General features: G+C 62.4%; 185 protein-coding genes, 11 tRNA genes and 20 pseudogenes (2 of these 216 only partly in view). 123 read left to right on the top strand and 93 right to left on the bottom strand.

Annotation, left to right across the window (positions count from 1 at the left end; translation table 11 throughout):
* Nucleotides 1-802: the 3' portion of a hypothetical protein gene (locus ACPDZI_RS15095; protein WP_268029372.1), read on the top strand. Its footprint begins 32 nt before the window's first position; only the last 802 of its 834 coding nucleotides appear in the window; its start codon lies off the left edge, out of view; its stop codon occupies nt 800-802.
* Between the two features lie 64 nt (nt 803-866).
* Nucleotides 867-1,874, top strand: a complete 1,008-nt coding sequence (gene pgl, locus ACPDZI_RS15100; RefSeq protein ID WP_438833408.1) for a 6-phosphogluconolactonase — start codon at nt 867-869, stop codon at nt 1,872-1,874.
* Between the two features lie 101 nt (nt 1,875-1,975).
* Here pgl and ACPDZI_RS15105 read toward each other — a convergent pair whose 3' ends face one another.
* Nucleotides 1,976-3,214 (bottom strand): uracil-xanthine permease family protein, encoded by a 1,239-nt coding sequence (locus ACPDZI_RS15105; protein ID WP_016351527.1) that lies wholly within the window; start codon nt 3,212-3,214, stop codon nt 1,976-1,978.
* A gap of 305 nt (nt 3,215-3,519) precedes the next feature.
* Between ACPDZI_RS15105 and ACPDZI_RS15110 the strand changes: the two genes are divergently transcribed.
* Nucleotides 3,520-4,827, top strand: coding sequence for a hypothetical protein (locus tag ACPDZI_RS15110; protein WP_438833409.1), 1,308 nt, complete (start codon nt 3,520-3,522; stop codon nt 4,825-4,827).
* Entirely contained in the window at nt 4,824-5,165 is a 342-nt protein-coding gene (locus ACPDZI_RS15115) for an RT0821/Lpp0805 family surface protein (protein ID WP_268029375.1), read from the top strand. Before ACPDZI_RS15110 ends, ACPDZI_RS15115 begins: the two co-directional genes overlap by 4 nt.
* A gap of 67 nt (nt 5,166-5,232) precedes the next feature.
* Here the strand turns inward: ACPDZI_RS15115 and ACPDZI_RS15120 are convergent, their stop codons facing one another.
* Nucleotides 5,233-6,948 (bottom strand): NAD-dependent malic enzyme, encoded by a 1,716-nt coding sequence (locus ACPDZI_RS15120; RefSeq protein ID WP_187267714.1) that lies wholly within the window; start codon nt 6,946-6,948, stop codon nt 5,233-5,235.
* Between the two features lie 239 nt (nt 6,949-7,187).
* Here ACPDZI_RS15120 and ACPDZI_RS15125 point away from each other — a divergent pair, with 239 nt between their 5' ends.
* Together ACPDZI_RS15125 and ACPDZI_RS15130 are read left to right on the top strand one after the other, a co-directional pair.
* Nucleotides 7,188-7,337, top strand: coding sequence for a response regulator (locus tag ACPDZI_RS15125; RefSeq protein ID WP_438833410.1), 150 nt, complete (start codon nt 7,188-7,190; stop codon nt 7,335-7,337).
* Nucleotides 7,337-8,317, top strand: a complete 981-nt coding sequence (locus tag ACPDZI_RS15130; protein ID WP_438833411.1) for an ATP-binding protein — start codon at nt 7,337-7,339, stop codon at nt 8,315-8,317. Before ACPDZI_RS15125 ends, ACPDZI_RS15130 begins: the two co-directional genes overlap by 1 nt.
* Nucleotides 8,318-8,381: 64 nt before the next feature.
* On the opposite strand, the gene ACPDZI_RS15135 is transcribed toward ACPDZI_RS15130, so the two are convergent.
* The 9 genes from ACPDZI_RS15135 to ACPDZI_RS15175 all read right to left on the bottom strand — a co-directional run bounded on the left by ACPDZI_RS15135 (nt 8,382) and on the right by ACPDZI_RS15175 (nt 18,155).
* Nucleotides 8,382-9,353, bottom strand: coding sequence for a formate dehydrogenase subunit gamma (locus ACPDZI_RS15135; RefSeq protein ID WP_011706854.1), 972 nt, complete (start codon nt 9,351-9,353; stop codon nt 8,382-8,384).
* Nucleotides 9,350-9,973 (bottom strand): formate dehydrogenase FDH3 subunit beta, encoded by a 624-nt coding sequence (fdh3B, locus tag ACPDZI_RS15140; RefSeq protein WP_011706855.1) that lies wholly within the window; start codon nt 9,971-9,973, stop codon nt 9,350-9,352. Before fdh3B ends, ACPDZI_RS15135 begins: the two co-directional genes overlap by 4 nt.
* Nucleotides 9,974-9,977: 4 nt before the next feature.
* Complete coding sequence (locus ACPDZI_RS15145; RefSeq protein ID WP_438833412.1) at nt 9,978-12,854, bottom strand: formate dehydrogenase subunit alpha; 2,877 nt, start codon at nt 12,852-12,854, stop codon at nt 9,978-9,980.
* 23 nt (nt 12,855-12,877) lie between these two features.
* The gene (locus ACPDZI_RS15150; RefSeq protein ID WP_005347650.1) at nt 12,878-13,081 is read right to left on the bottom strand and encodes a transcriptional initiation protein Tat; all 204 of its coding nucleotides are present in this window, start codon (nt 13,079-13,081) and stop codon (nt 12,878-12,880) included.
* A 69-nt stretch (nt 13,082-13,150) separates the two neighbouring features.
* Complete coding sequence (locus ACPDZI_RS15155; RefSeq protein ID WP_438833413.1) at nt 13,151-13,771, bottom strand: TorD/DmsD family molecular chaperone; 621 nt, start codon at nt 13,769-13,771, stop codon at nt 13,151-13,153.
* A 10-nt stretch (nt 13,772-13,781) separates the two neighbouring features.
* A complete protein-coding gene (locus tag ACPDZI_RS15160) occupies nt 13,782-15,536 on the bottom strand; it encodes a 4Fe-4S dicluster domain-containing protein (protein WP_438833414.1) in 1,755 nt (584 codons plus the stop codon).
* A 104-nt stretch (nt 15,537-15,640) separates the two neighbouring features.
* A complete protein-coding gene (locus ACPDZI_RS15165) occupies nt 15,641-16,243 on the bottom strand; it encodes a DUF3306 domain-containing protein (protein ID WP_438833416.1) in 603 nt (200 codons plus the stop codon).
* Nucleotides 16,236-16,790: a DUF3305 domain-containing protein gene (locus ACPDZI_RS15170; protein ID WP_043162616.1), complete on the bottom strand. Its 555-nt coding sequence runs from the start codon at nt 16,788-16,790 to the stop codon at nt 16,236-16,238. Before ACPDZI_RS15170 ends, ACPDZI_RS15165 begins: the two co-directional genes overlap by 8 nt.
* Nucleotides 16,791-17,228: 438 nt before the next feature.
* Entirely contained in the window at nt 17,229-18,155 is a 927-nt protein-coding gene (locus tag ACPDZI_RS15175; RefSeq protein WP_438833417.1) for a DUF4062 domain-containing protein, read from the bottom strand.
* Nucleotides 18,156-18,376: 221 nt separating this feature from the next.
* Between ACPDZI_RS15175 and ACPDZI_RS15180 the strand changes: the two genes are divergently transcribed.
* Both ACPDZI_RS15180 and ACPDZI_RS15185 read left to right on the top strand, forming a co-directional pair.
* Nucleotides 18,377-19,234, top strand: a complete 858-nt coding sequence (locus ACPDZI_RS15180) for a formate dehydrogenase accessory sulfurtransferase FdhD (protein WP_438833418.1) — start codon at nt 18,377-18,379, stop codon at nt 19,232-19,234.
* A 101-nt stretch (nt 19,235-19,335) separates the two neighbouring features.
* Nucleotides 19,336-20,202 (top strand): substrate-binding domain-containing protein, encoded by an 867-nt coding sequence (locus tag ACPDZI_RS15185; protein WP_438834584.1) that lies wholly within the window; start codon nt 19,336-19,338, stop codon nt 20,200-20,202.
* 165 nt (nt 20,203-20,367) lie between these two features.
* On the opposite strand, the pseudogene ACPDZI_RS15190 reads toward ACPDZI_RS15185, so the two are convergent.
* Together ACPDZI_RS15190 and ACPDZI_RS15195 are read right to left on the bottom strand one after the other, a co-directional pair.
* Nucleotides 20,368-22,461: pseudogene (locus ACPDZI_RS15190) on the bottom strand (sensor histidine kinase).
* A 31-nt stretch (nt 22,462-22,492) separates the two neighbouring features.
* Nucleotides 22,493-23,848 carry a sigma-54-dependent transcriptional regulator gene (locus ACPDZI_RS15195; protein ID WP_017409121.1) on the bottom strand — a complete coding sequence of 452 codons (1,356 nt, stop codon included), beginning with the start codon at nt 23,846-23,848 and terminating at the stop codon, nt 22,493-22,495.
* 248 nt (nt 23,849-24,096) lie between these two features.
* Here ACPDZI_RS15195 and ACPDZI_RS15200 point away from each other — a divergent pair, with 248 nt between their 5' ends.
* From ACPDZI_RS15200 to ACPDZI_RS15225, 6 genes and pseudogenes are all read left to right on the top strand, one after another.
* Nucleotides 24,097-24,939, top strand: coding sequence for a substrate-binding domain-containing protein (locus tag ACPDZI_RS15200; protein WP_438833419.1), 843 nt, complete (start codon nt 24,097-24,099; stop codon nt 24,937-24,939).
* Between the two features lie 67 nt (nt 24,940-25,006).
* Complete coding sequence (locus ACPDZI_RS15205) at nt 25,007-25,708, top strand: ABC transporter permease (protein ID WP_139707064.1); 702 nt, start codon at nt 25,007-25,009, stop codon at nt 25,706-25,708.
* Between the two features lie 112 nt (nt 25,709-25,820).
* Nucleotides 25,821-26,515 (top strand): annotated as a pseudogene (locus ACPDZI_RS15210) (energy-coupling factor ABC transporter ATP-binding protein).
* On the top strand, nt 26,487-27,125 hold the full coding sequence (mobA, locus tag ACPDZI_RS15215) for a molybdenum cofactor guanylyltransferase MobA (RefSeq protein ID WP_029299481.1): 639 nt from the start codon (nt 26,487-26,489) through the stop codon (nt 27,123-27,125). Before ACPDZI_RS15210 ends, mobA begins: the two are co-directional and overlap by 29 nt.
* Nucleotides 27,122-28,867 carry a bifunctional molybdopterin-guanine dinucleotide biosynthesis adaptor protein MobB/molybdopterin molybdotransferase MoeA gene (locus tag ACPDZI_RS15220; protein WP_438833420.1) on the top strand — a complete coding sequence of 582 codons (1,746 nt, stop codon included), beginning with the start codon at nt 27,122-27,124 and terminating at the stop codon, nt 28,865-28,867. The genes mobA and ACPDZI_RS15220 overlap by 4 nt, the downstream gene beginning before the upstream one ends.
* A gap of 63 nt (nt 28,868-28,930) precedes the next feature.
* On the top strand, nt 28,931-29,989 hold the full coding sequence (locus tag ACPDZI_RS15225) for an FUSC family protein (RefSeq protein WP_438833421.1): 1,059 nt from the start codon (nt 28,931-28,933) through the stop codon (nt 29,987-29,989).
* 69 nt (nt 29,990-30,058) lie between these two features.
* On the opposite strand, the gene ACPDZI_RS15230 is transcribed toward ACPDZI_RS15225, so the two are convergent.
* The 9 genes and pseudogenes from ACPDZI_RS15230 to ACPDZI_RS15270 form a co-directional block, all read right to left on the bottom strand.
* Complete coding sequence (locus tag ACPDZI_RS15230) at nt 30,059-31,432, bottom strand: HD-GYP domain-containing protein (RefSeq protein WP_017409128.1); 1,374 nt, start codon at nt 31,430-31,432, stop codon at nt 30,059-30,061.
* An 87-nt stretch (nt 31,433-31,519) separates the two neighbouring features.
* A complete protein-coding gene (locus ACPDZI_RS15235; RefSeq protein WP_076360281.1) occupies nt 31,520-32,140 on the bottom strand; it encodes a DUF3332 domain-containing protein in 621 nt (206 codons plus the stop codon).
* 128 nt (nt 32,141-32,268) lie between these two features.
* Nucleotides 32,269-33,564 carry a methyl-accepting chemotaxis protein gene (locus ACPDZI_RS15240; protein ID WP_276843102.1) on the bottom strand — a complete coding sequence of 432 codons (1,296 nt, stop codon included), beginning with the start codon at nt 33,562-33,564 and terminating at the stop codon, nt 32,269-32,271.
* Between the two features lie 194 nt (nt 33,565-33,758).
* A complete protein-coding gene (locus ACPDZI_RS15245; protein WP_438833422.1) occupies nt 33,759-34,220 on the bottom strand; it encodes a GNAT family N-acetyltransferase in 462 nt (153 codons plus the stop codon).
* A 78-nt stretch (nt 34,221-34,298) separates the two neighbouring features.
* Entirely contained in the window at nt 34,299-34,742 is a 444-nt protein-coding gene (locus tag ACPDZI_RS15250) for a DoxX family protein (RefSeq protein ID WP_024944144.1), read from the bottom strand.
* A gap of 5 nt (nt 34,743-34,747) precedes the next feature.
* Nucleotides 34,748-35,504, bottom strand: a pseudogene (locus ACPDZI_RS15255) (HvfC/BufC family peptide modification chaperone).
* Nucleotides 35,497-36,345 carry an MNIO family bufferin maturase gene (gene bufB / locus ACPDZI_RS15260; RefSeq protein ID WP_438833423.1) on the bottom strand — a complete coding sequence of 283 codons (849 nt, stop codon included), beginning with the start codon at nt 36,343-36,345 and terminating at the stop codon, nt 35,497-35,499. Before bufB ends, ACPDZI_RS15255 begins: the two are co-directional and overlap by 8 nt.
* A gap of 71 nt (nt 36,346-36,416) precedes the next feature.
* Entirely contained in the window at nt 36,417-36,680 is a 264-nt protein-coding gene (locus ACPDZI_RS15265; RefSeq protein ID WP_016351554.1) for a BufA1 family periplasmic bufferin-type metallophore, read from the bottom strand.
* A 358-nt stretch (nt 36,681-37,038) separates the two neighbouring features.
* Nucleotides 37,039-37,239 carry a YbfA family protein gene (locus ACPDZI_RS15270; protein ID WP_011706879.1) on the bottom strand — a complete coding sequence of 67 codons (201 nt, stop codon included), beginning with the start codon at nt 37,237-37,239 and terminating at the stop codon, nt 37,039-37,041.
* A 214-nt stretch (nt 37,240-37,453) separates the two neighbouring features.
* Here ACPDZI_RS15270 and ACPDZI_RS15275 point away from each other — a divergent pair, with 214 nt between their 5' ends.
* Entirely contained in the window at nt 37,454-37,747 is a 294-nt protein-coding gene (locus ACPDZI_RS15275; RefSeq protein ID WP_011706880.1) for a hypothetical protein, read from the top strand.
* A gap of 63 nt (nt 37,748-37,810) precedes the next feature.
* Here ACPDZI_RS15275 and ACPDZI_RS15280 read toward each other — a convergent pair.
* A tRNA-Cys gene (locus ACPDZI_RS15280) sits at nt 37,811-37,884 on the bottom strand.
* A gap of 55 nt (nt 37,885-37,939) precedes the next feature.
* Nucleotides 37,940-38,015 (bottom strand) — tRNA-Gly (locus ACPDZI_RS15285).
* Nucleotides 38,016-38,265: 250 nt separating this feature from the next.
* On the opposite strand from ACPDZI_RS15285, the pseudogene ACPDZI_RS15290 reads away from it, so the two are divergent.
* The 11 genes and pseudogenes from ACPDZI_RS15290 (at nt 38,266) to ACPDZI_RS15340 (ending at nt 54,762) form a co-directional block, all read left to right on the top strand.
* Nucleotides 38,266-41,702: pseudogene (locus tag ACPDZI_RS15290) on the top strand (ATP-binding protein).
* A gap of 402 nt (nt 41,703-42,104) precedes the next feature.
* Nucleotides 42,105-43,791 (top strand): annotated as a pseudogene (locus ACPDZI_RS15295) (ABC transporter substrate-binding protein).
* 118 nt (nt 43,792-43,909) lie between these two features.
* Nucleotides 43,910-44,893, top strand: a complete 984-nt coding sequence (locus ACPDZI_RS15300; RefSeq protein WP_011706883.1) for an ABC transporter permease — start codon at nt 43,910-43,912, stop codon at nt 44,891-44,893.
* 1 nt (nt 44,894) lies between these two features.
* Nucleotides 44,895-45,815: an ABC transporter permease gene (locus tag ACPDZI_RS15305; protein WP_011706884.1), complete on the top strand. Its 921-nt coding sequence runs from the start codon at nt 44,895-44,897 to the stop codon at nt 45,813-45,815.
* Nucleotides 45,812-46,834 carry an ABC transporter ATP-binding protein gene (locus ACPDZI_RS15310; protein WP_011706885.1) on the top strand — a complete coding sequence of 341 codons (1,023 nt, stop codon included), beginning with the start codon at nt 45,812-45,814 and terminating at the stop codon, nt 46,832-46,834. The genes ACPDZI_RS15305 and ACPDZI_RS15310 overlap by 4 nt, the downstream gene beginning before the upstream one ends.
* Before the next feature lie 11 nt (nt 46,835-46,845).
* Nucleotides 46,846-47,838, top strand: coding sequence for an ABC transporter ATP-binding protein (locus ACPDZI_RS15315; protein WP_016351558.1), 993 nt, complete (start codon nt 46,846-46,848; stop codon nt 47,836-47,838).
* Nucleotides 47,839-47,940: 102 nt separating this feature from the next.
* Nucleotides 47,941-49,674, top strand: a complete 1,734-nt coding sequence (locus ACPDZI_RS15320; protein WP_438833424.1) for a glycoside hydrolase family 9 protein — start codon at nt 47,941-47,943, stop codon at nt 49,672-49,674.
* Nucleotides 49,667-50,539: a BadF/BadG/BcrA/BcrD ATPase family protein gene (locus tag ACPDZI_RS15325; protein WP_024944137.1), complete on the top strand. Its 873-nt coding sequence runs from the start codon at nt 49,667-49,669 to the stop codon at nt 50,537-50,539. The genes ACPDZI_RS15320 and ACPDZI_RS15325 overlap by 8 nt, the downstream gene beginning before the upstream one ends.
* 160 nt (nt 50,540-50,699) lie before the next feature.
* Nucleotides 50,700-52,567: pseudogene (locus ACPDZI_RS15330) on the top strand (beta-N-acetylhexosaminidase).
* A 217-nt stretch (nt 52,568-52,784) separates the two neighbouring features.
* A complete protein-coding gene (locus ACPDZI_RS15335; RefSeq protein WP_438833425.1) occupies nt 52,785-54,338 on the top strand; it encodes a methyl-accepting chemotaxis protein in 1,554 nt (517 codons plus the stop codon).
* Nucleotides 54,339-54,405: 67 nt separating this feature from the next.
* On the top strand, nt 54,406-54,762 hold the full coding sequence (locus tag ACPDZI_RS15340; RefSeq protein WP_202009323.1) for an MGMT family protein: 357 nt from the start codon (nt 54,406-54,408) through the stop codon (nt 54,760-54,762).
* A 15-nt stretch (nt 54,763-54,777) separates the two neighbouring features.
* Here ACPDZI_RS15340 and ACPDZI_RS15345 read toward each other — a convergent pair whose 3' ends face one another.
* Nucleotides 54,778-54,945 (bottom strand): hypothetical protein, encoded by a 168-nt coding sequence (locus tag ACPDZI_RS15345; protein WP_005303277.1) that lies wholly within the window; start codon nt 54,943-54,945, stop codon nt 54,778-54,780.
* Between the two features lie 114 nt (nt 54,946-55,059).
* A complete protein-coding gene (topA, locus tag ACPDZI_RS15350; RefSeq protein WP_438833426.1) occupies nt 55,060-57,681 on the bottom strand; it encodes a type I DNA topoisomerase in 2,622 nt (873 codons plus the stop codon).
* Nucleotides 57,682-58,042: 361 nt separating this feature from the next.
* Here topA and astB point away from each other — a divergent pair, with 361 nt between their 5' ends.
* Nucleotides 58,043-59,380 carry an N-succinylarginine dihydrolase gene (gene astB, locus ACPDZI_RS15355; protein ID WP_016351566.1) on the top strand — a complete coding sequence of 446 codons (1,338 nt, stop codon included), beginning with the start codon at nt 58,043-58,045 and terminating at the stop codon, nt 59,378-59,380.
* A gap of 87 nt (nt 59,381-59,467) precedes the next feature.
* Here the strand turns inward: astB and sohB are convergent, their stop codons facing one another.
* Entirely contained in the window at nt 59,468-60,475 is a 1,008-nt protein-coding gene (sohB, locus tag ACPDZI_RS15360; RefSeq protein ID WP_207136744.1) for a protease SohB, read from the bottom strand.
* A gap of 233 nt (nt 60,476-60,708) precedes the next feature.
* On the opposite strand from sohB, the gene ACPDZI_RS15365 reads away from it, so the two are divergent.
* Together ACPDZI_RS15365 and ACPDZI_RS15370 are read left to right on the top strand one after the other, a co-directional pair.
* Nucleotides 60,709-61,464, top strand: coding sequence for a YciK family oxidoreductase (locus ACPDZI_RS15365; RefSeq protein ID WP_016351568.1), 756 nt, complete (start codon nt 60,709-60,711; stop codon nt 61,462-61,464).
* Nucleotides 61,465-61,563: 99 nt separating this feature from the next.
* On the top strand, nt 61,564-62,448 hold the full coding sequence (locus tag ACPDZI_RS15370; RefSeq protein WP_286042331.1) for a LysR family transcriptional regulator: 885 nt from the start codon (nt 61,564-61,566) through the stop codon (nt 62,446-62,448).
* 64 nt (nt 62,449-62,512) lie between these two features.
* Here the strand turns inward: ACPDZI_RS15370 and ACPDZI_RS15375 are convergent, their stop codons facing one another.
* Complete coding sequence (locus tag ACPDZI_RS15375; protein WP_005303290.1) at nt 62,513-63,685, bottom strand: MFS transporter; 1,173 nt, start codon at nt 63,683-63,685, stop codon at nt 62,513-62,515.
* A gap of 161 nt (nt 63,686-63,846) precedes the next feature.
* On the opposite strand from ACPDZI_RS15375, the pseudogene ACPDZI_RS15380 reads away from it, so the two are divergent.
* Together ACPDZI_RS15380 and ACPDZI_RS15385 are read left to right on the top strand one after the other, a co-directional pair.
* Nucleotides 63,847-64,982 (top strand): annotated as a pseudogene (locus ACPDZI_RS15380) (MalY/PatB family protein).
* Nucleotides 64,983-65,244: 262 nt separating this feature from the next.
* Nucleotides 65,245-66,633, top strand: coding sequence for a TAXI family TRAP transporter solute-binding subunit (locus ACPDZI_RS15385; RefSeq protein ID WP_438833427.1), 1,389 nt, complete (start codon nt 65,245-65,247; stop codon nt 66,631-66,633).
* A gap of 70 nt (nt 66,634-66,703) precedes the next feature.
* On the opposite strand, the gene ACPDZI_RS15390 is transcribed toward ACPDZI_RS15385, so the two are convergent.
* Nucleotides 66,704-67,612, bottom strand: a complete 909-nt coding sequence (locus ACPDZI_RS15390) for a LysR family transcriptional regulator (RefSeq protein ID WP_042007183.1) — start codon at nt 67,610-67,612, stop codon at nt 66,704-66,706.
* Nucleotides 67,613-67,800: 188 nt separating this feature from the next.
* Here ACPDZI_RS15390 and ACPDZI_RS15395 point away from each other — a divergent pair, with 188 nt between their 5' ends.
* The 4 genes from ACPDZI_RS15395 to ygjK all read left to right on the top strand — a co-directional run bounded on the left by ACPDZI_RS15395 (nt 67,801) and on the right by ygjK (nt 73,297).
* On the top strand, nt 67,801-69,057 hold the full coding sequence (locus tag ACPDZI_RS15395; protein ID WP_135319220.1) for an adenylosuccinate synthetase: 1,257 nt from the start codon (nt 67,801-67,803) through the stop codon (nt 69,055-69,057).
* A 214-nt stretch (nt 69,058-69,271) separates the two neighbouring features.
* Nucleotides 69,272-69,808: a YbhB/YbcL family Raf kinase inhibitor-like protein gene (locus ACPDZI_RS15400; protein WP_202009315.1), complete on the top strand. Its 537-nt coding sequence runs from the start codon at nt 69,272-69,274 to the stop codon at nt 69,806-69,808.
* An 11-nt stretch (nt 69,809-69,819) separates the two neighbouring features.
* On the top strand, nt 69,820-70,632 hold the full coding sequence (locus ACPDZI_RS15405; RefSeq protein WP_268015428.1) for a helix-turn-helix transcriptional regulator: 813 nt from the start codon (nt 69,820-69,822) through the stop codon (nt 70,630-70,632).
* Nucleotides 70,633-70,816: 184 nt separating this feature from the next.
* Nucleotides 70,817-73,297 (top strand): alpha-glucosidase, encoded by a 2,481-nt coding sequence (ygjK, locus tag ACPDZI_RS15410; protein ID WP_438833428.1) that lies wholly within the window; start codon nt 70,817-70,819, stop codon nt 73,295-73,297.
* Nucleotides 73,298-73,377: 80 nt separating this feature from the next.
* On the opposite strand, the gene tyrS is transcribed toward ygjK, so the two are convergent.
* Nucleotides 73,378-74,577: a tyrosine--tRNA ligase gene (gene tyrS, locus ACPDZI_RS15415; protein ID WP_076360313.1), complete on the bottom strand. Its 1,200-nt coding sequence runs from the start codon at nt 74,575-74,577 to the stop codon at nt 73,378-73,380.
* 114 nt (nt 74,578-74,691) lie between these two features.
* On the opposite strand from tyrS, the pseudogene ACPDZI_RS15420 reads away from it, so the two are divergent.
* Nucleotides 74,692-76,000, top strand: a pseudogene (locus tag ACPDZI_RS15420) (peptidoglycan DD-metalloendopeptidase family protein).
* Between the two features lie 232 nt (nt 76,001-76,232).
* Complete coding sequence (locus ACPDZI_RS15425; RefSeq protein WP_438833429.1) at nt 76,233-77,336, top strand: anhydro-N-acetylmuramic acid kinase; 1,104 nt, start codon at nt 76,233-76,235, stop codon at nt 77,334-77,336.
* A 97-nt stretch (nt 77,337-77,433) separates the two neighbouring features.
* Here the strand turns inward: ACPDZI_RS15425 and hchA are convergent, their stop codons facing one another.
* Nucleotides 77,434-78,189, bottom strand: coding sequence for a glyoxalase III HchA (gene hchA, locus ACPDZI_RS15430; protein WP_438834585.1), 756 nt, complete (start codon nt 78,187-78,189; stop codon nt 77,434-77,436).
* 935 nt (nt 78,190-79,124) lie between these two features.
* On the opposite strand from hchA, the gene ACPDZI_RS15435 reads away from it, so the two are divergent.
* Nucleotides 79,125-80,390, top strand: a complete 1,266-nt coding sequence (locus ACPDZI_RS15435) for a RidA family protein (RefSeq protein ID WP_438833430.1) — start codon at nt 79,125-79,127, stop codon at nt 80,388-80,390.
* Between the two features lie 138 nt (nt 80,391-80,528).
* Here ACPDZI_RS15435 and ACPDZI_RS15440 read toward each other — a convergent pair whose 3' ends face one another.
* Nucleotides 80,529-81,338: a DUF3800 domain-containing protein gene (locus ACPDZI_RS15440; protein WP_336757765.1), complete on the bottom strand. Its 810-nt coding sequence runs from the start codon at nt 81,336-81,338 to the stop codon at nt 80,529-80,531.
* 108 nt (nt 81,339-81,446) lie between these two features.
* Complete coding sequence (gene tkt, locus ACPDZI_RS15445; RefSeq protein WP_029304174.1) at nt 81,447-83,438, bottom strand: transketolase; 1,992 nt, start codon at nt 83,436-83,438, stop codon at nt 81,447-81,449.
* Between the two features lie 342 nt (nt 83,439-83,780).
* On the opposite strand from tkt, the gene metK reads away from it, so the two are divergent.
* The 5 genes from metK to gshB all read left to right on the top strand — a co-directional run bounded on the left by metK (nt 83,781) and on the right by gshB (nt 88,158).
* On the top strand, nt 83,781-84,932 hold the full coding sequence (gene metK, locus ACPDZI_RS15450) for a methionine adenosyltransferase (RefSeq protein WP_438833431.1): 1,152 nt from the start codon (nt 83,781-83,783) through the stop codon (nt 84,930-84,932).
* 69 nt (nt 84,933-85,001) lie between these two features.
* Nucleotides 85,002-85,535, top strand: a complete 534-nt coding sequence (locus tag ACPDZI_RS15455) for a SprT family zinc-dependent metalloprotease (protein WP_438833432.1) — start codon at nt 85,002-85,004, stop codon at nt 85,533-85,535.
* A gap of 76 nt (nt 85,536-85,611) precedes the next feature.
* Nucleotides 85,612-86,295 (top strand): endonuclease, encoded by a 684-nt coding sequence (locus ACPDZI_RS15460; protein ID WP_438833433.1) that lies wholly within the window; start codon nt 85,612-85,614, stop codon nt 86,293-86,295.
* 63 nt (nt 86,296-86,358) lie between these two features.
* Entirely contained in the window at nt 86,359-87,090 is a 732-nt protein-coding gene (gene rsmE / locus ACPDZI_RS15465; protein ID WP_438833434.1) for a 16S rRNA (uracil(1498)-N(3))-methyltransferase, read from the top strand.
* Between the two features lie 114 nt (nt 87,091-87,204).
* Nucleotides 87,205-88,158, top strand: a complete 954-nt coding sequence (gene gshB / locus ACPDZI_RS15470; protein ID WP_408798320.1) for a glutathione synthase — start codon at nt 87,205-87,207, stop codon at nt 88,156-88,158.
* A gap of 109 nt (nt 88,159-88,267) precedes the next feature.
* Here the strand turns inward: gshB and ACPDZI_RS15475 are convergent, their stop codons facing one another.
* A complete protein-coding gene (locus tag ACPDZI_RS15475) occupies nt 88,268-89,893 on the bottom strand; it encodes a methyl-accepting chemotaxis protein (protein WP_438833435.1) in 1,626 nt (541 codons plus the stop codon).
* 118 nt (nt 89,894-90,011) lie between these two features.
* Between ACPDZI_RS15475 and ACPDZI_RS15480 the strand changes: the two genes are divergently transcribed.
* Both ACPDZI_RS15480 and ruvX read left to right on the top strand, forming a co-directional pair.
* Nucleotides 90,012-90,566 carry a YqgE/AlgH family protein gene (locus tag ACPDZI_RS15480; protein ID WP_016351591.1) on the top strand — a complete coding sequence of 185 codons (555 nt, stop codon included), beginning with the start codon at nt 90,012-90,014 and terminating at the stop codon, nt 90,564-90,566.
* Between the two features lie 46 nt (nt 90,567-90,612).
* A complete protein-coding gene (ruvX, locus tag ACPDZI_RS15485; RefSeq protein WP_016351592.1) occupies nt 90,613-91,035 on the top strand; it encodes a Holliday junction resolvase RuvX in 423 nt (140 codons plus the stop codon).
* A 46-nt stretch (nt 91,036-91,081) separates the two neighbouring features.
* On the opposite strand, the gene dtpB is transcribed toward ruvX, so the two are convergent.
* Together dtpB and ampC are read right to left on the bottom strand one after the other, a co-directional pair.
* Nucleotides 91,082-92,587: a dipeptide/tripeptide permease DtpB gene (gene dtpB / locus ACPDZI_RS15490; RefSeq protein WP_011706918.1), complete on the bottom strand. Its 1,506-nt coding sequence runs from the start codon at nt 92,585-92,587 to the stop codon at nt 91,082-91,084.
* A 515-nt stretch (nt 92,588-93,102) separates the two neighbouring features.
* Nucleotides 93,103-94,249: pseudogene (ampC, locus tag ACPDZI_RS15495) on the bottom strand (FOX/MOX family class C beta-lactamase).
* A gap of 190 nt (nt 94,250-94,439) precedes the next feature.
* On the opposite strand from ampC, the gene ACPDZI_RS15500 reads away from it, so the two are divergent.
* The 3 genes from ACPDZI_RS15500 to ACPDZI_RS15510 are packed head-to-tail and all read left to right on the top strand — an operon-like array spanning nt 94,440 to nt 98,306.
* Nucleotides 94,440-95,360 carry an AAA family ATPase gene (locus tag ACPDZI_RS15500; RefSeq protein ID WP_438833436.1) on the top strand — a complete coding sequence of 307 codons (921 nt, stop codon included), beginning with the start codon at nt 94,440-94,442 and terminating at the stop codon, nt 95,358-95,360.
* Nucleotides 95,360-96,346: a DUF58 domain-containing protein gene (locus tag ACPDZI_RS15505; RefSeq protein WP_438833437.1), complete on the top strand. Its 987-nt coding sequence runs from the start codon at nt 95,360-95,362 to the stop codon at nt 96,344-96,346. Before ACPDZI_RS15500 ends, ACPDZI_RS15505 begins: the two co-directional genes overlap by 1 nt.
* Complete coding sequence (locus tag ACPDZI_RS15510; protein ID WP_438833438.1) at nt 96,333-98,306, top strand: transglutaminaseTgpA domain-containing protein; 1,974 nt, start codon at nt 96,333-96,335, stop codon at nt 98,304-98,306. Before ACPDZI_RS15505 ends, ACPDZI_RS15510 begins: the two co-directional genes overlap by 14 nt.
* A gap of 30 nt (nt 98,307-98,336) precedes the next feature.
* Here ACPDZI_RS15510 and ACPDZI_RS15515 read toward each other — a convergent pair whose 3' ends face one another.
* A complete protein-coding gene (locus ACPDZI_RS15515; RefSeq protein ID WP_331412788.1) occupies nt 98,337-99,299 on the bottom strand; it encodes an IS1595 family transposase in 963 nt (320 codons plus the stop codon).
* A 123-nt stretch (nt 99,300-99,422) separates the two neighbouring features.
* Nucleotides 99,423-100,865 carry an alanine/glycine:cation symporter family protein gene (locus tag ACPDZI_RS15520; protein WP_041218405.1) on the bottom strand — a complete coding sequence of 481 codons (1,443 nt, stop codon included), beginning with the start codon at nt 100,863-100,865 and terminating at the stop codon, nt 99,423-99,425.
* A gap of 744 nt (nt 100,866-101,609) precedes the next feature.
* Here ACPDZI_RS15520 and tal point away from each other — a divergent pair.
* Complete coding sequence (gene tal / locus ACPDZI_RS15525) at nt 101,610-102,560, top strand: transaldolase (RefSeq protein WP_146062977.1); 951 nt, start codon at nt 101,610-101,612, stop codon at nt 102,558-102,560.
* A gap of 160 nt (nt 102,561-102,720) precedes the next feature.
* On the top strand, nt 102,721-102,903 hold the full coding sequence (locus ACPDZI_RS15530) for a DUF3545 family protein (RefSeq protein ID WP_016351599.1): 183 nt from the start codon (nt 102,721-102,723) through the stop codon (nt 102,901-102,903).
* A gap of 51 nt (nt 102,904-102,954) precedes the next feature.
* On the opposite strand, the gene ACPDZI_RS15535 is transcribed toward ACPDZI_RS15530, so the two are convergent.
* Together ACPDZI_RS15535 and ung are read right to left on the bottom strand one after the other, a co-directional pair.
* A complete protein-coding gene (locus ACPDZI_RS15535) occupies nt 102,955-103,503 on the bottom strand; it encodes a hemerythrin domain-containing protein (RefSeq protein ID WP_011706927.1) in 549 nt (182 codons plus the stop codon).
* Between the two features lie 156 nt (nt 103,504-103,659).
* Entirely contained in the window at nt 103,660-104,328 is a 669-nt protein-coding gene (gene ung / locus ACPDZI_RS15540) for a uracil-DNA glycosylase (RefSeq protein ID WP_146062976.1), read from the bottom strand.
* Between the two features lie 833 nt (nt 104,329-105,161).
* On the opposite strand from ung, the gene grcA reads away from it, so the two are divergent.
* The gene (gene grcA / locus ACPDZI_RS15545; protein ID WP_011706929.1) at nt 105,162-105,542 is read left to right on the top strand and encodes an autonomous glycyl radical cofactor GrcA; all 381 of its coding nucleotides are present in this window, start codon (nt 105,162-105,164) and stop codon (nt 105,540-105,542) included.
* Between the two features lie 114 nt (nt 105,543-105,656).
* Here grcA and ACPDZI_RS15550 read toward each other — a convergent pair whose 3' ends face one another.
* The 7 genes and pseudogenes from ACPDZI_RS15550 to hemA form a co-directional block, all read right to left on the bottom strand.
* Complete coding sequence (locus ACPDZI_RS15550; protein WP_029299389.1) at nt 105,657-106,937, bottom strand: dicarboxylate/amino acid:cation symporter; 1,281 nt, start codon at nt 106,935-106,937, stop codon at nt 105,657-105,659.
* Nucleotides 106,938-107,243: 306 nt separating this feature from the next.
* The gene (kdsA, locus tag ACPDZI_RS15555; protein ID WP_011706931.1) at nt 107,244-108,098 is read right to left on the bottom strand and encodes a 3-deoxy-8-phosphooctulonate synthase; all 855 of its coding nucleotides are present in this window, start codon (nt 108,096-108,098) and stop codon (nt 107,244-107,246) included.
* 175 nt (nt 108,099-108,273) lie between these two features.
* A complete protein-coding gene (locus ACPDZI_RS15560; RefSeq protein WP_010633228.1) occupies nt 108,274-109,074 on the bottom strand; it encodes a SirB1 family protein in 801 nt (266 codons plus the stop codon).
* Nucleotides 109,075-109,085: 11 nt separating this feature from the next.
* The gene (locus ACPDZI_RS15565) at nt 109,086-109,469 is read right to left on the bottom strand and encodes a SirB2 family protein (protein WP_016351602.1); all 384 of its coding nucleotides are present in this window, start codon (nt 109,467-109,469) and stop codon (nt 109,086-109,088) included.
* A 43-nt stretch (nt 109,470-109,512) separates the two neighbouring features.
* A pseudogene (gene prmC, locus ACPDZI_RS15570) lies at nt 109,513-110,360 on the bottom strand (peptide chain release factor N(5)-glutamine methyltransferase).
* Nucleotides 110,360-111,448, bottom strand: a complete 1,089-nt coding sequence (gene prfA, locus ACPDZI_RS15575; RefSeq protein WP_011706935.1) for a peptide chain release factor 1 — start codon at nt 111,446-111,448, stop codon at nt 110,360-110,362. Before prfA ends, prmC begins: the two are co-directional and overlap by 1 nt.
* Before the next feature lie 51 nt (nt 111,449-111,499).
* Nucleotides 111,500-112,759 carry a glutamyl-tRNA reductase gene (gene hemA / locus ACPDZI_RS15580; RefSeq protein WP_016351604.1) on the bottom strand — a complete coding sequence of 420 codons (1,260 nt, stop codon included), beginning with the start codon at nt 112,757-112,759 and terminating at the stop codon, nt 111,500-111,502.
* A gap of 121 nt (nt 112,760-112,880) precedes the next feature.
* Between hemA and lolB the strand changes: the two genes are divergently transcribed.
* From lolB to ACPDZI_RS15655, 15 genes and pseudogenes are all read left to right on the top strand, one after another.
* Nucleotides 112,881-113,465 (top strand): lipoprotein insertase outer membrane protein LolB, encoded by a 585-nt coding sequence (lolB, locus tag ACPDZI_RS15585; protein ID WP_011706937.1) that lies wholly within the window; start codon nt 112,881-112,883, stop codon nt 113,463-113,465.
* Nucleotides 113,466-113,491: 26 nt separating this feature from the next.
* Nucleotides 113,492-114,361, top strand: a complete 870-nt coding sequence (gene ispE / locus ACPDZI_RS15590) for a 4-(cytidine 5'-diphospho)-2-C-methyl-D-erythritol kinase (RefSeq protein WP_076360549.1) — start codon at nt 113,492-113,494, stop codon at nt 114,359-114,361.
* Nucleotides 114,341-114,415 (top strand) — tRNA-Gln (locus ACPDZI_RS15595). Before ispE ends, ACPDZI_RS15595 begins: the two co-directional genes overlap by 21 nt.
* A 309-nt stretch (nt 114,416-114,724) precedes the next feature.
* Nucleotides 114,725-115,672 (top strand): ribose-phosphate pyrophosphokinase, encoded by a 948-nt coding sequence (locus ACPDZI_RS15600; protein WP_005298464.1) that lies wholly within the window; start codon nt 114,725-114,727, stop codon nt 115,670-115,672.
* A gap of 102 nt (nt 115,673-115,774) precedes the next feature.
* Nucleotides 115,775-117,767, top strand: a pseudogene (locus ACPDZI_RS15605) (bifunctional metallophosphatase/5'-nucleotidase).
* 197 nt (nt 117,768-117,964) lie between these two features.
* The gene (gene pth, locus ACPDZI_RS15610) at nt 117,965-118,561 is read left to right on the top strand and encodes an aminoacyl-tRNA hydrolase (protein ID WP_005298460.1); all 597 of its coding nucleotides are present in this window, start codon (nt 117,965-117,967) and stop codon (nt 118,559-118,561) included.
* A 249-nt stretch (nt 118,562-118,810) separates the two neighbouring features.
* Nucleotides 118,811-119,902 carry a redox-regulated ATPase YchF gene (gene ychF, locus ACPDZI_RS15615; RefSeq protein WP_016351608.1) on the top strand — a complete coding sequence of 364 codons (1,092 nt, stop codon included), beginning with the start codon at nt 118,811-118,813 and terminating at the stop codon, nt 119,900-119,902.
* Nucleotides 119,903-120,137: 235 nt separating this feature from the next.
* A tRNA-Met gene (locus tag ACPDZI_RS15620) sits at nt 120,138-120,214 on the top strand.
* Nucleotides 120,215-120,222: 8 nt separating this feature from the next.
* Nucleotides 120,223-120,297, top strand: a tRNA-Gln gene (locus tag ACPDZI_RS15625).
* Nucleotides 120,298-120,338: 41 nt separating this feature from the next.
* Nucleotides 120,339-120,413: transfer RNA gene (locus ACPDZI_RS15630), tRNA-Gln, on the top strand.
* A 42-nt stretch (nt 120,414-120,455) separates the two neighbouring features.
* Nucleotides 120,456-120,530, top strand: a tRNA-Gln gene (locus ACPDZI_RS15635).
* 38 nt (nt 120,531-120,568) lie between these two features.
* Nucleotides 120,569-120,645, top strand: a tRNA-Met gene (locus ACPDZI_RS15640).
* 45 nt (nt 120,646-120,690) lie between these two features.
* Nucleotides 120,691-120,765, top strand: a tRNA-Gln gene (locus ACPDZI_RS15645).
* A 36-nt stretch (nt 120,766-120,801) separates the two neighbouring features.
* Nucleotides 120,802-120,878: transfer RNA gene (locus ACPDZI_RS15650), tRNA-Met, on the top strand.
* 8 nt (nt 120,879-120,886) lie between these two features.
* Nucleotides 120,887-120,970, top strand: a tRNA-Leu gene (locus tag ACPDZI_RS15655).
* A 244-nt stretch (nt 120,971-121,214) separates the two neighbouring features.
* Here ACPDZI_RS15655 and ACPDZI_RS15660 read toward each other — a convergent pair.
* A pseudogene (locus tag ACPDZI_RS15660) lies at nt 121,215-123,046 on the bottom strand (SLC13 family permease).
* Between the two features lie 262 nt (nt 123,047-123,308).
* Here ACPDZI_RS15660 and pnuC point away from each other — a divergent pair.
* The 8 genes from pnuC (at nt 123,309) to nifJ (ending at nt 134,460) form a co-directional block, all read left to right on the top strand.
* Nucleotides 123,309-124,031: a nicotinamide riboside transporter PnuC gene (gene pnuC, locus ACPDZI_RS15665; protein WP_323904751.1), complete on the top strand. Its 723-nt coding sequence runs from the start codon at nt 123,309-123,311 to the stop codon at nt 124,029-124,031.
* Nucleotides 124,028-124,753 (top strand): nucleoside phosphorylase, encoded by a 726-nt coding sequence (locus tag ACPDZI_RS15670; protein ID WP_438833439.1) that lies wholly within the window; start codon nt 124,028-124,030, stop codon nt 124,751-124,753. The genes pnuC and ACPDZI_RS15670 overlap by 4 nt, the downstream gene beginning before the upstream one ends.
* Before the next feature lie 127 nt (nt 124,754-124,880).
* Complete coding sequence (locus ACPDZI_RS15675; RefSeq protein ID WP_438833440.1) at nt 124,881-125,552, top strand: Crp/Fnr family transcriptional regulator; 672 nt, start codon at nt 124,881-124,883, stop codon at nt 125,550-125,552.
* 42 nt (nt 125,553-125,594) lie between these two features.
* Nucleotides 125,595-125,918, top strand: coding sequence for a N(4)-acetylcytidine aminohydrolase (gene yqfB, locus ACPDZI_RS15680; protein ID WP_438833441.1), 324 nt, complete (start codon nt 125,595-125,597; stop codon nt 125,916-125,918).
* A 67-nt stretch (nt 125,919-125,985) separates the two neighbouring features.
* Nucleotides 125,986-126,387 (top strand): DUF1622 domain-containing protein, encoded by a 402-nt coding sequence (locus ACPDZI_RS15685; protein WP_438833442.1) that lies wholly within the window; start codon nt 125,986-125,988, stop codon nt 126,385-126,387.
* A 201-nt stretch (nt 126,388-126,588) separates the two neighbouring features.
* The gene (locus ACPDZI_RS15690) at nt 126,589-128,229 is read left to right on the top strand and encodes an alpha-glucosidase (RefSeq protein ID WP_438833443.1); all 1,641 of its coding nucleotides are present in this window, start codon (nt 126,589-126,591) and stop codon (nt 128,227-128,229) included.
* Nucleotides 128,230-128,640: 411 nt separating this feature from the next.
* Nucleotides 128,641-130,431: a hypothetical protein gene (locus ACPDZI_RS15695; RefSeq protein WP_438833444.1), complete on the top strand. Its 1,791-nt coding sequence runs from the start codon at nt 128,641-128,643 to the stop codon at nt 130,429-130,431.
* A gap of 483 nt (nt 130,432-130,914) precedes the next feature.
* Nucleotides 130,915-134,460, top strand: coding sequence for a pyruvate:ferredoxin (flavodoxin) oxidoreductase (nifJ, locus tag ACPDZI_RS15700; RefSeq protein WP_438833445.1), 3,546 nt, complete (start codon nt 130,915-130,917; stop codon nt 134,458-134,460).
* Nucleotides 134,461-134,527: 67 nt separating this feature from the next.
* On the opposite strand, the gene ACPDZI_RS15705 is transcribed toward nifJ, so the two are convergent.
* Complete coding sequence (locus ACPDZI_RS15705; RefSeq protein ID WP_336987871.1) at nt 134,528-135,892, bottom strand: MDR family MFS transporter; 1,365 nt, start codon at nt 135,890-135,892, stop codon at nt 134,528-134,530.
* Nucleotides 135,893-136,078: 186 nt separating this feature from the next.
* Here ACPDZI_RS15705 and ACPDZI_RS15710 point away from each other — a divergent pair, with 186 nt between their 5' ends.
* Nucleotides 136,079-136,675, top strand: a complete 597-nt coding sequence (locus ACPDZI_RS15710) for an HAD family hydrolase (RefSeq protein WP_011706953.1) — start codon at nt 136,079-136,081, stop codon at nt 136,673-136,675.
* Between the two features lie 85 nt (nt 136,676-136,760).
* On the opposite strand, the gene ACPDZI_RS15715 is transcribed toward ACPDZI_RS15710, so the two are convergent.
* From ACPDZI_RS15715 to tapM, 19 genes and pseudogenes are all read right to left on the bottom strand, one after another.
* On the bottom strand, nt 136,761-137,558 hold the full coding sequence (locus ACPDZI_RS15715) for a DUF1338 domain-containing protein (protein WP_438833446.1): 798 nt from the start codon (nt 137,556-137,558) through the stop codon (nt 136,761-136,763).
* Nucleotides 137,559-137,667: 109 nt separating this feature from the next.
* Nucleotides 137,668-139,137 carry a succinylglutamate-semialdehyde dehydrogenase gene (gene astD, locus ACPDZI_RS15720; protein ID WP_429044032.1) on the bottom strand — a complete coding sequence of 490 codons (1,470 nt, stop codon included), beginning with the start codon at nt 139,135-139,137 and terminating at the stop codon, nt 137,668-137,670.
* Nucleotides 139,138-139,207: 70 nt separating this feature from the next.
* Nucleotides 139,208-140,227 carry an arginine N-succinyltransferase gene (gene astA, locus ACPDZI_RS15725; RefSeq protein WP_011706956.1) on the bottom strand — a complete coding sequence of 340 codons (1,020 nt, stop codon included), beginning with the start codon at nt 140,225-140,227 and terminating at the stop codon, nt 139,208-139,210.
* A 75-nt stretch (nt 140,228-140,302) separates the two neighbouring features.
* A complete protein-coding gene (locus ACPDZI_RS15730) occupies nt 140,303-141,520 on the bottom strand; it encodes an aspartate aminotransferase family protein (protein ID WP_029299369.1) in 1,218 nt (405 codons plus the stop codon).
* A gap of 277 nt (nt 141,521-141,797) precedes the next feature.
* Complete coding sequence (locus ACPDZI_RS15735) at nt 141,798-142,379, bottom strand: aminodeoxychorismate synthase component II (protein ID WP_438833447.1); 582 nt, start codon at nt 142,377-142,379, stop codon at nt 141,798-141,800.
* 20 nt (nt 142,380-142,399) lie between these two features.
* On the bottom strand, nt 142,400-142,615 hold the full coding sequence (locus ACPDZI_RS15740; protein WP_011706959.1) for a hypothetical protein: 216 nt from the start codon (nt 142,613-142,615) through the stop codon (nt 142,400-142,402).
* A gap of 123 nt (nt 142,616-142,738) precedes the next feature.
* Nucleotides 142,739-143,743, bottom strand: coding sequence for a tryptophan--tRNA ligase (trpS, locus tag ACPDZI_RS15745; RefSeq protein ID WP_005298400.1), 1,005 nt, complete (start codon nt 143,741-143,743; stop codon nt 142,739-142,741).
* A gap of 39 nt (nt 143,744-143,782) precedes the next feature.
* The gene (locus ACPDZI_RS15750) at nt 143,783-144,451 is read right to left on the bottom strand and encodes a phosphoglycolate phosphatase (RefSeq protein WP_438833449.1); all 669 of its coding nucleotides are present in this window, start codon (nt 144,449-144,451) and stop codon (nt 143,783-143,785) included.
* On the bottom strand, nt 144,438-145,112 hold the full coding sequence (rpe, locus tag ACPDZI_RS15755; RefSeq protein ID WP_016351625.1) for a ribulose-phosphate 3-epimerase: 675 nt from the start codon (nt 145,110-145,112) through the stop codon (nt 144,438-144,440). The genes ACPDZI_RS15750 and rpe overlap by 14 nt, the downstream gene beginning before the upstream one ends.
* 5 nt (nt 145,113-145,117) lie before the next feature.
* Complete coding sequence (locus tag ACPDZI_RS15760) at nt 145,118-145,459, bottom strand: hypothetical protein (protein ID WP_438833450.1); 342 nt, start codon at nt 145,457-145,459, stop codon at nt 145,118-145,120.
* A 114-nt stretch (nt 145,460-145,573) separates the two neighbouring features.
* Nucleotides 145,574-146,445: pseudogene (locus ACPDZI_RS15765) on the bottom strand (Dam family site-specific DNA-(adenine-N6)-methyltransferase).
* Between the two features lie 70 nt (nt 146,446-146,515).
* The gene (locus tag ACPDZI_RS15770) at nt 146,516-148,123 is read right to left on the bottom strand and encodes an SPOR domain-containing protein (RefSeq protein ID WP_438833451.1); all 1,608 of its coding nucleotides are present in this window, start codon (nt 148,121-148,123) and stop codon (nt 146,516-146,518) included.
* Nucleotides 148,113-149,195: a 3-dehydroquinate synthase gene (gene aroB, locus ACPDZI_RS15775; RefSeq protein ID WP_076360349.1), complete on the bottom strand. Its 1,083-nt coding sequence runs from the start codon at nt 149,193-149,195 to the stop codon at nt 148,113-148,115. Before aroB ends, ACPDZI_RS15770 begins: the two co-directional genes overlap by 11 nt.
* A gap of 14 nt (nt 149,196-149,209) precedes the next feature.
* Nucleotides 149,210-149,728, bottom strand: coding sequence for a shikimate kinase AroK (gene aroK, locus ACPDZI_RS15780; protein ID WP_005298388.1), 519 nt, complete (start codon nt 149,726-149,728; stop codon nt 149,210-149,212).
* A 191-nt stretch (nt 149,729-149,919) separates the two neighbouring features.
* Nucleotides 149,920-152,121 carry a type IV pilus secretin PilQ gene (locus ACPDZI_RS15785; protein ID WP_076360350.1) on the bottom strand — a complete coding sequence of 734 codons (2,202 nt, stop codon included), beginning with the start codon at nt 152,119-152,121 and terminating at the stop codon, nt 149,920-149,922.
* A 14-nt stretch (nt 152,122-152,135) separates the two neighbouring features.
* Nucleotides 152,136-152,666 carry a pilus assembly protein PilP gene (locus ACPDZI_RS15790; protein ID WP_438833452.1) on the bottom strand — a complete coding sequence of 177 codons (531 nt, stop codon included), beginning with the start codon at nt 152,664-152,666 and terminating at the stop codon, nt 152,136-152,138.
* Nucleotides 152,663-153,262 carry a PilO family type IV pilus biogenesis protein TapO gene (gene tapO / locus ACPDZI_RS15795; RefSeq protein ID WP_011706968.1) on the bottom strand — a complete coding sequence of 200 codons (600 nt, stop codon included), beginning with the start codon at nt 153,260-153,262 and terminating at the stop codon, nt 152,663-152,665. The genes ACPDZI_RS15790 and tapO overlap by 4 nt, the downstream gene beginning before the upstream one ends.
* The gene (gene tapN, locus ACPDZI_RS15800) at nt 153,259-153,837 is read right to left on the bottom strand and encodes a PilN family type IV pilus biogenesis protein TapN (RefSeq protein ID WP_011706969.1); all 579 of its coding nucleotides are present in this window, start codon (nt 153,835-153,837) and stop codon (nt 153,259-153,261) included. The genes tapO and tapN overlap by 4 nt, the downstream gene beginning before the upstream one ends.
* Nucleotides 153,825-154,895 carry a PilM family type IVa pilus assembly protein TapM gene (gene tapM / locus ACPDZI_RS15805; RefSeq protein ID WP_076360353.1) on the bottom strand — a complete coding sequence of 357 codons (1,071 nt, stop codon included), beginning with the start codon at nt 154,893-154,895 and terminating at the stop codon, nt 153,825-153,827. Before tapM ends, tapN begins: the two co-directional genes overlap by 13 nt.
* A 286-nt stretch (nt 154,896-155,181) precedes the next feature.
* On the opposite strand from tapM, the gene ACPDZI_RS15810 reads away from it, so the two are divergent.
* Nucleotides 155,182-157,671, top strand: coding sequence for a penicillin-binding protein 1A (locus ACPDZI_RS15810; protein ID WP_438833453.1), 2,490 nt, complete (start codon nt 155,182-155,184; stop codon nt 157,669-157,671).
* Between the two features lie 75 nt (nt 157,672-157,746).
* On the opposite strand, the gene oxyR is transcribed toward ACPDZI_RS15810, so the two are convergent.
* The 4 genes from oxyR to ACPDZI_RS15830 all read right to left on the bottom strand — a co-directional run bounded on the left by oxyR (nt 157,747) and on the right by ACPDZI_RS15830 (nt 162,239).
* The gene (gene oxyR, locus ACPDZI_RS15815) at nt 157,747-158,643 is read right to left on the bottom strand and encodes a DNA-binding transcriptional regulator OxyR (protein WP_017409206.1); all 897 of its coding nucleotides are present in this window, start codon (nt 158,641-158,643) and stop codon (nt 157,747-157,749) included.
* A 156-nt stretch (nt 158,644-158,799) separates the two neighbouring features.
* Nucleotides 158,800-160,440, bottom strand: coding sequence for a methyl-accepting chemotaxis protein (locus tag ACPDZI_RS15820; protein ID WP_438833454.1), 1,641 nt, complete (start codon nt 160,438-160,440; stop codon nt 158,800-158,802).
* A 222-nt stretch (nt 160,441-160,662) separates the two neighbouring features.
* Nucleotides 160,663-161,298 carry a DsbA family protein gene (locus ACPDZI_RS15825; RefSeq protein ID WP_187267780.1) on the bottom strand — a complete coding sequence of 212 codons (636 nt, stop codon included), beginning with the start codon at nt 161,296-161,298 and terminating at the stop codon, nt 160,663-160,665.
* An 80-nt stretch (nt 161,299-161,378) separates the two neighbouring features.
* The gene (locus ACPDZI_RS15830) at nt 161,379-162,239 is read right to left on the bottom strand and encodes a Vmh family MBL fold metallo-hydrolase (RefSeq protein WP_076360550.1); all 861 of its coding nucleotides are present in this window, start codon (nt 162,237-162,239) and stop codon (nt 161,379-161,381) included.
* 126 nt (nt 162,240-162,365) lie between these two features.
* Here ACPDZI_RS15830 and ACPDZI_RS15835 point away from each other — a divergent pair, with 126 nt between their 5' ends.
* Complete coding sequence (locus ACPDZI_RS15835; RefSeq protein WP_438833455.1) at nt 162,366-163,265, top strand: LysR family transcriptional regulator; 900 nt, start codon at nt 162,366-162,368, stop codon at nt 163,263-163,265.
* A gap of 82 nt (nt 163,266-163,347) precedes the next feature.
* Here the strand turns inward: ACPDZI_RS15835 and ACPDZI_RS15840 are convergent, their stop codons facing one another.
* Nucleotides 163,348-164,124 carry a BPSS1780 family membrane protein gene (locus tag ACPDZI_RS15840; protein ID WP_016351640.1) on the bottom strand — a complete coding sequence of 259 codons (777 nt, stop codon included), beginning with the start codon at nt 164,122-164,124 and terminating at the stop codon, nt 163,348-163,350.
* Between the two features lie 176 nt (nt 164,125-164,300).
* Between ACPDZI_RS15840 and ACPDZI_RS15845 the strand changes: the two genes are divergently transcribed.
* Nucleotides 164,301-165,155: a hypothetical protein gene (locus ACPDZI_RS15845; RefSeq protein WP_076360360.1), complete on the top strand. Its 855-nt coding sequence runs from the start codon at nt 164,301-164,303 to the stop codon at nt 165,153-165,155.
* A 43-nt stretch (nt 165,156-165,198) separates the two neighbouring features.
* Nucleotides 165,199-166,023, top strand: coding sequence for a peptidoglycan DD-metalloendopeptidase family protein (locus ACPDZI_RS15850; RefSeq protein ID WP_438833456.1), 825 nt, complete (start codon nt 165,199-165,201; stop codon nt 166,021-166,023).
* A 76-nt stretch (nt 166,024-166,099) separates the two neighbouring features.
* Here ACPDZI_RS15850 and ACPDZI_RS15855 read toward each other — a convergent pair whose 3' ends face one another.
* A complete protein-coding gene (locus tag ACPDZI_RS15855) occupies nt 166,100-167,434 on the bottom strand; it encodes an MATE family efflux transporter (protein ID WP_438833457.1) in 1,335 nt (444 codons plus the stop codon).
* A gap of 155 nt (nt 167,435-167,589) precedes the next feature.
* Between ACPDZI_RS15855 and mscM the strand changes: the two genes are divergently transcribed.
* From mscM to frdD, 7 genes are all read left to right on the top strand, one after another.
* Nucleotides 167,590-170,868: a miniconductance mechanosensitive channel MscM gene (gene mscM / locus ACPDZI_RS15860; RefSeq protein ID WP_438833459.1), complete on the top strand. Its 3,279-nt coding sequence runs from the start codon at nt 167,590-167,592 to the stop codon at nt 170,866-170,868.
* A gap of 22 nt (nt 170,869-170,890) precedes the next feature.
* Nucleotides 170,891-171,610 carry a glycerophosphodiester phosphodiesterase gene (locus tag ACPDZI_RS15865; protein ID WP_168966721.1) on the top strand — a complete coding sequence of 240 codons (720 nt, stop codon included), beginning with the start codon at nt 170,891-170,893 and terminating at the stop codon, nt 171,608-171,610.
* 125 nt (nt 171,611-171,735) lie between these two features.
* Complete coding sequence (locus ACPDZI_RS15870; protein WP_076360364.1) at nt 171,736-173,613, top strand: methyl-accepting chemotaxis protein; 1,878 nt, start codon at nt 171,736-171,738, stop codon at nt 173,611-173,613.
* Nucleotides 173,614-174,130: 517 nt separating this feature from the next.
* Entirely contained in the window at nt 174,131-175,915 is a 1,785-nt protein-coding gene (frdA, locus tag ACPDZI_RS15875) for a fumarate reductase (quinol) flavoprotein subunit (RefSeq protein WP_011706984.1), read from the top strand.
* Nucleotides 175,908-176,642: a succinate dehydrogenase/fumarate reductase iron-sulfur subunit gene (locus ACPDZI_RS15880; RefSeq protein ID WP_042065016.1), complete on the top strand. Its 735-nt coding sequence runs from the start codon at nt 175,908-175,910 to the stop codon at nt 176,640-176,642. The genes frdA and ACPDZI_RS15880 overlap by 8 nt, the downstream gene beginning before the upstream one ends.
* A gap of 16 nt (nt 176,643-176,658) precedes the next feature.
* Nucleotides 176,659-177,057, top strand: a complete 399-nt coding sequence (locus ACPDZI_RS15885; RefSeq protein ID WP_005298336.1) for a fumarate reductase subunit C — start codon at nt 176,659-176,661, stop codon at nt 177,055-177,057.
* Nucleotides 177,058-177,067: 10 nt separating this feature from the next.
* Entirely contained in the window at nt 177,068-177,424 is a 357-nt protein-coding gene (frdD, locus tag ACPDZI_RS15890) for a fumarate reductase subunit FrdD (RefSeq protein WP_011706986.1), read from the top strand.
* A 132-nt stretch (nt 177,425-177,556) separates the two neighbouring features.
* Here frdD and ACPDZI_RS15895 read toward each other — a convergent pair.
* Nucleotides 177,557-178,254 (bottom strand): annotated as a pseudogene (locus tag ACPDZI_RS15895) (DAPG hydrolase family protein).
* A gap of 93 nt (nt 178,255-178,347) precedes the next feature.
* Between ACPDZI_RS15895 and ACPDZI_RS15900 the strand changes: the two are divergent.
* Nucleotides 178,348-178,989 carry a TetR/AcrR family transcriptional regulator gene (locus ACPDZI_RS15900; RefSeq protein ID WP_438833460.1) on the top strand — a complete coding sequence of 214 codons (642 nt, stop codon included), beginning with the start codon at nt 178,348-178,350 and terminating at the stop codon, nt 178,987-178,989.
* Between the two features lie 121 nt (nt 178,990-179,110).
* Here ACPDZI_RS15900 and ACPDZI_RS15905 read toward each other — a convergent pair whose 3' ends face one another.
* The 3 genes from ACPDZI_RS15905 to ACPDZI_RS15915 all read right to left on the bottom strand — a co-directional run bounded on the left by ACPDZI_RS15905 (nt 179,111) and on the right by ACPDZI_RS15915 (nt 182,079).
* Complete coding sequence (locus ACPDZI_RS15905) at nt 179,111-179,887, bottom strand: substrate-binding periplasmic protein (RefSeq protein WP_268013484.1); 777 nt, start codon at nt 179,885-179,887, stop codon at nt 179,111-179,113.
* Between the two features lie 55 nt (nt 179,888-179,942).
* On the bottom strand, nt 179,943-181,163 hold the full coding sequence (locus ACPDZI_RS15910; protein ID WP_438833461.1) for a winged helix-turn-helix domain-containing protein: 1,221 nt from the start codon (nt 181,161-181,163) through the stop codon (nt 179,943-179,945).
* Between the two features lie 277 nt (nt 181,164-181,440).
* Nucleotides 181,441-182,079 carry a class I SAM-dependent methyltransferase gene (locus ACPDZI_RS15915; RefSeq protein WP_146062949.1) on the bottom strand — a complete coding sequence of 213 codons (639 nt, stop codon included), beginning with the start codon at nt 182,077-182,079 and terminating at the stop codon, nt 181,441-181,443.
* 218 nt (nt 182,080-182,297) lie between these two features.
* Between ACPDZI_RS15915 and ACPDZI_RS15920 the strand changes: the two genes are divergently transcribed.
* From ACPDZI_RS15920 to ACPDZI_RS15950, 7 genes and pseudogenes are all read left to right on the top strand, one after another.
* On the top strand, nt 182,298-182,942 hold the full coding sequence (locus ACPDZI_RS15920) for a thermostable hemolysin (protein ID WP_323931787.1): 645 nt from the start codon (nt 182,298-182,300) through the stop codon (nt 182,940-182,942).
* On the top strand, nt 182,939-184,405 hold the full coding sequence (locus tag ACPDZI_RS15925; RefSeq protein WP_438833462.1) for an AMP-dependent synthetase/ligase: 1,467 nt from the start codon (nt 182,939-182,941) through the stop codon (nt 184,403-184,405). Before ACPDZI_RS15920 ends, ACPDZI_RS15925 begins: the two co-directional genes overlap by 4 nt.
* Nucleotides 184,402-185,060 (top strand): annotated as a pseudogene (locus ACPDZI_RS15930) (TenA family transcriptional regulator). The gene ACPDZI_RS15925 and the pseudogene ACPDZI_RS15930 overlap by 4 nt, the downstream one beginning before the upstream one ends.
* Nucleotides 185,057-185,902 (top strand): SDR family oxidoreductase, encoded by an 846-nt coding sequence (locus ACPDZI_RS15935; RefSeq protein ID WP_146062947.1) that lies wholly within the window; start codon nt 185,057-185,059, stop codon nt 185,900-185,902. Before ACPDZI_RS15930 ends, ACPDZI_RS15935 begins: the two are co-directional and overlap by 4 nt.
* A 1-nt stretch (nt 185,903) precedes the next feature.
* Entirely contained in the window at nt 185,904-186,542 is a 639-nt protein-coding gene (locus ACPDZI_RS15940) for a tetratricopeptide repeat protein (RefSeq protein ID WP_076360374.1), read from the top strand.
* An 82-nt stretch (nt 186,543-186,624) separates the two neighbouring features.
* Nucleotides 186,625-187,314: a response regulator gene (locus tag ACPDZI_RS15945; RefSeq protein WP_024944216.1), complete on the top strand. Its 690-nt coding sequence runs from the start codon at nt 186,625-186,627 to the stop codon at nt 187,312-187,314.
* The gene (locus tag ACPDZI_RS15950) at nt 187,311-188,753 is read left to right on the top strand and encodes an ATP-binding protein (RefSeq protein ID WP_438833463.1); all 1,443 of its coding nucleotides are present in this window, start codon (nt 187,311-187,313) and stop codon (nt 188,751-188,753) included. Before ACPDZI_RS15945 ends, ACPDZI_RS15950 begins: the two co-directional genes overlap by 4 nt.
* 82 nt (nt 188,754-188,835) lie before the next feature.
* On the opposite strand, the gene ACPDZI_RS15955 is transcribed toward ACPDZI_RS15950, so the two are convergent.
* From ACPDZI_RS15955 to ACPDZI_RS15965, 3 genes and pseudogenes are all read right to left on the bottom strand, one after another.
* Nucleotides 188,836-190,128: a phospholipase gene (locus tag ACPDZI_RS15955; RefSeq protein WP_438833464.1), complete on the bottom strand. Its 1,293-nt coding sequence runs from the start codon at nt 190,126-190,128 to the stop codon at nt 188,836-188,838.
* A 33-nt stretch (nt 190,129-190,161) separates the two neighbouring features.
* On the bottom strand, nt 190,162-190,638 hold the full coding sequence (locus ACPDZI_RS15960; protein WP_260392346.1) for a CesT family type III secretion system chaperone: 477 nt from the start codon (nt 190,636-190,638) through the stop codon (nt 190,162-190,164).
* A 138-nt stretch (nt 190,639-190,776) separates the two neighbouring features.
* Nucleotides 190,777-191,284: pseudogene (locus tag ACPDZI_RS15965) on the bottom strand (ATP-dependent zinc protease family protein).
* A 405-nt stretch (nt 191,285-191,689) separates the two neighbouring features.
* On the opposite strand from ACPDZI_RS15965, the gene ACPDZI_RS15970 reads away from it, so the two are divergent.
* From ACPDZI_RS15970 to ACPDZI_RS15995, 6 genes and pseudogenes are all read left to right on the top strand, one after another.
* Nucleotides 191,690-192,733 (top strand): GMP reductase, encoded by a 1,044-nt coding sequence (locus tag ACPDZI_RS15970; RefSeq protein ID WP_076360377.1) that lies wholly within the window; start codon nt 191,690-191,692, stop codon nt 192,731-192,733.
* 198 nt (nt 192,734-192,931) lie between these two features.
* Nucleotides 192,932-194,139: pseudogene (earP, locus tag ACPDZI_RS15975) on the top strand (elongation factor P maturation arginine rhamnosyltransferase EarP).
* A gap of 43 nt (nt 194,140-194,182) precedes the next feature.
* Nucleotides 194,183-194,749 carry an elongation factor P gene (gene efp, locus ACPDZI_RS15980; RefSeq protein ID WP_011707002.1) on the top strand — a complete coding sequence of 189 codons (567 nt, stop codon included), beginning with the start codon at nt 194,183-194,185 and terminating at the stop codon, nt 194,747-194,749.
* Nucleotides 194,750-194,890: 141 nt separating this feature from the next.
* On the top strand, nt 194,891-195,517 hold the full coding sequence (locus ACPDZI_RS15985; RefSeq protein ID WP_438833465.1) for a DUF2238 domain-containing protein: 627 nt from the start codon (nt 194,891-194,893) through the stop codon (nt 195,515-195,517).
* Between the two features lie 67 nt (nt 195,518-195,584).
* Nucleotides 195,585-196,337, top strand: coding sequence for a DUF3530 family protein (locus tag ACPDZI_RS15990; protein WP_011707004.1), 753 nt, complete (start codon nt 195,585-195,587; stop codon nt 196,335-196,337).
* A gap of 117 nt (nt 196,338-196,454) precedes the next feature.
* Complete coding sequence (locus ACPDZI_RS15995; protein ID WP_438833466.1) at nt 196,455-197,411, top strand: D-2-hydroxyacid dehydrogenase; 957 nt, start codon at nt 196,455-196,457, stop codon at nt 197,409-197,411.
* A 59-nt stretch (nt 197,412-197,470) separates the two neighbouring features.
* On the opposite strand, the gene ACPDZI_RS16000 is transcribed toward ACPDZI_RS15995, so the two are convergent.
* Nucleotides 197,471-197,941: a YMGG-like glycine zipper-containing protein gene (locus ACPDZI_RS16000; RefSeq protein WP_076360381.1), complete on the bottom strand. Its 471-nt coding sequence runs from the start codon at nt 197,939-197,941 to the stop codon at nt 197,471-197,473.
* A 209-nt stretch (nt 197,942-198,150) separates the two neighbouring features.
* The gene (locus tag ACPDZI_RS16005) at nt 198,151-199,704 is read right to left on the bottom strand and encodes a GGDEF domain-containing protein (protein ID WP_438833467.1); all 1,554 of its coding nucleotides are present in this window, start codon (nt 199,702-199,704) and stop codon (nt 198,151-198,153) included.
* A 289-nt stretch (nt 199,705-199,993) separates the two neighbouring features.
* Between ACPDZI_RS16005 and ACPDZI_RS16010 the strand changes: the two are divergent.
* A pseudogene (locus ACPDZI_RS16010) lies at nt 199,994-200,595 on the top strand (nitroreductase family protein).
* Nucleotides 200,596-200,678: 83 nt separating this feature from the next.
* Here ACPDZI_RS16010 and ACPDZI_RS16015 read toward each other — a convergent pair.
* Nucleotides 200,679-201,332 carry an HAD-IA family hydrolase gene (locus ACPDZI_RS16015; protein WP_438833468.1) on the bottom strand — a complete coding sequence of 218 codons (654 nt, stop codon included), beginning with the start codon at nt 201,330-201,332 and terminating at the stop codon, nt 200,679-200,681.
* A complete protein-coding gene (locus ACPDZI_RS16020) occupies nt 201,329-201,574 on the bottom strand; it encodes a hypothetical protein (RefSeq protein WP_077096540.1) in 246 nt (81 codons plus the stop codon). Before ACPDZI_RS16020 ends, ACPDZI_RS16015 begins: the two co-directional genes overlap by 4 nt.
* 117 nt (nt 201,575-201,691) lie before the next feature.
* Here ACPDZI_RS16020 and ACPDZI_RS16025 point away from each other — a divergent pair, with 117 nt between their 5' ends.
* Nucleotides 201,692-202,600 (top strand): LysR family transcriptional regulator, encoded by a 909-nt coding sequence (locus ACPDZI_RS16025; protein WP_194760135.1) that lies wholly within the window; start codon nt 201,692-201,694, stop codon nt 202,598-202,600.
* Between the two features lie 71 nt (nt 202,601-202,671).
* On the opposite strand, the gene ACPDZI_RS16030 is transcribed toward ACPDZI_RS16025, so the two are convergent.
* From ACPDZI_RS16030 to ACPDZI_RS16045, 4 genes are all read right to left on the bottom strand, one after another.
* Nucleotides 202,672-203,628, bottom strand: a complete 957-nt coding sequence (locus ACPDZI_RS16030; RefSeq protein ID WP_339331349.1) for a diguanylate cyclase domain-containing protein — start codon at nt 203,626-203,628, stop codon at nt 202,672-202,674.
* Between the two features lie 178 nt (nt 203,629-203,806).
* Entirely contained in the window at nt 203,807-204,451 is a 645-nt protein-coding gene (locus ACPDZI_RS16035) for a cold-shock protein (RefSeq protein WP_438833469.1), read from the bottom strand.
* Nucleotides 204,452-204,567: 116 nt separating this feature from the next.
* Nucleotides 204,568-205,134 carry an isochorismatase family cysteine hydrolase gene (locus tag ACPDZI_RS16040; protein ID WP_438833470.1) on the bottom strand — a complete coding sequence of 189 codons (567 nt, stop codon included), beginning with the start codon at nt 205,132-205,134 and terminating at the stop codon, nt 204,568-204,570.
* Nucleotides 205,135-205,167: 33 nt separating this feature from the next.
* Nucleotides 205,168-206,331, bottom strand: coding sequence for an FAD-dependent oxidoreductase (locus ACPDZI_RS16045; protein WP_438833471.1), 1,164 nt, complete (start codon nt 206,329-206,331; stop codon nt 205,168-205,170).
* A 267-nt stretch (nt 206,332-206,598) separates the two neighbouring features.
* Here ACPDZI_RS16045 and miaB point away from each other — a divergent pair, with 267 nt between their 5' ends.
* The 5 genes from miaB (at nt 206,599) to lnt (ending at nt 212,328) form a co-directional block, all read left to right on the top strand.
* Nucleotides 206,599-208,032 carry a tRNA (N6-isopentenyl adenosine(37)-C2)-methylthiotransferase MiaB gene (miaB, locus tag ACPDZI_RS16050; RefSeq protein ID WP_017409244.1) on the top strand — a complete coding sequence of 478 codons (1,434 nt, stop codon included), beginning with the start codon at nt 206,599-206,601 and terminating at the stop codon, nt 208,030-208,032.
* A 55-nt stretch (nt 208,033-208,087) separates the two neighbouring features.
* Nucleotides 208,088-209,131, top strand: a complete 1,044-nt coding sequence (locus ACPDZI_RS16055) for a PhoH family protein (protein WP_043121096.1) — start codon at nt 208,088-208,090, stop codon at nt 209,129-209,131.
* Complete coding sequence (gene ybeY, locus ACPDZI_RS16060) at nt 209,128-209,592, top strand: rRNA maturation RNase YbeY (protein WP_252375743.1); 465 nt, start codon at nt 209,128-209,130, stop codon at nt 209,590-209,592. Before ACPDZI_RS16055 ends, ybeY begins: the two co-directional genes overlap by 4 nt.
* Before the next feature lie 95 nt (nt 209,593-209,687).
* A complete protein-coding gene (gene corC, locus ACPDZI_RS16065; protein WP_011707019.1) occupies nt 209,688-210,572 on the top strand; it encodes a CNNM family magnesium/cobalt transport protein CorC in 885 nt (294 codons plus the stop codon).
* A gap of 211 nt (nt 210,573-210,783) precedes the next feature.
* On the top strand, nt 210,784-212,328 hold the full coding sequence (gene lnt, locus ACPDZI_RS16070; RefSeq protein ID WP_438833472.1) for an apolipoprotein N-acyltransferase: 1,545 nt from the start codon (nt 210,784-210,786) through the stop codon (nt 212,326-212,328).
* Between the two features lie 87 nt (nt 212,329-212,415).
* Here lnt and ACPDZI_RS16075 read toward each other — a convergent pair whose 3' ends face one another.
* Entirely contained in the window at nt 212,416-212,904 is a 489-nt protein-coding gene (locus ACPDZI_RS16075) for a zinc ribbon-containing protein (protein ID WP_005298255.1), read from the bottom strand.
* Nucleotides 212,905-213,049: 145 nt separating this feature from the next.
* Here ACPDZI_RS16075 and leuS point away from each other — a divergent pair, with 145 nt between their 5' ends.
* The 16 genes and pseudogenes from leuS to ACPDZI_RS16155 all read left to right on the top strand — a co-directional run bounded on the left by leuS (nt 213,050) and on the right by ACPDZI_RS16155 (nt 229,234).
* Nucleotides 213,050-215,629: a leucine--tRNA ligase gene (leuS, locus tag ACPDZI_RS16080; RefSeq protein WP_438833473.1), complete on the top strand. Its 2,580-nt coding sequence runs from the start codon at nt 213,050-213,052 to the stop codon at nt 215,627-215,629.
* Between the two features lie 117 nt (nt 215,630-215,746).
* The gene (lptE, locus tag ACPDZI_RS16085; RefSeq protein WP_016351676.1) at nt 215,747-216,229 is read left to right on the top strand and encodes an LPS-assembly lipoprotein LptE; all 483 of its coding nucleotides are present in this window, start codon (nt 215,747-215,749) and stop codon (nt 216,227-216,229) included.
* Between the two features lie 27 nt (nt 216,230-216,256).
* Nucleotides 216,257-217,288, top strand: a complete 1,032-nt coding sequence (holA, locus tag ACPDZI_RS16090) for a DNA polymerase III subunit delta (protein WP_043161851.1) — start codon at nt 216,257-216,259, stop codon at nt 217,286-217,288.
* 40 nt (nt 217,289-217,328) lie between these two features.
* A complete protein-coding gene (nadD, locus tag ACPDZI_RS16095) occupies nt 217,329-217,973 on the top strand; it encodes a nicotinate-nucleotide adenylyltransferase (RefSeq protein WP_438833474.1) in 645 nt (214 codons plus the stop codon).
* 185 nt (nt 217,974-218,158) lie between these two features.
* On the top strand, nt 218,159-218,500 hold the full coding sequence (rsfS, locus tag ACPDZI_RS16100) for a ribosome silencing factor (RefSeq protein WP_011707026.1): 342 nt from the start codon (nt 218,159-218,161) through the stop codon (nt 218,498-218,500).
* Nucleotides 218,501-218,522: 22 nt separating this feature from the next.
* Entirely contained in the window at nt 218,523-218,990 is a 468-nt protein-coding gene (gene rlmH / locus ACPDZI_RS16105) for a 23S rRNA (pseudouridine(1915)-N(3))-methyltransferase RlmH (RefSeq protein WP_005298242.1), read from the top strand.
* Nucleotides 218,991-219,146: 156 nt separating this feature from the next.
* Nucleotides 219,147-221,069 carry a penicillin-binding protein 2 gene (mrdA, locus tag ACPDZI_RS16110; RefSeq protein WP_044800587.1) on the top strand — a complete coding sequence of 641 codons (1,923 nt, stop codon included), beginning with the start codon at nt 219,147-219,149 and terminating at the stop codon, nt 221,067-221,069.
* Nucleotides 221,062-222,165 carry a rod shape-determining protein RodA gene (gene rodA, locus ACPDZI_RS16115; RefSeq protein WP_025201273.1) on the top strand — a complete coding sequence of 368 codons (1,104 nt, stop codon included), beginning with the start codon at nt 221,062-221,064 and terminating at the stop codon, nt 222,163-222,165. The genes mrdA and rodA overlap by 8 nt, the downstream gene beginning before the upstream one ends.
* Nucleotides 222,165-223,163, top strand: a complete 999-nt coding sequence (mltB, locus tag ACPDZI_RS16120) for a lytic murein transglycosylase B (RefSeq protein ID WP_438833475.1) — start codon at nt 222,165-222,167, stop codon at nt 223,161-223,163. The genes rodA and mltB overlap by 1 nt, the downstream gene beginning before the upstream one ends.
* Nucleotides 223,105-224,070, top strand: a complete 966-nt coding sequence (locus tag ACPDZI_RS16125; RefSeq protein ID WP_102988154.1) for a septal ring lytic transglycosylase RlpA family protein — start codon at nt 223,105-223,107, stop codon at nt 224,068-224,070. The genes mltB and ACPDZI_RS16125 overlap by 59 nt, the downstream gene beginning before the upstream one ends.
* 195 nt (nt 224,071-224,265) lie before the next feature.
* Complete coding sequence (locus ACPDZI_RS16130) at nt 224,266-225,456, top strand: D-alanyl-D-alanine carboxypeptidase family protein (protein WP_011707032.1); 1,191 nt, start codon at nt 224,266-224,268, stop codon at nt 225,454-225,456.
* A gap of 292 nt (nt 225,457-225,748) precedes the next feature.
* Entirely contained in the window at nt 225,749-226,012 is a 264-nt protein-coding gene (ybeD, locus tag ACPDZI_RS16135; protein ID WP_005298227.1) for a DUF493 family protein YbeD, read from the top strand.
* A gap of 96 nt (nt 226,013-226,108) precedes the next feature.
* Nucleotides 226,109-226,814 (top strand): annotated as a pseudogene (lipB, locus tag ACPDZI_RS16140) (lipoyl(octanoyl) transferase LipB).
* A gap of 85 nt (nt 226,815-226,899) precedes the next feature.
* Complete coding sequence (lipA, locus tag ACPDZI_RS16145) at nt 226,900-227,865, top strand: lipoyl synthase (RefSeq protein WP_011707035.1); 966 nt, start codon at nt 226,900-226,902, stop codon at nt 227,863-227,865.
* 164 nt (nt 227,866-228,029) lie between these two features.
* Nucleotides 228,030-228,527 carry a GNAT family N-acetyltransferase gene (locus ACPDZI_RS16150; protein WP_438833476.1) on the top strand — a complete coding sequence of 166 codons (498 nt, stop codon included), beginning with the start codon at nt 228,030-228,032 and terminating at the stop codon, nt 228,525-228,527.
* A gap of 138 nt (nt 228,528-228,665) precedes the next feature.
* Nucleotides 228,666-229,234: pseudogene (locus ACPDZI_RS16155) on the top strand (RBBP9/YdeN family alpha/beta hydrolase).
* 44 nt (nt 229,235-229,278) lie between these two features.
* On the opposite strand, the gene nqrE reads toward ACPDZI_RS16155, so the two are convergent.
* The 3 genes from nqrE to ACPDZI_RS16170 all read right to left on the bottom strand — a co-directional run.
* Entirely contained in the window at nt 229,279-229,878 is a 600-nt protein-coding gene (gene nqrE / locus ACPDZI_RS16160) for an NADH:ubiquinone reductase (Na(+)-transporting) subunit E (protein ID WP_011707038.1), read from the bottom strand.
* Between the two features lie 155 nt (nt 229,879-230,033).
* A complete protein-coding gene (locus ACPDZI_RS16165; protein ID WP_162498573.1) occupies nt 230,034-230,345 on the bottom strand; it encodes a hypothetical protein in 312 nt (103 codons plus the stop codon).
* 318 nt (nt 230,346-230,663) lie between these two features.
* On the bottom strand, nt 230,664-230,686 hold the final stretch of the coding sequence (locus ACPDZI_RS16170) for a GNAT family N-acetyltransferase (protein WP_438833477.1). Its footprint extends 481 nt past the window's final position; the window shows 23 of its 504 coding nt (coding positions 482-504); its start codon lies beyond the right edge, outside the window; the stop codon is at nt 230,664-230,666.

Genomic DNA, 230,686 nt, shown 5'->3' on the forward strand with positions numbered 1-230,686 from the left:
CGGCTCTCCCCTGCTCGGGGTGGCTGCCACCTATGTCGACCCCGCCAGCAAGGAGACCGGCGTCTACATCTGCGGGGTCGAGATCCAGCCCAGTGACGAGCTGCTGCTGAGCTTTCCCAAGGGGCATCAGCTGGCGGTGGGGGAGAAGATCACCCTGCATCTGGACAACCGCACCGGGGTCGACGAGTACGACGCCTCCTTGAGTGTCTACCGCGTCTCTTACAAGGGGGTAATAACACGCACCGCCCCGGACAAGGTGCAGGTCACCCCGCTGCAGTTCGAGCTCTGGTACGGCAACCGGGTGGTCTATGGCTTCGCCCAGCCGGACTATCAACATCCGGCCGATGAACGCCCTGCCCGCGAGCTGCCGGTCACCCCGCTCACCGGCCTGCCGGTGCCTGACCTGCGCGAAGTGGAGAACAAGATCGGGGTGCTGGTGACCCGGGCCCAGTCCCAGCCGCACACCACAGTGCTGGCGTTTCTCTCCTCCGATGAGGACGACATCTTCTTCATCACCTTCCCCGAGACCTTCAAGTCGCAGTTGCTCAAGCGCGACGGTCGCTGCCACTTCGCCATCGACTCGCGGGCGGTGTTCACCTATACCCGCGCCATCGAGTGGAACTACACCATCATCGCCGCCGATGCCTACCAGATCCCGCAGGATCACCCGCTGTTCGAGTCCATCCGTGCCGCTTTCGTGCAGAAGAACCCGTGGGAAGTGGGTTTCTTCAGCCACCCGCAGGTGGAGCTCTACCACCTCAAGGCCCGTCAGGTGGTCTGCCCGGGGCGGGCAAAAGAGTAGGCCAGAGCAGGCCCGAAAGAGGATAAGATGAGCGCCGTTGCCCATGACAAGGAGTAGAGAACAGATGCAGCAGGTCGTTTATGTGGCGAGCCCCGCCAGCCAGCAGATCCACGTGTTCGCCCTGACCGGGAGCGGGGAGCTCGCGCCATTGCAGGTGGTCGACACCCCGGGCCAGGTCCAGCCGCTGGTGATCAGCCCGGACGGGCACTGGCTCCATGCCGCCGTACGGCCCGATTTTGCGCTCATCAGCTACCGGATTGGCGTGGATGGCCGGCTCAGCGAGCCGGGCTCGGCGCCGCTGACGGGCAGCGCCTCCCACACCGCCATCTCGGCTGACGGCCGCTTCCTGCTGGCAGCCTCCTATGCCTTCAATCATGTCACCGTCTCCGCCATCGGAAGCACCGGTCGGGCAGCGCCGCCCCACCAGTCGCTCGACGGCTTGCAGGCCGCCCACTCGGTCACCCTGCTGGCCACCGACGACCGGGGCGAGCAGGAGGTGCTGGTCGCCTGCCTCAAGGAGGACCGTATCCGCCGCTTTGTGCTCTGCCGGGAGGGTCGGCTGCGCCCCCATCCGCTGGGGGATCTGCAGACCGCCAGCGGCGCCGGCCCGCGCCATCTGGCGCTGCACCCAAGCAATGGCGACCTCTATTGCCTGAACGAGCTCGACTGCACCATCAACCGCTACCGGCAGACCGCCAATGGCGAAATCACACTGTGCCAGAGCCTGGAGATGCTGCCCGCCGGTTATCAGGGGGAGTACTGGGGCGCGGATCTGCATGTGACGCCGGATGGGCGCTTTCTCTACAGCAGCGAGCGGGCCAGCAGCCTGCTGACCCAGTTCGCCATTGCGCCGGATGGCGAGCTCGGGGTGGTCGGCCACTTCCCCACCGAAGCCATGCCGCGCGGCTTTGCCATCGACGGGCAGGGCCGCTGGCTGCTGGCGGCAGGGCAATCCTCCCACCAGTTGGCGCTGCACCGCATCGATCCGGCCAGCGGCGCCCTGACCCTGCAGGCACGCCAGCCGGTGGGCGAAGGGGCCATGTGGGTGCGGGTATTGACGCTGGCGCCCTGAGTCCTGAGCCCTGAACCTCGCGCTCGATGCACCGACAAAACAGAGAGGCCACCCTGGGGTGGCCTCTTTTTCATCATCTCAATGCAAGTCAACGCAGGGATTTAATCCTTGGCGCTCTCCATGGCACCCTCTTCGGAGTGCTGGGGCAGGATGAGGTTGAGCAGGATGGCGGCCACCGAGGCCAGACCCACGCCCGCCAGGGCGAAGTCACCGATCTTCATCTCCAGCGCACCGACACCCACGGTCAGGGTCACGGCCACGATGGCGATGTTGCGCGACAGCCCCAGATCCACCTTGGACTCCACCAGGGTCTTGAGACCGATGGCGGCGATGGATCCGAACAGCAGCAGCATGATGCCGCCCATCACCGGCATCGGGATGGAGGTGAGCAGGGCGTTGAACTTGCCGAAGAAGGCCAGAATGATGGCGAACACCGCGGCCCAGGTCATGGTGACCGGGTTGAAGTTGCGAGTGATCATCACGGCGCCGGTCACTTCGGCATAGGTGGTGACGGGGGGACCACCGATAAAGCCGGCGAAGCAGACGCCGATGCCGTCACCGGCCAGGGTACGGTGCAGACCTGGGTTCTTGGTGTAATCCTTGCCCGTCACGCCACCGATGGCCAGCACGCCGCCGATGTGTTCGATACAGGGGGCGATGGCCACCGGCAGCATGAACAGCGCCGCAGCCCAGTTGATCTCGGGGGTCACGAAGTGGGGCAGCGCCAACCAGGGGGCGTTCACCATGCCATCGAAGCTCACCTGACCCATCAGCACGGCGGCCACGTAACCCGCGATGACGCCGGAGAGGATGGGGATGAGCTTGATCCAGCCCTTGCAGAACACCGCCGCAATCAGGGTCACCGCCAGCGAGATGCCGGCCAGGGTCAGCGCAACCGAGGCTGGCACCACCTGCTCACCGCCGGCACGGCCCATCGCCATGTTGCAGGCCACCTGGGCGACCGACAGACCGATCACCATGATCACCGGACCAATCACCACCGGCGGCAGCAGCTTGTGCACGAAGCCCATCCCACGCACACGAATGAGCGCGGCCAGGATGAAGTACATGAAACCGGCAGCAAACAGACCGAACATGGTGGAGGGCAGGCCCCAGGTCTGGGTGGCGTAAATGATGGGGGCGATGAAGGCAAAGCTGGAACCGAGGAAAATCGGGACCTGGCGGCGGGTGCAGAGCTGGAACAGCAGGGTGCCCACACCGGCGCCAAGCAGGGCCATGGAGGGGTTCAGTCCGGTGAGCAGGGGCACCAGAACCATGGCACCGAAGGCGACAAACAGGATTTGCAGCCCGGCGACACTTTGCTTGACTAAGGAAAACATGGATGTCCTTAACTTTTTGATAACTGACAGGGATATTTGACACTTTTCAGTTATCACAAGACTTTTTCAAGGCATTGAATGAGCTATTAGGCGTCATTTGTTGCCTCTTACTGCTTGGGGAGGGCATGAAACTGGCTTTTTAGGCGGGATTCGTTGCTACAAGCATCGAGGAAGCGATTTTACGCACTTTTATCACCGACGCCAATCGTTTTTCCACGCGGTTTTGTTGTCAGGTGTTGCCCCTGCCCCGCCACCGGCCCCCTCTATACTTGATGACGTGAATCCAGCCGGACAAGGAGTCCCCCATGTCACTGCCCGCTTTCAAACCCAGCCAGCGCCGACTGCTGGTGGGCTCGGCCATCGCCCTGGCCCTGTTTGCCACCCCATTCAGCTATGACTTCAGCCACCATCAATGGCAGTTGAATCAGGCCTATGCCAAGTCCTGTTTCGTGGCCGGCACCCCCATCCTGATGGCCGATGGGGAGGAGCGCCCCATCGAGACCCTGCGGATCGGTGAACGGGTACGGGATCAATATGGCCGCAGCAACCAGATCCTGGCGATCGAACGGGTGCTGCTGGGAGAGCGCCGGCTGTACGGGCTCAACCGGCTGGCCCCCTTCTTCACCGCCGAACACCCCTTTCTGACCACCCGCGGCTGGGCGGCCATCGCCCCGGCCATGACTCGTACCGAAACCCCGACCCTCGCCGTGCTGCCGCTCTTTACCGGCATGCATCTGCTGGGTTGGTCGGAACACGTCTGTGCAGGCAACCTGGCGCTGGCCCCCCACCCCATAGAGCTGCTGGTGGAGTCCCTCTGCTGGCTTGATGCCCCGCCCACCACGGCACTGTTCAACCTGATCCTCGATGGCAGCCACAGCTATGTCGCCAATGGGCTGATCGTTCACAACAAGGATGGCGATGGCAGTGGCGGCAGCAGTGGAAACGGTGGAGGAGGAAGCAGCGGCGGAGGCAGTAGCAGTAGTGGAGGCGGTGACAGCGATGGCGGTAGCAGCAGCGGTGGAGGCAGCGACAGCGATGGTGGCGGCAGCAGTGGTGGAGGCAGTGACAGCGACGGCGGTGGCAGCAGTGGTGGAGGCAGTGACAGCGATAGCGGTGGCAGCAGCGGTGGAAGCAGTCACGATGGCGGCAGCGACAGCAGCCATGGCGGTGGGGAACACGCCGGGGGCGATCGGCATGCCGGTGGTGAGCAGCATGGCGGAGGAGACCGCCACGCCGGCGGAGATCGTCACGGTGGCGGGCGTGGCCTGGGCAACGGCCTCGATGACAACGGGGTCGATGCCGTGGATGCCAGCGGCAACGAGATCCGGGGTGACGGCACGGTCGATGACAACGGGATAGACGCCGTCGATGCCAATGGCAACGAGATCCGGGGTGACGGCACGGTCGACGACCACGGGGTAGACACTGTCGATGCCAACGGCAACGAGATCCGGGGTGACGGCACGGTCGACGACCACGGGGTAGACACTGTCGATGCCAACGGCAACGAGATCCGGGGCGACGGTACGGTCGACGATCGCGGCCAGACCCTGACCGATGCGCAGGAGCAAGCGCTGATCCAGCAAGGATTCAACAGCAAGGTGCAACCATGAGCCGTTATCTGCTGATCTGCCTGGCAATGTGGTTGTCCGGCTGTGCCACCCAGCCAACCGCCCCGCTCTATCACCAGATGGACAAGCAGGACGTGGTGCTGGCCAATCAGGCGCTGGCCGAGGCGCTGCAAACCCGTCCCAAGGGCCAGAGCCTCACCTGGATCAACCCCACCAGCCGCCACTCGGGCAGCGTCACGCCACTGCGCACCTTTCGCCATTCCAACGGCCTCTGGTGCCGCGACTACCGCGAGCAGCTCTACATAGGCCAGGCCAGTCAGCAGTGGCAGGACACCGCCTGCCGCAGCAAGGCGGGGCACTGGCTGCCGCTGCGCAGCTGACAACTCAGGCAACAAAAGGGGGTGGCCATGGCCACCCCCTTCTATTGCAAGTACAAGCTTGCTGCCATCATACCCGGCGATAGGGCAGGTAGACCGGCTCCCACATGTGGTTGAGGATGTGCTGCTGCAGATCCTGACCGATCAGCGGGTGGGAAGGATCCCGCCGCACTATGTCCTTGAGCACCGCCGTCGCCACGTGTACCGAAATGTTGCGCAGCTCGCGAATGCGCGGATAGACGGCCCCCTTGGCCAGGTCCACCTCACTCACGCACTCCGCCAGCGCAAAGGCGGCGGTGGTGAAGATGTCCGGCGTAATCTCGCGGATCTGGCTGACGATGGCCGCCAAACCCACCCCCGGGAAGATGAAGACGTTGTTGCCCTGGCCGACCCGGAACTCCTGCCCCTCGTAGTGCACATCCTTGAACGGACTGCCGGTGGCGACGATGGCCTTGCCCTGGCTCCAGCGATAGATGTCGTCCGGCAGCGCCTCGCAGTTGGCGGTCGGGTTGGAGAGCGGGAACACCATTGGGCGCGCGCAGTGTTTTTGCATCAGCTGCACGTGCTCCTCCTTGAAGGCGCCGCCCGAGCCGCTGGTGCCGAGCAGCACGGTGATCGGCACGTGGCGCAACACGTCGGTCAGGTTGGCCTTGCCGGGCACCTCGGTGTCCCAGCCGGCCAGCAGCAGGCCCGGCTTGGCGTAGCGACGCTTGTACTCGTCGAGCCCCTCGCGGTTGTCACACACCAGCCCCTGGGTATCCAGGATGTAGATGCGATCGCGAGCCGCCTGCGGATCCAGCCCTTCGCGGATCATGCCCGCGCAGATCTGATCCGCCACCCCGACCCCGCCGGCACCGGCGCCATAGACCAGGTAGTTCTGCTGGCCCAGAGTCTCGCCCTTGACCTTGACCGCCCCTATGATGCCCGCCAGCACCACGGCCCCGGTGCCCTGGATGTCGTCGTTGAAGGACGGCAGCGACTGCTGATAGCGGGAGAGGTTGTTGAAGGCGTTGGACTTGCTGAAGTCCTCCCACTGCAGCACGGCGTTCGGGAAGTGGCGCTTGACCCCGGCCACGAACTTGTCGATGAAGTCGTCGTACTCCTTGCCGCGAATGCGCTTGTGGGGCTGACCCAGGTACATGGGATCATCCAGCAGCGCCTGATTGTCGGTGCCGACATCCAGCGCGATGGGCAGGCAGCAGGCGGGGTGAATGCCGGCGGCCAGGGTATAGAGGGAGAGCTTGCCGATGGGAATGCCCATGCCGCCCACCCCCTGGTCACCGATCCCCAGGATCCCCTGGCTGTCGGTCACGACGATGATGCGCACCGATTTGGCATCCAGCTGACGGGCCAGGGAGCCCATGTCATCGACGTTCTTCGGGGTGATGTAGAGGCCGCGCGCCTTCTGGTAGCGGTGGCTGAACTCCTGACACGCCTTGCCCACGGTCGGGGTGTAGATGATGGGGGTCATCTCCTCCACGTGGCGCGCCAGCAGGGCGTAGAACAGGGTCTCGTTGCGATCCTGCAATGCCCGCAGGTTCTGATACTTCTCGATGTCGCTGCAGGCGCTCAGAAAGCCCTGATAGACCCGATCCAGCTGGGCTTCGAAGGTTTGCACTTTGGGAGGCAACAGGCCGTCGAGCTCGAAGTCGGCGCGCTCCTGTTCGGTAAAGGCGGTGCCCTTGTTGAGATTGCGATCGTTGAGCAGATCGGTGCCAGTCAGTGCAACGGGGCGAAAATCTTGTCCCTGTGCATCTTTCCACAGCAGATATTGTCCGGTAGCCATAGTCATTCTCTTTGATTTACGTGAAATTGCCGTTCGGCAGGAGAGCAAGACTCATAATGAAATCAATCATATGACGTTTGCCTGTTTAGTTTTGTGAGCTTGGGCATACCCTGCGGCCAAAGTCCGCACCAAGGCGGGTGATGGCCTCATACCGGCCACGCGCCGCAGAGAGCGGCCAACTATGCTCAACTGCAGGCCACCGGCAGGGAAGGTTCCCGGGGGCAGGAGAGAACACACAGATGAGTGAAATCCTGATCGTCGATGACATGGCATCCAACCGCTACATCTTGCGCAGTTTGCTGGAAGAGGCGGGTTACCGGGTACGGGAGGCCACCGACGGCCTGCAGGCAGTGGATGCCGCCACCGAGTCCCCCCCGATCTGGTGCTGATGGACATCAACATGCCGGTGATGGACGGTTACGAGGCATGCCGGCGTATCAAGCAGCTGCCGGGCCAGTGGTGCCTGCCGGTGCTCTTCATCAGCGCCAACAGCGGGATCGGGGCGCTCGAGCAGGCCTTTCAGGCCGGCGGCTGCGACTATGTCTCCAAGCCGTTCCACCAGCTCGAGGTGCTGGCCCGGGTGCAAAACCAGCTGCGCCTCAAGGAGCTGGGGCGCCAGCAGGCCAAGGTGCAGCTCTACCAGAGCCTGTTTCAGCTCACCGCAGGCATCGCCCACGAGATCAACACCCCCATCGGTATCGGCATCACCGCCTCCAGCCTCATTCAAGGCGCCGGCGATCTGCTGGCCAGCGCGGTGCAAAACGGCATGCTGGGGCAGCGCCTGCTCCAACAGCAGCTCACCGACATCAAGGAGGGCACCGAGCTGGTGGAGTCCAGCCTGCGCCGGGTCGCCCTGCTGGTGACCCGCTTCAAGGAGCTGACCCGGGATCAGACCGAGCTGCCCGCCACCCCCTTCGCCGTACAGAAGAGTCTGCGCAAGCTGCTGCAGGCCTTCACCCCCGAATTTCTCATCGCCAGGGTCAACGCCGATCTGGGCGGCGAGGAGGTCACCCTGATCGCCCCCGAGTCGCTGTTTCTCGACCTGGTGCAGGAGCTCATCAAGAACAGCATGGAGCACGCTTTCAAGGGGCCGGGGGAGCATCGCCTCACCCTGCAGGTGGAACGCGCCGGCAGCGAGCTGCTGCTGATCTATCGGGACAACGGCCCCGGCATGGCGGCCGAGCAGCTGGTCCACCTGTTCGAGCCCTTCTTCACCACCCTGCGCGGTGACGCCCGCCACTGCGGGCTGAGCGCCTGTCGCATCCACAATCTGGTGGAGAACAACCTGCACGGTCAGCTCGCCGTCACCAGCCCGCCCGGCGAGGGACTCTGCTACCGCATCCGGCTGCCGCTGCAGCCGCCGCTCTGAGCGGCAGACACAAAAAAGGGCGCCGCAGCGCCCCTTCTCTTTCATCCTGATGTCGCGGTCAGCCTCAGCCTGACTTGCCTGCCTTGGGCTCGTCGAGCTGGTGCTTCACCTCTTCATACCAGAGATCGTGGTGCTCCTTGGCCCAGGTTTCGTCCACCTCGCCGCTGATCATCCCCTCCAGCGCCCCTTCCAGCTGGAACAGGCCCATGTAGATATGGAAGATGAAGCCGCAGATGAGGATGAGGGCCCCGACGATGTGGATGAAGCTGGCCCACTCCATCTGGCGGCGCAGCTGGCCGAAGATGGGGAAGTCCAGAAACAGCCCGGTCGCCACCACGATGCCGCCAAACCAGATCAGCAGCCAGAAAATGGCCTTCTCGCCGCCGTTGGAGAAGCCCGCCGAGGGGTGACTCCCCTTGTGGGGCCCCAGCATGCCGCCCGCCTTCATGAACCAGCGCACGTCCACCATGTTGACGATGTTGTGGCGAAACCACTTGATGAGCACTCCCATCAGGCAGAGGAAGAAGAGCGGCCCCACGTAGTTGTGGAACACCTTGGCGAACCAGATCCAGTTCTCCCACACCCCGATGCTCACCACCGGCTTGATGAAGTGCTTGCCGTAGATGATGGCCAGCCCCGACCCGGACAGGGTCAGGAACATGCCCGCCGTGGTCCAGTGCAGCGCCCGATCCAGCCGGCTCCAGCGCTTGAGCTTGCGCCCGGTGCGCGGTTTGGAGAGCTTGGTCGGCCCCACCGCCCAGTACATCAGGCCACACATGGCGAGCGACCCGAAGATGGCGATGGCACCGAGCGGCGACACCCACTTGGTCTTCACCTCGAACCAGAGCTGGCCCGGCACCGAGATGAGCACCCCGTGCTCCGGCGAGCGGGAGGTGGTCACCCCCTCCTGCCCGTCCTTCACCGCCCGCCAGTAGTCGGCGCCGGCAAAGCCGACCGCCTCTTTCTCGGCGTCGGCGAAGCTGGCGGTACTCACCAGCAGCAGGGCGGCAAACAGGGCCATTAGCCAGGTTTTCATGCCGCCCCTCCCTTGCCCGCCTTGCTGGCGTCGTAAAACAGCTCTTCACCGCTACCCCAGCCCGCTTCCTTGGCGCCGCGATAGGCGACCCGCTCACGGAAGATGTCGGAGATGACCTGCGCATCCCCCGCCAGCAGCGCCTTGGTGGAGCAGAGCTCGGCACACATGGGCAGCTTGCCCTCGGCGATGCGGTTGGCACCGTACTTCTGGCGCTCCGCCTCGCTGTGATCCTCTTCCGGGCCGCCGGCACAGAAGGTGCACTTGTCCATCTTGCCCCGATCGCCGAAGGCGGCGGTCTTCGGGAACTGGGGCGCCCCGAACGGGCAGGCGAACAGGCAGTAGCCGCAACCGATGCAGAGATCCTTGTTGTGCAGCACTATGCCGTCGTCGGTGTGATAGAAGCAGTCGGCCGGGCAGACCGCCATGCAGGGAGCGTCGGTACAGTGCATGCAGGCGACCGAGATGGAGGTCTCCCCCGGCAGGCCGTCGTTGAGGGTCACCACCCGGCGGCGCTGGATGCCCCACTCCAGGGCATCGTCGTTCTCGTTCTTGCACGCCGTCACACAGCCGTTGCACTCGATGCAGCGCTTGGTGTCACACATGAATTTCATTCTGGCCATGAGATCAGGCTCCTACTTGGCGAAAACGGCACAGGGTGACCTTGGTCTCCTGCATCTGGGTAACCGGGTCATAGCCATAGGTGGTGACTATGTTGACCGACTCCCCCAGCACATAGGGGTCTGACCCTTCCGGATATTTGGTGCGCAGATCCTGGCCCTCGAAGTGACCGCCGAAGTGGAACGGCATAAAGGCGAGCCCAGGTTTGACCCGCGGGGTCACCAGCGCCTTCACCTTGACCCGGCCCCCTTCCGGCCCCTCCACCCACACATCCTGACCGTCGCGCACGCCGACGTCGTTGGCATCCGCCGGGTTCATCTCGACGAACATCTCCTGCTGCAGCTCGGCCAGCCAGGGGTTGGAGCGGGTCTCGTCGCCGCCCCCCTCGTACTCCACCAGACGGCCGGAGGTGAGGATGATCGGGAACTCCTTGCTGACGTCCTTCTCCTGCACCGAGGCGTACTGGGTCGGCAGGCGCCACAAGCTCTTGGCATCGGGCCAGGTGGCGTAGTCGGCCAGCAGATCCCGGCGCGGGGTGTAGAGCGGTTCGCGGTGCTTGGGCACCTGATCTGGGAAGGTCCACACCACGCAGCGCGCCTTGGCGTTGCCGTAAGGGACGAAGCCGTGCTTGATGGCGACCCGCTGGATGCCGCCGGAGAGGTCGGTCTTCCAGTTCTTGCCCTCGGCCTCTTTCTTCTCGGCCTCGGTCAGCTCATCCCACCAGCCAAGCTGTTTCATCAGGTCGGCAGTGATCTCGGGATAGCCATCCTCCACCTCGCTTCCCTTGGGCCAGGAGTCTTCGGCGAGCAGCGAGACGCCCTGATACTCGATGCCGAAACGGGCGCGGAAACCGCCGCCCCCTTCCGACACCGGAATGCTGGTGTCGTAGAGGATGTGGCTGCCGGGGTGCTTCATCTCCGGGGTGCCCCAGCAGGGCCAGGGCAGACCGTACACTTCGCCGCTGACCGGGCCGCCCTCGGCCTTGAGGTTGGTCTTGTGGAAGGTGTGCCAGTTCTGCTGGTGCGCCTTGAGCCGCTCCGGGCTCTGGCCGGTGTAGCCCACGCTCCACATGCCGCGGTTGTACTCGCGGGTGATGTCTTCCAGCAGTGGCTCGTTGTTCTCGACCTTAATGTGCTTGAACAGCTCATCGGCAAAGCCAAGCTTCTTGCTCAAGAGATACATGATCTCGTGGTCCACCTTGGATTCGAACAGCGGCTCAACCACCTTGTCGCGCCACTGCATGGAGCGGTTGGTGGCGGTGACGGAACCATAGGTCTCGAACTGAGTGGTGGCCGGCAGCAGGTAGACACCGTCGGTGCGATCGTTCATGACGGCGGCGACCGTGGGATACGGGTCGACAATCACCATCATGTCGAGCTTTTGCATCGCCTTCTTCATCTCGGGGCCGCGAGTCTGGGAGTTGACCGCATGGCCCCAGTAGAACATGGCGCGGATGTTGGAGCCCTGCTCGATGAGATCGGCGTTCTCCAATACCCCGTCCACCCAGCGGGAGACCGGAATGCCGTTGTTGTTCATCGGCAGCTTGCCGTTGTAGGCCTTGTTGTCGAAGCGGGCCTTGATCCACTCGTAATCGACATCCCACACCCGGGCCCAGTGCTTCCAGGAGCCCTCTTCCAGCCCGTAGTAACCGGGCAGGGAATCGGAGGTGACGCCAAAGTCAGTGGCGCCCTGCACGTTGTCGTGACCACGGAAGATGTTGGTGCCCGCACCGCTCTTGCCCACGTTGCCGAGGGCCAGTTCGAGGATGCAGTAGGCACGGGTGTTGTTGTTGCCCGTGGTGTGCTGGGTTCCGCCCATACACCAGACCACGCAGCCGGGACGGTTGTCAGCCAGCAGCTTGGCGGCGCCATAGACCTGCTGCTCGTTGAGGCCGGTCACCCGCTCCACTTCGGCCGGAGTCCAGCGCGCCACCTCTTTTTGCACCTCGTCCATGCCATAGACGCGGGTGCGGATGAACTCCTTGTCTTCCCAGCCGTTCTTGAAGATGTGCCAGAGCATGCCCCAGATAAAGGCGACGTCGGTGCCCGGACGCAGGGAGAGGTACATGTCCGCCTTGGCGGCGGTACGGGTGCGACGCGGGTCGACCACCAGGATCTTGCAGCCGTTGCGCTCTTTCGCCAGCAGGATGTGCTGCATGGCGACCGGGTGGGCCTCTGCCGGGTTGGAGCCGATAAACATGATCGACTTGCTGTTGTGCATGTCGTTCAGGCTGTTGGTCATGGCGCCGTAGCCCCAGGTGTTGGCGACACCAGCGACCGTGGTGGAGTGGCAGATCCGCGCCTGATGATCCACGTTGTTGGTGCCCCACAGGGAGGCCATCTTGCGAAACAGGTAGGCCTGCTCGTTGGAGTGCTTGGCGGAGCCGAGCCAGTAGACGCTGTCCGGGCCGGACTCCTTGCGAAGGCGCAGCACCTCGTTGCCCACCTCTTCGATAGCCTGATCCCAACTGATGCGCTGCCACTTGCCGCCCACCAGCTTCATCGGGTACTTGAGGCGACGCTCACCGTGGCCGTGCTCGCGCAGGGCCGCCCCCTTGGCGCAGTGACCGCCGAGGTTGAAGGGGTGATCGAATGCCGGCTCCTGACCGGTCCAGACACCGTTCTGCACCTCGGCATAGACACCGCAACCCACCGAGCAGTGGGAACAGATGGTGCGCTTCACCTCGACCGGCACCTCGGCTGCCACGGTTTTGGCCTCGGCCCGCTGCATCATGGCTGGGGCCAGCCAACCGGCGGCCACGGCGCCACCGGCTACCAGACCGGAATTGACCATAAAGGCGCGACGGGTCAGCCCCTGACCGCGAATGGCCTCATTGCCCTGCTCGCCCGCCTGGGGCTGCTCGGCACGTTTTGTCAGTTTCATGAGTTCTCCTTCACTGATCCGGCTCAGTCGGTGCCGCGCAGGGTGCGATAAAAGTCGTGAACATGGGGGGTCTCCCGATAGCCCTGATCAGGCTTGGTATCGTGGGTCAGCGCCTCTTTGCTCACCACCCGACCGGCAGCACCGGCCAGTACGCCTATGGTGGCGACCACGCCAACTCCCTTGATCAGATTGCGGCGGGACGGGTCTTTCAGCTGTTCATCGCTCATCTTTCTGTGACCTCTGCTGTTATGGTCGGCTGCGGTGAGCCGGTTTTGCTATGAGTGGGTGGCGCAGCGTCATGGCTGCGTCACCACCGGGCTGCCAAAGGGCAGGCGCAGTTCCTGTTCCAGTTTGAAAAAGTCTTCGGCAAGAGCACCGACCGCCCGATAGAAGCTGCCCCCTTTCGCCTGTTGCTGATCGCGGCAGCAGGCGAGTACCCAGGGGGCAAGGTGGCGTTCATAGAAGCGGTTGCGATCCGGGTGCTGCTCGGCAATCAACACCGCCATCACCTCGCAGAGGGCGGCCAGGTGATCTTCCGGCTCGCACACCCCGCTCTGGCGCTCGAAACCGAGGGACTGCAGGTCTGCGCGCAGCACCGCCAGCGGCAGCTCCATCAAGGAGCCGGTGAGATACCAGGAGGCAAACGGCACTATCTCCCCGCGCCCCAGCCCGATAAAGAGATCCTGATACTCCTCGGCAAGCTCGTTTTCGTGGTGGCTGCTGGCCGCCAGCTGCACCAGCCCCAGCCCTCTGGCAAAGGGGCCCGGCATGGCTTGCAGGCCTTGCAGCCAGGCGAGCTGCTCGCCACGGGGAGCGGCGCGCCAGAGGCTTGCCAGCAGGGCGTAGAGATCGGCGCTGCTCTGTTCCAGTTCAGTCATGGTCAGTTCGCCAGCCTTTTCGTTATGTTGTTCAGTCATCGCTGGCCCCTCACAACTTGAGCTGGGAGACGGGATCCGCCGCCAGCGCCGCAAACACATCCTTGACCCGGCAGTCCTCGCACATCAGCAGCCGCTGGGCGGCCTCGTTCTGGAAGTGGGAGTGACCGGCCAGCTTTTGCTGGATGCGGCGGATAAGAGAGGCCGGCGCGAACGGCTTGGCGCAGCGAATGCAGCAGGCCGCCTCTTCGGCTTTGAGGCTCTGCACGGCGCGGCGCGCCTCGGGCACGGGTTGCAGGCGGGGCATCAGCACGATGGCCTGCTCGGGGCAGGCCTTTTCGCACATGCCGCACTGGATGCAGTCCTGCTCGATAAAGTTGAGACCCGGCGTGTGCCCCACCGCATGCAAAGCGCGGCTCGGGCAGACCGCCACGCAGCCCATGCAGAGGGTGCAGTCAGCGCCTTTGAGCTCCACGCTGCCATAAGGGGCACCGTGGGGCACCACCAGCGGCTCGCGGCTCCCCTCGTTGGCCTGCCAGAGGGCGTCGAAGGCGGCAAACAGGTTCTCCCGTTTGTCCCCTTTCAGCGGTTTGTCCAGCAGGGCAACAGCTGGCTCACAGAAGAGCGGCTTATCTTGTTCGGTATCCGGGTTAAACAGGGCGATGCGAGCGGCAGCAAGACCGGCACCCGCCAAGAGCACGGCAGCGCTCGCCAGTTCCCGCTCAACCAGTACGCGGACACTTGCGGGGGCATCGTCGCCCAGCGCGATGCGCACCGCGCTGGCGCCATAGGCAAGGGCGGCGAACCAGCTCTCGATGCCTAAACTCGCGCTCTCCTCCACCCAGACCGGCAGCCAGTTGGCGGGCAGGCGGGTGAGTTCGGCTTCCACCCATTCGCGCTCGTTTTCACCGGCGATCAGCAACTGAGGCGCGTCGCCGCCCGCCTCCCGATAATGCTTGAGCAATCGCAGCAGGTAGTCGCCGCTGGTGTTGGCATCGGGTTGGTGATAACCGATGGCCCCAGTCGGGCAGGCCGAGGCACAGCTGCCAAAGCCCTGACAGAGATGGGGATCGATCTGGATGCGACCATTGATGGGCTTGAGGGCATCGGTCGGGCAGACATCGAGGCAGCGGCTGCAACCGGGCACGCCACGGGCGGTAAAGGCGCAGGACTCGGGGTCCAGGCGAAAATAGCGCGGCTTGTCGAAGATACCGGTCAGCGCACAAAGTTCTGCAAGTTGTCCGGCCAGTAGTTCGGCCAGGTCAGCGTCATCAGCCAGATGCAGATAGCCCACCGGCGGGCGCTCCAGCGCAAACAGCGGGACGCGGCCCAGATCGGCCACCAGATCGAAGCGCGGTTCGCGTAGCTGTTCACTGACAGCAGCCGCTTGTTGTGGAAAACAGAGCGCCGCCAGAGAGATACGCTCACCCTGCCCGTTAAGGCCGGTGAGCTGGAACTGGCCGAGATACCCGGTCAGGCTGGGCTCGCGCAGGGTCAGGGCATCCAGGGTAGCGGTAGCCTCGAAGATGGCCTCGAGATCCGCCGCCTCGGCGTCATGGACCGCTTCGGTCACCAGCAGGGTCGGCATCACGCCTTGAGGCAGCAGGCTGGCGGCGCGGCGAATGCGGTCTTCCGGGCCGACCAGCAGCAAGCGCCCCTGACTCTGGTAGGAGACGGTGGCCGGGATCAGATTGTCGGTCTTGACCGTATGCTGCAGGGCATGGGCGCGGGCACGTTCGTTGCGCGCGGCCACGCCATCGGCGGTCAGTGTTGCGACGGATGTTGTTATGGGTTGTTCGATGCTCACATGCACTCCTGTGCGCGCCACCTCGTGGGATGGCGTGCTTGTTGGTCAGCTGGGAGAGCAAGAGCCGAGCCAACTCCCCCAGGAAAAAAGTGACTGGCAGGGAGTCAGGATCCCAAATGCTCCATTCCCCCACCCTTGGATGGGACATTTTGTCCATCATGGCCAACCAAAATGTCCCGATCGTCGGTAGGGTTTTGAGAATGGTTATCAGCCAACCCTTGCGGCTCGCTAGTTATGGCCGTGGCGGCCACAATCGCCGGTTCGGGTGCGGCAGCGGTTAAGTGAGGCGCTTCGCCATCGGGCGTGCTCACCTGCTCCACCAGCCAGTTGCGCAGCCCGGCGCTCAGAGCTGCAGGCAGCAATTCGGGTTGGCTGAAATCCTGGGTGTAGTCATCGAGCCCATCCGGCTTGTGAGTGCGAAATATGGCCCGCAGCGCCTCCTTGTCGGGGAGTGCTGGCTTCTCTGAAGGGGTCGTTTTGGGCTCTGATCCGCGCGGCTTTTCCCCTTCGAGGTGGAGAGGAACATCACTCCCCTTGTCAGTGCTGACTACGGTGCTATCCAGCGCAGTATCTGGCATTTCACCTTCGCTACTGCCTTCGATAGGGGTCGCAAGCACCTCAGGGGTAGCCTCTTCCTTTGGCTGCAATGGCTGATGCTTGCGCGCCTCACTCTTGCGCGACGACCAGCGCTTGAGGAACTCACTCATGGGCGCGATTTCCGCTGTCACTGCCACGCTCACGGCCATCGGGGCCGGTGGCTTTAACGGCGCCGCAGCTGGCTTGATCTATCGTATCGACACCGAGCTGATCCTGCGCCCGTCCCTTGCCCTTCTTGCCCTTGCGGCGGGCCTCCAGCAGCTCGCCGTGACGGCCGATAAAGGCCTCCACCCAGGCTTGCAACGCCTCGGGCAGCGGGCAGGAGAGCACCTGCCGCTCGCCATCCATATAGGCGGCGGCCACGGTCTGACTCAGGGTGAGGCCATCGGCCACAAAGCCACTGTCCACGCGGCTTCCGGTGACAAAGAGGCGGGGCGAGCCGGAGCTCAAATTGAAGCGATAATCCCCCCGCTCATCGCGAAACAGGGTAAGGGGCAAGGCGCCGGCAGCCTCAGGTTCGGCGGGGTGGAGCGCCGCAATCTCGAAACGGCGGCTCTGCCAGCGGCCAACCTGGCTGTCGATGGCCTTTAACTCCAGTTGCAGCCAGCGCTGCGGGGGCAAGGTATTGGTTGTCTCTTGCACTGTCACGGCTCCCATCAGAAGGTCTCTGCCGGGCCACCCTCCCCCGTAATCCACCCCGTTCGAGGCGGATCACGGCAGGAGATTCAGGGCGGCCACGGCCATCAATGGGATAAGACATAGCAAGAGTGGGGCCAAGGCCGGTTTGATGGCTGATGGGGGTTTTGATGCGGGTTGGCGCGGGCGTAGGTTGGTGCAGAGCGCAGTGAAGCCCAACATGCGGAGTAAAACCAATCAGCCTGTGTATCTAATCGAGGGAGTGGCAATAATCGAATATGCCTGAATTATCCGATTATTGCCTTGATAAGAATGTTCGCGGTAAACGTTGGGCTTCACTGCACTCAGCACCAACCTACGATTTAACCCAACATACGAGATAGATAAAATGACTTCATTATGGAAATAATGAATCAATATCACCAAAAATTCAACGCATAGCATGTAGCTATATTGATATTATCCAACTTCCTTCTTGATGATTGCATAATCTCGGTGAGCACCTTCATTTTTTTCAATTTCATTAACAAAATCGTCGCTATAGCCAGCACTTCTCAAAAAATCACCAACGGTTTTTGATTGTTCAAATGCACTATATAATTCATCCACACCAATTTTTTTGGTGGACATCGCAATAATATATTTAATCATTGGATGGTTTTCAAAAATTTGAATCTGGCTTTCTCTAAGTGCTTTATTTGAAGATGTAATTATTTCTTCAAAATTTTCAGGTTGTAGCTTTTCCATTATTGATTCAGTGTAATTTTTGAGTACAGAACTAAGCTCTTTTAACCCAGAAACTTGCGCAGAAAGGTCTTCAAGATCTTTATCTCTTTTTTTATCTGATAAAAGATCAGCGAATAATCCGGCCCACTGATCTTTAAGCCAGCTCGATAAATCATCAAACTTCTCAAAATCTTTTATAACATTATTTCTTTTTTGAGAATATATGTCATCTATCAATTTGAATATATTTACATTATCAACATGAGCATACTCAATATTCTGTTTTTTTCTATTTTTTTTGTATGTTTGATATTCGGAATGAACATTCTTTTCTATAAAAATGTATATTGGAATGTCATTTTTTCGTGCGGTCTCATATTCTTTCTTAGTTACTGAGTTGTAAAATTCCAACCCATGTTCGGCATCGGGTTCTGAAGCCGGGCTGCCATACCTCCCGCCAATAATCAATACCAATATATGGCAATTTTTTATTTCTTCATAGCATGATATATCAAGAGGTGCATCATGATGAAATGGTATATCGCCATCTTCAAATAATACGGACTCATATCCCATACCATCGATGAATGCTTCTAAACTATTTCGTATGTGTTTTAAATCATAATATGTTGAAGAAACAAAAACTCTTGGCTTTGCCATATTTACATTCCATTAATACTTGAAAAAATAAAATGAATTAAGTGTAGCTAATACTATATAAGCATTTTTATTTATGTTTTGTCTACATCCAGCTAACGAAACTATCAAAATGGCCACCTTCGATATCTACTGTATAGATATATCTTTACTGCCATATTAATCTGGAACAAAACTTGCTGTATCCCTCCCCTTAGATCCCGGCAACCGGTCGCGAGGGGCCCATGACACCGACCTTTATCAAAAGCAATGCCGCAGCCCAGCTCACCATGGCCGTCGAGGTGATGGATGAGCAGGGCACGCTGCAAACCCGCCAAATCGCCTGTGAGCGGCCACTGACGGTCTACCTCAACTGGAAGGAGATCGTAACCCTGATGACGCTGGGGGCCCGCCCCGAGGCGCTGGTGCTGGGTTATCTGAAAAATCAGGGCTTTATCGAGGACATTGCAGCCATCGAGTCGGTCATCGTCGACTGGGAGAGCGAGGCCGCCGCCGTGGTGAGCAGCCAGCAGGCCGCCGATCTCGACGAGTCGCTGGAGAAGAAGACGGTCACCTCCGGCTGCGGTCAGGGCACCATGTATGGCAGCGTGATGAAGAAGCTCGAAGGGGTGGTCTTGGCGGCGCCCGAGCTTAAACAGAGCACCCTCTACGCCCTGCTCAAGGCGCTGTCGGCCCATAACGAAACCTACAAGATGGCGGGTGCCGTCCATGGCTGCGCCATCTGTCGCGGCGCCGAAATCCTCTCCTTTGTCGAGGACGTGGGGCGCCACAATGCGGTGGATACGCTGGCGGGCGAGCTCTGGATGCGCGGCGAGGCTGGCCACGACAAGATCTTCTACACCACGGGACGGCTCACCTCGGAGATGGTGATCAAGGTGGCGCAGATGGGCATTCCGGTGCTGCTGTCGCGCTCCGGCGTCACCCAGATGGGGCTGGATCTGGCCCGCCAGCTCGGCATCACCATGATTGCCCGCGCCAAGGGGCGCCACTTCGAGGTATTCAGCGGCCACGACCATATCGTGCTGGACGAGAAGCCGCCGGTGCTGGCGCCCGGTTCAACCGGTCGCGGGATGCGGGACTAGGTAATGAACGAGTTGATGAGTGCCAAGCAGATCGCTCTGTATCTCGATCACGCCACCACACAGGCCACCACAGGGGTCAGGAACAAGCCATGAACGAATTTATGAATGTGAAGCAGGTGGCCGAGTACCTCGATCTCAACGAGAAGAAGGTCTACCAGCTCGCCAACGAGGCGCGCATCCCCGCCACCAAGGCGACCGGCAAGTGGCTGTTTCCCCGCTCCCTGCTCGATCGCTGGCTGCTCGGCAGCTGCCACGAGGGGGTGATGAACGACCGGCTGCTGCTGGCGGGCTCGGACGACGTGCTGCTCCACTACGCCAGCAGCCGCTTGGCCCGGCAGCTCGGCACCCAGGCACTGGTGGGCTACACCCCGTGCGGCACCCGTCAGGGGCTGGCGATGCTGGCACGCGGCCATGTGGATCTGTGCGCCATCCACTGGGGCCAGGCCGAGGAGGCGCACCTGCGCCATCCGGCGCTGGTGCAGCAGTATCAAGGCCACCGGCAATGGGTGATCGTTCATGGATTCAGGCGGGTGCAGGGGCTGGTGCTGCGCCGGGGCTTGCAACCGAAAGAGGCGAGACAGGCGCTCGACTGGCGCTGGGCCATGCGCCAGGAGGGGGCCGGCAGCCAGCGCGCCCTGCAGGAGTGGCTGCAAACCCAGGGCGAGTCGCTGACCCGGCTGGAGTGCACCCTCGAGGTCAACAGCGAGCGGGAGCTGGCCGCCGCCATCAGCCGTGGCGATGCCGATGTCGGGCCCGGCGCCCAGAGCACCGCCACCGAGTTCGGCCTCGACTTCATGCCGCTCTCCCAGGAGTGCTTCGATCTGGTGATGCCGCAGGGGGTCTTCTTTCGCACCCTGCTGCAGCAGTTGATCGGCTGGCTGCAATCCCCCGAAGGGCGCGAGCTGGCGGCCCGCCTCGGCGGCTATGACCTGACCCAGAGCGGCAAGCTGGTGTGGAGCCCGCAGTAAGTATCCCCTCACTCTCCCGTAAAAAAGCCCGCCAAGACCAATATTGACGGGCTTTTTTGTGCCTGAAGTGGTTAAGACAGCTTGTCGTCACCGGCCTCACGCCCCTCCTCATTGAGGGCAATGCGTGCCCTTCAAGTTCGGCGAGCTTTTTTGTGGCTGGCGTGGTTAAGACGGGTGGTCGCCACCGGCCTCGCGCCCCTCGGCGTTGAGGGCGATACGCCACCCCTCCAGCCGGGCGCGCTCGCCGCCGCTGGCCAGCCGGGCGTGGCTGCGCAGGCGGATGGTAAAGCAGCTGCCCTGCCCCGGGGTGGAATCTACCAACAGCTCCCCGCCCCAGCGGCTGATGATGCGGTGGCTCAAGGCCAGCCCCAGCCCGGTACCGGTGGCGCGGGTAGTGAAGAAGGGGTCGAAGATCTTGTCGATGATGGCGGCCTCGATGCCGCTGCCGTTGTCGATGACCCGCACCTCGGCCCCCTGCAGGGCCCCGGCGTCATCCAGCCAGTCGCGGCTCTCGACCCGGATCTCCCCCTGCTCCCCCAACGCATGGCTGGCGTTGACCAAGAGGTTGATCAGCACCTGCAGCAGCTGCTGGCGATCCGCCTCAATGGGCTGCTGGGCCCTGAAATCGGCCACCAGGTTCACCTGCTGCTGGCGCAGGGCGGAGCGCACCAGGGTCAGGCTCTCCTCGATGATGGGGGTGAGGTGCTGCCACACCGGCGCCGTCTCGTAGTCGCCGGGACGGGAATATTGCAACAGGCTGCGGGTGATGGCGCGAATGCGCTCGATCTGGGCCAGCACCAGCGCCAGCTCCTCGCTCACCGGCGCGGCCGCCTCCCCCAGCTCCAGCTTCATCAGCTCCACGTTGCCGAGGATCACCGCCAGGGGGTTGTTGATCTCGTGGGCCACCCCGGCGCAGAGCTCGCCGAGGGCCGCCAGCTTCTCACTGATCAGCAGCTGCTGGCGGGCCTGGGTCAGCATGTGGATGTGGTGCTCGAGCTCGGCTGTCTTCTGCTCAAGGCTTTGGGTACGCTCGGCCACCTTCTGCTCCAGCTCGTCGGCGCTGCGGGCCAGCTGCTGCTGGTGCGCCGCCTGCTGGTCCAGCATGGCGTCGAACTGGCGACCGAGCTGGGCCAGCTCGTGATCGGGGTCGAGGGCCAGCACGCCGATGCGGGCCGGCTGACCCGCCTGCACCTGGCGCACCACCTTGTGCATCCGCTCGATGGGGGTGAACAAGTCCCGCGCGCCGCGATAGACCAGCAGACCGGAGAGCAGCAGCAACACCACCACGCCGGAGCCCAGCTCCAGCAGGTTGGTGAGGTAGGTACGGATGATGGGCCACTCGAGAAAACCCACATAGAGCATGCCGATGCGCTCGCCATTGGCGCCCAAGAGCGGCTCGTAGCCCGACACATACCAGGCGTCGTGCACGAAGGCGCGATCAATCCAGGGCTCACCGCGTCCCAGCACCTGCTCGCGCACCGGTGCCGACACCCGGGTGCCCACCGCCCGCCCCAGCTGGCGACTGCTGCTGGCGGGCACGTTGGTGCTCACCCGCAGATCGCCGAGAAACAGGGTGACGGTGCCGATGCTGCCGGCCGGCAGGGTGTTCTTGGCAAACACCTGCCCCTTGAGCTCGTCCACCAGCCGGGTGCTGCCGTTGATGAGCTCGCCCCCTCCAGCACGCCCCAGAGGCTGCCGTCCCGCCCCATCACCGGGGTCAGCGAGAGGCTGACCAGGCCGCGAGTCTCCTGCCCCGCCACCGGATCATATTCCCGCTCCAGCACGGCGCGGCTGGCCAGCGCCGGCGAGAGCGCCAGCAGTTGCTCCCGCGACCAGACCACGAAGTGGCTGACACTGCGCCCGGCGCCAAGGGCCGCGCGATCCTGCGCGGGCAGCAGATCCAGCTCGCTGCCGCTGCGCAGACGCAAAAAATCAAGGCCGTAGTTGGCGGCGAGCGGCATCACCCATTGGCGCAAGCGAGCGGGGGGATTCGCGCAGTTGCAGCTGGAAGGCCCAGGCATCGCGCAGGTGTTCGAGGTGCTCGGCCTGGCGCTGCTGCTGCACGCTCACCGCGTGGTGGGCGACGCCCAGGTCGCTGCGCACCGTGGTGAGCAGGTTCTGCCAGCTGTAGGTGAGGGTCCAGTAGAGAGTGAGCCCTATCATGCCGGCCAGGGTCAGCATGATGGGCACCGAGGTGAGCAGCAGCAGACGCCAGCGTACCTTGGTTCTGAGCAACCCAGGGATCTGCGCCAGCCTCATGACTCACTCCGGCGGCAAGGGGCGAGCCGGCTCATTCGATGGCCCACTCCTTGAACTTGCGCTCCAGGGTCTTGCGCGCCACCCCGAGCACCCGGGAGGCGGCCGACTTGTTGCCATCATGGCTCGCCACCACCTGCAGGATGTGCGCCTTCTCCACCTCGGCCAGCGCCCATTCCAGCGGATAGCCCTCCTCGCTCCGTGCCGACTCGGCCGGCTTGGCGCTCTGCCAGTACTCGGCGGGCGGCTTGCCCAGCAGCAGGCAACGCTCGATCAGGTTGCGCAGCTCGCGCACGTTGCCGGGCCAGGGGTAGGCCTGCATGGCCACCACGTCCTCGTGGGTCCAGTGCAGGGCACCCATGCCCATCTCGGCGGTGAGCTGGCGGGTGAAGTGGTGCACCAGGGCCGGGATGTCGTCGATCCGCTCGCGCAGGGGGGCCACCGGCAGCGCCACCACGTTGAGGCGATAGAAGAGGTCTTCACGAAAACGGCCCGCCTCCACCTCCGCCTTCAGGTTGCGGTTGGTGGCGGCGACGATGCGCACGTCCACCGAAAGCTCCCGCTCGGCCCCCACCGGACGGATGGCCTTCTGCTCCAGCGCCCGCAGCAGGGAAGCCTGCATGGCGAGCGGCATCTCGCCGATCTCGTCCAGAAACAGCGTGCCTTGGTGGGCGACCCGGAACAGGCCGTCGCGCCCCTTGCGGGCGCCGGTAAAGGCCCCCTGCACGTGACCGAACAGCTCGCTTTCGAGCAGCTCGGGGGCGATGGAGGCGCAGTTGAGCGGCACGAAGGCCCCCATCCGGCCGGAGAGCTGGTGCAGGGCGCGGGCCACCAGCTCCTTGCCGGTGCCGGACTCCCCCTCCACCAGCACGGCGGCGTTGGAGGGGGCGACCCGGGCGATCAGCGTCTTGAGCTCGCGGGTCTTGGCGCTGTCGCCAATCAGGGTGGGCGGGAACAGCTTGCTCACCTCCCGGCGCAGCAGCAGGTTCTCCCGCTCCATCTGGCGGCGCTCGATGACCCGATCCACCGCCTGCACCATCTGATCCAGGTTGAAGGGTTTGAGAATGAAGTCGCTGGCGCCGAGCCGCAGCGCCTTGAGGGCGGTCTCCATGTCGCCGAAACCGGTCATGAAGATGATGTCGCTGCGTCGGGTGGCGGGGTCGATGGCCTCGTGCCACTCGATGCCGGAGCGCCCCGGCAGGCGGATGTCGGCGATGATGAGATCAAAATGCAGGCGGCAGCGCAGGGCCTCGGCCTCCTCCACGCTGGCGGCCGTCTCTATCTGGGCGAAGCGGCGGGCCAGCGCCTTGGCGAGGAAGCTGCGCATGCCGGGTTCGTCGTCGACGATGAGCAAGGAGAGGGCGGACCAGCGGCTGGCGGGTGCAGTCATGAAAAAAGTACCTCAGATTCGACAAGGTTCCGGGATTGTCCCACCGACCTTATAAACTGTGGGACATTTTGTCGCTAACCGGCCCCAAGTGCCAACTCCGTTTATTAAAAGCGACGGTGCCATCACGCAATTAGTGCGCTTAACCGACTGTTTTCACATTAAAAACCGGGCAGAACAAGGCACGTGGTCAGCTTGGCACCCTGCTTGCTTAGTCCTGCCCTCTCTCCATCACCGGGTACCCTGACATCATGATCACAGCCACAGTGCGCAAACGCCTCGCCCTTGCCCTCTCCTCCGCCCTGCTGCTCAGCCTGCCGCTCTGGAGCGCTGCCAGCCATGCCGAGACCAAGGCGCCCATCCGCCTCGCCACCACCACCAGCACCGAACAGTCCGGCCTGCTGGGCTGGCTGCTGCCCCAGTTCACCAAGGAGACCGGCTACCCGGTGCAGGTGATGGCGGCCGGTACCGGCCAGAGCCTGAAGATGGGCGAGAACGGCGACGCGGATCTGGTGATGACCCACGCCCCCTCTGCCGAGAAGGCCTTCGTCGAGGCGGGCTTTGGCATCGAGCCTGAGCACCTGATGTACAACGACTTCGTCATCGTCGGCCCGGCGAAAGATCCGGCGGGTCTGTCCAAGCTGCACGATGCCGCCAAGGCGCTGCAAACCATCAAGGACAAGGGGCAGACCTTTATCTCCCGCGGGGACGAGTCCGGCACCCACATCAAGGAGAAGACCCTGTGGCAGGCGGCCGACGTCAAGCCTGAGTTCGCCGGCTACAAGTCCATCGGCCAGGGCATGGGGCCGACCCTGACCATGGCTTCGGAGCTGGGTGCCTACACCCTGACCGACCGCGGCACCTGGCTCGCCTACCAGAGCAAGCTGGATCTCGCCGTGCTGCTGGAGGGGGACAAGCGGTTGTTCAACCCCTACCAGGTGATCTTGGTCAACCCCAAGCGCTACCCGGATCTCAACACCGAAGGGGCCCGCACCCTGAAGAACTGGCTGGTCTCCCAGCATGGTCAGCAGCTTATCGGTGACTTCAAGGTGGCCGGCCAGCCGCTGTTCGTGGCCGATGCCAAGCCGCAGTGATGCCACGGCCGACCCTGCGCGACCTGCCCCTGGCGCCCCTCGCCACCTTGAGTGACGGAGGCGCCCGGTGCCGACCCTGATCGAAACCACACTGGCCGCCCTGGCGCTGCTGTTCAGTGGTGACACCGAGCTGTGGCAGGTGGTGGGGGTCTCCTTCTCGGTATCGGGCCTCGCGCTCGGGCTGGTGCTGCTGCCGGCCCTGCTGCTCGGCTTCGCGCTGGCCTATCTGCCGATCCCGGCGCGCTGGCTCTGGCTCTCCTGCATCAATACCCTGCAGTCGGTGCCGACCGTGGTGATTGGCCTCTTGCTCTACATGCTGCTGTCGCGGGCCGGCCCCTTCGGCGACTGGAAGATGCTGTTCACCCAGCAGGCCATGGTGGTGGGGCAGATGCTGATCGCCTTTCCGGTGATCGCCACCATGGCTCACGCGGCGTTCGTGCAGAGCGACCGGCGCGCCTGGGAGACCGCCCGCACCCTGGGGCTCTCCTGGCCCAAGGCGCTGCTCGGGCTGATGCGTGAGTGCCGCTTCGGCCTGTTGGCGGCGGTGATCGGCGCCTTCAGCCGCATCGTCACCGAGGTGGGCTGCTCCATGATGGTGGGGGGCAACATTTTGCACTTCACCCGCAACATCCCCACCGCCATCGCGCTGGAGACCCAGAAAGGGGCCTTCACCCAGGGGGTGGCGCTCGGCATCGTGCTGCTGGCCCTGGCCCTGCTGCTCAACCTGTTGCTGACCGCGTGCCGTGGTCACAGCTATCTGAAGAACTGACCATGGCGCAGCGCACTATTATCCATAGCCAAATGCTGACCCTATCTCTGTCGCGGCCACGGTTATGTGAAGAACCGACCATGCCCCCACCGTCCATCCACCGGAGTACGCCATGGCCCTGACCGCCTACCAGCTGATGATGCGCTTTGGCGAGCGCGACCTGTTCCAGATTGAGCAGCTCTCCATCGCGGCCGGCGACGCCATCTGGCTGCGCGGCGCGAACGGGGTGGGCAAGACCACATTGCTCAAGATCCTGGCCGGCCTGCTCACCCCGACCCGGGGCCACACCAACCTCCCCTCTGGCTGGCGCGGCAAGCTCGGCCAGTGGCTCAAGCGCGATCCGGGGCCGGGCCGGGTCACCTACCTGCACCAGACCCCCTACCTGTTTGATCGCAGCGTGCACGACAACGTGGCCTGGGCCCTCGGCCATCGCGCCGCCGACGAGGTGCGGGTGTTCGAGGCGCTGCGCCGGGTCGAACTGGAGAGCCTGGCACGGGAGCACATCAGCATTTTGTCTGGCGGCGAACGCCAGCGGCTGGCCATGGCTCGTGCCTGGGCGCTGCAGCCCGCCTTTTTGCTGATGGACGAGCCCACCGCCAATCTGGATGCACATTCGGTTGCCCTGATGGCCGCCATGGCGCAAGATCTGCGGGAACAGGGCAGCGGCCTGGTCATCATCAGCCACCAGAGCAACGATCTGACCGACCTGTGCGAGCGGCAATGGACCCTCGCCCGGGGCCGGCTGCACGAACCCACTCTTTGAAAATCATCGAGCGACATGACCTCAAACAGCGAACCTCGTACTGACCGCTTTCCCGTCTCCGCCGTGGTGCTGGCCGGCGGCCGCGCCACCCGCATGGGGGGCGCCGACAAGGGCTGGGTCGAGTTGGCGGGCCGCCCGCTCATCGACCACGTGCTTGACCGACTGAGGCCCCAGGTGGACGAGATCCTGATCAACGCCAACCGCAGCCAGGCCCGCTACCAGGCGCTGGCCCCGGTCATCGGCGACGACAACCCCGACTATCTCGGCCCGCTGGCGGGCATGCAGGCCGGCCTTGCCGCCGCCCGTCACGACTGGGTGCTGTTCGTGCCCTGCGACGGCCCCGCCCTGCCCCGCGATCTGATGGCGCGCTTTCGCGCCGCCCTGACTCCGGCGACCGAGCTGGTGGTGGCCCATGACGGCGACTGGCTGCAACCCGTGGTGGCCCTGCTGCACAAATCCCTGCTCCCCTCCCTGTCCGCCGCGCTGGCCGAGGGAGAGCGCAAAATCGATATCTGGTTTGCCCGCCACCAGATGGCGGTGGTGAGCTTTGCCGACCAGCCGGATGCCTTCATCAATCTCAACAGCCCGGACGAGCTGGCCGCCTACGAGGCGCGCCTGCCAGACTCCGCGACCGGACAAGGAGCCACCTCATGACCCCGGCCCCCACCCTGCCCCTGCTCGGCTTTGCCGCCTGGAGCGGCACCGGCAAGACCACCCTGCTCGAGCAGCTCATCCCCCTGCTGGTGAGCCGCGGCCTGCGCCTCGGGGTGCTCAAGCACGCCCACCACTACTTTGACATCGACCAGCCGGGCAAGGACAGCCACCGCCTGCGTCAGGCCGGCGCCAGCCAGATGATGGTGGCCTCCCGCCGCCGTCACGCCCGCATCGTTGAGACCGATCTGGGTGAGGCCGATTTTCGCGAGCTGCTGGCCAGCTTCGATCAGCGCAGCCTCGACCTGCTGCTGGTGGAAGGGTTCAAGCACGAGCACTTCCCGAAAATCGAGCTGCACCGCGCCGCCATCGGCAAGCCGCTGCTGTTCCCGAGTTATCGCGACATCATCGCCGTGGCCAGCGACCAGCCCGCAGAGACCACCCTGCCCCGGCTCGACATCAATGATCTGGAGGCCATCGCCGACTTCGTCTGCCACTGGCTCAAAGAGAGTCAGACGCGGGAGCAGGAGGCTGGCAACGGCTTTCTGTCGGTCGAGGGGGCGCGTCAGGCCATTCTTGACGCACTCGCCCCCTCTACCCGCAGCATCGACCTGCCGCTCGCACGCTGCCAAGGCGCCGTGCTGGCAAGCGACCTGGTGAGCCCCATCAATGTGCCGCCCCACGCCAACTCGGCGATGGACGGCATTGGCCTGCGCAGCGACGATCTCGCCGCCGGCCGCTGGCTACTGGTGGGAGAAGTGCTGGCGGGCCGGCCGCGCAGCGAGCCGGTACTGGCCGGACAGGCGGTGCAGATCATGACCGGCGCCCCGCTGCCCCCCGGCGTCGACACCGTGGTGATGCGCGAAGAGACCCAGCTTGACGGTGAATGGGTCAGCGTCAGCGCCCCCATCAAGGCGGGGCAGAACGTGCGTCAGGCCGGCGAAGATCTGGCGCTGGGCGCGGTCGCCATCGCGGCCGGCACCCGCCTCGGTGCCCCTCAGCTCGGGCTTGCAGCATCCCTTGGTCAAGCCCGGCTCAGCGTGCGTACCCCGCTCAAGGTGGCGCTGTTCAGCACCGGCGACGAGGTGCAGGCACCGGGCGAGACGCTCGCCCCCGGCCACATCTTCGACAGCAACCGCTTCACCCTGATGGCGCTCATCGCCGGGGCTGGCTGCGAGGTGATGGACCTTGGCATCATCCCCGATGATCCCGTCATCCTGCGCCAGCAGCTGGCACAGGCCGCGGCCGACACCGACCTGGTGCTGAGCTCGGGCGGGGTGTCGGTGGGCAATGCCGACTTCATCAAGCAGGTGCTCGCCGAGCTTGGCCAGATAGCCTTCTGGCGCATCCAGATGCGGCCGGGCCGTCCGCTCGCCTTCGGCAAGCTGGGGCAGACCCCCTTCTTCGGCCTGCCCGGCAACCCGGTGGCTGCCATGATCTGCTTCCTGCAATTCGTCGAGCCCGCCATCGCCCGCCTGCAGGGCCGGGTGTGGCAACCGCTGCGCCTCTCCGCGCTGGCCGAGCAGCAGATGAAGAGCCGACCCGGGCGCACCGAGTTCCTACGCGGCATCTTCCATCAGGATGCCAGCGGCGTGCTGCGGGTGCGCACCACCGGGCCGCAGGGTTCCGGCATCCTCAGCTCCATGAGCGATGCCAACTGCCTGATTGAAATCGTCCCCGCCCAGCCGGCCATCGCGGTCGGCGAGCGGGTCTGGATCCACCCACTCCAGGGACGAGTGGCCTGATACCGGTCTCCACCCCGCCGGGCGTGGCGGGGTGGCTGCCCCCATGAATCCGAGGCTTGTCCCTTGCGCCTGAATGCCCCCCTCTCCCGGCTCGATCTGCTGATCTACGGTCACTACCGCATCGTCCACGGCCTGCGCATCGCGCTTGCCTTCATGCTCACCTTTCTGCTGACCCGCGAGCTGAAGCTGCCAGAAAGCACCTGGCCCCTCATCACCCTGGTGGTGGTGATGGGCCCTATCTCGTTCTGGGGCAATGTGCTGTCGCGCGCGCTGCAGCGGGTGGTCGGCACCATCTTCGGCGCCAGCTGCGGGGTGGTGGCGCTCTATCTCGAGCTCTACTCCCTGCCACTGATGCTGCTGTGGTGCGGCTGCATCATGTTTTTGTGCGGCTATCTGGCGCTCGGCAAGCGCCCCTACGTGGGGCTGCTCATCGGCATCACCCTCGGCGTCACCATGGGGGCCATGCCCGGTGACATCGAGACCGCCTTGTGGCGCAGTGCCGACGTGATCCTGGGTTCCCTGCTGGCGCTGCTGTTTTGCAGCATCTATCCCCAGCGCGCCTACAGCCACTGGCGACTGCAGATGCACGACACCCTGCAGCAGGCCCAGCGGCTCTATCACACCCACCTCTCCCCCAACGTACTGGAGCGGCCGCGCCTCGCCCACAGCCACGCCAGATTGCTCTCCAAGATGGTGAGCCTGCGCCCCCTGCTGACCCCGGCCGTCAAGGAGACCCGCCTTGGCAGCGCCCTGTTCGAAGCGATCCAGACCACCATGCGCAACACCCTCTGCACCCTGGAGATGCTGGCCAACACCTACTGGCGCGATCGCCAGAGCCACTTTCTGATGCAGAGCACCCCGGAGCTGCGCGCCTGCCAGCAGGCGACCGAGGCGCTGATGAGCGAGCTGGCGCTGATGCTCAAGAGCGGCGAGCTGCAGGGCTCGGAGCTGGCCATCAGCCGTCTGCAGAAGGCGGCCGGTAGGGTGCGGATCGACGCCGGCGGCGAGGCCGCCATCAGCGGCTATCTGTGGCTCAACCTGCAGCTCACCGAGCAGCTCACCCACCTGCGCCGGCTGCTGGGCCTGGTGATGCACCCGCCCCGCAGCCAGAGCCACCCATAGCAAAACGCCCCGCAAAGCGGGGCGTTGTCATCTCAGGCCAATGGCTTGAGGCCAGATATGGCGCCAACATTAACTGGCGTTTGCCAGCGGCTGCTCGAACGGGAGGTAGAGGGAAAAATCCTGGATCCCCGCCTGCAGGGCAGCAAAGCAGTCCGGATCAATGGCCGACCCCAGCGTCTCGGCCATCATCTCCAGCGCCTGGGGCACCGGGATGGCGCCGCGATAGGGGCGTTTGGCCGTGATGGCATCAAAAATGTCGGCCGTGGTGATGATGCGGGTCTCCAAGGCTATCTCGTCCCCTTTCAATCCTTTGGGATAACCCTTGCCATCGAGGCGCTCATGGTGGGCCCCCGCCACTTGCGCCAGCTCCTCGAACGCCCCGATGCGACTCAGGATCTCCTCGGTATAGGCGGCATGCATCTGCACGGCGGCCCACTCCTGCGCATCCAGCTTGCCCGGCTTGTCGAGAATGGCGTTGCTCACCCCCAGCTTGCCCACGTCGTGGAGCAGAGCGCCGCGCTTGAGCCAGCGTCGTCGCTGCTCGGACAAGCCCATCTGGGTGGCGAGGATGTCGGTATAGAGCGCCACCCGGCCACTATGACCAGCGGTGTAGGGACTTTTGGAGTCCACCACCTGGCCGAACGCCGCCGCGATCTCGTCCAGATAGTCTTCATCCAGAGCGACTTCCCCCTGCCCGGCCGGGTGAACGAACACCCACTCAGCCAACCTGGGATCCGCCAGTCCTTGCCAGAAGTCATCATCCGCCAACGCCTCAAACTCGCTAACCAATTGAGGATCAAACCAGCTGCCGCTGCGCTCGCGCAGCTCTTTGAGGGCTGCATCAGGGCCAGCAGTAGCGTGAAACACATCCACCACCTGGCAGAGCAGCGCTATGCGAGAGAAGAGCGGAATCGCGTCACCGGCCAGTTGCAACGGACGACCTTTGCCGTTCCAGTGCTCATCCAGAGAGAGGATGCCGGCGGCGACCTCTTCACTGAACCGCAACTGGCGAGCGATGTCCGCCCCCCGGTGGCAACGGGTCTGGATCAATTCGTTGGCTATCTGATCGCCGTTGCGAAAGATATGGAACAGGCTGCGAAAACGCCCCAGCAGATCCGCCTGCAAGCCGGTGTGGCCCAGCACGAAGTTGACCACCTCGGAGAGGGAGCCATCCACCAGCTTGAAGTCGCGTTTGAAGTGAAGATCGTCGGTGAGATAGAGCTCGCAGATACGGGCCGCATTGCTGCTGCACCCCAGATCCTTGAGCAGCAGCATGTAATAGAGATCATGGCGCTGCCGGGCATCCAGCGCCAACCGCTCGGCCAGCCGGGAACCTATCCAGCAACAGCGAATGCAGTGCCCTCTTGGTTGTCCCTCGGTCATGTCGAGTGCATGACTGAGGGAACCAATCAACTCTGCCAACCGCAATCCATTCACCGTCATAGCCTGCTCCCTTGGACATCATGGCGATCTTGCCTGCTGACTAGGTATACCTTATCCAGAGAGGAATAGATCTGGATTCAGATGAATTTACGCCTCGGCGCTGCCAGTCCGGGCTTTTTCCTCCAGCTGGGCCGGGGTCAGGGTCGACACCAGCCGGCCGTCGAAGTAGATGTCCAGCAACGCGCCGCGCTGCTCGCCACGCATCAGGCTGCTGCGCCCGTCCAGGTAGTGCACCTCCATCTGGGCGGTGCGCTCGTCCGGGTAGCTCACCTCCACCTCACGTACCCCTTGCGGCAGCATGGCCAGCGGCACCTTGTTGAGGGACGGATCCAGGTGCTGGTTGACCTTGATCAGGGCGTCCAGCTTCTGATCCACCAGCGCCGGCGACTTGCCGGTGATGGGGTTCTTGCCCGACCAGAATTCGATGGTGTTGAACACGAACAGATCGGCGGTGGCCGCCAGGCCGTAGACCGGCGAGAGCAGGACGAAAACCCCGGCCCGGCCGTAACGGTTGTCCACCACGCTGAGGTTGCCCTTGGTCACCATGGAGGAGAGCCCCATCTGCCCCATGCAGCCGCTCAGTCCCACGCTTGCCACCATGCCCGCCAGCAGCGCCAGTGCCCTGCCCTTTCTTCTCGTTGCCATCGTCTTCGCTTGCTCCAGAAATAATGAGGCGGCAAGCCTAAACAGGCCGCCACCAACGGGCAATTCACAAGCAGGGCGCGATACAGCGGGGGTTCAGACTGGGATATTGACTGCTCACCATTCACACAGCCTGTCGAAATAACGGCCAGGATGACAGCCTGCCTCTCACGAGGCAGGCCCCCTGAACGACATCAGATGGAGAGGCTGGAGACGGTCGCCGAGACGTTGTTGGCCTCCTGCCGGATCTCCGCCATCACTTCGTTGACCTTATCGATCTGCTGCTTGCCGAGCTCGGCGCTGCCGGCCACCCTAGCCATGTCGTCGGTCACTTTGGCGGTCAGCTCGCGGTTCTTCTGCACCACCTTGGCAATCTCGTCGGTGGAGAGCGACGTGCGTGCCGCCAGCTGGCGCACCTCATCGGCTACCACTGCGAAACCGCGCCCCTGATCCCCGGCCCGGGCCGCCTCGATGGCCGCATTGAGGGCCAGCAGATTGGTCTGATCGGCGATGCTGCTGATGGTGGAGACAATCGCCTCGATGCTTTTGGACTGCTCGTTGAGCTGGTTGATGAGCAGAATGGTCTTGTCCACCTGCTCGCTGATGAGCGACGAGGTGTCCACCACCGAGCGCAACAGATCCGCCCCCTGCTCGGCACTGCGCAGGGTCTCCTGGGCCGTGGCATGGGCCACCTGAGCGGCATCGCGCACGGCGTGGCTCTTGGTCACCCGCTCGGTGATGTCGCTGGCAAACTTGATGACCCGGTTCACCTTGCCGCTTTCGTCGCAGATCGGGTTGTAGGTGGCCTCCAGCCAGATCGCATCGCCATGACTGTTGCGCCGCAAGAAGAGCCCGGACTTGAACTGTCCCTGAGCCAGCTCCTCCCAGAAGCGGGGGTGCTCTTCATAGAAGGCGTCATCGCAGAACATGCGGTGATTGCGCCCCTTTATCTCGGCCAGGGTGTAGCCGAGACAGCTCAGGAAATTGGGATTGGCCGAAATGATATCGCCATTCGGAGTGAACTCGATAATCGCCAGCGAGCGTTCCAGCGCCTTGGTGATCGCCTGCTGGCTCAGCAGTTGTTGATGCTTGTCAGTAATGTCGCTGGCGATCTTGATCACCCGGGTCACCCGCCCCTGCGACTTGACCGGGAAGTAGCTCGCCTCCAACCAGACCACCTCGCCCCGCTTGTTGAGACGCGAGAAGATGCCGGACTTGACCCGGCCCTGCTTGAGCTGGGCCCAGAACTGCTGGTAATCGGCAGAGCGAGCCAGCTCCGGGCTGCAAAACATTCGGTGGTGCTGCCCCTGCAACTCCATCGCACTGTAACCCATCAGGCTCAAGAATGGCTGGTTGGCCTCCAGGATCTCGCCATCCGGGGTGAACATGATGGTTGCGATCCCTTCCTTGACCGCCTCCACGAAGCCCTGGGATTCGGCCAGCTGTGCCTGGCAGGCCTGCAACTGCGCCTTCAGCTTGTTGTTGAACATGGATGTCATACCTCTGTACTGACAAGGTGGAAAAGGGCACAAGACTCGGTGCTGGGTGAACCGTCACGAACCTGTTGAGGCTGATCTTAGTTGAGCACCGTGGTGCGATCAGAATTTGGCCGATATTTTGCCACAGCCGGCGAGGGGCTCGCAGTGCGAGCCTGCGCCTGATACGTGCCAGGCCCGGCGAGGGATCACCCGAGCTGCCACTCCAGGTAAGCCGGATTGACCACAAAACCGATCCGTTCATAGAGCGGGCGCCCCTCGTCGCTGGCGTGCAGCCAGACCCGGCCCAGCTGCTGTGCCCTGGCATAGTCCGCCATCTGATCCAGCAGGGCGCCGGCCAACCCCCGCCGGCGGTGGGCCGGCAGGGTATACATGTTGAGCAGATAGCCCTCCCTCCCCGCCAGGTTGCCGGGATAGGGCGGGCGCACGAAGAGGGCCAGGGTCGCACTCGCCACCACCTCGCCATCCACTTCCGCCACCCAGGAGCGGGCGCTCTCCTCGGCCTGCGACGTGCTGAAGTAGCGGCTGGTCGCCTGCCAGAGATCGAGGTCGGCCAGCGGTTCGCTCAGCTCCCCCACCTCACAAAACAGTGCCATGCGCAGGGTCACCAGCGCGGGAATGTCTGCCTGCGTTGCCTGACGGATGATCATCGGCGCTTCTCCTTGTAATGCTCGTTGAGGTGAACAGGCACCCCACGGGCACCTGAACAAAGCGCCAGTGTGGAGACTTCACGCCCGCCTGGCAAGGCGCCACTGGTCCCAGGCCAGCGGCCCCGCGCCCCAGACGACCAGAGTCAGCAGCATCCAGCCCCACAGCTGGTGATCGTAAAAACCGCCGGCCCAGAGGGTGGGATAGGAGATCACCGCCACCATGTTGAAGGCAAACAACAGGGCGGCGACCGGCCGGGTAAAAAGCCCGACCAGCAGCAGCACCGGCAGCAACAGCTCGGTGGCCGTGCCAAGCCAGGCCGCCCACTGCCAGGGCAGCAGGGGCACCTGATACTCGAATTCGAACAGATAGAGGGTGCTGTCCCAGGCGCTCAGCTTGAGCCAGCCGGAACGAAAGAAGGCCACCGCCACCCAACATCTGGCCAGCAGCAACAGGGCACCGCTCAGCCACCAGGGAACGGTGGGGCCCACCGGTTGCATCAGTGTCCACTTGTGATTTGTCATCGAATTTACTCCAGCGTTGAGGTCACATCGACCAACAGGCCCAGGGTGACGAGGCGGGACAGAGACTCTGCAGCCTGCGAGTCCCGCGCCAGCAGGGCCGACAGGGAAATGCCCTGGCGGCAGCCATCCAGCAGGCGCCACTCTCCTTCGCTCAGGCTCAGCGGCAATACCCGGCAATCGGGCTGTTTCTTGAGGGCGAGCCAGGCGGGAGCGGCCAGATCCTGCACTGTTTCTCCCTCGTGCAGGGCCATCTGCCATAGAGCATCAACCGGGCGCGGGCTGTTGAACAGGCACAGATCGCAGGCCGGGATCAGCACCAGCGTCTGCCAGGCAGCTGGCGGCAGGGCGGCTACCCGCTCGGCCGGCCAGTGGCGCTGCTCGGCAGCCAGCAAACTGGTGCGCTCCAGTGCCCACTCGAAGCGGGCCAGCTCTCCCAGCCAGGGCAGATTTGCGGTGGTCGGCAGCCGGGCGAGCCAGTCGCCAAAGCCGGCACCGTAGTGCATCACGCTCCCTTCGTAGAGCGGCTCTGCCAGTACGAAGCCGCGCGCCGCGGCGTCGAAAAACGCCTCCCCCACCATGGCTTTGACGGGCCGGGTAGCTGCCCGCCAGCACCTCGCCAAGGCTCAGGATGAAGTGGTTGCGATAGACCTGCAGCACGGCATCCGCCGTAAAGAGACGGGAGTGGATGTGGGGCAGGATGGCCTCGCTCTGGCCAAGCAGCCCCTCGGCAAACTGCTGCTGCCGGCGAGCCAGTTCAGACATGGGCGGCCTCCGGCACAAGATCAGCGGCCATGGCGGCGTCCAGCATGGCGCTCGCGCGCTCGGCCTCCGCCAACAGCACGGGGAGCGGGGGGATCTCGAGGTCCCACTCGATCAGGGTGGGAATGGCGCGCTTGTGGCAGATCTCCTCATAGAGGGCCCACACCGGCTCGCTCACCGGCGCGCTGTGGGTATCGATGTAAAGATGCCCCCGTGGCAGAGACTGATCGGTAAAACCGGCCAGGTGAATTTCGCCCACCGTAGCGATGTCGATGGCAGCCAGATAGTCGCGGCACGCAAAGCCGTGGTTGAAGGCACTGACGTAGAGGTTGTTGAGATCGAGCAGGATGGCGCAGTCGCTGCGTCGCTGCAGCTCCGCCAGAAACTCCCACTCCGGCATCTCCCCCGCCAGTTGCAGGTATGAGGAGGGGTTCTCAATCAGCAGCCGGCAGCCAAGTGCATCCTGCACCTGCATGATCTTGTCGCTCATGGTGAGCAAGGCCTCCCGGGTATAGGGGACCGGCAGTAGATCGTTGAAGTGGCGCCCCCCAATGCTGCCCCAGCTGAGGTGTTCCGAAATGCGCACCGGTTTGATGGCGCGGGCCAGCGCCGAGAGGCTGGCGAGGTGTTCAAGGTCGAGTGCATCGGCCGAGCCCAGCGACATATCGACGCCGTGCAGGCTGACAGGATAGTGCCTGGCCAGCTCGCTCAATACCTGAAAACCCCGGCTGTGACGTTCAAAGTAATTTTCGCTGTGCACCTCCAGCCAGCCAACCGCCGGCAGGGTGCGCAATATCTCGTCGTAATGGGGCGTGCGCAATCCAATACCAATCAAGGGGTTCATCGCAAAGCCTCGCTGCAAACCAGCCAAAAGAAGGCCACGGTGCCCCTGGGGCAACACCGTGGCACCCAGCCTTACTTGGGTTGCAGCGAACCGCCCGCCAGCTTCTCGCACAGCCCCTTGGGCACCACTACGAAGGCGTCACCCTGGGCATCCATCTTGGCGGTACCTGCACAGGAGCTGGTCTTGGTCGCGCAGTCGTTCTTGCTCGCCTTCACCACCCCGTAGCACTTCTCCTTTTCATCAGCAGCCATGGCAGGGGCGGCGACAAACTGGGCGCCGAGGGCCAGCAGACCGGTCATGGCGGAGGCGATGGCAGTGCTCTTTTTAACGTTCATTTTCTGTTCCTTCTGATTGTGTGTGGTGTGCCCGATCGGTCACGACCGGATGCCCTCCATAGAACCGGGGCGCCGACGAATTGATTTCAAAAAAAATGCAAAATCGACACATCTATAAAAAACACAATTGTCAAAATATTGTTTTTAAAGGGTTATTTCATTCCCCTTTCAAATGTTCTTTCGCCATGAAAATGTGCACTGCGCCACCCTGCCGCCGCCAATCCCCGGGTTGCAGGCAATAAAAAACCCCGCTACAGGGCGGGGTTTGATTGGCACGATACAACCGTGCGGGCATCGGCGGCCGATACTTGATGACAAAAAAGACAGCCGCAGCTGTCTTTTTCAATTGAAACCTGACTTAGTAGAAGATCCGCTCGCCACGCTCGCTCATCTTGAGCCATACCGGCTTGGTGCTGGTCTTGTTCCAGATCCGGTGCAGATAGCTGTAGAAACGGGCCCGATCGCTGCGAAACAGCATCACGGGGAAGGCCAGCATACCCACCAGCAGCACATAGATGCGACGAAGAATTATCTGAGTCAGGGAATAGGGATGAAACATGATAGAACTCCTTACTGGTAAGACCACTGAGCAAAGATTACTCCACAATTTGTAGGATTACTACACCAAGATTCCCATTTTTTTGCAAAAAGATCCCTTAAAAGCCTTAAAGTGAAATTGGGTTACATCCATTAACTTACAGGCAACAAAAGCTGGCAAAGCAGCTCCCGTCGACCAGATTTAATGAGTTGGCACTCAAGATGGAGTCGGTGCGATGAAACCCGCAGAAATGGCGATCATAGGGATACTGGGCCTGCTGCTCTGGTCGGAGTGGCAGGATTGGCAGCTCAACCAGGCCGACAGCATCACGCTGGCCTACAAGGGAGCGCCCACCGTCAGCATGTGGCAATGTGGCCAGTTGAAACAGAAGATGATGGATGTGACCGAACACTCGGCCGAAGTGCAGTTTCAATACCGGGGACAGGACCTGACGCAGGTCAACCGCTATTTGGAACGGGAGTGGCAGCAGCAGGGCTGTGAGCAGCTGTTGTTGCAGCAAGGATATTGAGCAGAGTGATCCACACCGGGCTGGTGTAATGAAAATGCGTTATGGGATGAAACAAGAAGAAGATGGAGGCACGTTCCGGAGTCGAACCGGACTAAACGGATTTGCAATCCGCTGCATAACCGCTTTGCTAACGCGCCATGCTGACAAGGCATTGCCTTGAAAGTGATATCCATGATTGGTGCCATGGAAAATTGGAGCGGGAAACGAGACTCGAACTCGCGACCCCGACCTTGGCAAGGTCGTGCTCTACCAACTGAGCTATTCCCGCCTGTACTGCTTCGCTGCCAGTTGCCTGACAACGAGGCGCATTATACGTACCCCGAGCGCGGGCACAACCCTTTTTTCGCACTTTGAGCCCTTTCCCGTGCTGTTTGCTCAGGGTTTAGACGGCTTGCCCAAAAAATCCGCACCAGGCTGTGACCCCACAGGCGAATTTGAGATAAAGTCATTGAAATGATTAGCCTTTAGTCAGAGACTTGCTGCGGTTAGTAACCGGATTCTCAATTGAAAATCACCCGATGAAATGGATCTTCAAGCCCCGTGGGCTCAGGCCGCAGCTGATGCTGGCATTTTTCATGCTAGCCATGGTGCCCTTCCTGGTCGTCACCCTGTTTTTCCTCTATAGCCACGGCAAGGATCTCACCACCCAGACTTCCAACCATCTGGTTTCCGTTCGCAACATCAAGAAGAACCAGCTGGAAGACTATTTCGGCAACCTCAAAGAGCAGATCATCAACTTCTCCCAGCAGGATTTTGCCGGCAACAGTATCGGTCGCTTCTATGGCTTCACCGGTGCCTTCGAGAAACTCGGCACCACACCGCAGGAGGCTCGTGCCCGTGCCCAGGCCCGCTATGTGCCGGGCTCCTGGGATCAGCTGCAAAAACCCGACAGCACCAGCGACATCGAACCCTCCATCAGCGCCCTTATCCTGGCGGACGAGATGTACGGCCGAGTGCATCAGCGTTTTCACCGCGGCTACGCCGACATGGTGCGCAAGTCCAACTACAGCGACATCTTTCTCATCGATCTCAACGGCGACGTGGTCTATTCGGTCACCAAGCACGCCAACTTCGCCACCAACCTGCTCTCCGGCCCCTACCAGTCGAGCGGACTTGGCAGCACCTTCGCCAAGATCAAGCGGCGCCTCGACGGCGGCCAGAAGCCGCAGCAGATCTTCGAGTTCACCGATTTTGGCCGCAACGAGCTGACCGGCCAGGTGGTCGCCTACATGGCCGCCCCCGTGATGCAATACGACTATGTGCGCGGCGTGGTGATCTTCGAGCTGCTGCCTGACAAGCTCAACCAGATCATGGCGGAGCGGGAAGGGCTCGGCGAGACCGGCGAGACCATCCTCATCGGCCCGGACAAGCGGATGCGCGCCAACGCTTGGCTGGCGCCTGAATTCAGCGTGGAGAACAGCTTTCGCCCCAACTTCCGGCCGCTACAGACCCCGCTGGTGGTCAAGGCGCTCTCCGGCGAGCAGGGGGTCGGGCTGTTTCGTTCCTACCACGATGACGAGGTGTTGGCCGCTTACACCCAGGTGAAGGTGTTCGACACCGAGTGGGCCTTCATCGCCGAGATCTCCACCAGCGAGGCCTATCGCCCCATCCGCCAGCTGGAGACCCTGGTGATCCTGCTGGGGGCCGGCTCCCTGCTGCTGCTGATCCTCTTCTCCCGCTGGCTCTCCCACTCCATCACGGCGCCGCTGCGCTCCCTCACCGCCGCCGCCGAGCAGGTGGCCGACGGTGCGCTGGATCACCCCATCGCCATCGAACGCACCGACGATGACATCGACCGGCTCGCCCAAGCGTTTCGCCACATGCAGCGCTCGGTGAAGGACAAGATCGAACTCATCGAACGCCAGACCCAGGAGCTGCAGCAGCAGGTCAAGCTGACCCACAAGCAGAACCTCAGTCTGCAGCAGGCGGACAAGCTCAAGGATGAGCTGCTGGCCAACACCTCCCACGAGCTACGCACCCCCATTCACGGCATCAAGGGGATGGCCGAATCCATGCTCGCCAGCCAGCAGGACTTGACCGAAGGGCAGCAAAAACAGCTGGGGCTCATCATCAAGAGCGCCGACGGCCTGGCCCGGCTGGTGGACGATCTGCTCGACTACCACCAGATGCGCTACGGCCAGCTGGAGATCCACCCCCAGCCGGTCTCCTCCAAGGGAGTCATCCGGCTGGTGCTGGATCTCTGCCAGCACCTGGTGCAGGCCAAGCCATTGACTCTGGTGGACATCAGCCCGGTGGAGCTGCCGCCGGTGCTGGCCGACGAGCAGCGGCTCGAACAGGTGCTCTACAACCTGGTGGGCAACGCCATCAAGTACACCCCGCAGGGCAAGGTGGTGCTGAGCGCCCTGGTGGAGGACAACTTCCTGCGCATCAAGGTGACCGACACCGGCATCGGCATAGCCCCGGATCACCTGGAGCACATCTTCGAGCCGCTGGTGCAGATGAGCCCGGAGGTCAGCAAGCAGGGGGCCGGCCTCGGCCTCTCCATCACCCGCCAGCTGGTGCACCTGATGGGGGGCGAGCTGTTCGTGGAGAGCGAGCCGAGCGTCGGCTCCACCTTCGCCTTCACCCTGCCGCTCGCCAGCGGCAAGGCGGGCAGCCTGACCCTCGACAGCCGCCAGATCGAGCACCAGCTGGTGCGCCAGCAGCCGCTCGCCCTGCCGGACTGGGAGAGCGATGACCTCCCCCTCCTCCTGAGGATGCACCCCTCATCCTGGTGGTGGACGACGAGCCCATCAATTTGCACATCCTGCGCCACCTGCTGCAGCCCTGCGGTTATCGCATCCTGCCCAGCAGCGACGGCCACGATGCGCTGGCCAAGCTGGCCGAGGAGCCGGTCGACCTCATCCTGCTGGATGTGATGATGCCCACCCTCTCCGGTTTCGACGTCTGCCGCCGGCTGCGCCAGCAGCACCCCAAGGAGAAGCTGCCGGTACTGCTGCTCACCGCCCTCAACCAGCCCAAGGACATCGAGGAGGGCTTCAACGCCGGCGCCAATGACTATCTGGTCAAACCCTTCTGCAAGGAGGAGCTGTTCGCCCGGGTCAGGGCACTGCTGGAAGCCAGCGCCGGGCGCGCCTCTCTGGTGGAGAACCGCTTGCTCAAGCAGGAGATAGAGCACCGTCTGCTGCTGCAGGAGCAGCTGCATCAGGATCAGGAGCGGCTGCTGGGTCTGCTCGGCGAAGGAGCCGATCCCATGGTGTTCATCGATGGTCAGGGCACAGTGCTGTTCGCCTCGCGGGCACTGGCCCGCCTGCTGGGCCAGGAGCCGGAAGCCATGGAGGGGCAACCGCTGGACGACTGGCTCGCCAGCCCGCTGACCAGCCAGTGGCCCGATCTGCATGATCGGGGGGAGCAGCAGCTGGCGTTTCTGGTGGCCGGGCAAAAAGACGAGCTCAATGCTCGCGCCCTGCCCATCAGCCTGGGGGGGCAGGCCGCCTTCGCCCTCACCCTCAGCACCGAACTGCGGCAGGACGAGAACCGGGTGATGGCGCTGGAGAACGCCCTCAAGAGCCTGTCACGCCAGGCCATCATCGAGGATGGCCAGCTGCTGGGCGAGCTGAGCCGGCTGGGCGGGGAGTTCCGCTCGCTGGCCGACGACCTCATCCGCCAGCAGGATGACGAGCCTCTGCGCCGCGCCTTGGTGGACACCATGCGGCTCACCCTGGATGCCTGGCAGCAGAGCACCGGCAAGGGCAAGATAGTGCTGGCCGAGAAGAGCAAGCTGTGGCGGGTCTACATGGACCGCTCCAGCCCGCAGACCCGCACCCTCGACAAGTACCTGAGCCTGGATACCCTGCCCAAGGCGCCGCGCTGGAAGACGGTGGTCGCCACCGCCGAGTACGTGCTCAATCACGGCCAGCTCAACGAGGTCCAGCGCCAGCAGTTGCACCACAGCGCCCAGACCCTGCGCCAGCTCGCCAACCGCAAACCCTGATATCCACCGCCCAATCTGCGCCCTGGCTCACACTTGCCGGGGCGGTTTTTTTTTGTGCAGAATTAAGCCTTCGCCATACGTCAAAACGAGAGCCGATCCAATTCACACAATTGTCATGAAAGGTCGATTCACAGGGACTTATTACGCCAAAGCAATTAACATAACATGATGATTTAAATCGAGTTAAAAGCAGTTTTGACGAAATTGACGTGAGGGCGTCGATTTTTACGATATCGACGATCTGAACAGTTGTTGTTTTCCTGTTAACTCTGCTTTGCTAGGGACGTTGGATGACACAACTACAAGGGTGCAAAACCTGGCCAACATTGAGGGCCGACCTCCCCAGCATGCGAAGTCGGTGCTCAAATCCAAACAAGGAATATAAATAAGAAAGGAAATAATATGCTTGCCAAAGTATCCAAAATCTCTACTGCTGTAATGCTGGGCACCATGATGCTTGCCGGCGCTGCCGGTAACGCCATGGCGGCCCGACAACAAGACGGTGCTGACCCTGGTCGCACAACAGGAGACCGCGTGGGTCAAGAACTTCAACCCCTTCCTGCAAGCGGGTCTGTTGCACACCACTCGTCACTTCATCTATGAACCTCTGGTGATCTTCAACGATATGCAGGGTGGCAAACCCGTCTATCGTCTGGCCACCCATTACGAGTTCAGCAAGGACCTCAAGTCCGTCACCTTCGATCTGCGTGACGGCGTGAAGTGGTCGGACGGGCAGCCCTTTACCGCCGATGACATCCTGTTCTCCTTCAATCTGGTCAAGGCCAACAAGGCGCTGGACGAGCGCTCAATCTGGACCCAGATCAAGAGCGTCGAGAAGCTGGCCCCCAACAAGGTCCAGTTCGACCTGACCGACGTCAACACCAACGTGGTGAACGATCTGGTACTGGTACCCATCGTGCCCGAGCACCAGTGGAAGTCGGTGAAAGACCCGGTCGCCTTCACCAACGACAAGCCAGTCGGCACCGGTCCCTTCACCGAAGTGGACAACTTCTCCGCCCAGCTCTACACCCAGTGCCGCAACCCGCACTACTGGGACAACGCCAACCTCTCCATCGACTGCCTGCGCATGCCGCAGATGGCCACCAACGACCAGGTACTGGCCGCGGTAATGAAGGGTGACGTGGACTGGTTCGGCTCCTTCGTGCCGGACATCGAGCGCCTCTACGTCGGCAACGATCCGAAGAACAACAAGTACTGGTTCCCGGCCTCCGGCACGGTGGCGTTCAACGTCAACTTCCAGGCCAAGAAACCGGGCAACCACGAAGCCTTCAACGACATCAACTTCCGTCGCGCCTTCTCCATGGCGATGGACCGCCAGTCCATGGTGGATATCGCGGGCTACGGCTACCCGACCGTCAACGAGTACCCGTCAGGTCTGGGCAAGGCGTTCGACTCCTGGAACAACCCGGAAGTGGACAAGAAGTACGGCAAGTACAACAAGTTCGATCTGGAAGGCGCCAAGGCCCTGCTGAAACAGGCCGGCTACAAGGATTGTGACGGCGACAAGTTCCTCGACACCCCCACCTGCCAGAAGATCGAGTTCAAGGTACTGGTACCGAACGGCTGGACCGACTGGGTCAACACCGCCCAGATCGGCGTGGAAGGGCTGCAGGCACTGGGCCTGAACGCCAAGACCGCCACCCCGGAAGCCACCGTCTGGACCGAAAACCTCATCACCGGTGACTTCGACGTCGCCCTGCAGGGTTACTTTGCCGGTGCCAACCCGCACAAGTATTTCGAGACGGCTTTCCACTCCCGCAACATGGGTGAGCGCGGCAACCGCTTTGCGGCACCCCGCTACAAGGATCCGGCGCTGGACAAGCTGATCGACGACTTTACCCAGACCGCCGATGCCGCCAAGCAGAAGGAGATCATGTTCGAGATCCAGGACAAGGTCGGTGCCAACCAGACCATCATCCCGGTGTTCAACAACCCGACCTGGTACGAATACAGCACCAAGCGTTTCCACGGCTGGTTCAGTGCCGACAACCCGGTCGCCAAGCCGCAGGTTCACCCGGACACCCCGGAGCGTCTGCTGCACGTGTTGTCACTCAAGCCGAACAGCTAATCAATCCCGGCCCCCTGCGGGGGGCCCTCTTCCCCGCCCATCCCCCTTTTTCCCGGCTCTGCCGGGGTTGGGGTAACTATGCCCGGCGCGGGGCGGGCCAGCAGTAAAAGGTATCATCATGGGATTCATACTGAGACGCTTTTCCTTCTATCTGGTCGCCTTTCTGGTGGCCGCCACCATCAACTTCCTGCTACCCAGAGCCATGCCGGGGGATCCCGTCTCCGTCATGTTTGCACGGGCCGGCGCCATGATGGAACCCGCCGCCCTGGAAGCCCTCAAGGCCACCTTCGGTTTCGTGGACGGCCCCATCGGCACCCAATTTCTCACCTATGTGAAGAGTGTCTTCACCTGGGATCTCGGCACCTCGGTGCGCTACTACCCCCAACCGGTCGCCGACGTGCTCGGCCGCGCCATCGGCTGGACCCTGTTCCTGGTGGGCACCTCCACCATCCTGAGCTTCTCCATCGGTTCCATCGTCGGCATCTTCGCCGCCTGGCACCGGGGCGGACGCATGGACAGCTTCCTCTCCCCGCTCACCCTGGTGATGCAGGCCATTCCGCCGGTGGTCATCTCGCTGCTGGCGCTCTTCCTGTTCGGGGTGAGCCTGGAATGGCTGCCCATCGGCTACGCCTACAGCCCGGAGATCAAGCCTGACTGGGGCTGGGAGCACATCAAGAGCATCCTGACCCACGCCATCATGCCGGTGGGCACCCTGGCCATGGTGCAGGTGGGGGGCTTTCTCATCACCATGCGCAACAACATGATCAACCTGCTGGGCGAGGACTACATCACCATGGCCAAGGCCAAGGGGCTCTCCAGCAACCGGGTGATCTTCAACTACGGCGCCCGCAACGCCATCTTGCCGAGCGTCACCGCCCTCTCCATGGCGCTGGGCTTCGTCATCGGCGGATCCCTCATCACCGAGGTGATCTTCAACTACCCGGGACTGGGTCTGACCCTCTATCAGGGCATTCTGGCCCGCGACTACCCGCTCATTCAGGGGCAGCTGCTCATCATGACCATCACCATGCTCAGCTTCAACTTCCTGGCCGACGTGCTCTACGTCTTCCTGGATCCCCGTCTGCGTACCGGAGGCAAATAAGATGCGCATGCCGACTATTCTGAAAATCCTGCTGGGCAACAAGAAGGCCGCCTGCGGCCTCTTCATCGTGGTCAGCTTCGTGCTGATGGCGCTGTTCGCCCCGCTGCTGGCCAGCTACGAGCCGACCAAGCGGGTCTCCCGCCCGCACCAGCCGCCCAGTGCCGAGTACGTGATGGGCACCACCCGCATGGGTCACGACATCTGGGCCCAGTTCACCAACGGCGCCCGCATCTCCCTGATGGTGGGCTTCGGTGCTGGCATTCTGGTGTGCGCCCTCGCCATCACTGTCGGCATCACCGCCGGCTACTTCGGCGGCGTCATAGACGAGTGCCTCACCTTCCTGATGAACGTGGTGCTGGTGATCCCCAACCTCCCCTTGCTGCTGGTGCTGGCAAGCTTTATCGGGGAAGCGTCACCGACGGTGATCGCGCTCATCATAGGCTTTACCTCCTGGGCCTATGGCGCGCGCGTCATCCGGGCCCAGACTCTGGCACTGCGGGAGAAAGAGTTCGTCATCGCCGCCGAGGTGCTGGGCGAGCCGGCCTGGCGCATCATCCTGGTGGAGATATTGCCCAACCTCATCTCCATCATCGGGGTGAGCTTCATCGGCTCCATCATCTACGCCATCGTCACCGAAGCGACCCTGGAGTTCCTCGGCCTGGGCGACCCCACCGTAGTGAGCTGGGGCATCATGCTCTACAACGCCCAGACCTCCAGCGCCATCCTGGTCGGCGCCTGGTGGGAGATCCTGGCCCCCTGCTTCGCCATCGCAACGCTCGGTGCCGGCCTGGCCCTGCTCAACTTCGCCATCGACGAAATCGCCAACCCGCAGCTGCGCTCCCACAAGGGGCTCAATCGCTGGAAGAAACTCGCCGCCCCCGTCACCACGCCGGTGCCTGCCGTACAGGAGAAGACAGCATGAGATCGCAACAACCCCTGCTGTCGGTACGCAACCTCTGCGTCGACTACATCACCGAGAACGGCGACGTGCGCGCCGTCAACTCGGTCAGCTTCGACATCGCCCCCGGTGAAGTGTTCGGCCTGGCCGGCGAGTCGGGCTGCGGCAAGTCCACCGTCGCCTTCTCGGTGGCGCGGCTGCACAAGCCGCCCGCCTACATCAGCGGCGGCGAGATCCTGTTCAAGGGGGAGAACATCCTCCATTACGGCGACGAGCGGCTGCGCTCCTACCGCTGGCAGCAGGTGTCGGTGGTGTTCCAGTCCGCCATGAATGCGCTCAACCCGGTGCTGCGCATGGAGGAGCAGTTCTGCGACGTGCTGCTGGCCCACAACCCGGGGCTGACCCGCTATGAGGCGATCAAGCGCGCCCAGGAGCTGCTCGCCATCGTCGACATCCACCCGAGCCGGCTCAAGGACTACCCGCACCAGTTCTCCGGCGGCATGCGCCAGCGGCTGGTGATCGCCATCGCCATGGCGCTCAACCCCGAGCTCCTGATCATGGATGAGCCGACCACGGCGCTCGATGTGGTGGTGCAGCGGGAGATCCTGCAGAAGGTCTATGCACTGAAAGAGAAGTTCAACTTCTCCATCCTGTTCATCACCCACGACCTCTCCTTGATGGTCGAGTTCTGCGATCGCATCGGCATCATGTATGCCGGTGAACTGGTGGAGGTGGCGCCGGCCAAGGCGATCCTGACCGCGCCGCTGCACCCCTATACCAAGGGGCTCGGCAACTCCTTCCCACCTCTGCACGGGCCCAAGACGGTGCTGGAAGGGATCCCGGGCACCCCGCTCAACCTGCTGGAGGTGCCGGTGGGCTGCCGCTTTCAGGCCCGCTGCGCCAGGGTGCACGAGCGCTGCCGCCAGCAGTACACCAAACTGGCCGAGATCCGCCCCGGCCAACAAACCGCCTGCCACCTCTATGAGGCGCAGGATGAGCAACAAGATCCCCTGATCTATCTGGACAAGGCCGCTGGCTGTTAAGGATGTCTGTCATGCAAATCGCCCAAACCGACGCCCCCATCATCGAAGTCCAGCACCTCTACAAGGACTTCCCCGTCAACTCCAACGCCATCAAGAGCGGCAAGATGCGGGCCCTCTCGGATATCACCTTCAACCTGCACCGGGGCCGCGCCCTGGCGGTGGTGGGAGAGTCCGGCTCCGGCAAGAGCACCATCGCCAAGATCATCGCCAAGATGTACAAGCTCTCCGGTGGCCGCATCCTCTATCGGGGCCGCGACCTCGAGGAGTTCAACAAGGGCACCGCCCTGCTCGACTACCGTCAGAGCGTGCAGATGGTGTGGCAAGATCCGTTCGGTTCGCTGAACCCGACCCACACCATCTACCACCACATCGCCCGCCCCCTGCTGCTGCACAGCAAGGTGATCGACAAGAAAGATCTGCCCGACATGGTCTACGGCCTGCTGGAGAAGGTGGGGCTCACCCCCGCCAAGGCGACCGCGGCCAAGTACCCGCACCAGCTCTCCGGCGGCCAGCGCCAGCGGGTCAACATCGCCCGCAACCTGGCGGTGGAGGCCGAAGTGGTGCTGGCGGACGAGCCCACCTCCATGCTCGACGTCTCCATTCGCATCGGCATCCTCAACCTGATGGAGCAGATGAAGGATGAACTCGGAGTCTCCATGCTCTACATCACCCACGACATCGCCACCGCCCGCTACGTGGCCGAAGATCTGGCGGTGATGTACGTGGGCCACATGGTGGAGTGGGGCGAGGTGGACGAGATCCTGCACCACCCCCAGCACCCCTACACCCAGCTGCTCATCTCGGCGGTGCCGGATCCCGAGAAGAGCATCCACGCCGAGCTGGAGGGGGGCCGCAAGGGGGAGATCCCGCTCTGGACGCCGGAATCCTGCGGCTGCCCGTTTGCCGGGCGCTGCAATCAGGCGATGCCCCGCTGCAAGGAGACCCTGCCCCCCGTCAGCAAGCTCGCCGACAACCACTTCGTGCGCTGCTACCTCTACCAATGACAGACCGGCCGGACACGGCGTCCGGCCACGCCTCGCCACGGGGCCGTCAGGGCCCCGCAATGTGCCTCGCCACGCCAGGCGAGCCACAGGAGTAAGACGTTGATGGAACTCTTGATCAATCAGGTGGGTTACCAGTGCGACGGGGAGAAGATCGCCCTGTTGCAGAGCGACACCGACCTCGATATCCGCGGCCACCTCAGGCTGCTGCGCCAGGATGACGAGCGCATCCTGCTGGAAATCCCGCTGCAGCCGGCCGGCCAGGTCGAGGGCTGGCAGGGGCGCCACTACTGGCGCGCCGACTTCTCCCCCTGCAAAGAGCCCGGCCACTACCGGCTGGAGGCCCTCATCCAGACGGGCACCAAGGAGCGCATCGTGCGCACCGCCCCCTTCACCATCGGCCAGGATCTGCTGGCCAGCCGCTGCCTCTCCGACCTCATTCACTACTTCAAGGGGCAGCGCGCCAGCGGCGCCTTCGATCGGGCCGACCGCAGCGCCCGCCTGTTTGGCAGTGACCAGCGCAAAGACGTGCACGGCGGCTGGTATGACGCCAGCGGGGATGTGAGCAAGTACCTGAGCCACCTCTCCTACGCCAACTACCTCAACCCCCAGCAGACCCCCATGGTGGTCTGGTCCCTGCTCAAGTGTCGCGAGCTCTTGGCCCCGCGCCAGGACATCGACGGGGTCAACCTCTGCAAGCGGCTCAACGACGAGGCGCTGCACGGCGCGGATTTTCTCTGCCGGATGCAGGATGAGTCGGGCTTCTTCTACATGACCCTGTTCGACAAGTGGAGCAAGGATCCCGCCCAGCGCGAGCTGTGCGCCTACGCCACCCAGCAGGGGCTCAAGTCCGCCAGCTGGCAGGCAGGTTTTCGCCAAGGGGGCGGCATGGCCATCGCGGCGCTCGCCCGCGCCGCCCGCGAGAGTGTCAGCGGCGACTTTGATGCCAGCCGTTACGCCGAGGCGGCCCGCCGCGGCTACCTGCACCTGCGTGAACACAACCTGGCCTATCTGGACGACGGGGTCGAGAACATCATCGACGACTACTGCGCCCTGCTGGCCGCCATAGAACTGACCCGCACCTTGGGCCCCGAGTGGCTAGCAGAGGCCAGAGTGCGGGCCGAAAGGCTGTGCGCCCGTCAGCGCCCTCACCCGGAGCTAGGCCACTACTGGTCGGCCAACGAGGATGGCTCGCGCCCCTACTACCACGCCGCCGAGGCGGGCCTGCCAGTGCTGGCGCTGCTGGAGTATCTCGCCATCGAGCCAGATCCGGCGCGCCAGGGATCGGCCCAGCGCGTCATCGAACAGGCGCTGGCCGCCGAGCTGGCGCTGTGCGCCCGCCCCGGCAACCCGTTCGCCCTCGCCCGCCAGTATGTGAAGGGGGTCGATGAGGCGCCTCGGGTGAGCTTTTTCATGCCCCATCACAACGAGTCGGGTTACTGGTGGCAGGGGGAGAACGCCCGGCTGGCGTCGCTCGCCGCCATGGCGTTTGCCGCCGCTGCCCAGCTACCGCGCCAGCGCAAGCCGCTGCTCAGCTTCGGCCAGCGCCAGCTCGACTGGATCCTGGGGCAGAATCCCTTCAACGCCTGCATGCTGGCGGGCCATGGCAGCAACAACCCCGCCTACACCGCCGGTTATCCCAATGCGCTGGGGGGGATCTGCAACGGCATCACCGCCGGCTTCGATGACGAGGCGGAGATCGCATTCATTCCAGAGGCGTACAAGGATCGGCTGGATCAGAACTGGCGCTGGGGCGAGCAGTGGATCCCCCACGCCGCCTGGTTTTCTCTGGCCATCACTTGGCAGAATGCGCAGGGAAATGGAGGTCGACATGATTGAGTTCTGGGTCGGGGTCGATGGCGGCGGCACCCACACCCGTGCCCGCATTCGGGATCGGGCCGGCAAGCTGCTCGGCGAGGGGCGCGCCGCCGGCTCCAATCTGGAGCTCGGCATCGCGCTCGCTCACGGCAACGTGCTGGCCGCCATCGAGCAGGCCCGTATCGAGGCCGGCCTGGCTGAGGATGCCCAGCAACGGATGGGGGTCGGGCTGGCGCTCGCCTCCGCCGAGCTGGCCGACTGCTATCACGCCATGCTGACCATGCCCTTCCCCTTTGCAAGCGTACGGCTCACCTCCGACGCCTTCGGTGCCTGCCTGGGCGCCTTTGGCGGCGAAGAGGGGGCCATTCTCATCGCCGGCACCGGCTCGGCCGGGCTCATCTATCGCCACGGCCAGCTGCACACCTGCTCCGGCCGCGGTTTTCCCATCTCGGATCTGGGCAGCGGCGCCTGGCTGGGGCTGCGCGCCATCCAGCAATCCCTGCTCTGCCACGACGGCATCCTGCCCCCCAGCACGCTGGCCATCCGTTTGCTCGATCATTTCAAACGGGATCAGGCCGAGGTAGTGCGCTGGGCCGCCCGCGCCATTCCCGCCGACTACGGCCGCTTCGCCCCCTGGGTGTTCGATGCCGCCAGCGACGGCGACGAGCTTGCCTGCCAGCTGCTGGATGAAACCTGCCAGCAGCTGGCCACCCTGCTGGAGGGGATGCGCCAGCTGGGCGCCGACCGGATAGCCCTGCTCGGCGGCATCGGCATGCGCCTCGCCCCCCGTCTGGCACACCTGCCGCTGGTCAGCCCCGGCGCCGACGCGCTGGAGGGGGCCATCCTGTTTGCCCGATCGGAGGCCTACCCATGTCTGCATCCCTGAATCTGCCCCCATCCACCCCACCCCAAAGTGCGGGCCTGACCCCGGTCTGCCCGCTGCGGGGGGTACCCATGTCAGCCCTGCGGCTCCCTGCCGGGGTTGACCAATACCACAAGGACGCTGTCTGGCTGTTCGTCCCCTTCACTCCATCAGAGGAATTTTCATGTCTGCACCCCTGATCCACACCCAGGTCGACCGACGCGACGGTGACGACGTCTGGTTTCGTTTCAGCCTGAGCCAGCTGCCGGATGCCCCCTGGAAACTCCACTTCTGCCTAGCCCGCCACATCGATCCCGGCTCGGTAGAGGGAGGGGAGCTGGAACGCCAGAGCGGCAGTTACAAGGTTTTGATCCCGCAAACGGGGGCCAGCGAGCTGTGCTTCTGCTGTCGCAACACCCCCATCAAGCGCCTCTCCGACATGCCGCGCGGCTTCTTCCTGAGCCTGCCCCAGGCCAGCGGCGGCCCCCAGCTGATGCCGGTGGAACTGACCGGCGAGGAGCTGGGCCTGCCACAATCCGCCGCTGCGGCGCCGGATCTGCCCGAGGTGGAACCCCTCGCCGGCATCGTGCCCCAGCCGGATCGGCTGTTGCTGCTGGAGGGCAACTTCCGGCTGGCGGAGCGCGCCCACGTCAGCGGCCCGAGTCCCCTGCTCGGCCCGCTGCTGGCCCACTTCAACGAACTGACCGGGCTCGCGCTGGCGCAGGATCACGACGCCGAGATCCGGCTGGTTGAAAGCGGGCTGGGCCCGGAGGCCTACCGGCTGACCATCACCCCGGAGGAGATAGTGATTGCCGCCGGCGGCGAGGCGGGCTGGCGCCACGGCCTCGTCAGCCTGGCCCAGTGGTATCTGCAGCACGGCGAGAGCCTGCCCTGCATCGAGCTCAGCGATGCACCGCGCTTCGGTTTTCGCGGCATCTTTCTCGACTGTGCCCGCCACTTTCACTCCCTCGCCACCCTCAAGCGCCTGCTCAAGCTGATGAGTCTCTACAAGTTCAACCGCTTCCACTGGCACCTCACCGATGACGAGGGGTGGCGACTCGAGATTAAGGCCTTCCCCCAGCTGACCGAGCTGGCCGCCTGGCGCGGTCACGCCCTGCCGGTGGGGCCCCAGCTGAGCGGCGGCCCCGAGCCCTACGGCGGCTACTACACCCAGAGCGAGGTGCGCGAGCTGGTGGCCTACGCTGCCGGGCTCGGCATCACCATCATTCCGGAAATTGACATCCCGGGTCACTGCCACGCCGCCATCAAGGCGCTGCCCGAACTGCTGGTGGAGGAGGCCGACCGCTCCCGCTATCTGTCGGTGCAATATTTTGACGACAACGTGCTCAACCCGGCGCTGCCCGGCACCTACCGCTTCCTGGAAGCCGTGATGGACGAGGTGTGCGAACTGTTCCCGGGCCCGCTGGTGCACATGGGGGGGACGAGGTGCCCGCCGGGGTCTGGACCGACAGCCCCGCCTGCCAGCAGCTGATGAAGCAGCAGGGGTATCAGGATTGCCGCGAGCTGCAGGGCCACCTGCTGCGCCACTGCCAGCAGTACCTGGCCGGCAAGGGCAAGCGGATGCTGGGATGGGAGGAGATATTGCACGGCGACAAGGTGAGTCGGGACGCCACCATCTTCGCCTGGACCAGCTTCCAGGCCGGGCTCGATGCGGCGACGGCGGGCTATCCGGTGGTGATGGCACCGGCCCAGCACCTCTATCTGGATCTCGCCTGGAGCCAGGACATTCATGAACCCGGCCTCTACTGGGCGGGCACCCTCAATCTGGCGCAGGTCTACGCATGTGACCCGGCCCCAGCCGATTTCCATGCCAACGATAACATCCTGGGGGTGCTGAGCCCCTTATGGTCGGAGCTGATCACCACTCGCGATCGCCTCGACTATATGTTGTTCCCGCGCATGCTGGCGACCGCCGAGGTGGCCTGGAGCGACCCCGCCCGCAAGGCGTGGGAGCACTTCGCCGCCCGTCTGCCGGGCCAGCTGCAGATCCTCGACCAGCTTCAGGTGCGTTACCGGGTACCACAGAGGTAGTGTTATCTTTTTCTCCTTGGCGGCCCGATGGCCGCCTTTTTTTTACTATTTGCCAACAAAACATCAACTTGCCCCTACCATTCAACCGCCATTGTTGGCAAAATTCAGCCCCCTATGAAGCCGGTCTGCCGCCTGCTGGCGCGAGCCTGCAGCCACCTCCAGATCTGCCACAATAACAACGACAAAGTTATCAACAAGAACATCGGAGCGTATTCCTATGGCCCGCAGAGACGTCCATACCCTGGACAGCGAAGTGGAGTTTCCTGCCGACGAACAACTGGTTTCCACCACGGATCTGCGCGGGGTGATCACCTACGCCAACCCCGCCTTCTGCCGCATCGCCGGCTACCCCGTCGAGGAGCTGGTCGGCCACAATCACAACCTGGTACGCCACCCCGACATGCCCAAGGCCGCCTTCGCCGATCTCTGGGCCCACCTCAAGGAGGGCAAACCCTGGCGAGGCATGGTGAAGAACCGCTGCAAGGATGGCCGCTACTACTGGGTCGATGCCTATGTGACCCCCATCTACGAGGGCAACCGGATCAGCGGCTACCAGTCGGTGCGCTGCAAGCCGGATCCCCAGCTCAAGCGCATCGCCAGCCAGACCTACCAGACCCTGCTCAAGGCGGAGCGCGGCACCAGCCGCCGCCTCCCTTCCCTCGCCCGTGCCCGCCTGCCGCTGCTCGCGCTCTTGCTGCTCGGCCTGCTCGGCTGGGCCGCCAGCAGCCAGGGTCCGACGACAGCCCTGCTGATGCTGCTGCCCCTGCTGCTCATTGGCAGCGCCTACTGGCGCGAGCTCTTCGCCCTGCCGCTCTATCTGCAGCAGCTGGGTCGCGAATACGACAGCCTGACCCGGCTGGTCTACTCCGGTGACGGCCCCGGCGCCATCGCCGACTTTCACATCAAGATGCTGCAGGCCCGCATCCGCACCGTGCTGGGCCGGGTCAACGATGCGACCAATCCGCTGCAGACCCTGGCCACCAACCTGAAACAGGCCTCCCATCAGGCCTGCCTCGACATCAACGAGCAGGATGCCCAGACCCAGCAGATGGCCGCCGCCATGACCCAGATGGCCAGCACGGCCCACGAGATTGCCCGCAACATCCAGGACTCCAACGGTCAGGTCAGCGAGGCCCGCAGCCGCTGCCAGCACACGGACAAGCAGCTGGCCCAGACCGAACAGCGCATCGAGCAGCTCGCCAGACAGGCGGAGCAGGCCTTCAACTCGGCGGTGGAGCTGGCCAGCGAGTCGGAGCGGATCGGCAGCGTGATGGGGGAGATCCAGGGCATCGCCGACCAGACCAACCTGCTGGCGCTCAACGCCGCCATCGAGGCGGCCCGGGCCGGCGAGCAGGGGCGCGGCTTTGCGGTGGTGGCTGACGAGGTGCGTACCCTGTCGACCCGCACCCACAAGGCAACCGAGCAGATCCAGGGCAGCATCCAGCAGATCCAGCACACCCTGGGCCGCTGGAAGGGGATGATGCAGGAGAACCTGCAGCAGACCCGCGAATGCGCCGAGATGACCCGCCAGGGCTCCAGCAGCCTGCACAGCGTGCTGCAGGAGATCGAACTGGTGACCGAGTTCTCCACCCAGATCGCCGCCGCTGCCGAGCAGCAGCAGACGGTGGTGGAGGACATCAGCCGCAGCATCAACCAGATCTCCGAGTACTCCCACGCCAACAGCCAGAAGATGCAGGAGGTCGACAACTCCAGTCAGGAGCTGCTGGAGCGGGCCAAGCAGCTCAAGGGGCTCAGCCAGACCTTCGGCTGACCCATTTGCCAGCCACCCGACAGAAGCGCCACAATGGCGCTTCTGTCGTTATTGACGAGTGATCCGGATGAGAATGGAATCGACCCCTGCCCCGCTGAACAAGGTTGCCCGCATCGAGGCGATCCTCGCCCTGATCCCGGCCGGTCGCGTGGTGAGTTACGGCCAGGTGGCGGATCTGGCGGGGCTGCCCGGTCGGGCCAGGCTGGTGGGCAAGGTGCTGCGGGAGACCGACAAGGTGCTGCCCTGGCACCGGGTACTGGGTGCGACGGGCACCATTTCACTGCCCAAGGGGTCGGCAGGCTTTGACAGACAGGCGGGATTGCTGCAGGAAGAGGGGGTGCCCGTGATTGGCGGGCGGGTCAGGATGCGGGAGTGGCAGTGGCAGCCCGACCTCGCCGAGCTGCTGTTTCTCCTGCCCTTTTGACGATGGCGGCCCGCCTCACCGGGTGATGGGGGCCAGGATCTCGTCGCTGCGCACCTGCACCGGGATGGTTTCGTACTCCCGCTGCAGCAGCACCAGCAGACTCTGCTTGTCCACTTCCAGCACATAGGCGGTTCCTTCCCGGGTCAGACAGGTCATTCCCGGCCGGATCTCGTTAATTTCCATCACAACCTCCGTGTCCAGCGCTGCCATCCTTGCAGCGGTTTCAGTATACCGCCATCCGAAAACAAAAAGGCCCCTGCGAGGGGCCTCTTTCATCAGAGTGTGAACTGCGCGCAATCACGCCTTCTTCGACTTGGCCAGGCTCTCCTGCCACTTGCCGTTGTCGTAGTGCGCCGTCCAGCCGGTCGCCTTGCCGTTGACCTCGGTCATCACGTACTGCTCCTTGGTCTTGCGACTGAAGCGCACGATGGCGGGGTTTCCGTCAGGATCTGACGCCGGGGCATCGGCCAGATACTGGTGCTTGGGCGACAGACGCTCCTTGAAGCGCTTGAGCTCTTCCACCAGCGGCGCACGGGTCTCGCGGGATTTCGGGAAGTTGCTGGCGGCCAGGAACAGGCCGGCCGCCCCGTCACGCAGCACGAAGTGGGCGTCGGACTGGGTGCACTTGAGTTCCGGCAGCGGGACCGGATCTTCCTTCGGCGGCGCGATATCACCGTTTTTCAGGATCTTGCGGGTGTTCTTGCAGGTGTCGTTGGTGCAACCCATGTACTTGCCGAAGCGGCCGTTCTTGAGCTGCATCTCGGATCCGCAACGGTCACACTCGATGCTCGGCCCTTCGTAACCCTTGAGCTTGAACTGGCCTTTTTCGATTTCGTAGCCATCGCAATCCGGGTTGCGACCACAGACGTGCAGCTTGCGGCTGTCGTCGATGATGTAGGCATCCATGGCGGTGCCGCAAATGGTGCAGCGGTGCTTGGCACGCAGCGCCTCGGTTTCGGCCTCTTCACCATCGGTGGCGGAGACGAACTCGTCGGCGGAGACCAGGTTGATGGTCTTCTTGCAGCGCTCTTTGGGCGGCAAGGCGTAGCCGGAACAGCCGAGGAACACCCCGGTGGTGGCGGTACGGATGCCCATCTTGCGGCCGCAATCCGGGCAATCGATGTCGGTCAGTACCATCTGGTTGGCACGCATGCCCCCCTCTTCCGGCGCCTTGTCCGCTTTCTCCAGCTCCTGGGTAAACTCGGCGTAGAAGGCATCCAGCACCTTCTTCCACTCCAGGCTCCCTTCGGCGATGCCATCGAGCTTGTCTTCCATCTTGGCGGTGAACTCGTAGTTCATCAGCTCGACGAAGTTTTCCACCAGCCGGTCGGTGACAATCTCACCCATCTTCTCGGCGAAGAAACGGCGGCTCTCGACCCGCACATAACCACGGTCGACGATGGTGGAGATGATGGAGGCATAGGTAGACGGACGGCCGATGCCGCGCTTCTCCAGCTCGCGTACCAGCGCCGCTTCGGTAAAACGGGCAGGCGGCTTGGTGAAGTGCTGGCGCGGATCCAGCTTGACGAGTTTGAGGATCTCGCCGACGGTCACCGCCGGCAGCTGGCTGTCTTCGCCCTTGCGGCCCATGGGCGGCAACGCCTTGGTCCAACCGGCGAAGCGCAGGGTACGGCCGCGCGCCTTGAGCTCGAACTCGCCCGCCTTGACGGTCAGGGTGGAGGAGTCGTACTGGGCCGGTGTCATCTGACAGGCGACAAACTGACGCCAGATGAGGTCATAGAGCCGCATGGCGTCGGGCTCCATCCCTTCCAGCATCTCGGCGGTCACCAGCACGCTGGAGGGGCGGATCGCCTCGTGGGCCTCCTGGGCATTGGCCTTGGCGCCGTACAGGTTCGGCTCGCTCGGCAGGTAGGCGGCGCCATACTGCTCGCCGATGTATTCCCGCACCGCCTCGACCGCCTCTTTGCTGAGGTTGGTGGAGTCGGTACGCATGTAGGTGATGTAACCCGCTTCATAGAGACGCTGGGCCATCATCATGGTCTTCTTGACCCCGAAGCTCAGCCGGGTGGAGGCTGCCTGCTGCAGGGTAGAGGTGATGAAAGGGGCGGACGGCTTGGAGCCGGTCGGCTTGTCTTCCCGGTTCACCACCTTGTAGTCGACCCCTTCCAGGGCAGCCACGGCGGCGAAGGTCTCGGCCTGGGTCACCGGCTTGAAATCGGTGCCGTTGCGGCTGACCACTTCCATCCGCAGATCGCTCTTGTCGGCGGTCAGCAGATCGGCGTTGAGATCCCAGAACTCCACCGGTACGAACGCCTTGATCTCGCGCTCTTTATCGACGATGAGGCGCACCGCAACGGACTGTACCCGACCGGCAGAAAGGCCGCGGGCCAGCTTCTTCCAGAGCAGCGGGGAGACCATGTAACCCACCACCCGGTCGAGGAAACGACGGGCCTGCTGGGCATTGACGCGGTGAATGTTCAGCTCGGATGGCTGGGCAAACGCCTCCTGGATGGCGGTCTTGGTGATCTCGTTGAACACCACGCGCTTGTAGCGGCTGTCGTCGCCGCCGATGATCTCGCGCAGGTGCCAGGCGATCGCTTCTCCCTCTCTATCCAAGTCGGTTGCGAGATAGATGGTGTCAGCCTTCTCGGCCAGACTCTGCAACTCACTGACCACTTTTTCCTTGCCGGGCAAAATCTGGTAGTTGGCCTGCCAGCCTGCGGTCGGATTGATCCCCATCCGTGAGAACAGGGCATTGCGATCCTTGGCAGCCTTCTCTGCTTCGCTCAGCTTGATGCCGCGAATGACAGGTTTTTTGGGCTCGTTGCTGGCGCTGCCGCTGGTGGGCAGATCGCGCACGTGACCGACGCTGGATTTCACCACGTAGTCCTTGCCCAAATATTTGTTGATGGTCTTGGCCTTGGCCGGAGACTCCACTATGACCAGTGATTTGCCCATGCTGTAACTATTATCCTCATTGCACCCGACGGGGTTGGTGTGCGGTTTTGTGGGGCTGTATAAGAGATTTGACGGGAAAAAGCAATCTTGTGAGCAAATTTGCCCGGCAGCCCGAACCACTTTGTTTCTTTATTTATTAATGCGAAGCCGAGCCGCGGGAAGCAACCGCTTTTTTATTTTTATGCTATATCCACCCTCTTTTTATATTTGAAACGACATAACCAACCGCTCTTGTAACATAACAAACCAGTTTCGTTATCAGCTTGTTACAAAAGACAAAATCTCCTTATAATGGCTGCATCCCGCAGCATTGTGCGCGGAAGGAACCGCTACCCATATAAAAATCGAAAGGATGTACTCAATGAAGCACTTCGAGGTCAACTTCGACGGCCTGGTCGGCCCGACTCACAACTATGCCGGCTTGTCCTATGGCAACGTCGCCTCCCAGAACAATGCCAAAGAGGCGTCCAATCCGAAGGAGGCGGCCAAGCAGGGTCTGCGCAAGATGAAGGCACTGACCGAGCTCGGCATGACCCAGGGAGTGCTGGCCCCGCAGGAGCGACCGGATCTCGCCACCCTGCGCCGCCTCGGCTTCACCGGCAACGATGCCAGCGTGCTGGCCCAGGCCGCCAAACAGGCTCCCGCCGTACTGGCCGCCTGCTATTCGGCCTCCAGCATGTGGACCGCCAACGCCGCCACCGTCTCCCCGAGTGCCGATACCCAGGATGGGCGCATCCACTTCACCCCCGCCAACCTGACCAACAAGTTTCACCGCTCCCTCGAACCCGAGGTGACCGGCCGCATCCTGCGCGCCGTGTTCAACAACGACCGCCACTTCTATCACCATCAGCATCTGCCGGAGAACGACCACTTCGGTGACGAGGGGGCCGCCAACCACACTCGGCTGTGCCGCGCCTATGGCGAATCCGGGGTCGAGCTGTTCGTCTATGGCCGCAGCGCCTTCGATGTCTCCCAACCCGCCCCCAAACGCTACCCGGCCCGCCAGACCCTGGAAGCGAGCCAGGCCATCGCCCGCCTGCACGGCCTGGGGGACGAGAGCGCGGTCTTCATCCAGCAGAACCCGGACGTCATCGATCAGGGGGTGTTCCACAACGACGTGATCGCGGTGGGCAACCAGAACGTGCTGTTCTTCCACCAGCAGGCGTTCCTCAACACCGCCTCGGCGCTGGCCGAGGTGCGCACCAAGTTCGGCGACGGCGAGCTGCACTTTATCGAGGTACCGACTACCGAGGTGTCGGTGCAGGATGCGGTGAAGTCCTATCTGTTCAACACCCAGATCCTCACCCTGCCCTCCGGCGAGATGGCGATCATCGCTCCCACCGAATGTCGCGACAACCCGGCGGTGTCGGCCTATCTGGCCAAGCTGGTGACCCTGGGGACCCCGATCAAGGGGGTGCACTACATGGACGTGAAACAGAGCATGCGCAACGGCGGTGGCCCCGCCTGCCTGCGGCTGCGGGTGGCCATGAACGACACCGAGCTGGCCGCCGTCAACCCGGCTTGCCTCATCACCGACAGCCAGTTTGCCCGCCTCGATGGCTGGGTCGATCGCCACTACCGCGACAGCTTGGCACTGGACGACCTGCGGGATCCGGCGCTGGTCATGGAGTCCCGCACCGCGCTGGACGAGCTGACCCAGATCCTCAAACTCGGCTCCGTCTACCCGTTCCAGCGCTGAGACGCGCCATCGGCCTGCAGCGCCGACGCCATCAAAAAAGCCGGGCAAGTGCCCGGCTTTTTTTATTGGGTTTTACGTTGCTCTGGCTCAGCGCCACGGTCCCTGCTGCCACAATCGACCAAGACCGGACTCCAGCGCCACGGCGGCCTGCTGACCGAGCTTCTGGGTCAGGCTTTTTGGCTTGCGGTAGCGAATGCCGACCACCTTGTGCTGGCTGGCCTGGGCCAGCAGATAGTCATCGCTGGTGCAGAGGCTGTCCACCAGCCCGAGCTGCTTGGCCTGGCTCGCCAGCCAGTGCTCGCCGGTGGTGACGCTGTCGATGTCGAGGTTGGGTCTGTGCTCGGCCACGAATGCCTTGAAGCGCTCGTGAATGGCGCCCAGCTCCTCGCGAAACTTCTCGCGCCCCTGATCGTCGTTCTCGCCGAACATGGTGATGGTGCGCTTGTACTGGCCGGCGGTGTGCATCTCGAACTCGATGTCGTGCTTTTTGAGCAGCTTGTTGAAGTTCGGCAGCTGGGCGATCACCCCGATGGAGCCGACGATGGCGAACGGCGCCGCCAGGATCTGATCCGCCACGCAGGCCATCATGTAGCCGCCGCTCGCCGCCACCTTGTCGATGGCCACGGTCAGCTTGATGTCACGATCCCGCAGCCGCTGCAACTGGGAAGCAGCCAGGCCGTAGCCGTGTACCACGCCGCCGCCGGATTCGAGCCGCAGCAGCACCTCGTCGCCCGGCTGGGCCACCCCTATCACGGCGCTCACCTCTTCACGCAGGGAGGCTACCTCCTTGGCATCCATGCTGCCGTGAAAATCGATGACGAACAGCCGGCTGCGCGCATCTTCGCTCTTGGCCCGAGCCTTGTGCTCGGCCTTGCGCGCCTTCTCCAGCTGCTTGCGCTCCGCCTTGCCGGCCAGCGCGGCCTGCAACTGGTGACGTCCCTGCTCCAGCTCGCTGGAGAGATCGGTCACCACCAGCTCCCCCTTGCGGGATTTGGGCTGACGGCTGCTCACCACCATCAGGATGACGGCGCCGATGGCGAGCAGTAGGGTGAGGGTCTTGGCCAGGAACAGGCCGTATTCGGTCAAAAATGCCACTTGATGCTCCACTGGTGTGCCCCGGGGGGACGATTTTTTCACATTCTAGGGAGTTTGCCCGGTGTGCGCAAAAACTCTGCGTCAACCCGTCAAAAATGCCAATCGACAATCACAACCCCTCTGATTTATTCACATTTTTGCCATCTCATACTGGTCAAACGCCGTGCGGGATCAGTACACTTGCCCCTCTATTTGCCGCGCGCATCTGCCACGAATTGTTAACAGGAGTTGTCATGTTCAACTATCAGGCCCCCCGGGATCTGCTCAAGGACAAGGTCATTCTGGTCACGGGTGCCGGTGACGGCATCGGCCGCGAAGCGGCGCTCACCTATGCAGCCCACGGCGCCACCGTGATCCTGCTCGGCCGCACCAGCGCCAAGCTGGAGGCAGTCTACGACCAGATCGAGGCGGCCGGCCATCCGCTACCCGCCATCGTGCCGGTGGATCTCAAAGGCGCCACCAAGAGCCACTATCTTGGCATGGCCGAGACCTTCGCCCAGCAGTTCGGCCGCCTCGACGGCGTGCTGTTCAACGCCGGCCTGCTCGGCACCCTGTCACCGTTCGAACACATCCAGGAGCAGGAGTGGGACGAGGTGATGCAGGTCAACGTCAAATCGGAATTCCTGCTGACCCAGGCGCTGCTGCCGCTCATCCGCCAGACCGCCAAGGAGCAGGGCGATGCCTCCATCGTCTACACCTCCTCCAGCGTGGGCCGCAAGGGCCGCGCCTACTGGGGCACCTATGCCATCTCCAAGTTCGCCATCGAAGGCATGATGGAAGTGCTGGCTGACGAGCTGGAAAATACCGGTGTACGGGTCAACACCCTCAACCCGGGCGGCACCCGCACCAAGATGCGGGCCAGCGCCTTCCCGGCCGAAGATCCGATGAACCTCAAGACCCCTGCCGACCTGATGCCGCTCTATCTCTATTTGATGGGCGCGGACAGCCGGGGCAAAACCGGCCAGACCTTTGTGGCCCAGCCCAAATAAATCAACAAAATAACCGCAACCCTGCGCGGCATGGGGTTACATTCAATAGGGTGCCGTCGGCACCCTGTTGCAACATCCGCTCCCTTATCAGGTTGAGATATGTTTCGTCCCAAGAGCACGTTTGAGCAATGGCGGATCTTTCAGGCCGTGGTGGACTGTGGCGGCTACGCCCAGGCCGCCGAGGCGCTGAACAAGAGCCAATCCTCTCTCAATCATGCGGTAGCCAAGCTGCAGCAGAGTCTGGGTGTGGCTCTGCTGGAGGTGAGAGGGCGCAAGGCGGTATTGACGCCGGCGGGGGAGATTTTCCTCAAGCGGGCCCGTCAGCTCAGCCAGCAGGTGGAAGAGCTGGAGAACCTGGCCAACAACCTGGAGCGGCAGTGGGAGCCGCAGATCAACCTCTATGTGTCGGTACTGCAACCGCGCGAGCGACTCTATCGGGCGCTGGCCCACTTCTATCCCCGCAGCCGGGGTTGCCGGGTCAATCTGCACGAGCGCATCCACTGCCACTTCAACGCCCTGCAGGTGGGGGATCTGATGCTCTCCGAGCACCTGCCCCACGATCGCACCGGCCTGCCGCTGGACGAGGTGTGCCTGCTGCCGCTCTGCTCGGCCGAGCACCCGCTCGCCACCCAGGGAGGCGCCATCGCCGCCGAGGAGCTGGCCAGCCACAACCAGATCAGCCTGCATCCCCCCATTCACCGCTCGGTGGACTGGAACGACGCGGACGACACCGGCTGGAAGGCAACCCACTACCACGAGGTGATCGCCATGCTCAAGCTCGGCCTCGGCTACGCCTGGCTGCCGCGCCACCTGGTGCAGGAAGAGCTCACAAGCGGTGCCTTGGTACCGCTGGTTCTGGCCAGCGGCAACGAGCGCCACCTCTATACCTATCTGCTGACTCCGTCGGCCGACGCCCTGGGCCCGGCCACCGAGCTGCTGCTGCGCTGCCTGCGCAACGAATACCAGAACGACAACGACCGCTAGGGCGCCTCCCCACCGCCATCAGACATTGAGGCGGGCGCCTCGCTCGCCCCTCACCCTTTCAGCTTCAGACGTTCGGCACCCGCCAGCAGGCGGCCAGCGCCAGCAGCGCCAAGCCCATGGCCACCATGAAGACCCCGTGGAAGCTCCAGATCTCCGCCACAGTCCCGGCGATAGCACCCGCCATGATGGAGCCGGTACGGATGCTGTTGGCGAACAGGGTGGTCGCCACCCCGGCGCGACCTGGCATCAGGTCCTGGAAGTAGGACATGCCGATGCCGGCGACGATGCCGATGAAGATGGCGTTGAGCAGTTGCAGCGCAATGAGGGCATGCTGGCTCGACAGGGTCACCAGCCCCACGTAGAAGCCAACCCCGGCCAGCACCGCCAGCAGCATCATGGGGCGCTTACCAAAGCGCTGGGTGTAGTGGCCCGCCAGCAGCATGAAGGGGATCTCGAGGGCCGCCGCCGTGCCCATCAGCACCCCGGCCAGCTTCTCCTCCAGCCCCAGCTCGCGGGTGATGTAGAGCGGCATGTTGATGAGGTACATGCTGTTGCAGGTCCACATCAGGGTGGAGGCGATGAAGAGCGCCCGCACCGACGGATCCCGCCAGCTGCTGACCCGCTCCACCTCGCTGTCCATCACCGGCAGCGGCAGCGAGGGCAGCCAGCGCCACACCACGAAGGCGCAGAGCAGATAGGCCACTGCGGAGGCAAGGTACATCACCTCGAAGCCGTAGCCGATGGCCAGCGCGAAGGCGATGGGTGGCCCTATCACCCAGGCCAGGGAGAACTGGGCCCGCAGCACCGAGCTGAACATGTCGGCCCGCTTGTTGCGGCTGTCGGCGTATTCCCGCGCCAGCGCGAACAGCTGGGGGCTGGCGGTCGCCGCCAGGCTCGCCAGCAACACCCCCAGACTCACCAGCAGCCAGTATTGCCGGTTCCAGGCAAACAGCAGGGAGAGCACCACGCCGGCGAAGCAGCAGCGCAGGATCAGCCGCTTGCGATCCCCCTTGTTGTCGGAGCGATGGCCGAGCCACTGGCTGATGAGGATGCCGATCACCGCGTTGACGGTATAGAAGAGCCCCACCAGGAAGGGGCGCACCTGCACCTCCTCGGCCAGGAACAGGCTCAAGGTAGGCACCTGCAGTGCCACCGCCACCCCGGTCATAAAGGTCACGGCCAGAAAAGAGAGCGAGACAGGATCCGTCCTGTTGCGAGCGGCGGTAAGCAAGCGCATAGAATTACCACTGATTGGAGGGAAGAAAACTGGCCAAAATTCGGCAAGTGCATGAAATGGCGCCGCTTATTTTATGTCATTATCAAGAGCTACCTCAAGGCTTGCGACCCCGTCCCCGACCCCGTACAGTGAAAGCCCACTGGCCAGCATAAGGATTTCACATGTTTGATTTTGACCGGGAAATAGATCGCAGCGGCACCATGAGCCTGAAATGGGACAAGTACAAGGGACAGGACGTGCTGCCCATGTGGGTTGCCGACACTGACTTCGTCTCCCCCCTGCCGTCATCGAGGCCCTCACGGCGCGGGTCGCCCACGGCATCTTCGGCTACTCGCGCCCCTCTCCCCGGCTGATCGAACTCATCATCACGCGGCTGGCCAGCCGCTATGGCTGGACCATCCAGCCCGAGTGGATCGTCTTCCTGCCCGGGGTGGTACCCGGTCTCAACCTCGCCTGCAAGGCCTGGAGCCAGCACGGCCGTGGCATCATCACCCCCAAGCCGGTCTACTACCCCTTCCTGCAGGCGCCGGGCTTCAACGACCGGCCGCTGCTCACAGTGCCCATGGTGGAAGAGGCCGGTCGCTGGGTACTGGATATCGAGGAGCTGGAGCGCCAGGCGCCGGCGGCGGATCTACTGCTGCTGTGCAACCCGCACAACCCGGGCGGCACCGTGTTCACCCGCGAGGAGCTGCTGGCCATCGACGCCATCGCCGAGCGCCACAACCTGGTGATCTGCTCCGATGAAATTCACTGCGACCTTTTGCTGGACAAGGACGCCCGCCACATCCCCTACGGCGCCATCAGCCCGGCGGCGGCCGAGCGCTCGGCGGTGATGATGGCTCCGAGCAAGACCTTCAACATCGCCGGGCTCTGCTGCTCCTTCGCGGTGGTGCCCAATGCCCGTCTGCGCCTCAAACTGCAGCAGGCGATGCGCGGCATCAGTGCCGACGTCAACCTGCTGGGCTTCGTGGCGGCAGAGGCGGCCTACGAAGGGGGCGAGCAGTGGCTCAGCGAACAGCTCGACTACCTGGCCGCCAACCTGGCCCTGATCGAGCAGGCGGTCGCCCGCTGGCCCGGCATCAAGCTGGCGCGCCACCAGGCCACCTACCTCGCCTGGATCGACATGAGCGCGCTCGGGCTGGACGACCCCATCGCCTTCTTCGAGCAGGCCGGGGTGGGGCTCTCCCCCGGTGCCCAGTTTGGTGACGGCCAGTTCGTGCGGCTCAACTTCGGCTGCACCCGGGCTCGCCTCGTCGAGGCGCTGGCCCGCATGGAAAAGGCCATTCTGGCGCGCTGAACACGCGCTTTCTCCCCCATGGCCCAACCATATAGGCAGTGGCGGGGCCGGCAGCAGCCGGCCCCGCAATATATTGAAGTCAGCCAGATCCGTATCCGATCGCAATAGGGTATATTTTCGCAACATGCCGCCACGACCCCGCCACCCGGGATGTCGATGGCGCCGAATACGGCACAGTGCCGCCGCCAGCAGCTGGCACGGCCGAATGCCAACCGGGATGGGCCAGCCCCATCCCTTTTATCAGCCATTGATCCGGTTCACTATGCCCCAACCAGCCTTGCCCCCTCTGCCGACTCTGCTTCGCCGCACCCTGCCCTGGCTGGCAGCGGCCTTGGCTCTGCCCCTGCAGGCAGCCACGCCTGCCTATCTCACCATCGGCACGGGCCCACTCAACGGCGTCTACTACCCGACCGGTGGCGCCATTTGCCGGCTGCTCAATGAAGAGACGGCCAGCCATGGCCTGCACTGCTCGGTGCAGAGCACCTCCGGCTCCCTTGCCAACCTGAAGGCGCTGCATCAAGGGAAAGTGCAGCTGGCGCTGGTGCAGTCCGATGTGGTGCACCATGCCGCCCACAGCACCGGTCCCTTCATGGGTCAGGCGCCCGACGACCAGTTGCGCAGCCTCTATCGGCTTCATCAGGAGTCGCTGACCCTGCTCGCCAGCGCCAACAGCAACATCAACACCCTGGCCGACATCGAGGGCAAGCGGGTCGATCTGGGCAATCCGGGCTCCGGCGAGCACATCACCAGCCAGACCCTGCTCGACGCCATGGGCTGGCAGGCCAAGAGCTTTTCTCCCGTCATCCCCGCCGCGGCCAACAACCGGTTGGAGGGACTCTGTGACGGCACCCTGGACGCCGCCTTCGTGGTGGCGGGCCACCCCAACCAGGCCATCGGCGATCTCACCGGCCGCTGCAAGGCGCGCCTCATCCCCATCGAAGGGGAGCAGGTCGACGCGCTGCTAAAACAGCATCCCTACTATCAGCGCAGCCGCATCGGCGCCAACCTCTACCCGGGCCAGCCCAGCGGCGTCAACACCTTCGCCGTCACCGCCGAGCTGGTGGCGCTGGCCAGCCTGCCAGAGGGCGAGGTGCGCACCGTGCGCGACGTGCTGAGCGGGCGACTCAAGCAGTTCACCCGCCTCCATCCGGCCCTCACCGCCCTCACCCTGGAGGGGATGCAGGGCGAGGCGGAAGTACCGCGCCACGCCGGCATGGCGGATGCCCCGCCCGCCCCCGCCCTGCTGCCCGAAGCCCTGAACCCGGCTCTGGCCACCTCGGAGGCCCTTGCAACCTCAGCGGCGCAACCCACCGAAGTGGAACGCCCCGCCGGTGAAAACACGGCACAACCTGCCGGCGAGACGGGCGCCCCCTCCCCGGAAGGCGCGCCCGCTACCTCGTCCGGGCAGACCCCTGGCGCCCTGCTGCCGACCCCCTCGGCAGCCACAACTACCGAGCCGGGCGCGAGTACCGTGCTCGAAGGGGCCGCCGTGGAGCAGGGCGGCAAGCTGACGGGCTCGACCGCGCCAAGCCCCTCTGCCGTGATGAGCGGGGAACAACCCGCCTCGCCGGCCCCCGCCGAACCGGCATCGACAGTACCGGCCGCACCGAGCGGCGCCTCACCAACCGGGAACGGCGTGCCAGCCAAGTAAGACCGCCAAACAGCCACAATGAAAGAGGCCACCCAAGGGTGGCCTCTTTTTGTTTCGATATCGGGTGGGCTCACGTCCTGGCGTCCGGCAACGGCTGCGGGCGCTGGATCTCCTGCTCCACCCAGTGCAGCAGTTGCTTGATGGCCCGCGACAGCACCTGATTCTGGCGCACCACATACCCCAAGCTGGTGCCGGGAAAGTCGGTGAGCCGGGTCACCGGAGCGGTCAGCTTGAGCCGCGGATGAATGGAGAAGTCCGGCACTATGGCCACCCCGAAACCCGCCTCGGCCCAGTCGAGCTGGGCGTCCACGCTGCCCACCTCCATGATGCGGCAGCTGGGCAGACCGAGCAGCGGCAAAGAGGGATCGATAAGCGCCCGGGTACGGGTGTCATGCCCCAGCAGGATCAGGGTCGGCTCATCGAGGGGATCGCTCTCCCCCGCCTTCGCCCGCGCCTGCCAGCGGGCGAGACCGTGGCCCAGCGCGCACCAGGTCACCTGCTGCAACTCGGTGTAGAACAGCGGCTCGCTGCGCTTTTGCGCCATCACGAAGCCCAGATCCGCCTTGCCCGCCTTGACCAGCTCAGCCGCCTGATCCGAAGTGGTGTTGAACAGGGTGAGGTCGATGCCGGGGAACTCCTGCTTGAAGCGCTGAAAGGGCTGAATGAGCAACAGGCGCGAGATGATGTCGCTGGCAGCGATGGCCAGCGTCCCCTGACTCAACTGGTTAAGGGCGTTGAGATCGGACTGGCAGAGCTGCAGCTCGGCGATGGCGCGCTCGGCGCTTTGCAGCAGCCGCTCGCCAGCCTGGGTCAGCCGAAACGGGCTGCGCTCGATGAGTTTGACCCGGGTGGCCTGCTCCAGATTCTTGAGGTGCAGGCTCACATTGGGCTGGGTCATGTGCAGTTCGGTGGCGGTCTGGCCGAAGTGCTGCAGCCGGGCCAGGGTGACGAAGGTGTGCAGCCAGTGAATATCCAGCATGGGGATCCTCTTGTGCCGCCACGGCCAAATCGAGTCCCTGAGGGGGACGTCGGCACGGCAGCGGGGTGGTTTGCCGATAAATTCACCGCAATTATATGACTCTCTTATCGGAATTATAAAGATAATTAATTTTTCTAATCCTCCTGAGCCTCCTAGGATGATCGCCTAACGTCTTAGGAGAAAGAGTCATGTCGTCTATCGTAGTCGTAGGTGCCAACTGGGGTGATGAAGGCAAAGGCCGCATCGTGGATTATCTGGCAGGCCAAGCAGGTGCCAGCATTCGCTTCCAGGGCGGCAACAACGCCGGCCATACCGTCGTCAACGACCTTGGCACCTTCAAGCTGCACCAGGTTCCGAGCGGTGTGTTCAACCCGGATTGCCTGGTCGTGCTCGGCCCTGGCATGGTGATCAGCCCCGAGAAACTGACCGTCGAGCTGGACGAAGTGAAAGCCTCCGGCGTCATTCCCAAGCTGGCCATCTCTGATCGCGCCACCCTCTGCCTGCCGCTGCACGCCATGGAAGATACCCTGGAAGAGCAGCGCCTGGGTGACGGCGCCTACGGTTCCACCCGTCAGGGCATCGCTCCCGCCTATGGCGATCGCGTCATGAAGAAGGCGATCCTGGTGGGCTGGCTGAAGCAGCCGGAAGTACTGGTCGAGCGCATTCAATTCTTCCTCGACTGGAAACTGCCGCAACTTAAAGCGCTCTATCCGACCTTCGAATTCAACCAGACCGCCCAGGAGATGGCCGACTGGCTGCTGGAAGTGTCCGCACCTTGGATCGACTCCGTCTGCAACGTCAGCATGCCGCTCAAAGCGCTGCAGGCCGAAGGCAAGACCCTGCTGTTCGAAGCCCAGCTGGGCGCCGGCCGTGACCTGATCTACGGCGAATACCCCTGGGTGACCTCCTCCCACGTTTCCGGCGCCTATGCCGGCATCGGTGGCGGCCTGCCGGGTCTGCGTCCCGAGCGCGTCATCGCTGTCGCCAAGGCGTTCAGCACCTCCGTCGGTACCGGCACCCTGCTGACCGCCATGGAGAACCAGGACGAGTTCCGCAAGATCGCCAACGAGTTCGGCGCCACCACCGGCCGTCCCCGTGACGTTGGCTACTTTGACGCCGTTGCCACCAAGAACGGTGTCGAGCTGCAGGCTGCCAACGAAGTGGCGCTGACCAAGCTGGACTGCCTGACCGGTCTGCCGGATCTGAAGATCTGCGTCGCCTACGAAGGTGCCCACACCGAGAACCCGATCTGGCCGCAAACTGCCGGTCTGAAGCCGGTTTACGAAGTGATGGAAAGCTGGAGCGAAGACATCACCGGCTGCCGCACCTTCGCCGAGCTGCCCAAAGCGGCTCAGCAGTACGTACTGCGCATCGAAGAGCTGCTGGGCGTACCGGTGCCGATGGTCTCCGTCGGCCCGGGCCGTGACGAGATGATCCTGCGCTAAGGCGCGCGATCAGCTGTCAACACAGTAAAAAACCGGCATCCAAGATGCCGGTTTTTTTTATGCCTGGCGTGCCACCGCTCTTTCGCTGCGCTCACCAGCAATCAACACAACGGCTCAGATCATGGCGGCAAGACGGCCACTTTGAGCGGTTTGGTCACTCACCTTCTCCCCCTCTTCGCTAGACTGATCCCATCATCCACCGAGGAGCCTCACCATGAAGATTGCCAAGCGAACCTCCCTGCTCTCCCTGCTGTGCGTGGCGGCCCTGCCCGCCAGTGCCATGACCCTAAAGAGCAGCGACATCCACGAAGGCCAGCTGATGGACAAGGCCTTCAGCTTCAACGGCTTTGGCTGCAGCGGTGACAACCGCTCGCCCCAGCTGAGCTGGCAGGACCTGCCGGCCGGCACCAAGAGCGTCGCCATCACCGCCTATGACCCCGACGCGCCCACCGGCAGCGGCTGGTGGCACTGGCTGGTGGTGAACCTGCCGGCCAGTCAGAGCGAGCTGCCGAGCAATGCCTCCGGCAAGCTCAAGCAGGGGCTGGAGCTCAAGACCGACTTCGGCAGCCAGGGTTACGGCGGCCCCTGCCCGCCCGCCGGCCACGGCATGCACCGCTACCAGTTTACCGCCTGGGCCCTGCCCCAGGCCCTGGAGGTGAAGGCAGACACCCCGCCCGCCATGGTAGGCTACATGCTCAACAGCATGGCCCTTGGCAAGGCCACCCTGACCGCCACCTTCGTCACCCCCTAGGAGCCAGCCCGATGAGCACGCCGCTGCTGCAACTGCACCACTATCTCGGGATCCGCCAGCAGCCGCTGCACCGGGTGCTCATCTACGCCCCCACCATCATCTGGGTGGAGCAGGGTCACAAGCAGTTGTGGTGGCAGGAGAAGCGCCTGGCATTCGATCAGGCGAGCTGGCTGCTGATCCCGGCCGGTCACCAGCTCACCTTCGTCAACCAGCCGGAGCAGGGCAAGTTTCGCTCCCGTGCGCTGACCCTGCTGACCCCGCCCCCCGTCGAATGGCTCAGCGCGGCCCAGGCCGGCCCGCTCAGGGAGCCGCGCCTGGCGGTCAGTCCGGCGCTGGCCTTCTGTTTCGAGCTGGTCTGCTCCATGGCGGAGCGGCGGCTCCATGAGGCCACCCAGGTCCAGCTGCTGCAGGGTTTTTATGCCGAGCTGCAGGCCGCCGGCGGGCTCGACCTGCTGTTTCCCGCCCACACCATGACCCTCGGTGAGCGGCTGGCCCGCTACCTTGGGGTGGAGCCGGGCGCCGACCACACTCTGGAGGGGGTAGCACCGCACTTCGCCATGAGCCGCGCCTCCATGGCGCGCAAGCTGGCCGCCGAGGGGCGCAGCTTTCGCCAGCTGCTGACCCAGGTGCGCATGAGCCACGCCCTCACCCTGCTGCAACAGGGGCTGGCACCGCTGGAGACGGCCCTCGCGTGTGGCTACGACTCCCCCAGCCGCTTTGCCGCCCGCTTCAAGCAGGAGTTCGGCCTGACCCCCTATCAATACCTGCGCACCTGCCCCTCCTCTCTCTCGCTGGCTGCCGCCAAACAAGTAAATAGTTACTAAAATATCAAGCTATGTAACCTCGTGTAACCGGGTGATCCGGCTCACACCAGCCCCTCCGGCACTGTGACGCAGCGCCAATAATCCCCTCAAAATCGCCCTATAATGGCTATCGCAAACGCTTTCACTAAAATAAACACTAAAAAACACCTTCCTTAACCTACAAAAACTGTCATTGGAGCGAGAGATGTTTCGTAAAAGTTTACTATCCGTCACCCTGAGCGTCGCCCTGTTCGGCCTCACAGCCTGCAACGGCAATGACTCCAGCAGCCCGGCCGCCCCCAGCGCCACCCTGGCGAACCAGTATCAGAACGTGATCGACCGCAGCGGCACCCCGCTCCAGTTCCGTGACTTTGACAGCTACTCCAACCTCAAATACAACCCGCTGCTCGATCTCGGTGCCTGGCACGGCTTCCTGCTGCCCGCCAGCGACAGCGAATGGGGCGGCTTTACCGGCCCCATGGTCATCGCCGAGGAGTACAGCCTGTTCTTCGCCAGCGAATTGGACAAGCTGACCCTGAGCGACGAGAGCGGCCGCGCCTTCCCGCTCACCAGCGCCAGCAAGCAGGCGCTGTACGCCATCCCGGGGGCGCTGGTGCAGCGCTTCGAATTCGAACCCTTCACCCTGGAGCTGGAGCTGCGCTATGGCGATGCCCGCACTGCGCTGGTTCGCACCCGCCTCATCAACCACACTGACGCCCCCCTCACCCTCAAGCTCAATTGGCAGGGGGAGCTGCTCAACCAGTGGGATGCCAACAAGACGGTCGCCGAGCAGTACCCCGCCTGGACCCGCACCATCAGCCAGACCGAGCGCGGCGTGGCATTCCAGTTCGGCAAACTGCGCAGCACCTGGAACATCATGCAAAGCGGCAGCGCCAGCTACCGCATCGATCGCACCCTGCCCAGCCGTACCACCCTCGACGAGCAGGGGCTCGGCTACGTGAGCGAGGCCAGCCTCACCCTGGCCGCCAAGGGCCAGCAGGATATCTACACCCTGCAGAGCTACGTCCACAGCCGTGCTGAAGCCAGTCGTTTCGAGCAGAGCCGCCAGGACCTGCTGGCCGACCCCGCCAGCCATTTCGACGACTCCATCCGCCGCTGGGAGGATTACCTGGCGCGCGGCCTCTCCAATCAGGGGATCCCGGAATCGGAGCGGCGCATCGCGGTCAAGGCGATGGAGACCCTCAACGGCAACTGGCGCTCACCGGCCGGCGCCATCCTGCACGACGGGGTGACCCCCTCCAACACCGCCCGCTGGTTCGACGGGGTCTGGGCCTGGGACAGCTGGAAGCACGCCTACGCCATGGCCCACTTCAACCCCGAGGTAGCCAAGAACAACGTGCGCGCCATGTATGACTACCAGATCCAGGCCGATGACCCGGTCCGGCCGCAGGATGCCGGCATGGTGATCGACGCCGTCTTCTACAACAAGCTCGCCGATCGGGGTGGCGACGGCGGCAACTGGAACGAGCGCGACACCAAGCCGCCCCTCTCCGCCTGGGCCATCTGGGAGATCTACAGCGCCACCAAGGACAAGGCCTTCATCGCCGAGATGTATCCGAAGATCCAGGCCTATCACGACTGGTGGTACCGAGCGCGGGACAACAACCGCAACGGCATCATCGAATATGGCGCCACCCGCCACGTCGAGCACAACGACGAGTTCGGCAACATCACCTTCAAGGTGCAATACCCGACGGGAGCACCGGTCGGGCTGGATCTGTCGAGCTGTACCGATGAGGGAGATGGCTGGTATGGCTGCGCCGGCATGGCGCTCTATCAGCAGGTATTGAGCGTTGGCGGCTACGCCGACATGGATATCGGCGCCCAGCACGGCGCCGGCTGGGAGTCCGGCATGGACAACGCCGCCCGCTTCGGCTTTATCGAGCCGGATCAGCTCAAGCGCTATGCCGACAAGACCTATGGCGGCGACATGGCCAAGGCGCGCCAGGACTGGAACGTCTTCTTCTTCGAAAACCATCAGGACGATGGCAACCTCATCGGCTTCTCCATCGATCAGGAGTCGGTGGAGCTCAACGCCTTCCTCGCCAAGGAGAAACGCATCCTGGCCGACATGGCCGAACTGCTCGGCAAGCCGGACGAGGCGAGCCGCTATCGCGAAGGGGCGGCCCAGCTGGCCGGCTATATCAACAGCTGCCTGTTCGATGAGGCCTCCGGCTTCTATTACGATCGCCAGATAGCCCAGGGGGATCTGCCCGACGCCAACGGCTGCGTCGGCAAGCTGTTGACCGCCCGCGGCCGTGGCCCGGAAGGGTGGAGCCCGCTCTGGGCCGAGGTGGCGGACAAGGAGAAGGCGGCGCGGGTACGCGAGGTGATGCTCAATGCCCAGGAGTTCAACACCAGGGTGCCGCTCGGCACGGCGGCGCTGACCAACCCGGCCTACGACCCCGACATCTACTGGCGCGGCCGGGTCTGGCTGGATCAGTTCTACTTCGGGGTGAAGGGGCTGGAGAACTACGGCTATCGCAGCGATGCCCAACAGCTCGTCAACAAGCTGTTTGCCAACGCCGAGGGGCTGGCGGGCAGCGGCCCCATCCGCGAGAACTACAACCCGGAGACCGGCGCCATGCAGGGGGCCAGCAACTTCAGCTGGAGCTCGGCCCACCTCTACATGCTCTATCGCAACTTCCTGAAAACCGAGGGTTGATCCCAACCAACCCGGTCAATGATCCAACAAAAAGGCCTCCGCAAGGGAGGCCTTTTTATGGCGGCGCCAGAGGTGGCGACTTACTTGACGGTCACCCGGGCAAACTTGCGCTTGCCGACCTGGTAGACGGCGGTACCGGCACCGATGAGTGCCTTGCCATCGTCCAGCTTCTCGCCATCAACCTTGACCGCGCCCTGCTTGATCATCCGCAGCGCTTCGGAGGTGGTGGCCACCAGATCGGCATCTTTGAGCAGGTTGGCAATGGCCAGCCCTTCGCCTTCCAGCGCCAGCTCGACTTCCGGCATTTCGTCCGGAATGGCGTTCTTGGAGAAGCGCTGGGTGAAATCTTCGTGGGCCGCTTCGGCCGCCGCTTCGTCGTGATAACGGGCGATGATCTCCTTGGCCAGCCAGATCTTCACGTCACGCGGGTTGAGAGTGCCGGCAGCAATGCCTGCCTTGAACTCTTCGATTTCAGCCAGCGGACGGAAGGAGAGCAGCTCGTAGTAGTTCCACATCAGATCGTCGGTGATGGACATGATCTTGCCGAACATTTCGCCCGGAGCATCGTGCACGCCGATGTAGTTGGCAGCGGACTTGGACATCTTCTTGACGCCGTCCAGGCCCACCAAGAGCGGCATCATCAGCACGCACTGGGTCGCCATGCCGGCATCTTTTTGCAGCTCGCGGCCCATCAGCAGGTTGAACTTCTGATCGGTACCGCCGAGCTCGACGTCCGCCTTCAGCGCGACCGAGTCATAGCCTTGCAGCAGCGGATAGAGGAATTCGTGAATGGCGATGGACTGGCCGTTGCTGTAGCGCTTCTTGAAGTCGTCGCGCTCCATCATGCGGGCCACGGTCTGCTTGGCCGCCAGCTTGATCATGCCGGTCGCGCCCAGCTCGCCGAGCCAGGTCGAGTTGTACTCGATGCGGGTCTTGGCGGGATCGAGGATCTTGAACGCCTGCTCGGCATAGGTGAGGGCGTTGTGCTTGATCGCCTCTTCGGAGAGCGGCGGACGGGTGGCGTTCTTGCCGGAGGGGTCACCCACCATGGCGGTGAAGTCACCGATCAGCAGGATCACTTCATGGCCCAGATCCTGGAAGGTCTTCAGCTTGTTGAGGATCACGGTATGACCCAGATGAATGTCGGGAGCCGTCGGGTCCATCCCCAACTTGATGCGCAGTGGGCGCCCTTCTTTCAACTTGGCGACCAGTTCTTCTTCCACCAGAATTTCTTCCGCTCCGCGCTTGATCTCGGCTAGCGCCACCTCGAGCTGGGACATTTTTTGACTCTCCAATCACGATTCCACAGGGCCAGACATATTACTGGAATGGCGGGCCAATTGGAAAGGCGGTAAACTCCGACATTCTTCCCGGCTCAACTTCGTCTGCTTCTCATGGTCATTTGGCACGCCTTCAACTCTCTCCCTCACTGGCACCGCAAGATGGTGCTGATCCTGAGCATCATGGTGATGATGCTGGCGGCCTGGCCGAGCGAACAGGCAGTCGCTACCCGGGTCGATGACAACGGCAACGAGCTGGCCATGGAGCAGCAGGTCGACGAGGAAGCGCTGCTGGCCGAAGCCAAGCCCGTCGCCCCCCAAGCCGAGCTACATCACCAAGCAGGTGAAGGTACGCAGCGGTGACAACATGGGGGTCATCTTCCAGCGCCTCGGCCTCAGCACCACGGATCTGCACCTCATCGACCAGCTCGAGGGCACGGATACCCTGCGCCTGCTCAAGCCGGGCCAGGAGCTCACCTTCAAGCTCACCAAGGGCGGCGAGCTGCACAGCCTCTACTACCCCCACAGCCTGGAGCAGGCGCTGAAAGTGAGCCGCAAGGCCGACAGCTTCGTGGCCAGACCGGTCAAGCTCGAACTCGACACCCGCGAACAGGTGGCCAAGGGCGAGATCCGCTCCAGCTTCTGGGGCGCAGCCGTCGACGCCGGCATGACCGAGGATCAGATCATGGACTTGGCCGCCATCTTCGGCTGGGACATCGACTTCGCCCAGGACCTGCAGCCGGGCGACAGCTTCCGGGTGGTCTACGAAGAGAAGTACCAGGATGACGAGCGGGTTGCCTCCGGCGACATCCTGGCCGCCGAGTTCGTCAACCAGGGCACCGCCTATCGCGCCGTGCTGAACGAGGATGGCAACTACTACACCCCGGATGGCAAGGCGATGCGCAAGAGCTTCCTGCGCGCACCGGTCAACTTCAAGTACATCAGCTCCAACTTCAATCCGCGCCGGCTGCACCCGGTCACCGGCAAGGTGCGCCCCCACAACGGCATCGACTACGTGGCGCCGGTGGGGACCCCCATCATGGCGGCGGGCGGCGGCAGCGTGGTGGCCGCCGGCTACAACCAGTTCAACGGCAACTACGTCTTCATCAAGCACGCTGGCAACTACGTGACCAAGTACCTGCACCTCTCCAAGCGCACCGTCAACAAGGGGCAACGAGTCAAGCAGGGCCAGACCATCGGCCTGCTCGGCGGCACCGGCCGAGTCACCGGCCCACACCTGCACTATGAGTTCGTGGTAGGCGGCGTACACAAGAACCCGCGCACCCTCAACCTGCCCCAGGCGGAGTCTCTCAGCGGGCGGGCGCTGGCCAACTTCAAGGCGCAGGCCATACCCCAGCTGGCCAAGCTGGACAGCCCGGAGCTGCAGCTGGCCCAGAACAAGCGGGCCAACGGCGGCAATTGACCCACAAGGAGCCGTCATGAGCGAGCGTTATATAGGCTTGATGCCGGGTACCAGAATACGGCATGGGATCGAGGCCGCTTCCTCTCTCACGTGCGTTTTCCCGCTCTGCAAGTAAGGAAGCCCCATGACTGAACGCTATATAGGCTTGATGTCCGGTACCAGAATACGGCATGGGATCGAGGCAGCTCCCTCTCTCACGTACGTTTTCCCGCGCTGCAAGTAAGGAAGCCCCATGACTGAACGCTATATAGGCTTGATGTCCGGTACCAGCATGGATGGTATCGACGCCGTGCTGGTGCTGATCGAGGGGGATGAACTGCGGGTCGAGGCGGCTCTCAGCCACCCTTGGCCCACCGCGCACGAGCTGCACGCCCTCTGCACCCCGGGCGACAACGAGATCGACCGCATGGGGGTGGCCGACAACCTGGTCGCCCGCGAGTTTGCCGCCGCCACCCACGCCCTGCTGGCCAAGGCGGGGCTGACTCCCAAGGATATTCGCGCCCTCGGCAGCCACGGCCAGACCATCCGCCACCGCCCCCAGCTCGGCTTTACCCTGCAGATCGGCAACGCGGCCCTGCTGGCGGCGCTGACTGGCATCGATGTGGTGGCCGATTTTCGCACCATGGACATGGCCCTCGGCGGTCAGGGGGCGCCGCTGGTGCCCGCCTTCCATCAGGCCTTCTTTGCCCACCCCGGCGCCCTGCGGGTGGTGCTGAACCTCGGCGGCATCGCCAATATCTCGGTGCTGCCGGGGCAGGCGGACGGCGTCTATGGCTTTGATACCGGCCCGGCCAACACCCTGCTCGACGGCTGGTATCGCCGCCATCACCCCAAGGGAGCCGGCTACGATGCCGGCGGCCAGTGGGCGGCCAGCGGCCAGCTTATCCCCGAACTGCTGGAGCAGTTGCTGGCTCACCCCTACTTTACCGCCCCCCACCCCAAGAGCACCGGGCGGGAGATGTTTACCCTGGCGTGGCTCGATGGCGAGCTGGCCGGCCACGCCCATGCCCCGGCGGATGTGCAGCGCACCCTGCAATCCCTCACCTGCCACAGCATCGCCCGCCAGTTGCCCGCCCACAGTGACGCGCCAACCCGGCCCGAGCTGTATGTCTGCGGTGGCGGCGCCCATAACGCCCCGCTGCTGGCGGAGCTGGCCAGCCTGCTGCCCGGCTGGCGCATCGCCAACACGGCCGAGCTGGGGATCGCCCCCGACTGGATGGAAGGCGCGGCGTTTGCCTGGCTGGCGCAGCGCTTTATCCACCGCCAACCCGGCAACCTGCCCGCCGTCACCGGTGCCAGCCGCCCGGCGATACTGGGTGCCCTCTATCCTGCCTGAGCCAATAAAGCAGGGCCGTCTCTCGACGGCCCTGCGGTTTTATTTCTTGCCTGATTTCCTGCCCGCTCTGCCAGCCCCTCTTGCGAGGGGCGTGACGCTATCGTCGGCTCACTGCCTCCAGCAGGGTAGTGGCGGCCAGCTTGCCAAGCGGATTGCCAGCCAGCGGGCTGTCACCGGTCAGCAGATTGCGATCCCGGCACACCTCCCCCGAGATACCGCTGTTGACGATCTCAAACCCCATCCCCTTGAGCCGCTCGCCAAACTTCCAGGTGAGCCGGCCCGGCATATAACCGATCGCCGGCGTCTGCTCATCCAGCGCATCGGGGAAGGCACAGATCCGGTAGCCGGCGAAGGTGTGCGGATTGGCCACCGCCAGCAAGGCCGCCGGCCCGTGGCAGAGGGTGATGATGAAACGCTCGTGCGCCATCGCCCACTCCAGCAGCGCCTTGACCTCGGCGCTCTCGGGCAACCCCATCAGGGCGCCGTGCCCGCCGGGAATGAACACGCCGAGGTAGTCCGAGTCGGGGGCCTGCACCTGGGCCAGCAGATCCGCCAGTTTGGCGGGCTGGCGGAACTGCCCCTGGTATTTGCCATAGAGCCCCACCACCGCCTCATCCTCCGTCGGCATGGCCCACCACTCGAACTTGACTGGATTGCCCGACAGGGTGGCCACCTCAAAGGCAAAGCCCGCCTTGTCGAGGTGATACATGGGCAGCAGGGTTTCCACCGGGTGGTTGCCGGTAGAGAACAGGGTGCCGTTGTCGGTGGGCAGATAGCGCTCGTCGGCCCCGATCAGCAGGATCTTCCAGCGGCCCGCCGCGATAGGGGGCGGGATAGTCGGCCCCCGCCAGATCCGACTTGCGCGAAGTGAACTGGCTCAATGAATAGGGGGAAGGGAAAAAGGCATTCTGCTCCGCCGGATCCGGAGTCGGTTGCCTGTCGTCAATCAGCTTCTCGGTCATGGGACTCTCTCCATCATGGGTTGACTCGCTCTCACAATATTGGCTGACAGGGGCCGGGTAAATGCGCAGCGCCCTTCCCTCTGACAGAGCTCTGACGCACGGCGCCCGCGCAGCCAGGTCCTGTTCGCAGCGTTGAAAATATATGGCATATGCAGGGTGGCGTCCTGCCCGCCTGGTTGCCGTATCCGGCAGTGAACGGCGCCCCTCATTTCCCTCCACTCTTGCCACCCCAGCTTATTGCCATGCAGATGGACTGAATGTTATTTCAATGGCTATCTTGCGGCTCACTTCAGGCATATTTTTGGCCTTCTGAAAAGCCCTTCACCAGGCCGAAAAATAAATAGCTATGCAAAACCGGGATAATATCCTGCAAGTTGGTCAGAATCATTAACCTGGGATTTACAGCTGGTAACCTGAATCGACGCTAATAAAGGTGCCATCAGCCGCCTGCATGGCAAAAAGTGGGAGCGCCATCACCTTTATTGGTCATTCTGGTCATGCATTGAATAGCAAAGTGAATATATTTCACTCTGTTGAGCCACCTCATAGAAACCGGATCCCGGTTTGCATCCGCTGGCGAACGCCCCCTAGAATCCTCCCGTCTGAATCATCAAGCCGATTTATTTCTCCCTTATCCGTTTGCACGCGCCGGCGGCACCGGCACAAGGCTTTACACAGTCATGACCATGGTCCCTTGCCCCCGTCGCCCTGCGGCGGGAACGGGCAACTGTTGCCGCCATCATGGGTATCGCCCTGCGTGACGCATTCGGCCAGGGAAGAGCAACGCGGCCTGACCCTACATCAAAAACGAAAAAGGAGTATCGCCATGAGTGGTACCATCATCAAGTCAGCCAGAAATACCGCCAATGCACCGCAGGATCTGAGCCCCAGCACCCAGAGCGTGGCGTTCTCCCACTACAACAATATCTCCGCCCAGCTGCCGGTCGACCCGAAAACGGGCGCGCTGGTCGCAGGGGATATCAAGGCGCAGGCCAGACAGTGCCTCACCAATATCAAGGCCATCGTCGAGAGCATCGACCATGTGATGGATGACGTGGTCAAAATCACGGTGTTTCTCAAAGAGATTGCCGATCTCGACGCGGTCAACGCCGTCTATGGCGAGTTCTTCCCGCGCCTGCTGCCGACCCGCACAGTGCTGGCGGTGGCCGGTCTGCCGCTCGGCGCCGCCATGCAGATGGACGCGCTCATCTCCAACGGTGAAGGCACCTTCCCGCAGGCTCCCTGCCCGCTGCTGAAGCTCTCCCGCAATAGCGACAAGGCGCCGCAGGATCCGCTCTCGACCCACACCGTCGCCTTCTCCCACTACAACAATATCGGTGCTCAGCTGCCGGTCGATGCCGCGTCGGGCCAGCTGGTCGCCGGTGGCATCCAGCAGCAGGCTGGCCAGTGCCTGCGCAACATCAAGCACGTGCTGGAGAGCATCGATGTGCCGTTTGACGATATCGTCAAGGTCACCGTCTATCTGACCAGCCTGGCCGATCTGGACGCCGTCAACGAGGTCTACACCACCTTCTTCCCGGACTCCGCCATTGCCCGCGCCGTCGCCTACCTGCCGGCGCGCAGCGTGATCGTGGCCGCCGCCCTGCCGCTGGGCGCCCGGGTACAGATGGATGCGGTCATCTCCCACGGTGACGGCACCCCGCCACAGCTGGTGGAAGACAGACACAATCTGGTGATCAGCGCCCGTAATACCGACAAGGCGCCGAGAAGCCCGCTGCACACCCAGACTGTCGCCTTCTCCCACTACAACCACATCGCCGGCCAGCTACCGGTTGATCTGGCCACAGGCAAGATCCTGACCGGTTGCGTCAAGGAGCAGACCGCCCAGTGCCTCGGCCATATCAAGACCATCGTCGAGAGCATCGGCCACGTGATGGACGATATCGTCAAGGTCAATATCCAGGTGAAGAACATCGCGGATCTGGCAGATGTGGATGCCATCTACACCAAATACTTTCCGGCCTATCTGCCCGCCCGCACCGTGATTGGCGTGAGCGAGCTGCCCGCCGGTGCCCTGGTGCAGATTGATGCGGTGATGTCCAACGCGGAAAGTACCCCGCCGCAGGCATAAGACATGCCCTGAACAATAAAAAAGAGACCGGCTATATGCCGGTCTCTTGTTTGGTAACAGGAAGGGATATTATTTTTATGGCATCGACGCAAATATGCGAACGTTCGATGACGCATCGCTAATCTAACCTACGGACTATTACCTATCAGGCCTCACTTTATCAAGATATAAACGCTGTATATAATCATAATGTTCTGAGTCAAGCTCGTCTAAGCCAACTTGTATTTTTTGAGCCCCTTGATAATTAAAATTAGCGAGGTCGATATAATTTAGAATGGTGTCATCCGTTTCGGTTCTATTATCCTTAACTGCCAGCAGTTGAGTTTTGTTTAAACAGTAGGCAGCAAAGTCTGCTATTTGCAAAAAGGGATTCTTATCTGAACGCATAAAAGAAATTGACGAATTATTAGTGATATCATTTAGAATAGGGATTTTCATAGATGACCCCGCCTTTCTACGTCCTTCGTCAAAAACGATTGATACGGGCACTTTATAATTATTCTCGAGCAAATAGCGTCTAGTTCTAGATAGCGCCATAAACATAGCCATATCTTTATGATCTGATAACTTTAATTGACCATGCCTCAATGATTTAAAGTGCTCAGCGTTATTTCTAGCATAATATGACGGAGCCCATGTTTGGTTTATACAGGTAAAGTTGTAGCGTGAAAAAATTTCGCAAAAACTCTTAAAAATACCTAATCTTTTATCATTACAAACATGAGCCCATTCACCTTGTGCATTCATAATATCTGTTAAGTGGCACTCTGTTGTACCAAACATATCTTTAAATAATGCTAACGCACTATTCATCTCCCTACTAACTTCATCGATCAAGTAAGATTCAAAAATAACCCCAACATACGTCTTACGTTCAGGATCTAAAAATCTAGAATTTACTTTTTTACCTGGAGACCCTGTGTCATCAAATGCAATCAATGAACTCACGATAAAACTCCAATATATAAATAGTTCATATAATAACGCCCTCCATCTTGCGATGGAGGGCATTTTATCGTTCCGGCTATTGGGCCTAAGCGGCCCAATGATCAGCTATTACAGGGATTCTGCGGTCGCAACCACGTTTTCCACGGTAAAGCCGAATTCCTTGAACAGCAGCTCGGCCGGTGCGGACTCACCGAAGGTGGTCATACCGATGATCTTGCCGCCGAAACCGACGTACTTGTACCAGTAGTCGGCGATACCGGCTTCGATGGCCACACGCTTGGTGACGGAGGCCGGCAGGACGGACTCTTTGTACTCGGCAGACTGGGCGTCGAACACGTCGGTGGCCGGCATGGAGACCACGCGCACGGCACGGCCCTTGGCAGTCAGCTGCTCATAGGCAGCAACGGCCAGTTCCACTTCGGAACCGGTGGCGATCAGGATCAGCTCAGGCTTGCCGGCGCAATCCTTCAGCACATAGCCACCCTTGGCGGTATCGGCCAGTTGCTGGGCGCTGCGGTCCATCTGGGCCAGGTTCTGACGAGAGAAGATCAGCGCAGTCGGGCCGTCGGTACGCTCGATGGCGTGCTTCCAGGCGATGGCGGATTCAACCTGGTCACACGGACGCCAGGTGCTCATGTTCGGGGTCAGACGCAGGGAGGCGATCTGCTCGACCGGCTGGTGAGTCGGGCCATCTTCACCCAGACCGATGGAGTCGTGGGTGTAAACGAAGATGGCGCGCTGCTTCATCAGGGCGGCCATGCGCAGGGCGTTGCGGGCGTATTCCATGAACATCAGGAAGGTGGCGCCGTAAGGGATGAAACCACCGTGCAGGGCGATACCGTTCATGATGGCGGACATGCCGAACTCGCGGACACCGTAGTGGATGTAGTTGCCGGAGGCATCGTCGTTGGTCAGGGACTTGGAACCGGACCACATGGTCAGGTTGGACGGCGCCAGGTCGGCAGAACCACCCATGAACTCCGGCAGCAGCTTGCCGAAGGCTTCCAGCGAGTTCTGGGAGGCTTTGCGGGTCGCGATCTTGGCCGGGTTGGCTTGCAGGGTTTCGATGATCTTGGCGGATTCAGCAGCCCAGTTGGCCGGCAGCTCGCCAGCGGTACGGCGCTTGAATTCGGCAGCCAGGGTCGGGTGAGCGGCTTCATAGGCGGCGAACTTGGCAGCCCAGTCGGCTTCCAGTTTGGCGCCCTTCTCCTGACCGTTCCACTCGGCAGCGATGTCGGACGGGATAACGAACGGCGCGTGGTCCCACTTCAGGAAGGCACGGGCGGCGGCGATCTCGTCGTTGCCCAGCGGTGAGCCGTGGCAGTCGTGGGAACCGGACTTGTTCGGGGAACCGTAACCGATGATGGTGCGGCAGCAGATTAAGGAAGGCTTGCCGGTCTCGGCCTTGGCGGCTTCGATGGCAGCGTTGATCGCTTCCGGGCTGTGGCCGTCAACGGCGGCAATCACGTGCCAGCCGTAAGCTTCGAAGCGCTTGACGGTGTCGTCGGTGAACCAGCCTTCCACGTGACCGTCGATGGAGATGCCGTTGTCATCCCAGAACGCGATCAGTTTGCCCAACTGCAGGGTACCGGCCAGGGAGCAGGCTTCGTGGGAGATACCTTCCATCAGGCAGCCGTCACCCATGAAGGCGTAGGTGTAGTGGTCGACGATGTCGTGACCCGGCTGGTTGAACTGCTCGGCCATGGCCTTCTCGGCGATCGCCATGCCGACGGCATTGGTGATGCCCTGACCCAGCGGACCGGTAGTGGTTTCAACGCCCGGCGCGTAACCGTACTCCGGGTGACCCGGGGTGCGAGAGTGCAGCTGGCGGAAGTTTTTCAGATCGTCGATGGAGAGGTCATAACCGGAGAGGTGCAGCAGGGAGTACAGCAGCATGGAGCCGTGGCCGTTGGAGAGAATGAAACGGTCGCGGTCGGCCCACTTGGGGTTGTTCGGGTTATGTTTGAGGTGGCTGCGCCACAACACTTCGGCGATATCCGCCATTCCCATGGGGGCGCCCGGGTGACCGGAGTTGGCTTTTTGAACGGCATCCATACTCAATGCGCGAATGGCATTGGCAAGCTCTTTACGAGAAGGCATCTGTATCTCCTGCGATTGCTTCATTTGATGGCCAAGATTAAGGCGCGTTATTGTCCCAGCAGGGGGCGCGGCGTGCAAATATTATCTGGGCGAATAAAGTGGCTTTGGGAGCTCAATCGCTTTTCTTGACGGGGCAAACGATTGAGTCGTAACCGCTTTACACCCCAAATGGGGTAAAGCGCGGATCTTGTTCGGCCAGGGGGCGGTAAAACCAAAATAGTGCTGGCAATCGAGGGAGGCGCTAACTAAAATGGACGTCCAGATGTAGATACCTCTACAATCATCCTATCATCACCCGGTTATTGCTGCGGCGATAACCCCAGACAAGCTGAGAATCCCATCATGGCAAAGCTGTTTACTTCCGAGTCGGTCTCCGAAGGCCATCCCGACAAGATTGCGGACCAGATCTCCGATGCGGTCCTGGACGCCATCCTCAAGCAAGACACCAAGGCCCGTGTCGCCTGTGAGACCCTGGTCAAGACCGGCATGGTCATGGTGGCCGGTGAAGTAACCACCACCGCCTGGGTAGACATCGAGCAGATCGTGCGCGACACCGTGCGCGACATCGGCTACACCCACTCCGACATGGGCTTCGATGCTGACTCCTGCGCCGTGCTGAATGCCATCGGCAAGCAGTCCCCGGACATCAACCAGGGCGTTGACCGCAGCGATCCGCTGGAACAGGGCGCGGGCGACCAGGGCCTGATGTTCGGCTACGCCACCAACGAAACCGACGTGCTGATGCCGGCCCCCATCACCTACTCTCACCTGCTGGTGAAGCGTCAGGCTGAAGTGCGCAAGAACGGCACCCTGCCGTGGCTGCGTCCGGATGCCAAGAGCCAGCTGACCTTCGCCTACGACGACGCCGGCAAGATCATCGGTGTGGATGCCGTAGTGCTCTCTACCCAGCACGCCGAATCCATCAGCCACAAGGATCTGGTTGAAGCGGTACGCGAAGAGATCATCAAGCCGGTGCTGCCGGCCGAGTGGGTCAACAAGGACACCAAATACTTCATCAACCCGACCGGCCGTTTCGTTATCGGCGGCCCGATGGGTGACTGCGGTCTGACCGGTCGCAAAATCATCGTCGACACCTACGGCGGCATGGCCCGTCACGGTGGTGGCGCCTTCTCCGGTAAGGATCCGTCCAAGGTTGACCGCTCCGCTGCCTACGCCGCCCGCTACGTTGCCAAAAACATCGTTGCCGCCGGTCTGGCCGATCGCTGTGAAATCCAGATCTCCTACGCCATCGGCGTGGCCGAGCCGACCTCCATCAGCGTCGAAACCTTCGGCACTGCCAAGGTGACCGAGGATCTGCTGGTCAAGCTGGTACGCGAGCACTTCGAACTGCGTCCGTACGGCCTGATCCAGATGCTGGATCTGAAGCGCCCGATCTACCAGGCCACTGCCGCCTATGGTCACTTCGGTCGCAACGAGTTCCCGTGGGAACAGACCGACAAGGCCGAACTGCTGCGTTCCGCCGCCGGTCTGTAAGCGTCACGCTTGTGGTATAAAGGGGAGCCTGGCTCCCCTTTTGCTTGTCCGCCATTTGCCGAGAACCCGATGTCCGTCACCGCTACCCGCCTCGATCCCGCCCTGCACGCGCAGTTGCACGCCCGCGTCGACGCCTGTTTTGTGCAGGCCGAAGCGCGCCTTGGCCGCCCCTTTCCCCGCCCGCAAGTCCATTGCAACATGCGCGGTCGGGCGGCGGGATCGGCACGGCTGCAAACCTGGGAGCTGCGCTTCAACCCCGCCCTCTACCAGGCCAACCAGCAGGCGTTTCTGGCCGAGGTGGTGCCCCACGAGGTGGCCCACCTGCTGGTCTATGCCCTGTGGGGTGAAGGGCGTGGCAGATCGCGGGTGCTGCCCCACGGCCGCCAGTGGCAATCGGTGATGCGGGCGGTGTTCGGCCTTGAGCCCAGAACCACCCACAGCTTCGATCTGGCGGTACTGGCGCAGCCGACCATCCCCTATCGCTGCCTCTGCCAGCAGCATCAGCTGTCGGTGCGCCGCCACAACAAGGTGGTGCGCGGCGAGGCTCGCTACCACTGCCGCCGCTGCAAGCAGCCGCTGGAACGGGTTGGCTCGTCGCAGTAAGCCAGCCGGTGTCGCGTCCCTGTGCTAGGGTGCCTCTCTGCTTTTTCCGCCAACCATCTCATTGCCAAGGATCACCATGTTTCGTCCCCTGCTCTCTCTCGCCCTGACCCTGCTGGTCAGTCTGCCCCTGCATGCCCAGACTTTTCGCGCCGCCAAACAGGATCTGAACCGCCTCTATCAGGATCACCCGGTCACCTTCTACTGCGGCTGCAAGATTGACTATCAGGGCAAGAAAATGAGCCCTGATCTGGCCAGCTGCGGCTATGAGCCGCGCAAGCAGCCCAAGCGCGCCGCCCGCATCGAGTGGGAGCACGTGGTGCCGGCCTGGGAGTTCGGCCACCAGCTGCAGTGCTGGCAGCAGGGCGGTCGCAAGAATTGCGGCAAGAGCGACGAGTTCAACCAGATGGAGGGGGACATGCACAACCTCTTCCCCGCCATCGGCGAGGTGAACGGCGATCGGGCCAACTTCCGCTTCTCCGACTGGAACGGCACCCCGGATCAGTACGGCCAGTGCCGGATGCTGGTGGACTTCAAAAATCGCCAGGTACAGCCGCCCAAGGGGCTGGTACGGGGCCAGATTGCCCGCGCCTACCTCTACATAAGCCAGCAGTATGGGCTGCGTCTGGCAGCGCAACAGCGTAAACTGTTTGAAGCTTGGGATCGCCAGTACCCGGCAGAGGGCTGGGAGTGCGAGCGCAACCGCCGCATCGGCAAGCTGCAGGGCAATACCAACCCCTTTATTGAAAAGCAGTGCCGATAACCCCATCTATGGACACAAGGGATTTAAAATCCCTCTTCTTGAACCAGAGACTGACACTGAGCCATGCGCATTCCACGTATCTATGAACCGGCCGCCCTGCAGGTGGGCCAGACTCTCGCCCTGTCGGAAGACGGTGCCAACCACATCGGCCGGGTGCTGCGCATGCAGCCGGGTCAGCAGCTCGAGCTGTTCAACGGCGACGGCAACCAGTACCCCGCTACCATCGCCAATGTGGGCAAGAAGTCGGTGGAAGTGACCATCGACCGCTGCGACACCCGCTCGGTGGAGTCGCCGCTGGCCATCCACCTCGGTCAGGTGATCAGCCGTGGCGACAAGATGGACTTCACCATCCAGAAATCGGTGGAGCTGGGCGTCACCTGCATCACCCCGCTCTTCTCCGAACGCTGCGGCGTCAAGCTGCCGGCCGATCGACTGGAGAAGAAGCGCGAGCAGTGGCAGAAGGTGGTGATCAGCGCCTGCGAACAGTGCGGCCGCAACGTGGTGCCCGAAGTGCGTATGCCGATGGAGCTGGATGCCTGGCTGGCGGAAGAGACCAAAGAGCTCAAGCTCAACCTGCACCCGCGTGCCGAGTACAGCATCAACACCCTGCCCGTTCCCGAGCATGGCGTGCGCCTGCTGATTGGCCCGGAAGGGGGATTGTCGAGCGACGAGATCGCCCGTACCGTGCAGGAAGATTTCAAAGAGATGCTGCTGGGGCCGCGGGTGCTGCGCACCGAAACCGCCGCCCTGACTGCGATCACTGCGCTGCAGTGCCGCTTTGGCGATCTCGCTTGATACCATAGGCCGCATCGATCAGCCCCATGGCAACCTCGATGCAGCCGCAAGCGGCCGATTACGCTGCGCTAATCGACCCTACAACCCTATCGAGCCATTAAGAAGGAACAGCGGATGACCATTAAACTCGGCATCGTGATGGACCCCATCTCGGCCATTAACATCAAAAAAGATTCCAGCTTTGCCATGCTCGAAGAGGCGCAAAAGCGCGGCTATGAGCTCTTCTATCTGGAGATGAAGGATCTCTACATGGAAGCCGGTCGCGCCTTTGGCACCATGCGCCCGCTCACTGTCAAATATGACTATGCCGACTGGTACACCCTGGGCGAGGTGGTGGATCAGCCCCTCTCCAACCTCGATGTGATCCTGATGCGCAAGGATCCGCCGTTCGACACCGAATTTATCTACGCCACCTACATGCTGGAACGGGCCGAGGATGAGGGTTGCCTTATCGTCAACAAGCCCCAGAGCCTGCGCGACGCCAACGAGAAGCTCTACACCGCCTGGTTTGCCGAGCACACCCCGACCACGCTGGTGACCCGCCGAGCCGACAAGCTGCGCGCCTTCCACGCGAAGCACAAGGACGTCATCCTCAAGCCGCTGGACGGCATGGGCGGCGCCTCCATCTTCCGCATGAAGGAGGATGACGCCAACGTCGGCGTCATCATCGAGACATTAACCTCTCACGGCAGTCAGTACTGCATGGCGCAGACCTATCTGCCCGCCATCAAGGATGGCGACAAGCGGGTGCTGGTGGTGGACGGTGAGCCGGTACCCTACTGTCTGGCCCGTATCCCGGCGCAAGGGGAGACCCGCGGCAACCTGGCGGCCGGCGGCCGTGGCGAGGCGCGTCCATTGAGCGAAGCGGACTGGGCCATCGCCCGCGCGGTGGGTCCGACGCTGAAAGAGAAGGGTCTCATCTTCGTCGGTCTCGACATCATCGGCGATCGGCTGACCGAGATTAACGTCACCAGCCCGACCTGCATCCGAGAGATTGAAGCGGCCTTCGACGTGCACATCACCGGCATGCTGATGGATGCCATCGAGCGTCGGCTGGCCAAGGCTTAAGCTGCCTCAGCCACGACCACAGGCGATAAACAACAGAGGCGGCCCCGGGGCCGCCTCTTTTCTATCCTGTTTTTTCCATCCTGACTTTGCTCTTTCCTGCCTCTCCCCATCAGCAGCGGAACTGCCCCACCTTTACCTTGAGTTCGCTTGATAGCTGTTCCAACTCGTGGCAACTCTGGTTCAACTGGGAGGCAGCCTCTGTCGACTCGCTGGCGATGTGGGCGATATTGACCACATTGCGGCTGATGTCCTCGGCCACCTTGCTCTGCTCCTCCGCCGCCGTGGCGATGTGGGTATTCATCTCGTTGATCACGTTGACCGAGCTGACTATCTCGCCGAGCGCCTGACCACAGGCCAGCACGGTGCGGTTGGACTGCTCCACCTGATCCAGTCCCAGCTCCATGCTGGACGCCGCCTGAGTAGCCCCCTGCTGCAACTTGACGATGGTCTTGCCGATCTCCTCGGTGGAGCGCTGGGTACGCTGGGCCAGGGTGCGTACCTCGTCGGCCACCACCGCAAACCCCCGCCCCTGATCACCGGCCCGCGCCGCCTCGATGGCGGCGTTGAGCGCCAGCAGGTTGGTCTGCTCGGCGATGCCGCGAATGGCATCCATCACGCTGCTGATATTGCGGCTGTCATCGGCCAGCTGGGTGATCATGGCAGCGGTGTTCTGGATCTGGGACGACAGCCCCGACATGCACTGGATGGCGTCCGCCACTATCTGGTGACCGTGACGGGCACTCCCGTCGGCATGGCGCGCCGCATCGACAGCATTGTTGGAGCTGTTGGCCACTTCCGCCACGGTCGCGCTCATCTGGTTCATGGCCGTCGCGGTCTGATCGGTCTCGGCCTGCTGCTGGGCGAAGCGCTGGCGGCTCTCGACACCGATATGGGCCAGCTGGGCCGACTCCCTGGCGAGCTGCTCCGCCATGCCATTGATCTGGGTGATGAGTTCGCGAAAATGGCATATCACGTCGTTGAGGGAGTGGGCCAGCCCGCCCATCTCGTCCTTGCGCAGCACAGGTGCCAGCTTGCTCAGATCGAGATCCCGCTGCATGCCGCGCAAGATCCCGCCCATGGCAGCCAGGGGCTGGCTGACGCTGCGCCCGGCCCACACCCCGAAGAACAGAATGCAGGCGCCGCCGACCACCAGCAGCAAGATAAACAGCCGATTGAGCTGCACCCTGAGCCCGTTGAGCTCGGTCATGTTCTTCTCGGCCTCCTTCAGCTGGTACTCCACCAGGGCGCTGATCCCGTCGCTGACCGGGTCTATCACCCGATAGAGCGGCATGATATGAGCGGCCAGCTGACCCTGATTACTCCCCTGCATGTCGGCCAAGATCTGCATCACCGCCTCAATCTCCCGGTCTGCCGCCGCAAACAGCCCCTGCATCTGGTCGGCTTCCCGCTGCTCCGCCTGGCTCATCGGCTGGCTGCGGTAGCCCTGCCAGATGCGCTTGATCTCCTGCTGGGCGGCATTCATGTCCGCGCGCGATCTGGCGGGGTCAAAGCCCCCCACATTGGCCTTGTTGGCCGCATCGATCACCTTGACCGCGTAGAGATCGGCAATCTGCTTGAGCTCCTTGAGCTGCACCACCTCCCCCTGATACATGCTGTTCATGCCGGCCATCAGCTGGGACATCGCCTGGACAGCCCCGATCACCAACAGCACCAGTGCCAGCAGGGGTACCACACAGCCCAGGATCAACTTCTGTCTGATCGAAATACCTTCCATGGTGTTATCTCCATCCTGACTCTGGCGGGGAACCGGCCCGCAAGCGGTAAAAAGCGGTTTTGCCCGCCTCGGTGAACTGCCATAATTGACCCAAATACCTTTGCAATATTTGGCCCATATGCAAACACTGCAAAATCACTTCCTGCTCGCCATGCCGAGCCTCTCCGATCCCTATTTCGAGCGTTCGCTGGTCTACCTGTGCGAACACAGCGAAGAGGGCGCCATGGGGCTGGTGGTCAACATCCCGGTGGACATGTCGCTGGATGCCATGCTGACCCAGCTCAAACTGGCGCCGCCCCCCAGCCCCGAGCTCAAGCAGCCGGTGTTGCAGGGAGGGCCGGTGCACGCCGACCGCGGTTTCGTGCTACACAGCTTCCGACCCGGCTTCAACTCCACCCTGCAGGTGGGGGATGAACTCATGGTCACCACTTCCAAGGATATATTGGAAACCCTCGGCACCGAGGAGGCCCCCGCCCACTGGCTGGTGGCGCTCGGGTATGCCGGCTGGAGCGCCGGTCAGCTGGAGCAGGAGCTGGTCGACGGTGCCTGGCTGGTCATACCGCCCAATCCGGATCTGGTGTTCAAGACCCCGATCCATCAGCGCTGGCAGCAGGCCGCCGCCAGCATAGGGGTCAACCCCATCCATCTATCCAGCGACATCGGCCACAGCTGATGCCGTTTGCCACGCATTTCGCGAGGCATTTTGAGGAATCAATGCAATGTCATCACGCAGTATCATGGGCTTTGACTACGGCACCAAAAGCATAGGGGTGGCTATCGGTCAGGAGCTTACCGGCACGGCCCAGCCCCTGCGCGCCATCAAGGCCAACGACGGCATCCCCAACTGGGACGACATCGACAAGCTGCTCAAGGAGTGGCAACCGGATCTGCTGGTTGTCGGCCTGCCACTCAACATGGACGGCACCGAGCAGGAGATCACGGTACGGGCCCGCAAATTCGGCAACCGGCTGCACGGCCGCTTCGGCAAGCAGGTGGAGTTCAAGGACGAGCGGCTCACCACCACGGATGCGCGGGCGCGTCTGTTCGAGCGGGGAGGTTATCGGGCGCTGGAGAAAGGCAGCGTGGACGGGGTCTCCGCCCAGCTGATCCTGGAAGCCTGGATGGAAGAGCAGTACAGTTGACAGCCGGGGGAGAGGCAGGTCAATCCTGCCCCTCCCCATGCCTGCATCAGGCCTTGGCCTGTTGCGAGAGCAAATCCTCCCCTTCTTCACCCTGACCGGCATGCATCATGCGGTTGAGCCAGGGCACCATCAGCGCCATTACCACCGCCACCAGCAGCGTCACCAGCCCAATCTTGCCAAATACGTCCGTGTAGATGGGCAGGGTCTGCAGCGGATCGGTCACCCCTTGCGGCACGGCGGTAAAGGTCGCCACATAGCCCCCCAGCAAAGAGGCCATCGCCTGGGTCAGGAACCACATCCCCAGGATAAAACCCATCAGCCGCTGCGGCACCAATGCCGCCACCATCGCCAGCCCCAGGGCGCTGATCATCAGCTCTCCCAGACTCTGGAACAGATAAATGAGCACCATGAACCAGGGTGAGGTGAGCCCCTGTGCATCGGCAAACCAGATGCCGGACGCCGCCGCGGTGAGAAAGCCGAGGGAGCAGAACAGCATGCCCAGAGTGAACTTGAGGGGCATGGTGAGATCGCGCCCCTTGCTGCCCAGCCGGGTATAGATCATCGCCAGCACCGGGCTGCCTACCACCACCCAGAAGGGGTTGAGCGCCTGGAAGCTGATGGGGTTGACGCTCATCCCCAGCATCTCGTGATGCATGTTGTTGATGGCAAAGAAGTTGAGCGAGGTCGGCATCTGGGCGTAGAGCACGTAGAACACCACGGCTTCCAACATCAGCACGAAGGCCACGTACATCTTGTTGCGAGCCACCGCATCGAGCTTGAAGGCCTCACGAAAGAAGAAGATCACCACGGCCAGGGTCACCGTCATCAGCACCATGTTGGCGATCACCACGTGGTGCATCAGCCAGGCGCAGAAGAAGACCAGCGCCACCGACCCCAGCAAGACCAGCAGCAGCTTGCCGTAATCGAGCGGCAGATGGTCGGGCTCGGAGCCGATGTCCCTGACCATGTGACGGCAGGCGAAGAAGGTCAGCAGCGCGATGACCAGACCCACCCCGCACAGGTTGTAGGTCACCGTATAGCCGTAGTGATCGGCGATGACCGGCGCCAGCGACAGCGAGATGAGCGAGCCGATGTTGATCGACATGTAGAACAGGGTGAAGGCCCCATCCAGCCGGGGATCGCCACGCTCATAGCACTTGGCGAGCAGGCTGGCGGGGTTGGCCTTGAACAGGCAGTTGCCGACGGCGATGGTGCCCAGTGCATAGAAGATGAGGTCGGGATTGTAGATGGACATGCCGGTCATGAAATAGCCGATGACCAGCACGATGGCCCCCAGCACCATGGTGCGCTTGGTGCCCAGCACATGGTCGCCCACATAGCCGCCCACCGAGATGAGGCCATATACCAGTGCCGAGAAGGCACCGAAGGTGATGAATGACTGCTCCTGTGAAAATCCCAGTTGCTGGACGAAGAACACCGCCAGGATCCCCTGGACGCCGTAATAACCGAAACGCTCCCAGAGTTCGACGAAGAAGATCATGAAAAAGGGTTTGGGCTGTTGCAACAACCCGGTCGGGGCCGATGGACGCATGCTAACCTACCTGTCTTGGTGTTTTTTATTGGTGTGATATGGGGCCGCCGCACGGATAAGTGTGCACGGGCACCTCTGTCTGTGGTGATCACCACTGTGCTCGCAGCGGTGGATGGTCAGCTGGCAGGGCTGGGAATAAGCCGGATGGCTCCTGACACGATAAGGTGGGGGATCGGGCGACTTCATGCCCGGCACAATATTCCGCAGGCGTTTGACAACGGGCTGGCAGCCGTTTGCACCCGTCATCGCACACCGGATACTCTCGCGACAATTGCAAAAGCCGAAAAATCGACAGATGGCATGATAAGACACTGCCATTAACGCAAACCAATAGCCGATCACACTTCACTTGTTGCAACAGGTGAAGTTTTCTAATGAAACCACATTAGTTTTATTGGTGCAAACGGATCTGTTTTTCCCGCTGCCAACCCTCTATGCATAAAAAAACGCCGGACTGGCCGGCGTTTTTCAATATGGTGTTGGCGACCCGTGGGCCGTCCGCCAAGTGTGGCGGATCAGGGGGCCAGCTGGCTCAAAATGGCATGGGCCGCGCTGATCCTGGCCTCGTTGGGGTAGTTGCGGTTGGCCAGCATGACGATGCCGATCCCTTTGGCAGGCACGAAGGCCACATAGGCACCAAAGCCGTTGGTCGAGCCGGTCTTGTTGTAGAGTCGCGCCCCCCCGTCTCTTGGGACGCGGCAACAGGTTTGACCGGGTTGGCATTGTAAATCACCGCCGAGGAGTTGCCCGCCAGCAGCGTCTGCTCGCTGACGGGATAGGCGTAACTCTCCCAGCCCAGCCCCTGGGTCATCTCGCCGACCGAGTAGCGCCCTTGATGGGTCAGGGAGATGGCCTGCTGCAACGCCTTGTCATCAACCCCGCTGATATTGGCCTTCACGAAGGCGAGCAGATCCGCCGAGCTGGTCTTGATGCCGTAGGCCTCGTCGGCCAGCATGCCGGGATTGACCCTGATAGGCTTGTCCTCTTTCGAATAGCCATAGGCATAACTCGCCATGGCCTGCTTCGGCACCTCGAGATAGGTGTGATGCACGCCGAGCCCGGGCAGCAGGGTCTGCGCCATCAACTGGGCAAACGGCTGCTGCAGGCTGCTCGCCGCCAGATAGCCGAACAGACCGATACTGGGGTTGGAGTACTGGCGATGGCTGCCCGGCTGATAGGCCGGCGTCCACTGGCGATAGTAAGCCTGCATCTGCTCGACCGATTCCACCTCGTCGGGGAATTGCAGCGGCAGCCCGCCGGCGCTGTAGGTGGCGAGCTCGGCCATGGTAACGCCATCAAAGGCGGAGCCCTTGAGCCAGGGCGCGTGCCGGCTCACCTTGTCCTCCAGCCCAATCCCCCCTTGACCACGGCGTAGGCCCCGAGGGTGGCGGTATAGGTCTTGCTGACCGAGCCAATCTCGAACAGAGTCTGCTCGCTGACCTTCTTCCCGGCCGCCATATCGGCCAGCCCGTAGTTGAAGTAGTGGGCCTGTCCCCCCTTCAGCACGGCGACCGCCATGCCCGGGATCCTGTGCTGCTTGAGCATGGGGCGGATGGCGTCATCCACCACAGCGTTCAGCGGATCGACGGGGGCCGCCAGGGAGAGCGGGGCAAGCAGCAGGGTGCCGAGGGCCAGCAGTGGCAGGGATCTGGTCTGTTTCATGGCAAAAATCTCAGTATGTTCAGGAGCTGTCAGCCTACCCGGCCTGCGTGTGCCGAGTATGAGCCTAGGTGAAGTCAGTGTGAAGTCGCCAGCCAAATCATCCAGATTCAATGAGTTATCCATGACTTGCCCCTCTTGCCCAGCAACGGGCGTATAAGCTGTAGAAGCGGCATCACACAGGGAGGCGCACGTGCAGACACAACCACAGATAACCCGGCTGCTGACGGCATTGGAGCTGGTGATCCTCGGCAAGCCGTTGCAGCTCAAGATAGCGCTGGTGACCCTGCTGGCCCGCGGCCACCTGCTGATCGAGGATCTGCCCGGCATGGGCAAGACCACCCTGGCCCATGCCCTGGCGCAGGTGCTGGGGCTCGACTGCCGGCGGGTGCAGTTCACCGCCGATCTGCTGCCGGCCGACCTGCTGGGGCTGCAGATCTTTGATCCCCACCAGCAGCAGTTTCGCTTTCATCCGGGCCCCGTCTTCGCCCAGGTACTGCTGGCGGACGAGATCAACCGCGCCAGCCCCAAGGTGCAGAGCGCCCTGCTGGAGGCCATGGCAGAGGGCAAGGTCAGCATAGAGGGAGAGAGCCACCCGCTGCCCTCCCCCTTCTTCGTCATCGCCACCCAGAACCCGGCGGATCAAGCGGGCACCTATCCCCTGCCGGAATCCCAGCTCGATCGCTTCGCGGTACGCCTCTCCCTCGGTTTTCCCACGCAAGAAGCAGAGCGTCGACTGCTGCGCGGGGCCAGCCAGAGCGCGCCCCTCGAGCGGCAGCTGAGCGCCGCCGAGCTGGCCACTCTGCAGGCCGAGGCGGCGCAGATCCACCTCTCCGATGCCAGCCTCGACTACCTGCTGGCGCTGGTGCAGCAGAGCCGCTTCGACGCCGACCTGCCGCAACCGCTCTCGCCCCGCGCCGCCCAGACCCTGCTGGCGGTGAGCCGGGCCTGGGCGCTGGTGGCGGGCCGCCGCTTCGTCAGCGTGGAGGATGTGCAGGCGGTCTTCCCCTACGTGGCCGAGCACAGGCTCAGGGGCAGCTTTGGGGTGCAGCGCGGCGAAGCCTGCCCGCTGAGCCAGCGCCTGCTGGCCCGGGTCGATCCGGATCGCCCCTGATGAACTGGCGCCAGCGCAGGGCCAGGTGGCAACAAGGCTGGCTGGCCCGGCGCATCCCGCCGGCCCGCCAGATCACCCTGCAGGGGCGCTGCCTGTTCATCCTGCCCACCCGGCTCGGCCTCTGGTATCTGCTGGTGATGCTGGCCATCTATCTGCTCGGCACCAACTACCAGAACAACCTGGTGTTGCTGGTGGCCTACGGCCTCGGCAGCCTGTTCATGGTCACCATGTGGCTCACCCACCGCAACCTGCTGGGGCTGTCTCTGCTGGGGGGGCCTGCCGTGCTGGGAGAGGCGGGCAGCCCCCTGCCCATGCCCATCACGGTGCGCAGCGAACGGCCGCTGCAGGCTCTGCAATTTTCCCTCAATGAAGGGCGGCTTTGGCTGGCGCAGGTGGATGCGGTGCCCCAACCCCTGCTCCTGCCGGTGCTGGGCCCCCGGCGCGGACGCCTGCCGCTGGAGAGGCTGCGGGTGGAGAGCCGCTACCCCCTCGGCCTGTTTCGCTGCTGGTCGCTGCTGGACCTGCAACTGGAGGGCTGGCTCGCCCCGGCCCCCGAGTATGGCCCCCTGTGCGGGGAGGCAACGGCCGATGCGGCGGGCAGCCGGGGGCTGCCCACCCCGGCCTCGATGGGGGATTTCGACATGCTGCGGGCCCACCAGAGCGGGGAGCCGCTGAGCCGGGTCGCCTGGAAGCAGCTCGCCCAGGGACGCGGCCTGCTGGTGAAGCAGTTCTGCGAGCCGAGGCAGGATGATACCCACCTCAACCTGCAGCGGGTCGGCGGCCGGGATCTGGAGCAGCGGCTGGCGGTGCTCGCCTGGTGGTGTGACGACTACACCAAGCGGGGCATTCCCTTCAGCCTGACGCTGGCGGGCCGGACGCTCGGGCCGAACAGCGGCGCCGCCTTTTTGCAGCACTGCCGGCTGGCGCTGGCCCGCGTCGATGCCGTGGCGTCGCAGCAGGAGGTCGACCTCGATGTTGCTAAATAACCGGCGCCTGCTGCCGCTGCTCGCCCTGCTGCAACTGCTGCTGATCCCGGCTCTCTGGCCCCAGCTGCAACTCTGGGTGGTGGCTGTTTCACTGCTTACCCTGGGCGTGCGGGCCATGATGCTGTGGCGGGGCTGGCGTCCGCCGCCTGCCGCCGCGCTGGCACTGCTGGCCATGCTGGGCGTGGCGCTGCTTGGCTGGCAGTGGCGCCAGCTCGGCACCTTGCCGGCCCTCATCAATCTGCTCTGGCTCGGATACGGCCTCAAGCTCATCGAGGTACGGCGAGAGCGGGATGTGGAGCAGGTGCTGCTGCTCGCCTTCTTTCTCGTCGCGCTGGCGCTGGTGCAGCGGCAAAGCATGGGGTGGGCCCTGGCGATGACGGGGGCGCTCTGGCTGGCTGTCACCACCTTGCTGGCGGCAGTGCAGCCCCTCGCCCAGCGGCTGTGGCACCGTGCCGGGCTCATCCTGCTGCTGGCCATCCCCCTGCAGCTCACCCTGTTTCTGCTGCTGCCAAGGCTGGCACCGCTGTGGCAGATGCCGAGCAGCAGCCGGGCCCTCTCCGGCCTCTCGGAGGAGGTGGCCCCCGGCGACATCGGCGAGCTGGTCAACTCCTCCGAGCTGGCCTTTCGCATCACCTTCGCCGCTGCGCCGCCCCAACCCCAGGAGCGCTATTTTCCCGTGATGCGCCAGGAGCTGTTCGATGGCCGGCGCTGGTTGCTCAGCGAGCAGGTGCGCCGCTGGCAACAATCCCAATCCGTGCAGATGCTGCCGGTGGCTAACCCGGCGACGCCGCTGCCGGCCGGCAGCTATCAGGTGATCGCCGAACCCCAGCGCCTGCGCTGGACCCTGGCCCAGGCCAACCCCGAGGTGTTGAATGGCCCTGTCACCTTGAGCCCCCTCGCCACCCTCTATCGCCAGGATCGGGGGGATGGCCGCGTCAGTTACCGGGTCAGCACGGCCGCCATGGCGCCACCAGCCGATGACGCTGCCCGTCACCTCAACCTGCAGTTGCCCGCCGACGGCAACCCCAAGGCCCGGGCCCACGCCCAGGCGCTCAAGGCCCGCCATCCGACGCCAGAGGCGCTGGCAGCCGCCCTGCTGGGCGAGTTTCGCCAGGGCGCCTTCTACTACACCCTGCAGCCGCCGCGGCTGGGACAAGACGGAGTGGATGATTTTCTGTTCGAGAGCCGGCGCGGCTTTTGTGGTCACTACGCCACGGCCACCGCCTTCGTGCTGCGGGCGGCCGGCGTCCCGGCCCGGCTGGTGACCGGCTACCTCGGCGGTGAGTGGAATCCGAGGGGCAACTATCTGGAGGTGCATCAGTTTGATGCCCACGCCTGGGTGGAGTATCTGGATGAGCAGAACCGCTGGCAGCGGCTCGACCCCACCGCCGCGGTGGCTCCTCAGCGCATCGAGGGAGGCATGCCGGCGGCCCTTGGCGGCGAGTTCGCCGCTGCCGACCCGCTCTCCTTGCAGCGCTATCGCAACTGGGCCCTGCTCAACCAGCTGCGCTGGTGGGGGGCCAATCTCGACTACCAATGGACCCGCTGGGTGCTCAACTATGATGCCGCCAGCCTGTGGCAGCAGCTGGGGCAACGCTGGCCGGTGCTGGCCGGCCATACCCACTGGCTGATCCTGGCCGCCCTGCTGGGGGTGGCCAGCCTGGTAGGTGGCCTGCTGATCTGGCGCGGCCCTGCTCCGCTGCCCCTGCGGCTATGGCAGCCTCTGCGCCTGCGCGCCGCGCGCCATGGCTGGCAGCCCTTGGCGGGAGAGAGCCTGGCCAGCTGGTGCGAGCGCCTCGCCGGCCTCAGACCTGCCTTGGCGCGGCCGCTGCAACAGGGGGCCTGGCTCTACCGGCGCTGGCGTTATGCCCCCTTGTCGGCTGCACAGCGCCACCGTACCTTGCGCCAGCTGCGACGACGACTGCGCCAGATCTGTCGGCGCTGGGATGCCCGCCACTGACGGCAGTGCAAACGGTGCCCAAACGAAAGGCTATGTCCCAATTACGTGTTGCATGGGGCGCCCCAGCGCCTCATGCAAGCAACATGAGATATTCACTTCCCGCCCATAGCGCTCCAACATCCTTCGCCAACCCAGATAATTCCTCAGATAGTGGGTCGCGACCCCATGGAACCGTTCCATCCACTCCTTCAATCGCCTGTGGTACCCGTTCACATGTTGGATGTGATATGCACCTACCACTCGCTCTCCCGCACGGTTGTGCACCACTTGGTGGGTCATGCCCTGCGACTTGCTGAAACTGGCATACACCCCAGCGCCATCGCTGCACAGGACGGCATCCGGGGCGATAAGCGGCTCAAGCACCGCCTTAACTGCCCTGGCATTCAGCTGCTCCAACTGGAAGTCAGCCAGGTGACCTGCTCTGTCTTGCACCACCATCACCGGGATGTAATCCGGCCCTGTGCCTCGGGTACAGCCTTTGCCTCCACGATGGCGGGCCGGGCGGGGCAATCCGCGCTGTCCTTTGAACGACGCTAAGAAGAAGGTCTCATCGACCTCGACGATACCCTCTTCCCGTACCGCCTGGTGGCTAGCCATGGCCTTCAGGAAGCGGTGGCGCCATAAAAAGGCGGTGTTTTTACCGACCCCACAGCGGAGCGCCGCCTGCCGGACGGTCAGACCTTCGATGAGGGCCTGAGCATAGTCTTCCCAGCATTGTGGCTTGCGAAGTCGGGCGAGAGGCGTGTTGGTGAGAACGGAACTGGTGCGCAAACACTGCTTGCAGCGATAACGGCGCAGCCCGCGAGACCAGCCCCAGGGAGCCAACTGTGTGGCCTCGGCCTGACAGTGAGGGCAGCATTGGCATGCGGGCAGTTGAGTGGCCAACGAGGTGATGGGGTGAGGGGTGGTGAGTTCATGTTGCGCGAGACGACGCTGACGCAAAGTGAGTAATGGGAAGAGGGACAGTAGGTGTTGAAAGGCTTGGGTATCCATGGTGGAGGCCCTCAAGGTGATGACCTACTTCAAGATTAGCCTTTCAACACATAACTGGGACAGAGCCAAACGAAAGGGGAGCCACTGGCTCCCCTTGTTGTCAGAGAACGGCGACTGCGAGGCTTATGCCTGCTTGCTGTTTTGCGCCGGATTGTCCCAGATCCCCTCTTCCAGCTGGCTGCGGATCTCGGGGTACTTGTTGGCATCGAAGGTGGGCACCTTGCCCAGCTTGAGCTGGTCGTTGTAGTCCCGCGCCAGCTTGATGGCCACCCCGGAGAGCAGCAGAATCGCCACCAGGTTGACGATGGCCATCAGCCCCATGGAGACGTCCGCCATGGCCCACACCGTCGGCAGCTCGCCCACCGAACCGAACATCACCATGCCCAGCACGAACATCCGGAACAGCATCAGGCCGCCCTTGTGGTTGTGCTCGAGGAACACCAGGTTGGTCTCGGCGTAGGAGTAGTTCGCCACGATGGAGGTGAAGGCGAAGAAGAAGATCGCCGCCGCGATGAAAATGTTGCCACCGCCACCGATCTGGGAGGAGAGCGCCCGCTGGGTCAGCTCCACCCCGGTGATGCCGGAGCCCGGTTCAAACTGGCCGGACATCAGGATGATGGCGGCGGTACAGGTACAGATGACGATGGTGTCGAGGAATACCCCCAGCATCTGCACATAACCCTGGGAAGCCGGGTGCGGCGGATAGGGGGTCGCGGTCGCGGCGGCGTTGGGAGCGGAGCCCATACCTGCCTCGTTGGAGAAGAGGCCGCGCTTGATGCCGTTGATCATCGCCTGGGAGATGGCGTAGCCCAGTGCACCGGAGCCGGCCTGCTCAAGACCGAAGGCGGACTTGATGATGAGGCTGAATACCCCCGGCAGCTCGCTGATGTTCATGGCCACCACGAACAGCGCCATCAGAATGTAGGCCAGCGCCATGAAGGGCACGACCAGCTCGGCGAAACGGGCGATGCCGCGAATGCCACCGAAGATGATGAGACCGGAGAGCACCACCAGCGCCAGACCGCTGACCCAGTCGGGGATACCGAAGGCCACGTTCATCGCCAGGCTGATGGAGTTGGCTTGAACCGCGTTGAACACCAGACCGAACGCCAGGATCAGACAGAGCGAGAACAATACACCCATCCAGCGCATGCCGAGACCGCGCTCCATGTAGTAGGCGGGGCCGCCACGGTAGTTGCCATCCTCATCCTTGACCTTGTAGAGCTGGGCCAGGGTGCTCTCGACGAAGGCGGTCGCCATGCCGATGAAAGCGATCAGCCACATCCAGAAGATGGCACCCGGGCCACCCAGATAGATGGCCACCGCCACCCCGGCCAGATTGCCGGTACCCACGCGGGCGGCAAGGCTGGTACAGAGGGCCTGGAAGGAGGAGATGCCGGCGTTGTCTGATTTGCGGCTGTTGCGCAAGACGGAGAACATGTGGCCGAAGTGGCGGATCTGGATAAAACCCAGGCGGAAAGTAAAGAAGATGCCGACGCCGATGAGCAGGTAGATGAGCACGGCTCCCCACATCAGGTCGTTAATCATTGCGATCAAGGTGTCCATATTTCTCTCGTTGTTATCACATCCATGGTCAGTCTGCGCTGACCCCTTGCTGTCTGTTTCTGAATTTGCGGTTCACTAAAGGGGCGGAATCTAGCATAGCGAGGGAGTTCAGAATAGTGATCGGGATCACTGCGGAAACAAAAAACGAGCGATCCAGTGCATTAAAGCTTCATTTAACTCGCAAAATTTCAACAAAACTGAGAATTCAATCAATCAGTCGACAAATTAGACCCAAAAGAGCACTTTTTGGCAATTATCTATATAGAGGTAGAGCAAGCAGAGAAGGGGGCAAACCATTACGCAAGCGTTTACCCATCCGGGCTGTCAAAACCCTCTTGTTTCGCCAAACGTTTTACACGTAATAAAATTTCAAGAGGTTGATCGGACAATTTGTGTGATCGATGCCACAAAACCGATAATCAACCAAAAAAGTTGTTTTTGGCACCCATTAAATTCACTCCGGCAAAAAGGATAAAAGTCGTTTTTTATCAAATACTTTTGACCACTCTTTCCCACTGCGGCCAGGGAGTGGCTGATAAGCATACAGCCCCCCCTATTGCAGGATGAGCCACATCCGTATTAATTAGGCAGGCAATGACGATGGGGCACACCCATCGCGCTTTTCTGAGCCTGAGTCGCCGGGATTTTGTAATTTTATTTCAGAACTGTCGTCTCACGCCCGCCACCCCCGAGCCAGCACCCTTTGCAAGAAGAGTGCGCCCTCATAAAGAGATGATATTTGCCATGGCCGATAAATTAACCCAGCTGAAAGCCCTGACCACAGTTGTCGCCGACACCGGTGATATCGAAGCCATCAAGCGCTACCAGCCCATCGATGCCACCACCAACCCCTCTCTGGTGTTGAAGGCATCCGAGATCCCCGAATACGCGGCGCTGATCGAAGACGCCATCAACTGGGCCAAAGCCCAGAGCCAGGACAAGGCACAGCAAATCATCGACGCGGGCGACAAGCTGGCGGTCAACATCGGCCTGGAAGTGCTGAAAATCGTCCCGGGCCGCATCTCCACCGAAGTGGATGCCCGTCTCTCCTTCGATACCCAGGCCAGCATCGCCAAGGCCCGCAAACTGATCCGTCTCTACAACGAAGCCGGTATCAGCAACGATCGCATCCTGATCAAGCTGGCCTCTACCTGGGAAGGCATCCGTGCCGCCGAGGTGCTGGAGAAAGAGGGCATCCAGTGCAACCTGACCCTGCTGTTCTCCTTCGCCCAGGCTCGTGCCTGTGCCGAAGCCGGCGCCTTCCTGATCTCCCCGTTCGTCGGTCGCATCCTCGACTGGTACAAGGCCAAGCACAACCGTGACTACACCGCCAGCGAAGATCCGGGCGTGGTTTCCGTCACCTCCATCTACGACTACTACAAGCAGCACGACTACCCGACCGTGGTCATGGGCGCCAGCTTCCGTAACACCGGCGAGATCCTGGAACTGGCCGGCTGCGACCGTCTGACCATTGGCCCGGCCCTGCTGGAAGAGCTGAGCAAGACCGAAGGCGCCGTGGTACGCAAGCTGAACTACACCGGCGAGCGCAAAGCCAAACCGGCTCCGATGACCGAAGCCGAATTCCGCTGGGAACTGAACCAGGACGCCATGGCCCACGAGAAGCTGGGCGAAGGCATCCGCATGTTTGCCATCGACCAGGGCAAGCTGGAAACCATGCTGGCCAGCCACCTCTGATAAGAGCCGTCATGAGCCGATGAAGACCGGGTTCCCGCAAGGGAACCCGGTTTTTTTATGGGCGCCGGACCCTTGTCATGCGTTCGTCACGAAAACGTTTTATTTTCAATGCCGTTATGTTATACGGATGGTGAAAACGAGAATAACCAAGGAGGGAGCCATGGAAATGTTCAACTTCGAATATGACGATGTAGTTGAGCTCGGTTCACGTAGCCGCGGGACAACGGGAAAGAAACGTAAATGGCGTGAGATTGAGGCGTTGAAAGACAAGCACCGCCTGCAGAAGGAGCTGCAATCCATCGACATCGCCTACGAAGGTCTCTCAGACGAGATCGAACTGTAAAAACAAGGCCCCGGTTAACCGGGGCCTTGTTTTTTAAGAGCGTGTTACCCCTCAGGAAGAGAGCGGCAGCGACAGGCGCTTGGCCAGTGCCTGAAAGTGCTGGCTGATCTCGGGCCCGAACAACGGATCCCCGATGGCGCGGTTCTGCCAGATCTGTTCGAGGTGGCGCCAGTCATCCTCGGTCAGCGAGTCGCGCAGATGAGGGAAGATGACCCCCTCCTCATAGTTCATGTGCGCCTCCTGCAGCGCCACGAACTGCTCCAGCTTGGCGGTAAACTGATCGAGCGGGATCACCGCATCCATCAGGATCATCTCCACCATCTCCTTGAGTTCGGCGCCGGCCTCCAGCAACTTGGCATGCTCGGCCTGCAGCCGGTTGGCGACGTCCCCCTCCACTACCCGGTACTTGAGGTAGTAGTCATAAATGATGTCTTCCTTTGGATGGTGATACTTGTCCGACACCTCCCTCAGGTAATCCACCACATCGCGGATCAGGAAATAGCTGACCCGCTGTTCGTCGCGAATGGCGGCGAGCTTGTGTTTGAGCAGATCCAGCAACCTGGCGATGTTGAGATGGTCCTTGTGCAGACTGGCTAGCATGGGCACTCCTTGCGCTGAAATGAGACGATCCTGTTTCGAGTATACGGTCATTTATCGCGCCAACTTTGCACTCAATCAAGTCATCTGCAGACAAAACAGCGGGTAACGCACAATGCCGCCCCCTGTTCATGCCCCCGCTCGTCAGCCACCGGCCCCTCACTCGCAGACCGAGTGCCAGTTGATGGGGCTCATCCCCTGCTGGCTCAGCAGCCGGTTGGTTTCGGAGAAGTGGCCGCAGCCGATGAAACCGCGATGAGCAGAGAGCGGGCTGGGATGCGGCGCGCTCAGCACGTGATGCCGCTGCCTGTCGATGAAGCGACCCTTCTTCTGGGCATGGGCCCCCCACAGCAGGAAGACTACCCCATGACAGCTGGCATTGATCTGCTCGATGACCCGGTCGGTGAAGGTCTCCCAGCCCAGATGTGCATGGGAGTGGGCCTGGCCCGCCTGGACCGTCAGCACGGTATTGAGCAGCAGCACCCCCTGTTTGGCCCAGGACTCCAGAAAGCCGTGACTGGGTGTGACAAAACCCGGCAGATCCCGCTGCATCTCCTTGTAGATGTTGACCAGCGAGGGGGGCGTGCGCACCCCGGGCAACACAGAGAAGCAGAGGCCGTGTGCCTGATTGGGGCCGTGATACGGGTCCTGACCCAGGATCACCACCTTGACCTGATCCAGCTCGGTCAGCTTGAAGGCATTGAACACGTCGGTCGCCGGCGGATAGATCACCTTGCCCGCCTCCCGCTCACTCCTGACGGTCGCCAGGGTCGCCTTGAAATAGTCCTGCTCCTTCTCGGAGCCAATCACATCAGTCCAGGTCTGCACCCCAATCTCCTCATTGAATCTGTCCGGATGGACGCCCTGTTACCCCGTGCAGGGTCACACCGTCTGATGCGGGTCGGCGCGCCACTATCCTCGATGAATACGGCGGGTTTTGCGGCATGCGGCTTGGGCCATGCGAGCCAGCACGCCGCCATCCTCGCTAAATGCGGCAGGACATGGTGCTGGGCCAGTGCTGGCATCACCATGCCCTCATTAATGCGGCAAGGCGCTCAGGATAGGGGGCCAGCCCCCGGGACGCAACCTTGGCACCCTCTTCCGAGTCCCCTCGCCCCCGAACGGCAACTGCATGGCAACGGCATGACAACCTCCCACTCACCCAGCTCTCCCTGCCACTGTGGGCAGCGGGGTCACCTTGACCGTGGCAATCGGCGGCTCGGCTGAGGCAGCCTTATGCCAAGGCAACCTTATATAGATGTGTGAGCACCAGGAAGGGCAAACCTGGCCCCGCCACCTTCACCGCAGGCTTGGCCCCGATGCCCCCACAGAGAAGATGAGGTCGGCTCATCCATGACACAAACCTTAAAACATGTAGTTAAATTACTAGATTTAATTAATAGAAGATGCATAATTCAGATATCTTACATAATCAGAAAAATGACCTCTTTTTGATTAATCTCAATAATTTAATCCCTTCAAGCTCGCGCAAACCGAGAATTTTTTGATTTAGATCAATTTTCGTAATATTACCATCGTGGTATATATGACCCAACAAAGTAAAGGTGTAAGGCAAGGGCCCTTTAAATCATCCCGGTGGTTTAAATACATCAGGGTAATTTCCTTACAGTTGAATCCGCTTTCCTATGAGGAGTCATACCATGATCAAGGGCATCCAAATCACCCAGTCTGCCAACGCCGCTCTGCTGAACTCGTTCTGGCTGCTGGACGAAGAGAAGCAACAGGCTCGTTGCATCTGCGCCAAAGGCGACACCTTCGCCGCCGATCAGGAAGTCAGCGTCTCTGACCTGGGCCAGTTCGAATACCGTGAACTGCCGGTACAAGCCGAGCCGGCTGTCGAAGGTGGCCAGCACCTGAACGTCAACGTCCTGCGTCGCGAGACTCTGGAAGACGCCATCGCCAACCCGGAAAAGTACCCGCAGCTGACCATCCGTGTCTCCGGCTACGCCGTGCGCTTCAACGCACTGACCCCGGAACAGCAGCGTGACGTGGTGACCCGTACCTTCACCCAGAGCCTGTAAGTCGCTCTGCAGCAACCGGTATCATGAAAAACGGCCCGTTTGGGCCGTTTTTTTATGGCTTGAATTCACCTACTCGCGTTGGCGGCCCTTGCTCGACAGGCGGGCATCGGCGGCTCAATGCTGATCCAGCTTGACGGCTTGTGGCGGGTTGCTCAGCGCCTCGTGCATCTGCTGCTCATCGAGCTGATCGCAGTAACGGGCCACCACCAGGGTTGCCACCCCGTTGCCGATGAGGTTGGTCAGAGCGCGGGCCTCCGACATGAAGCGATCGATGCCGAGGATCAACGCCAGCCCGGCCAACGGCAGGTGGCCCACCGCCGAGATGGTGGCCGCCAGCACGATGAAGCCACTGCCGGTCACCCCGGCGGCGCCCTTCGAGGAGATGAGCAGCACCACCAGCAAGGTGATTTGCTGGAACAGATCGAGCGGGGTGTTGGTGGCCTGGGCGATGAAGATGGCCGCCATGGTCAGATAGATGGAGGTGCCGTCCAGGTTGAAGGAGTAACCGGTCGGGATCACCAGCCCCACCACCGACTTCTTGCAGCCGAGCGCCTCCATCTTCACCAGCATGCGCGGCAATACGGATTCAGAAGAGGAAGTTCCCAGCACGATCAGCAGCTCTTCCCGGATATAGGAAATAAAGCGCAGGATGCTGAAGCCATTCGCTCTGGCAATACTTCCCAGCACCAGGAAAATAAACAGCAGGCAGGTCATGTAGAAGCAGGCAATTAATTGTCCGAGCTGAACCAGCGAGCCAATACCATATTTTCCGATGGTAAAGGCCATCGCACCAAATGCCCCGACCGGTGCCAACCGCATGATCATGTTGATGATCCCGAAAATAACCTGGGAGAAGCTGTCAATGACATTGAATATCACTTTACCCTTCTCGCCGATATGGTGCAGGGAGAAGCCAAACAGCACCGCAAATAACAGCACTTGCAGAATATTGCCGCTGGCGAAGGCGCCGATCACGCTGCCCGGGATCACGTCCAGCAGGAAGGGGATGATGCCCTGTGCCTTGGCCTGCTCGGCATAGGCCGAGATGGCGCTGGCGTCCAGCGTGGCGGGGTCGACGTTCATGCCCGCCCCCGGTTGCAGCAGGTTGACCACGCACAGCCCGATGATGAGGGCGATGGTGCTGACCACTTCAAAATAGAGCAGCGCGATGGCGCCGGTTTTACCCACCGCTTTCATGCTCTCCATGCCGGCAATACCGGTCACCACGGTGCAGAATATAACCGGGGCGATGATCATTTTGATTAATTTAACGAAACCATCCCCCAGCGGTTTCATGTCCGCACCGAGATCTGGATATATATGTCCCAGAATGACCCCGAGGGTGATCGCTAACAACACCTGAAAATACAGGCTGCTGACTATTTTTTTCTGCATTCTTAACGTCCTGTCAATTTAATGAGATGTGTCATGGCAGAAATACGCATGCAGCAATCCGTGACGAAATAGTGTTATTTCGCCCGGTTCGTGCCGTTCCCTCATCACAACAGGGGCTACTTTCCCATGTTAAAAAAAGCAATTAATAGACATCAATCACACAACAGATTTAACAACATTAACACCACGGAAACCTGGCTGTATTTATTCTGTGATTGATTTATGCTGGCCAAAGAAATAAAAACAGGCCGCAAACAAAAATGCCCCGCAGTGCGGGGCATTTTTATTGGGCCAGCGGGGCCTGACTCAGATGGAAGTATCGAGCGGCTCGAAACCCTTGATGAGATCGTCGATGGCCTTCATCTGCTTGAGGAAGCCTTCCAGCTTCTCCAGCGGCAGTGCGCTCGGGCCGTCGCAACGGGCAATCTTGGGGTCCGGGTGGGATTCAATGAACAGACCGGCCAGACCAACCGCCATACCGGCACGGGCCAGCTCGGTCACCTGCTCGCGGCGACCACCGGAGGCAGCGCCCATGGGATCGCGACACTGCAGGGAGTGGGTCACGTCGAAGATGACCGGGTAGCCGCCGGTGCTCTTCTTCATCACGCCCAGCCCCAGCATGTCCACCACCAGGTTGTCATACCCGAAGTTGGCACCGCGTTCGCACAGGATCAGACGGTCGTTGCCGCACTCCTCGAACTTGTCGGTGATGTTCTTCATCTGGCTTGGGCTCAGGAACTGCGGCTTCTTGATGTTGATGACGTTGCCGGTGCGGGCCATGGCCTCCACCAGATCGGTCTGGCGCGCCAGGAAGGCGGGCAGCTGGATGACGTCGACCACCTCGGCTACCGGTTTGGCCTGATGGGGCTCGTGCAGATCGGAGATGACCGGCATGCCGAAGGTCGCTTTCAGCTCCTGGAAGATCTTCATCCCCTCTTCCAGACCCGGACCGCGATAGGAGTGGATGGAGGAGCGGTTGGCCTTGTCCCAGCTCGCCTTGAACACGAACGGGATACCCAGCTTGGAGGTCACTTCCACGTACTTCTCGCACACCGCCATCGCCATGTCGCGCGATTCCAGCACGTTCATGCCGCCGAACAACACGAACGGTTTGTCGTTGGCGACGTCGATGCCATTGACCTTGATATTCTTCTGTTCCATCTCAGGCTTCCTTAGGTAAAAGGGCTTGCAGGGCTTGAATTCACATCCGGCCGCGCTGCCCAAAGCAGCATGGCCTCGATACTCGTCGGTTGCATTTCCCAGGCCTTGCATGCAACGGCATGGGACTCTTCATTCGGCCAGGGCCTCGCCATGCAACGGGGCCGTTACCCTCCCCTCAGTGGAGGGGCTTGGGGCTCAGATCCAGCGCTGCCAGCTGGGCCTTGAGCACGTCGGCCACCGGATCGTCCGGGCACTGTTCAATAAAGTATTCAAAATCGTCGGCAGCAAAGCGCGGGCAGTCGAGCTGCTCGTAGATGAAGCCGCGATCACGCGTCTCCAGCGGATCGCCGGGCTTCATCCGTAGCAGCAGCTCACTGCAGCGCAGCGCCTCGGTCATCCGGTCTTCCCGCAGCAGGGCACCCTTGCTGACGTTGAGCAGCCGCTCGATGATCTCCCACTGGCCCGCAGGCTGCAGGTGATCCGAGCTGAGAGTGGCCAGATTGCCGAGGGCCCCGCGCAGCAGCAGCTCGATGTGGTGCAGGCTCAGCTCGTCGCCGGTGAAGGGGTCTACATAAACCTCCCCCTCGCTGCCGGCGAAGCTCACCAGGAAGTGGCCGGGGAAGCAGATCCCCTCCACATCCAGCCCGAGCTTGCGCCCCAGCTGAATGATGAGGATACCAAGGCTGACCGGAATGCCCTGCTTGCGGGCCAGGACCTGGGCCAGATCGCAGTTGGCCACCGAGAAGTAGTCCTGCCAGTCGCCGTGAAAGCCCAGAGTCTGATAGAAGCCCTGCAGCAGCTGGCGGCGCACCTGGTCGCAATCCCCTTCCTCGATGGCCTCGTCCAGCCAGGCGTCGAGCCGTGCCAGCTCCGCCGTCCCGCGGCCGCTGATGCCATGGATCTCGTCGCTCACCGACAGCGCCAGCTCGGCGATGTCATGGGCTTCGAAATCGGTCCATTCGTCTACGCGTATCATCGTCATCATCCTTAACCGAACAGGCTGGCCTGCTTGTAGACGGCCAGCTTGGCGATGAAGAAGACCCAGCCGAGGGCTCCCAGAAACGCAAACCAGCGGATGCCGTTACTGCGGGCCAGGCGCAGTGCCATCATGGCCAGAAAGGCCACCACCAGGATGGCGGTCAGCTTTTCGCTGAGCCAGGGGGTGGCGTTGTTGAGCGGGTTGAGATCCAGCACCATGCATAGCAGCACGCCGGAGAGCACCACCAGGCCGTTGAGCCAGCCGCTCAACCTGAGGGTTCGGGCGCTGGCGGCGCGGTTCGAGCCGGTCTGCAGCCAATAGAAGCGCAACATGAACATCAGCACGGCCAAGCCTATTAGCAGCAGGTGCAGATGTTTGATAGCAAAATACATAACGTGTCCTTGAACAAAGGCAGGCCCGGCCTGCCCGTCATCATCACTGAGCCAGCCGCCCCAGGGTCACCCGCTCGTTATCGCCGTAATCGCGCACGGTTTCCACCTGAAGGTAGCCCTGTTGCAGCAGGAGTTGACGCACCGCCTCCCCCTGCTGCCAGCCATGCTCCAGCAACAGCCAGCCGCCCGGCAGCAGATGGGTCGGCGCACCCGCCACGATCAGCCGGATATCCGCCAGCCCCTGCTCGTCCGCCACCAGGGCGGAGCGAGGTTCGAAGCGCACATCCCCCTCATCGAGGTGCGGATCCGCCCCGTCGATGTAGGGCGGGTTGGAGACGATCATGGCAAAGCGCGGCGCCTTGCTTGATGAGGAATCGACCAACGGCTCAAACCAGCTGCCGTCGCGCACCTCGATGGGCAGACCAAGGGCGGCGCTGTTGGCACGGGCCAGGGCCGCCGCTGCCGGCATCCTGTCCACCGCCCATACATCGGCATCCGGTCGCTCCGACTTGAGCGCCAGTGCAATGGCGCCGGTGCCGGTGCCCAGATCCAGCACGGCGCAGGGGCCTGCGGGCAGCCGCGCCAGCGCCTGCTCGACCAGCACCTCGGTATCGGGGCGCGGGATCAGGGTGGCCGGGCTCACCTTGAGCGGCAGCGACCAGAACTCCCGCTCGCCAATCAGGTGGGCGATGGGCTCCCCCTCAAGACGGCGTTCAAGCCAGCCCTGCAGGGTCACCTGCTGGGCGGCATCGAGCTCGCGCTCCGGCCAGGTCATCAGGTAGCTGCGCCGGCACTCCAGCAGATGGCAGAGCAGCACATCCGCATCCGCGCGGGGGGATTCCCCCCTGCCAGGGTCGCCATGATGTGGGCGCGAGCCTGCTGGATCTGCATCAGTTGCTCTCGGCCAGGGAGGCGAGCTGATCGGCCTGGTACTCCTGGATCATCGGGCTGATGACGCAGTCCAGGTCCCCTTCCATGATCTCGCCGAGGCGATAGAGGGTGAGGTTGATGCGGTGCTCGGAGAGGCGCCCCTGCGGGTAGTTGTAGGTGCGGATACGCTCGGAGCGATCTCCCGACCCCACCAGGTTGCGGCGGGTGCTCTGCTCGGCGGCGCGGTGGCGCTCATCCTCGGCCGCCTGCAGACGGGCGGAAAGCACCGACATCGCCTTGGCGCGGTTCTTGTGCTGGGAGCGCTCATCCTGGCACTCCACCACCAGGCCGGTGGGCAGGTGGGTGATGCGGATGGCGGAGTCGGTCTTGTTGACGTGCTGACCGCCGGCCCCGGAGGCGCGGAAGGTGTCGATCTTCAGCTCCGAGGGGTTGATCTCGATCTGCTCGGCTTCCGGCACTTCCGGCAGCACGGCGACGGTACAGGCGGAGGTGTGCACCCGACCCTGGGATTCGGTTTCCGGCACCCGCTGCACCCGGTGACCACCGGATTCAAACTTGAGGCGGCCGTAGACGTGCTCACCCTCCACCTTGGCGATCACCTCCTTGTAGCCGCCGTGCTCGCCGTCGTTGCAGCTGACGATGGAAACCCGCCAGCCCTGGCGCTCGGCGTAGCGCGAATACATGCGAAACAGATCGCCCGCAAAGATCGCCGCCTCGTCACCGCCGGCACCAGCGCGGATCTCCAGGTAGCAGTTGTTGTCATCCTTGGGGTCGCGCGGCAGCAGCATCACCTGCAGCGCCTGCTCCTGTTCCTCGAAAGTCGCCTTGGCCAGCGGCAGCTCCTCCTGCGCCATCTCGCGCAGGTCGGCATCATCCTCTTCCAGCATCTGGCGGGTGGCGTCCAGGTTCTCTTCGGCCTGGCGGAATTGCTGGAAAGCGTGAACGATATCTTCCAGCTGGGCATATTCCCGGGTCAGGGCGCGGTAGCGATCCTGATCCGCGGCCACGTCCGGCTCGCCGAGCATGGCCTGTACTTCTTCGTGGCGCTCGATGAGGCCTTCCAGCTTTCTGATCAGTGACGGGTTCATAAATCTTGTGTTCTCGATGGAGGACGGGACGACCGGCTGGTCGCCCCAAAACTATGACTCTTGTGACAACCCCAGCACCTGGCGCAACTGGGCCAGCTGGTGGTGATCCCCCTGTGCCGCGGCATGGCGCAGGGCCTGGGTCGGTGCGTGGATCAACTTGTTGGTGAGGCGGTGGGCCAGCGCCTTGAGCGCCTGCTCGGCATTCTCGCCCTGCTGCAGGGCCAGCAGGGCGCGCTGCAGCTCTTCGTCGGCCACCTGTTGGGACTGGTGGCGGTAATCGCGAATGAGATCCACCGAGTGCTGGCTGCGATACCAGCCCATGAAGTCGTCGCGCTCTTCCTGCACGATGAGTTCAGCCTCGGCGGCGGCCCGTTTGCGAGTCTCGAGATTCTGCTCGATGATGCCCTGCAGGTCGTCCACCGTGTAGAGATAGGCGTCCGAGAGCTCGTCCACCTCCGCCTCGATGTCGCGGGGCACGGCGATGTCCACCAGGAACATGGGCTTGAAGCGGCGAGCCTTGAGCGCGCGCTCCACCATGCCCTTGCCGATGATGGGCAGCGGGCTCGCGGTGGAGCTGATGACGATGTCCGCCTCATGCAGGTAGTCCGGGATCTCTTCAAGCGTCATCACCTGGGCGCCGAACTCCTCGGCCAGCAGCTGGGCCCGCTGCAGGGTGCGGTTGGCCACCATCATCTGGGTGACGTTCTGCTCGCGCAGGTGGCGGGCCACCAGTTCGATGGTCTCGCCGGCGCCGACCAGCAGCACCTTGGTCTGGGAGAGATCGGAGAAGATCCGCCGCCCCAGGCTCACAGCGGCAAAGGCCACCGACACGGCGCTGGCGCCAATCTCGGTATCGGTACGCACCCGTTTGGCCACCGAGAAGGATTTCTGGAACAGCCGCTCCAGCGACCCCTTCACCGCCTCGGACTGCTGGGCATGGGCGTAGGATTGCTTGATCTGCCCCAGGATCTGCGGCTCTCCCAGCACCAGGGAGTCGAGCCCGCAGGCCACCCGCATCAGGTGGCGGACCGCCTCCTCGTCCTGATGCTGGTAGATGGCGGAGACCACCTCGGCCGCATCCAGACCGTGGAAACGCTGCAGCCACTGCAACACCTGCTCGCCCTGCCCCTGCGCCAGGCTGCAGTAAAGCTCGGTGCGGTTGCAGGTCGAGACGATCACCGCCTCGCTTACACCGGGTTGGGCGACCAGCTCACGCAAGGCGCGATCGATGCAGTCCGGGCCGAAGGCGACCCGCTCCCGCAAGGCGACACTGGCGGTGTTGTGGTTGATTCCGAGGGCAAGCAAACTCATGAGTGGGCGTGGATCGTATCTGTGCGCTGGAAGTAAAGGCTGCCAATTGTACGAGAAAGGGTAAGTCTTTAAAAGCAATACGGCCGCCCCGTATACTGTGGCAAATCACCTTTTCCGGAGCATGACCTTGTTGTTGCGTCTTTTCACCCTTGGCTGCCTGCTGTTGCTGGCCGGTTGCGCCACTACCCAACCCCAGCGTGATCAGGTCAACTGGCAGCAGGAACGTACCCGCCTCGAGCAGCTCAGCCACTGGCAGCTGTCGGGCAAGATGGCCATCATCACCGCCCAGCAAAAGGGCAGCGCCCGGGTCAACTGGCAGCAGGATGGCGACGACTATCGCCTCAACCTCACCAGCCTGATCGGCACTCACATCCTCGAGCTCTCCCGCAGCAAGGGCGAGATCACCCTGATCGACAACGAGGGCAACCCGCACCAGAGCCAGGATGCCGAGGCGCTCATCTATCAGCTCACCGGCTGGAATATTCCGGTGGCCGGGCTGCCGGAGTGGATCAAGGGCTTGCCGGGTCAGGCCGAATTCGAGCTCAACCCCGACCGCAGTCTGGCCAGCGTCCGCGATGGTCAGTGGCAGATCGTCTATGGCGACTACCGGGATCAGGACGGTTACCGCCTGCCGCACCTGCTCACCATGACCGGCCAGGGCAGTCGCCTCAAGCTGCAGATCAACCAGTGGACCATAACCCGCTGATGGCGGCCATCGACAAGGACTCCCCCATGAGCGCCATGCGCTGGCCGGCTCCGGCCAAACTGAATCTCTTTTTGCACGTCAACGGCCGTCGCCCGGACGGCTACCACGAGCTGCAGACCCTGTTCATCTTCCTCAACCACGGCGACTGGCTCGAGTTCGATGTGATCCCAGGAAGCGACAAGCTCACGTTGAGCCCGGCCATTCCCGGCGTACCCGACGAGCAGAACCTGATCATCCGCGCCGCCCGCCTGCTGCAGGCCAGGCTGCCAAGCCCGCAGGGAGCCCATATCCGGCTGGAGAAGGTGCTGCCCATGGGCGGTGGCATCGGCGGCGGTTCGTCGGACGCCGCCACCACCCTGGTCGCCCTCAACCACCTGTGGCGGGCCGGCTTGAGTGAAGACGAGCTGGCCGAGCTCGGCGTGCAGCTGGGCGCCGACGTGCCGGTGTTCGTACGCGGCAAGGCCGCCTTTGCCGAGGGGGTCGGTGAACGGTTGCAGCCGGTCGAGCTGCCGAGTACCTGGTATCTGGTGCTCAAGCCCGATTGCCATGTGGCGACCGCCGCCGTGTTCCAGGATCCGGACCTGCCCAGAGATACCCCGAAAATGGCATTGCACAATCTGCTGGAAGGGGAGTGGAAAAACGATTGCGAATTGCTGGTGAAAAAGCGCCACCCCGAGGTTGCCAATGCGCTCGGCTGGTTGCTAGAATACGCGCCGTCAAGAATGACGGGCACAGGAGCCTGCGTCTTTGCTCAGTTTGAAGACGAAGTGGCTGCTCGGGAAGTGTTGGCAAAAGTGCCGAAAGGATGGGATGGGTTTGTCGCCAAGGGCGAGAACATATCACCACTCTTCGCTGCATTGCAACAAGTCAGTGATTGGGGTATCGCCAAGCGGTAAGGCAGCGGGTTTTGATCTCGCCATTCCTAGGTTCGAATCCTAGTACCCCAGCCATCTCCTGAACATCGAACAGGGTATATCGATTCACCTGCCGCAGCAGTCTTGCCGGGAGTGCACACTCCCCCTCGCCGGTTGCAGCATCCATCGTTACCCTCTCGTTGTCGGGAGGTCACTGGTCATCATGGATGACGGGGCGTCGACTAGCACGACGCTCAACCGACTTGCCGCATGCAACGTGGGCACCTGGCCTGAAAGCAGCCTATAGTGGTCTGACCCGTCAACTTGATAAATCGTTTGCCCCAAAACGATAAGGGTCTGAATAAGACTCCCCACATACTGGATGCAACCCCGAGGTTTCAAACCGTGCCTGACATGAAGCTGTTTGCTGGTAACGCAACGCCGGAACTAGCCCAGAAGATCGCAGATCGCCTGTTTATCAAACTCGGCAATGCTGCCGTAGGTCGCTTTAGCGACGGCGAGATCAGCGTACAGATCAACGAGAATGTACGTGGTGGCGATATCTTCATCATTCAATCCACCTGTGCCCCGACCAACGACAATTTGATGGAATTGATCGTGATGGTGGATGCTCTGCGTCGTGCTTCAGCTGGCCGTATTACTGCCGTTATCCCCTACTTTGGTTATGCCCGTCAGGACCGCCGCGTCCGCTCCGCCCGTGTTCCCATCACCGCCAAGGTCGTCGCCGACTTCCTCTCCAGCGTCGGTGTGGATCGCGTGCTGACCGTTGACCTGCATGCCGAACAAATCCAGGGCTTCTTCGACGTCCCGGTCGACAACGTGTTCGGCAGCCCGGTGCTGCTGGAAGACATGAAGTCCAAGAACCTCGAATCCCCCGTGGTCGTGTCGCCGGACATCGGCGGCGTGGTACGTGCCCGTGCCATCGCCAAGCTGCTGGACGATACCGACATCGCCATCATCGACAAGCGTCGTCCCCGCCCGAACGTCTCCCAGGTCATGCACCTGATCGGTGACGTGGCCGGCCGCGACTGCATCATCGTCGACGACATGATCGACACCGGCGGCACCCTGTGCAAAGCCGCAGAAGCCCTCAAGGAGCGCGGCGCCAAGCGTGTATTCGCCTACGCCACTCACCCAGTCTTCTCCGGTTCCGCCGTGGAGAACATCAAGAACTCCGTGATCGACGAACTGATCATCACCGACTCCATCCCGCTCACCGCGGAGATGAAGGCGGTCGACAAGGTCAAGCAGCTGACGCTCTCTTCCGTGCTGGCCGAAGCCATTCGCCGCATCAGCAACGAAGAGTCCATCTCTGCCATGTTTGAGCATTGATAGACCCTGTTGTGACAAAAACCGCCAGCTGGCGGTTTTTGTCTTTTTAGTCCCAGTTACACCCGGTACTGCCCTGCCCCGTCGCAGGTTAAGGATTGTTCCATGAATCGCTTGCGCCCGCTGCTGCTCCTTGCCTTCTGCAGCTTCCTGTTCGCCTGTCAGCCCGGCAATGAAGGCCAGCCCTTCGTGCTGACCCTGGCTCACATGAACGACACTCACTCCCAGTTTGACCCGGTCAACGCCGAGCTGAAGGGGCCCATCTTTGGCAAGCAGGGGGAGACCGACACCCTCTACACACGCTTCGGCGGCTATCCGCGCCTGCTCACCATGGCGAAATCCTTCCAGGCCGATGCGCTGGCCAAGAACCAGCCGATCTTGCTGCTGCACGGCGGCGATGCCTGGCAAGGCAGCGGCTACTTCAAGCTCAACGAGGGGATGGCCAACGCCGAGCTGCTGAGCCAGTTCGGCCTCGACGCCATGGCCCTTGGCAACCACGAATTCGATCTCGACAACCAGAAGCTCGCCCGCTTCATCCAGGGGGTCAACTTCCCGGTGCTGGCCGCCAACCTGGATACCCGCGACGATCCGGATCTGCGCCACGCCACCAATCTCAAGCCGTTCGTCATCTACGCCTTCGACGGCAACCAGAAGAGTCCGGTCAGCGATCTCAACAACCTGCCCCAGGGCAAACAGCTGGTCGCCGTGATGGGGCTGGTGCTGGAGGACATGGCCAACATCTCCCCCAACGTCGGCAAGCTGCGCTTTGGCAACGAAATCACCTCCGCCCAGGCGACGGTGGACCTGCTGCGCCAGCACGGCATCAACCAGATCGTGGCGCTCACCCACATCGGCAACCAGCGGGATCTGGCGCTGGCCGCCAAGGTGAACGGCATCGACGCCATCGTCGGCGGCCACTCCCACAGCCTGCTCGGCGATTTTCGCAACATCGGCTGGGGCAACACCGGCGAGTACGCGGCGCTTGTCACCAACCCGGACGGGGTCGGCATGACCTGTGTGGTGCAGGCCGGCTCCTATGCCCAGGCCATCGGACTGGCTCAGGTGAGCTTCGATGCCCAGGGCCGGGTCATCGCCTGCAAGGGCCAGAACCAGCTGCTGGCCAGCCGCGACTTCTTCGCCGATCCCGCCCGCAAGCAGGCACTGGACGAGGCCCGCAGCAAGCAGGCAGCCAAGTTCATCGACGCCCAGCCCAACCTGGTGACCGTGGATGAGGATCCCCGCCTGCGCGGCATCATCGACAGCCACTACAAGCCCGCCCTCGAGCAGGCCTTCGGCCCCGTCATCGCCACCCTGCCGGGCCGCCCTGCAAAATGCCCGTCGCCCCGGTGACAACGGCAGCGACAGCCACGGCTCCGACGTCGCCCCGCTGGTGGCCGAAGGTCAGTACTACTGGGCCAATACCCCGGCAGTACAGGCGCTGACCGGCGGCCCGGTTCACTTCGCCCTGCTGGCGGTGGGCGGCGTGCGCGCCGATCTGCCGGCCGGCGAGCTGCGCGAAGGGGATGCGGCGCTCACCCTGCTGCCATTCAAGAACCAGCTCTCGGTGCTCACCCTGACCGGCGCCGACGTGCGCGCCCTCTTGACCGAGACCATCACCGCCACCCTGCCCGCCAGCGCTCACGCTGGCAAGTTCCCCTACGGCGGTCACCTGCGCTACACCTTCACCGAGACCACGCCGGGCAAACGCGGCGCCCTGACCCAGTTGCAGTGGCAGGACGCTGACGGCCAGTGGCAGGATCTGGTGGATGCAACGCGCTACCGGGTGGTGATGAACGCCTACAGCGCCAACGGCAACGACGGCTGGCAGGCGCTGGCCCGTGCCCAGGCACAGCGCGCCGAGCGCCAGGATCTCGCCTGGCAGGATGGCAAATTGACGGCATTCCCGGTCGAGCGGGTGGAGCAGAGCAGTGATCAGCTCAGCGCCCGCTATGCCGCCGGCCATCAGCTTGACTGCAAGGCGAGCGGCATGGATTGCGGCACCGACGCGGCCTCCTTCGTGCAATATGTGCGCGAACAGCGCCCGACCCTGACGGCGCTGGCGGAAGAGACGGTCACCCTGGTGCGGGCCGCCCAATAAGCCGCCTCTGCCATCGGCAAGCCACACCACGGGCCCCACGCAGGGGCCCGTTTTGCTGCCGTTGGCCACCGGTTCTCCCGCTTTTCCCCGGCGCTGGCCGAGCTTTGGTTGAGTGATCGCCAGTCGGCGGCTAGAATATTGCGTCCCATTGCCCTGGGCAGTCGGCCCATTGCAAGCAGCGAGTGAAGAAATCAAGCGTGACAAGCCAAATCAAACTGATCGTGGGTCTGGGCAATCCCGGCCCGGAATATGCCAAGACCCGCCACAACGCCGGGGCCTGGTATGTGGAGCAACTGGCACGCTGGCACAACGTCAGCCTGCGCGAAGAGCCCAAGTTCTTCGGCCACACCGCCCGCATCCAGGTGGATGGCCAGGATGTGCGCCTGCTCATCCCGAACACCTACATGAACCTATCCGGCAAGGCGGTGGCCGCGCTGGCCCGCTTCTACCAGATCGAGCCGGAAGCCATGCTGGTGGCCCACGATGAGCTGGACCTGCCCCCCGGCATCGCCAAATTCAAGCAGGGCGGCGGCCACGGTGGCCACAACGGCCTCAAGGACATCATTGCCAGGATGGGCAACAACAATAATTTCTTCCGGCTGCGACTGGGGATAGGTCACCCGGGCGCCAAGGAGCTGGTCGCCGGTTTCGTGCTGACCAAGGCCCCCAGCAGCGAACAGAGCCTGATCGACGCCGCACTGGACGAGTCCCTGCGCGCCACCGACATTCTGTTCAAGCAGGACATGACCAAGGCCATGAATCGCCTGCACAGCTTCAAGGCCGAGAAAGTCTGAATACAGATACCTGACACGCGTCAGGGTCGAACAATATGACAGGGTCGCCCAAGAACCTGTTCATGCTCTGTAACGAGAGGTTGTCAGCAAGGTAAAGCGCAGCGCAGGAACCGGAGCGTATAGTCATACGTGAGCGCTCTTGGTTTCACATAAGCGAGCAGCGCATGATCCTTGATCACAGCCTCGCAGCAAGAGCATGGGCAGGTTCTGCGGCCCTCACACAGCATCCATCACGTAAGGTAACAATCCATGGGTTTTAAATGCGGTATCGTGGGCCTGCCCAATGTAGGCAAATCCACCCTGTTCAACGCGCTGACCAAGGCCGGTATCGAAGCCGCCAACTTCCCGTTCTGCACCATCGAGCCGAACACCGGCGTGGTACCGATGCCGGATCCCCGCCTCGATCAGCTGGCAGCCATCATCAATCCGCAGCGCGTTGTGCCGACCACCATGGAATTCGTGGACATCGCTGGCCTGGTGGCCGGTGCTTCCAAGGGTGAAGGTCTGGGCAACCAGTTCCTGGCCAACATCCGTGAAACCGAGGCCATCGGTCACGTGGTGCGCTGCTTTGACGACGAGAACATCGTCCACGTCGCCGGCAAGGTCTCCCCGGCCGACGACATCGAGGTGATCAACACCGAGCTGGCCCTCTCCGACCTGGATGCCTGCGAGCGCGCCATCAACCGCCAGTCCAAGCGCGCCAAGGGCGGCGACAAGGATGCCAAGCTGGAAGTGGAAGTGCTGGAGAAGATCAAGGTGGCGCTGGAAAACGGCCAGATGATCCGCGGCATGAAGCTGGACAAGGATGAGCTGGCCGCCGTCAGCCACCTCAACTTCCTGACCCTCAAACCCACCATGTACATCGCCAACGTGGCGGAAGATGGCTTCGAGAACAACCCCTATCTGGACAAGGTGCGCGAAATCGCCGCCGCCGAGAACGCGGTTGTGGTAGTCGTCTGCTGCGCCATCGAGGCTGACATCGCCGAGCTGGACGATGCCGACCGCGCCGAGTTCATGGCTGACCTTGGCATCGAAGAGCCGGGCCTGAACCGGGTGATCCGCTCCGGTTACGAGCTGCTCAAGCTGCAGACCTACTTCACCGCCGGCGTGAAAGAGGTGCGTGCCTGGACCATCCCGGTCGGTGCCACCGCTCCGCAGGCGGCCGGCAAGATCCACACCGACTTCGAAAAAGGCTTTATTCGTGCCCAAACCATCGCCTTCGAAGACTTTATCACCTACAAGGGTGAGCAAGGTGCCAAGGAAGCGGGCAAGATGCGCGCCGAAGGGAAAGAGTACATCGTCAAAGATGGCGATATCATGAACTTCCTGTTCAACGTCTAATCCCATGAGAGGCCAGCATTTGCTGGCCTCTTTTTTAACTGGCCAAGGCTCGTATCTGCTGGCAAATGTCGTAAAAAAAACCAGATTGTTGGGCTTTTGCACGACAGCGACCAATAACTCGCCAAACGCACCCAAATTCGGTTTTTCAAACAAAAAAAGGGTTGACGCCCCAGAGCCAGATACGCATAATTCGGCCCGCACAGTGACGAGGCAACGAGGCACTGGAAGCAAGGTTGGCTATGTAGCTCAGTTGGTTAGAGCATCGCACTCATAATGCGGGGGTCACAGGTTCGAATCCCGTCATAGCCACCATCTCTAGTTGGGGTATCGCCAAGCGGTAAGGCAGCGGGTTTTGATCTCGCCATCCCTAGGTTCGAATCCTAGTACCCCAGCCATTTTTCAAAGATGTTTGATAGAATCTGTCAGGCATCGCAGTTGGGGCATCGCCAAGCGGTAAGGCAGCGGGTTTTGATCTCGCCATACCTAGGTTCGAATCCTAGTGCCCCAGCCATTTTTAAAAAGATGTTTGATAGACTCTGTCAGGCATCGCTGTTGGGGTATCGCCAAGCGGTAAGGCAGCGGGTTTTGATCTCGCCATCCCTAGGTTCGAATCCTAGTACCCCAGCCATTATTCTGTTCTCTTCCACACCGTGGTTGACAACAAACGGCTATGTAGCTCAGTTGGTTAGAGCATCGCACTCATAATGCGGGGGTCACAGGTTCGAATCCCGTCATAGCCACCATTTTTGAAAACGTTCCTTCAATCATCTGATTGCAAAGAACACTGTTGGGGCATCGCCAAGCGGTAAGGCAGCGGGTTTTGATCTCGCCATACCTAGGTTCGAATCCTAGTGCCCCAGCCATTTTTGCTTGTATTCGACGCGAGTCGTGCACAAGACGGCTATGTAGCTCAGTTGGTTAGAGCATCGCACTCATAATGCGGGGGTCACAGGTTCGAATCCCGTCATAGCCACCATTACTCCTGCGGAAGTGGCGAAATTGGTAGACGCACCAGATTTAGGTTCTGGCGCCCTAGGCGTGAGAGTTCGAGTCTCTCCTTCCGCACCATAAAAAGCAGTACCAAACAGACCAGCTCAGGCTGGTTTTTTTGTATCTGGCGTTTGCCGCTCTCTTCCCCCTCCCCATCTCATCGCCCGCCAGCAACTCCTGCCATGTATCAATGGCTGGGTCTTTTGCTCTCCTCTACGACGGCGCTGATGCCCGGCTTTCGCTTTACGCCGCCATTTGCATGTCACAGAGCACAGCGGGCAATAAAAAGGCGGCCCGCTGGCCGCCTTTCTCATCGATACAATCAGAACGGGAAGAACCAGGGGATGGCGATGACGCTCACCACCATCACCAGCAAGGTGAAGGGCACGCCGATGCGCACGAAATCCACGAACCGGTAGTTGCCGGGGCCCAGCACCAGGGTGTTGACCGGCGAGGAGACCGGCGTCATGAAGGCCGCCGAGGCGGCGATTGCGATGGTCATGGCGAATGGATAGGGGGAGATCCCCATCTGCTGCGCCGTGCCCAGCGCAATCGGCGCCATCAGTACCGCCGTTGCAGTGTTGGAGATGAACAGCCCTATGATGGCGCACAGGGCAAACAGACTGGCCAGCATCACCCGCGGCCCCATCTCCCCTACCGCCGAGATCAGCGCGCCGACGATGAGATCCACCCCGCCGGTCTTTTGCAGCGCCAGCGCAAAGGGCAGCATGCCGACGATGAGGATCAGGGTCGGCCAGTGAATGGACTTGTAGGCACTCTCCATGTCGATACAGCGGAATTTGCCCATCAGCAGGCAGGCGATCAGCGCCGCGATCACGTTGGGCACCGGATCTGTCACCATCAGGGCAATCATCACCCCGAGGCAGATGAGGGCGTGAATGGCCTGGCTGCGGGCTGGCGCCATCTCGTCCACCTCAGCCGGCAACCCCAGCAGCAGGAAGTCGCGGCTGTGGGTCTGCAGCAGGCGGATCAGACTCCAGTTGCCCACCACCAGCAGGGTGTCCCCCAACTGCAGCGCCTCGTCCACCAGCTTGCCGCCAAGCGCCTCGCCGGCGCGGCGAATGCCCACCACGTTGAGGCCGTAGTGGGAACGAAACGCCACCTCGCGGATGCTCTTGCCGAGCAGGCGGGATTCGGGGATGAGCGACACCTCTGCCATGCCCACCTCCCGCGCCTGATCGGAGAAATATTCCCCGCGCAGGATCATGGGCTCGAGTCGCGCCTCGCTGCAGAACTCGCGCACGTCCACCTCGGGGTCGGACATGTCGATGAGCAGCACATCCTTGGCCTGGAACTCGGTCACCCCGGAGACGGTGACCATCACCCGCCGAAACTTGCGCCAGCGCTCCACCCCGATGACGTTAGCCCCGTAGCGGGCTCGCAGTTGCAGCTCGTCCAGAGTCTGGCCGATCAGCGGTGAATCGGGCCGGATCGCCAGCCGGCGCGCCCGGCCGGCCAGCCGGTAGTCGCGAATGAGATCGCGCATGGTGCTGCGGCCGATCTGCTTGCTCTTGCCCTCCTCCCCGTCACGCACCAGGGAGGTGCGCATCAGCAGCATGTAGAGGATCCCCATCCCCAGAATGATGACCCCCATGGGGGTGAAGCCGAAGAAGCCGAAGCCGTGGATGTCGTGGCGCATCAGCTCGCTGTTGACCACCATGTTGGGCGGCGTTGCCACCAGCGTCATCATGCCGCTGATGAGGCCGGCAAAGCCGAGCGGCATCATCAGCCGGCGGCCGGGATCCCCATCCGGTTCGCCACGCTCAGCACCACAGGGATGAAGATGGCCACCACCCCGGTACTGCTCATCACGGCCCCGAGCAGGGCGACCGCCACCATCAGCAGCACCAGCAGTCGAGTCTCGCTGCTGCCGGCCACCTTCACCAGCGCATCCCCCACCTGATAGGCGATACCGGTGCGCACCAGCCCCTCCCCCACCACGAACAGGGCGGCAATCAGGATGACGTTGGGATCGCTGAACCCCGCCAGCGCCTCCGGCAGGGTCAGGGTGCCGCTCAGCACGAACAATATGATGATCAGCAAGGCAACCACGTCCATGCGGACCTTGTTGCTCACAAACAGATAGATGGCGCCCACCAGCATGCAGAGGACCCAGACCAACTCGGAATTCACACTTGCTCCTTTTGTTCAGCTCCACCCCGGCCGGAGCGGATTCCATCAGACCACAGCTCATTTCCCCTCGATTTGTTACATATCAATAAAGGGGCAGGGCATCATCGCATATCAGGGCGCCATCGGGGGCCTAAAGTTGCCCCTGCTGTTTCTCCATTCTTTGAGGTGGCTCGGCCCGGGTCGGACAAAAGTCCTGCCAGCCTCCCCCCGTCGCCCCTAGAATAGGCCCGGTTCACGCCCCCAATTTTCAAAGGAAACGAAAATGAGCATATTCGAGTGGTTCAGCATCAATCACACCCTGATGACCATACCGCTGGGCGGTGGTTACGCCATGTCCTGGATTGAAGCCGTCGGCACCCTGTTCGGGCTGGCCTGCATCTGGTGCGCCAGTCAGGAGAAGACCATCAACTACCTGTTCGGGCTCATCAACGTCAGCCTGTTCGCCATCATCTTCTTCCAGATCCAGCTCTACGGCCTGTTGCTGCTGCAGCTGTTCTTCTTCTGCGCCAACCTCTATGGCTGGTACGCCTGGACCCGGCCGGCCAACGCCCAGGGGGATACCCTGCAGATCCGCTGGCTCAGCAAGTCCAAGCTCATCGCCACCGCCGCCGTGAGCGTGCTGGCCATCGCCCTGCTGACCCTCTACATAGACCCGGTATTCGCTGCCCTGGCACGCACCTCGGTCGCCCTGCTCAACCTGTTTGGCGCCAATCTCGCCACCCCTGAGCCCTCCCCCGATGCCTTCCCCTTCTGGGATGCCAGCATGACGGTGCTCTCCGTGGTGGCCCAGATCCTGATGACCCGCAAGTACGTGGAGAACTGGATCCTCTGGGTGGTCATCAACATCATCAGCATCGGCGTCTATGCCGCCCAGGGGGTCTATGCCATGTCCCTTGAGTACCTGATCCTGCTGTTTATCGCCGCCAACGGCACGCGCCTGTGGATGGTCAGCGCCAAGCGCCCGCAACAGGAAGCGATCGCATGAGCCTGCTGCCCCATCTGCAATGCCGCCCGGACCAGATCGCCGAGCGGGTGGTGCTGTGCGGCGACCCGGCCCGGGTCGACCGCATCGCCAGTCAGCTCGACGGATGTGACGTGCTGGGCCAGCACCGGGAGTTTCGCCTGATCAACGGCCACTACCGGGGGCTGCCCGTCACGGTGTGCAGCACCGGCATCGGCGGCGCCTCCGCCGTCATCGCGCTGGAGGAGCTGGTGCAGGCGGGTGCCCGCGCGCTCATCCGGGTCGGCTCCGCCGGCGCCCTGCAGCATGAGATAGCGCTGGGGGATCTCATCGTGGTGGAGGGAGCGGTGCGCAGCGAAGGCGCCTCGCAGGCCTACCTGCCCCCCGAGTACCCCGCCTGCGCCGACATCCGCCTGCAGGCCGCCCTGCTCGCCCATCTCGGCGCCAGCGGCCAGCCTCACTGGCACGGTTTGGTGCGATCCCACGACAGCTTCTATCGGGATGACGAGCAGGAAGTCTGTCGCTACTGGCACCAGCGCGGGGTGCTCGGGGCGGACATGGAGAGCGCCGCTCTGCTCGCCGTGGGGCGCCTGCGCAAGGTGCGGGTGGCCGCCGTGCTCTGCAACGTGGTGGCCTTCGAGCAGGACGTGCAAGCGGGGGTGAGCGACTACGCGGCCAGCGAAGCCGCCATGATGAGCGGCGAGCGGCTGGCCATCGCCGCCGCCCTCCACGCCCTGACGCAGTAGGCCGGGTCTGTCGGGGCCGCAACGGCCCCGGCAAAACGTTAAGCCCGGCACATTCAGAGGCGCCAAAGCTGGCATCCCGCCTGCGCTCTTGCTAGCCTCATGGCCCTCGTCAAGCCGGGCCTTCACCATGCAGCAACAACCCTATCCGCTCGGTCGCTTTCACGCCGAGCTTGCCGCACTCGAACCGCGCTTTGCCGCGGCGCTGGCAGACTGCACCCTGTTTTCGCGCCGCTACCTGCCCGGTGAACCCATCATGCGTCAAGGTGAGCTGTGCGAGCAGCTCTATCTAGTGGCCCAGGGGCGGATTTCCCTCAACAGCGCGGTGCACTCAGGGCGGCTGTTTCAACTCGGCGAAATCGAGTGCCATCAGCAGATCTTCGGCGAGATGGAGTTCTTCAGCACCACCCCGGTGCAGTGGAGCGTGGTAGCCGAGACCGAGCTGGACGCCGCCGTCATCTGCGCCGACAAGCTGGCCAAACGGCTGCTGGCCGAGCCAGAGCTGACCCTCTTCTTCGCCGCAGCGCTCGCCAGCGACTATCTGGATACCCTGGACATCACCACCAGCCGATTGCTGCACCCCATCGCCTACAACATCGCCTTCGAGCTGTGGCGCGAGCGCCAGCGTACCCCCATGCTCGGCTCGCGCAAGCGGGCCCACGAGGCGGCGCGCTTTGGTACCACCGAGCGGGTCTATCGGCGCGCCCTCAAGGAGCTGATCGAACAGGGCATAGTTGCCGACGGCAGCGACGGCCCGGTCATCGCCGATCTGGCCAGGCTGCGCGCCTACCTCGACCTTTGATTTCCATTCATCCCATTTCGATTCACTCTGTCAGGAGCCACCATGTCTACTCACACCTATCCAGAGTTCACCTTCTTCAGCCGCTTCGTCGCCGACATCCAGGCCGGCCGCAAGACCATCACCATCCGCGACGAGAGCGAGGCCAACTGGCAACCCGGCCAACGGCTGGCTCTGCTCACCAACCCGGAGCACCAGCCCTTTGGCACCATAGAGGTGCTCTCGGTCAAGGCAGTGGCCTTCGATGAACTGAACGACGAACACGCCCGCCAGGAGAACATGACCCTCCCTGAGCTCAAACAGGTGATCCGCGATATCTACCCCGATCTGCCGCCGCTCTATGTCATTGAATTCAAACTACTTGATTGAGCCGGATTTGGTCTTTGCCGAGCGATGTGTTAATAGTGTCCTCTTTTGAATCATGGAGGTGACCCGAGTGTTTGAGATAGCGAGCCTGCGAGAGGGCATGATGCACGGGGTCGAGCTGTTCCAGCTGCTGCTGGAGATCATCTCCATCGCTTGCGTGGTGATAGGGCTGGGCAAGACCCTCTGGCTGGCGGCACGGGTGCGGGATCACGAGCCCGGCTTTCCCCATATCCGGCTCTGTTTCGGCAGCTGGCTCATTCTGGCGCTGGAATTCCAGCTCGCCGCCGACATCCTGGCCACCACGGTGGCGCCGAGCAAGGAGGAGCTGATCCGCCTCGCCATCATCGCGGTGATCCGCACCTTCCTGAACTACTTCCTCGGCAAGGAGCTGGAAGCCCAAGCGGAACGCCAGCAAGACAAGGCAGAGCACCAGCAGGAACAGCGCAGCGAGCAGGCCAAGGCGGCTCAATAGCCCGTTTCCTTGCAGCAGCATCATCGCTGAGTGCCGTGCCATCCCGACCACAGCCGTGGCTCGGGATGGCCCAGTTGTGACCCTCCCCTCACTTTTGGCAATCAGCCAACTATGGAACCCTTTTCAAGCCTTTCCCCACCCTGTTGAGGGCCCGCGCATCTGCGTAAGATAAACCATCGCTTCCCCCAACCGGCCCAGCTGATGAACCCGCGACCTCTCCACACACCCGACATCGACCTCGATAGTTGCGTTATCTACCAGATCTACCCCATGAGTTTTCAGGACAGCGATGGCGACGGCATGGGCGATATCAAGGGTATCCGTCAGCGCCTCGGTTATCTGGCCACCCTCGGGGTCGATATGCTCTGGCTCACCCCCATCTATCGATCCCCCAAGCGGGACAACGGTTACGACGTGGCGGACTACCGCTCCATCGACCCCGCCTTCGGCACCCTGACCGAGATGGAGCAGCTGATAGCCGAAGCGGCCGCTCACGGCATCGGCATCATGATGGATATCGTCGCCAACCACACCTCCACCGAGCATGAGTGGTTTGTGCAGGCACTGGCCGGCGATCCCCGTTATCAGGGCTACTACGTGTTTCGCGACCAAGCCTTTGTCGATGCCCACCCGGTCACCTCCATCTTCGGTGGCAGCGGCTGGCAGTATGTGCCGGCGCTTGATCGTTACTACCTGCACAACTTCGATGTGAGTCAGGCCGATCTGGACTGGGACAACCCGGCGGTGCGCGCCGAAATGGCGCAGGTGATCAACTTCTGGCTGGGCAAAGGGATCAAGGGATTTCGCTTCGATGTGATAGACATGGTGAGCAAGGAGTGGGACCGGCTTGCCATGAGCAACGGCCCGCGCCTGCACGACTATATCCGCGAGCTCAATGCCGAGAGCTTCGGCGGCAAGGGGATCATCACAGTGGGGGAGACCTGGGGGGCCGATCTCGCCCATATGCAGAACTATTCGAATCCCGATGGCAGCGAGTTCAGCATGGTGTTCAACTTCGAGCATCTGGGGCTCGGCAGTGACAAGTGGTCATCCCGCTTCGACCCCCTCGCCTTCAAACGGGCCATGGCCCGCCACCAGCAGGGGCTGCACGAGCAGGGCTGGAACAGCCTGTTTCTCGGCAACCACGACCTGCCCCGCGCCGTCTCCCGCTTTGGCGATGACAGGCCAAAGTGGCGTGAAACCAGCGCCAAGCTGTGGGCCATGGTGCTGCACCTGATGCAGGGCACTCCCTTCATCTATCAGGGCGAAGAGCTCGCCATGACCAACCGCCACTGGCAGCTGGACGAGCTACGCGACGTGGAGGCGACCAACTACCGCGCCAGCCAAGCGGAGTTGGCGCCTGCCGAGCTGAGTCGGCGGCTCGATGCCATCGGCCGCGACAACGCCCGCACTCCGATGCAGTGGGACGCTGGCCCCCACGCCGGATTCAGCACGGCCACGCCCTGGATTGCCCTCAATGCCAACCACCTCGAGATAAACGCCGCCGAGCAACTGGCCCGCCCCGACTCGCCGTTTCACTGCTATCGCCAGCTCATCGCCCTGCGCAAGGCTCACCCTGTCGTTCGCCACGGCGACTTCGAGCTGCTGGATGGGGACGACCCGGAGCGCATCAGCTATCGCCGCCGCTGGCAGGATCCGGCAAGCGCAGAGCGGCACACCCTGCTGCTGCTCGCCAACCTCACCGAGCACCCCCTGATCATGCCGCAATTTGATCAGGTGGAGGCAGGTGCCACCCTGCTGATGAACAACTACCCGGGGCAACCCGCCGCCACCTTTGCCCCCTATCAGGCGGCCGCCTGGCTGCTGCGAGCAAGGGAGTAACGGGCAGCGCTATCCCCGTGCCATCCTCCGCCATGGAGGGTGGCCCCTGCCCACTGATGATGTCCCTCCCCTCGGCGGTCGATACGCCCCAGCGATTTACCCACTTAAAAACTTCGCATTTTCAGGCCCGCACCGCCTTGCCAGGTAATATCCAACCACGGCTCGCTATCGACAATTGAAATAGTTCAACACCCTGTTTTTATTGGCAATAACTGCCATCAAAAACGTCGTCTTTATCATCAAGCGGCGATATTAAACGCTGTTTAGTCAGGGTTAAAAGTCAATTCAGATTTGCGCCCTTGTGGTTCTTCGCCGGCTCCTTATGGTTTCCATCCGAAGCGTGCGGCACGGCGCCGCACGCCGACGTTCAGGCTCGCGGGCACTCTCCCGCCATAACAACAGGAAATCATCATGCGCAAAACCGGCGTGGCACTCGCCCTCTCCACCCTCTTCTGGTTCCACTCGACCATGGCGGCCCCTCTGATCTTCCCGGACGATCCGACCCTCACCGACGGCCAGCACTCCCCCGCCCTCTCTCGCAGTTTCCAGCTGGCTCAGGACGATCTGGGCAACCGGATCCACCAGCTCCACCTGCCCCTCCAGACCGAACCGGAACTGGTGGCGGAGCTGGAGCAGATCGGCAGGGAACAGGGGTTCTCGGTCAGCACCCACGCTGACATGTACACCTGGACCGAGGACAACATGTGGCTGTCGCGCGATGGCGCCCTCATCTTCCGCCCCCGGGCACCGCTGGCCAACAAGGGGCGCTACCACGCCTTCGTCACCGCCCTGACCGAGCAGAGCCCGGAGGCCGAGCAGGAGGGGCACCACAGCCTCGGCAGCCAGGATTCCCAGGGGCTGGATGATTACATGCTCTCCCAGGCCAACACCTTCGCCGAGGCGCAGGGGCGCGAGCTCATCCCCACCTTCTCCATCATCGATGGCGGCAACATGCTGACCGGCCAGCGATCCGACGGTACGCCCTATGCCCTGATCGGCCGCGATGCCCTGCTGCAGACCACCCTGCACCACAGCCGGCTGGACAGTGAGCGTATTGCCGCTCTGCAGGAGAAGATGGAGCACGACGGCGAGTTTCGGCTGCAACTCAGCGAAGAGGAGTGGCTGGGCAGACCCAATACCTTCCAAAAGGGCCATGACACCGAGGTGGACCTCATCCTGCTGGAGGCGGCCAACCTGCTGCCGCAAGGGCTGGATGAGCCGCAGCGCCACGCCTTTGCCAAGACCGCGCGCGCCAAGGCCGAGCTCGCCAAATACGAAGTGGACGGGTCAACCCGAGAAGCGGCGGAGCAGCGGATGTTTCTGAGCCCGCAGCAAGGGGAGCGGATTGCCGAGCGCTATCGCGCCATCCATGGCCAACCGCTGCCGGCCTCCTTCGATCTGCTTACCCGCCTCAAGCAGGAGTACGCCAGCCTGGTGGTAACCGCCGAGCTTCACTCCGAGTTCAATGATGAGCAGATAGCCCAGGCACTGCCGACGCTGGCGGCCGATGCCGCCACCCTGGCCCGGCTGGGCCGCATGTTGCAGGCCGGTGGCTACCAGCGAACCGGGCTGACTGGCGCCGAGCAAGATCATCAGACCCGCCGCTTCCTCGCCATGATGGCCATCAGCCAGCGCCTGATGGCGCAGGAGCTCAAGGTGGCCGAGCGGGATCTGGTGATCCTGGCCCAGCCCGGTTTCCACCTCGACATGGCCATGCGCCCGCTGACCGACGGTCGCATTTTGCTGAACGATCATGCAGCCAGCGCAGCGCTGATCGAGCAGGTGCTGGCTAGCAATGCCACCCTGAGCGACAGCGAGCGGCAGGAACTTGGCCAGAGCGTGACCAACCTGCGCCAGCAGAGCGAGCGCTGGCACAAGATCCACACTCTCATCCGCCAGCAGTTGAGCGATGCCGGCCTGACCCCCATCGCCACTCCGGGCGCGTTCACCGTGGGCAAGCGGCCGGTGAACTGGATGAACGGCATCATGGGCACCCGCCAGCAGCCCTTCTACATCACCAATGCCGCCAGCATCGCCCCCCTCAATCAGGCATTCGCCGCCTGGCTGCAACGCGAGGTGGCCGGGCTCACCCCCTATTTCGTGGGTCAGGCTGCCAGCAACAATCGGGAGGAGTTCAACCAGGCGGAAGCCCTGCTGCGCGGCAGCGGCGGGCTGGATTGCATCACCCTGCACCATGAGTAGCACCCCCTCTCACGGGCTGGCATCGCATCAGACGGGTCCATTCCCCGACGCCAGGTGCAAGGGAAATGATGGTGGCAGAGAGCCGCCAAGATGATTCAAAAGGGCTCCTTAAGGAGCCCTTTTTATGACTGATGTGAAAGGCCCTCCCACACCATGACCCTGTCATCTCGGCCATGAAACACTCTCGCGTCGCCCGACGGCGCAAATTAATTTGCCGCTTGATTATTTATTTACGAGCCCGGTTCGACCTATTTTGCGCCCGATCCAGTTAATCGAATTACCCTCAACAACCATCCCGCCCGACCCTCTGCCGACTTGCCCCCGTCACCGGCGATAGGCCGCCATCGCGCGCCGCCGCTGCCTTTGGCATGATTATTTATCCCGTTTGTTCCGCGTTTATTTCCACTCTTACTATGGCGGCGACCTATCCATGGCCGGCTGATCACAGCCGTCATTCAAACTGGCATAGCAAGTGGGCAATTCATGATCACCACAGACGGAAACAACGCGGTCGCCTCGGTGGCATACCGCACCAGCGAAGTCATCGCCATCTATCCCATCACCCCCAGCTCCGCCATGGCAGAACACTCGTCAGCCTGGTCGAGCCAGGGACATCCCAATCTCTGGGGCGATGTGACCAAGATAGTGGAGATGCAATCGGAGGGAGGCGCCATCGCCACCGTACACGGCGCCCTGCAGACCGGGGCGCTGGCGACCTCGTTCACCTCGTCGCAGGGGCTGCTGCTGATGATCCCCAACCTCTACAAGTTGGCGGGTCAGCTAATCCCCTTCGTGCTCCACGTGGCGGCGCGCACCGTGGCAACCCATGCCCTGTCAATTTTCGGCGATCACTCCGACGTGATGGCGGTGCGCCAGACCGGCTGCGCCCTGCTCTGTGCCAGCAACGTACAGGAGGCACAGGATTTCGCCCTGATTTCCCAAGTGGCTAGCCTCAACAGCCGGCTGCCCTTCATCCACTTCTTCGACGGCTTTCGCACCTCTCACGAGATCACTAAAATAGCCCCGCTCGATGACGAGACCTTGCGCGCCCTGCTGCCGGTGGAGGCTATCCGTGCCCATCGGGAACGGGCGCTGACTCCCGACAAGCCGGTCATTCGCGGTACCGCTTCCAATCCGGACACCTATTTCCAGTGCCGGGAGGCAAGCAACCCCTGGTATGACGCGGGCTATCACCACGTGAGCGAGGCAATGCAGGCCTTCGGCGAGCGGACAGGCCGACACTACCGTCCGTTCGAATATGTAGGACATCCGCAGGCGGAACGGATTCTGGTGCTGATGGGTTCTGCCATCGGCACCTGTGAGGAAGTGATAGCGCGGCTACTTGCACAAGGGGAGAAGGTGGGGCTAGTGAAGGTGCGGCTCTACCGCCCCTTCTCGGCCGAACATTTGCTGGCGGTCATTCCCGAAAGCGCTCGCAAGATTGCGGTGCTGGATCGCACCAAGGAGCCGGGTGCCCTGGCCGAGCCCCTCTATCTGGACGTGATGAGCGCCCTGGCCGAAGCTGTCAGCCAAGGGGATCGCGCTAGCCTGCCGCGGGTCATCGGCGGGCGCTACGGCCTATCCTCCAAGGAGTTCAACCCGGCCTGCGTGCAAGCCATCTTCGACGAGCTGGCACTGGATAACCCGCGGCCGCGCTTCACCGTCGGCATCTTCGACGACGTCACCGGCCTCTCCCTGCCGCTGCCGGCCCTCGATTATTCGAGTCCCAGCCTTGGCAACCAGCACAAGCTGGAGGCACTGTTCTACGGCCTTGGCAGCGACGGCACAGTGTCGGCGGCCAAGAACAGCATCAAGATCCTCGGCAACCACACCGACCTTTACCCCCAGGGCTACTTCGTCTACGACTCCAAGAAGGCGGGCGGCCTCACCGTCTCCCACCTGCGGGTCGGCGAGCGGCCGCTGCAGTCGGCCTACCTGGTGGACGAGGCGGACTTCATCGGTTGCCACCAGTGGCAGTTTATCGACATGTACCAGATGGCGGAGCGGCTGAGGCCAGATGGCATCTTCCTGCTCAACAGCCCCTACGACGCCGGGCAGATCTGGCAGCGGCTGCCCCAGGAGGTGCAACAGGCCCTGATCCAGAAGCGTGCGCGCCTCTACACCATCAACGCCGCCAAGATTGCCCGCGAGTGCCAGCTCGGCAACCGCATCAATACCGTGATGCAGATGGCCTTCTTCCAGCTGACCTCCATCATCCCACCGGCAGAGGCGACCGAGCTCCTGCGCCAGACCATCGCATCGAGCTATGGCAACAAGGGGCAAACGCTGGTGGAGCGCAACTGGCAGGCCCTTGCTGCTACCTGCGAGGCCCTCGTGCAGGTGCCGCTGCAGGCACTTGACCCCGCCAGCCACCAGCGCCCGCCTGTGGTATCGACCAATGCCCCCGACTTCGTGCAGACCGTCACCGCCGCCATGCTGGCGGGGCTCGGCGACAGCCTGCCGGTCTCCGCCTTCCCGCCAGACGGCACCTGGCCGGTGGGCACCACCCGCTGGGAGAAGCGCAACATTGCCAAGGAGGTACCCATCTGGCAGGCAGACCTCTGCACCCAGTGCAACTACTGTGTGGCGGCCTGCCCCCACTCCGCCATCCGCGCCAAGGTAGTGGACAAAGCGTCGCTGGAGGGTGCCCCCGCCACCCTGGATGCGCTCGATGTGAAAGCCCGCGACATGCGTGGCCAACAATACGTGCTGCAGGTGGCACCTGAGGATTGCACCGGCTGCAACCTTTGCGTCGAGGTGTGCCCGGCCAAGGATCGCACCGAGCCGAGCCGCAAGGCGATCAACATGGAGTCCAGGCTGGATCACCTCGAGCCCCAGAAGGCCAACTACGACTTCTTCCTGGACTTGCCCGAGCGCAGTGCCGAGCAGCTGGAGCGCATCGACATCCGCACCTCCCAGCTCATCTCGCCGCTGTTTGAATACTCGGGTGCCTGCTCCGGCTGCGGCGAGACCCCCTACATCAAGCTGCTGACCCAGCTCTACGGGGATAGACTGCTCATCGCCAACGCCACCGGTTGCTCCTCCATCTATGGCGGCAACCTGCCCAGCACCCCCTACACCACCAACGCCGATGGGCGCGGGCCGGCCTGGGCCAACTCCTTGTTCGAAGACAACGCCGAGTTTGGCTTGGGCTTTCGGCTCACCGTGGATCAACATCGCGAGCGGGTACGCCGCCTGCTGGCGAGCCTGGGGGACGCCGTCCCGGTCGGGTTGCAACAGGGGCTGCAAGATGCCAGCCTGCCGGTCTCCGAGCAGCGCGCCCATATCGAGCAACTGCGCGACCTGCTGCAGGGGCGCACCGACGCCGCGGCCCAGGAGCTGGCCCGTGATGCGGACTACTTGGTGGAGAAATCGGTCTGGCTCATCGGCGGCGACGGCTGGGCCTACGACATCGGCTACGGCGGGCTCGATCACGTGCTGAGCCTGGGGGAGAACATCAACGTGCTGGTGCTCGACACCCAGTGCTACTCCAACACCGGCGGTCAGCAGTCCAAGGCCACCCCGCTCGGCGCCATCACCAAGTTTGGCGAGCAGGGCAAGCGCAAGGGACGCAAGGATCTTGGCGCCAACGTGATGATGTACGGTCACGTCTACGTGGCGCAGATCTCCCTCGGCGCCCAGATGAACCAGACGGTGAAGGCCATTCAGGAGGCGGAAGCCTACCCAGGTCCGTCGCTCATCATCGCCTACAGCCCCTGCGAGGAGCACGGCTACGATCTGGCCCAGAGCCACGAGCAGATGAAGCAGCTGACCGCCACCGGCTTCTGGCCGCTCTACCGCTACGACCCACGCCGCAGCGAGGAGGGCAAGGCGCCGCTGGCACTGGACTCCCGGGCCCCCAGCGCATCGCTGGCCGAGACCCTGCAGCAGGAGCCCCGCTTCAAGCGGCTGGAACGCCAGTTGCCGGAAATCGCCAGCCAGCTCTATCGGGAAGCGGAGCTGGACGCCAACCGCCGCTTCGCCTGGCTAAGCCAGCTGGCCGGCAAGGAAGCGCCAGCCCAGGAGTAGAAACGCAGACCCACCAACAAACAGGGCTCCCCATGGGGAGCCCTGTTGCTATGTCGCCGTCACGCCATCAGGCGTGGATGCTGGCCAGCTCGTGGCGTTTCAACGCCAGCAGGGTAATGAGCAACGCGGCGGTGGCGATCAGCGCCATGCCGATATAGGTGGCGCTGAAACCGGGCGCCAGCTCGGCCGGGCTCAGGCTGGCCAGGTTGTGGCTGCTGCCCGCCGGCAGGGCGGAGTGAAACAGCACGGAGCAGATGGCCACCCCGACCGCACCACCCAGCTCGCGGCCGAAGTTGAACAGCGACATGCCAATGCCGCGATCTTCCCGTGGCAGGGCGTTTTGCACCACCACCGACAGCGCCGGCAGCACCAGGCCCAGCCCCAATCCGGCAAACCCCAGTCCCAGCCTGGCCCAGAGGTCGAAGTGGATCTGCCACAGCGCCAGCGCCGACAGGGCGAAGCCCACCACCACGAAACGTTTGTAGTAACCGGTGCGGCCGATCAGCTTGCCGCCGACGAAGGCTCCCGCCGTGATGCAGATCATGAAGATCACCATGTAGAGCCCGCTCTCGCTGGCCCCCATCCCCTTCTGCCACTGCATCTGCAGCGGCAGGTAGACCAGCACCGCGAACATCAGCAGTTGCGAGGCCAGTGCCAGCAGCACGCTGACCAGATAACCGGGCAACCGGGCCAGATGAGCCGGCAATATGGGATCGTGGGCCCGCCGCTCCACCAGAATGAGCAGCAGCAGGGCCAGCGCCAGTCCCGCCGCCAGCCAGATGGCGGGCAGGGCCGTCTCCGGCGAGAGCAGCAGCAGGCTCAGGGTGGTAACGGTGATCAGCAGCGCCGCCCCCTTCCAGTCGAAGCGGCTGTGACGGCGCACATTGAGGTGGCCCAGGTTGCGGTTCACCAGCCAGAGGGCGATAGCGCCGAGCGGCAGGTTGATCCAGAAGATCCAGCGCCAGCTGAGCTGCTCGGTGAAGTAGCCGCCGAGCAGGGGCCCGGCGATGCTGGAGACCGCATAGACCGCCGAGATGTAGCCCTGATACTTGCCCACCTCCCGCGGCGGTATGCTGTCGGCGATGACGGTGAAGGCGAGCGCGATCAGGCCGCCGCCGCCCAGTCCTTGCAGCACGCGGGCCGCCAGCAGGGTCGGCAGATCCTGGGCCAGGCCGCAGGCCACGGATCCGGCCAGAAACAGGCCGATGCCGATGTTGAGCATGCGCACCCGGCCGAACATGTCGCTCAGCTTGCCGTAGATGGGCAGGGCGGCGGTGGCCGCCAGCAGGTAGGCGGTGACCACCCAGGTGAGGGCTGCGCCGGCGTTCAGCTCGGCACCTATGATGGGCAAGGGGGTGGTGACTATGCTCTTTTCCAGTGAACCCAGGGCGATCACCAGGGCCACGCTCGAGAAGATGGTTTTTGGGGACATATAGGGGCTCGCTAATTTGAAATGCCAGGATCTGCGGCGCAGAACTTATTATTGTCTCATAAATCACCAGTCGATGGCCAAAACCACTGCCATGGCGCCGCCGACCCGCAACCATGACCCCGGTCGCGGCATTGCCTGCTGCATTCTGATAGGCTGGCTGTTCACACCCCAAGAGGAAGCAGCCCCATGTCCGAGCAGTTCCGGTTTGAGCAATACGATGCCCTGATTTTCGATATGGACGGCACCCTGGTCGACTCCATGCCCCTGCATCTGGATGCCTGGGAGGAGACCAGCGCCGAGTTCGGCCTGCCCTTCGATCGTGCCCAGCTCAATGAATTCGGCGGCATTCCCACCCGCAAGATAGTCGCCATCCTGGCCGAGCAGCATGGGCTGGATATCGATGTTGATGCCTTCACCCGGCGCAAGGTGGCGCTCTATCTGGAGCATATCGACAAGGTCAGCGTGTTTCCCGCCATGTGGGAGCTGGTCAAGCGCTGCCACGGCAAGGTCCCGATGGGCATAGGCACGGGCTCATCGCGCGAGCACGCCCTGCACATTCTGAAGAACACCGGTCTGGATGCCTATATCCCCGTGCTGGTCAGTGCCGATGACATCGACAACCACAAGCCCCACCCCGACACCTTCCTGAAAGTGGCCGAGTTGCTCGGCGCCAACCCCGCCAACTGCCTGGTGTTCGAAGATACCCAGATCGGCCTGCAGGCCGGCCGTGCCGCCGGGATGGAGACGGTGCTGGCACTGGAGGGGGAACTCTACCAGCGCTAGGCCACACTACCCCTGCCACCAATGAAAACGCCTCCGCAAGGGAGGCGTTTTGCATGCAGCAGTGCCGGGATGACCCGGCCCCGGCTTACATGGCGTTGGTGGATTCGAAGATCTTGTCGGCCGAGGCTTCGACAAATCCCGGGTAGAGTACGCCGTCGGCCTGCGGGTAGCGCAGGGCGAATTCGTAGAAGCAGCTCGGGATGGTGCGCACGCCGTCGGTGAAGGCCACGTCCGCCTTGTCGGCCATGGTAGACGATTGCTCCAGCATCACCTGCGGGTCCCCTTTCACCTCGCCACCCACGCCATTGAGCACGAAGCCTGCGGCCTTGAGGGCGGCGTTGACTTGCTGGATGGTGTCGAAGTCCTTCAGGCGGTTGATGTTGACGGTGAAGTGGTTGGCACGATAACCCCAGGCTGCCATCCAGGCCGCATACTCGCTCTCCGCCAGCAGGGTCTGGTAATCGGCCCAAGATACCTGCCAGGGGGCGCCAGCATAGAGGAAGGCCTGGGTGTCGGTCAGATGATCGGGCACCTGAGCCGCCAGCTTGTGGATGATGGCCTGGGTCGCGTCGGAGAGCTCTTCCACCTTCAGCTCGCTGATGAACACCTTGGGCGCGTCCGGATCTTTATGCTCGAAGTGCTTGGCATAGAGCTTCTTGGCCTTGAACACGTACTCGCCCTTCTGCTCGTAGCCGAGCGCCAGGAAGTGGGCGGCCAGCTTCTCCAGTCCCAGCTTGGGCAGGTTGTAGGTGCGAAACGCCACGTGGTCGTTGACGATGGGCTCGCCACCACCCAGCAGTTGATGAACCTTGTGGGCACTCGGGGTGACTTGAATGTAGTTATCCCACAAATGACCGAACAGGGTGTCGATATCCTTTTGCATCTCTCTTTCCTTTGATTGCGGGTACAGACAAGGGCACCAGTTCAGTGCCCCTTTTATTGTCGTGGTCAGGCGCTGGCGCCAACACAGAGAGCGCCCGCCTTTGCCTTGTTTAGAACGTCAGGCCGGGAGACAGCTGATCCGGCATGGCGGCCTTGCTGTCTTCGACGGAAGCCACCGGATACGCACAGTAGTCGGCAGCGTAGTAGGCGCTCGCCCTGTGGTTGCCGGAAGCGCCGATGCCGCCGAACGGCGCGGCACTGGAGGCGCCGGTGATGGGCTTGTTCCAGTTGACGATGCCGGCGCGAATACGCTTGAAGAAGTGCTGCCAGTCCGCCTCGCTGTCGCCGAGCAGGCCGGCAGAGAGGCCGAAGCTGGTGGCGTTGCCCTGATCGATTGCGGCATCGAAGTCGTCGTAGCGAATGAGCTGCAGCAGCGGGCCGAAGTACTCTTCGTCCGGCAGCGCGCTGACTGCGGTCACGTCTATGATGCCCGGTGAGACGAAGCCGGTGCCCGCTTCCAGGTGCTTGAGGGTAAGCAGACTCTCGCCACCGAGGCGCTGCAGGTTGGCTTGCGCCTCGACCATGCCGAGCGCTGCCTTCTCGCTGATCATGGCGCCCATGAACGGCTGCTCGGCGGCGTCATAGAGGCCGACCTTGATCTGGCCGACCACCTCAACCAGACGTTTCACCAAGGCATCGCCTTGGACGCTGCGCTCGACAAACAGGCGGCGCGAGCAGGTGCAGCGCTGGCCGGAGGTAATGAAGGCGGACTGCACGATGGCATGGACGGCGCCGTCGATGTCGCTCACGTCTTTCACGATCAGCGGGTTGTTGCCACCCATCTCCAAGGCCAGGATCTTGCCCGGTTGACCGGCAAACTGCTGGTGCAGGAAGTGGCCGGTACGGGACGAACCGGTGAAGAAGAGGCCGTCGATGTCCGGATTGCCGGCCAGCGCCTTGCCAGTATCGACCTCGCCCTGCACCAGGTTGAGCACTCCCTTGGGCAGCCCCGCCTCCTGCCAGATTTTCAACATTGCCTCGGCCACCATGGGGGTCAGCTCGGAGGGTTTGAATACCACGGTATTGCCGGCGATCAGCGCCGGCACGATATGGCCGTTGGGCAGGTGGCCCGGGAAGTTGTAAGGGCCGAACACGGCCACGACGCCATGGGGCTTGTGGCGCACGAACGCCTTGGCGCCCGGCATGGGGTTCTCCACGGTGCCGGTGCGCTCGTCATGGGCGCGGATGGAGATGGCGATCTTGCCCTGCATGGCGGCCACTTCGGTGCGGGTCTCCCACAACGGCTTGCCGGTTTCGCGGGCGATGGTCAGCGCCAGTGCCTCCTTGTGCTCGCCGAGCAGGTCGGCATAGCGACGCACGATGGCCAGACGATCGTCGAGGGCCAGATCGGACCAATGATAGAAGGCATGGCGGGCAGCCTTGACGGCAGCCTCCACCTGGGCGGCGCTGGCGGCCTCTCCTTGCCAGATCACCTGATTCTTGGCCGGGTCCTTTGACTCGAACGGCTTGCCTGCACCGGCCAGCCACTGACCGTCAATAAACTGAACTAACTGGCTCATCCTTCACTCCCTGTGGTTCGCAGGCAGCCTTGGCTGCCTGTTTCATATGCGGTTTTACTGCTGATATGGCTCAATCAAGATCGACGGCGCGCACCATGTCGCCATCCTGCACCTTGAGTGCGGCCGCCATCTTGGGCGGGATGATGGCTTCGTGCTTGTCCAGATCGACCCGGATGTTGCCGTAGCAGGCGCGGTAGTGCTCGTAGCGGGTATTGCAGACCAGATGGGTCTTGCCGCCGATGGGCTCACCCACCAGCACCCGCAGCTTCTGGCTGCGACGCACGCTGCGAATGTTCTTCACGTCGCACTCGACGGTGGGGCCGGCATCGAAGATGTCGACATAGCCGCGATTCACGAATCCTTCGTCCTGCAGCATCTTGATGGCCGGGCGGGTCTTCTCGTGGGTCTGACCGATGACGGCGCGCGCCTCGTTGCTCAGCAGATTGACGTAGATGGGGTACTTGGGCATCAGCTCGGCGATGAAGCGCTTCTTGCCGATGCCGGTGAGATAGTCGACGGTGGGAAAATCCATCGAGAAGAAATGCTTTTGCAGCCACTCGTAGAAGGGGCTGTGACCATCGGCATCGGAGACGCCACGCATCTCGGCGAAGACGGTCTCGTCAAACAGCTCGGGGTGTTCGGCCATGAACAGAAAGCGGTGCTTGGAGAGCAGACGGCCGTTGAGCCCCTCGCGGGCGCATTCGCGCAGAAACAGGGTGCAGAGCTCGGAATTGCCGGTGTAGTCGTTGGAGAGGGTGAGGGTTTCCACGACGTTGTAGATGCCGAGCTTAGGGGAAGAGTGCACCACCTTGCCGATGTGATAGTTGTAGAACGGCTGGGACAGGCCCACGGCCGCATCGATGGCGCAGGTACCGACCATTTCGCCGGTCTCCAGATCCTCGGCGACGAAGAAATAGAGGCAGTCCCCCTTGCCCGCAGGCTTGTCCGAAAAGGTCTGGGTGGAAGCGTCTATCTTGCGCTGCAGCAGTTCATCGTTGACGGGCAACGAGGTCATGCCGGTGCCGGATTCGATGGCACAGGTCTTGAGACCGGCAAAATCTTTTTGCTCGATGGGACGGATAACCAACATAAATGACAACTCCCTTTCATTGACGACAGGTGGGGTCCCGGCTCCTGCCGGGAGGGCTCCCCACCTCAATTTGGATCAGGCGTTAACCACCTGGGCAACCGCTTTCTCGAACCGTACCAGCCCTTCCTTGATATCCGCTTCCGGAATAACCAGAGACGGCGCGAAACGCACCACGTTGGTGCCGGCTACCAGCGCCATCAGACCCTGATCGATGGAGGCCAGCAGGAAGTCGCGCGAGCGTCCCTTGTAGTCGTCGTTCAGGACGGCGCCCAGCAGCAGACCCTTGCCGCGCACTTCACTGAAGCAGTGGTACTTGGCGTTGATGGCTTCGAGGCCCTCGCGGAACAGCTGTTCGCGCTGCTTGATGCCGCTGAGCACTTCCGGGGTGTTGACCACGTCGATCACCGCCTCTGCCACCGCGCAGGCCAGCGGGTTGCCGCCGTAGGTGGAGCCGTGAGTGCCCACTTTCAGGTGGGAGGCGATGTCGGTAGTGGTCAGCATGGCGCCGATGGGGAAGCCGCCGCCCAGCGCCTTGGCGCTGGTGAGGATGTCCGGCGTGACGCCCAGACCCATGTAGGCAAACAGATCGCCGGTACGACCGACGCCGGATTGCACTTCGTCATAGATCAGCAGGGCGTTGTGCTTGTCGCACAGCTCGCGCACCCCTTTGGCAAACTCGTCGGTGGGACGAATGATGCCGCCCTCGCCCTGCAGCGGCTCCATCACCACGGCGCAGGTATTGTCGGAGATGACGGCAGCCAGCTCCGCCAGATCGTTGTAGGCCACGTGGGTGATGTCTGCGGGCTTGGGACCGAAACCATCGGAGTAGGCAGCCTGGCCGCCGACGCTGACGGTAAAGAAGGTACGACCGTGGAAGCCCTGGTGGAAGGCGATGATCTGGGTCTTGTGGGCACCGAACTTCTCGATGGCGTAGCGACGGGCCAGCTTGAGGGCGGCTTCGTTGGCTTCGGCACCTGAGTTGCAGAAATAGACCTTGTCGGCGAAGGTCGCGGCGACCAGCTTCTTGGCTAGGCGCAGGGCCGGCTCGTTGGTCATCACGTTGGAGAGGTGCCACAGCTTCTCGCCCTGGGTTTTCAGGGCCTCGACCAGCTTGGGATGGCAATGGCCCAGGCCATTGACGGCGATCCCGCCGGCGAAATCCACATACTCACGGCCTTCCTGATCCCAGACACGTGACCCTTCACCACGCACCGGGATGATCTTGGCGGGCGCATAGTTGGGAACCATCACTTCATCAAACACTTCACGTGTCACTGCCAACAACTCTGACATATTGCTCTCCTTCGATCTGGCGACAGAATAATCCACCGCCCAAAAGTTAAATCCATGTAAACACATCGGCATTGTCACAGAAAAAAAGCTAAAAGTCTGCAACAAAGCGCGTTACAGGGAACAATGTTCGACTGCCCGTGAGATTTTAGGCAACCGCATTGCATAACGGCTCAGGGGGTGTTGGCAAGAGATAATTTGGACAGGGAGGGAGGTGAATAAAGTGTCAGGGAAAATATTTTTGGCCTCCTTTCAATTCTGGGAGGCCGATCACAACTATTCAGGGATTAGCCAAAAAATTGGCCAGCAACTGATGACCCTGCTCGCTCAAAATGCTCTCCGGATGGAACTGAACGCCCTCTATATTCAACTGCTTATGGCGCAGGCCCATGATCTCGTCCGGGCTGCCATCGGCATGTTCGCTCCAGGCGGTGATCTCGAGACAATCGGGCAAGGTATCGCGCTCCACGATGAGCGAATGGTAACGAGTGACCCGCAGCGGGTCGTTGAGCCCCTTGAATACCCCCTCGCCGCGATGGCGAATGAACGAGGTCTTGCCGTGCATCATCTGGCGCGCACGTACAACCTGAGCACCGAAGGCCTGCGCCAGCGACTGGTGGCCGAGGCAGACGCCGAGAATGGGGAGCTGGCCGGCAAAACGGGCGATGGCCGCCAGCGAGATACCCGCCTCATTAGGGGTGCAGGGACCGGGAGAGATCACCAGATAACGGGGAGAGAGCCGGGCAATGGCGTCCAGCGTCAGCTCGTCATTGCGCTTCACCACTACCTCCTGTCCCAGGGCGCCAAAATATTGCACCAGATTCCAGGTAAAGGAGTCGTAGTTATCGATCAACAACAGCATGGGTCAACCAGAGCAGAGAATTAACGGTCCAGATAGCGACCCTGTTCCATTTCACGCTCGCGCTGGCACTCGGCCAGATAGATGGCGGCGGCGATGGCAGGGGTTTTGTGGTGCTTGTCGATGGCATTGGAGACCATCAGTTGCAGGGTATTGAGGTTTTTGGCCTTGCGAAACTTGCGCAGCCAGTGACCCTTGTCACCCAACTCTTCAATCGTGGTATTTGATTCGACAGACATGCTAACTCTTGGGGCAGACGCCCGCGTTTGAAATTGGAAGATGAAATAACGAATAGCAGGTCGGGTAAAACAAAGAAAGCCAGGCAAATACCCAGCTCTCTTCTACTACACCTTCCCAGTATGTCAGGCTCGAGGAACGAAGCCGACTACATCATATACGCTGGCCAGGGTTTTTTCAGCCCTTTCCCGCGCCTTTTGTGCACCGGCCGCCAAAATGGCCTGCAGATGAGCCTCATCCTGACGCAGCTCGTGGAAGCGGGCCTGAATCGGCTCCAGCAGGGCGACCACGGCTTCGGCGGTTTCGGTCTTGAGGTGACCGTACATCTTGCCTTCGAAATGCTGCTCCAGCTCGGGGATGGAACGGCCGGTCACCCCGGACATCAGGGTCAGCAGGTTGGAGACCCCCGGCTTGTTCTCCGGATCGAAACGCACCACCGCCGGCTCGTCGGAGTCGGTCACCGCGCGCTTGATCTTCTTGACGATCTGCTTGGGATCTTCCAGCAGGCCGATGAAGTTGGCCTCATTGTCGTCCGACTTGGACATCTTCTTGGTCGGATCCTGCAGGCTCATCACCCGGGCGCCTTCGGTCGGAATGAAGGGCTCCGGCAGGGTGAACACCTCACCGTAGAGGTTGTTGAAGCGGGTGCAGATGTCGCGGGTCAGCTCCAGATGCTGCTTCTGATCGTTGCCCACCGGCACCTGATTGGCCTGATAGAGCAGGATGTCGGCCGCCATCAGCACCGGATAACCGAACAGGCCGACGTTGACGTTGTTCTCGAAGCGGGCGGACTTGTCCTTGAACTGGGTCATGCGCGACAGCTCGCCCATCTGGGTGTAGCAGTTCAGGATCCAGCCAAGCTCGGCGTGCTGCGGCACGTGGGACTGGATGAACACGGTGCTCTTGGCCGGATCGATGCCGACCGCCAGATAGAGGGCGGCGGCGTCCAGGCAGGCCTTGCGCAGGGCGGCCGGATCCTGGCGGGTGGTGATGGCGTGCAGATCGACGATGCAGTAGAGGCAGTCGAAGTCATCCTGCATGTTGACCCACTGACGCAGAGCCCCCATGTAGTTGCCGATGGTCAGCTGGCCCGACGGTTGGGCCCCGCTCAATACGATAGGTTTAGTCATCAGAGTGTTGATCCTTGTTATTCGGCCTGCCTGGCCAGCTTATTCGGCCAGCAGCGCATCGAGCTGGGCAAACTGTTCGCATACCCAGTCCGGGCGGGAATCTGCGATGGGACGGCCATAGTTGTAGCCATAGGTCAGTCCCACCACCTTCATGCCGGCAGCCTGGGCGGCCAGCACGTCATTTTCGGAGTCGCCCACCATCAGGGTGCGCGACGGGCTGACGCCCAGCTCGTGGCAGGCCAGCAGCAGCGGCTCCGGGCTCGGTTTCTTGACGGGCACGCAGTTGCCCCCCAGCCAGAGTGCGAAACAGTCACCGATGCCGAGGGCATCGAGGATCGGCTGCACGAAGTGGCTCGGCTTGTTGGTCACGATCCCCTGCTGGTAACCCAGCGCCTGCAGGCGGCGCAGGCTCTGCTCGACCCCGTCATACATGGCCAGCCCTTCCAGCAGGCAGGCCTGATAGTGGCGATCAAACAGCGGACGGGCACTGGCAAACAGCTCGGGCGCCGCGCGATAGTCCAGCGCGCGCTGGATCAGCTTGTCGGCACCGTTGCCGACCCAGGTCCGCACCACGGCTTCGTCGGCCTCGGCCAGCCCCAGCTCCGCCAGGGTACGGTTGACCGCCAGCGCCAGTTGCGGGGCACTGTCGATCAGGGTGCCGTCCAGATCGAACAGTACCAGGTCAAAATCACGTTCAGCGTTTGACATGAGAGAGCTCCGCCCGCATCTCGTCGATCACCGCCTTGTAGTCCGGGCGACTGAAGATGGCCGAGCCGGCCACGAACATGTCGGCGCCAGCCTGGGCAATTTCACGGATGTTGTCGACCTTGACCCCGCCGTCGATCTCGAGGCGAATGTCGCGGCCGCTCTCGTCGATCAGGCGGCGCACCTGGCGCAGCTTGTCGAGGGTGCCGGGGATGAAGCTCTGGCCACCAAAGCCCGGGTTGACCGACATCAGCAGGATCACGTCCAGCTTGTCCATCACGTACTCCAGACAGGTGAGCGGCGTGGCAGGGTTCAGCACCAGGCCGGCCTGGCAGCCCTGCTCCTTGATGAGGCCCAGGGAGCGGTCAACGTGGTCGGACGCTTCCGGGTGGAAGGTGATGAGGGAAGCACCCGCCTTGGCAAAATCGGGAATGATGCGATCCACCGGCTTGACCATCAGGTGCACATCGATGGGGGCTTCGATACCGTAGTCACGCAGGGCCTGGCAGACCATGGGGCCTATGGTCAGGTTGGGCACATAATGGTTGTCCATCACGTCGAAATGGACCACGTCGGCACCGGCGGCCAGCACCTTGGCGACATCGTCCCCCAGACGGGCAAAGTCGGCGGAGAGGATCGAGGGGGCAATCAGAAAGTCTTTCATCAGCGTCATCCATTGGCAGCGTGGCAGAAAAAGCGGCGCAATTTTACCGCAAACGGACGCTGAAAACGACCCGCACACGGTACGGAAAACGCGAACACCATCATCAGCGCAAACGGATACTGAAAACGACCCATACGCAGTACGGAAAAAGTGAACACCATCATCACCGCAAACAGGCACTGAAAACGGCCTGCACACGATACGGAAAAAGCGAACGCCATCATCACCGCAAACGGACGCTGAAAACGACCCGCACACGGTACGGAAAAAGCGAACGCCATCATCACCGCAAACGGACACTGAAAACGGCCCGCACAGGGTACGGAAAAAGCGAACGCCATCATCACCGCAAACGGACGCTGAAAACAGGCTTCAATGCTATCAATAAACCATGTTTACCCAGTCCCACCATCATCGGCCGCAGCAGACATAAAAAACGGCACCCCAAGGTGCCGTCAGTGTCAGCCGAGTGGCGCCAGTTCGGCGTCGCTCGGGTAGTAGCCCTGCTCCGGCTCGATGCCGGGCGGATAGAGCGCCAGCAACTCGGCTACCTTGTTGCGGGTGCCGCCGTTGCGGCTGATGGTGCGCTTGACCAGGATCTCGTCGAGGCGGGCACCGCGATAGAGCTCGCGGGTCAACTCGATATCGTGGTTGCTGATGAGCACGGGCACCCCTTTGCGCGCCGCGGTGTGGCGGGCCAGCCTGGCCAGCACGGCCTGATCGTCCAGGGTGAAACCGCCGGCCGAATAGGTGGTAAAGCTCGCGGTAGTGGAGAGCGGGGCATAGGGGGGATCGCAATAGATCACCCAATCCTCTTCGGCGCGCTGGATGGCATCGGCATAGCTTTCACAGATGAAGGTCGCCTTCTGCGCCTTCTCGGCGAAGGCCCACAGCTCTTTTTCCGGGAAATAGGGCTTCTTGTAGGAACCGAACGGGACGTTGAAGCCCCCTTCTTGTTGTACCGGCACAGGCCGTTGAAACCGTGTCGATTCAGAAACAGGAACAGCAGGGCGCGCTCGAAGCTGGTGTCGGTCTGGTTGAACTGGGTACGCAGCCGGTAGTAGGCCGCCTTGTGGTTGTGCTCGGTCACGAACAGCTTGCGCGACTCAGCGATAAACCGATCCGGCGTCAACTTGAGATGATTGTAAAGACCGATCAGATCCGGATTGATGTCGTTGAGCACATAGGCGTCGTAGTCGGTGTTGAGAAACACGGACCCGGCCCCGACGAAGGGCTCCAGCAACACACGCCCGGCCGGCAAACGCTCGGCAATCTCTTCAACCAGGGAGTATTTTCCCCCGGCCCATTTTAAAAAAGCGCGTGTTTTTTTCATGGAAATCCGGTGTTAAGAAGGCATCGACCAAAAAAGGGGGACGATTCTACCCCCTTCCCGGCCAAAATGGCTATTGCTTCAACTCTTTTTGTACCTGCGCAAACGACTTGGGCCAGGGTTGACCCTTCAGCAAGGCGGGTGACAGCTTGCGAATGGCGGCCTTGGCCTGGTTGCTGCTGGCGTAGTCCCCCTGCAGCACCACGTACCAGGGGCTGCCGCGGAACTTGGTCTGATAGACCCAGATCTTGCCGGCCAGACCATTTTCGGCCACGAACTTGTCGACCGCCTTGGTGTTGCTCGCCCCCATCAGCTGGATGCTGTAGTGGTTTCTGGGCTTCTTGTTCAGAGTGGCAGCTGGGGTCAGCGCCACCTTGGGAGATGGTGCCGCCACCGGTTCAACCGCAACTGGCTTGGCCACCGGCTTGCTGGCCGCTGGCGTGACTTGGGCCTTGGCGGTGTTTGCCGGCTGGGCAGCCTGAGCGGTGGCATTGGATGTGACAGCCTGCTCAGCAGGAGCAACCTGAGTGGCCGCTGCTTGCGAATCGGCGCCGGTCAGCTCATCCACCACCGCAGTGGGCAGGGCGCCGCTGACGTTGGGCTGCTTCATCAGCTTCTCGACCACCTCGTCGGAGATCACCACCCGGCGTCCTTCGTAGTTGGTCGATTCGGTGGTCACGGTGTCGCTCTCCACCGCCTTGGGCAATACCTTGGCATCCGGCTGCCAGTCGCGTACCACGCTGCTGGGATTGCTGGCGGCGCCATCACTGGCCGCACTCTGGCTGCCGTTCTGGCTGGTGTTGCTGCCAACGATGGTCAGTGGATCGCCACCCGAGACGGGGATGGGCAACGCCGTGGTTTGAGTGGGCTCGGGGGCAGAACTCTTGCTGTCGCCGCCAAACAGGGCAGGCAGCAGATAACTCAGCGCCAGCAGACCGCCGGCCAACAGGGCCAGCAGGGTCGCAATCTTCTTGACGGGCAACTCGGCCTGACGTTTCTTGGGCCTTCTGTCGGTCATGATATCCTCCAGTAACTGCATGATGGTGGACGGATGTCCATTTGCCACTTTCAGGATCTCTTCCACTTTCGGCTTGGGCAAGAGGGCTGTCGGGATCTTGAGCTCTTTGGCCTTCTCATACAAGAAGATGCGTTGTTCGGGTGCGCCAAGCGGCGCGACTTCCAGCTCCAGCGCCGGCATCGCCCGCCCTTTCAGCTGCGCCTTCTGATTGCGACACCAGACGTCACTGCCAGAGAGCACGATGGCCAACTGATGGGGGATCTTCAGGGTATCGTTGTGACGACACAGGCTCCACAGCTCGCCGACCAGCTCGGCAGGCAGTTCGTCGGCCCGCTCGATCAACAGCAGCAAGGTGGCGGGTTTGCCTTCCAGCATGCGGAAAAAGCTGTCTGCCAGCGCATCCTGCGGATTGAACAACGGCCGGGCCACCACCTGAGGCAGCAGCAGCTGGCGCACGTCCACCATCTTCATGGCGGGGCTGCCGATCAGGCTGACGACCCGCACTTTTTCCGGCAACGCTCCCAGCAGGGATTCGCACAGAGTGCCGCGACCACTGCCTGGTTTGCCGGAAAGAAAGATAAAAGGATGATTGAATTCAATCAGATGCAGCAGCCGGTCAACCAGCTGCCGCTGGGAGGGAAATTTCAGCAGTTTATTCGTCACGACCAGACTCGATCACCGCCAGCAGTTCAGCATCGGAGACATCGGCCACCACCTGGGCATGACCTATCCCAACCGGCAGCACCAGACGCAGTTTGCCTTCCAGCACCTTCTTGTCACGGCGCATGTGGCGAATGAAGGCCGCAAAATCCATCTCTGACGGCGCCGTCACCGGCAGCTTGGCCGCCAGCAGCAAAGCTCGAATACGCTCTACCTGTTGCTCGGTCACGTCACCACGGGCCAGGGCGGTATTGGCGGCCAGCATGGTGCCTGCCGCCACGGCTTCGCCGTGCAGCCAGTTGCCATAGCCCTTCTCGGCTTCAATGGCATGGCCAAAGGTGTGGCCCAGGTTAAGCAGGGCACGCACACCGTGTTCGGTCTCGTCCTGGCCAACGACATCGGCCTTGATCTCGCAGCAGCGGCGGATGGCATAGGCCAGCGCGGCCGGCTCCTGCGCCTGCAGACGGGACATGTTGGCTTCGAGCCAGCAGAAGAATTCGACATCCCAGATGATGCCGTATTTGATCACCTCGGCCATGCCGGCGGCAAATTCGCGGGCAGGCAGGGTCTGGAGGCACTCGGTATCGATCACGACGTGTCTGGGCTGATAGAAGGCCCCAATCATGTTCTTGCCGAGGGGATGGTTGACGGCAGTCTTGCCACCAACGGAGGAATCAACCTGGGAGAGCAGTGTGGTAGGCACTTGAATGAACGGAATGCCACGTTGATAGCTTGCAGCAGCGAAGCCGACAACGTCCCCTATCACACCGCCACCCAGGGCAATCAGAGTGGTATCACGACCATGGTTGGTTTCCAGCAGAGCGGACATGATCCGCTCAAAGGTAGCCAGGGTCTTGTAGGCCTCGCCATCCGGCAGGATCAGGTGTTCAACCTGATAGCCCGACAGCAACTGGACAATCCGCTCAAGATACAAGGGCGCAACCACTGTGTTGGTCACAATCATGACACGCTTGCCCTTGATGGTTTGCGTCAGCACCTCTGCGTGCTGCAACAGACCTGCGGCTATCTCGATGGGATAGCTGCGTTCACCCAGTTCGACCTTCAACCTTTCCATGGACGTCCTCTATATTACATGCCGATCAACTTAACGATTTGATTGGCAACAACTTTAGCGCTCTGGTCATCAGTCTGGATGACAAAGTCAGCCACTTCTTCATACAGGGCGTTGCGTTCTTGTGCCAGACGCTCGAGTACTTCGCGCGGCGGCTCTTCGGTTTGCAGCAAGGGGCGACGCTTGTCTCTTTGCGTACGTGCCAGTTGCTTCTCAATGGTGGTTTCGAGGTACACCACGATACCGCGAGCAGAGAGCTTGTTGCGTGTTTCACGACTCTTGATGGCACCGCCACCCGTCGCCAGCACGATACCCTGCTGTTCGGAAAGGTCACCGATGACCTTCTCTTCGCGGATCCGGAAACCCTCTTCGCCTTCAACATCGAACACCCAGCCGATATCGGCACCACTGCGGCGCTCAATCTCATGATCTGAGTCGAAAAACTCCATATGCAGTTGTTCTGCCAGATGTCTACCTATGGTGCTCTTGCCCGCACCCATGGGACCTATCAGGAAAATATTGCGTTTCTCAGCCATGTCTTTTCGTTAGTAATTACAAACTGTACGACCCCGACAAACTCTCGATCGGGGTACCTATGAACCTTATCTTGCGATGGATCAGGAGGGGGATTATCTCAATAGAAATCAGGACTGGCAACCGCAGCCCTTACGCCCCAGCCTCATTGGGGCGTAAGGTTATATGTGTTTTACCTTCACATGTAAAGTCTTCAGAAGGCGTCGGTGACTATCTTCGGCGTCACGAAAATCAGCAGCTCACGCTTTTTGTTCTCGCTGGTTGTCTTGCGAAACAACACCCCCAGACCCGGGATGTCACCCAGCAAGGGCACCTTGCTGACGTCGCTCTTGATGGTCTGTTGATAGATGCCGCCAAGCACCAGGGTCTCGCCATTGTTGACCAGCACCTGGGTAGTGATGGACTGGGCGTTGATGGAGACGGCATCACCGGTACCGGTCGGCACGGTTTCACCCTTGGTATCCTGGGTCACGGTCAAATCCAGGATCACCCTGTTGTCAGGGGTGATCTGCGGCGTCACTTTGAGGCTCAGTACCGCCTTCTTGAAGGTGACCGAGGTTGCCCCGCTGGAAGAGGACTCCACATAGGGGATCTCGGTACCCTGCTCGATCAGCGCCGGTTTCTGGTTGGCCGTGGTGACCCGGGGACTGGCGATGATCTCGGCCTTGCTCTCTTTCTCCAGTGCCGACAGCTCGAGATCCAGCAAGGTACCATCTGCCAGCCGCGCCACCTGGAAGGCCAGGGTGCCGGCCGCATTGGTCACCGGCAGATTGACGTTAAGCCGATCGTCCACCCCCGGTCGGGTGATGGTCGAACCACCATTGTTGTTGCCGGAACCGTCATTGCCCTCGATGGTGCCCGAGGTGCTGTTGCCGTGGCCGTCGTTCTTGGTTACCCCCCAACGCACCCCGAGCGCCTCGTCAAAGCCGTCATCAATGGTCACCATCCGCGCCTCGATCACCACCTGCTTGACCGGAATATCCAGGATATCCAGCATGCGCTTGATGTTGCTGATGACGTCGGCAGTGTCCTTGACCACCAGCACGTTGGTCCGCTCATCGACGCTCACCGCCCCCTTGGAAGAGAGGAGCTTGGTGCTCTTGGACGAGAGCAACGTCGCCACTTCGGATGCCTTGGCATAGTTGATCTGCAGATACTCGGTATAAAGCGGTGCCAGATCGGCAACCTGGTTGCGGCTCTCCAGCTGCTGTTTCTCGCGAGCGGCAATCTCTTCGGCCGGTGCGACCAGCAGGATGTTGTTGTCCAGCCGCTTGTCGAGACCCCGTACCTTCAAGATGATGTCGAGTGCCTGCTCCCAGGGCACCCCGTCCAGCCGCAGGGTGATGTTGCCCGACACCGAATCCGTGGTCACCAGATTGAGGTTGTTGAAATCCGCGATGAGCTGCAGCACGGTTCTCACCGGGATATCCTGAAAATTGAGAGAGATGGGTTTGCCCTGATACTGCTTGCCGGCAGTCGCCGCGGTGCGCTTTTTCACCTCGACGATGAACATCTTGTCCGCCTGATCGTAACGGTAATCAAACTGGCCGTTGACCGAGAGTTCGAACAGGGTGTCGTTACCCTGGCGGAACACCTCAACCTGAGAGACAGGAGTAGCAAAATCCTGCACGTTGATCAGGTTCAGCAAATCGTCCGGTACCCGGGTGCCGTGGAACTTGGCAAGTACCGTCTGGCCACGGCTGCTGACGTCAACGGCGGCGGAGCTGTTATCCAGCGTCACCAGAAATTCCCCCTGCCCATCCTTGCCACGCCGGAAGTCGACCCCCGTCACGGAATTGAAGTAAGCGCCACTGGCTGCCGTCTGTGGTGATGGCAAGACCGGCTTGCTGGCCACGGACGCTGCCACTGGAGCGCTCTGGCGAGCAAGCTGCTGGCTGTTGATCAGGGCGGACGAGGCTGCCGGCTGGGTATTGATAAGTGCAGACGAGGTCGGCTGGGGGGCCACCAGCCCGGAGGATGCAGTGGTGGCTGGCAGCGGCATGGCTGCTTTTTCTCCCAGCGCCACCAACAACTTGTTGCCTTGCTGATGCACCTGATAGGGGGTCAGTTGATCGAGAGCGATCTTGATATCGAGACCAGCCCCTTTGCCCTCGACCTTGAGGTTGTCCACCCCTTGCTGCTTGATGGGCAACGGGTTCACGTTGAGCGCTCCCACTGCCCCAGGCACATGCAGCAGCAGCTGGTTGGGTTCATAGGAGAGACGATCGGTAAATCCACTGACCGGTTCGCTGAAGCTCAGCTCCAGCAACAGCTGGTCCGCCATCAGCGGATTGACCTTGACCTCCTGCAGGGTTGCCACGGCCCAGGCCTGGCTCCATGCTCCGGCGCAAAACAGCAGGGTAACTCGGGCTACCATACCTATTGTTGTTTTCATCGCATCATCCCTGATTATCGTTTTGCTTCAAGATTGGCCATGCCCAGCTGAGTTTCTCGGGTCACCCAGCATCCTTTGCCATCCGGTATAGTCTCAATCAAATCCAAATAGGTATCAGTGATCCTGATCACCCGTCCCTGATCCAGTCCCATATGTTGATTGAGGCCCACCCGGATGGATTGACCATCAGGTGTCCTGATCAAGGCCCACAACTGTCCCTGCTTGCCAAGTGAGCCCTGCATGCTCAGGCTGGCCAGTGAATAACGTTCAAGTACTTCTTTCTCTCTGTTGGCCGCTATCTGGGCGCAATCCGGCTTCACCTTGGCATCCACCTTGGCACTGCTGGTTTCAGGCTGGGGGGCGATGAAGGGGCTGCGCTGATCGCTGAGGTGGTAAGCCATCGGGGAAAAGGGTTTTATTTCGGGAAGAGGCTCGATGGGTACTGGTTTTCTGGCCTTGGTGGCCGCCACATAGTTGTCCATGTCATCCTGCCCACCGCAGGCGGTCAACAACAGGGCAGGCAACAACACGCAGAGTAGCTTCATTTGGTCTGCCCCACGGTTTTGCCATTGTATTTGTAGGTTTTGGCCAGCATCGACATGGCAATCATGTCACCCTGCTCCTTGCCCTGTCCCAGCGTGAACGATTCCAGGATGACGATACGAGGCAAGGCCGCCATGTCAGCCGTGAACTTGCCTATCTCATGATAAGTGCCTACCACTTCGATTCGCATGGGCAGCTCGGTGGAGAACTCGTGTTTGATCTCGGGCTCCCAATTGATGCGATTCAATTTGAGCCCATTGTCGGTAGCAATGAAACTGATGTCATCCAGCAATCCGGCCACTTCGTGAGTATTGGGCAACTGCTTGAGCTGGGTATCCACCAGCTGTTCGAGCTGCACCATCTGTGTCTTGTAGGCACCGAGGTTGGCAGCCAGCATCGCCTTGCTCTCGAACTGCGCCTTGAGTTCGGCCTCCTTGTTGGTCTCCTGGGTCAACAGGGTCAGTGAGTTGGCAATCACGTAGTAATAGATGGCCCCCCCCAGCAAGGCACAGAAGAACAGGATGAAAATCCCCTTGGCCAGCTTGGGCCAGCTGGCAATGTTGTTGAGATCCAGTTCGTTGAGCTGTTGTAGATTCATTGCTGCCCCTTAGCCACATCGACCGTGGCACCCGCCGCACCCGCGACCTGGAACATCATGGAGAACTGGCTGAGCGAAACGGGCGCCACATCGGCCGCAAAAATCGTGCTGATCTGCGACTGCCCCAGCCAGCCGGAGCCATCTATGCGACGCATCATGCTGGCTACCCTGCCATAGGCCTCAGTCTTGCCATTCACATCTATTTGATTGTTCTGCAAGGCAAGCGTATTCAGGTACACCCCGTTGGGAACCAGCGAAGGCAACTGGTTGAACAGACGAACCGGCAGATTGCGGCGCATCTGCAGGTGTTCGATCAATTGCATGCGATCGATCAACTCCTTGCGTCGCTCCTTGAGCAGGCGGATCTCGCCAAGCTGGGCATCCAGGATGGTCATCTCCTGCTGCAAGCGCTGGTTGCGCTGCTGCTGATGGCCTATCTGCTGCTCCACCAGCCAGTCGGCGGCAAAACCGAGTGAAGCCGTGATGGCCATGAAGATGCCCAGCATGACTCCGAATTGCTTCTTCTGCCGCTGTGCTCTGGCCTCACGCCAGGGCAGGAGGTTTATATTTGACATGGCGTGAAGCTCCTCAATGCCAGACCCAGCGCCGTCATGAACTTGGCACCGTGGACCGCCCCCTCCCCTTTCGGCTTGCCGAACAGAGCAAAGGGATCAGGGTGCAATACCTCACAATTCAATTCATTCCCGACCTGAGCCACCAGCCCGGGCAGCAGACTGCCACCGCCGGTCAGCACCAGTCTGGAAAGCTCTCTGTGCCCGGAAGAGCTACAAAACAGCTGTACATTGCGTCGAACATGCTGCAGCAAAGTATTCATATGGGGCATTAAAACATCGAGTTCATAATCTGCAGGCAATGAATTCTTGGTTTTAGCAACCTCTGCTTCTTCTTGCGTCATGCCATAGAAAGAAGCTAAAGCATGGCTATATTGATCACCGCCAAAATTTTGAATTCTGGAGTAAATGGTTTGCCCCTTGACCAATGCAACAAACGTCATGGTACTCGCCCCGATATCGATCACGCCGACCGGCTTCTCCCACTCCTGCAGCTCCGGCAGGCAGGCAAGCACCGCACGCCCCAGCGCATGGGCACCCACATCCACCACCTTGGTGATCATGCCGGCCTCCGCCAGCGCGGTTACCCGCCCATTCACGCTTTCGGTACGAGCTGCACTCAGCAATACTTCCTGACGCTCCTGATCGGTCACCTTGCCCAAGATCTCAAAATCCAGGCTTACTTCATCAAGGGGAAAAGGGATGAGTTGCTCAGCTTCGAGCTGAACCTGATTCTCCAGCTCGCTGTCGCTAAGACGGGTATCAACGAGAATGACTTTGGTGATCACATTGGAGCCGGTGACGGCGGTTGCAGCATATTGACTGCTGCCGGAGATGAGGCGCTTGAGGGCCTTGAGAGACTGGCTGACCCGCTCGATATCCTGCAGCTGATAATCGACAAGAGTGCCTTTGGGAGTGGCGACTTCGGCAACCGATTCGAGATGCAGCTTGCCGGGACGACCGGTAATGGTCACGGCCTTGATGGTCTGGCTCCCAAAATCAATACCCGCCAGAGGAAGCAGAGAACCTTTGTTGAATAGCCCAAACATATACACATCCATGCGTTATTGGGTTTTAGGATTGATTGTAGGACAGCTAATCAGAAGATGATGGCTTAACGCATCCTAAATGCTCTATCTATCAATGTCATAAAGTTTATGCCGAAAAGTGATACAACTCGCTTTCCGGCTGCCCCTCACCTCCCCTTGGTTATTGAGCCGCAGAATGCTAACCTCCCGCCTCTTCTCGAGGAGCCGGGCTGCCGTCAGGAAAACCTCGAATTTACGGAGGCAAAAGGGCTATACTCTGCGCCCGTTGGCTAATTTTAAGACGATTGGTAGTTCTTCCATGCTGAAATGGCTCGTACGCCTGTTTATTGTCATGATGCTGGGTGCTGTGCTGGGTGTTGCCAGCCTCATCGGTATCTACTTCTACATCAAGCCCCAGTTGCCGGATGTGACCGCGCTGCGCGACGTCAAGCTGGCCACCCCGATGAAGGTGTACAGCCGGGACGGGGAATTGATCTCCCAATTTGGCGAAATTCGTCGCATCCCGCTGCATCTGGATGAAATCCCCCAGTCCATGATCGATGCGGTACTGGCGACCGAAGATGCCCGTTTCTATGAGCACCCGGGGATTGACCCCATCGGCATCATTCGCGCAGCCACCGTCTGGGCCGTCTCCGGTCAGGCCCGCCAGGGCGCCAGTACCATCACCCAGCAGGTCGCCCGCAACTTCTTCCTGAGCAATGAAAAGACGCTGGTGCGCAAGATAAAAGAGGTCTTCCTGGCCTGGCGCATCGAGCAGAATCTCTCCAAGGACGAGATCCTGCAGCTCTATCTCAACAAGATCCCGCTCGGCTACCGGGCATTCGGGGTCGGTGCCGCAGCCCAGGTTTACTTTGGCAAGGAAGTCAAAGACCTGACGCTGGACGAGATCGCCATCATCGCCGGTTTGCCCAAGGCGCCGTCTATGTTGAACCCGATCCGCTCGCCGGAACGTGCCTTTGCTCGCCGCAACGTGGTGCTTGGCCGCATGCTGGAAACCGGCAAGATCACCCAGGCCCAGTTTGATGAAGCATCCAAGATGCCGGTCAAAGCCCGCTATCACGGGGCCGAGATCACCTTGAATGCCCCTTACCTGGGGGAGATGGTGCGCCAAAAGATGGTGGAGCAGTTTGGGGAAGATGCCTACACCATGGGTCTGCACGTCTACACCACCGTCACCGCCAAGCGCCAGCGCGCCGCCCGTCAGGCCTTGCTCGACGGCGTGTTCGACTATGACACCCGCCATGGCTACAAGGGTGTGACCGCCCAGCTGTGGAAAGCGGGCGAAGCCGATTGGGATTATGACAAGATCATGGCCCATCTGGCCAAGCAGCCGACCTATGAGCCACTGATGGCCGCTGTGGTCACCAAGCTGGCTGACAAGAGTGCAACCATAGTGCTGAAGAACGGCAAGCAGGCTGAGCTTGGCTGGAACGGCATCAAGTGGGCACACGCCTTCATCACCGATGATCGTCAGGGCTTTGCGCCCCGCTCGGCCCGCGACATGCTGAAAGTGGGCGCCCAGATCTGGGTTCGGGAAAAGGGTGAAGAGCTGCTGCTCTCCCAGATCCCCGAAGTCAACGCCGCTCTGGTGGCCATGAACCCGCAGGATGGTGCCATCGAGGCGCTGGTCGGCGGCTTCAGCTTCGAGCTCTCCAAGTTCAACCGGGTTGATCAGGCACGCCGCCAGATAGGCTCCAACATCAAGCCTTTCCTCTATGCCACCGCGCTGGAACAGGGCTACACCCTGGCCTCTCTCATCAACGATGCGCCGATCAACCAGTGGGATCCCTCCAAGGGCCCCATGTGGCAGCCCAAGAACTCCCCGGCCATCTATGAAGGCCCCACCTCCCTGCGCCTCGGCCTCGCCAAGTCGAAGAACGTGATGTCGGTGCGCCTGATGCGCGCCATCGGGCTGGATACCTACATCGACGGCCTGACCCGCTTCGGCTTTGCTCGCGATACCATCTCGCCCAACGAATCGCTGGCCCTGGGTGCCGCCGAGTTCACTCCGCTGGAAGTGGTGCGCGGCTACTCGGTCATGGCCAACGGCGGCTTCCAGGTCACCCCCTACTTCATCACCGAAGTCACCGACAGCTTCGGTGCGCCTCTCTATCAGGCCAACCCGGCAGCCGCCTGCCGTGATTGTGGCGTGCTGGCCGCTGCAGGTCTCGACAGTGCGGATGCCTATGCCAATACGGCGCCGGACTGGAAAGCCCAGTGCCCCATCGATCCGGTCGTTCCCGGCAACATGGCACCGCAGACCATCAGTGCCCAGAGCACCTTCCTGGTGACCGACACCCTGACCACCGCCATCTGGGGCGGCAATGGCTGGCGCGGTACCGGCTGGCGGGCGGCGCGCGACCTCAAGCGCCACGATATCTCCGGCAAGACCGGGACCACCAACGAATCCCGTGATGCCTGGTTCTCCGGCTATACCCCGAATCTGGTCGCCACCTCCTGGATCGGTTTTGACAACCACCAACGTGGTCTGGGCCGGGCCGAATTTGGCGGTGGTGCCGCACAGCCCATCTGGATCGACTTCATGAAGACGGCGCTCAAGCAGGTGCCTGAGCGCAAGATGCCGGTACCGGAAGGGATCATCACGGTGCGGATCGATCGTGAGACCGGCCTGCTGACCAACCGGACCGACGGCAGCAGCACGGAAGAGTTCTTCAAGGAAGGCACCGAGCCGACCCGCTACGCGACACAGAGCTCGGATGGCAATCAGGTGTACGGCGGTGATGGTTCGTCCACCGATGGTCCCGTCTCCACCGACGATATCTTCTAAACCACCGCAGAAGATAAAAAAACCGGCGCAATGCGCCGGTTTTCTTTTTTGTGGCCTTGTAGTAGCGATGCGCAGTTAGCCAAGCAGGCTCTGCATCAAGCGCGAGATACGGGCGGCCAGCTCGTTGAAGCAGGGCCGGCGTACCGAATAGTGGCGATAGAGCAGCGCTATGGTACGCCCAGGCACGGGATCTATCACAGGTCGATAGCTGACACCTCCCTCTTCGGCATTGGCGGGCACGGCGAGCCTGGGCACCAGCGTCATGCCGCTGCCGGCGGCCACCATGTTGCGCAGGGTCTCCAAACTGGTGCCCTTGAAGCGCTGATCCTCGCCGATTCCGGCGGCAAAGCAGAATCCCATCGCCTGATCCCGCAGACAGTGACCATCGGCCAGCATCAGCAACTTCTTGCCCTTGAGATTGCTGAGCGGCACCGCCTTGGCCTTGGCCTCCGGATGCTGCTGGGGCACCGCCAGCCACATGGGTTCCTGATAGAGCGGGATAGAACCAAACCCGTCCATGCCCTCCAGCTCGGCCAAGATCAGGCAATCCAGCTCCCCCTCTTCCAGCCGCTTGAGCAACACCTGGGTCTGCTCTTCATAGAGGTAGAACTCCAGCTTGGGAAAGTGCTCGCGCAGATCCTGAATGATGTGAGGCAGCAGATAGGGGCCGACGGTAGGAATGAAGCCGATGTGGATTTCGCCGGACATGGGCTCGGCAAAGTGCTGGCCGATGCTCTTGAGCTCACGCACCTCTTTGAGCACCTTGCGGGCCTGCTGGGCCATGGCATCGCCAGCCGGGGTAAACAGCACCTTGCGCGAGGTACGCTCGATCAGGATCACCCCGAGTTCATCCTCCAGCTTGCGCAGCTGGCCGCTCAGGGTGGGCTGACTGACGAAGCAGCGCTCCGCCGCCTTGCGAAAGTGCTTCTCCTCTTCCAGCGCCACCAAATACTCGAGATCGCGAAGGTTCATACATCCAGAATCCTGCCAACCAATGGGGCCATTAGCATGCCCAAGAACGGCGGAGCGAACAAGGGATGGTGCAAGAGGGAAAGTCGACTGGCCGATAAAACAAGGCGGGCCCGGATCCAGGATCCGGGCCCGCAGCTGCGAGCATCCAACCCGCCTTTACACCCGGAAGCGGCGCACCATCTCCTGCAACTGGGTCGCCAGGTGATTGAGGTCGTTACAGGCCTGTGCCATCTGGGTTGCACCAGCGGCTACTTCCTCGGAGGCATGGCTGATATTGACCACGTTGCGGTTGAGCTCTTCACTCACCGCCCCCTGCTCTTCGGTTGCGGTCGCGATCTGGATATTCATGTGGGAGATGCTCTCCACCGAGCCGCTGATCTCGGAGATGGATGCCCCCGCCTCCCGCGCCGTGCTCACGGTGGAATTCATCATGTCCTGGCTTTGTTGCATGGTGGTGCCGGCCTGCTCGGCCCGCTGCTGCAGTTCGGCGATGATGGTGTTGATCTGGGAGGTGGAATCCTGAGTCCGCTTCGCCAGAGTACGCACCTCGTCGGCAACTACCGCAAAGCCGCGGCCCTGCTCACCGGCCCGGGCCGCCTCGATGGCGGCGTTGAGCGCCAGCAGGTTGGTCTGCTCGGCGATCCCGCGGATCACCTCCAGCACCATGCCGATGTTGCGGCTGTCGTCACCAAGCTGGCGGATCACCACGGCGGTGCTCTCGATGGCGCCGGCAACCTGTTCAATACGCTTGATGGAGTCGTTGACGGTGCGAGCCCCCAGTTCGGCGGTGCTGCTGGCGGCACTGGCGGCGCTGGCGGCATCGCTGGTGTTGCGGGACACCTCCTGCACCGTGGCCTGCATCTCGTTCATCGCAGTCGCCAGCTGATTCAGCTCGTGCTGCTGGCTGTTCATGTTGTTGGCGGACTGGCGTGCCACCGCGCTGATCTCTTCGGCTGCCGAGCTCAGTTGCACCACAGAGCCGGAGACTTCGCTGACCAGGGTTCGCAGGTTCTTCTGCATCTCGCCAAAGCCCTTGGCCAGTTGCCCCAGTTCATCGTTGTTGAACTGGCTGGCATCAAGATGGGCTGCCAGATCGCCTGCCGCTACCTTGCGGGTCTGCTCCAGCAGCGCCATCACCGGATTGCGGACCTGACCGGTCAGCAACCAGGCCACCACCACCACGAACAGCACTGTGATGAGGCTCACCACGACACTCATGGTACGCGAGCTGCTGTAAAGGTCGGCCACCGACTTCACCATGCTGTCAGCCAACTCGTTGTTGATCTCGCGCAGACGATAGGATTTGGCCCCCGCCTCTTCCAGGGCGGCGCGAGTCTCGTTTTTGCGCAGGCTCTTCACTTTTTCCAGATCGCCGCTGGCAAAAGCCGCAATCAGCTGCTCGTGCACCGAGAAGTACTTGGCGCCAGCGGCCACCAGCTGCTCGTAAGTCTGCTTCTCCTCATCGGTGCTGAAGGGCAACGAACCATACTTTTGCGCCGCCGCGTCAAACTCCTGCTTGGCTTTGTTGAAGGTGATGGTGCGTTCGCTCACCTCCTGGGCATCCTTGTTGAGGCCGCCAATCACCTGCGCCAGTTCGGAACGGCGGGCATCGAGAATGGCTACATGCATCTGGCTGGCATAACGGGTCGATGGCAACAGGTTGCCCGAGATGGTGGCGGTATCGGCATAAAGATGGGACAGCTGAGTGATGGAGAACCACGCCAGCCCCACCACTAGCAGGGCCAATACGGCAAAACCGGCGCTCAACTTCTGACCTATAGACATATTTTTGAACATGATTGGTATCCTTGGCGGCTAGACGCAAGCCCGTAGCCTCAAACGCCCGGGCTATCCCCATAGAGCATAGCGCGATGATCGCAAGCGGATGATTTTCAAACTGTCCGCTACTGAATATATCGTCCCACCTGGGGATAGCATGAGTGCCGGATAGGTGGGAAAAATCTGCAACGAGCACCTCGGACGCAGCACATCCGCCACCGGATACGACCTGCTGTTCACTCAACGATTCATCATGAGCTGGATCTGGCGAGCAAACTCCTGCGGTTCACCCAGGAAGGAGGAGGCGGACAAGGGGGTGACTTTGTCGCCCTGCACCAATCCCAGGGTCGGGTAGCCCTGCCCGCCGAGACGGCGCATCCAGCGCTGGCTGTCGGCCAGATGGCTTGCCAGGTCGGCCTGCTGGTAGGCCTTCACAAAATCATCCGCGCCAATGTTCTGCTCCGCCGCCAGGCTGGCCAGATGCTCGAGAGAACCGATCCAGATGCCATCGCGATAGTGGGATTGCTGGATGCGGTGCAACAGGCTCAGGCCGTTTCCACCCAGAGCCGTCACCGCCAGGATGGCGCGGATGGGCTGTTCCGAATCGAGCAGCAGACCATCGCGCAGCAGCAGCTCGTTGAAATAACGCTCGCCGAAAGGCTGGCCGGTCAGCGCCTGGATCCGCTCGTCATGGGGGCGGACGTAATCGCGCAGGGCCTGGCCCATCGCCTGTCTGCGCCCGCCAAGCCAGAGACCACCAGCGTGCAGCTCGATGCGCAGCTCCGGGATAGCAGCCGCAGCCTTCAACAGCGGGGCGGCGCCGTAGCACCAGCCACAGAGGGGGTCGTATACATAATGCAGTGTCGTTTCGTTCATATCATTCACTCGTTCATTCGGCTAAAAAAACCGGGCCCTCGGGCCCGGTAAAAAAACACAGGGAAGTAGGCGTCAGGGGTTTACCACTTCATCTCGCCGGTGTTGACCTTGGCACCGATGGCCAGACCATCGTCGACCGGCAGGGACGGGTAAGCCTTCTTCAGTGCTTCAATCAGCTGACCGGAGTTCTTGGCTTTGGCCAGCTCCTGTTCAAAGCGCTCTACGTAGTCACGGGTAAAGGTCACGGCTTCGGTACCCTTGGGCGCAGTCCCTAGGAAGTGACCCGGCACCACACGCTCGGGCTTCAGCGCCAGCAGATTGTTCAGCGCCTTGACCCAGTTGCTGCGAGCGGCTTTGGTCTGACTGTCAGCCATCCACACGTGCACGCCGCTGTAGACCGGTACGCCACCAAACGCCGTCTTGATGGACGGAGCCCACAGGTAGGCATTCGGGGTGTTCATCTCTTTGATCTCGATCTTCTCGCCATCCAGTGTCAGATGGCTGGCCGTCATCACTTGCGGCACGGTCAGGCTCTTCGGTGCACCCTTGCCAAGGATGGGGCTCCAGTAGCTCAGCTTGGCGTCCTTGGTCTGGTTGATATGGTCGACCACATGCTGGTCTGCCAGTACCTTGACGTCCGGGAAGGCTGCCTTGATGGGCTCCAGACCGAAGTAGAAGTCGGGGTCACCGGCACTGATATAGACGGTGGTCAGCTTCTTGCCGCTCTTCTTGATCATGTCGACCAACGCTTGGCCGTTTTGCACGTCGAACTGGGCATCGATCAGGATTGCTTCTTTGTCGCCAGTCACCAGGGAAGAGGAGACAGGAAAGATTGCCTTCTCGCCCGGGTTGTAGACGGTCACTGTGAGCGGGGCGGCCATGGCGGCACCGCTCAACAGGGTGGTGGCCAGGGTCAGGTTACGGATCAGGGAGTTGTTCATCATCTATTCCTCATTAAGTATTCGGGGGTTCATTTGATGGACACAGTTTATTGGATCAATTACGGTACAAATACAGCATAATAAGCGCATCACTGTTGCATTAATCGAGCATATAGAGAGCCTGAAATGGATCGACTGACCGCATTGCGGGTCTTTGTCAGCGTAGTCGAACAAGGCAGCCTGAGCGGCGCCGGGGAGAAACTGGAGATGTCGCGCGCCATGGTGACGCGCTACCTGGCGGAGCTGGAACAGTGGATGGGGGCACGACTGCTGCACCGCACCACTCGCCGGCTCAGTCTGACCGGCCCAGGGGAAGAGGCGCTGAACCGGGCCCGCGCCATGCTGGCACTGGGAGAAGAGATGGAGCAGATCGCCGTGCGCGGCGACGAGGCCCCCAAGGGCCAACTGCGCATCACCAGCAGCTATTCACTCTCGGAAGCCCTGCTGGTGAGCGCCGCCAACGACTACCTTGCGCGTTATGCGGGCACCGCCATCGACATCCTGCTGCTGGACCGCACCGTCAATCTGGTGGAGGAGCGAATTGATCTCGCCGTTCGCATCACCAATGACCTCGACCCCAATTTGGTGGCCCGCCGGCTCGGCACCTGTCACTCGGTGGTCTGTGCCAGCCCGGCCTATCTGGCCAAACACCCGACCCCGCACAAGGTGCAGGATCTCGCCCTGCACAACTGCCTCACCTACACCTATTTCGGCAAGAGCCTGTGGGAATTTCAGGGACCGGACGGGCCCGAATCGGTACCGGTGAGCGGCAACCTCAGTGCCAACATCTCCAACCTGCTGCTGGAGGCGACCCTGGAGGGGGCCGGCATCAGCCTGCAGCCCCGCTACTCGGTCCAGCCTCACCTCGACAGCGGCACCCTGGTGCCGCTGCTGGAGCAGTGGCAACCCAAGCGACTCGGCGTCTACGCCGTCTACGGCACCCGCAAGCAGATGTCACCGCTGTTACGCAGCTTCCTCGACTTTCTGGTGGAACGCATGGCCGTCGACCCCATGTGGCGAGAGTAGTGACGGAAACAAGAGACAACGCAAACATGCGAAAGGGGCCAGCAGGCCCCTTTCGCGCATATGTCACACCAGTCCGCTGGCGTCAGGCTTCGAAGCCGGTCAGCGGGGCTTCGGCAGGCGTCTCCTGCGTCACGTCCAGATAGATATCCCGGTAGGCCACATAGATGGAGTAGTTGAGCGCCGGGATCACCACCAGCAGACCCACCAGCATCAGCGCCGCGCCGAACAGCATCAGGATGGCGGCGATCAACCCCCACCAGAGGAAGGGCCACATGTTGGTCAGGCAGCCTTTGAAACTCAGTTTGGCCGCCTGCAGGATCCCTACATCGTGGAAAAAGATGAGGGCGGGGGCGAAGGTGATGGCCATCAGCACCGGGATCAGCAGTGCCAGCCCCAGCAGCAGACAGAGCAGCAGCCCCTGAGCCTGGGCCGCCGTCACCACCAGAGATTCGGGATCCTGGGTCAGCAGGGAGGTGAGCCCCCACATGGAGAGCAGGCCCAGGCAGATGAGGCCGATCAGGCTGAACAGGGCCAGCACCAGCAGGCCTCCCAGCATCAGCGGGGTCAGCTTGTGGCGAAAACCGGAGAAGAAATCGGCAAAGCGCAGCGGATTACCTTCATAACCGTGACGGGCCACCGCCACCCAGCCGGCACCCCAGACCATGTAAAGCAGCTGGGAGATGAGGCTGCCCGCCGGCAGACGCTCCAGCAGCAGACCGACCGCAAACCAGATGAGGACCATGGCAACACTGACCCCCATCCCCTTGTTGAAGACATCGAAACCGGATCGCACCCAGACCCAGCCACGCCCGATGGGGTGACGAGCAGGTTCTGCGCGCAGGGGGGACAATCCATTCATAACATTTCCTCGGTTCAAAACGGCTGGTTGCCGATTCTAGAGCCATGGGCCGACCGACTCAATGGCGGGTCACCGCCGAGACCGGTTTTGCACGTCATGGCTGCTTGTATCAGACGTTACGGTTATCATAAGAGACCCCTTTGCAAGGGGCATTCACTTATTCAAGAGAATCCAAGATGCGTACATCTCACCTGGCGCCAATTCTGCTGGCCTCCCTGTTGCTCAACCTCTGGCAGTGGCAGGCCGCCCCTGTCAAACCTCAGCCGGGATCCGACACTGCCAGCCCCACCAACAGCCCGTCGCAATGCGATTCGGTCACCAGCCAGAACAGCGGCCAGAGCACCGGGCAGAGCCTGCTGGCCAAGCTGCCCGGTAAGGGAAGCCAGAGCGAGCCTACCCCCGCCCAGGATGTGCTGCCTCCCAATCCCGAGCTGGAAGCCGCCATCAGCCAGTGGAGCCAGTCGAGCGAAGGATCCGTGCTGATCGAGCGACTCTATGACGCCGAACAGGGCAGCCAGCTCACCACCGTCTTTGACCGGCTCGACATAGTGGAAGACGTGCGCGGCCAGGTCCAGGAGCAACTGCGCGAGCTCTATCGCCTCGGCTTTGACCATCCCGATGCCTATGAGCAGGAGAGCCAGCGCATCTGGGGCAACCTCAGCAACCTACTGGGGGAGGATACCCGTACCCGGCTCGAACAGGAGATCTATTCGGGCGATACCAACCGCCTGCTGGAGATCCAGGGTCGCCTGGCGGAGCACGGCGAGCTGCTGGCACCGGCCCAGCGCCAATCCCTGACGCGTCTGCTGAGCGAGGCGAACCAGCAGCTGGCCCAGCAGGAGAGCGGCGATGCCGGCACCTATCTGGAGAACCAGCGCGCCTATACCCAGCGGGTACTGGAGAGCAGCCGCGGCTTCCTCAATCCGGATCAGCTCAAGGTGGTACAAGACATGCTGGAGCTGGACCTGGTACGCCAGGAGGTGTCGGTCCAGATGGAGGCCATCTACCAGCGCTTCCAGCCAGCGTCCTGATTTCGTTACCGTTTCGTTTTAGTCAACCCAGCCTGGAATCATCATGAGAGTCGTTTGTTGCCTATTGTTGCTGCTGGCCAGCCAGTCCGCCCTCGCCGAGGGCTTCATCAGTCGTCTGCTCAACCACCCGGTGCCGGGGGGCGTCGCCGTGGTGGCGCTGGGCAGTGAGGCGCAGGCCCCGACCGTCCGCTATCAGGGCAAGCCGGTGCTGGTGGTGCGTGAAGAGGGCAAGCGCTGGATTGCCATCGTCGGCATCCCCCTCAAGAGCCAGCCCGGCCCCCACCAGCTGCAGGTGAGCGATGGCCGCACCCTCGGCTTCTCGGTCGGCACCAAGCACTACCGGGAGCAGCACATCAAGCTCAAGAACAGTCGTCAGGTCAACCCGCTGGCCGAAGACATGACCCGCATCAACCGCGAACTGGCGGAACAGACACGCGCCTACCAGACCTTCAGCCCGACCCAGCCGAGCAACCTGCTGTTCGACAAACCGGTGGAAGGGCCGCTCTCCAGCCCGTTCGGGCTGCGCCGCTTTTTCAACGGCGAGGAGCGCAACCCCCACTCCGGCCTCGACTTCGCGGTCGGTGCCGGTACCCCCATCAAGTCGCCGGCGGCGGGCAAGGTGATCCTGATCGGCAACTACTTCTTCAACGGCAATACGGTGTTCGTCGATCACGGTCAGGGCCTCATCAGCATGTTCTGCCACATGTCGAAGGTCGACGTGAAGCTGGGCCAGAGCCTGCCCCGCGGCGGCATCGTCGGCCGGGTCGGCGCCACCGGCCGTGCCACCGGTCCCCACATGCACTGGAATGTCAGCCTCAACGACGCCCGTGTCGACCCCGCCATCTTCATCGGCGCCTTCAAGCCCTGAACCGCTGACCTGTCATGGGTGCTCAAAACGAAAAAGGCAGCCTGGGCTGCCTTTTTCATGGCCGACTGACCACATGTCAGGCTGCGCTATGCTGGCGCGCCTCCTTGTTCATCGCCTGCCACATCACCAGGACCAGCAGGGTGCTGCAGGTGGGCAATGCCAGCCAGACGCCGGATACCCCCCACAGGGAGGAGAAGCCCCACAGGAAACCGCCAATCAGCACCAATTTGCCGCCGGTGAGCAGGGAGGCGATGCGGGCCCGGTTGATGGCCTGGAAGTAGGTGGCCCCCACCAGCAGCAGCCCTTCCATCGGCAAGCCCCAGAAGTAGAGCCAGATGCCGAGGCTGGCCACCGGCAAGAGGGCCGCGTTGTCCCCGGCAAACAGATAGACCACCCCCTCCGGCCACAGATAGAGCGGCAGCATGCCGCACAAGGCCACCAGCAGGGTCACCCCCAGCGCCAGGTTGCGCACCCGCAGCACCCGCGCCCAGTTGCCCGCCCCTGCGTTGAAGCTGGCGATGGGCTGGATGCCCATGGCGATCCCCTCGAAGATGAGATAGAAGAAGGCCTCGCTGTAGCTGATGACGCCGTAGGCCGCCACGTGCAGCGAGGTGCCCACCGCCAGCAGCGCCTTGTTGTGCAGCGCCAGCACCACTGACAGATAGAGGTACATCAGAAAGCTCGACACCCCGAGTCGCAGCGTCTCCCCCATCAACCGCCAGTCGGGTCGCAGGGTGTCCCAACCAATGCGTAGCTGGCTGCGCGGGGTGAAGAAGTGCCACAGACAGAGGCCGCCGGTCACCGCCTGGGAAAGCATGGTCGCAATGGCGGCACCCGCCAGCCCCCAGGGGATCACCGCCATCAGCAGGTAATCGAGCAGCACGTTGAGCACGCCGCCCCCCACCAGGATCCAGGTGGTGAGGCCGGGTCGCCCGTCATTGCGCAGCAGGGCGGTAAACGCCATGGAGAGCACCGCAAAGACCCCGAGCCAGGCGTACCACTGCAGATAGGCAAAGCCGGCGTCAAAGATGACCCCCTCCGCCCCCATCCAGATCAGCATGGCCTCGCCGTAACGAATGCCGATGAAGGCGAGTAGCCCAGAGGCGATGAGCACCATCACCAGCGCGTTGCCGACGATGTGGCGTGCCCTCGCCTGCTCCCCTTTGCCCAGATAAAACGAGGCGAGCGCCGAGGAACCCATGCCGATCAGCGCCCCCACCGCATAGAGCACGGCGCAGATGGGGTACGCCAGCATCATGCCGGCCAGCCCGTCCTGACCCAGAATATGGCCGACGAAGATGCCGTCTATGGTGACATAGATGCCGGTGACCAGCATGGCGGCCACGGTCGGGGTGACGTAGCGCCAGAACAGGCGGGAAAGAGGGGCCGTGCCCAGATCGACTGCGGACATAAAACGCTCAACGGAGGGAAAAACGGCCAGAATAATAGCCAAAGCGGGCCGGGAACGCCCGTTATTTATGTTACAAATCATTAATATGGAAAACTTTACCCGCCCCGGCCCCTGCTTTAGGCTAGGGCGACCTCACCTGAACGGAAACGTGCGCCATGTTGCAACGCCTGCTCTGCCTGCTGCTCTCTCTCACTCTCCTCGCTCCCCTTGCCCAAGCCGATGACGCCATCACCCAGGTGGAAGAGCTGCTGCAGAGCGTGCCCAAGACGGACACCCCGGAAAACCAGAAGTTGCGGGAAAGTTACCAGCAGGCGCTGCAGTTTGCCCGGGAAGCCCAGCGTTATCGCGAGCAGGGCAAGGCCTATCAGCAGATCCTCATCGACTATCCCAAGGAGTCGGCCCGCCTCAAGGAGAGCCTGCACAACTACCAGCCCCAGCCTCGCCCGACCCTCTCCTCCCTGAAAGAGGAGGCGCTGCGCCAGGCCATCGGCCTGAGCAGCAACCGCCAGCTCAACCTGCGCAAGGAGCGCCAGGGGGTGATGGACAGCCTCAACCAGCTGGAGAGCACCGGCCAGGAGTATCACCTGCGGGTCGACGAGCTGCGCAAGCAGTTGCAGCAGACCCGCGCCCTGCTCGACCGGCTCAGCTTCAGCAGCGAATCGGATCGCCAGCAGGATGCCCAGCAGCTGGTCACCCGCCTCAAGGAACAGAGCCTCTCCGACCGGATCCAGATGCTGGAGCTGGAGCAACTCTCCGCCCAGCAGCGCAACGATCTCGGCAAACTCAGGCTGCAGGAGCTCAACCTCGCCATCACCGACGAGGATGAGTGGCAGACCAGCCTGCTCAACCAGCAGAACCAGCTGCGCCGCGACAAGACCGAGCAGGCGCTGGCAGAGAGCGAGCGGCTGCGCAAACAGCTCACCTCCGACATGCCGCTGCTGCTGGAGCAGCAACAGCAGAACCAGGCGCTCTCCATCCAGCTCGGCGCGCTGGAGGATCAGATAGAGCGGGTGCAGGATGAGCAGCGGATGATCGACAAGAACCTGTCGAGCCTGAACGATCTGGTCAACTCGGTGCGCGAGCAACTGGAGTGGCTGCAGATCAGCAACGCCTACGGCGAGAACCTGCGCAGCAAACTCTCCGACCTGCCCGCCTACTTCCCTCTCGACAAGCTGGAGTCGGCCATCGTCAACGCCCGCATGGCCAAGTACCAGTACGAGACCGAGCAGGACGCACTCAAGGACCCGCGCCAGATGCGCGATCAGCTGCTGGCCACCGACGAAGTCGCCCTCGATCGCGCCCAGCAGGCAGTGCTCGACAACCTGCTCAAGGCCCGTCGCCAGCTGCTGACCCGGCTCAACGACGCCTCCGACAGCCTCATTCAGGAGCAGACCCGGCTCAAGCTGCTCTACAGCCGCCAGAACAGCAAGATCGACGAGATCCGCGAGCTCAGCGCCAGCCACCTGTTCTGGATGCCGGACGTGCGCCCGCTCACCCCGGCCGTGCTGCTCGGGGTGCCGGCGGCCCTCGGCCTCGCCCTCAACCCGGTCAACTGGCTGCAACTGCCCCAGGCCATCGCCGAGAACAACCCTATCACCCTCACCTTCGCCGGCATCGGCATCCTGGTGCTGGCCTGGTGCTGGTTCAAACTGGCTCGCCACCTGACCCACTACAGCCAGCACATAGCGCCCCGCATCGGCAAGGTGACCCAGGACAAGTTCAGCCTCACCAGCCGGCTGCTGATGCGCTCCCTGCTCGCCTCCCTGCCGCTGCCCGCCATGGTGCTGATGGTGCGCGGCCTGCTCGACGGCGCCTGGCAATATCCGTTTGCGGTGGCGGTAGCCCGTGGCCTCGGCGAGATCTGGTTCCTGCTGTTGGCGCTCTTGATGGCCCGTCACCTGACGCTGGAGAAGGGGATCCTGATCCTCCATTTCCGCTGGCAGAAGGAGCGGGTGCAGAAGGTGTGGAGCCAGTTTCGCACCCTCTTGCTGGTGATCATCCCGAGCTTCTTCGTGCAGGGCATGGCCAACAGTTATCAGGAGCACGCCTTCTACGACTCCCTCGGCCGACTGGCCTTCATCGTCGGCGCCCTCTGGCTGCTGCTGTTCTTCGCCCGCCTCAACCGGGAGCGGCTGCCGCTCACCTGGGGCCAGGCCGACATGACCAAGCCGCACCTGCTGCACCACTTCATCTGGAACAGCCTGATGCTGGCCCCATTGCTGGCGGTGATCGGCTCCCTGCTCGGCTACTTCTATACCTCCCGCATCCTGCTGCGCCAGCTGGAGCTGAGCCTGCTGATGGGGCTGGGCTGCCTGCTCGTCTACTACCTGGCGCACCGCTGGATGCTGATCCAGCGTCGCCGCCTCGCCTTCGAGCGGGCCAAGAGCAAGCGGGCCGAGATCCTGGCCCAGCGCGGCCGGGAAGAGGGGCATGACGAACTCAGCTCCGAGATCCCGGACGTGGTGGAAGACACAGAGCTGGATCTGGATACCATCAGCGCCCAGTCGCTCGGGCTGGTGCGCACCTTGCTGATGCTGGGCTTCACCATGCTGGTGGTGGTGCAGTGGTCCGAACTCAACTCGGCGTTCAGCTTCCTGCGCAGCATCGAGGTGTGGCAGGTGAGCAGCAAGATTGGCGGCATTGAACAGCTCTCCGCCATCACCTTGCAGGATCTGATGCTGACGGTGTTTACCTTCATCCTGACCGTGGTCACCGCCCGCAACCTGCCGGGCCTGATGGAGCTGACCCTGCTCCAGCACCTGAGCCTCTCCCCCGGCACCGGCTTTGCTATCACCACGGTGACCAAGTACATAGTGCTGGTAGTGGGGGCGCTGACCGGCTTCTCCATCCTCGGCATTGACTGGTCCAAGGCGCAGTGGATGGTGGCGGCCCTCTCCCTGGGTCTGGGTTTCGGGCTGCAGGAGATCTTCGCCAACTTCGTGTCGGGCCTCATCATACTGTTCGAGAAACCGATCCGGCTCGGCGACACAGTTACCATTCGCGAGCTGACCGGCACCGTCACCAAGATCAAGACTCGCGCCACCACCATAGTGGACTGGGACAGGAAGGAGATCATCGTCCCCAACAAGGCTTTCATCACCGAACAGTTCATCAACTGGTCGCTGTCAGACGCCATCACTCGGGTACGGCTGCGCATCCGCATCGGCCTGACCCAAGAGCCCAGAAAGATACAGACCATTCTGGAAGAGTCGATCCGGGCCTCCACCCTGGTGCTGGAGACCCCCTCCCCCGAGGTGTTCCTGATCGAATTCACCGACTCGGCGCTGATCTACGAGATCCGGCTCTACGTGAACAGCATGGATCACCGTATGCCCATCACCCACGAGGTCCACTCGCTGGTGCTGGAAAAATTGCAGCAACAGGGGCTGGGGCTGCCGCACCAGCAGATCGACATTCGTCTGAGCCGGGCCTGAGCAGGCACCACAGGAGTACATCATGCAGATCATTGCCCATCGCGGCGCCAGCGGGCTGGCACCGGAAAATACCCTCAAGGCCATCCGGCTGGCACTGGCGCTGGGCGCCGGGGCCATCGAGATCGACGTGCAGCTGGCCGACGGCGAGTTGTGGGTGTTCCACGACCGGAGGCTGGAGCGCTGTACCGACGGCAGCGGCGTATTGACGGCCCAGTCGCGCGCCTACCTGGCGAGTCTGGATGCCGGTGAGGGGGAAGGGATCCCGACACTGTGGCAGGTGATGGAGGTGATTGCCGGCCAGGCCGAGCTGCATATCGAGCTGAAAGGATCACAAACAGCTGACGAGGTGGCCCGACTGACCCGGCGCGCCGAGGCCGAGCTTGGCTTCGGGCCCACGCAGTGGGTCGTCTCCTCCTTCCACCACCCGGAGCTAGCCCGCTTTGCCGCCCTGCGCCCCGACATCCGGCTGGGGGCACTGACTTCCACAATTCCCCTCACCTTGGCCAAATTTGCAGCCGAGCTGGGGGCCTGGTCGCTCAACTGCGACGTGGATTTTGTCGATCAGGCTCTGGTGCAGGATGCCCACAAGAGCGGGCTCAAGGTGCTGGTCTATACGGTCGATGAGCCCGCCGATCAGGCGATGCTGGCTGCCATCGGCGTTGATGGCATCTTTACCAACCGGCCGGACCGCTTCCTGCCGTCGACCAAAAACGGACTCATTGTGTCAGGGGGAGTTCGATAACCGCTGATTTAAGCTATAAATTTAAAGGCACACCGGGATACAAAAAGTTCTACTTTGGCCGATACAGTGTTGGCCCATAACAATAAGACCACACATCGCAGACTGACGCTCACAAGGATGTAAACATGAACTTATCCATCAAGAACAAGCTTGTCCTCGCCATCGGGGTCATTATCCTGGTCATCACCGGCCTGCAGGTCTGGTACAACACCACCCAGCTGAGAAGCGAAACCCAACGCCTGATCTGGAGCTTCATCGACGACAGCTCGGCTGCCAATGTGAAAGGCATCTCCCGCTGGCTGGACGCCCGCATCAGCATGGTTACTTCCACCAAGGAGGCCTTCGCCAAGGAAGACGAGCCCATCAGCCATCTGGCCCAATCCATGAATGCCGGCAACTTTGACCTGGTCTACGTCGGCACCAAGGATGGCAAGATGATCCAGAGCAAGCCGACCGACCTGCCGGCCGGCTATGACCCTCGTCAGCGCCCCTGGTACAAGGACGCCATGGCCGCCGGCAAGCTCGCCATCACGGCGCCCTACGCCGACATCACCACCGGCCAGCTGATCATCACCATCGCCGAGCCTTTCACCCGGGGCAATACCCAGGGTGTCATCGCCGGTGACGTCTCCATCGACGCCCTGGTACGCGATGTGCTGGCCATCAACTCGGAAGGGACCTACGCCATCCTGGTGGACAGCAACGGCACCATCATTGCCCACCCGGACAAGGAACTGGCCCTCAAACAGGCGACCGCCATCTCCCCCGAGCTGACTGCCGCCAAGGTCAACGAGCTGGCCCATGACAACACCATCTCCGAGATGGATATCAGCGGCAAACCCAGCGTGTTCGACCTGACCGAGATCCCCAACACCAACTGGTATTTCGGCATCGTGGTGGATGAAGCAGTCGCCTACCAGTCCGTCTCACGCATGGTGACCTCCGCCCTGCTGCAAGGCCTGCTCACCATTCTCATCGTCGCCGGCTTCTCTTATGTCGCCATCAACGGTTCGCTGGCCCCGCTGAAAACCCTGGGCGAGGCGATTGCCGATCTCTCCCGCGGCAACGGCGATCTGACCCGCCGCGTCAAGATCGAGCGTGAAGACGAAGTAGGCATTGTCGCCAAGCACGTCAACACCTTCATCGACCGGATCCACGTGATGGTGCAGGACATCTCCAACTCCTCCGGCCAACTGAACCAGCAAGCCAAGTCGTCCCACAACATGGCGGAAAAATCGAGCCAGGGTCTGGCTCGCCAACAAAACGAGATCTCCCAGATCGCTACCGCGGTACACGAGATGTCCGCCACTGCGGTGGAAGTGGCGAGCAACGCCGAGCAGACCGCCGATGCGGCCCGCAGCTCTTCCAGCAGCTGCGAGCATGGCAAGCAGGTGATCGCCCGCAACCAGCGCTCCATCACGGATCTGGCTACCCAGGTCAAGCAGGCCTCCGGCATCATTCAGGAACTGGAAAAGAACGCCCAGGAGATCAACACCATCCTCTCCACCATTCAGGGCATCGCCGAGCAGACCAACCTGCTGGCGCTGAACGCCGCCATTGAAGCGGCACGGGCCGGTGAACAGGGTCGCGGCTTTGCGGTGGTGGCCGACGAAGTGCGGGTGCTGTCCCAGCGTACCCACAGCTCCACCGTCGAGATCCGCAGCATGATCGAAACCCTGCAGCGCAACACCCAGGGCGCCGTCAGCACCATGCACGAGGGTCAGTTGCTGGCCCAGAACAGCGTGGAAGATGCCAACGATGCCACCCAGGCACTGGAGCAGATCACCGCCTCCATCAACCAAATCTCCGACATGGCCACCCAGATCTCCAGCGCCGCCGAGGAGCAACGGGCGGTGACCGACGAGGTCAGCCGCAACATCCAGGCGGTCAAGGATGTCTCGGACGAGCTGGCGGTCGATGCCGACAGTTCGCGCCATCTGTCTGAACAACTTAAAAATATTTCAGGTGAACTGAGCAATCAGGTCGGCATGTTCCGGATCTGATCAACCGAAATCAAAGGGGCCACACAGGCCCCTTTTTTTATAGAAAAATGCTTTTGTTTCAATAGTTATTACCACATCAACCATCGGGACTATGGGGATGAAAATCCCCATACGAAGCGCTATCTCATAATAAAGCAACGCATCAAGGCTGACATTCGGATTAGTTTTTTGAACTCAATCACAGTATTGTTCTATCCGTGAATAATTCTTATTAAATATTTTTGATAAAAAACTTAAAAACTTTATGGGTAATACCTAAAAAGAGAGGTGTTTCTCATTTTTTTGAAAGAAAACTACGTATAATCCTGAGCTTAAAATAACCATAGCAATGACTGCGGCTGATACCGATAACTGAAGGATGGCGATAATTACGGCGTTTTCATCCAAGGAATGGGGTGATTTTGATAAAAGTCACCATTGCCAAGCACTAAAACAAACCAGTTTGACTTGCATCAAGCCTGAATTTTTTTCATAGAGCAAAATCGTGCCCAGCAAATCTATCCCTAAGGAGGCAGATGTGGATATTATCAAGACCGATGTCGCCATCATCGGTGCTGGTGGCGGTGGCCTGCGTGCCGCAATCGCCATAGCAGAAGCCCACCCGGAGCTGGAGATCGCCCTGATCTCCAAGGTCTACCCGATGCGCAGCCACACCGTGGCCGCAGAAGGCGGTGCCGCCGGTGTCGTCCGTGATGATGACTCCCTCGAAAACCACTTCAACGACACCGTATCCGGTGGTGACTGGTTGTGTGAGCAGGACGTGGTCGACTACTTCGTCAACAATGCCACCAACGAGATGATCCAGCTGGAGCACTGGGGTTGCCCCTGGAGCCGCAAGCCGGACGGCAAGGCCAACGTGCGTCGTTTCGGCGGGATGAAGATCCCACGCACCTGGTTCGCGGCAGACAAATCCGGTTTCCACATTCTGCACACCCTGTTCCAGACCTCCATCAAGTACCCCACCATCAAGCGCTTTGACGAGCACTTCTGCATGGATCTGATCGTGGAAGATGGCCGCGTCCAGGGCGTTCTGACCTTCGACATCCAGAACGGCATCACCCGCTTCATCCAGGCCAAATCCGTCATTCTGGCCACCGGTGGCGCCGGCCGTGTCTACCGCTACAACACCAACGGCGGCATCGTCACCGGTGACGGCATGGCGCTGGCCTACCGCCACGGCGTGCCGCTGCGCGACATGGAATTCGTGCAGTACCACCCGACCGGTCTGCCGGGTACCGGCATCCTGATGACCGAAGGTTGTCGTGGTGAAGGCGGCATCCTGCTCAACAAGGATGGCTACCGCTACCTGCAAGACTACGGTCTGGGTCCGGAAACTCCGGTCGGCCAGCCGAAGAACAAGCACATGGAGCTGGGTCCGCGCGACCGTCTCTCCCAGGCCTTCTGGCAGGAGCAGCAAAAAGGCCGCGTGATCCAGGGCCCGATGGGCGATGTGGTTCACCTCGACCTGCGCCACCTCGGCGAGAAGTACCTGAAAGAGCGTCTGCCGTTCATCTGCGAACTGGCCAAGGCCTACGTGGGTGTGGATCCGGTGAAAGAGCCGATCCCGGTCCGTCCGACTGCCCACTACACCATGGGCGGCATCGAGACCAACGGTCAGTGCGCCACCCGCATGCCGGGTCTGTACGCCCTGGGCGAGTGTGCCTCCGTCGGTCTGCACGGCGCCAACCGTCTGGGTTCCAACTCCCTGTCCGAGATCGTGGTATTCGGCAAGGTAGCCGGTGAGCACGCCGGTGAGTTTGCCAAGACCCAGCAACACGGCAACACCCAGGCGCTGGCCGCCAAGGCCGAGGCGCTGATCAAGCAGCACCTCTCCCTGCTCGATATCGACGGCACCGAAAACCCGGCCGATATCCGCAACGAGTTGGGCATGTCCATGGAAGCCGGGGTCGGTATCTACCGTACCGAAGAGCTGATGCAGGGCACCATCGACAAGATCAACGAGCTGAAAGCCCGTTACAAGAAGATCAAGATCAACGACAAGTCCTCGGTTTTCAACACCGACCTGCTGTACGCCATCGAACTGGGCTACATGCTGGACGTGGCCGAAGCCATGGCGCACTCCGCCCTCAACCGGAAAGAGTCCCGCGGTTCCCACCAGCGTCTGGACGGTTACGAAGAGCGTGATGACGTGAACTTCCTCAAGCACACTCTCTCCTTCTACAACGGTGAAGGGGCCCCGACCATCGATTACTCCGATGTGAAGATCACTAAATCCCAACCGGCGAAACGCGTATACGGTTCCGAGGGTGAGAAACAAGACGAGGCTAAGAAGAATGGCTGAGATGATCGAAATTGAAATCCTGCGCTACCGTCCCGAGCAGGATAACGAGCCCTGGATGCAGACCTTCCAGGTGCCCTACCTCAAAGAGATGTCCCTGCTGGATGCGCTGCAATACATCAAGGATCATCTGGACTCTACCCTGAGCTTCCGCTGGTCCTGCCGGATGGCGATCTGCGGCTCCTGCGGCATGATGGTCAACGGTATTCCCAAGCTGGGTTGCAAGACCTTCCTGCGCGACTACCTGCCGGGCAAGATGACCATAGAGCCGCTCAACAACTTCCCGATCGAGCGCGATCTGGTGGTCGATATGTCCGACTTCATCGAGAAGCTGGAGAGCATCAAGCCGTACATCATCCCGTCCGAGCCGCGCAGCCTGTGCGACGGCGAGTACACCCAGACCCCGGCTGACATGGCGAAGTATCACCAGTTCTCCATGTGCATCAACTGCGGTCTGTGCTATGCGGCCTGCCCGCAATATGGCATCAACAAGAAGTTCACCGGTCCGGCAGCACTGGCGCTGGCCTATCGCTACAACGCCGACAACCGCGACAGCGCGTCCAGAGAGCGGATGAAGATCATCAGCCAGGACGAGGGCGTCTGGGGTTGTACCTTCGTGGGCTACTGCTCCGAAGTGTGCCCGAAAGGCGTGGATCCGGCGGCGGCCATCCAGCTTGGCAAGGTCGAGAGCGCCAAGGACTACATGATCGCCATGTTCAAGCCAGATTGAGATCAGGAATGAGACCATGAACAACACCAATAGCAAACGTAAGCCTTACGTCCGCGAAATGAAGAAAGACTGGTGGCTGAAGAATGCCTTCTACACCGGTTACATGATCCGCGAAGGCACCAGCATCTTTGTCTCCATCTACGCCGTCGTGCTGATGTGGGGTCTGTTGCGCCTGGTACAGGGTCAGGAGGCGTTCAACGGCTGGCTGGAATCCCTGCAAAGCCCGATCGCCATCCTGTTCCATGTCATCGCCCTGGCAGCCTGCCTGTTCCACGCCAAGACCTGGTTCGCACTGGCCCCGAAAGCCATGCGCATCTTCCGTGGCGAAGACCTGGTACCGGAGAAGCCGATCGTCATCGCCCAGTATGTGGCGCTGGCGGTGGTATCCCTGCTTGTCCTGATCATCGTGGCCTGAGGAGAAAACCATGAGACGTTCTGACGAACCCATTTACTGGGGACTGTTTGGTGCCGGCGGCATGGTGGTTGCCATGCTGCTGCCGGTCATTGTCCTCATCACCGGTCTGCTGGTGCCCATGGGCATCATGGACGTGGAGACCATGAGCTACGAACGCGCACTCGAGTTCGCCAGCTCCTGGTGGGGTGCCTGCATCCTGCTGGTCATCATCGCCCTGCCCATCTGGCACGGCATGCACCGCATCTACCACGGTCTGCATGATCTGGGGATCCACACCACCAAGCTGCACCACTATGTGTTCTATGGCTTCGCCTTCCTGGTGTCCGCCATCACTCTGGGTCTGCTGATGGTACTGGTATTCCAGTAAGCGCATCCTGACGCAATGACAAACCGGGCCAAGTGCCCGGTTTTTTTATGGCCCCTCGGCGGCTCACGCCACAGCCCGATAGCCGGCATGCTCCCTGCTCCCAGCAACGTTCAATGCCAACTATCAGCCCCGTCACCAGAGCGTCGGCGCCGGTTCACGACCATTTTCCGCGTAGTAGAGCGACGGCAGAAACTGCGCCAGATAGCTGAACTCGCTGTAGCAGTGGCGCATCAGGTTGAAGCCTATCTCGTCCGGCACCTCGTCAAACGGGTTGGCGCAGGTTTTGCCCAGCAGGAAGCGGCTACGCAGCACACAACCATAAGAGGTATCACGCGCCAGGTGCAGCATCTCGCCATCCAGCGGCGCACCGTTGTCATCCAGAGCTACCTCGTCGCCAAAGCCGATGCGGGCGCAGATGGCGGCAGAGAGAGCCTGCGTCTCCCGCGCCTCCTGCAGCGGCTGCGACGCAAACACCTCTTCGGCGCCATGGAACTTGAGGCGGGCTGCCACTGGCGGCAGCTCGGCAAGCCACTCCACCGCCGCTATGCTGGCCCCCACATAGCGCTCCCCTTTTTCCAGTGATGATCCCAGCCCCGGTGCTCGACGTGGTCGTGCGGGTGCCACCACCGGATGTGCTGGGTCGTTTCGAAGAAGGTGAACCACCAATCCAGCATGCGCCCCTTGCAGCCGTGCAGATCGGTGCGGATGGCGACCGTCAGCAGGCCGTCGGAGCTGCGGGTCAGGCCCATTTCCAGGCGTAGCGGCTGCGGCCTGAGCAACTCATTGATGTCATTGACGCCCCAGGGGGCAAACAACGGGGAAGTATCCATGATGAGACTCCAATAAATTACGAAACGAAATTCGTTCCCTAATTTAAGCTATGCCTGTATGCTGGGTCTGTCAATGCTTTCTAGGAGCCCATCATGTCGCACCAGAACGATGAAGAAACACGCTCACGAGGCCGTCCGGTCACCCCGGAAGCCGACCTTCGCTCCGCCCTCGCCGAGGCGACGCTGACCTTGTTGCTCAAGGGTGGTTACGGCGCCGCGACCGTGGATGCGGTGGCCAAACAGGCGGGGGTTGCCAAGAAGACCCTCTACCGCTTTGCCGCCAATCGTGACGAGCTGGTGGCGCAGGCGGTGCGCAGTTGGACCGATGCCTTTCAACCGGCCTTCGAGCAGGATGCTGCTCACCCAGGCGCGCTGGGGGAGATGTTGGAGCAGGGCTTGCAAGCCATTGCCAGCCAGGTGTTAAGCGCGCAGGCGGTGGGCATGTTCCGGCTGCTGCAGCATGAGTTCGCGGGGCGCGATGCCCTGCTGGCGGCCTATCAGGAGAACGGCATTGCCCGCGGCAGGGCGACGCTGGCGGCGTGGCTACAGCGCCAGCAGCAACTGGGCTGGCTGCGCGAGCTGGACACCGCTCAAACCAGCGATCTGTTGCTGGCGATGACCATGGCGGAGCCGCTGCGCCAGATGGCGCTCGGCTTGCTGGCGCCGGGCAGCGACATCCGCGCGCGCATCGCCGCCGCCGTAGCCCTGATCCTGCCCGGCCTGGTGCGGGGGTAAAGCCCCCTCGGCAAGGAAGCTGCGCTAGGGCAACGGGGGGAGCGCAGAACCTGCCGAAGAGCCGCCAGGCCCCCGTCACCGCCATAAAAAACCGGGCGCCAGGCCCGGTTGTTGATGCTGGTCACTCTGTCGGTGGCAAAAAGCGGCGCATCACCTCGTCGCTGTAACCGCTGTCCTGAAACTCGATGAACACCTGGTTGAGGCGGGTCACCAGCTCATAGGCCCGTGGCGACCCCTTGCTCACCAGCAGATAGAAGCCCTTGCGGCTGGGTAGGGCCAGGTTGAGCAGACCGCTCTCGCTCTGGTAGATGCCAAGGCCGATGCCGCTCATCAGCGGCTCAATCTCGCTGGGCAAGAAGTCGCAGCGATCGCGCCCCAGCATGTCCAGCGCCTGCTGCAGCTGCTTGACCCGGCGCGGCTCCAGAACCAGTCCGTAAGGGGCATAGTTGTAGCCGATCACCCCGCACACACGGGAGCGATTGACCGTCTGCAGATCAGGCGCCTCGGGAAAGCGCCGCTTGAGGTAGAAAAATCCGAGGTGGGTGTAGTAGAGCGGCACGCTGTAGAAGGCATATTCCGCCCGCTCCGGCTTGTAGCTGGCATCCCAGGTCAGCTCGCACAAGCGATTCTGGCGATAGTCGGCCAGCTCCTGCTGCACCCGCGCCCAGGGCAGATAACGGATCTTGTAGGGCAACCCGAGCTTTTTCAGGGCATCGAGCACCTGGGTTGTGGCGGAGCCGGTGAGACGGCGGGTGTCGGGCACGCCATCCTTGCGCTCCCAGTAGGTGAAGGGAGCCCACTCGTTGCCCTCCCCCAGACAGATCTGCACCTCAGGCTCCGCCGCCTCCACCAGCCCGGCTAAGCCCCATCCCAGCAGCAACAACATGGATCGCGTCATCGTCTCACTCCTTTGCTTCCCTTGCAGCTTAGTTCAGGCGGGAGTAACGCCCCCGTCAGGAGGCAATCTCCTGCCACAGGGCCAGCAGGGGCGCGGGGATGGCGCCGTAGCGCAAGATCGGGGTCTGATGCCAGTCGGCCAGCCGCTGCAGCGCTTTGGCCAGATCCTGCGCCAGGGTCCGGGTCACCCTGACCCCCGCCTCCAGATAGAGGCTCTTTATCTCGAAGATCCCCTGCTGGCGATGGGCCTTGGCATCCATCCTGCCCACCAGCTTGCCGCGATGCAGCAGCGGCAGCACGAAGTAGCCGTACTGGCGCTTGGGCGCCGGGGTGTAGCACTCGATGCGATAGTCGAACTGGAACAGCTCGCTGGCCCGTTTGCGATCCCAGACCAGCGGGTCAAACGGCGACAGCGCCGTGGTGTGGCTGGCCTTGAGAGTGCCGGACTGGGCCTGGGCCAGTTCGTCAGCCAGCGAAGCGTGCACGAAGGCGCCGTACTGCCACCCCTCCACCCGCACCGGCAAAAGCTCTCCCTCGTCCGCCAGCTGATGAAGCAGGGCATCGTACTTGCCGCGCCGCAACCGATAGTAGTCGGCCACCCAGCCGGTCTTGACCAGCCCCAGCGCCTGGCAACTGGCTCGCACCATGTCCCTTTGCGCCTGTTCCGGGCTCGGCAGATCCCGCTCGTCGCGCCACTCGGGCATCACCCGCTCGGCCAGATCGTAAACCCGCTGGAAATTGCGCCGCTCGCGCACCATCAGCTGGCCTGCGGTAAATAGCACCTCCAGATGGCGCTTCTCCGGCTTCCAGTCCCACCAGCCATTACCCTTTCCCCCCTTGCGTTCAAAATCCGCCGCCCGCACCGGGCCGTGTTGGCGAATGCGCTCGATGATCTCGCCAATCTCCTGCTGATGGGTGGCAAGCCAGTTGGCCGAAAACTTCCAGCCCATGGCGGCGGGATCCAGCATGCGATGGCGCAGCAGGCGGTAATCCTCGCGGGGAACGAAACAGGCCTCGTGCGCCCAATATTCGAAGATCTCGCCATCGGCCAGCAGTTGCTCGAGCCAGCGCGGATCATAGTGGCCGAGACGGCTAAAGAGCACCAGATAGGGGCTGCGCGCCACTACCGAGATGGTATCGATCTGCAGCAGCGCCATGCGGCGGATGGTTGCCAGCAGATCGGCCGGGGTCGCCTTGCTGCGGCGCGGCACCAGCAACCCCTGCGCCGCCAGTTGCAAATGACGGGCATCCTGTAGTGAAAGATGGGGAATCGACATGAAGAACCACTCCTTGGTATCAGGATATGGGCGGCTTGCGGCGCCTGGGAGTCAATGCAGAGAAACAGGCAAGCGGACCCCGCCAATCAGGCCATCAGCATGCCCAAGCCGCCGTCAAATGGAAATGCCCGGCTCAGAACCTGTTCACGATCTGTGACGAGAGGTCGTCAGCAAGGTAAAGAGCAGTGCAGGAACCAGAGTGTATATAAATACATGAGGATTCCGAGCAGCACATGAGCCTTGATCACGACCTCACAGTAAGAACATGAGCAGGTTCTCAGGGTTTGGTGATGACCGCCACATCCGCGTGAGGAAACTCGACCTGCGCCTGCCAGCGGGCCGCCAGAGCGCGAAAGGAGGCCTCGGCAAAGAAGACGATGTGGGTCGGATCGTGGCGATAGCGCCACTGCCGGAAGCGCTCATCCTCCAGCACCCGCTGGGTCTGCAGCACCAGCAGGCCGCCGGGCTTGAGGCAGCCCCACAGCCTCTCCAGCACGGCGCGCGGGGTGGCGATGTGCTCGATCACCTCGGTGCTGGTGATGAAGTCATACTGCTGCGCCAGCAGCTCGGGCTCATCGGCATAGAACTTGTCATAGCCCGCCATCTGGTAGCCCGCCTCGCGGCCCATGGCGATGAGCGCCGGACCCGGGCCGCAGCCAAAATCGAGGCCGCTGGCCGGCGGAGGCAAACGGCGCTGCACCTCACCAAAGGCCCGCTGCAGAAACTGGCGATAGCGGGGGTCATCCACCTGGTTGTCGTGGCCGTCATAGACCGCCTTCTCGCGCGCGGGATCCAGGTGCTCGGCCGCATCCAGCCAGACCAGCTCGCAGGCCCGGCAGCGATGGTACAGCTTGCCGGCCACCGGCAGCTCATAGGCATCGGCGACGCAGCAGAGCGGGCAGGATAAGGGGGTCATGGCATCTCCTCTCGAAAGCGGGGCGGTCAAAAGTGGCCGCAGCTTGCCTGCCCGCCTGGCGGCTGACAAGGTTTTTGTCCGGCCACCCCGCAATCGCGGTCGCAGCATTATCTATTTTTTCAGCCAGTTGCCTCTGTGTGAAACAGATTTTTTACCTCTTAAGGGTTTCTTAAGTTTGCCCCTTTAGTCTGATGACAATCGACAAGAAGGAGCCATCCATGACCACAGACATTCAAGCCCCCTATCGGCTGACGCTGGCCGACACCCCGCAGCATGTCATGGCTCTGCAGGGCTACATCCAGGCCGCCTACAGCCAGGAATTCAACGCCCGCATTCCCCATTTTCTGCCCTGCCTGCTCGGCCTCTACCGGGCCGACGGTCTGCTGGTCGGCGCCTGCGGTCTCAAGCTGGCCAGCAGCGAGCGCCTCTATCTGGAGCAGTATCTGGAACAACCCATCGAGGCTGCCATCGAAACCCGGCTCGGCGCCCCCGCCCGGCGTGATCGCATCGTCGAAGTGGGCAACCTCGCCTGCAGCGAGCCCGGCAACGCCCGCCTGATGTTTGCGGCGCTCTGCCGCCTGCTGTGTGACAACGACCTCGATTACGTGGTGTTCACCGGCACCGCCAAACTGCGCAACAGCTTCCACCGCCTGCACCTCACCCCGGTCGAGCTGGCCCCCGCCCAGGCCGACAGGGTGGGTGACGACGCCAGCGCCTGGGGCGCCTATTACCACTGCCAGCCCAAGGTGATGGTCGGCGATCTCGGCATCGGACGGCAGGCATTGGCGCAGGGCAGCCTGTTGCTCTCGCTGCTGGCGCCCATGCCCTCCCTGTTCAACTGCCCGCACCGGAGCGCCTTATGATGCTGTTTGACCAAATCGCCTACTTCGCCCGCCAGACGCCCCACAGCCCGGCTCTTGCCAGCAGCCAGCACAGACTCAGCTACGAGGCGCTGTGGCAGCAGTTGCCACCACTGGCCGACCGCCTGCAGATGGCCGGGATCCGCCGGCTGGCGCTGCAGCTGGACAACGGTCTGCCCTGGGCACTCATCGATCTCGCCTGCACCATGGCCGGCGTCGTGGTAATCCCGATCCCCCACTTCTTCAGCCTGGATCAGCAGGAGTGGCTGCTGGAGAGCAGCGGTGCCGACGCCCTGATCGGCCCCCACCATCCCGGCTGGCAGACAAGCGATCCGCTGCAACTGGCGGTCGGTGAACTGCCGTTGTGGCGCCGTACCCCTGCCCGGCTGCCGCCTCTGCCGGCCGGCACCGCCAAGATCACCTATACCTCCGGCACCACAGGGCAGCCCAAAGGTGTCTGCCTGTCACTGGCCCAGATGATGGCGGTCTGCGCCTCGCTGGCCGATCGGGTCGCCCCGGCCAACGTCGAGAAACACCTGACCCTGCTGCCGCTCACCACCCTGCTGGAAAACCTGACCGGCCTCTACGTGCCGCTGCTAACCGGCGCCTGCAGCCGCATCCCTTCACTGGCAGAGCTCGGCTTTGCCGGCTCCAGCAAGCTGGACCCTGCTACCCTAGCCCAGGCCCTGCTGCGCTGGCCCACCCACAGTCTGGTGCTGGTGCCCGAGCTGCTGCGCCTGCTGCTGGCCCTGTGCAACGCCAACCCGGCGCTGGCCGAGCAGCTGACCGGCCTGCGCTTCGTCGCGGTGGGCGGCGGCAAGGTCTCGCCCGAGCTCATCAGCCGGGCCCGCAAGCTGGGGCTGCCGGTCTACGAGGGGTATGGCCTGTCGGAGTGCGGCTCCGTCGTGGCCCTCAACGGCCCCGACGGCCACAGCCTGGGCAGCGTCGGCCAGCCACTGCCCCACTGCCGGGTATCGATCGCCGCCGATGGCGAGATCCTGGTGGAGGGCGCCGCCATGCTCGGCTATCTGGGCAGCGACGAGCCGACGCCAGTACTGGTCGCCACCGGCGATCTTGGCCACCTGGATGATGAGGGGTATCTGCACATTACCGGGCGCAAGAAGAACGTCCAGATCACCGCCTTTGGCCGCAACTTCTCCCCCGAGTGGGTCGAGGCGGAAGCCCAGCTCTGCCCGGCCATCGCCCGCATCGTGATCTTCGGCGACGGCCAGCCAGCCAACGTCGCCCTGATCCAGCCACTGCCCGGCGCCGACGCCCAGCTGGCCCAGCAGATCGAGCAGCTCAATCACCGCCTGCCCGACTATGCCCGCATCCATCACTGGCTGCCGGTGGCGCTGGATCAGCATCCGGAGCTGCTGACCGCCAACGGCCGCCCCCGTCGCGAACGGATTTATCACCACTTTTCCCGGCAGATCAGCCAATGCCTTACAGGAGAGACCTCATGAGCTTCTATCAAGTGCTGCAACAAGCCACCGCCCCGGCCCGGGAGCATCTGTTCAACGCCCCCATCATAGAGGCGTGCCGCAAGGGGGAGATCTCCCGCGACATCTACCTGCGCTTCCTCGCAGAGGCTTACTACCACGTGCGCCACACGGTGCCGCTCTTGATGGCTACCGGCGGCAAGCTGGGCCAGGAGTATGAGTGGGTACGCGGCGCCATCGCCGAGTACATCGACGAGGAGTATGGCCATCAGGAGTGGATCCTGAGCGACATCCGCGCCTGCGGCGGCGATGCCGAGGCGGTGCGCCACGGCCGGCCCGGGCTGCCCATCGAGCTGATGGTGGCCTTTCTCTATGACCAGGTGCAACGCGGCAACCCCATGGGCTTCTTCGGCATGGTACAGGTGTTGGAAGGCACCAGCGTCGCCATCGCCCTGACCGTGGCCGATCAGCTCAAGGCGGGTCTCGGCCTGCCCCCCAGGCCATGAGCTATCTGAGCTCCCACGGCGCACTGGATCAGGAGCACCTCAAGTTTTTCGAGTCTCTGATGAACCGGGTGGAAAGCCCGGCCGATCAGGCGGCCATCATTCACTCGGCCAAGGTGGTCTACCGCCTCTACGCCGACATGCTCTATCAACTGACGGAAAACCAGACATCATGAAGCTTGAAGGAAAACTCGTGCTGCTCACGGGCGCCAGCGGCGGGATCGGCGAAGCGCTGGCCCAGGAGCTGGCAGCTCAGGGGGCGCGCCTGTTGCTGCACGGACGCAGGGCCAGTGCGCTGGAGAGGCTTCGCAAGGAGCTGCCGCACCCGGAGCGCCACCAGATGGTGATCGCCGATCTGGGCTCGCCCCAGGAGCGGGCCAAACTGCTGCAGCACCCGGCGCTGGACGAAGGGCTGGACGTGCTGATCAACAACGCCGGCTGCAACCAGTTTGCCTGGCTGGAGGATCAAAGCAGCGAGCAGGTGGAGCGCCAGTTGCTGCTCAATGTCGAGGCACCGATCCAGCTCACCCGCATGCTGCTGCCCCGCCTGCGCAAACCGGCGGTGATCATGAACGTCGGCTCCAGCTTCGGTGCCATCGGCTACGCCGGCTACAGCGTCTACTGCGCCAGCAAGTTCGCCCTGCGCGGCTTCAGCGAGGCGCTCGGCCGCGAGCTGGAGGGAACCGGCATCCAGGTGCTGCACTTTGCCCCCCGCGCCACCCGAACCCGCCTCAACTCGGAGGCGGCCTACGAGATGAATGCCGAACTCGGCACCCATACCGACAGCCCGCAGGACGTGGCCGAAGAGGCCGTCATCGCCCTGTGCAACGAAACCCGCCGCAGCTGGCTCGGCTGGCCGGAGAAGCTGTTCGTGCGGCTCAACAGCCTGCTGCCCGGCCTGGTCGACCGGGCGCTGGCCAAGCAAAAACCCATCATAGAGCGCTATGCCCGCCACGCGGCGCCTGCTGCCGGCAATTCGGGGCACGCCATTTCCGTCATGACAGAGAAGGAACGTTAAGATGAAGCACGCCACTTTCCGCCCCCGTTTCACCCACGGCGCCCTCCTGCTGCTCATGCTGGGCTCGGGGATGGCCCAGGCCGCCGACGCCCTGCCCGTCATCCAGCAGCAGTGGGCCGTCTGTCAGTATCAGCAGACCGGCAAGGCCAAGGAGAGCTGCCTCGAACAGCTGAGCAGCCAGGCCGATCAGGCCAGCGCCAAGGAGGCCTTTCGCACCGACCTGCTGATCTGGTCGGCCATCGTCAAGAGCACCTGGGCCGGCGCCAAGGGTGGGCTGGGGGCGCTAGGTCTGGTCAAGGAGGCCAAGGCCAAGCTGGAGATCGCCCTCAAGCAGGACCCCAAGGCACTGGATGGCTCCGCCTATACCAGCCTGGGCTCGCTCTACTATCAGGTGCCGGGTTGGCCGGTAGGCTTTGGCGATGACGAGAAGGCCGAACAGCTGCTCAAGCAGGCGCTGGCCATCAACCCGACCGGCATCGACCCCAACTTCTTCTACGGCGACTTCCTGCTGGATCAGGGCCGCAAGGCCGAGGCCAGGGGCTATCTGGAGAAGGCGCTGACCGCCCCACCCCGGCCGGGTCGCGAGCTGGCGGATCAGGGTCGACGCATCGAGATCCGCGATCGCCTCGACAAGCTATAAACCCAAGTCGGATCAGAGCGCTATTTAAACTCTGCCCACCAGCTTGCATACTGGTGGGCAGCGTCTTTTGAGGGGAATAACAATGCGGATCCTGTTGGTGGAAGATGATGTGATGCTAGGTGACGGCATGGTGGATGCCCTGCGCAGCAGCGGCTACACGGTGGACTGGCTGCAGCAGGGGCTGCCTGCCCTGTCGGTGCTCAAGAGCGAGGAGTTTGCCGCGCTCATTCTGGATCTCAACCTGCCGGACATCGACGGCATCAGCCTGCTGCGCAAGCTGCGCCGGGAAGGCCAGACGCTGCCGGTGCTGATCCTCACCGCCCGCGACGCCCTGGACGACCGAGTGCTGGGGCTGGATGCGGGTTCCGACGATTACATGGTCAAGCCGTTCGCCCTACAGGAGCTCAACGCCCGCCTGCGCGCCCTGGTGCGGCGCAGCAAGGGCCAGGCCCAGGCGGTACTCGAATACGGCGAGCTGCAGCTCTATCCCGAGTCCCAGCAGGTCACCTATCGGGGCGAGCCGGTCAAACTCACCCCCCACGAATACAAGCTGTTGCAGGAGCTCATCACCCAGAGCGGCCGGGTGCTGAGCAAGGATCAGCTGCAGCAGAGCCTCTACGGCTGGGACGAGGGGGCCGAGAGCAACGCGGTGGAGGTGCACATTCACCACCTGCGCAAGAAGTTCTACAGCGATCTCATCCGCAATATCCGTGGGGTCGGCTATATCATTCCCCAGCTTGAACAGGCCCAGCGCCGGGACCACCGGGCATGACGCGTCCCCGCTCCATCCGCCGCTTCCTGCTCTCCGGCATCCTGGCGCTGGTCAGCGCCAGCCTGGCCATCAGCGCCCTCATCGGTTATCTGGAGGCCAACCACGAGATGGAGGAGCTGTTCGATGCCCGTCTCGCCCAGTCCTCCCGCATCACCAACCAGCTGCTCAGCCGCTATCTGGAGCAAAATGGCGAACTACCCGCCAACGGCACCGTCTATCAGGACTGGGAGCAGCACAACCCGGATCAATGGCAGAAGGACACCAGCTTCAACCTGCGGGGAGAAGACAGGGAGCTCACCCCCTTCGGCCACGAATTCGAGCGCAACCTCTACTTCCAGCTGCTGAGCGAGCAGGGCCACATACTGCTGCGCTCTCCCAGCGCCCCCAACCAGCCCCTCGGCGCCCTGGCCCCCGGCTTCAACAACGTCACCAAGGACAACCACGAGTGGCGCACCTTCACCCTCTACAACCAGGACGAGCACACCTGGCTCATCGTGGCGGAGCGGGATGACGAGCGCAGCGAGCTGGCCAGCAAGATGGCCACCCTGGCCATGCTGCCGCTGCTCATCACCCTGCCCTTCCTGCTCGGCCTGCTGTGGTGGCTCATCTCCCGCGGGCTGGCGCCGCTGCGGCTGCTGGCCCAGGCCATCGGTGAGCGCCACCCCGCCAACCTGAGCCCGCTCACCCTCAAGATCCGGGCCCAGGAGCTGACCCCGCTCACCAACGAAATCAACCGGTTGATGCACGCGCTTGCCGACACCATAGAGCGGGAGAAGCAGTTCACCAACGAGGCCGCCCACGAGCTGCGCACCCCGCTGGCGGTGCTGCGCATCCACAGCGAGAACGCGCTGGCTGCCGAGGATGCCAAGAGCCGTCAGCACTCCCTGCAGAAGATGCTGCTGGCGCTCGATCGCAGCGATCGGCTGCTACGCCAGCTGCTGACCCAGGCCCGCATCGACAACCAGCAGGGGCTGGAGCTGACCGAGCTCAACCTGAACCAGCTGCTGCAGGGCACCCTGGCCACCCTGGCCCCCATCGCCCTGAAAAAGGATCAGCAGCTGTCGCTGGAAGGCACCGAGCAGCTGACGGTGATGGGGCAGGCCACCCTGCTGGAGCTGATGTTCAGCAACCTCATCGACAATGCGCTGCGCTACACCCAGGCGCAGGGCGAGATCGCGGTCGAGGCGCGCCAGGAGGGGCACAGGGTCAGGGTCGACATTCGCGACAACGGCCCCGGCATCCCCACCGCCGCCCTGTCGCGCCTGTGCGAGCGCTTCTTTCGGGTCAATCCCCAGCAGGGGGACGGGGTCGGCCTCGGCATGGCCATCGTCTCGCGCATTGCCCAGCTGCACGGCGCCGATCTCGACATCCACAACCGGCCGGAAGGGGGGCTGGAGGTGAGCGTGCTGCTGCCCTCTCGCAACCCATCCCAGCCATGACCTAGAAACGACAACGCCTCCCATCGGAGGCGTTGTTTACATAGGTTGATTACGCAGAAGCAGCCAGGCTGCGGTCGACAGCTCAAGCAAGCAGCTCGTCCAAACCGGCCGTCACTGCCTCCATTCGGTGACCACCGGAATGTTCTATGACATACCGCTTGCCCACCTGAGCAGAGGCATCCAGCCCGAAAATCCCGTGCTCAACCTTCTGACTCAGCGGATCGCCACTGGTGTTGATATGGGTAACGTTGGCTTGATCAAGCTTGTGGGCGAGCCGATCCCGCAACCCGACATGCAGCCCCATGCTGTTAAAGGCCGTGACCTTCAACCCGTGTTTGATGCCGGCATATTGCGCCAAGCCACCTCCCAGAGAGTGGCCCAGCACCTCGACCTTGCCTCCATGCTGCTCGGCAAACGCCTTGACCAGACGGTCTGCATCCTGAAACGCACTGTCCTTGATCCCGAGCGCCGCACCGGCATCGCTCTTTAGCGTCCCCGGTCGCTTGGTTGGCTGGGTACCAACAAACGAGAGCACTAGAGTGTCGTCACGCTTGTAGACAGCGACCTTGAGCGCAGACCAGGCATCCCCAGCCAAGATGAAGGGATCGTTCTCACCCTTTTTCGCAACGACATGCAGGGCCAGCGCACTCCCGCTACCACCTGTTCCATCTTCACGCCGTGCCAGAATAGAGGGTGGAATGTCCGCCAGCGTGGCGTGATGGTAGCCAGCCGGCATCTCACGATAACTGCTGGAACAACTGACTCTTGCCAACTGGGCGGCATCCATGACGGCACGAGCCCCTTCGACAGTGAGCGGTTCCTGCTCAGCCTTAGCCACGAAGGCAGGCTTGAGCACCTCTTTGGCTGCACTCAACGCCTGCTGTGACCCTTGCTGCAGTCGCTCCGACATTCCCAGGGGCAGATGGGAGGCTCCTTTCATCACGGCACCGGCTAATCCCAGTGAAGAGGAGGCAACCAGACGGGCGGCTGACTCACCCAGGTTTTTCACCCCGGCAGCGCCAGCGGCCACCGCGCCGCTGGCGACACTGCTGACGCCCCCGGTGATATTGGCCAAGCCCTTGATGAGAGCACCGGTCCAGTAACGCGCCTTGCCTTTGACACTCTGGGCATGGGAGTCATGGCCGCCCTGAATGGCGATGCCAATCTTGCGAGCCGGGGCACTGAGGGTCAGCCATTTGAGCGAGGTATTCAATACCTTGCCAGGCTGTACACGGGAACCCAATCCGAGGCTGGTGTAATGAGATGCCAGATTGTGGTGAACCTTGTTCTGACCAGACGGGCTCTGTACCTCGCCATGAGCATGAGAGGTAACCGCGGTGGCATGCAGGGGCTGGCCAATGCTTTGGATAGACATGTTCTGTTCCTGATTAAGACAAATGGACACCCGTCAACATGGAATGATGACGCCGGACAACGGGGATGGCTGTGAAGAGCTCTTCTGCTGCGCGAGCACACTCTGCAACTGCGCCTGCAACGTAACGCCGAGATCGAGAAACTCGCCCAGGGTCTGCATAAACAGAGTGCTATCGAGCATTTCAATGAGAGAAGAAAAGGTCAGCACCAGGTGGTTGCTGCGACTGTCCAGACTGATCTGGCTGCCCCCGGTGGCCAGACCAAACATGTTCAGTTCGAGGGCGGAGCGGGCCAGCTGCAACTGGCTGGCTGCATCATCAGGTAGACGCAGTAACGGGATATAGAAGTAACATACCTGCAGTTCGTCGTTGTCTGGTACCTCGACCAGACACTCGCCATCCTGGCCGAACGGCACACGGCAGTGACCATCACTTCCCAGGCTCAAGGCAACACCTTGCTGCTCACCTGCGAGCGATAGCCATTCAGATACAGTTTGTTGGTAGGCTTTCACTATGCTCCACTCCATGCTCCATCCCTTGCGGGCGAATGAGCTCGCCCGCATCGAGGGTATGGTGCAAATGCTACCTCTGGCAGAGACAGTGTGATTTAGCTGTGAAACGCCGTTTTTTAGATCCGCGCCGAAATTGTACTAACGACAGCTCGGCTGCACCGTGAAGGTGCGGCTCGAATCCACTGCGCCGAGATCCGCCAGCAGGCGACGCCCCAGCAACACCGGATAGATCATCTTGCTGCGATCCCGCAGGGTGAACCACTCCTCATACACCTTGTCGCCCAGGCAGATGGACATGGTAACCGTGGGGCGCTGCTCCATGCCGCCGGCACCACGTACCGTCACCATGTGCTCCACCGGGCCGTTCCAGAGTCTGGCTCACCTGCCGATCGGTATTGGCATCGGTGACCTTCAGGGTAAAGCGTACCCAGGACTTGCCGTCACGCTTGAAGTGGCGCAAATCCCGCGCATCGAGCGAGGAGGTGAGTGCCCCGGTATCCAGCTTCATCTTCACCGCCACCCCGCTCGGCATGATGAGTCCCTTCTCAATCCAGCCATAGACGGCAGGATCGGAGGCAGCCCGAGCCGCTCCCGGCAGGGCGAGACCGACCAGCAACAGCAGTGGCATCATTCGCAATCCGAACATCTTTACTCCTTGTCAGGGCAGGGCCGACGCTGACCCGAGCAGCCCAGAGTGGAGATGGAAAAGGCGGCTGTCAACTGGTGAACGTGGCCGCCTCGCCGCCACCAGCGCGGCCATGGCGCATGGCGTCAGGATCACGCAGCAGCTTGCCAAAAAGGATTCTGTCAGGATCTTTCAATTAGACGAACGGGGGAACATCAACGGGGCTGGATGAAACCCAAGGCTGTGCTCAGGTTGTGACGCCAAAGGCTACCACAAGGCTTCGTGAATTATCAGTCTTGTTCTGGCGGGATTTTTGCCTACACTGTTGTAAACCGGAGGGCCTGAAAACCACCGGTTTTTTTGCGCCTGCCGAAAAGTTGCCACTGCAAAGTGACCTATCAAACAAGGCTCAATAAGGAATTCGTAATGCGTATCGAAGAAGACTTGAAGCTCGGTTTCAAGGATGTCCTATTCCGCCCCAAGCGCTCTACTCTCAAGAGCCGTTCCCAAGTCAGCCTGACCCGTCAGTTCACCTTCAAGCACACCCAGACCCAATGGCAAGGGGTGCCCGTCATCGCCGCCAACATGGATACCGTCGGCAGCTTCGCCATGGCGCGTACCCTGGCCGGCTTCGAGATGATGACCGCAGTTCACAAGCACTACAGCCTTGCGCAGTGGCAAACCTTCGTCAATGAGACCGACCCGGCGCTGCTGGGTCACGTGATGGTCTCTACCGGCACCTCCGAGGATGACTTCACCAAGACCCGCCAGATCCTGGCCATGTCCAGCGCCCTGCGCTTCATCTGCGTCGATGTGGCCAACGGCTACTCCCAGCACTTCGTCGAGTTTCTGCGCAAGATCCGCGAGGCCTGCCCGAACCACGTCATTCTGGCGGGCAACGTGGTCACCGGCGAGATGGTGGAGGAGCTGATCCTCTCCGGCGCCGACATCGTCAAGGTGGGCATAGGCCCGGGCTCGGTCTGCACCACCCGGGTCAAGACCGGGGTCGGCTACCCGCAGCTCTCCGCCATCATCGAGTGTGCCGATGCGGCCCATGGCCTGGGCGGCCAGATCGTCGGTGACGGCGGCTGCACCTGCCCGGGGGATGTGGCCAAGGCGTTTGGCGGCGGCGCCGACTTCGTGATGCTGGGCGGCATGCTGGCGGCCCACGAGGAGTGTGGCGGCGAAATCGTCGACGTGGATGGCGAACCCTTCATGAAGTTCTACGGCATGAGCTCCTCAAGCGCCATGGACAAGCACGCCGGCGGCGTTGCCGAGTACCGCGCCTCCGAGGGCAAAACCGTGCTGCTGCCCTATCGCGGCCCGGTCGAAAACACGGTGCGCGACATTCTGGGCGGGGTGCGCTCCACCTGTACTTATGTGGGTGCCAGCCAGCTGAAAGAGCTCACCAAACGCACCACCTTTATCCGGGTGCGTGAGCAAGAGAACAACGTCTACGGCAAGGAGTAAACCTGGTTCATCTGCTGTACCGCCTGCTTAAAGAGCTGCACAAAGCACACACCACCTTTATCCGGGTACGCGAGCAAGAGAACAACGTCTACGGCAAGGAGTAACCTGCCGCAGCCACCGTCACGCGCTGACGGTTAGAAGCCAGTCAACCGGTGTGCTACCCTGCGCACCGGTTTTTTTGTATCTGGATGCCCTGACATGACCAGCTCCCTCCCCCAATTTGACTGGGATATCTTCTGCTGCGTAGTGGACAACTTCGGCGACATCGGCGTCACCTGGCGGCTGGCTCGCCAGCTGAAACAGGAAGGCGCGCTCCCGACCCACGGCAATGAGGTCCAGGTGCGGCTCTGGGTGGACGATCTGGCAAGCTTTGCCCGCATCTGCCCGGGGCTCGACCCCGCGCTGGATAGCCAGTGGGTCGATGGCATCCATATCCAGCACTGGCACGACACCCTGCCGCCCGACACCCTCCCGGCCAGGGTGGTGATCGAGGCCTTTGCCTGCCAGCTGCCCGCCCCCTTCATTGAACGAATGGCCGAGCAGATGGCGAGCCAGCCCAGGCCCCCCTGCTGGATCAACCTCGAATACCTCTCGGCCGAAAGCTGGGTCGAGGATTGCCACGCCCTCGCCTCGCCCCAGCGGGTCGGCAACCAGAGCCTCAACAAATACTTTTTCTTCCCGGGCTTTACCGCTAAAACCGGCGGCCTCTTGTGCGAGCGCGGCCTCATCGTCGAGCGCGAGCGCTGGCAACAGGATGAAGCTGGGCTTGCCGCCTACTGGGCCAGCCTCGGCCTGCCACCCAAACAAGAGCATGAGCTGCGGGTCAGCCTCTTTACCTACGAGAGCGCCGCCCTGACCAGCCTGGTCGAGAGCTGGTGCCAGGGCGCCCCCCCGTCACCCTGCTGCTGCCGCTCGGGCGATCCCTCAATGACGTGCTCACGGGCGCCGGGCTGGCTGCGGCCATTCCGACGGCCAGGGCAGGGGCACTGCTGCAGGCGGGCAACCTCACCATCAAACTGCTGCCGATGACCGATCAGGCCGGTTACGACCGGCTGCTGTGGAGCTGCGATCTTAATCTGGTGCGCGGGGAAGACTCCTTCGTGCGAGCCCAGTGGGCCGCTCGCCCCTTCCTGTGGCACATCTATCCGCAGGAAGAGCAGGCCCACATGGTCAAGCTGGACGGCTTTCTCGACCACTATCTGGCAGAGCTGCCCACCGCCACCGGCCAGTGGCTGCGTGGCTTCAGCCACGCCCTCAATCAGGGGGAAAACTGTCGCGATTGGTGGGCGCAATGGCCGGAACACACCGCGATATGGCTGCAACATGGGCGACCTTGGTCACAGAAGCAGCTCAGGGATGGGGATCTCGTCACTCGGCTGGTGAAATTTTTAGAAAGCCGTATATAATCTGGCAGTTTTTATCTGCCCGTATACGAACAGGAATTTTTACATGAAAACCGCACAGGAAATCCGCGCTGGTAACGTCGTCATGATCGGTACCGAGCCGATGGTGGTCCAGAAAGCCGAATTCAACAAATCCGGCCGTAACTCCGCCGTGGTCAAGATGAAGCTGAAAGGCCTGCTGAACGGCAGCGCCACAGAGACCGTATTCAAGGCCGACGACAAGCTGGAAGTTGTTCAGCTGGAACGTAAAGAGTGCACCTACTCCTACTTCTCCGACCCCCTGTATGTCTTCATGGACACCGAGTACAACCAGTACGACGTCGAGAAAGACAACCTGGGTGACGCCCTGAACTACATGGTTGACGGCATGGAAGACATCTGCGAAGTGACTTTCTACAACGAGAAAGCCATCTCCGTAGAACTGCCGACCACCATCGTTCGCGAAGTCGAGTACACCGAGCCGGCCGCCCGTGGCGACACCTCCGGTAAAGTGACCAAGCCGGCCCGTCTGAAGGGCACCACCTACGAGCTGGCCGTTGCCGCCTTCGTAGAGATCGGCGACAAGATCGAAATCGATACCCGCACCGGTGAGTTCAAGCGTCGCGTCAACTAAGTTGGCCCCTTGAATCCATGGTAAAAAAGCGAGCCTTTGGCTCGCTTTTTTTATGGGTGCACGGCGCCACCCGGCTGTATTCGAAGCGCAAGCATGGCTAAATGGAGTATTCCCGGCTTGTGCCATCCTCCGGAGCGCCCCATGACATCTTTGCATAAAGGTCTGTTGCTGTTGTCGACCCTGATACTGCTGGTTCTCTCCGGCTGGCAACCCTACGACAGGGCGACCTGGCTGATGGAGATCGCGCCCGTGCTGATCGCCATGCCGTTGCTTGCCGTGACGCACCGCCGTTTTCCGCTCACCAGCCTGCTCTATCTGTGCATCACCCTGCACGCCATGGTGCTGATGCTGGGCGGTGCTTATACCTACGCCCGCGTCCCGCTGGGATTCGAGCTGCAGCAGTGGCTCGAACTCAGTCGCAACCCCTATGACAAGATTGGACACTTCTTTCAGGGCTTCGTGCCTGCCCTGGTGTGCCGGGAGATCCTGCTGCGCGGAGGCTATGTGCAGGGCCGGCGCATGCTGGCGTTTCTGGTGGTCTGCGTGGTGCTCGCCATCAGCGTCACCAACGAGTTCATCGAGTGGGGAGCCGCCCTCGCGCTCGGCCAGGGGGCGGATGAGTTTCTCGGCACCCAAGGCGACCCCTGGGATACCCAGTCCGACATGTTCTTCGCCCTGATTGGCGCCGCCACTGCCCTGCTGCTGTTCTCGCCCCTGCACGACCGCCAGCTGGCCAGGCTCGCCAGCCCCGAGCGGCCGTCACCCTAGCACTGCCACTTCCCCCTTCAGAAAACCGGCCTGGTGCCGCTAACCCGAGTAACCGGGGGAGCGCACTATGGCCAGATTGTTCTTATCACTGCTGTTACTGACCCTGCTGGCAAGCAACCCCTTGCAGGCCAGCGAGGGCACACCGCTGACGCCGCTCGACTACTGGCAGAACAACGACTGGCAGGGGCTGCCCAACAGCACCCAGATCGACAAGCAGACAGTGCTGTTCGCCAAGCACGACAGCGACAGCTATGTGGGGCTGGCCATCCTCTTGCCCGACTGGCAGCGCAGCGGCCAGCTGTGGCAACTGACCCGGGCCCTCGGCCGGCTCGGCTTCGACACCCTGCTGCTGCTCCCCTCGCCCCAACAGACCGAACTGGACCCCGCCGCCGAGAAAAAGCAGCAGGCCATCGACGACTTTCGCAAGCAGTTTGCCACCCGCATCAGCAAGCTGGGGGATGCCAAGCTGCAGGAGGGGGGCTTCAAGCTGATATTGGCGCAGGGTACCGGCGCCGCCTGGGCCACCAACCTCATCGCCAGCGAACAGCTGCCCGCCCCCGATGCGCTGGTGCTGCTCGACGGCTTCTTCCCCGACCAGCAGAGCAACCAGATCTTCGCCAAGGAGATCGCCCAGGCCACCATGCCGACCCTCGACCTCTACCAGGAGGATGGCGGACGCTGGCCATTGCTGGCCGCCGAGGCGCGCAGAAGCGAAAGCCGCCGCAGCCACAAGCTCAACTACCGCCCCTACGCCCTGCTGGAGCTGGATGAAACGCCGACCCGGATCCAGGGCTGGCTCACCCACCTCGGCTGGCTCTGACCCCAAAAATGCCGTCTGCCTCACATCCGGCGCGATTGCCAAGCCATTGATGCGCAGCAAGCTGGCTCTCGGTCGCCGATGTTTGGCATCATGAACGCCTCAACGGCAGGAGGCTTCATGCAGCAAATTGTGTTTCTCGACAGCGATACCCTGGATACCGGCATCACCCTGCGCCACCCCGACTTTCCCCATCACTGGCAGAGCTACCCGAGCACGGCCCCCGAGCAGGTGGTGGAGCGGCTCAAAGATGCCAGCATCGCCATCATCAACAAGGTGCGCATCGGCGCCGCCGAGCTGGCCCGGTTGCCAGACCTGAAACTCATCGCACTGGCCGCCACCGGCAGCGACAACGTGGATCTGGAGGCGTGCCGCGCCGCCAACGTCGGTGTCTGCAATATCCGCAACTACTCGGGCCCCTCGGTGCCGGAACACGCCATGGCGCTGATGCTGGCCCTGGCACGCAACCTCTTCTGCTGGCGCCAGTCGCTGCTGGAGGGTCGCTGGCAGCAGAGCGGCCAGTTCTGCTTCTTCGATCACCACATCACGGATCTGCACGGCAAGCGGCTCGGCATCATCGGCAAGGGGACGCTCGGTCAGGCCCTCGGCGAGCGGGCCAGGGGGATCGGCATGGAGGTGCGCTACGCCCAGAGCCAGGTCGGCGCCAGCCACGACGAGGATCGGCTGCCGCTGGACGAGCTGCTGCAAAGCGCCGACGTCATCAGCCTGCACTGCCCGCTAACCCCTTATACCCGCAACCTGATTGGCAAGCGGGAACTCGAGCTGATGAAGCCGGGCGCCTTGCTGATCAACGTCGGCCGCGGCGGTCTGGTGGATGAAGAGGCCCTGCTGCGGGCACTGGCCAACGGCCGCCTCGGCGGCGCCGGTTTCGACGTGGCAAGCGTCGAGCCGCCGCCCCCCGACCATCCGCTGATGCAGGCGCTGCAGTACCCCCACTTCATCCTCACCCCCCACGTGGCCTGGGCCAGCGAGGAGTCGATGCAGCGCCTCGCCGATCAGCTGATCGACAACATCAACGCCTTCGCCGAGGGGCGCCGCCAACACCGGCTGGTGTGAGCGGCGGTCGAGCCAAACAAGAGAGGGGCCTGTCGGCCCCCTCTCATTGCTGGCAGCGATCAATCATCGTCGTGCCATCTGTGTTTCTTGTGCTTTTTGTGTTTCTTGTGGTGCCTGTGCTCATCGTCGTAGTAACGATCGTTGTTGCTCTTGTGGCCATCGCCAGTCTTGGCACCGATGGCGGAGCCGCTGGCCCCGCCGACGCCGGCCCCGATCAGCTGACCCGTGTTGCCACCCACGCTCTTGCCGATGGCCGCACCACCGAGGGCCCCGACCGCGCCACCGAGGGCCGCTTCATTCTTGTTGCCCTTGTTGGCCGTGGCGGCGCCACCGGCCGCACCGCCCAACGCCGCCCCCACCAGGGCACCGGTATCACCGCCCAGCTCCTTGCCGATCATGGTACCGGCCACGCCACCTGCACCGCCACCGAGGATGGTATTGAGTGTCTCCGAGGCTTGCGCCACGCCGCTGACCAGCAGCAGTGAGCCCAGCAGGGCCAGGGCGCTCATGCCACGCTTGTTCATCTCCATGGGGTACTCCTGTCAAACCTGATTAATTTCCCCGAACTATACGATTCCCGCCAAAGGGCGCCACTGTCGCAGGAGAGCGACACCGCCTCCCGCACCGCCTTCGACACCATTCAATTCATGCATAAGATATTGAATTTAAATACATAAATGACATCGCCTGGAAATTGGGCAGCGAACGGTACCGGGGCCCACCGAGCGGCAGCGGTCGTCTAGCCGTTATCCATATGACAGGATCTGTCAGCCCCCTGCTCCTGCCGGGTCCGCTCCGTCAAAGACCAGCCATCGCGCCCCAGCCGCTTGCTCCGATAGAGACACTCGTCGGCCCGCTCGAACAGCAGCACACCGTCATCCGGGCTGTGGGCACCGCCCACGCTCAGGGTCACCGCCTCGCGAAACTCGCGCCACTGCTGATTGCGCACCCGCGCCAGCAGCCGGGTCAGCCCGGCCTCCAGCTCGCTGCGCGGCCAGGCCAGCAGGGCGGCGAATTCGTCTCCCCCGATCCGGTAGACGCAGCCGCTGCCCAGCTCCGCCACCAACAGCTCGGCGACCCGGCAGAGCACGCCGTCCCCCACCGTGTGCCCCCAGTTGTCATTGATGCGCTTGAAGTTATCGACATCGAACAGCAGCAGCCAGTGGGGAGTGGCGCTCTCTTCCAGCTCGCTGCGGCGCTGAGTGAAGGCCCGCCGGTTCATGATGCCGGTGAGGGGATCGTGCAGCAGGGCATCCTGCCCCTGCAGAAAGCTTGCCCGCACCTGATCTATCTCGCTCAGGCTGTTGTGCACGAACCAGGTCTTCAGCTGGCAGGGTGTCTGGGTCGGATCCCGCACTATGCCGGTCAGCGAGCCAGCCACCAGCGCCTGCTCCTGATTGAACACCCGCACCAGAAAGTTGATGCTGCAAAACCAGATGGCAAATAGCGAGAGCAGCGGCAGCACCACCATCAGCAAGGCCTCCTCGAGGCCGTCGTGAAACAGCTCTGGCGGCAGATAGATGTTGAGATCCCAGTCGATCCCTTCCAGCTCCCGGCGCAGATGGCGGCCATGCCAGATCACCTCCAACCCACTGCCCACCACGCCCGTCGTGGTCACCGGCGGCTGATAGAGCGCCATGTTGCAGCCCACCACCAGTGCATCTCCCCCCCGCGAGCTGATGTAGATGGCCGCCTGGTTGCGACCCATGGCCCGCTGCAGTGCCCGCTGGATGGCGTTGAACGACATGTCGACCATCAGCAGGCCGAGCAGCTGACCATCCAGCCCCTTTACCCGCTTGATCAGGGTCAGGATCTGCTTGTCCGAGCCGAACTCCTGGTAGGGACCCAACCAGATGAGGTCATCGCCCGGCATCGACAGCGCCCGATACCAGGGCCGGCTGGCGGCACGATACTCGACAGGCTGCTGCCAGGACGGGTAGCTGCTGATGCGGTCCGTTTGCGGGTGGTAGAAGTAGATGTAGTGGCTGTCGCGCTTGATCTGGTGGGCAATGGCCCAGAGCGGGTTGTCGGCCGGCTCGCCGCGGGCGATGGCGGCCTTGTCCAGCGACGCCTCCAGCACCGCCAGCTGACGCTGGTTGGCCAGCACCAGCTCGTGGATCAGGGCCGCATCGAGGGAGGAGAGCATGTGGCCGTAGCCGGCCACCGTCTTGTCGATGCTGCGCAGATAGCTGGCCGTCGCCAGGGCCAGGGTCACTACCAGCACCAGGGTGCCCAGCAACAGACTAAATGAGGTCAACAGGTAGTAACGCCGACTAATCAGCCACTGAAACATCAACACCCCGATAGAAATACTGGAATGCGGAGATCTTATGGTTGTCGGCAAGAATTATTCATTGATTGAAATCAGCCCTCACGCTGGCCAATTGATAAAAAACATATAAACGTGATACCGCTCATCCATGCCGTGGATATGTATATCAACAAAAAGTAAAAACAGTGACCACTGTGCGTTGACTGCTAACCAGGAAGGGGGTGTTATAGTCTATAGCTTGAACAATCGGAGCCGGATGGCCTTGCCAAGGACCACCGAAGACGATTCCCTGTCAAACAAAGGAGATGTTATGAGCAGTCCGTTTATCGAACAGATCAAAGTACGTCGTACCATCTATGCCCTGGGTGACCAAGTTTCCCATACGCCGGAGCAGCTGACCACTCTCATCCAGGATGCCATCAAGCACAGCCCCTCCTCGTTCAACTCCCAGAGCTCCCGCGCCGTCATCCTGTTTGGCGCCCAGCACCACAAGCTGTGGGATATCGTCAAAGCCGAGCTGAAAAAGATCGTGCCGCCGGAAGCCTACGCCCAAAGTGAAGCCAAGGTGGATGGTAGCTTCCGCGCAGGTTTCGGCACCGTGCTCTTCTTTGAAGACACCGACGTCATCCAGGATCTGCAGCAAAAATTCGCCCTCTATGCCGACAACTTCCCCATCTGGTCGGAACATGCCACCGGCATCGCCCAGTTCGCGGTCTGGACCACCCTGGCCCAGGAGAAGATCGGCGCCTCCCTGCAGCACTACAACCCGCTCATCGACCAGGCGGTACACAAGGAGTGGAACCTGCCCGCCAGCTGGCTGCTGCGCGCCCAGATGCCCTTTGGCAGCATCAAGCAACCGGCGGTGACAAGACCTTTATCGACGACGCCACCCGTTTCCGCGTTTTCAAGTAACCGTTGAGATAGCAAAACGCCCCCGCATCTCGGGGGCGTTTTTATTGCGGCTGGCTGTGGCTGCAAGGTGATCTCTCCACCGCTCAAGCGGGCAGCGTCACCAGCAGGGAGTCACCTTCCCCCAACGCCACCTTAACCTCGCGCCAGTCGCGGATCACCGCCACCACTGCCGGATGGAGCGGAGCATCGCTCCCCACCTGCACCACGCGACATCCCGCCCGCAGGGCACTGGTGATGCCGGCCGGCGCATCCTCGAACACCAGGCAATCGGCCGCCGCCAGCCCCAGACGCTCGGCCGCCAGCAGATAAGGCTCGGGAGCAGGCTTGCCATGCACCACATCCTCGGCCCCCACCAGCAGGGCGGGCAATGGCAGAGCGGCACTTTGCAGCCGATGACGGGCCACCCGCTGACTGGCGGAGGTCACCAGCGCCCAGCGATCGCTTGGCAAACCCGCCAGCAGAGTTCGGGCACCGGCGATGGCCTCCGCCTGACCGGTGTGGTTGATCTCCAGCTCGTCGAGCAGGGCCACCTCCTGTGCCATGTCCAGTTGCGGGGCCAAGGCATGGAGCACCTCCCGCGAGCGCACCCCGTGGCACATGGCCAGCACCGGCTCGGGCGCCAGCTGATGGCGGCGGCACCAGAGCCGCCATACCGTCTCCACTTCGCCGGTGGAGTGCACCAAGGTGCCATCCATGTCCAGCAGCAGGGCGCTGACCCGCAGCACAAGCCGGCTCATGAGCCGACACCTGCCAGGCCGGGTTCGCTCCCCGCCAGAATATCGCCGAAGGCCCGCCGCTGGGCCGCCTGTTCATAGCAGGCCAGCGCCTGTTCGGCATTGCTCGCCCACACTTGCAAGGGGCCGACCGCAAAGCCCTGCTGCAGCAGGCTGGTAAGCAGCTCTCCCGTCTCCGGCGCAGCCAGCGGCTGGGCCAGCACCAGAGTTCCCTTGATCAAAAACAGATAGCGTTCGGCAGGCATAAGATGACTCCTTGTGACTGATCGGATGGGGCCAATGGGGCCCGCTACCAGACCATTAGAACAAGGCGATTAGATAATTTATAATCAAAAAATGGCCACCTTAGATAACCAAATGGAATGAAATTCGATCTGAAGCAACTGCAGGCATTCGTCACCCTGGCCGATACCGCCAACTACCGGGAGGCCGCCAGCCGGCTGTTCATCACCCAGCCAGCGCTCACCAAGCAGATCCAGGGACTGGAGCAGACCCTCGGCAGCACCTTGTTCAACCGGGGTCGCCACGGCGCCGAGCTGACCGCCATCGGCGCCCAGCTGCTCACCCAGGCGAGCGCCCTGGTCGAACATGGCAAGGGCTTTGAGCGCCATGCCATGGCGTTGGCCAGCGGCATCGCCGGGCGCCTCAAGATTGGTTTCGGCCTGTCGAGCTTCGCATTGGCACCGGCACTGGTGGCCAGCTTCAAGCAGCAGGTGCCCGAGGTGATGGTGCATCTGCAGGACATGACCTCCGCCATCCAGCAGGAGCGGCTGCTGTCGGGCCAGCTGCAGCTTGGCTTCATGCGCCGGCCCCAGGCGCCGCAGTTGCAGGAGCACAGACTGCTGACCGATCGGCTGGTGTTGGCGGTACCGACCCTGATGACGCAGCCGGATCCGGCCGCCTTCGATGTGGAGCAGGCGCTGGCCAGCCAGCCCTTGCTGCAGATGGTCGGCCACCGCTGCCCCGGCCTCAGCCAGCAGATCGCTGGCTTCCTCGGCGCCAACCGGCTGACCGGCATGATCCAGGAGGCGGAGGATATCCAGACCCTGGTAGCACTGGTGGCCGCCGGCATCGGCAACGCCATCCTGCCGCGCAGCGTCAGCTTCATCGCCGGCCCGGACGTCACCCTCTACCCCTTGTCCGGCCCCTGCTCCGAGTGGGAGATAAGCCTGGTGTGGAACCCGGATTTCGCCGATCCCATCCGCGATCGCTTCGTGCAACTGGTCATCGATGCCCACCCGGCGCCGCAGCCGGCCATGCCGGATCGCTGATGCGATAGGTTCAGGGAGTCGATATCAGGGGGCTGGCGAGGTATCGCCACAGAGGGGGTGGCAATCGAGTATCAGGCGGCCGGCAGCGCGCTGCAGCTGACGCAGTGGCAGCGATTCTTGCCCCCCTGCTTGGCCAGATAGAGCGCCATGTCGGCGGCGGTCAGCAGCTCCTCTTCCGAGACGCGGGCCTGCTGCGGCAACAGGGTGGCAATGCCGACACTGGCGCTGAGTTGAAGTCCATCCGCCCCCGGGATCAGCAGCTCGCCGATGCCAACGCGAATGGCCTCCCCCATGCGGGAGGCGGCCTCTCCTCCGGTATTGCCGAGGATCAGGGCAAATTCGTCGCCGCCGAAGCGGCACGGCAGATCGGTGGCCCGCTGGCAGAAGGTGCTCAGCAGCTGACCCACCTGCTGTAAGAAACCGTCCCCGACCTGATGGCCGAAGTGGTCATTGCACAGCTTGAAGTTGTCCAGATCCAGCATGATGAAGGAGATGGGGGTCTGTTCGCGCATGCTGCGCCGCCACTCGTTGTGCAGAAAGCTGTTGAACAGCCGCCGGTTTGCAAGCCCGGTCAGCGGATCGTGCAGGGAGAGGTAGACCATGTCCAGCTCCTGCAGCTTGCGCTCGGTGACGTTGATGTGGCTGATGGTATAGAACTCCACCTCGATACCGGGGATGGCGGAGACCCGCATCATGAACCAGCGCTGGGTATCCGGGCTGTGACAGGGGTACTCCAGATGAAAGTGCTGCTGCTCGTGGCGCAGTACCCGCCGGATCCCTTCGGCCGCCATCTGGGCCAGCGGCTCCACCGAGTTGTCGCACACCCTCAGATAGTTGACGCCCAGCCAGTCGTACCCCTCGGGCATGCCGTTCTGTTCGGCGAAACTATTCCAGGCGAGATTGGTGTAGTGGATGACGCCATCCCGATCGATCACCGAGATCTGCTCCTCCAGCGAATTGAGCAGTGCAGACAGGTATTGCGCCCGATCGGAGAAGTGAAACAGTGATCCCTGAAAATAGTCCGCCATGACCCTGCTCCTTACCCAACAACGACGCACCGCACCTGCCACAACCACAACCACAACCACAACCACAACAATAATGCCGGCATTCCGTCCATGACGAAGTGGCATCGGCGGCCATGGCCCGCCACCGGCCTGCAAGATAAAGATAGATGATCAACCACTTGCATCAGACTATCCCTCGCTAGTGACCACACCACTGGCTTTCACAAGGAATCCCGTTCCCTCTTCCTCTGCCGTCCATTTTGGTATTGGGGCAGTTTTGCAAAAACCAGGTCGCCTCCTCGCAGGAGGTCATCTGGGAGCAGTACTGCCGACCGTCGCACTGACGGACGAAGGTGGGCGCCGCCTGCGGGCTGTCTGTGCTGTCCGCTGCCTGCTGACTGAAAGAAGAGGTTGGCGAAGGCGAGACCGACTCGGCCGAGAAGCGGGAGTAAACGGAGAAGATCCCGGCCAGCACCAGCAGCGGGATCAGCTTGCCGCGCCAGTTGCTGCGGCGCCGATAGACGGGGCGCTGGCGTGCCTTGGCTGGCGTCGGCCGCTCCCCGGCCGCAGCCTGTCTGCCCACAAAAGGCGCTGATTGGGCGCCTGCCAGCGACAGCGGCCGGTCCGGAAAGAACACCTGCTCGGCCCTGGGTTTGCCATCCTGGCCGCTGCCAAGCTGATAGGAGACCCGCTCGCCAATCTTGGGCAGCGAGCCATCTGACTGCAGCGCCGAGATATGCACGAACAGCTCGGCACCTTTTGGCTCTCCGTTTCCCTGCTCGGGGGCGATAAAACCAAAGCCGCGCGCCTCGTTCCAGCGCACGATCCGTCCCTGATAACGCATGCCCTCATCCTTGTGGCCATTGATGCTCGCTTCATGTTGCCCAAAATGGCTGCGGCCCGACAGGGGGCCGCAGACAAAATGTCAAAACAGTGAGCAAGCTCCGCCTGCCGCCAGGATCAGGCCAGCTGGGCCACCTTGCAGATCTCGGCGATGCGGCCGAGCATTCGCAGCGAGGCATGGTGCTCATTGGCATCCGCCGCCGCGCAGGCATCCTCCAGGATGGTGATGGCGTAGTCGCGATCATGACCCTCCCGCGCCGCCGCCTGAATGGCCCAGCTGGTACTCACCCCGGACAGATAGAGGTGCTCGATGTGGTTGGCCCGCAGCGCCGGCTCCAACGCGGTGCCGTAGAAGGGGCTGACCCTGGGCTTGGTCAGCACCAGATCCCCTGGCTGCACATCGAGGTCTGCGTGAAAGTCGGTGCCGCCATCGCCAAGCGACAGCGCCCCGAACTGGTGAGCCCGGCCAAACATGGGCGAGCCCTTGGGCTGCAGCAGATAGTGCGGGTCAAAACCCACCTTGATCAGCACCACCAGCCAGCCGTGGGCACGGGCATGGGCCAGCGCCTGATTGGCGTGCGCGATGGCGTCCTGTTCCAGCACATGGGCCGCCGAGGCGGCGATGCGCCCGTCCGGGTGGGCGATGTCGTTGATGAAATCGATCACCAACAATGCCTTGTTCATGCTACCTGCTCCCTCATGATGGCGCCGCGCGCCTTAAACCAGCCCCAGCGCATAGCGTAGCGCCATCTCCTTGAGCGGGCCTGCCTTGTCCGCCAGATTGAGGGCCAGGTTGCGCGCCAGCTTGAGCGGGCCTATCTCGTTGCTGAACACCCCGTAGAAGAGATCCATCCCCGACTGCATCAGCAGGTTGTCGGGGCGGCGGCGCCGCTCATAACGCCCAGCCAGCGCCAGCTGATGCCAGTCGGCCCCGGCCCCTTGCAGCAGATCGCGCCAGCAGGCCACATCCTTGAAGCCGAGGTTGACCCCCTGCCCCGCCAGCGGGTTGATGGTGTGGGCGGCATCGCCCAGCAGCACCACCCGGCCGGCGTGGTAGTCGTTGGCGTGGCGGCGCACCAGCGGGAAACTCCCCTTGGCCGTCACGGCAAACCCGCCGAGCCGGCTCGGGAAGTGGCGGCGCACCTCGGCGGCCAGCCCCTCGTTGCTCATGGCGGCCAGCGCCCGGATGCGGGCCGGACTGTCATACCAGACCAGGGAGCCGTGTCGGCCCGGCAGCGGCAGGAAGGCGCGCGGGCCGCTCGGGGTAAACTGCTGCCAGGTGATGTCTTCCTGCTCGAAGTCGGTGTCGATGTTGATCAGCATGCAGTGCTGACGGTATTCAAAGCGCGATACCCCGATACCGGCCAGCTTGCGGGTGTGGGATTCGGCGCCGTCGCACGCCAGCACCCAGCGGGCGGCCAGTTCGGTGCCGTCGTCCAGAGTCAGCACAGCTTCATCCGCACTCTGGCGCAGGCTCGACACCGCCGCCGGGGTGTGGGTCTGGATGTTGGGGAAATCTTCCATACGTCTGAGCAACGCCAGCTGCACCAGCCGGTTCTCGATGATGTAACCGAGCTGGGGCAGGCCGAGGTCGCCGGCGTTGAAGCGGGTGGCGAAGCCATCCAGCTCCCAGGTCTCCAGCCGGCGATAGGGGCACAGCCGCATCTGCTGCAGGTGCTGCCAGGCACCGGCCTGCGCCAGCAGCGCCACCGACGCCTGACTGATGGCGGAGACCCGCAGATCCAGCGGCTGCTCAGGGGCGTATTGCTCCGGCAGCCGGGTCTCGATGACCCGCACCGAGAGACCCTGCGCCGCCAGCAGACAGGCGGTGGCGGCGCCGACCATTCCGGCCCCGACGATGGCGATATCACACTGTTCCATAACTTGATTCCTGCAAGGGGTGAGCCCGGGCAAGGGGAAAACGCAGCCGGACCGAATGACCACATGATACCGCAAGGGGCGCCGGGAAACAGTGAAGGGTGTGGAGAATTAGTGCGCCAAATCAAGGAGAAAGCCGATGCCGACAGGAAGCCCGCCAGCGGCGCTCCGGCCGTGGCCGGCTGGATATTCGCTAGGCAGTCTCCGGATTGCGGAGTAAAATGCCCGGTCCTTTGACCATGCCGCATTCAAAACAAGTCAAGAGAAGCAATGAGCAAAAAACTTCACATCAAAACCTGGGGTTGCCAGATGAACGAGTACGACTCGTCCAAGATGGCCGACCTGTTGGATGCCAGCAATGGCTACACGCTTACCGAAGAGCCCGAAGAGGCAGACGTTTTGCTGCTCAACACCTGCTCCATCCGCGAAAAAGCGCAGGAGAAGGTGTTTCACCAGCTGGGACGCTGGAAGAAGCTCAAGGCAAACAAACCCGGTCTGGTGATCGGCGTGGGCGGCTGCGTCGCCTCCCAGGAGGGGGACAACATCCGCACTCGCGCCCCCTATGTGGACATCGTCTTCGGCCCGCAGACCCTGCATCGCCTGCCCACCATGATCAAGCAGGTGCAGGAAGGGCGCGGTGCCCAGGTGGACGTCGCCTTCCCGGAAATCGAGAAGTTCGACAGCCTGCCCGAGCCGCGCGCCGAAGGGGCGACCGCCTTCGTCTCCATCATGGAAGGCTGTTCCAAATATTGCTCCTTCTGCGTGGTGCCCTACACCCGCGGCGAGGAGGTGAGCCGACCGCTCGACGACGTGCTCTATGAAATCGCCCAGCTCGCCCAGCAGGGCGTGCGCGAAGTGAACCTGCTCGGCCAGAACGTCAATGCCTATCGGGGCCCGACCTTCGACGGCGGCATCTGCACCTTCGCCGAGCTGCTGCGGCTGGTGGCCGCCATCGACGGCATCGATCGCATTCGCTACACCACCAGTCACCCCATCGAGTTCACCGACGACATCATCGAGGTCTACAAGGATACCCCGGAAGTGGTCAGCTTCCTGCATCTACCGGTGCAGAGCGGCTCCGACCGTATCCTGACCATGATGAAGCGCCCGCACACCGTGCTGGAGTACAAGTCCAAGATCCGCCGCCTGCGCGCCGCCCGTCCCGACATCACCATCAGTTCCGACTTCATCGTCGGCTTCCCGAACGAGACGGACGAAGATTTCGAGGCCACCATGAAACTCATTGAAGAGATCAACTTCGACATGAGCTTTAGCTTCATCTACAGCCCGCGCCCCGGTACCCCGGCCGCCGACCTGCCCGATGACGTCGACATGGAGGTGAAGAAAGCCCGCCTGACCCGCCTGCAGCACGTTATCAACAACCAGTCGATGCAGATTGGCCGCGCCATGCTGGGCTCCACCCAGCGCATCCTGGTGGAAGGGCCCTCCAAGCTCGACCCCATGCAGCTGTGCGGCCGCACCGAGAACAACCGGGTGGTCAACTTCGAAGGCCCGCACACCCTGATCGGCGGCTTTGCCGACGTGGAGATCACCGAGGTGCGTCCCAACTCCCTGCGCGGCAAATTCCTGCGCGGCGAGAACGAGATGAACCTGCGCATCGCCACCGCCCCGAGCGAGATCCTGGCCCGTCGCCCGGACAACGTACCGGACCAGCTGGGCGTGGCCGCCTTCACTCCCCATTAATCTGTTCACCCCATCCGGCCCCGGCCGGGTGGGATCGCGTCAAGACGAGGACACTTTGAGCCGACACATCTCGACCCTGAATCTGCATCTGGAACCCGCCGACAACCAGCGTCTCGCCAGTCTGTGCGGTCCGTTCGATGACAACGTCAAACAGCTGGAGCGCCGCCTCGGCGTCGAGATCAGCTACCGCGACAACCACTTCCAGCTGCTGGGCAAGCAGGCCCAGGTGGAGGCGGCCGCCGTCATCATCAAGCACCTCTATGTAGAAACCCAGCCGCTCAAGGGTGGCAAGGTGACCGACATCACCCCCGACATGGTCCATCTGGCCATTCAGGAGTCGCGGGTGCTGGAGCAGGATGACGAGCCGGCGCCTAGCATCCCCTATGGCAAGGAGGTGACGGTCAAGACCAAGCGCGGCCTCATCAAGCCGCGCAGCCCCAACCAGGCCCAGTACATCGCCAATATCGTGCGCCACGACATCTGCTTCGGCATAGGCCCTGCAGGAACAGGCAAGACCTATCTGGCGGTGGCGGCGGCGGTGGACGCGCTGGAGCGTCAGGAAATTCGCCGCATTCTGCTGACCCGTCCGGCGGTGGAAGCGGGCGAGAAGCTCGGCTTCCTGCCCGGCGATCTCTCCCAGAAGGTGGATCCCTACCTGCGTCCGCTCTACGACGCCCTGTTCGAGATGCTGGGCTTTGAGCGGGTGGAGAAGCTGATGGAGCGCAACATCATCGAGGTGGCGCCGCTCGCCTACATGCGAGGCAGAACCTTGAATGACGCCTTTATCATCCTGGACGAGGCCCAGAACACCACCACCGAGCAGATGAAGATGTTCCTGACCCGCATCGGCTTCAACTCCAAGGCGGTGGTGACCGGCGACATCACCCAGGTAGACCTGCCCCGCAACCAGAAGTCGGGCCTGCGCCACGCGCTGGAAGTGCTGCAGGATGTCGACGGCCTGTCGTTCAACTTCTTCGAATCCAAGGACGTGGTGCGCCACCCGGTAGTGGCCCGCATCGTGCAGGCCTACGAGGCGTTCGATGCCAAACAGGCGGCCGACAAAGCCGCCCCCCACACCAGTAAAGAGAGTGCCCAATGAGCGTGACTCTGGATCTGCAACTGGCCAGTGCCAGCACCGACGGCCTGCCGAGCGAGGCCCAGCTGCAGAGCTGGCTCGATGGCACCATTCTCGGCTTCCAGCAGGAGGCCGAAGTGACGGTGCGCATCGTCGACGAGGCGGAGAGCAACGAGCTCAACCTCACCTATCGCGGCAAGGACAAGCCCACCAACGTGCTCTCCTTCCCGTTCGAGGCCCCACCCGGCCTGGAGCTGCCGCTGCTCGGCGATCTGGTGATCTGCCGCCAGGTGGTGGAGCACGAAGCCACCGAACAGGGCAAGCCACTGATGGCCCACTGGGCCCACATGGTTGTGCACGGCAGTCTGCATCTGCTAGGTTATGACCATATTGAGGATGACGAGGCCGAAGAGATGGAAGCGCTCGAGCGCGACATCATGCAGGAGCTCGGTTTCGCCGATCCCTATCTGAACGACGAAGAGTAAAGAACCGGATGGTCATCGTCTTGAAACAGCCGATGCCCATCCTCATATAGCCACAACGATTTCAAGTGTGTTCATACGAGTAACCAAGAGAGAAAATGACCGACGATCACCCTAGTACCGGCTCGCCGAAGAAAACCTGGCTCGACAAACTCAGCCAACTCTTCCAGGGCGAGCCAAAAGACCGCAACGATTTGGTGGAAGTGATAGCCGACGCCGAAGAGCGCGATCTCATCGATCAGGACACCAAGGACATGATCGAGGGCGTGCTCGAAATTGCCGAGCTGCGCGTGCGCGACATCATGATCCCCCGTTCCCAGATGGTGACCATCGAGAAATCCCAGCCAGTGGACGAGATCCTGCCGGTGATCATCGAGTCGGGCCACTCCCGCTTCCCGGTGATCAACGAAGACAAGGATCACGTGGAGGGCATCTTGCTCGCCAAGGATCTGCTGCCGTTCGGGTTTGGCGGCCACCATGCCAGCGAGCCGCTGCAGCTGGAGAAGATCCTGCGTCCCACGGTGATCGTCCCCGAGAGCAAGCGGGTCGACCGTCTGCTCAAAGAGTTTCGTGAAGAGCGCTACCACATGGCCATCGTGGTGGACGAGTTCGGCGGCGTCTCAGGTCTGGTGACCATCGAGGACATCCTCGAGCTCATCGTCGGCGAGATTGACGACGAATTCGACGACATCGAGGATGAGCCGGACGAGATCCGCCGCATCAGCAAGCGGGTGTTCGCCGTCAGCGCCCTCACCGAGATTGAAGATTTCAACGACTTCTTCGGCACCCAGTTCAGCGATGAAGAGGTGGATACGGTGGGCGGTCTGGTGATGCACGCCTTCAGCCACCTGCCCAAGAAGGGTGAGGAGATCGAGCTGGAAGGCTACCTGTTCAAGGTGATGCACGCCGACAAGCGCCGCTTGCAGCAGTTGCAGGTGAAGATCCCCGACAACCATGTCGCGGCCCAGTCCGAGGCCCAATAAGCCCTGGTCCTTGCCCACAGCGCCCCGCCCGTCGGGGCGCTGTTCGTTTGAGCGCACACCACCTCTGCTTCCCACGAGTCACAGGGCCCGTCATCGCCCTTTTAACCTCTCGCCTCGGACCGTCGGGCCGGGAGGCTCGCCGTTGACCGCCTTTACGGGTTAAGATACTGGCCACTCAACCCATTGCCGTTCAATCCGAGCCTTATCGCCCGTGAAATTACAGCCCGTGAAATCGAAACTCCTGACCAGCCTGTTTGCCATGGCCTCTGGCGCCATCGCCGTGCTCGCCTTCTCGCCCTTCAACTACTGGCCGCTGGTGATCCCCTCCCTGCTCGGTCTCTACGCCCTGCTGGACAAGGCCAACCCCAAGCAGGCGGCATGGCGCGGCTTTGGCTACGCCATGGGGCTGTTTTTGCCTGGGCTGTGGTGGATCCACGTCAGCATGACCATGTTCGGCGGCATTCCGCTGCCGGTGGCCTTCGTGTTGCTGGCCGGGCTGTCAGCCTATCTGGCGCTCTATCCGACCCTGGCCTGCTGGGTCTTCGCCCGCTTCTTCAGCGGTCGTCACTGGAGCCGCTGGCTGCTCGCCTTCCCGGCGCTCTGGCTGATGGCCGACTGGCTGCGCGGCTGGGTGATGACCGGCTTCCCCTGGCTCTGGTTCGGCTACAGCCAGATCGACGGGCCCCTCAAGGGCTTTGCCCCCATCCTCGGCGTGCAGGGCATCACCCTCGCGCTGCTGTTGACCGCCTCCGCCTTCTGGCTGCTCTGGCAGAGCCGCAAGCCGGCCTGGCTGCTGGTGCCGGTAGCTCTGGTGGGCGCCGCCCAGGGGCTGATGCAGCTCAACTGGGTAACCCGCGGTGAACCGGTCAAGGTGGCGCTGGTGCAGGGCAACATCGAGCAGTCCCTCAAGTGGGATCCGGATGCGCTGGTGCCGACGGTGCGCAAGTATCAGGATCTCAGCCGCGAGAACCAGGACGCCGACATCATCGTCTGGCCGGAATCGGCCATCCCGGCCATCGAGAAGGAGATGGGCAACTACCTGGAGAGCCTGGACAAGGCGATGAAGGTGAACGATACCGGCCTGCTGGCGGGGATCATCCACTACGATCTCGAGCAGCAGCGCTTCTTCAATACCGTGCTCGGCATGGGGGTGCAGGATGCGGAAGGCAAGGAGTCCTACTACTACCAGCACAAGAACCGTTACTACAAATACCACCTGCTGCCCATCGGCGAGTTCGTGCCCCTTGAAGATCTGCTGCGTCCCATAGCGCCCTTCTTCAATCTGCCCATGTCCTCCTTCAGCCGCGGTGACGAGGTGCAGCCGAATCTGATCGCCAAGGGGCTCAAGTTTGCCGCCGCCATCTGCTACGAAATCATCTTCCCGGACGAGGTGCGCCGCAACGTGCAGCCGGATACCGACTTCCTGCTGACCGTCTCCAACGACGCCTGGTTCGGCACCAGCATCGGCCCCTGGCAGCACATGGAGATCGCCCGCATGCGTGCCCTCGAGCTGGCTCGCCCGCTGCTGCGCGACACCAACACCGGCATCACCATCGTCACCGAGACTGACGGCAGCATCATCGCCCAGATCCCGCAGTTCGAGGCCGGCGTGCTGCGCACCGAGGTGCGTCCCGCCCACGGCGAGACCCCCTACCTGCGCTTTGGCAGCTGGCCCATGTATGGCATCGCCGCCCTGCTGCTGGCGCTGGGACTGGGGCTGCGCCCCCGCGCCCACCCCTGGGCGCGCAAGGGCTGACCCAGTCGTACAACCCGATAAATGAGAGAGGCGCCCAAGGGCGCCTCTCTCTATGGTTTGGCTTATGGCTTGGCACCATCTGGCGGCTTAGGGAGAGAGCGGCTCACGGTGATACTCATCGGCACCGCACTCGGGGCAGGTGCCGAGCTGTTCGGGGTGCAGCACGGTATGGCGCCACTCGCAGTGATCGCACACCAAGACCCCGAGCCCCACCCAGTCGCCGGCCCGATAGACACCCTTGTGCTCCAGCTCATCCGCCAGCTCCTGCCACTCCACCTGGGTACGGTCGGTCACGTCCGCCAGCCAGGACCAGGCGGTGTCTTTGAGCGCCAGCATGAAGGCGGACTCCTCCACCTGCTCATCCTTGCGCCCCTCGTCATAGTTGCCCAGATCCCGCTTCACATACTCGGCGATCAGCGCCAGCTCGTCCTGGGTCAGATCCCCGGCCGCCTCCAGATAGGCCTGCACCTTGGCGATCATCCGGTTGAGGCGCTCCCCCTGGAACTGTTCTGTCTCTTGCCACTGCTTTTGCAGCTCGGCAATGAAGGCTTCGTACCCTTTTTGACGTTTGTCCATGGCCGTTACTCCTCTACTGAACCCTGATCAGGCCCGGCTTAAGGCCCGAGGGACGCTGGCGGTTGTTGCCGCCGCAGGATATGGGTATTCTATTGCGATTTCCCAGCTGATTTATCTATCCATTTCACAGATCCGGATGTCACCAATGCAAGAGCAATACGTTCCCCAATCCATAGAACCAGCAGTGCAAAAGCACTGGGATGCCAAGAAAACCTTCAAGGCGGTGGAGAAAGTAGACAAGGAAAAGTTCTACTGCCTCTCCATGTTCCCCTATCCGTCTGGTCGTCTACACATGGGGCACGTTCGCAACTACACCATAGGTGATGTGATCTCCCGTTATCAACGCCTCAATGGCAAGAACGTGCTGCAACCTATCGGTTGGGACGCCTTCGGCCTGCCGGCGGAAAACGCCGCCATCAAGAACAACACGGCACCGGCGCCCTGGACCTATGAAAACATCGAATACATGAAGAACCAGCTGAAGATGCTGGGTCTGGGTTATGACTGGGATCGCGAGCTGGCCACCTGCAAGCCGGACTACTACCGCTGGGAACAGTGGTTCTTCACCAAGCTCTACGAGAAGGGTCTGGTCTACAAGAAGACCTCCTCCGTCAACTGGTGCCCGAACGACATGACCGTGCTGGCCAACGAGCAGGTTGTCGACAACTGCTGCTGGCGCTGTGACACCCCGGTGGAGCAAAAAGAGATCCCCCAGTGGTTCATCAAGATCACCGACTACGCCGAAGAGCTGTTGAACGATATCGACAACCTCGAAGGCTGGCCTGAGATGGTCAAGACCATGCAGCGCAACTGGATTGGCCGCTCCGAAGGGGTCAACATCAGCTTCGCCATCGAGGGTCAGGCTGAGCATCTGGAGGTCTACACCACCCGTCCGGACACCTTCATGGGCGTGACCTATGTCGGTATCGCCGCCGGCCACCCGCTGGCGCTGCAAGCAGCCCAGACCAATCCGGAACTGGCCGCCTTTATCGAAGAGTGCAAGAACACCAAGGTAGCCGAAGCTGAACTGGCCACCATGGAGAAGAAGGGCATGGCCACCGGCCTCTACGCCATTCACCCGCTGGATGGCCGCAAGGTGCCGGTCTGGGTCGCCAACTTCGTGCTGATGAACTACGGCACTGGCGCCGTGATGGCGGTACCGGGCCACGACCTGCGCGACCATGAGTTCGCCACCAAGTACGGTCTCGAGATCAAGCCGGTCATCAAGCCGGTCGATGGCGATCTGCCGAACGTGATCGACGCCGCCTACACCGACAAGGGCGTGCTGTTCAACTCAGGCGAGTTCGACGGCCTCGAGTTCCAGCCGGCATTCGATGCCATCGCCAGCAAGCTGGAAAGCCTTGGCTGCGGCAAGCGCACCGTCAACTTCCGTCTGCGCGACTGGGGTGTCTCCCGTCAGCGCTACTGGGGTGCCCCCATCCCGATGCTGACTCTGGCTGACGGTACCGTGGTGCCGACTCCGGAAGATCAGCTGCCGGTACTGCTGCCGGAAGATGTTGTGATGGACGGTATTCAGAGCCCGATCAAGGCCGACGCCGAGTGGGCCAAGACCACCTACAACGGTCAGGAAGCGTTCCGCGAGACCGATACCTTCGACACCTTCATGGAGTCCTCCTGGTACTACGCCCGCTACTGCTCCCCGGACTACGACAAGGGCATGCTGGATCCGGCGGCAGCCAACCACTGGCTGCCGGTGGATCAGTACATCGGCGGCATCGAGCACGCCTGTATGCACCTGCTCTACGCCCGCTTCTTCCACAAGCTGCTGCGTGACGCCGGTCTGGTCAACAGCGACGAGCCGTTCAAGCGCCTGCTCTGCCAGGGCATGGTGCTGGCCGACGCCTTCTACTACAAAGACGAGAAGGGCGGCAACGTCTGGGTCAGCCCGACCGACGTCAAGGTGGAGCGTGACGAGAAGGGTCGCATCACCAAGGCCGTCGACAATGAAGGTCGTGAAGTGATTCACTCCGGCATGACCAAGATGTCCAAGTCCAAGAACAACGGCATCGACCCGCAGCTGATGGTGGAGCGTTACGGCGCCGATACCGTGCGTCTGTTCATGATGTTCGCCTCGCCGGCCGAGATGACCCTGGAGTGGTCCGACTCCGGCGTCGAGGGTGCCCAGCGCTTCCTGCGCCGTCTGTGGCGCATCACCTTCGAGCACGTCAGTGCCGGCGTAGCTCCCGCACTGAATGTGGCGGCACTCAGCGGCGACCAGAAGGCCGTGCGCCGCGAGCTGCACAAGACCATCGCCAAGGTGAGCGACGACGTGGGTCGCCGTCAGACCTTCAACACCGCCATCGCCGCCATCATGGAGCTGATGAACAACCTGGCCAAGCTGGGCAGCGACGAGCAGGATCGCGCCCTGATGCAGGAAGCGCTGGAAGCGGTCGTGGTCATGCTCTACCCCATCACCCCGCACATCGGCTTCGAGCTGTGGAAGATGCTGGGCAAGGGCGACGACGTGGATCACGCCACCTGGCCGGTGGCCGACGAAGCGGCCATGGTCGAGACCGAGAAACTGGTAGTGGTGCAGATCAACGGCAAGATGCGTGGCAAGCTGACCGTGCCGGCCGAGATCAGCCAGGCCGACGTCGAGAAGCTGGCAATGGCCGATGCCTCGGTCCAGAAGTTCACCGACGGTCTGACCGTGCGCAAGGTAATCTACGTGCCGGGCAAACTGCTCAACATCGTGGCCAACTGATGCCATACCGCCTGGCTATGCAGACTGACCGTCTGGTTGCCAGGCGGTAACAGCAAACGGATGATAACGGCGGGCCCTGCGCCCGCCGCTCTTCACTTCATGCAAAGAGGATTTTTTATGGGCACCACCCTCACTCGCTGGCTGACCATACTGCTGACCGGTCTGCTGCTGCAGGCCTGCGGTTTTCAGATGCGCGGCACCGCCATCCCGCCCGAGTTGATGACCATGAAGGTGGTCGGTGACAACAAGAGCGACTTCTATCGGCTGGTCACCACCCGCCTCAAGGCGGCCGGCGTGCAGCTCGCCGACAAGGAGGGCATCCCAGTGCTGACCCTGTCCGGCGTCGGCAGCACCAGCCAGGTCGCTTCCGTCGACTCCATCGGCCAGGCCCGTGAATACGTGCTGGGCTACAACACCCAGTTCACCGTCTCCATGCCGGGCAAACCGACCCAGGTCTTCCCCATAGCCTTCAACCGCAGTTTCCTGAACAAGCCGGACGCGGCGCTCGCCTCCTCCCGCGAGCAGGAGCAGCTTGGCAAGGAGATGCAGGAACAGGCCGCCAACCTGGTGATCCGCCAGCTCAGCCAGGTCAAGTTCTGATGCACGTATTTTGATGAGAGTTCGTTGATGAGAGTCTATCCCGAGCAGTTTGCGGATCACCTCAAAGCAGGGCTCAAGCCCTGCTATCTCATTTTTGGGGACGAGCCCTTGCTCAAGCTCGAGGCAATCGACGCCGTGCGCCAGGTGGCCCGCAAACAGGGCTTCGATGAGCGTCACAGCTTCGTGGTGGAGCAAGGGCTGGACTGGAATCAGGTCTACGATGCCTGCCAGGCCATGAGCCTGTTCTCGGCACGCCAGATCATCGAGCTGGAGCTGCCGGCCAAGGTCGACAAGGAGTTGGCCGCCCGCATCAGCGAGATCGGCAAACAGCTGCACCCCGATCTGCTGCTGGTCCTGAGCGGTAATCGCCTCAACCAGACCCAGATGAAGGCAGCCTGGTTCGACAAGCTGAGCCAGAGCGGCACCTATGTACCGGTCAACCACCCCGAGCCCCGTTTCTTCCCGCGCTGGATGAGCGCCCGCTTCCAGCGCTTCGGCCTCAAGGCGCTGCCGGATGCGGTCAACTTCATGTGCCACTCCTATGAGGGCAACCTGCTGGCCGCCAGCCAGGAGATAGAGAAGCTGACCCTGCTCTCGCCGCCCCAGCCCATCAGCGTCGCCTATCTGCAGGAGACCATCATCCGCCACGCCCACTTCACCCCGTTCCAGCTCATCGACACCCTGCTGGAAGGGAAGGTGAACCGGGCCCAGCGCATCCTGCTGGCCCTGCGCGCCGAGGGCACCGAGCCCGGCATGCTGGCCTGGGCCTTGTGCCGCGAGCTGGAGCAGCTCACCGAGCTGGCGCTGGCGGCCAGGGCCGGTCAGCCGCTGGTGGAGCACTTCTCCCGCCTGCGCATCTGGCAGAGCCGCCAGCAGCTCATTCAACAGGCGCTGACCCGGCTGCCCTTCGCCAAGCTGCAGCAGTTGTGGCAGCTGATGGCCCGCCTTGACGACGCCCAGCGTCGCTTCGATACCGAGCAGGCCTGGCTGATGCTGCAGACCCTCGCCCTCGGTTTTCGCGATGGCACCCCCTTGCCGCTGGCGGGATCTGACGCATGATCCAGCCCGTCGACATCCCGGTCATCGCCGGAGGGAGCCCATGTTGAAACCGCCCATCGGCATTCTGGGGGGGACATTCGATCCCATCCACATCGGTCACCTGCGCCCGGCCATCGAGGCCCGCGACGCCCTGGGCCTGGCCGAAGTGCGTCTGCTGCCGAACCATATTCCGCCCCACCGGGCCAGCCCCTTCTGCTCGAGCGAGCAGCGCCTGGCCATGGTCGCCCTGGCAGCAGCGGAAAACCCGGGCTTCGTGGTGGATGAGCGGGAGCTCAAGCGGGACACCCTCTCCTGGACCATCGACACCCTCATCGAGCTGCGTCATGAACTGCCGGACACCCCACTCTGCTTTTTGATGGGGATGGACTCCCTGCTCGGCCTGCCGAGCTGGCACCGCTGGCAGGAGCTGCTCGATTACGCCCATCTGGTGGTGAGTACCCGTCCTGGCTGGCAGCCCGATTATCCGGCCGAGGTGGCCGAGCTGCTGGCCCGCCACCAGAGCCAGCAGGTGACGGATCTGCACCGGCTGCGCCATGGCAGCATCTGGCTGGCGGACAATCTGCCGGTCGAGCTGTCGGCTACCCGCCTGCGGGCGCTGCTGGCGACGGGCGCGGATCCCCGCTATCTGCTGCCGCCGTCGGTGGCGCAATACATCCGCCAGCAGGGGCTGTACCGGCCGGCATGAACCCGATCGCGGCCGGCGGTTGTCCGGCGCGGATCGCGCACTATAGTGATCAACAGGGGGCGAGTTTGCCAAGCGGGCACGGCCCCTGTTCCACTCCCCTTCGCCGCACTGGGAAACGGGAGTGACCATGATATAATCCGCCGCCCTCACGCCGTGAAAGCGTGCCGGAATACAGGAGAGACTCATTGCAAGGTCAAGAATTGCATGCCTTTATCGTCGACAAGATCGATGACATGAAAGGCCGCGACATCATCACCCTCGATGTACGCGGCAAATCCAGCATCACCGACACCATGATCGTCTGTTCCGGCAACTCCAGCCGTCACGTCAGCGCCATCGCCCACCATCTGGCCAGCGAAGCCCGCCATGCCGGGCTCGATCTGCTGAGCGTGGAAGGCCAGCTCACCGGCGAGTGGGTACTGGTGGATCTGGGTTCGGTGATCGTGCACGTGATGCAGGATGAGCATCGCGACTTCTATCAGCTGGAAAAACTCTGGAGCGGTACCGCTCAAGTGAACGCGCAATAACCGAGTACAAGTGTAATAAACGATGAAGATCCAGTTGATTGCGGTGGGCACCAAGATGCCCGCCTGGGTAGAGCATGGCTTCGAAGAGTATCGTCGTCGTTTCCCCAAAGACATGCCGTTCGAGCTGGTCGAGATCGGCGCCGGAAAACGTGGCAAAAATGCCGACATCCCCCGCATTCTGCAAAAAGAGGGGGAAGCCATGCTGGCGGCGGCCGGTCGTTCGCGTATCGTGACCCTGGATATTCCCGGCAAACCCTGGACCACCGAGCAGCTCGCCGTGCAGTTGGAAGCCTGGAAGCTGGATGGCCGCGATGTGGCCCTGCTGGTGGGCGGCCCTGAAGGGCTGTCGCCCGAGTGCAAGGCTGCGGCCGAACAGAGCTGGTCGCTGTCGCCGCTGACCCTGCCCCACCCGCTGGTGCGGGTGCTGGTGGCCGAGAGCCTCTATCGCGCCTGGAGCATTACCACCAATCATCCGTATCACAGAGAGTGAACCATGCGTTATTCCAGCATCACCCTCGCATACCCGAATCACAGAGAGTGGGACATGCACGATTCCAGCATCACCCTCTCAACCCAGAATCACAGAGCGTGAGCATGCACATCTGCACCCCGTTTCTCACCTGCTCGACAGTCATAAGGTAGCGGCATGCTGAAGAATCGCATCGAGATGCGCGACCACAGCGCCGAGGGTCGCCTCTTCTTCCGACGTACCCTGGTCGCCTACATCGGCATGATAGTGCTGATGCTGGTGTTGCTGGGCAACCTCTATTACCTGCAGGTCGAGTCTTACGACACCTACCAGACCCGCTCCAACGACAACCGCATCCGGGTGGTACCGGTGGCGCCGCCGCGCGGCCTCATCTATGACGCCAACGGCGTGCTGCTGGCGGAGAACCGCCCGGTTTACAGCCTGGAAATAGTGCCGGAAGAGACCAAGGATCTGGAGAAAACCGCCGACGAGCTGATCGCCCTGCTGAAGCTGCCAGAGGGGACCAAGGAGAAATTCCTGGCCGAGGTCAAGCGCCAGCGCCGCTTTAAACCGGTGGCCCTGTTCGAGAAGCTGACCGAGTATCAGGTCGCCCTCTTCTCGGTCAACCAGCACCTCTACCCGGGCGCCAGCATCGAGGCCTACCTCAAGCGCTACTACCCGTTTGGCGACACCCTCACCCATGCGCTGGGCTATGTGGCCAAGATCAACACCCGCGACGTGGAGCGCCTCGACAAGGAGGACAAGCTCGCCAACTATGCCGCCACCAAGGACATCGGCAAGCAGGGGGTGGAGAAGTACTACGAGGATCAGTTGCACGGCGTGGCCGGCTACCAGGAGGTCGAGGTCAACAACCGCGGCCGGGTGGTGCGTACCCTCAAGTTCCAGCCGCCCGAACCCGGCAAGGACATCTACCTCAACATCGACATCCGCCTGCAGCTCAAAGCGCAGGAGCTGCTGGCTGGACAGCGGGGCGCCATCGTGATGATGGATCCCAAGACTGGCGCCATCCTGGCTCTGGAGTCGAGCCCGAGCTACGACCCCAACCTGTTCGTAACCGGCATCTCCGGCGCCAACTACTCGGCGCTGCTCAACGATCCGGCAAGGCCGCTGGTGAACCGCACCACCCAGGGCATCTATGCCCCCGCCTCCACCGTCAAGCCCATGATGGCGGTGATGGGCCTCAACGAGGGGGCCATCACCCCCAACTACCGCTACTTCGGCGGCCCCAGCTTCTCCATCCCCGGCACCACCAAGAAGTTTCGCGACTGGCGCCGCTGGGGTCACGGCTGGCTCGATGTCTACCGCGCCATCGAAGTATCGGCGGATACCTACTTCTACGATCTCGCCTACCGGGTCGGCATCGACAAGATCAACAGCTACATGACCAAGTTCGGCTTCGGTCAGTACACCGGCGTCGATCTGTACGAGGAGACCAAGGGGGTAATGCCGTCGCGCGACTGGAAGATGGCCCGCTGGCGCCAGCCCTGGTATCAGGGTGACACCATCTCCATCGGCATCGGTCAGGGTTACTGGAGCGCCACACCGCTCCAGCTGGCCAAGGCGATCAGCATTCTGACCCAGAACGGCCACGACGTGACACCGCACCTGCTCAAGAGTACCGCTTCTCAGGAAGGAATCGTCGATGCTCCCGTCAACCCCAACATCGCCCTCAAACTCAAGAACGACAGCTACTGGAAAGTAGCGCAGGACGGGATGTGGCGAGTCAACCATGGCAATGAAGGGAGTGGTCGCCACTCATTTGCCAAGGCCCCTTACTCCTCAGGCGGCAAGTCAGGCACCGCCCAGGTTGTTGGCCTGAAGGAAAATCAGGTTTACAACATCAAAACCGTCAAGGCAGAGCATCGCGATAATGCCCTGTTCGTCGCCTATGCCCCCTTCGAGGCACCTAAAGCGGTCGTTGCACTGGTGCTGGAGAACTCAATTGGCGGCGGCGGCGGCCGGGCCGCATCGCCCATTGCCCGCAACATGCTGGACGCCTACCTGTTGCCACCAGAGCCGCAACTGCCGCCGGCGCCGGCCAAGAAGCCCCAATCTGAAGAGGTCGCTCCTCATGAGTAATTCCGCTCGCCAGCAGAGCATCTGGTACAAGCTGCACATCGACTTGCCGCTGCTGCTCGGCCTGCTGACCCTGATGTCCCTCTCCATGGTGGTGCTCTACTCCGCCTCCGGCCAGGACGTCGACTCCATCGTGCGCCAGCTGGTGCGCGGCGGACTGGCGTTCGCCCTGATGATCGGCATGGCCCAGCTGCCCCCCTCCCTCTATGCTCGCTGGTCGGTGCCGCTGTTCGTGGTGGTGGTGCTGCTGCTGATAGCGGTGGATGTGTTCGGCCATATTGGCAAGGGGGCCCAGCGCTGGCTGGACCTCGGTTTCATGAAGTTTCAGCCCTCCGAGGTGATGAAGCTCTCCATGCCCATCATGGTGGCCGCCTGGCTCAGCCGCCACTCGCTGCCGCCCAAGTTCAGCCACCTGGTGCTGAGTCTCATCATGGTGCTGCTGCCCACCCTGCTGATCGCGGCCCAACCCGATCTCGGCACCTCCATCCTGGTGGCCGCCTCCGGCTTCTTCGTCATCTTTCTGGCGGGGATCAGCTGGTGGCTGATCGGGCTGGCGGTGCTGCTGATCTGTGCCTTCATGCCAGTGCTCTGGTTCTTCCTGATGCACGACTACCAGCGCCAGCGGGTGCTGATGCTGCTCGACCCTGAGAAGGACCCGCTCGGTCGCGGCTATCACATCATCCAGTCCAAGATAGCGATCGGCTCCGGCGGCGTGTTCGGCAAGGGCTGGCTGCAGGGCACCCAGTCCCAGCTCGAGTTTCTTCCCGAGCGCCACACCGACTTCATCTTCGCGGTGTTCAGCGAAGAGTTCGGCCTGGTGGGCGTGGCCCTCCTGCTGGTGATCTACCTCTACATCATCAGCCGCTGCCTGTTCATCTCCATGCAGGCCCAGAACAGCTTCGAGCGCCTGCTGGGCGGTGCCCTGACCCTCACCTTCTTCGTCTACGTGTTCGTCAACATGGGCATGGTGAGCGGCATCCTTCCGGTGGTGGGGGTTCCCCTGCCGCTGGTGAGCTATGGCGGCACCTCCATGGTGACCCTGATGGCCGGCTTCGGCATCCTGATGTCCATCCAGACCCACAGAAGGCTGCTCGCCTGATGCGACTGGCCGGTTTGCTCCTCTCTCTCGTTGCCCTCACCGCAACGGCGGCCGTCGAGCCCCCGGGGCTCGCCCGGCTCGCCGAGCAACAACAGGTGCCGCTGGCCGAGCTGCAGGCCGCCGCGGCCCAGGCCAGCTTGCGCCAGGAGGTGCTCGACACCATCAGCCGCCCCTGGGAGGCCAAACCCTGGCACCGTTACCGGCCGCTGTTCATCACCCCAGAGCGGATCCGGGACGGTGTCGACTTCTGGCAACGCCACGCCGCCACCCTGGCGCGGGCCGAACAGACTTACCAGGTGCCGGCCTCCCTCATCGTCGCCATCATCGGCATCGAAACCTTCTACGGCCGCCAGATGGGCCGCCATCCGGTGCTCGACAGCCTCTATACCCTGGGCTTCCACTACCCGGAGCGGGCAGACTTCTTTGCCAAGGAGTTTGCCCAGCTGGTGCTGCTTGCCCAGGAAGAGAAGTGGCCACTCACCCGCCTGAAGGGTTCCTATGCCGGCGCCATGGGCATGGGTCAGTTCATGCCCTCCAGCTATCGCCACTACGCGGTCGACTTCGACGGCGACGGCAAGCGCGATTTGTTCGCAAATCCGGTGGATGCCATCGGCAGCGTTGCCCACTATTTTGCCGAGCACCAGTGGCGCTGGGGGGAGTCGCCGGTCGAACCCGCCTTGATCGGGTTGGCGCCAGTGGGTACCCTGCTGGGGCCTGCCCCCGAGCTGACCCAGACCTGGGTCGAGCTGGCCACCGCAGGCATTGAACTCGCCACCTCGCTGGCACCCGACACGCCGGTGAAACTGCTGGCATTGGAACAGGCCGATGGACCGGAATACTGGGTCGCGCGCCACAATTTTTATGTGATCACCCGCTATAACCGCAGCCCGCTCTATGCGATGGCGGTGTATCAACTCAGTCAAGCAATCCAGGACGCGTATGCATTACAGCCACAAACTTCTCCCGCTCAGCCTGACCTTGTTGCTGGCCGCCTGTAGCAGCCAGCCAGAGCAGCTTCCCCCGCCTCCCGAACCGATCCAGCCGGAAAAACCCCAGGTCATCGAGATCCCGCAGGCCACCGGCGCCATCCCGCGCCCCGAACCCCTGAGCGCCAGCGGCAACCGGGATTACTGGATAGGCAAGCAGAAGAACGAGGTGTGGCGCGACATCAAGCACTACAGCGAAGAGGGGACCGCCAGCTGGCTGGCGCAGGATCTGGACGGCCAGAAGACCGCCAACGGCGACGTGCAGGACAGCAAACTGTTCAGCGCCGCCCACCGCAACCTGCCGCTGCCAAGCTATGTGCGGGTCACCAACCTGGACAACGGGCTGGAGACCATAGTACGCGTCAATGATCGCGGCCCCTTCGGCAGCGACCGGCTGATCGATCTCTCCCATGCGGCCGCCAAGCAGCTGGAGATGGTGGAAGGGGGCGAGGCACGGGTGCGGATCGAGCTCATCAACGACACCCCGGACCAGATGGTGATCATGGCCCCCATGAAGCCCATCGAGATGACACCGACCACGCCGGCTGCCGCTGCCCCTGCAGCTCAGGACGGCTTCGTCGGCCAGCCCACCGAACTGGCCATGGCCACACCGGCTGCCGCCGAACCGGCCCCCGTCAAGGCTCCGGTCACCAAACCTGCCAAACCGGCAGCGGCCAAGGCGGCCACGCCCACCAGCAGCGGCGAGGGCAAGATGATCCAGGTGCTGGCCAGCGGCTCGCAGGCGCGGGCCGAGGCGATGGGCAAGGTGATGACCCAGCGCCATGGGGTGCCCTACCAAGTGGCGGCCCACGGTGCCATCTTCCGGGTCCTGCTGGGACCGGTCCCCGCCGCTCAGCAGAGCGCCCTGCTCGAACAGATCCGTCAGGGGGGGCTGGAGCAAGCCTTCATCGTCCCCTGATCGCGGAGTGGCTCACCCAGCATGAACCACCGCCAACCGCCCGCCATCACGTCGTTTCCCGGCGTGATGGCGGCAACGGATGGATAAAAAACCAGGCCAGATGGCACGTCGGGCTTTGACCGACGGTCGCTTCTGGTATAGTGAAGCCCGCATTTTTAACTTGGGTTACCCCAACCAGGCTCCAGGAATTTCAAGATGTCCAAATTTGCCCGTTCAGTTATTCTGGCCTCCCTGATAAGCGCCACCGCTCAGGCCAACACGCCTGTACCGACCCCGAACGCCAACCCCGTGGTCGTTCCCGCCGCGCCGGAGATCTCCGCCAAGGCCCATATTCTGATCGACTACTACTCGGGTCAGGTGCTGGCCGAGCAGAACGCCGAAGAGCGTCTGCCGCCCGCCAGTCTGACCAAGATGATGACCTCCTACATCATCGGCCAGGAGCTGCTGAAGGGGAACATCAAGCGCACCGACATGGTGACCATCAGCCAGAACGCCTGGTCCAAAAACTACTCCGACTCCTCCAAGATGTTCATCGAGGTGGGCAAGCAGGTATCGGTCGATGACCTGAACAAGGGCATCATCATCCAGTCCGGCAACGACGCCTGCGTCGCCATGGCCGAATTCCTGGCCGGCAGCACCGACTCCTTCGCCAGCCTGATGAACAGCTGGGCCGCCAAGCTCGGTATGAACGACAGCCACTTCATGAACCCGCACGGACTGGATGCGGAAGGTCACTACAGTACCGCCCACGACATGGCGCGCCTGGGCCAGGCCCTGATCCGCGACCTGCCGGACGAGTACAAGATCTACGCCCAGAAATCCTTCGTGTTCAACGGCATCACCCAGCACAACCGCAACCGTCTGCTGTGGGATCAATCCCTGCAAGTTGACGGCATCAAGACCGGCCACGTCAGCCAGGTCGGCTACAACCTGGTTTCCTCCGCCACCAACAACGAAGGCATGCGCCTGATCGCCGTGGTGCTGGGTGCCAGCAGCGAAGCCTCCCGCGCCGCCGAGAGCAAGAAACTGCTCACCTACGGTTTCCGTTTCTTCCAGAGCCTGACCCCGTACAAGGCCGGCACCGAGCTGGTGACCCAGAAGATCTGGATGGGCGACAAGTCTGAAGTGAAACTGGGCGTCGACAAGGACGTCTCCGTGCTGGTCACCCGTGGCCAGGGCAACAACCTCAAGGCCGACTTCCAGCTTGAAAGCGAGCTGAAGGCACCGCTGGCCAAGGGCCAGCGGGTCGGTACCGTGTTCCTCAAGCAAGGCGACAAGGAGATCAAGCAGGTTCCGCTGGTCGCCCTGGAAGAGGTGCAGGAAGGTGGCCTGATGAGCCGTCTGTGGGATTACCTGGTGATGCTGGTCTCCAGCTGGTTCAAGTAACCCGCGCACAAGCCTGACCAAACAGCGGCGCCAACAGGCGCCGCTGCTGTCTTTTGCGGTCGGGCCAGTCAATAACCCTGCAATCTGCAGGTTCCGCCGACTGACGATTTGTGGTAAAAAGCAGCACCTCCATGCCTCGTCTGCCAGACCGGACCTTGATCCCGGCCTGGGCAATGCCCATATACACTTGAGCAGTGCCCGCCACAGACGGGTAAATGGCGGCCCTGATGGGCCATCGGCCACTAGCCACAAGCGATGAAGTCGTCCCGTGACGACACCAAAAGGTGAGTAAATGAATACCAAGTTTGATGAACTGCTGGAGTTCCCCTGCAAGTTCCCGTTCAAGGTGCTCGGCGTTGCCGACCCGGCGCTGCCGGACATGGTGGTAGAAGTGCTGCAGCAGCACGCCCCCGGTACCTACAGCCCGACCGTGCAGCCCAGCTCCAAGGGCAACTACCACTCGGTCCGGGTCACTGTGACCGCCCAGAGCAAGGAACATATCGAAGCCATGTATACCGCACTCGGTAACATAGAGCTGGTTCGCTACGTCCTGTAAGTCGCCTCTCTCGCCCCGCCACCGGGGCGACTGATTATTTGCCAGCCGGCTGTCGTGGCCGCGCTGGCCGACCCCAGCGCCTGTCAGTGAGGAAAGATGTCACTCCAAACCCCCGCCGAATCACCATCGTCAGCCCCCCGGCTGCTGGTCGAGACAGCTGGGCCGCCGTCCCTACCAGCCGGTATGGGATGCCATGAAGGCCTTCACCGACAGCCGTACCCCCGACACCCCGGACGAGTTCTGGGTGGTGGAGCACGACCCCGTCTACACCCAGGGCCAGGCCGGCAAGGCCGAACATCTGCTCGCCCCCGGCGACATCCCGGTGGTGCAGAGCGATCGCGGTGGCCAGGTGACCTATCACGGCCCCGGCCAGCTGGTGCTCTACGTGCTGGTGGATGTGCGCCGCAGCAAGCTGACGGTGCGCGAGCTGGTGACCTGCCTCGAGACCGCCATCATCAACACCCTGGCCAAGAGCGGGATTGAGGCTTATGCCAAACCCGACGCCCCCGGCGTCTACGTGAAGAACCAGCTCGGCGCCGCGCTGCAGACAGAAGCCAAACTGGCCTCGCTCGGCCTGCGCATCCGCAAGGGTTGCTCGTTCCACGGCCTGGCCCTCAACGTCAACATGGACATGACCCCCTTCCTGCGCATCAATCCGTGCGGCTATGCGGGCATGGCCATGACCCAGACCAGCGCCCTGGGCGGCCCGCAGAGCGTGGCAGAGGCGCAAGCGATGCTGGTGGCCGAACTGGCCAGCCTGATCGGCTATGAGACAATCACGAATACCGAAGAGGCGGCATGAGCGAGCCCATGCTGCCTGGCCATGAGGGCACAGAGATGACCCTGGTGGCTATCAACCAGACAATAACAAACACCGAGAGTGAATCATGAGCAAACCCGTTCGTATGGAGCCGGGCGTCAAGCTGCGCGATGGCGACAAGATGGCCCTGATCCCGGTGAAATTCATGCCGGATCCCAACGAGGAAGTGCTGCGCAAGCCGGACTGGATGCGGATCAAGCTGCCGCCGTCGAGCCAGAAGATCGAGCACATCAAGAGCACCCTGCGCAAGAACAAGCTGCACTCAGTGTGTGAGGAAGCCTCCTGCCCCAACCTGGCGGAGTGCTTCAACCACGGCACCGCCACCTTCATGATCATGGGCGCCATCTGCACCCGTCGCTGCCCCTTCTGCGACGTGGCCCACGGCCGCCCGCTGGCGCTCGATCCGGACGAGCCGAAGAAGCTGGCGCTGACCATCAAGGAGATGGGGCTGAAATACGTGGTGATCACCTCGGTGGACCGCGACGACCTGCGCGACGGCGGTGCCCAGCACTTCGCCGACTGCATCAAGCAGATCCGCGAGCACAGCCCGCAGACCCGCATCGAGATCCTGACCCCGGACTTCCGCGGCCGGATGGAGCAGGCGCTGGAAGTGTTCCGCGAGACCCCGCCTGACGTGTTCAACCACAACCTGGAAACCGCCCCGCGCATGTACCGGGTTGCCCGTCCGGGTGCCGACTACAAGTGGTCGCTGGAGCTGCTGCGCCGCATCAAGGAGATGCACCCCCATGTGCCGACCAAGTCCGGTGTCATGATGGGCCTGGGCGAAACCAACGAAGAGATCGTGCAGGTACTCAAGGACTTGCGCGAGCACGGCGTCAACATGCTGACCCTGGGCCAGTATCTGCAGCCGAGCCGCCACCACCTGCCGGTGAAGCGCTACGTGCCGCCCGCAGAGTTCGACGAGCTCAAAGACGTGGCCATGGGGCTGGGCTTCTCCCACGCCGCCTGCGGTCCCTTCGTCCGCTCCTCCTACCATGCGGACCTGCAAGCCAAGGGCGAAGAGGTGAAATAACCTCGCTCCCCCTGGTCAAAAAAGAGCGCCCCTGGGCGCTCTTTTTTATGGGGCCGGCCGCAGGCGGACGCCGTTCCAGCTGCCGACCACGACCAGCGCCGTTTGCACTCACTTCGCCGCCGGGTTAACGTGAGTCTCCCTTCTCCCCTTGAGTGATCTGCAGGATGCCGACACCGCTTATCCGCTTGCAGCCCATGAGCGAGCAGCACTACCCCGCCTATTGCGCCTGCTTCATCGAGGAGTACGCGCAGGATCTCGCCAGCAACCAGGGCCACGACCTCGCCACCGCCCGCCACAAGGCGGAAGCCTCTCTGCAGCGCTATCTGCCGCAAGGGGTGGCCAGCACCGGCCACCGCCTGCTCTGCATCCTGCCCACAGAGGAAGCGGTTGCCCCCGCCGAGGAGGAGCCACTGGGTTATCTCTGGCACGCCATCGACAGCGACGGCGCCGCCAACTTTATCTATGACTTCTATGTCGCGCCGGCCCACCGCAGCCGGGGGATCGGCAAGGCCGCCATGGCACTGCTGGAAGCCGAGCTCAAACGCAGCGGCATCCACCAGATCACCCTGCGGGTCGCCCACGACAACCCGCGCGCCCTGGCGCTTTACCAGGAGGCGGGCTTCGCCATCACCGGCTACAACATGGCCAAACGGCTGGGTTGAACGCCTTGTCCCGCCCTTGTACTACCCGGACAGGGGCGTGCCACCACCCGGCTGGCGCTGATATGATGAGGCCGCCCCGGCCTGCGTCGCTGCGCACGCCCTGTTTGTTCCCTGTCGCCCCGTTTCAGGATCCTGCTTATGCCACACATCCGCGTCTTCATCGTGCACGGCTATACCGCCTCCCCCCACTCCCACTGGTTCCCTTGGCTCAAGGCACGGCTCGAAGCCCGCGATATCCGGGTCGAGGTGCTGGCCATGCCTGACCCCCACCATCCGCAACCCGCCGCCTGGGACGCCGCCATGGACAGCCTGGTGCGCGATCACGATGAGCGGACCTTTCTCTTGGGCCACAGCCTCGGCTGCATCACCATCTTGCGCCAGTTGAGCCGCCTGCCCGCCTCCTGCCGGGTGGGCGGGATCCTGCTGGTATCCGGCTTCGATCAGCCGCTGCACACCCTGCCTGAGCTGGATCCCTTCATGACCCAGGGTTACGACCCGGCCCACATCATGGCGCTGGCGCCCCGGCGGGTCGTAGTCGCCTCCCGCGACGATGCCATCGTGCCCTATCGCTACTGCCAGCATCTGAGCGAACAGCTGGCCGCACCGCTCTACAGCCTGGAGCATGGCGGTCACTTCCTCGACCGGGACGGTTTTTGGAGCTGCCGCTGGTACACGACCGCCTGCTGGGGATGATCGAAGACCAATAGATAACAAAACGGCCACTTGCGTGGCCGTTGCAACACTCAGCAGGCTAGAGCGAGATGCCGGAAAAAGACATGAAGCCTAGCGACATCAGCCCGGCCACGATGAAGGTGATGCCGATGCCGCGCAGCCCCTCCGGCACATCCGAATACTTCATCTTCTGGCGCAGACCGGCGATGGCGACGATGGCCAGCAGCCAGCCCAGCCCTGAGCCCGCTCCGTACACCACGGATTCGATGAAATCGTAATCCCGCTGGGCCATGAACATCACCCCGCCGAAGATGGCGCAATGCACCGTCAGCAGCGGCAGATAGATGCCGAGCGCGTGATAGAGCGCCGGGAAATGTTTGTCCAGCACCATCTCCATCACCTGCACCAGCGCCGCCAGCACCCCGATATAGACGATGAAATCGAGAAAGCTCAGATCAAACTCGCCGAGGAAGGTACTCTCGGGACGCAGGATATGGCGGTAGATCAGGTTGTTGAGGGGAATGGCGATCACCATGACCACCAGCACCGTCATGCCAAGGCCAAAGGCGGTATTGATGTTCTTGGAAACGGCCAGAAAGGTGCACATGCCAAGGAAGAAGGCCAGCGCCAGGTTTTCGACAAAAATCGAGTGAATAAAGAGGTTTACATAATAATCCATCGGGTCGGCTCACAACGTGTACGGGGCGGGAGCCGCCTTCGCGCCCGCCGGCGGGCAGGCACGAAGACGGTGCAAGGAGGGCACCGGACCGCACGGGCATGCCTTCGCGGCTGACATCAATCAGCGAGGGGGGGAAGACTCGGGCGGACGGGCGCTCAGCAAGCAGCCGGACGCGAGTCGCTGTGGCAGAAACGAAATTGCAGGTGATGGCAGCTCAAGCGCCACCGGTGCAGATAACCGAAGTAGTCGCTCAGTTGCCTGAGATAGATGAGGGGCAGGAAGAACAGCAGGCCGCAGAGCAGGCCGAGGATATCGTGCTGGAACCAGGCCAGCAGCACCTGATAGAGCTCGGCTTGAGCGGCCCCTTCCAGCCGTCGACCCTGCTCGAAGCTGAGTCGCCACTGGCCGCCCGGCGGCAGGCTGACGCTGTTGACAAGCCCAGGATCAGCCGGCTCATGCAACTGCATCGAGGCATCCTGGCCGACCGCGGCCTGACGTACGGCTGCTCCGACCTCTGCCGCAGCGAAGGCGGCAAGCCACAGAAGGCAGGCGATGGCGAGCGCCATCGGCCAGGTAGAGCGTCGGCCAGAGGGTGACAAGCGGGGAGTCCCTTCTTTAAAAGAGAATTCAGCTAGGCCGAATATATCACAATTCATCTTTTTATTGAATTTTAAACCCAGCAAACACCCACCAATTGATACTAAAAACCCTCTTTATAAATAAAGAGGGCAATTAAAAACCACAATAAGAGCAAGGAGCACCCTATTTAGCCCTCACGGTGACCCTCACTCCTGCACAAAGGCCGGGT

It is taken from the genome of Aeromonas oralensis (assembly GCF_049665575.1).
Lineage (GTDB): Bacteria > Pseudomonadota > Gammaproteobacteria > Enterobacterales > Aeromonadaceae > Aeromonas > Aeromonas hydrophila.

Coding starts and splice junctions, on each gene's coding strand:
- ACPDZI_RS16150 (WP_438833476.1), top strand. CDS start 228,030: ATGCCGACACCGCTTATCCGCTTGCAGCCCATGAGCGAGCAGCACTAC.
- ybeD (WP_005298227.1), top strand. CDS start 225,749: ATGAATACCAAGTTTGATGAACTGCTGGAGTTCCCCTGCAAGTTCCCG.
- pnuC (WP_323904751.1), top strand. CDS start 123,309: ATGAGCATATTCGAGTGGTTCAGCATCAATCACACCCTGATGACCATA.
- ACPDZI_RS15175 (WP_438833417.1), bottom strand. CDS start 18,155: ATGGCAAAGCCAAGAGTTTTTGTTTCTTCAACATATTATGATTTAAAA.
- rlmH (WP_005298242.1), top strand. CDS start 218,523: ATGAAGATCCAGTTGATTGCGGTGGGCACCAAGATGCCCGCCTGGGTA.
- ACPDZI_RS15985 (WP_438833465.1), top strand. CDS start 194,891: ATGACATCTTTGCATAAAGGTCTGTTGCTGTTGTCGACCCTGATACTG.
- ACPDZI_RS15435 (WP_438833430.1), top strand. CDS start 79,125: ATGAGTGGTACCATCATCAAGTCAGCCAGAAATACCGCCAATGCACCG.
- miaB (WP_017409244.1), top strand. CDS start 206,599: ATGAGCAAAAAACTTCACATCAAAACCTGGGGTTGCCAGATGAACGAG.
- ACPDZI_RS16075 (WP_005298255.1), bottom strand. CDS start 212,904: ATGGACAAACGTCAAAAAGGGTACGAAGCCTTCATTGCCGAGCTGCAA.
- tal (WP_146062977.1), top strand. CDS start 101,610: ATGGCCGATAAATTAACCCAGCTGAAAGCCCTGACCACAGTTGTCGCC.
- ACPDZI_RS15245 (WP_438833422.1), bottom strand. CDS start 34,220: ATGATCATCCGTCAGGCAACGCAGGCAGACATTCCCGCGCTGGTGACC.
- dtpB (WP_011706918.1), bottom strand. CDS start 92,587: ATGCGTCCATCGGCCCCGACCGGGTTGTTGCAACAGCCCAAACCCTTT.
- ACPDZI_RS15300 (WP_011706883.1), top strand. CDS start 43,910: ATGGGATTCATACTGAGACGCTTTTCCTTCTATCTGGTCGCCTTTCTG.
- ACPDZI_RS15270 (WP_011706879.1), bottom strand. CDS start 37,239: ATGTTTCATCCCTATTCCCTGACTCAGATAATTCTTCGTCGCATCTAT.
- ACPDZI_RS15505 (WP_438833437.1), top strand. CDS start 95,360: ATGAACTGGCGCCAGCGCAGGGCCAGGTGGCAACAAGGCTGGCTGGCC.
- ACPDZI_RS15165 (WP_438833416.1), bottom strand. CDS start 16,243: ATGAGTGAGTTCCTCAAGCGCTGGTCGTCGCGCAAGAGTGAGGCGCGC.
- ACPDZI_RS15310 (WP_011706885.1), top strand. CDS start 45,812: ATGAGATCGCAACAACCCCTGCTGTCGGTACGCAACCTCTGCGTCGAC.
- ACPDZI_RS15135 (WP_011706854.1), bottom strand. CDS start 9,353: ATGAAAACCTGGCTAATGGCCCTGTTTGCCGCCCTGCTGCTGGTGAGT.
- astA (WP_011706956.1), bottom strand. CDS start 140,227: ATGTTGGTTATCCGTCCCATCGAGCAAAAAGATTTTGCCGGTCTCAAG.
- trpS (WP_005298400.1), bottom strand. CDS start 143,743: ATGACTAAACCTATCGTATTGAGCGGGGCCCAACCGTCGGGCCAGCTG.
- ACPDZI_RS16045 (WP_438833471.1), bottom strand. CDS start 206,331: ATGGAACAGTGTGATATCGCCATCGTCGGGGCCGGAATGGTCGGCGCC.
- ACPDZI_RS15120 (WP_187267714.1), bottom strand. CDS start 6,948: ATGGCTACCGGACAATATCTGCTGTGGAAAGATGCACAGGGACAAGAT.
- ACPDZI_RS15870 (WP_076360364.1), top strand. CDS start 171,736: ATGAACTTATCCATCAAGAACAAGCTTGTCCTCGCCATCGGGGTCATT.
- ACPDZI_RS15955 (WP_438833464.1), bottom strand. CDS start 190,128: ATGTCTATCCAAAGCATTGGCCAGCCCCTGCATGCCACCGCGGTTACC.
- mscM (WP_438833459.1), top strand. CDS start 167,590: ATGTTGCAACGCCTGCTCTGCCTGCTGCTCTCTCTCACTCTCCTCGCT.
- ACPDZI_RS15115 (WP_268029375.1), top strand. CDS start 4,824: ATGAGCCGTTATCTGCTGATCTGCCTGGCAATGTGGTTGTCCGGCTGT.
- ACPDZI_RS15830 (WP_076360550.1), bottom strand. CDS start 162,239: ATGAACAACTCCCTGATCCGTAACCTGACCCTGGCCACCACCCTGTTG.
- mrdA (WP_044800587.1), top strand. CDS start 219,147: ATGCTGAAGAATCGCATCGAGATGCGCGACCACAGCGCCGAGGGTCGC.
- leuS (WP_438833473.1), top strand. CDS start 213,050: ATGCAAGAGCAATACGTTCCCCAATCCATAGAACCAGCAGTGCAAAAG.
- ACPDZI_RS15105 (WP_016351527.1), bottom strand. CDS start 3,214: ATGTTTTCCTTAGTCAAGCAAAGTGTCGCCGGGCTGCAAATCCTGTTT.
- ACPDZI_RS16020 (WP_077096540.1), bottom strand. CDS start 201,574: ATGCCTGCCGAACGCTATCTGTTTTTGATCAAGGGAACTCTGGTGCTG.
- pgl (WP_438833408.1), top strand. CDS start 867: ATGCAGCAGGTCGTTTATGTGGCGAGCCCCGCCAGCCAGCAGATCCAC.
- ACPDZI_RS15785 (WP_076360350.1), bottom strand. CDS start 152,121: ATGAAAACAACAATAGGTATGGTAGCCCGAGTTACCCTGCTGTTTTGC.
- tapO (WP_011706968.1), bottom strand. CDS start 153,262: ATGAATCTACAACAGCTCAACGAACTGGATCTCAACAACATTGCCAGC.
- ACPDZI_RS15145 (WP_438833412.1), bottom strand. CDS start 12,854: ATGAAACTGACAAAACGTGCCGAGCAGCCCCAGGCGGGCGAGCAGGGC.
- ACPDZI_RS15810 (WP_438833453.1), top strand. CDS start 155,182: ATGCTGAAATGGCTCGTACGCCTGTTTATTGTCATGATGCTGGGTGCT.
- ACPDZI_RS15385 (WP_438833427.1), top strand. CDS start 65,245: ATGCCCCAACCAGCCTTGCCCCCTCTGCCGACTCTGCTTCGCCGCACC.
- hemA (WP_016351604.1), bottom strand. CDS start 112,759: ATGAGTTTGCTTGCCCTCGGAATCAACCACAACACCGCCAGTGTCGCC.
- ACPDZI_RS15925 (WP_438833462.1), top strand. CDS start 182,939: ATGATGCTGTTTGACCAAATCGCCTACTTCGCCCGCCAGACGCCCCAC.
- astD (WP_429044032.1), bottom strand. CDS start 139,137: ATGAGCCAGTTAGTTCAGTTTATTGACGGTCAGTGGCTGGCCGGTGCA.
- ACPDZI_RS15155 (WP_438833413.1), bottom strand. CDS start 13,771: ATGACTGAACAACATAACGAAAAGGCTGGCGAACTGACCATGACTGAA.
- ACPDZI_RS15690 (WP_438833443.1), top strand. CDS start 126,589: ATGAACCCGCGACCTCTCCACACACCCGACATCGACCTCGATAGTTGC.
- ACPDZI_RS15940 (WP_076360374.1), top strand. CDS start 185,904: ATGAAGCACGCCACTTTCCGCCCCCGTTTCACCCACGGCGCCCTCCTG.
- ACPDZI_RS15550 (WP_029299389.1), bottom strand. CDS start 106,937: ATGCAGAAAAAAATAGTCAGCAGCCTGTATTTTCAGGTGTTGTTAGCG.
- ygjK (WP_438833428.1), top strand. CDS start 70,817: ATGTTTCGTAAAAGTTTACTATCCGTCACCCTGAGCGTCGCCCTGTTC.
- ACPDZI_RS15315 (WP_016351558.1), top strand. CDS start 46,846: ATGCAAATCGCCCAAACCGACGCCCCCATCATCGAAGTCCAGCACCTC.
- ACPDZI_RS15400 (WP_202009315.1), top strand. CDS start 69,272: ATGAAGATTGCCAAGCGAACCTCCCTGCTCTCCCTGCTGTGCGTGGCG.
- ACPDZI_RS15370 (WP_286042331.1), top strand. CDS start 61,564: ATGTTTCGTCCCAAGAGCACGTTTGAGCAATGGCGGATCTTTCAGGCC.
- astB (WP_016351566.1), top strand. CDS start 58,043: ATGAAGCACTTCGAGGTCAACTTCGACGGCCTGGTCGGCCCGACTCAC.
- ACPDZI_RS15320 (WP_438833424.1), top strand. CDS start 47,941: ATGGAACTCTTGATCAATCAGGTGGGTTACCAGTGCGACGGGGAGAAG.
- ACPDZI_RS15535 (WP_011706927.1), bottom strand. CDS start 103,503: ATGCTAGCCAGTCTGCACAAGGACCATCTCAACATCGCCAGGTTGCTG.
- ACPDZI_RS15230 (WP_017409128.1), bottom strand. CDS start 31,432: ATGACGGTGAATGGATTGCGGTTGGCAGAGTTGATTGGTTCCCTCAGT.
- ybeY (WP_252375743.1), top strand. CDS start 209,128: ATGAGCGTGACTCTGGATCTGCAACTGGCCAGTGCCAGCACCGACGGC.
- ACPDZI_RS16015 (WP_438833468.1), bottom strand. CDS start 201,332: ATGAGCCGGCTTGTGCTGCGGGTCAGCGCCCTGCTGCTGGACATGGAT.
- ACPDZI_RS15365 (WP_016351568.1), top strand. CDS start 60,709: ATGTTCAACTATCAGGCCCCCCGGGATCTGCTCAAGGACAAGGTCATT.
- ACPDZI_RS15425 (WP_438833429.1), top strand. CDS start 76,233: ATGACTGAACGCTATATAGGCTTGATGTCCGGTACCAGCATGGATGGT.
- ACPDZI_RS15735 (WP_438833447.1), bottom strand. CDS start 142,379: ATGCTGTTGTTGATCGATAACTACGACTCCTTTACCTGGAATCTGGTG.
- ACPDZI_RS15390 (WP_042007183.1), bottom strand. CDS start 67,612: ATGCTGGATATTCACTGGCTGCACACCTTCGTCACCCTGGCCCGGCTG.
- ACPDZI_RS15855 (WP_438833457.1), bottom strand. CDS start 167,434: ATGTCCGCAGTCGATCTGGGCACGGCCCCTCTTTCCCGCCTGTTCTGG.
- ACPDZI_RS15250 (WP_024944144.1), bottom strand. CDS start 34,742: ATGACAAATCACAAGTGGACACTGATGCAACCGGTGGGCCCCACCGTT.
- ACPDZI_RS15970 (WP_076360377.1), top strand. CDS start 191,690: ATGCGTATCGAAGAAGACTTGAAGCTCGGTTTCAAGGATGTCCTATTC.
- gshB (WP_408798320.1), top strand. CDS start 87,205: ATGACCATTAAACTCGGCATCGTGATGGACCCCATCTCGGCCATTAAC.
- ACPDZI_RS15910 (WP_438833461.1), bottom strand. CDS start 181,163: ATGTCGATTCCCCATCTTTCACTACAGGATGCCCGTCATTTGCAACTG.
- ACPDZI_RS15560 (WP_010633228.1), bottom strand. CDS start 109,074: ATGATACGCGTAGACGAATGGACCGATTTCGAAGCCCATGACATCGCC.
- fdh3B (WP_011706855.1), bottom strand. CDS start 9,973: ATGGCCAGAATGAAATTCATGTGTGACACCAAGCGCTGCATCGAGTGC.
- ACPDZI_RS15865 (WP_168966721.1), top strand. CDS start 170,891: ATGCAGATCATTGCCCATCGCGGCGCCAGCGGGCTGGCACCGGAAAAT.
- ACPDZI_RS15885 (WP_005298336.1), top strand. CDS start 176,659: ATGAACAACACCAATAGCAAACGTAAGCCTTACGTCCGCGAAATGAAG.
- ACPDZI_RS15705 (WP_336987871.1), bottom strand. CDS start 135,892: ATGTCCCCAAAAACCATCTTCTCGAGCGTGGCCCTGGTGATCGCCCTG.
- nqrE (WP_011707038.1), bottom strand. CDS start 229,878: ATGGATTATTATGTAAACCTCTTTATTCACTCGATTTTTGTCGAAAAC.
- ACPDZI_RS15790 (WP_438833452.1), bottom strand. CDS start 152,666: ATGAAGCTACTCTGCGTGTTGTTGCCTGCCCTGTTGTTGACCGCCTGC.
- ACPDZI_RS15715 (WP_438833446.1), bottom strand. CDS start 137,558: ATGCAAAAGGATATCGACACCCTGTTCGGTCATTTGTGGGATAACTAC.
- rsmE (WP_438833434.1), top strand. CDS start 86,359: ATGCGCATTCCACGTATCTATGAACCGGCCGCCCTGCAGGTGGGCCAG.
- ACPDZI_RS15935 (WP_146062947.1), top strand. CDS start 185,057: ATGAAGCTTGAAGGAAAACTCGTGCTGCTCACGGGCGCCAGCGGCGGG.
- grcA (WP_011706929.1), top strand. CDS start 105,162: ATGATCAAGGGCATCCAAATCACCCAGTCTGCCAACGCCGCTCTGCTG.
- ACPDZI_RS15150 (WP_005347650.1), bottom strand. CDS start 13,081: ATGAGCGATGAACAGCTGAAAGACCCGTCCCGCCGCAATCTGATCAAG.
- ychF (WP_016351608.1), top strand. CDS start 118,811: ATGGGTTTTAAATGCGGTATCGTGGGCCTGCCCAATGTAGGCAAATCC.
- ACPDZI_RS15675 (WP_438833440.1), top strand. CDS start 124,881: ATGCAGCAACAACCCTATCCGCTCGGTCGCTTTCACGCCGAGCTTGCC.
- ACPDZI_RS15835 (WP_438833455.1), top strand. CDS start 162,366: ATGGATCGACTGACCGCATTGCGGGTCTTTGTCAGCGTAGTCGAACAA.
- metK (WP_438833431.1), top strand. CDS start 83,781: ATGGCAAAGCTGTTTACTTCCGAGTCGGTCTCCGAAGGCCATCCCGAC.
- ACPDZI_RS15265 (WP_016351554.1), bottom strand. CDS start 36,680: ATGAACGTTAAAAAGAGCACTGCCATCGCCTCCGCCATGACCGGTCTG.
- ACPDZI_RS15325 (WP_024944137.1), top strand. CDS start 49,667: ATGATTGAGTTCTGGGTCGGGGTCGATGGCGGCGGCACCCACACCCGT.
- ACPDZI_RS16025 (WP_194760135.1), top strand. CDS start 201,692: ATGAAATTCGATCTGAAGCAACTGCAGGCATTCGTCACCCTGGCCGAT.
- ACPDZI_RS15900 (WP_438833460.1), top strand. CDS start 178,348: ATGTCGCACCAGAACGATGAAGAAACACGCTCACGAGGCCGTCCGGTC.
- ACPDZI_RS15125 (WP_438833410.1), top strand. CDS start 7,188: ATGAGTGAAATCCTGATCGTCGATGACATGGCATCCAACCGCTACATC.
- ACPDZI_RS15670 (WP_438833439.1), top strand. CDS start 124,028: ATGAGCCTGCTGCCCCATCTGCAATGCCGCCCGGACCAGATCGCCGAG.
- ACPDZI_RS15335 (WP_438833425.1), top strand. CDS start 52,785: ATGGCCCGCAGAGACGTCCATACCCTGGACAGCGAAGTGGAGTTTCCT.
- ACPDZI_RS15195 (WP_017409121.1), bottom strand. CDS start 23,848: ATGACTGCACCCGCCAGCCGCTGGTCCGCCCTCTCCTTGCTCATCGTC.
- efp (WP_011707002.1), top strand. CDS start 194,183: ATGAAAACCGCACAGGAAATCCGCGCTGGTAACGTCGTCATGATCGGT.
- ACPDZI_RS15395 (WP_135319220.1), top strand. CDS start 67,801: ATGTCGTCTATCGTAGTCGTAGGTGCCAACTGGGGTGATGAAGGCAAA.
- ACPDZI_RS16000 (WP_076360381.1), bottom strand. CDS start 197,941: ATGGAGATGAACAAGCGTGGCATGAGCGCCCTGGCCCTGCTGGGCTCA.
- aroB (WP_076360349.1), bottom strand. CDS start 149,195: ATGGAAAGGTTGAAGGTCGAACTGGGTGAACGCAGCTATCCCATCGAG.
- ACPDZI_RS16130 (WP_011707032.1), top strand. CDS start 224,266: ATGTCCAAATTTGCCCGTTCAGTTATTCTGGCCTCCCTGATAAGCGCC.
- ACPDZI_RS15170 (WP_043162616.1), bottom strand. CDS start 16,790: ATGGGAGCCGTGACAGTGCAAGAGACAACCAATACCTTGCCCCCGCAG.
- ACPDZI_RS15515 (WP_331412788.1), bottom strand. CDS start 99,299: ATGGATACCCAAGCCTTTCAACACCTACTGTCCCTCTTCCCATTACTC.
- nadD (WP_438833474.1), top strand. CDS start 217,329: ATGTTGAAACCGCCCATCGGCATTCTGGGGGGGACATTCGATCCCATC.
- ACPDZI_RS15945 (WP_024944216.1), top strand. CDS start 186,625: ATGCGGATCCTGTTGGTGGAAGATGATGTGATGCTAGGTGACGGCATG.
- ACPDZI_RS15345 (WP_005303277.1), bottom strand. CDS start 54,945: ATGGAAATTAACGAGATCCGGCCGGGAATGACCTGTCTGACCCGGGAA.
- ACPDZI_RS15710 (WP_011706953.1), top strand. CDS start 136,079: ATGTCCGAGCAGTTCCGGTTTGAGCAATACGATGCCCTGATTTTCGAT.
- corC (WP_011707019.1), top strand. CDS start 209,688: ATGACCGACGATCACCCTAGTACCGGCTCGCCGAAGAAAACCTGGCTC.
- ACPDZI_RS15510 (WP_438833438.1), top strand. CDS start 96,333: ATGTTGCTAAATAACCGGCGCCTGCTGCCGCTGCTCGCCCTGCTGCAA.
- ACPDZI_RS16035 (WP_438833469.1), bottom strand. CDS start 204,451: ATGCGTTATCAGGGACGGATCGTGCGCTGGAACGAGGCGCGCGGCTTT.
- ACPDZI_RS16040 (WP_438833470.1), bottom strand. CDS start 205,134: ATGAACAAGGCATTGTTGGTGATCGATTTCATCAACGACATCGCCCAC.
- ACPDZI_RS15200 (WP_438833419.1), top strand. CDS start 24,097: ATGATCACAGCCACAGTGCGCAAACGCCTCGCCCTTGCCCTCTCCTCC.
- ACPDZI_RS15130 (WP_438833411.1), top strand. CDS start 7,337: ATGGACATCAACATGCCGGTGATGGACGGTTACGAGGCATGCCGGCGT.
- rodA (WP_025201273.1), top strand. CDS start 221,062: ATGAGTAATTCCGCTCGCCAGCAGAGCATCTGGTACAAGCTGCACATC.
- ACPDZI_RS15475 (WP_438833435.1), bottom strand. CDS start 89,893: ATGGAAGGTATTTCGATCAGACAGAAGTTGATCCTGGGCTGTGTGGTA.
- ACPDZI_RS15110 (WP_438833409.1), top strand. CDS start 3,520: ATGTCACTGCCCGCTTTCAAACCCAGCCAGCGCCGACTGCTGGTGGGC.
- ACPDZI_RS15480 (WP_016351591.1), top strand. CDS start 90,012: ATGCAAACACTGCAAAATCACTTCCTGCTCGCCATGCCGAGCCTCTCC.
- ispE (WP_076360549.1), top strand. CDS start 113,492: ATGAGCGCCATGCGCTGGCCGGCTCCGGCCAAACTGAATCTCTTTTTG.
- mobA (WP_029299481.1), top strand. CDS start 26,487: ATGACCTCAAACAGCGAACCTCGTACTGACCGCTTTCCCGTCTCCGCC.
- prfA (WP_011706935.1), bottom strand. CDS start 111,448: ATGAACCCGTCACTGATCAGAAAGCTGGAAGGCCTCATCGAGCGCCAC.
- ACPDZI_RS16125 (WP_102988154.1), top strand. CDS start 223,105: ATGCATTACAGCCACAAACTTCTCCCGCTCAGCCTGACCTTGTTGCTG.
- ACPDZI_RS15850 (WP_438833456.1), top strand. CDS start 165,199: ATGAGAGTCGTTTGTTGCCTATTGTTGCTGCTGGCCAGCCAGTCCGCC.
- ACPDZI_RS15460 (WP_438833433.1), top strand. CDS start 85,612: ATGTTTCGTCCCCTGCTCTCTCTCGCCCTGACCCTGCTGGTCAGTCTG.
- lptE (WP_016351676.1), top strand. CDS start 215,747: ATGGGCACCACCCTCACTCGCTGGCTGACCATACTGCTGACCGGTCTG.
- ACPDZI_RS15825 (WP_187267780.1), bottom strand. CDS start 161,298: ATGAACGAAACGACACTGCATTATGTATACGACCCCCTCTGTGGCTGG.
- ACPDZI_RS15530 (WP_016351599.1), top strand. CDS start 102,721: ATGGAAATGTTCAACTTCGAATATGACGATGTAGTTGAGCTCGGTTCA.
- ACPDZI_RS15375 (WP_005303290.1), bottom strand. CDS start 63,685: ATGCGCTTGCTTACCGCCGCTCGCAACAGGACGGATCCTGTCTCGCTC.
- ACPDZI_RS15905 (WP_268013484.1), bottom strand. CDS start 179,887: ATGACGCGATCCATGTTGTTGCTGCTGGGATGGGGCTTAGCCGGGCTG.
- ACPDZI_RS16030 (WP_339331349.1), bottom strand. CDS start 203,628: ATGGCGGACTATTTTCAGGGATCACTGTTTCACTTCTCCGATCGGGCG.
- oxyR (WP_017409206.1), bottom strand. CDS start 158,643: ATGAACCTTCGCGATCTCGAGTATTTGGTGGCGCTGGAAGAGGAGAAG.
- ACPDZI_RS15750 (WP_438833449.1), bottom strand. CDS start 144,451: ATGTCAAACGCTGAACGTGATTTTGACCTGGTACTGTTCGATCTGGAC.
- tyrS (WP_076360313.1), bottom strand. CDS start 74,577: ATGTCCCAGCTCGAGGTGGCGCTAGCCGAGATCAAGCGCGGAGCGGAA.
- rpe (WP_016351625.1), bottom strand. CDS start 145,112: ATGAAAGACTTTCTGATTGCCCCCTCGATCCTCTCCGCCGACTTTGCC.
- ruvX (WP_016351592.1), top strand. CDS start 90,613: ATGTCATCACGCAGTATCATGGGCTTTGACTACGGCACCAAAAGCATA.
- ACPDZI_RS15305 (WP_011706884.1), top strand. CDS start 44,895: ATGCGCATGCCGACTATTCTGAAAATCCTGCTGGGCAACAAGAAGGCC.
- kdsA (WP_011706931.1), bottom strand. CDS start 108,098: ATGGAACAGAAGAATATCAAGGTCAATGGCATCGACGTCGCCAACGAC.
- tkt (WP_029304174.1), bottom strand. CDS start 83,438: ATGCCTTCTCGTAAAGAGCTTGCCAATGCCATTCGCGCATTGAGTATG.
- ACPDZI_RS15275 (WP_011706880.1), top strand. CDS start 37,454: ATGAAACCCGCAGAAATGGCGATCATAGGGATACTGGGCCTGCTGCTC.
- tapM (WP_076360353.1), bottom strand. CDS start 154,895: ATGGATGTGTATATGTTTGGGCTATTCAACAAAGGTTCTCTGCTTCCT.
- ACPDZI_RS15990 (WP_011707004.1), top strand. CDS start 195,585: ATGGCCAGATTGTTCTTATCACTGCTGTTACTGACCCTGCTGGCAAGC.
- holA (WP_043161851.1), top strand. CDS start 216,257: ATGAGAGTCTATCCCGAGCAGTTTGCGGATCACCTCAAAGCAGGGCTC.
- ACPDZI_RS15730 (WP_029299369.1), bottom strand. CDS start 141,520: ATGTCAGAGTTGTTGGCAGTGACACGTGAAGTGTTTGATGAAGTGATG.
- ACPDZI_RS16165 (WP_162498573.1), bottom strand. CDS start 230,345: ATGCAGTTGCATGAGCCGGCTGATCCTGGGCTTGTCAACAGCGTCAGC.
- ACPDZI_RS15950 (WP_438833463.1), top strand. CDS start 187,311: ATGACGCGTCCCCGCTCCATCCGCCGCTTCCTGCTCTCCGGCATCCTG.
- ACPDZI_RS15565 (WP_016351602.1), bottom strand. CDS start 109,469: ATGTATTTTGCTATCAAACATCTGCACCTGCTGCTAATAGGCTTGGCC.
- ACPDZI_RS15455 (WP_438833432.1), top strand. CDS start 85,002: ATGTCCGTCACCGCTACCCGCCTCGATCCCGCCCTGCACGCGCAGTTG.
- ACPDZI_RS15995 (WP_438833466.1), top strand. CDS start 196,455: ATGCAGCAAATTGTGTTTCTCGACAGCGATACCCTGGATACCGGCATC.
- bufB (WP_438833423.1), bottom strand. CDS start 36,345: ATGAACCCCTTGATTGGTATTGGATTGCGCACGCCCCATTACGACGAG.
- ACPDZI_RS15340 (WP_202009323.1), top strand. CDS start 54,406: ATGAGAATGGAATCGACCCCTGCCCCGCTGAACAAGGTTGCCCGCATC.
- ACPDZI_RS15405 (WP_268015428.1), top strand. CDS start 69,820: ATGAGCACGCCGCTGCTGCAACTGCACCACTATCTCGGGATCCGCCAG.
- tapN (WP_011706969.1), bottom strand. CDS start 153,837: ATGTCAAATATAAACCTCCTGCCCTGGCGTGAGGCCAGAGCACAGCGG.
- ACPDZI_RS15820 (WP_438833454.1), bottom strand. CDS start 160,440: ATGTTCAAAAATATGTCTATAGGTCAGAAGTTGAGCGCCGGTTTTGCC.
- ACPDZI_RS15695 (WP_438833444.1), top strand. CDS start 128,641: ATGCGCAAAACCGGCGTGGCACTCGCCCTCTCCACCCTCTTCTGGTTC.
- yqfB (WP_438833441.1), top strand. CDS start 125,595: ATGTCTACTCACACCTATCCAGAGTTCACCTTCTTCAGCCGCTTCGTC.
- ACPDZI_RS15185 (WP_438834584.1), top strand. CDS start 19,336: ATGAATGTGAAGCAGGTGGCCGAGTACCTCGATCTCAACGAGAAGAAG.
- nifJ (WP_438833445.1), top strand. CDS start 130,915: ATGATCACCACAGACGGAAACAACGCGGTCGCCTCGGTGGCATACCGC.
- ACPDZI_RS15740 (WP_011706959.1), bottom strand. CDS start 142,615: ATGTCTGTCGAATCAAATACCACGATTGAAGAGTTGGGTGACAAGGGT.
- lolB (WP_011706937.1), top strand. CDS start 112,881: ATGACCTTGTTGTTGCGTCTTTTCACCCTTGGCTGCCTGCTGTTGCTG.
- frdD (WP_011706986.1), top strand. CDS start 177,068: ATGAGACGTTCTGACGAACCCATTTACTGGGGACTGTTTGGTGCCGGC.
- ACPDZI_RS15220 (WP_438833420.1), top strand. CDS start 27,122: ATGACCCCGGCCCCCACCCTGCCCCTGCTCGGCTTTGCCGCCTGGAGC.
- mltB (WP_438833475.1), top strand. CDS start 222,165: ATGCGACTGGCCGGTTTGCTCCTCTCTCTCGTTGCCCTCACCGCAACG.
- ACPDZI_RS15240 (WP_276843102.1), bottom strand. CDS start 33,564: ATGTTCAACAACAAGCTGAAGGCGCAGTTGCAGGCCTGCCAGGCACAG.
- ACPDZI_RS15180 (WP_438833418.1), top strand. CDS start 18,377: ATGACACCGACCTTTATCAAAAGCAATGCCGCAGCCCAGCTCACCATG.
- ACPDZI_RS15880 (WP_042065016.1), top strand. CDS start 175,908: ATGGCTGAGATGATCGAAATTGAAATCCTGCGCTACCGTCCCGAGCAG.
- ACPDZI_RS15520 (WP_041218405.1), bottom strand. CDS start 100,865: ATGGACACCTTGATCGCAATGATTAACGACCTGATGTGGGGAGCCGTG.
- ACPDZI_RS15840 (WP_016351640.1), bottom strand. CDS start 164,124: ATGAATGGATTGTCCCCCCTGCGCGCAGAACCTGCTCGTCACCCCATC.
- aroK (WP_005298388.1), bottom strand. CDS start 149,728: ATGGCTGAGAAACGCAATATTTTCCTGATAGGTCCCATGGGTGCGGGC.
- ACPDZI_RS15920 (WP_323931787.1), top strand. CDS start 182,298: ATGACCACAGACATTCAAGCCCCCTATCGGCTGACGCTGGCCGACACC.
- ACPDZI_RS15845 (WP_076360360.1), top strand. CDS start 164,301: ATGCGTACATCTCACCTGGCGCCAATTCTGCTGGCCTCCCTGTTGCTC.
- lipA (WP_011707035.1), top strand. CDS start 226,900: ATGAGCAAACCCGTTCGTATGGAGCCGGGCGTCAAGCTGCGCGATGGC.
- topA (WP_438833426.1), bottom strand. CDS start 57,681: ATGGGCAAATCACTGGTCATAGTGGAGTCTCCGGCCAAGGCCAAGACC.
- ACPDZI_RS15915 (WP_146062949.1), bottom strand. CDS start 182,079: ATGACCCCCTTATCCTGCCCGCTCTGCTGCGTCGCCGATGCCTATGAG.
- ACPDZI_RS16005 (WP_438833467.1), bottom strand. CDS start 199,704: ATGTTTCAGTGGCTGATTAGTCGGCGTTACTACCTGTTGACCTCATTT.